The 222,664-nt window shown below is 66.8% G+C and carries 233 protein-coding genes, 1 tRNA gene, 6 pseudogenes and 3 riboswitches (1 of these 243 cut by a window edge); of the genes and pseudogenes, 121 read left to right on the top strand and 119 right to left on the bottom strand.

Features of this window, described 5'->3' with window-relative positions:
* The 3 genes and pseudogenes from KHC24_RS13940 to KHC24_RS13930 all read left to right on the top strand — a co-directional run.
* On the top strand, positions 1-334 hold the 3' portion of the coding sequence (locus KHC24_RS13940) for a TRAP transporter permease (protein ID WP_213363870.1). Its footprint begins 1,739 nt before the window's first position; the window shows 334 of its 2,073 coding nt (coding positions 1,740-2,073); the start codon falls outside the window, past its left edge; the stop codon is at positions 332-334.
* Between the two features lie 474 nt (positions 335-808).
* Complete coding sequence (locus KHC24_RS13935) at positions 809-1,921, top strand: NADH:flavin oxidoreductase/NADH oxidase (RefSeq protein ID WP_213363869.1); 1,113 nt, start codon at positions 809-811, stop codon at positions 1,919-1,921.
* 179 nt (positions 1,922-2,100) lie between these two features.
* A pseudogene (locus KHC24_RS13930) lies at positions 2,101-2,196 on the top strand (integrase core domain-containing protein); the annotation flags it as partial.
* Between the two features lie 44 nt (positions 2,197-2,240).
* Here KHC24_RS13930 and KHC24_RS13925 read toward each other — a convergent pair.
* The 14 genes from KHC24_RS13925 to KHC24_RS13860 all read right to left on the bottom strand — a co-directional run bounded on the left by KHC24_RS13925 (position 2,241) and on the right by KHC24_RS13860 (position 16,662).
* Positions 2,241-2,900 (bottom strand): hypothetical protein, encoded by a 660-nt coding sequence (locus KHC24_RS13925; protein ID WP_213363929.1) that lies wholly within the window; start codon positions 2,898-2,900, stop codon positions 2,241-2,243.
* A gap of 51 nt (positions 2,901-2,951) precedes the next feature.
* A complete protein-coding gene (locus KHC24_RS13920; protein ID WP_213363868.1) occupies positions 2,952-4,388 on the bottom strand; it encodes a mannitol dehydrogenase family protein in 1,437 nt (478 codons plus the stop codon).
* A gap of 109 nt (positions 4,389-4,497) precedes the next feature.
* Entirely contained in the window at positions 4,498-5,499 is a 1,002-nt protein-coding gene (locus tag KHC24_RS13915) for an ABC transporter ATP-binding protein (protein WP_213363867.1), read from the bottom strand.
* A gap of 9 nt (positions 5,500-5,508) precedes the next feature.
* Positions 5,509-6,339, bottom strand: coding sequence for a carbohydrate ABC transporter permease (locus KHC24_RS13910; protein WP_213363866.1), 831 nt, complete (start codon positions 6,337-6,339; stop codon positions 5,509-5,511).
* 1 nt (position 6,340) lies between these two features.
* On the bottom strand, positions 6,341-7,213 hold the full coding sequence (locus KHC24_RS13905) for a carbohydrate ABC transporter permease (protein WP_213363865.1): 873 nt from the start codon (positions 7,211-7,213) through the stop codon (positions 6,341-6,343).
* 118 nt (positions 7,214-7,331) lie between these two features.
* On the bottom strand, positions 7,332-8,651 hold the full coding sequence (locus tag KHC24_RS13900; protein ID WP_213363864.1) for an ABC transporter substrate-binding protein: 1,320 nt from the start codon (positions 8,649-8,651) through the stop codon (positions 7,332-7,334).
* A gap of 252 nt (positions 8,652-8,903) precedes the next feature.
* Entirely contained in the window at positions 8,904-9,863 is a 960-nt protein-coding gene (locus KHC24_RS13895) for a sugar-binding transcriptional regulator (protein ID WP_213363863.1), read from the bottom strand.
* Complete coding sequence (locus KHC24_RS13890) at positions 9,860-10,564, bottom strand: HAD family hydrolase (RefSeq protein ID WP_213363862.1); 705 nt, start codon at positions 10,562-10,564, stop codon at positions 9,860-9,862. Before KHC24_RS13890 ends, KHC24_RS13895 begins: the two co-directional genes overlap by 4 nt.
* A 185-nt stretch (positions 10,565-10,749) precedes the next feature.
* Entirely contained in the window at positions 10,750-11,448 is a 699-nt protein-coding gene (locus tag KHC24_RS13885; RefSeq protein WP_213363861.1) for a GntR family transcriptional regulator, read from the bottom strand.
* A 29-nt stretch (positions 11,449-11,477) separates the two neighbouring features.
* On the bottom strand, positions 11,478-12,272 hold the full coding sequence (locus tag KHC24_RS13880) for an ABC transporter permease (RefSeq protein WP_213363860.1): 795 nt from the start codon (positions 12,270-12,272) through the stop codon (positions 11,478-11,480).
* A gap of 8 nt (positions 12,273-12,280) precedes the next feature.
* Positions 12,281-13,183 carry an ABC transporter permease gene (locus KHC24_RS13875; protein ID WP_213363859.1) on the bottom strand — a complete coding sequence of 301 codons (903 nt, stop codon included), beginning with the start codon at positions 13,181-13,183 and terminating at the stop codon, positions 12,281-12,283.
* 2 nt (positions 13,184-13,185) lie between these two features.
* On the bottom strand, positions 13,186-14,226 hold the full coding sequence (locus KHC24_RS13870) for an ABC transporter substrate-binding protein (RefSeq protein ID WP_213363858.1): 1,041 nt from the start codon (positions 14,224-14,226) through the stop codon (positions 13,186-13,188).
* Positions 14,227-14,277: 51 nt separating this feature from the next.
* Positions 14,278-15,387 (bottom strand): ABC transporter ATP-binding protein, encoded by a 1,110-nt coding sequence (locus KHC24_RS13865; RefSeq protein ID WP_213363857.1) that lies wholly within the window; start codon positions 15,385-15,387, stop codon positions 14,278-14,280.
* Positions 15,388-15,390: 3 nt separating this feature from the next.
* Positions 15,391-16,662, bottom strand: coding sequence for an acyl-CoA dehydrogenase family protein (locus KHC24_RS13860; protein ID WP_213363856.1), 1,272 nt, complete (start codon positions 16,660-16,662; stop codon positions 15,391-15,393).
* Positions 16,663-16,931: 269 nt separating this feature from the next.
* Between KHC24_RS13860 and KHC24_RS13855 the strand changes: the two genes are divergently transcribed.
* From KHC24_RS13855 to KHC24_RS13820, 8 genes are all read left to right on the top strand, one after another.
* Positions 16,932-18,041, top strand: a complete 1,110-nt coding sequence (locus tag KHC24_RS13855) for a M24 family metallopeptidase (RefSeq protein WP_213363855.1) — start codon at positions 16,932-16,934, stop codon at positions 18,039-18,041.
* Between the two features lie 6 nt (positions 18,042-18,047).
* Entirely contained in the window at positions 18,048-19,184 is a 1,137-nt protein-coding gene (locus KHC24_RS13850) for a M24 family metallopeptidase (protein WP_213363854.1), read from the top strand.
* A gap of 26 nt (positions 19,185-19,210) precedes the next feature.
* A complete protein-coding gene (locus tag KHC24_RS13845; RefSeq protein WP_213363853.1) occupies positions 19,211-19,651 on the top strand; it encodes an ester cyclase in 441 nt (146 codons plus the stop codon).
* Positions 19,648-21,003: a M20/M25/M40 family metallo-hydrolase gene (locus tag KHC24_RS13840; protein ID WP_213363852.1), complete on the top strand. Its 1,356-nt coding sequence runs from the start codon at positions 19,648-19,650 to the stop codon at positions 21,001-21,003. Before KHC24_RS13845 ends, KHC24_RS13840 begins: the two co-directional genes overlap by 4 nt.
* A gap of 410 nt (positions 21,004-21,413) precedes the next feature.
* Entirely contained in the window at positions 21,414-21,953 is a 540-nt protein-coding gene (locus KHC24_RS13835; RefSeq protein ID WP_213363851.1) for a TRAP transporter small permease subunit, read from the top strand.
* A gap of 60 nt (positions 21,954-22,013) precedes the next feature.
* Entirely contained in the window at positions 22,014-23,426 is a 1,413-nt protein-coding gene (locus KHC24_RS13830; RefSeq protein ID WP_213363850.1) for a TRAP transporter large permease, read from the top strand.
* Positions 23,427-23,711: 285 nt separating this feature from the next.
* Positions 23,712-25,082 carry a multidrug effflux MFS transporter gene (locus KHC24_RS13825; RefSeq protein WP_246546885.1) on the top strand — a complete coding sequence of 457 codons (1,371 nt, stop codon included), beginning with the start codon at positions 23,712-23,714 and terminating at the stop codon, positions 25,080-25,082.
* Positions 25,083-25,357: 275 nt separating this feature from the next.
* The gene (locus tag KHC24_RS13820) at positions 25,358-25,612 is read left to right on the top strand and encodes a DUF1236 domain-containing protein (protein WP_309299375.1); all 255 of its coding nucleotides are present in this window, start codon (positions 25,358-25,360) and stop codon (positions 25,610-25,612) included.
* A 15-nt stretch (positions 25,613-25,627) separates the two neighbouring features.
* On the opposite strand, the gene KHC24_RS13815 is transcribed toward KHC24_RS13820, so the two are convergent.
* On the bottom strand, positions 25,628-26,146 hold the full coding sequence (locus KHC24_RS13815) for an NUDIX hydrolase (RefSeq protein WP_213363849.1): 519 nt from the start codon (positions 26,144-26,146) through the stop codon (positions 25,628-25,630).
* 65 nt (positions 26,147-26,211) lie between these two features.
* On the opposite strand from KHC24_RS13815, the gene KHC24_RS13810 reads away from it, so the two are divergent.
* A complete protein-coding gene (locus KHC24_RS13810; RefSeq protein ID WP_213363848.1) occupies positions 26,212-26,610 on the top strand; it encodes an MAPEG family protein in 399 nt (132 codons plus the stop codon).
* A 128-nt stretch (positions 26,611-26,738) separates the two neighbouring features.
* On the opposite strand, the gene KHC24_RS13805 is transcribed toward KHC24_RS13810, so the two are convergent.
* Both KHC24_RS13805 and KHC24_RS13800 read right to left on the bottom strand, forming a co-directional pair.
* Positions 26,739-26,948 (bottom strand): hypothetical protein, encoded by a 210-nt coding sequence (locus KHC24_RS13805; protein ID WP_213363847.1) that lies wholly within the window; start codon positions 26,946-26,948, stop codon positions 26,739-26,741.
* A 93-nt stretch (positions 26,949-27,041) separates the two neighbouring features.
* Positions 27,042-27,857 carry a phosphatase PAP2 family protein gene (locus KHC24_RS13800; RefSeq protein ID WP_246546883.1) on the bottom strand — a complete coding sequence of 272 codons (816 nt, stop codon included), beginning with the start codon at positions 27,855-27,857 and terminating at the stop codon, positions 27,042-27,044.
* A gap of 224 nt (positions 27,858-28,081) precedes the next feature.
* Between KHC24_RS13800 and KHC24_RS13795 the strand changes: the two genes are divergently transcribed.
* The 6 genes from KHC24_RS13795 (at position 28,082) to KHC24_RS13770 (ending at position 34,564) form a co-directional block, all read left to right on the top strand.
* Positions 28,082-30,364 (top strand): MHYT domain-containing protein, encoded by a 2,283-nt coding sequence (locus tag KHC24_RS13795; RefSeq protein ID WP_213363925.1) that lies wholly within the window; start codon positions 28,082-28,084, stop codon positions 30,362-30,364.
* A 50-nt stretch (positions 30,365-30,414) separates the two neighbouring features.
* A riboswitch (TPP riboswitch) is annotated at positions 30,415-30,552 on the top strand.
* 49 nt (positions 30,553-30,601) lie between these two features.
* On the top strand, positions 30,602-31,636 hold the full coding sequence (gene thiO / locus KHC24_RS13790; RefSeq protein WP_213363924.1) for a glycine oxidase ThiO: 1,035 nt from the start codon (positions 30,602-30,604) through the stop codon (positions 31,634-31,636).
* Positions 31,614-31,811: a sulfur carrier protein ThiS gene (thiS, locus tag KHC24_RS13785; protein WP_213363846.1), complete on the top strand. Its 198-nt coding sequence runs from the start codon at positions 31,614-31,616 to the stop codon at positions 31,809-31,811. The genes thiO and thiS overlap by 23 nt, the downstream gene beginning before the upstream one ends.
* A gap of 1 nt (position 31,812) precedes the next feature.
* The gene (locus KHC24_RS13780; protein ID WP_213363845.1) at positions 31,813-32,649 is read left to right on the top strand and encodes a thiazole synthase; all 837 of its coding nucleotides are present in this window, start codon (positions 31,813-31,815) and stop codon (positions 32,647-32,649) included.
* 93 nt (positions 32,650-32,742) lie between these two features.
* Complete coding sequence (locus tag KHC24_RS13775; RefSeq protein WP_213363844.1) at positions 32,743-33,348, top strand: thiamine phosphate synthase; 606 nt, start codon at positions 32,743-32,745, stop codon at positions 33,346-33,348.
* A gap of 277 nt (positions 33,349-33,625) precedes the next feature.
* A complete protein-coding gene (locus tag KHC24_RS13770) occupies positions 33,626-34,564 on the top strand; it encodes a 2-hydroxyacid dehydrogenase (RefSeq protein ID WP_213363841.1) in 939 nt (312 codons plus the stop codon).
* 36 nt (positions 34,565-34,600) lie between these two features.
* Here the strand turns inward: KHC24_RS13770 and KHC24_RS13765 are convergent, their stop codons facing one another.
* On the bottom strand, positions 34,601-35,872 hold the full coding sequence (locus tag KHC24_RS13765; protein ID WP_213363839.1) for a coiled-coil domain-containing protein: 1,272 nt from the start codon (positions 35,870-35,872) through the stop codon (positions 34,601-34,603).
* Positions 35,873-36,184: 312 nt separating this feature from the next.
* Positions 36,185-36,775, bottom strand: a complete 591-nt coding sequence (locus KHC24_RS13760; RefSeq protein WP_213363837.1) for a DUF1134 domain-containing protein — start codon at positions 36,773-36,775, stop codon at positions 36,185-36,187.
* Positions 36,776-37,074: 299 nt separating this feature from the next.
* Here KHC24_RS13760 and chpT point away from each other — a divergent pair, with 299 nt between their 5' ends.
* From chpT to KHC24_RS13735, 5 genes are all read left to right on the top strand, one after another.
* Positions 37,075-37,716: a histidine phosphotransferase ChpT gene (gene chpT / locus KHC24_RS13755; RefSeq protein ID WP_213363836.1), complete on the top strand. Its 642-nt coding sequence runs from the start codon at positions 37,075-37,077 to the stop codon at positions 37,714-37,716.
* 128 nt (positions 37,717-37,844) lie between these two features.
* A complete protein-coding gene (locus tag KHC24_RS13750; protein ID WP_213363834.1) occupies positions 37,845-38,954 on the top strand; it encodes a chemotaxis protein CheW in 1,110 nt (369 codons plus the stop codon).
* 232 nt (positions 38,955-39,186) lie between these two features.
* Complete coding sequence (locus KHC24_RS13745) at positions 39,187-39,621, top strand: hypothetical protein (protein WP_213363833.1); 435 nt, start codon at positions 39,187-39,189, stop codon at positions 39,619-39,621.
* A gap of 76 nt (positions 39,622-39,697) precedes the next feature.
* Entirely contained in the window at positions 39,698-40,075 is a 378-nt protein-coding gene (gene copM, locus KHC24_RS13740) for a CopM family metallochaperone (RefSeq protein ID WP_213363831.1), read from the top strand.
* Between the two features lie 230 nt (positions 40,076-40,305).
* On the top strand, positions 40,306-41,166 hold the full coding sequence (locus KHC24_RS13735; RefSeq protein WP_213363829.1) for a class I SAM-dependent methyltransferase: 861 nt from the start codon (positions 40,306-40,308) through the stop codon (positions 41,164-41,166).
* A 55-nt stretch (positions 41,167-41,221) separates the two neighbouring features.
* Here KHC24_RS13735 and ctrA read toward each other — a convergent pair whose 3' ends face one another.
* Complete coding sequence (ctrA, locus tag KHC24_RS13730) at positions 41,222-41,923, bottom strand: response regulator transcription factor CtrA (protein WP_213363828.1); 702 nt, start codon at positions 41,921-41,923, stop codon at positions 41,222-41,224.
* A gap of 536 nt (positions 41,924-42,459) precedes the next feature.
* Between ctrA and KHC24_RS13725 the strand changes: the two genes are divergently transcribed.
* Positions 42,460-42,864, top strand: coding sequence for a flagellar export protein FliJ (locus KHC24_RS13725; protein WP_213363826.1), 405 nt, complete (start codon positions 42,460-42,462; stop codon positions 42,862-42,864).
* 66 nt (positions 42,865-42,930) lie between these two features.
* On the opposite strand, the gene KHC24_RS13720 is transcribed toward KHC24_RS13725, so the two are convergent.
* Positions 42,931-43,566 (bottom strand): GNAT family N-acetyltransferase, encoded by a 636-nt coding sequence (locus KHC24_RS13720; protein WP_213363824.1) that lies wholly within the window; start codon positions 43,564-43,566, stop codon positions 42,931-42,933.
* 277 nt (positions 43,567-43,843) lie between these two features.
* Between KHC24_RS13720 and KHC24_RS13715 the strand changes: the two genes are divergently transcribed.
* Positions 43,844-44,944 carry a sulfate/molybdate ABC transporter ATP-binding protein gene (locus tag KHC24_RS13715; protein ID WP_213363823.1) on the top strand — a complete coding sequence of 367 codons (1,101 nt, stop codon included), beginning with the start codon at positions 43,844-43,846 and terminating at the stop codon, positions 44,942-44,944.
* A gap of 183 nt (positions 44,945-45,127) precedes the next feature.
* Here KHC24_RS13715 and tmpT read toward each other — a convergent pair whose 3' ends face one another.
* From tmpT to recQ, 4 genes are all read right to left on the bottom strand, one after another.
* Positions 45,128-45,772, bottom strand: coding sequence for a thiopurine S-methyltransferase (gene tmpT, locus KHC24_RS13710; protein ID WP_246546881.1), 645 nt, complete (start codon positions 45,770-45,772; stop codon positions 45,128-45,130).
* 149 nt (positions 45,773-45,921) lie between these two features.
* A complete protein-coding gene (locus KHC24_RS13705; protein ID WP_213363922.1) occupies positions 45,922-46,869 on the bottom strand; it encodes a YVTN family beta-propeller repeat protein in 948 nt (315 codons plus the stop codon).
* Between the two features lie 589 nt (positions 46,870-47,458).
* Positions 47,459-48,004: an SRPBCC family protein gene (locus KHC24_RS13700; protein WP_213363821.1), complete on the bottom strand. Its 546-nt coding sequence runs from the start codon at positions 48,002-48,004 to the stop codon at positions 47,459-47,461.
* 127 nt (positions 48,005-48,131) lie between these two features.
* The gene (gene recQ, locus KHC24_RS13695; RefSeq protein WP_213363819.1) at positions 48,132-49,988 is read right to left on the bottom strand and encodes a DNA helicase RecQ; all 1,857 of its coding nucleotides are present in this window, start codon (positions 49,986-49,988) and stop codon (positions 48,132-48,134) included.
* Positions 49,989-50,094: 106 nt separating this feature from the next.
* Here recQ and cbiB point away from each other — a divergent pair, with 106 nt between their 5' ends.
* The gene (gene cbiB, locus KHC24_RS13690) at positions 50,095-51,072 is read left to right on the top strand and encodes an adenosylcobinamide-phosphate synthase CbiB (RefSeq protein ID WP_213363818.1); all 978 of its coding nucleotides are present in this window, start codon (positions 50,095-50,097) and stop codon (positions 51,070-51,072) included.
* A gap of 160 nt (positions 51,073-51,232) precedes the next feature.
* Here the strand turns inward: cbiB and KHC24_RS13685 are convergent, their stop codons facing one another.
* The 6 genes from KHC24_RS13685 to KHC24_RS13660 all read right to left on the bottom strand — a co-directional run bounded on the left by KHC24_RS13685 (position 51,233) and on the right by KHC24_RS13660 (position 55,155).
* Positions 51,233-52,711 (bottom strand): cobyric acid synthase, encoded by a 1,479-nt coding sequence (locus KHC24_RS13685; protein WP_213363816.1) that lies wholly within the window; start codon positions 52,709-52,711, stop codon positions 51,233-51,235.
* Between the two features lie 22 nt (positions 52,712-52,733).
* Positions 52,734-52,958, bottom strand: a complete 225-nt coding sequence (locus KHC24_RS13680; RefSeq protein ID WP_213363815.1) for an NINE protein — start codon at positions 52,956-52,958, stop codon at positions 52,734-52,736.
* 87 nt (positions 52,959-53,045) lie between these two features.
* Positions 53,046-53,660 (bottom strand): cob(I)yrinic acid a,c-diamide adenosyltransferase, encoded by a 615-nt coding sequence (gene cobO, locus KHC24_RS13675; RefSeq protein WP_213363921.1) that lies wholly within the window; start codon positions 53,658-53,660, stop codon positions 53,046-53,048.
* Positions 53,660-54,175, bottom strand: a complete 516-nt coding sequence (cobU, locus tag KHC24_RS13670) for a bifunctional adenosylcobinamide kinase/adenosylcobinamide-phosphate guanylyltransferase (protein WP_213363813.1) — start codon at positions 54,173-54,175, stop codon at positions 53,660-53,662. The genes cobO and cobU overlap by 1 nt, the downstream gene beginning before the upstream one ends.
* 6 nt (positions 54,176-54,181) lie before the next feature.
* On the bottom strand, positions 54,182-54,916 hold the full coding sequence (locus tag KHC24_RS13665) for a CbtA family protein (RefSeq protein ID WP_213363812.1): 735 nt from the start codon (positions 54,914-54,916) through the stop codon (positions 54,182-54,184).
* Between the two features lie 11 nt (positions 54,917-54,927).
* Positions 54,928-55,155, bottom strand: a complete 228-nt coding sequence (locus KHC24_RS13660; protein WP_213363811.1) for a CbtB domain-containing protein — start codon at positions 55,153-55,155, stop codon at positions 54,928-54,930.
* Between the two features lie 30 nt (positions 55,156-55,185).
* A riboswitch (cobalamin riboswitch) is annotated at positions 55,186-55,399 on the bottom strand.
* A 59-nt stretch (positions 55,400-55,458) separates the two neighbouring features.
* Positions 55,459-55,666: riboswitch (cobalamin riboswitch) on the top strand.
* A 121-nt stretch (positions 55,667-55,787) separates the two neighbouring features.
* On the opposite strand from KHC24_RS13660, the gene cobW reads away from it, so the two are divergent.
* Genes cobW through KHC24_RS13630 form a run of 6 tightly spaced genes read left to right on the top strand, consistent with a single transcriptional unit; the run spans position 55,788 to position 63,840 of the window.
* Positions 55,788-56,846 (top strand): cobalamin biosynthesis protein CobW, encoded by a 1,059-nt coding sequence (cobW, locus tag KHC24_RS13655; RefSeq protein WP_213363810.1) that lies wholly within the window; start codon positions 55,788-55,790, stop codon positions 56,844-56,846.
* Between the two features lie 21 nt (positions 56,847-56,867).
* Positions 56,868-60,458, top strand: coding sequence for a cobaltochelatase subunit CobN (cobN, locus tag KHC24_RS13650; protein WP_213363808.1), 3,591 nt, complete (start codon positions 56,868-56,870; stop codon positions 60,456-60,458).
* Entirely contained in the window at positions 60,455-61,678 is a 1,224-nt protein-coding gene (gene cobG, locus KHC24_RS13645; protein ID WP_213363806.1) for a precorrin-3B synthase, read from the top strand. Before cobN ends, cobG begins: the two co-directional genes overlap by 4 nt.
* Positions 61,679-61,694: 16 nt before the next feature.
* The gene (locus tag KHC24_RS13640; RefSeq protein WP_213363920.1) at positions 61,695-62,309 is read left to right on the top strand and encodes a precorrin-8X methylmutase; all 615 of its coding nucleotides are present in this window, start codon (positions 61,695-61,697) and stop codon (positions 62,307-62,309) included.
* The gene (locus KHC24_RS13635; protein WP_213363805.1) at positions 62,306-63,070 is read left to right on the top strand and encodes a precorrin-2 C(20)-methyltransferase; all 765 of its coding nucleotides are present in this window, start codon (positions 62,306-62,308) and stop codon (positions 63,068-63,070) included. Before KHC24_RS13640 ends, KHC24_RS13635 begins: the two co-directional genes overlap by 4 nt.
* On the top strand, positions 63,067-63,840 hold the full coding sequence (locus tag KHC24_RS13630; RefSeq protein ID WP_213363804.1) for a precorrin-3B C(17)-methyltransferase: 774 nt from the start codon (positions 63,067-63,069) through the stop codon (positions 63,838-63,840). Before KHC24_RS13635 ends, KHC24_RS13630 begins: the two co-directional genes overlap by 4 nt.
* Here KHC24_RS13630 and KHC24_RS13625 read toward each other — a convergent pair.
* Positions 63,795-64,634 carry a cobalt-precorrin-6A reductase gene (locus tag KHC24_RS13625; RefSeq protein WP_213363802.1) on the bottom strand — a complete coding sequence of 280 codons (840 nt, stop codon included), beginning with the start codon at positions 64,632-64,634 and terminating at the stop codon, positions 63,795-63,797. The two genes, KHC24_RS13630 and KHC24_RS13625, sit on opposite strands and share 46 nt — an antisense overlap.
* Between KHC24_RS13625 and cbiE the strand changes: the two genes are divergently transcribed.
* The 10 genes from cbiE (at position 64,603) to glgX (ending at position 81,176) form a co-directional block, all read left to right on the top strand.
* Entirely contained in the window at positions 64,603-65,898 is a 1,296-nt protein-coding gene (gene cbiE / locus KHC24_RS13620) for a precorrin-6y C5,15-methyltransferase (decarboxylating) subunit CbiE (RefSeq protein WP_213363919.1), read from the top strand. The two genes, KHC24_RS13625 and cbiE, sit on opposite strands and share 32 nt — an antisense overlap.
* On the top strand, positions 65,895-66,308 hold the full coding sequence (locus KHC24_RS13615; protein WP_213363800.1) for a cobalamin biosynthesis protein: 414 nt from the start codon (positions 65,895-65,897) through the stop codon (positions 66,306-66,308). Before cbiE ends, KHC24_RS13615 begins: the two co-directional genes overlap by 4 nt.
* Entirely contained in the window at positions 66,305-67,063 is a 759-nt protein-coding gene (cobM, locus tag KHC24_RS13610; RefSeq protein ID WP_213363799.1) for a precorrin-4 C(11)-methyltransferase, read from the top strand. Before KHC24_RS13615 ends, cobM begins: the two co-directional genes overlap by 4 nt.
* A gap of 361 nt (positions 67,064-67,424) precedes the next feature.
* Entirely contained in the window at positions 67,425-68,759 is a 1,335-nt protein-coding gene (locus KHC24_RS13605) for a cobyrinic acid a,c-diamide synthase CobB (protein ID WP_213363798.1), read from the top strand.
* Positions 68,760-68,762: 3 nt separating this feature from the next.
* Positions 68,763-69,140 carry a DUF423 domain-containing protein gene (locus KHC24_RS13600; protein WP_213363796.1) on the top strand — a complete coding sequence of 126 codons (378 nt, stop codon included), beginning with the start codon at positions 68,763-68,765 and terminating at the stop codon, positions 69,138-69,140.
* A gap of 114 nt (positions 69,141-69,254) precedes the next feature.
* Positions 69,255-71,756 (top strand): glycogen/starch/alpha-glucan phosphorylase, encoded by a 2,502-nt coding sequence (locus tag KHC24_RS13595; RefSeq protein ID WP_213363795.1) that lies wholly within the window; start codon positions 69,255-69,257, stop codon positions 71,754-71,756.
* A 159-nt stretch (positions 71,757-71,915) separates the two neighbouring features.
* Entirely contained in the window at positions 71,916-74,171 is a 2,256-nt protein-coding gene (gene glgB, locus KHC24_RS13590) for a 1,4-alpha-glucan branching protein GlgB (RefSeq protein ID WP_213363793.1), read from the top strand.
* A 6-nt stretch (positions 74,172-74,177) separates the two neighbouring features.
* The gene (glgC, locus tag KHC24_RS13585) at positions 74,178-75,446 is read left to right on the top strand and encodes a glucose-1-phosphate adenylyltransferase (RefSeq protein ID WP_213363792.1); all 1,269 of its coding nucleotides are present in this window, start codon (positions 74,178-74,180) and stop codon (positions 75,444-75,446) included.
* Positions 75,447-75,531: 85 nt separating this feature from the next.
* A complete protein-coding gene (gene glgA / locus KHC24_RS13580) occupies positions 75,532-76,989 on the top strand; it encodes a glycogen synthase GlgA (protein WP_213363791.1) in 1,458 nt (485 codons plus the stop codon).
* Positions 76,986-81,176, top strand: coding sequence for a glycogen debranching protein GlgX (gene glgX / locus KHC24_RS13575; protein WP_213363789.1), 4,191 nt, complete (start codon positions 76,986-76,988; stop codon positions 81,174-81,176). The genes glgA and glgX overlap by 4 nt, the downstream gene beginning before the upstream one ends.
* A 10-nt stretch (positions 81,177-81,186) precedes the next feature.
* Here glgX and KHC24_RS13570 read toward each other — a convergent pair whose 3' ends face one another.
* Positions 81,187-81,387 carry a hypothetical protein gene (locus tag KHC24_RS13570; protein ID WP_213363788.1) on the bottom strand — a complete coding sequence of 67 codons (201 nt, stop codon included), beginning with the start codon at positions 81,385-81,387 and terminating at the stop codon, positions 81,187-81,189.
* A 191-nt stretch (positions 81,388-81,578) separates the two neighbouring features.
* On the opposite strand from KHC24_RS13570, the gene KHC24_RS13565 reads away from it, so the two are divergent.
* From KHC24_RS13565 to modC, 4 genes are all read left to right on the top strand, one after another.
* Positions 81,579-81,818 (top strand): hypothetical protein, encoded by a 240-nt coding sequence (locus KHC24_RS13565; protein WP_213363787.1) that lies wholly within the window; start codon positions 81,579-81,581, stop codon positions 81,816-81,818.
* Positions 81,819-82,181: 363 nt separating this feature from the next.
* Complete coding sequence (gene modA / locus KHC24_RS13560; protein WP_213363785.1) at positions 82,182-82,982, top strand: molybdate ABC transporter substrate-binding protein; 801 nt, start codon at positions 82,182-82,184, stop codon at positions 82,980-82,982.
* Positions 82,983-83,021: 39 nt separating this feature from the next.
* Positions 83,022-83,711 carry a molybdate ABC transporter permease subunit gene (gene modB, locus KHC24_RS13555; RefSeq protein WP_213363784.1) on the top strand — a complete coding sequence of 230 codons (690 nt, stop codon included), beginning with the start codon at positions 83,022-83,024 and terminating at the stop codon, positions 83,709-83,711.
* Entirely contained in the window at positions 83,708-84,820 is a 1,113-nt protein-coding gene (gene modC, locus KHC24_RS13550) for a molybdenum ABC transporter ATP-binding protein (RefSeq protein WP_213363782.1), read from the top strand. Before modB ends, modC begins: the two co-directional genes overlap by 4 nt.
* Here modC and KHC24_RS13545 read toward each other — a convergent pair.
* The 7 genes from KHC24_RS13545 to xylF form a co-directional block, all read right to left on the bottom strand.
* A complete protein-coding gene (locus KHC24_RS13545; RefSeq protein ID WP_213363781.1) occupies positions 84,792-85,274 on the bottom strand; it encodes a winged helix-turn-helix domain-containing protein in 483 nt (160 codons plus the stop codon). The two genes, modC and KHC24_RS13545, sit on opposite strands and share 29 nt — an antisense overlap.
* Positions 85,275-85,356: 82 nt before the next feature.
* Positions 85,357-86,712: a PepSY-associated TM helix domain-containing protein gene (locus KHC24_RS13540; protein WP_213363780.1), complete on the bottom strand. Its 1,356-nt coding sequence runs from the start codon at positions 86,710-86,712 to the stop codon at positions 85,357-85,359.
* Between the two features lie 150 nt (positions 86,713-86,862).
* Positions 86,863-87,420 (bottom strand): copper chaperone PCu(A)C, encoded by a 558-nt coding sequence (locus tag KHC24_RS13535; protein WP_213363779.1) that lies wholly within the window; start codon positions 87,418-87,420, stop codon positions 86,863-86,865.
* Positions 87,421-87,493: 73 nt separating this feature from the next.
* Positions 87,494-87,874: a hypothetical protein gene (locus tag KHC24_RS13530; protein ID WP_213363778.1), complete on the bottom strand. Its 381-nt coding sequence runs from the start codon at positions 87,872-87,874 to the stop codon at positions 87,494-87,496.
* Between the two features lie 217 nt (positions 87,875-88,091).
* Positions 88,092-88,892 carry an ATP-binding cassette domain-containing protein gene (locus KHC24_RS13525; protein WP_213363777.1) on the bottom strand — a complete coding sequence of 267 codons (801 nt, stop codon included), beginning with the start codon at positions 88,890-88,892 and terminating at the stop codon, positions 88,092-88,094.
* A gap of 14 nt (positions 88,893-88,906) precedes the next feature.
* The gene (locus KHC24_RS13520; RefSeq protein WP_213363776.1) at positions 88,907-90,232 is read right to left on the bottom strand and encodes a sugar ABC transporter permease; all 1,326 of its coding nucleotides are present in this window, start codon (positions 90,230-90,232) and stop codon (positions 88,907-88,909) included.
* A gap of 73 nt (positions 90,233-90,305) precedes the next feature.
* Entirely contained in the window at positions 90,306-91,346 is a 1,041-nt protein-coding gene (gene xylF / locus KHC24_RS13515; protein ID WP_213363775.1) for a D-xylose ABC transporter substrate-binding protein, read from the bottom strand.
* A gap of 280 nt (positions 91,347-91,626) precedes the next feature.
* Here xylF and KHC24_RS13510 point away from each other — a divergent pair, with 280 nt between their 5' ends.
* The 7 genes from KHC24_RS13510 (at position 91,627) to KHC24_RS13480 (ending at position 98,759) form a co-directional block, all read left to right on the top strand.
* The gene (locus KHC24_RS13510; protein ID WP_213363774.1) at positions 91,627-92,664 is read left to right on the top strand and encodes a LacI family DNA-binding transcriptional regulator; all 1,038 of its coding nucleotides are present in this window, start codon (positions 91,627-91,629) and stop codon (positions 92,662-92,664) included.
* 46 nt (positions 92,665-92,710) lie between these two features.
* Positions 92,711-94,168, top strand: a complete 1,458-nt coding sequence (gene xylB, locus KHC24_RS13505) for a xylulokinase (protein WP_213363773.1) — start codon at positions 92,711-92,713, stop codon at positions 94,166-94,168.
* Positions 94,165-95,490, top strand: a complete 1,326-nt coding sequence (gene xylA / locus KHC24_RS13500; RefSeq protein WP_213363772.1) for a xylose isomerase — start codon at positions 94,165-94,167, stop codon at positions 95,488-95,490. The genes xylB and xylA overlap by 4 nt, the downstream gene beginning before the upstream one ends.
* 292 nt (positions 95,491-95,782) lie before the next feature.
* Complete coding sequence (locus KHC24_RS13495; RefSeq protein WP_213363771.1) at positions 95,783-96,406, top strand: L,D-transpeptidase; 624 nt, start codon at positions 95,783-95,785, stop codon at positions 96,404-96,406.
* A gap of 37 nt (positions 96,407-96,443) precedes the next feature.
* Entirely contained in the window at positions 96,444-97,457 is a 1,014-nt protein-coding gene (locus KHC24_RS13490; protein ID WP_213363770.1) for an amino acid ABC transporter substrate-binding protein, read from the top strand.
* 240 nt (positions 97,458-97,697) lie between these two features.
* Positions 97,698-98,180: a BA14K family protein gene (locus tag KHC24_RS13485; protein WP_213363769.1), complete on the top strand. Its 483-nt coding sequence runs from the start codon at positions 97,698-97,700 to the stop codon at positions 98,178-98,180.
* Between the two features lie 141 nt (positions 98,181-98,321).
* Entirely contained in the window at positions 98,322-98,759 is a 438-nt protein-coding gene (locus KHC24_RS13480; RefSeq protein ID WP_213363768.1) for a GlcG/HbpS family heme-binding protein, read from the top strand.
* A gap of 32 nt (positions 98,760-98,791) precedes the next feature.
* Here the strand turns inward: KHC24_RS13480 and kdsA are convergent, their stop codons facing one another.
* Genes kdsA through KHC24_RS13465 form a run of 3 tightly spaced genes read right to left on the bottom strand, consistent with a single transcriptional unit; the run spans position 98,792 to position 101,417 of the window.
* Positions 98,792-99,643 carry a 3-deoxy-8-phosphooctulonate synthase gene (gene kdsA / locus KHC24_RS13475; protein ID WP_213363767.1) on the bottom strand — a complete coding sequence of 284 codons (852 nt, stop codon included), beginning with the start codon at positions 99,641-99,643 and terminating at the stop codon, positions 98,792-98,794.
* Positions 99,644-99,669: 26 nt separating this feature from the next.
* Entirely contained in the window at positions 99,670-100,413 is a 744-nt protein-coding gene (locus KHC24_RS13470; protein ID WP_213363766.1) for a 3-deoxy-manno-octulosonate cytidylyltransferase, read from the bottom strand.
* Positions 100,410-101,417 (bottom strand): KpsF/GutQ family sugar-phosphate isomerase, encoded by a 1,008-nt coding sequence (locus KHC24_RS13465; RefSeq protein WP_213363765.1) that lies wholly within the window; start codon positions 101,415-101,417, stop codon positions 100,410-100,412. The genes KHC24_RS13470 and KHC24_RS13465 overlap by 4 nt, the downstream gene beginning before the upstream one ends.
* A gap of 358 nt (positions 101,418-101,775) precedes the next feature.
* On the opposite strand from KHC24_RS13465, the gene KHC24_RS13460 reads away from it, so the two are divergent.
* The 3 genes from KHC24_RS13460 to KHC24_RS13450 all read left to right on the top strand — a co-directional run bounded on the left by KHC24_RS13460 (position 101,776) and on the right by KHC24_RS13450 (position 104,768).
* Entirely contained in the window at positions 101,776-103,476 is a 1,701-nt protein-coding gene (locus KHC24_RS13460) for an ArnT family glycosyltransferase (RefSeq protein ID WP_213363764.1), read from the top strand.
* Positions 103,473-103,802, top strand: a complete 330-nt coding sequence (locus tag KHC24_RS13455; RefSeq protein WP_213363763.1) for a lipid-A-disaccharide synthase N-terminal domain-containing protein — start codon at positions 103,473-103,475, stop codon at positions 103,800-103,802. Before KHC24_RS13460 ends, KHC24_RS13455 begins: the two co-directional genes overlap by 4 nt.
* Positions 103,803-103,925: 123 nt before the next feature.
* Entirely contained in the window at positions 103,926-104,768 is an 843-nt protein-coding gene (locus tag KHC24_RS13450) for a phosphatase PAP2 family protein (RefSeq protein WP_213363762.1), read from the top strand.
* Here KHC24_RS13450 and KHC24_RS13445 read toward each other — a convergent pair.
* The gene (locus KHC24_RS13445; RefSeq protein ID WP_213363761.1) at positions 104,765-105,556 is read right to left on the bottom strand and encodes a glycosyltransferase family 2 protein; all 792 of its coding nucleotides are present in this window, start codon (positions 105,554-105,556) and stop codon (positions 104,765-104,767) included. The two genes, KHC24_RS13450 and KHC24_RS13445, sit on opposite strands and share 4 nt — an antisense overlap.
* 319 nt (positions 105,557-105,875) lie before the next feature.
* Between KHC24_RS13445 and KHC24_RS13440 the strand changes: the two genes are divergently transcribed.
* Positions 105,876-106,997 carry an ROK family protein gene (locus tag KHC24_RS13440; protein ID WP_373878618.1) on the top strand — a complete coding sequence of 374 codons (1,122 nt, stop codon included), beginning with the start codon at positions 105,876-105,878 and terminating at the stop codon, positions 106,995-106,997.
* Between the two features lie 230 nt (positions 106,998-107,227).
* Here KHC24_RS13440 and minE read toward each other — a convergent pair whose 3' ends face one another.
* From minE to minC, 3 genes are read right to left on the bottom strand one after another with little or no spacing between them, the layout of a single operon-like run.
* The gene (gene minE / locus KHC24_RS13435) at positions 107,228-107,500 is read right to left on the bottom strand and encodes a cell division topological specificity factor MinE (protein ID WP_213363760.1); all 273 of its coding nucleotides are present in this window, start codon (positions 107,498-107,500) and stop codon (positions 107,228-107,230) included.
* Entirely contained in the window at positions 107,497-108,309 is an 813-nt protein-coding gene (minD, locus tag KHC24_RS13430) for a septum site-determining protein MinD (protein ID WP_213363759.1), read from the bottom strand. The genes minE and minD overlap by 4 nt, the downstream gene beginning before the upstream one ends.
* A 9-nt stretch (positions 108,310-108,318) precedes the next feature.
* Entirely contained in the window at positions 108,319-108,975 is a 657-nt protein-coding gene (minC, locus tag KHC24_RS13425) for a septum site-determining protein MinC (RefSeq protein WP_246546877.1), read from the bottom strand.
* Positions 108,976-109,567: 592 nt separating this feature from the next.
* On the opposite strand from minC, the gene KHC24_RS13420 reads away from it, so the two are divergent.
* Positions 109,568-111,385 carry an ABC transporter ATP-binding protein gene (locus KHC24_RS13420; protein WP_213363757.1) on the top strand — a complete coding sequence of 606 codons (1,818 nt, stop codon included), beginning with the start codon at positions 109,568-109,570 and terminating at the stop codon, positions 111,383-111,385.
* A 135-nt stretch (positions 111,386-111,520) separates the two neighbouring features.
* Here KHC24_RS13420 and KHC24_RS13415 read toward each other — a convergent pair whose 3' ends face one another.
* Positions 111,521-113,332 (bottom strand): methanol/ethanol family PQQ-dependent dehydrogenase, encoded by a 1,812-nt coding sequence (locus KHC24_RS13415; RefSeq protein WP_246546875.1) that lies wholly within the window; start codon positions 113,330-113,332, stop codon positions 111,521-111,523.
* A gap of 463 nt (positions 113,333-113,795) precedes the next feature.
* Here KHC24_RS13415 and KHC24_RS13410 point away from each other — a divergent pair, with 463 nt between their 5' ends.
* The 5 genes from KHC24_RS13410 (at position 113,796) to KHC24_RS13390 (ending at position 118,453) form a co-directional block, all read left to right on the top strand.
* A complete protein-coding gene (locus KHC24_RS13410) occupies positions 113,796-114,794 on the top strand; it encodes a Bug family tripartite tricarboxylate transporter substrate binding protein (RefSeq protein ID WP_213363755.1) in 999 nt (332 codons plus the stop codon).
* A gap of 66 nt (positions 114,795-114,860) precedes the next feature.
* Entirely contained in the window at positions 114,861-115,364 is a 504-nt protein-coding gene (locus KHC24_RS13405; RefSeq protein WP_213363754.1) for a hypothetical protein, read from the top strand.
* Positions 115,365-115,400: 36 nt separating this feature from the next.
* Positions 115,401-116,918, top strand: a complete 1,518-nt coding sequence (locus KHC24_RS13400; RefSeq protein ID WP_213363753.1) for a tripartite tricarboxylate transporter permease — start codon at positions 115,401-115,403, stop codon at positions 116,916-116,918.
* The gene (locus tag KHC24_RS13395) at positions 116,879-118,201 is read left to right on the top strand and encodes an LVIVD repeat-containing protein (protein ID WP_246546933.1); all 1,323 of its coding nucleotides are present in this window, start codon (positions 116,879-116,881) and stop codon (positions 118,199-118,201) included. The genes KHC24_RS13400 and KHC24_RS13395 overlap by 40 nt, the downstream gene beginning before the upstream one ends.
* Before the next feature lie 33 nt (positions 118,202-118,234).
* A complete protein-coding gene (locus KHC24_RS13390) occupies positions 118,235-118,453 on the top strand; it encodes a hypothetical protein (RefSeq protein WP_213363752.1) in 219 nt (72 codons plus the stop codon).
* 124 nt (positions 118,454-118,577) lie between these two features.
* Here the strand turns inward: KHC24_RS13390 and KHC24_RS13385 are convergent, their stop codons facing one another.
* Positions 118,578-119,147, bottom strand: coding sequence for a TetR/AcrR family transcriptional regulator (locus KHC24_RS13385; RefSeq protein WP_246546874.1), 570 nt, complete (start codon positions 119,145-119,147; stop codon positions 118,578-118,580).
* A gap of 108 nt (positions 119,148-119,255) precedes the next feature.
* Here KHC24_RS13385 and KHC24_RS25080 point away from each other — a divergent pair, with 108 nt between their 5' ends.
* The 3 genes and pseudogenes from KHC24_RS25080 (at position 119,256) to KHC24_RS13375 (ending at position 120,991) form a co-directional block, all read left to right on the top strand.
* Positions 119,256-119,624 carry a glutathione S-transferase N-terminal domain-containing protein gene (locus KHC24_RS25080; protein WP_246546872.1) on the top strand — a complete coding sequence of 123 codons (369 nt, stop codon included), beginning with the start codon at positions 119,256-119,258 and terminating at the stop codon, positions 119,622-119,624.
* Positions 119,569-119,940 carry a glutathione S-transferase C-terminal domain-containing protein gene (locus tag KHC24_RS25550; protein WP_271180681.1) on the top strand — a complete coding sequence of 124 codons (372 nt, stop codon included), beginning with the start codon at positions 119,569-119,571 and terminating at the stop codon, positions 119,938-119,940. Before KHC24_RS25080 ends, KHC24_RS25550 begins: the two co-directional genes overlap by 56 nt.
* 90 nt (positions 119,941-120,030) lie before the next feature.
* Positions 120,031-120,991 (top strand): annotated as a pseudogene (locus KHC24_RS13375) (alpha/beta fold hydrolase).
* Positions 120,992-121,126: 135 nt separating this feature from the next.
* Here the strand turns inward: KHC24_RS13375 and KHC24_RS25070 are convergent.
* The 4 genes and pseudogenes from KHC24_RS25070 to KHC24_RS13355 all read right to left on the bottom strand — a co-directional run.
* A pseudogene (locus tag KHC24_RS25070) lies at positions 121,127-121,810 on the bottom strand (hypothetical protein); the annotation flags it as partial.
* 22 nt (positions 121,811-121,832) lie between these two features.
* Positions 121,833-122,585, bottom strand: a pseudogene (locus tag KHC24_RS13365) (IS5 family transposase); the annotation flags it as partial.
* Between the two features lie 63 nt (positions 122,586-122,648).
* Positions 122,649-123,336: pseudogene (locus KHC24_RS13360) on the bottom strand (efflux RND transporter permease subunit); the annotation flags it as partial.
* Between the two features lie 736 nt (positions 123,337-124,072).
* A complete protein-coding gene (locus KHC24_RS13355) occupies positions 124,073-124,279 on the bottom strand; it encodes a hypothetical protein (protein ID WP_213363750.1) in 207 nt (68 codons plus the stop codon).
* A 590-nt stretch (positions 124,280-124,869) separates the two neighbouring features.
* Here KHC24_RS13355 and KHC24_RS13350 point away from each other — a divergent pair.
* From KHC24_RS13350 to KHC24_RS13330, 5 genes are all read left to right on the top strand, one after another.
* A complete protein-coding gene (locus KHC24_RS13350; protein ID WP_213363749.1) occupies positions 124,870-125,103 on the top strand; it encodes a hypothetical protein in 234 nt (77 codons plus the stop codon).
* A gap of 413 nt (positions 125,104-125,516) precedes the next feature.
* Positions 125,517-126,062 (top strand): hypothetical protein, encoded by a 546-nt coding sequence (locus KHC24_RS13345; protein ID WP_213363748.1) that lies wholly within the window; start codon positions 125,517-125,519, stop codon positions 126,060-126,062.
* A complete protein-coding gene (locus KHC24_RS13340; RefSeq protein ID WP_213363747.1) occupies positions 126,046-126,258 on the top strand; it encodes a hypothetical protein in 213 nt (70 codons plus the stop codon). The genes KHC24_RS13345 and KHC24_RS13340 overlap by 17 nt, the downstream gene beginning before the upstream one ends.
* The gene (locus tag KHC24_RS13335; protein ID WP_213363746.1) at positions 126,255-126,476 is read left to right on the top strand and encodes a hypothetical protein; all 222 of its coding nucleotides are present in this window, start codon (positions 126,255-126,257) and stop codon (positions 126,474-126,476) included. Before KHC24_RS13340 ends, KHC24_RS13335 begins: the two co-directional genes overlap by 4 nt.
* An 11-nt stretch (positions 126,477-126,487) precedes the next feature.
* On the top strand, positions 126,488-126,730 hold the full coding sequence (locus tag KHC24_RS13330) for a hypothetical protein (protein WP_213363745.1): 243 nt from the start codon (positions 126,488-126,490) through the stop codon (positions 126,728-126,730).
* Between the two features lie 269 nt (positions 126,731-126,999).
* Here the strand turns inward: KHC24_RS13330 and KHC24_RS13325 are convergent, their stop codons facing one another.
* Complete coding sequence (locus tag KHC24_RS13325) at positions 127,000-127,911, bottom strand: MBL fold metallo-hydrolase (RefSeq protein WP_246546870.1); 912 nt, start codon at positions 127,909-127,911, stop codon at positions 127,000-127,002.
* 239 nt (positions 127,912-128,150) lie between these two features.
* Between KHC24_RS13325 and KHC24_RS13320 the strand changes: the two genes are divergently transcribed.
* A complete protein-coding gene (locus tag KHC24_RS13320; RefSeq protein ID WP_213363743.1) occupies positions 128,151-128,396 on the top strand; it encodes a hypothetical protein in 246 nt (81 codons plus the stop codon).
* 106 nt (positions 128,397-128,502) lie between these two features.
* Complete coding sequence (locus KHC24_RS13315) at positions 128,503-129,183, top strand: SOS response-associated peptidase (RefSeq protein ID WP_213363742.1); 681 nt, start codon at positions 128,503-128,505, stop codon at positions 129,181-129,183.
* Here the strand turns inward: KHC24_RS13315 and KHC24_RS13310 are convergent, their stop codons facing one another.
* Positions 129,184-129,423 carry a hypothetical protein gene (locus KHC24_RS13310; RefSeq protein WP_213363741.1) on the bottom strand — a complete coding sequence of 80 codons (240 nt, stop codon included), beginning with the start codon at positions 129,421-129,423 and terminating at the stop codon, positions 129,184-129,186.
* On the bottom strand, positions 129,420-129,647 hold the full coding sequence (locus KHC24_RS13305; protein ID WP_213363740.1) for a hypothetical protein: 228 nt from the start codon (positions 129,645-129,647) through the stop codon (positions 129,420-129,422). The genes KHC24_RS13310 and KHC24_RS13305 overlap by 4 nt, the downstream gene beginning before the upstream one ends.
* 117 nt (positions 129,648-129,764) lie before the next feature.
* Between KHC24_RS13305 and KHC24_RS13300 the strand changes: the two genes are divergently transcribed.
* Positions 129,765-130,004: a hypothetical protein gene (locus KHC24_RS13300; protein WP_213363739.1), complete on the top strand. Its 240-nt coding sequence runs from the start codon at positions 129,765-129,767 to the stop codon at positions 130,002-130,004.
* Positions 130,005-130,303: 299 nt separating this feature from the next.
* Here KHC24_RS13300 and KHC24_RS13295 read toward each other — a convergent pair whose 3' ends face one another.
* The 21 genes and pseudogenes from KHC24_RS13295 to KHC24_RS13190 form a co-directional block, all read right to left on the bottom strand.
* Positions 130,304-130,540, bottom strand: a complete 237-nt coding sequence (locus KHC24_RS13295; RefSeq protein WP_213363738.1) for a DUF982 domain-containing protein — start codon at positions 130,538-130,540, stop codon at positions 130,304-130,306.
* 36 nt (positions 130,541-130,576) lie between these two features.
* Positions 130,577-131,575: a DUF6414 family protein gene (locus KHC24_RS13290; RefSeq protein WP_213363737.1), complete on the bottom strand. Its 999-nt coding sequence runs from the start codon at positions 131,573-131,575 to the stop codon at positions 130,577-130,579.
* Entirely contained in the window at positions 131,484-131,954 is a 471-nt protein-coding gene (locus KHC24_RS13285) for a hypothetical protein (RefSeq protein WP_213363736.1), read from the bottom strand. The genes KHC24_RS13290 and KHC24_RS13285 overlap by 92 nt, the downstream gene beginning before the upstream one ends.
* On the bottom strand, positions 131,951-132,457 hold the full coding sequence (locus KHC24_RS13280) for a hypothetical protein (protein WP_213363735.1): 507 nt from the start codon (positions 132,455-132,457) through the stop codon (positions 131,951-131,953). Before KHC24_RS13280 ends, KHC24_RS13285 begins: the two co-directional genes overlap by 4 nt.
* Entirely contained in the window at positions 132,454-132,645 is a 192-nt protein-coding gene (locus KHC24_RS13275; RefSeq protein ID WP_213363734.1) for a hypothetical protein, read from the bottom strand. The genes KHC24_RS13280 and KHC24_RS13275 overlap by 4 nt, the downstream gene beginning before the upstream one ends.
* Positions 132,645-132,935: a hypothetical protein gene (locus tag KHC24_RS13270; protein WP_213363733.1), complete on the bottom strand. Its 291-nt coding sequence runs from the start codon at positions 132,933-132,935 to the stop codon at positions 132,645-132,647. The genes KHC24_RS13275 and KHC24_RS13270 overlap by 1 nt, the downstream gene beginning before the upstream one ends.
* Positions 132,936-132,953: 18 nt before the next feature.
* On the bottom strand, positions 132,954-133,334 hold the full coding sequence (locus KHC24_RS13265; RefSeq protein WP_213363732.1) for a hypothetical protein: 381 nt from the start codon (positions 133,332-133,334) through the stop codon (positions 132,954-132,956).
* A gap of 70 nt (positions 133,335-133,404) precedes the next feature.
* Positions 133,405-134,145 carry a peptidoglycan recognition protein family protein gene (locus tag KHC24_RS13260; RefSeq protein ID WP_246546868.1) on the bottom strand — a complete coding sequence of 247 codons (741 nt, stop codon included), beginning with the start codon at positions 134,143-134,145 and terminating at the stop codon, positions 133,405-133,407.
* A gap of 64 nt (positions 134,146-134,209) precedes the next feature.
* Positions 134,210-134,887, bottom strand: a complete 678-nt coding sequence (locus tag KHC24_RS13250; protein ID WP_213363731.1) for a hypothetical protein — start codon at positions 134,885-134,887, stop codon at positions 134,210-134,212.
* 9 nt (positions 134,888-134,896) lie between these two features.
* Positions 134,897-137,167, bottom strand: coding sequence for an SGNH/GDSL hydrolase family protein (locus KHC24_RS13245; protein ID WP_213363730.1), 2,271 nt, complete (start codon positions 137,165-137,167; stop codon positions 134,897-134,899).
* A gap of 21 nt (positions 137,168-137,188) precedes the next feature.
* Positions 137,189-137,866 carry a hypothetical protein gene (locus KHC24_RS13240; protein WP_213363729.1) on the bottom strand — a complete coding sequence of 226 codons (678 nt, stop codon included), beginning with the start codon at positions 137,864-137,866 and terminating at the stop codon, positions 137,189-137,191.
* Positions 137,867-137,868: 2 nt separating this feature from the next.
* Positions 137,869-140,019, bottom strand: a complete 2,151-nt coding sequence (locus KHC24_RS13235; protein ID WP_213363728.1) for a phage tail protein — start codon at positions 140,017-140,019, stop codon at positions 137,869-137,871.
* Positions 140,019-140,402 carry a DUF6950 family protein gene (locus tag KHC24_RS13230; protein ID WP_213363727.1) on the bottom strand — a complete coding sequence of 128 codons (384 nt, stop codon included), beginning with the start codon at positions 140,400-140,402 and terminating at the stop codon, positions 140,019-140,021. Before KHC24_RS13230 ends, KHC24_RS13235 begins: the two co-directional genes overlap by 1 nt.
* Positions 140,402-140,974, bottom strand: coding sequence for a hypothetical protein (locus KHC24_RS13225; protein ID WP_213363726.1), 573 nt, complete (start codon positions 140,972-140,974; stop codon positions 140,402-140,404). Before KHC24_RS13225 ends, KHC24_RS13230 begins: the two co-directional genes overlap by 1 nt.
* Positions 140,974-144,849, bottom strand: a complete 3,876-nt coding sequence (locus tag KHC24_RS13220) for a CHAP domain-containing protein (protein WP_213363725.1) — start codon at positions 144,847-144,849, stop codon at positions 140,974-140,976. Before KHC24_RS13220 ends, KHC24_RS13225 begins: the two co-directional genes overlap by 1 nt.
* Positions 144,850-145,234: 385 nt before the next feature.
* Positions 145,235-145,504: pseudogene (locus KHC24_RS13215) on the bottom strand (phage tail assembly chaperone); the annotation flags it as partial.
* A gap of 74 nt (positions 145,505-145,578) precedes the next feature.
* Entirely contained in the window at positions 145,579-145,992 is a 414-nt protein-coding gene (locus KHC24_RS13210; RefSeq protein WP_213363723.1) for a hypothetical protein, read from the bottom strand.
* Positions 145,989-146,174 carry a hypothetical protein gene (locus KHC24_RS13205; RefSeq protein WP_213363722.1) on the bottom strand — a complete coding sequence of 62 codons (186 nt, stop codon included), beginning with the start codon at positions 146,172-146,174 and terminating at the stop codon, positions 145,989-145,991. The genes KHC24_RS13210 and KHC24_RS13205 overlap by 4 nt, the downstream gene beginning before the upstream one ends.
* Positions 146,174-147,100 carry a phage tail tube protein gene (locus KHC24_RS13200; protein WP_213363721.1) on the bottom strand — a complete coding sequence of 309 codons (927 nt, stop codon included), beginning with the start codon at positions 147,098-147,100 and terminating at the stop codon, positions 146,174-146,176. The genes KHC24_RS13205 and KHC24_RS13200 overlap by 1 nt, the downstream gene beginning before the upstream one ends.
* A gap of 34 nt (positions 147,101-147,134) precedes the next feature.
* Positions 147,135-147,545: a phage tail terminator-like protein gene (locus KHC24_RS13195; RefSeq protein WP_213363720.1), complete on the bottom strand. Its 411-nt coding sequence runs from the start codon at positions 147,543-147,545 to the stop codon at positions 147,135-147,137.
* Positions 147,545-148,225: a hypothetical protein gene (locus KHC24_RS13190; RefSeq protein WP_213363719.1), complete on the bottom strand. Its 681-nt coding sequence runs from the start codon at positions 148,223-148,225 to the stop codon at positions 147,545-147,547. Before KHC24_RS13190 ends, KHC24_RS13195 begins: the two co-directional genes overlap by 1 nt.
* Positions 148,226-148,333: 108 nt before the next feature.
* On the opposite strand from KHC24_RS13190, the gene KHC24_RS13185 reads away from it, so the two are divergent.
* On the top strand, positions 148,334-149,107 hold the full coding sequence (locus tag KHC24_RS13185; protein WP_213363718.1) for a hypothetical protein: 774 nt from the start codon (positions 148,334-148,336) through the stop codon (positions 149,105-149,107).
* A 24-nt stretch (positions 149,108-149,131) separates the two neighbouring features.
* Here KHC24_RS13185 and KHC24_RS13180 read toward each other — a convergent pair whose 3' ends face one another.
* The 12 genes from KHC24_RS13180 to KHC24_RS13125 all read right to left on the bottom strand — a co-directional run bounded on the left by KHC24_RS13180 (position 149,132) and on the right by KHC24_RS13125 (position 158,389).
* Positions 149,132-149,494, bottom strand: a complete 363-nt coding sequence (locus KHC24_RS13180) for a hypothetical protein (protein ID WP_213363717.1) — start codon at positions 149,492-149,494, stop codon at positions 149,132-149,134.
* Positions 149,491-150,123, bottom strand: a complete 633-nt coding sequence (locus tag KHC24_RS13175) for a hypothetical protein (protein ID WP_213363716.1) — start codon at positions 150,121-150,123, stop codon at positions 149,491-149,493. The genes KHC24_RS13180 and KHC24_RS13175 overlap by 4 nt, the downstream gene beginning before the upstream one ends.
* Positions 150,123-150,692 (bottom strand): hypothetical protein, encoded by a 570-nt coding sequence (locus KHC24_RS13170; protein ID WP_213363715.1) that lies wholly within the window; start codon positions 150,690-150,692, stop codon positions 150,123-150,125. The genes KHC24_RS13175 and KHC24_RS13170 overlap by 1 nt, the downstream gene beginning before the upstream one ends.
* Entirely contained in the window at positions 150,692-151,153 is a 462-nt protein-coding gene (locus KHC24_RS13165) for a hypothetical protein (protein WP_213363714.1), read from the bottom strand. The genes KHC24_RS13170 and KHC24_RS13165 overlap by 1 nt, the downstream gene beginning before the upstream one ends.
* A 69-nt stretch (positions 151,154-151,222) precedes the next feature.
* Entirely contained in the window at positions 151,223-152,557 is a 1,335-nt protein-coding gene (locus KHC24_RS13160; RefSeq protein WP_213363713.1) for a phage major capsid protein, read from the bottom strand.
* A 73-nt stretch (positions 152,558-152,630) separates the two neighbouring features.
* Positions 152,631-153,539 (bottom strand): S49 family peptidase, encoded by a 909-nt coding sequence (locus KHC24_RS13155; RefSeq protein WP_213363712.1) that lies wholly within the window; start codon positions 153,537-153,539, stop codon positions 152,631-152,633.
* Positions 153,536-154,846: a phage portal protein gene (locus KHC24_RS13150; RefSeq protein WP_213363711.1), complete on the bottom strand. Its 1,311-nt coding sequence runs from the start codon at positions 154,844-154,846 to the stop codon at positions 153,536-153,538. Before KHC24_RS13150 ends, KHC24_RS13155 begins: the two co-directional genes overlap by 4 nt.
* A complete protein-coding gene (locus KHC24_RS13145; RefSeq protein WP_213363710.1) occupies positions 154,843-155,031 on the bottom strand; it encodes a hypothetical protein in 189 nt (62 codons plus the stop codon). The genes KHC24_RS13150 and KHC24_RS13145 overlap by 4 nt, the downstream gene beginning before the upstream one ends.
* A 1-nt stretch (position 155,032) precedes the next feature.
* Complete coding sequence (locus KHC24_RS13140) at positions 155,033-156,715, bottom strand: terminase large subunit (RefSeq protein ID WP_213363709.1); 1,683 nt, start codon at positions 156,713-156,715, stop codon at positions 155,033-155,035.
* Between the two features lies 1 nt (position 156,716).
* Positions 156,717-157,217, bottom strand: a complete 501-nt coding sequence (locus tag KHC24_RS13135) for a hypothetical protein (RefSeq protein ID WP_213363708.1) — start codon at positions 157,215-157,217, stop codon at positions 156,717-156,719.
* Between the two features lie 9 nt (positions 157,218-157,226).
* Positions 157,227-157,898, bottom strand: coding sequence for a Mom family adenine methylcarbamoylation protein (locus tag KHC24_RS13130; protein ID WP_213363707.1), 672 nt, complete (start codon positions 157,896-157,898; stop codon positions 157,227-157,229).
* Positions 157,895-158,389, bottom strand: a complete 495-nt coding sequence (locus KHC24_RS13125) for a ParB N-terminal domain-containing protein (RefSeq protein WP_213363706.1) — start codon at positions 158,387-158,389, stop codon at positions 157,895-157,897. The genes KHC24_RS13130 and KHC24_RS13125 overlap by 4 nt, the downstream gene beginning before the upstream one ends.
* Positions 158,390-158,800: 411 nt before the next feature.
* Between KHC24_RS13125 and KHC24_RS13120 the strand changes: the two genes are divergently transcribed.
* Positions 158,801-159,031, top strand: coding sequence for a hypothetical protein (locus KHC24_RS13120; protein WP_213363705.1), 231 nt, complete (start codon positions 158,801-158,803; stop codon positions 159,029-159,031).
* 7 nt (positions 159,032-159,038) lie between these two features.
* Here the strand turns inward: KHC24_RS13120 and KHC24_RS13115 are convergent, their stop codons facing one another.
* Positions 159,039-159,305 (bottom strand): HNH endonuclease signature motif containing protein, encoded by a 267-nt coding sequence (locus tag KHC24_RS13115; RefSeq protein ID WP_271180680.1) that lies wholly within the window; start codon positions 159,303-159,305, stop codon positions 159,039-159,041.
* Between the two features lie 159 nt (positions 159,306-159,464).
* On the opposite strand from KHC24_RS13115, the gene KHC24_RS13110 reads away from it, so the two are divergent.
* The 3 genes from KHC24_RS13110 to KHC24_RS13100 are packed head-to-tail and all read left to right on the top strand — an operon-like array spanning position 159,465 to position 161,149.
* Positions 159,465-159,701 carry a DUF4160 domain-containing protein gene (locus KHC24_RS13110; protein WP_213363703.1) on the top strand — a complete coding sequence of 79 codons (237 nt, stop codon included), beginning with the start codon at positions 159,465-159,467 and terminating at the stop codon, positions 159,699-159,701.
* A gap of 14 nt (positions 159,702-159,715) precedes the next feature.
* Positions 159,716-160,276 carry a hypothetical protein gene (locus KHC24_RS13105; protein WP_213363702.1) on the top strand — a complete coding sequence of 187 codons (561 nt, stop codon included), beginning with the start codon at positions 159,716-159,718 and terminating at the stop codon, positions 160,274-160,276.
* 27 nt (positions 160,277-160,303) lie between these two features.
* On the top strand, positions 160,304-161,149 hold the full coding sequence (locus KHC24_RS13100) for a hypothetical protein (protein WP_213363701.1): 846 nt from the start codon (positions 160,304-160,306) through the stop codon (positions 161,147-161,149).
* 148 nt (positions 161,150-161,297) lie between these two features.
* Here KHC24_RS13100 and KHC24_RS13095 read toward each other — a convergent pair whose 3' ends face one another.
* The 10 genes from KHC24_RS13095 to KHC24_RS13050 all read right to left on the bottom strand — a co-directional run bounded on the left by KHC24_RS13095 (position 161,298) and on the right by KHC24_RS13050 (position 170,595).
* On the bottom strand, positions 161,298-162,263 hold the full coding sequence (locus KHC24_RS13095; protein ID WP_213363700.1) for a hypothetical protein: 966 nt from the start codon (positions 162,261-162,263) through the stop codon (positions 161,298-161,300).
* A gap of 141 nt (positions 162,264-162,404) precedes the next feature.
* Positions 162,405-164,555, bottom strand: a complete 2,151-nt coding sequence (locus KHC24_RS13090) for an AAA family ATPase (RefSeq protein ID WP_213363699.1) — start codon at positions 164,553-164,555, stop codon at positions 162,405-162,407.
* A 32-nt stretch (positions 164,556-164,587) separates the two neighbouring features.
* Positions 164,588-165,175, bottom strand: coding sequence for an MT-A70 family methyltransferase (locus tag KHC24_RS13085; protein WP_246546866.1), 588 nt, complete (start codon positions 165,173-165,175; stop codon positions 164,588-164,590).
* Positions 165,172-165,930 (bottom strand): hypothetical protein, encoded by a 759-nt coding sequence (locus tag KHC24_RS13080; RefSeq protein ID WP_213363698.1) that lies wholly within the window; start codon positions 165,928-165,930, stop codon positions 165,172-165,174. The genes KHC24_RS13085 and KHC24_RS13080 overlap by 4 nt, the downstream gene beginning before the upstream one ends.
* Positions 165,927-166,280: a hypothetical protein gene (locus KHC24_RS13075; RefSeq protein ID WP_213363697.1), complete on the bottom strand. Its 354-nt coding sequence runs from the start codon at positions 166,278-166,280 to the stop codon at positions 165,927-165,929. The genes KHC24_RS13080 and KHC24_RS13075 overlap by 4 nt, the downstream gene beginning before the upstream one ends.
* Positions 166,277-166,639, bottom strand: a complete 363-nt coding sequence (locus KHC24_RS13070) for a hypothetical protein (protein ID WP_213363696.1) — start codon at positions 166,637-166,639, stop codon at positions 166,277-166,279. Before KHC24_RS13070 ends, KHC24_RS13075 begins: the two co-directional genes overlap by 4 nt.
* A complete protein-coding gene (locus KHC24_RS13065; protein ID WP_213363695.1) occupies positions 166,636-167,148 on the bottom strand; it encodes a hypothetical protein in 513 nt (170 codons plus the stop codon). Before KHC24_RS13065 ends, KHC24_RS13070 begins: the two co-directional genes overlap by 4 nt.
* Positions 167,145-167,588, bottom strand: coding sequence for an XF1762 family protein (locus KHC24_RS13060; protein ID WP_271180678.1), 444 nt, complete (start codon positions 167,586-167,588; stop codon positions 167,145-167,147). Before KHC24_RS13060 ends, KHC24_RS13065 begins: the two co-directional genes overlap by 4 nt.
* Entirely contained in the window at positions 167,585-168,385 is an 801-nt protein-coding gene (locus tag KHC24_RS13055; RefSeq protein ID WP_213363694.1) for a hypothetical protein, read from the bottom strand. Before KHC24_RS13055 ends, KHC24_RS13060 begins: the two co-directional genes overlap by 4 nt.
* Positions 168,382-170,595, bottom strand: coding sequence for a DNA cytosine methyltransferase (locus tag KHC24_RS13050; protein ID WP_213363693.1), 2,214 nt, complete (start codon positions 170,593-170,595; stop codon positions 168,382-168,384). The genes KHC24_RS13055 and KHC24_RS13050 overlap by 4 nt, the downstream gene beginning before the upstream one ends.
* A 47-nt stretch (positions 170,596-170,642) precedes the next feature.
* Between KHC24_RS13050 and KHC24_RS13045 the strand changes: the two genes are divergently transcribed.
* The gene (locus KHC24_RS13045) at positions 170,643-171,329 is read left to right on the top strand and encodes a hypothetical protein (RefSeq protein ID WP_213363692.1); all 687 of its coding nucleotides are present in this window, start codon (positions 170,643-170,645) and stop codon (positions 171,327-171,329) included.
* 145 nt (positions 171,330-171,474) lie between these two features.
* Here the strand turns inward: KHC24_RS13045 and KHC24_RS13040 are convergent, their stop codons facing one another.
* The 3 genes from KHC24_RS13040 to KHC24_RS13030 form a co-directional block, all read right to left on the bottom strand.
* Entirely contained in the window at positions 171,475-171,870 is a 396-nt protein-coding gene (locus tag KHC24_RS13040; RefSeq protein WP_213363691.1) for a hypothetical protein, read from the bottom strand.
* Between the two features lie 93 nt (positions 171,871-171,963).
* On the bottom strand, positions 171,964-172,731 hold the full coding sequence (locus KHC24_RS13035) for a carph-isopro domain-containing protein (RefSeq protein ID WP_213363690.1): 768 nt from the start codon (positions 172,729-172,731) through the stop codon (positions 171,964-171,966).
* Positions 172,728-172,994, bottom strand: coding sequence for a hypothetical protein (locus KHC24_RS13030; RefSeq protein ID WP_213363689.1), 267 nt, complete (start codon positions 172,992-172,994; stop codon positions 172,728-172,730). Before KHC24_RS13030 ends, KHC24_RS13035 begins: the two co-directional genes overlap by 4 nt.
* A 129-nt stretch (positions 172,995-173,123) precedes the next feature.
* Between KHC24_RS13030 and KHC24_RS13025 the strand changes: the two genes are divergently transcribed.
* The 24 genes from KHC24_RS13025 (at position 173,124) to KHC24_RS12910 (ending at position 191,512) form a co-directional block, all read left to right on the top strand.
* Complete coding sequence (locus tag KHC24_RS13025; RefSeq protein WP_213363688.1) at positions 173,124-173,903, top strand: S24 family peptidase; 780 nt, start codon at positions 173,124-173,126, stop codon at positions 173,901-173,903.
* 724 nt (positions 173,904-174,627) lie between these two features.
* Complete coding sequence (locus KHC24_RS13020; protein WP_213363687.1) at positions 174,628-174,909, top strand: hypothetical protein; 282 nt, start codon at positions 174,628-174,630, stop codon at positions 174,907-174,909.
* 104 nt (positions 174,910-175,013) lie between these two features.
* Positions 175,014-175,331 (top strand): hypothetical protein, encoded by a 318-nt coding sequence (locus tag KHC24_RS13015; RefSeq protein WP_213363686.1) that lies wholly within the window; start codon positions 175,014-175,016, stop codon positions 175,329-175,331.
* Positions 175,328-176,536, top strand: a complete 1,209-nt coding sequence (locus KHC24_RS13010) for an AAA family ATPase (RefSeq protein ID WP_213363685.1) — start codon at positions 175,328-175,330, stop codon at positions 176,534-176,536. The genes KHC24_RS13015 and KHC24_RS13010 overlap by 4 nt, the downstream gene beginning before the upstream one ends.
* Before the next feature lie 144 nt (positions 176,537-176,680).
* Entirely contained in the window at positions 176,681-177,595 is a 915-nt protein-coding gene (locus tag KHC24_RS13005) for a PD-(D/E)XK nuclease-like domain-containing protein (RefSeq protein WP_213363684.1), read from the top strand.
* Positions 177,592-178,860: a hypothetical protein gene (locus KHC24_RS13000; RefSeq protein WP_213363683.1), complete on the top strand. Its 1,269-nt coding sequence runs from the start codon at positions 177,592-177,594 to the stop codon at positions 178,858-178,860. Before KHC24_RS13005 ends, KHC24_RS13000 begins: the two co-directional genes overlap by 4 nt.
* A gap of 52 nt (positions 178,861-178,912) precedes the next feature.
* The gene (locus KHC24_RS12995) at positions 178,913-179,602 is read left to right on the top strand and encodes a hypothetical protein (RefSeq protein ID WP_213363682.1); all 690 of its coding nucleotides are present in this window, start codon (positions 178,913-178,915) and stop codon (positions 179,600-179,602) included.
* A gap of 2 nt (positions 179,603-179,604) precedes the next feature.
* Positions 179,605-179,802 (top strand): hypothetical protein, encoded by a 198-nt coding sequence (locus KHC24_RS12990; RefSeq protein ID WP_213363681.1) that lies wholly within the window; start codon positions 179,605-179,607, stop codon positions 179,800-179,802.
* Positions 179,802-180,314, top strand: a complete 513-nt coding sequence (ssb, locus tag KHC24_RS12985; RefSeq protein ID WP_213363680.1) for a single-stranded DNA-binding protein — start codon at positions 179,802-179,804, stop codon at positions 180,312-180,314. The genes KHC24_RS12990 and ssb overlap by 1 nt, the downstream gene beginning before the upstream one ends.
* Before the next feature lie 10 nt (positions 180,315-180,324).
* The gene (locus KHC24_RS12980; protein WP_213363912.1) at positions 180,325-181,251 is read left to right on the top strand and encodes a DUF5131 family protein; all 927 of its coding nucleotides are present in this window, start codon (positions 180,325-180,327) and stop codon (positions 181,249-181,251) included.
* The gene (locus KHC24_RS12975) at positions 181,251-182,402 is read left to right on the top strand and encodes an ATP-dependent DNA helicase (RefSeq protein WP_213363911.1); all 1,152 of its coding nucleotides are present in this window, start codon (positions 181,251-181,253) and stop codon (positions 182,400-182,402) included. Before KHC24_RS12980 ends, KHC24_RS12975 begins: the two co-directional genes overlap by 1 nt.
* Positions 182,399-182,824, top strand: a complete 426-nt coding sequence (locus KHC24_RS12970; protein WP_213363679.1) for a DUF968 domain-containing protein — start codon at positions 182,399-182,401, stop codon at positions 182,822-182,824. The genes KHC24_RS12975 and KHC24_RS12970 overlap by 4 nt, the downstream gene beginning before the upstream one ends.
* Entirely contained in the window at positions 182,821-183,606 is a 786-nt protein-coding gene (locus KHC24_RS12965) for an N-6 DNA methylase (RefSeq protein WP_213363678.1), read from the top strand. Before KHC24_RS12970 ends, KHC24_RS12965 begins: the two co-directional genes overlap by 4 nt.
* Before the next feature lie 8 nt (positions 183,607-183,614).
* On the top strand, positions 183,615-183,854 hold the full coding sequence (locus KHC24_RS12960) for a hypothetical protein (RefSeq protein ID WP_213363677.1): 240 nt from the start codon (positions 183,615-183,617) through the stop codon (positions 183,852-183,854).
* Positions 183,847-184,239, top strand: a complete 393-nt coding sequence (locus KHC24_RS12955) for a ProQ/FINO family protein (RefSeq protein ID WP_213363676.1) — start codon at positions 183,847-183,849, stop codon at positions 184,237-184,239. Before KHC24_RS12960 ends, KHC24_RS12955 begins: the two co-directional genes overlap by 8 nt.
* Positions 184,232-184,594, top strand: coding sequence for a hypothetical protein (locus KHC24_RS12950; RefSeq protein WP_213363675.1), 363 nt, complete (start codon positions 184,232-184,234; stop codon positions 184,592-184,594). Before KHC24_RS12955 ends, KHC24_RS12950 begins: the two co-directional genes overlap by 8 nt.
* Entirely contained in the window at positions 184,587-184,808 is a 222-nt protein-coding gene (locus KHC24_RS12945; protein ID WP_213363674.1) for a hypothetical protein, read from the top strand. Before KHC24_RS12950 ends, KHC24_RS12945 begins: the two co-directional genes overlap by 8 nt.
* Positions 184,801-186,405, top strand: coding sequence for an ATP-binding protein (locus tag KHC24_RS12940; protein ID WP_213363673.1), 1,605 nt, complete (start codon positions 184,801-184,803; stop codon positions 186,403-186,405). Before KHC24_RS12945 ends, KHC24_RS12940 begins: the two co-directional genes overlap by 8 nt.
* Complete coding sequence (locus tag KHC24_RS12935; RefSeq protein ID WP_213363672.1) at positions 186,398-186,907, top strand: hypothetical protein; 510 nt, start codon at positions 186,398-186,400, stop codon at positions 186,905-186,907. The genes KHC24_RS12940 and KHC24_RS12935 overlap by 8 nt, the downstream gene beginning before the upstream one ends.
* The gene (locus KHC24_RS12930) at positions 186,900-187,637 is read left to right on the top strand and encodes a hypothetical protein (protein WP_213363671.1); all 738 of its coding nucleotides are present in this window, start codon (positions 186,900-186,902) and stop codon (positions 187,635-187,637) included. The genes KHC24_RS12935 and KHC24_RS12930 overlap by 8 nt, the downstream gene beginning before the upstream one ends.
* Before the next feature lie 105 nt (positions 187,638-187,742).
* Positions 187,743-188,411: a hypothetical protein gene (locus tag KHC24_RS12925; RefSeq protein ID WP_213363670.1), complete on the top strand. Its 669-nt coding sequence runs from the start codon at positions 187,743-187,745 to the stop codon at positions 188,409-188,411.
* A gap of 50 nt (positions 188,412-188,461) precedes the next feature.
* On the top strand, positions 188,462-188,941 hold the full coding sequence (locus KHC24_RS12920; RefSeq protein ID WP_213363669.1) for a hypothetical protein: 480 nt from the start codon (positions 188,462-188,464) through the stop codon (positions 188,939-188,941).
* Positions 188,942-189,206: 265 nt separating this feature from the next.
* The gene (locus KHC24_RS12915; RefSeq protein ID WP_246546865.1) at positions 189,207-189,584 is read left to right on the top strand and encodes a hypothetical protein; all 378 of its coding nucleotides are present in this window, start codon (positions 189,207-189,209) and stop codon (positions 189,582-189,584) included.
* Between the two features lie 323 nt (positions 189,585-189,907).
* A complete protein-coding gene (locus KHC24_RS12910; protein ID WP_213363909.1) occupies positions 189,908-191,512 on the top strand; it encodes a recombinase family protein in 1,605 nt (534 codons plus the stop codon).
* On the opposite strand, the gene KHC24_RS12905 is transcribed toward KHC24_RS12910, so the two are convergent.
* A tRNA-Met gene (locus KHC24_RS12905) sits at positions 191,469-191,545 on the bottom strand. The two genes, KHC24_RS12910 and KHC24_RS12905, sit on opposite strands and share 44 nt — an antisense overlap.
* Before the next feature lie 111 nt (positions 191,546-191,656).
* Positions 191,657-192,169 carry an NUDIX domain-containing protein gene (locus KHC24_RS12900; protein ID WP_420838535.1) on the bottom strand — a complete coding sequence of 171 codons (513 nt, stop codon included), beginning with the start codon at positions 192,167-192,169 and terminating at the stop codon, positions 191,657-191,659.
* 30 nt (positions 192,170-192,199) lie between these two features.
* On the opposite strand from KHC24_RS12900, the gene KHC24_RS12895 reads away from it, so the two are divergent.
* Positions 192,200-193,138: a metallophosphoesterase family protein gene (locus KHC24_RS12895; RefSeq protein ID WP_213363668.1), complete on the top strand. Its 939-nt coding sequence runs from the start codon at positions 192,200-192,202 to the stop codon at positions 193,136-193,138.
* Positions 193,139-193,143: 5 nt separating this feature from the next.
* Here the strand turns inward: KHC24_RS12895 and KHC24_RS12890 are convergent, their stop codons facing one another.
* Positions 193,144-193,728 (bottom strand): hypothetical protein, encoded by a 585-nt coding sequence (locus KHC24_RS12890; protein WP_213363667.1) that lies wholly within the window; start codon positions 193,726-193,728, stop codon positions 193,144-193,146.
* 131 nt (positions 193,729-193,859) lie between these two features.
* On the opposite strand from KHC24_RS12890, the gene KHC24_RS12885 reads away from it, so the two are divergent.
* Positions 193,860-194,954 carry an alpha-hydroxy acid oxidase gene (locus KHC24_RS12885; protein WP_213363666.1) on the top strand — a complete coding sequence of 365 codons (1,095 nt, stop codon included), beginning with the start codon at positions 193,860-193,862 and terminating at the stop codon, positions 194,952-194,954.
* Here KHC24_RS12885 and KHC24_RS12880 read toward each other — a convergent pair.
* Positions 194,948-195,556 (bottom strand): pyridoxamine 5'-phosphate oxidase family protein, encoded by a 609-nt coding sequence (locus KHC24_RS12880; protein ID WP_213363665.1) that lies wholly within the window; start codon positions 195,554-195,556, stop codon positions 194,948-194,950. The two genes, KHC24_RS12885 and KHC24_RS12880, sit on opposite strands and share 7 nt — an antisense overlap.
* Before the next feature lie 11 nt (positions 195,557-195,567).
* On the bottom strand, positions 195,568-196,344 hold the full coding sequence (gene phnF, locus KHC24_RS12875; protein ID WP_213363664.1) for a phosphonate metabolism transcriptional regulator PhnF: 777 nt from the start codon (positions 196,342-196,344) through the stop codon (positions 195,568-195,570).
* Between the two features lie 107 nt (positions 196,345-196,451).
* Between phnF and phnG the strand changes: the two genes are divergently transcribed.
* The 8 genes from phnG (at position 196,452) to phnN (ending at position 203,182) form a co-directional block, all read left to right on the top strand.
* Entirely contained in the window at positions 196,452-196,925 is a 474-nt protein-coding gene (gene phnG, locus KHC24_RS12870) for a phosphonate C-P lyase system protein PhnG (RefSeq protein ID WP_213363663.1), read from the top strand.
* A gap of 2 nt (positions 196,926-196,927) precedes the next feature.
* A complete protein-coding gene (gene phnH / locus KHC24_RS12865) occupies positions 196,928-197,524 on the top strand; it encodes a phosphonate C-P lyase system protein PhnH (protein ID WP_213363662.1) in 597 nt (198 codons plus the stop codon).
* Positions 197,525-197,527: 3 nt separating this feature from the next.
* Complete coding sequence (locus KHC24_RS12860) at positions 197,528-198,658, top strand: carbon-phosphorus lyase complex subunit (protein WP_213363661.1); 1,131 nt, start codon at positions 197,528-197,530, stop codon at positions 198,656-198,658.
* Complete coding sequence (locus KHC24_RS12855; RefSeq protein WP_309299371.1) at positions 198,655-199,689, top strand: alpha-D-ribose 1-methylphosphonate 5-phosphate C-P-lyase PhnJ; 1,035 nt, start codon at positions 198,655-198,657, stop codon at positions 199,687-199,689. The genes KHC24_RS12860 and KHC24_RS12855 overlap by 4 nt, the downstream gene beginning before the upstream one ends.
* A complete protein-coding gene (gene phnK, locus KHC24_RS12850) occupies positions 199,686-200,492 on the top strand; it encodes a phosphonate C-P lyase system protein PhnK (RefSeq protein ID WP_213363660.1) in 807 nt (268 codons plus the stop codon). Before KHC24_RS12855 ends, phnK begins: the two co-directional genes overlap by 4 nt.
* 107 nt (positions 200,493-200,599) lie before the next feature.
* A complete protein-coding gene (gene phnL, locus KHC24_RS12845; RefSeq protein WP_213363659.1) occupies positions 200,600-201,370 on the top strand; it encodes a phosphonate C-P lyase system protein PhnL in 771 nt (256 codons plus the stop codon).
* Positions 201,371-201,390: 20 nt separating this feature from the next.
* Positions 201,391-202,530, top strand: a complete 1,140-nt coding sequence (locus KHC24_RS12840) for an alpha-D-ribose 1-methylphosphonate 5-triphosphate diphosphatase (protein ID WP_213363907.1) — start codon at positions 201,391-201,393, stop codon at positions 202,528-202,530.
* A 52-nt stretch (positions 202,531-202,582) separates the two neighbouring features.
* Positions 202,583-203,182, top strand: a complete 600-nt coding sequence (gene phnN, locus KHC24_RS12835) for a phosphonate metabolism protein/1,5-bisphosphokinase (PRPP-forming) PhnN (RefSeq protein ID WP_271180677.1) — start codon at positions 202,583-202,585, stop codon at positions 203,180-203,182.
* 247 nt (positions 203,183-203,429) lie between these two features.
* Here phnN and sciP read toward each other — a convergent pair whose 3' ends face one another.
* Positions 203,430-203,705, bottom strand: coding sequence for a CtrA inhibitor SciP (gene sciP, locus KHC24_RS12830; protein WP_213356345.1), 276 nt, complete (start codon positions 203,703-203,705; stop codon positions 203,430-203,432).
* Positions 203,706-204,029: 324 nt separating this feature from the next.
* Between sciP and mnmA the strand changes: the two genes are divergently transcribed.
* Together mnmA and KHC24_RS12820 are read left to right on the top strand one after the other, a co-directional pair.
* Positions 204,030-205,235 (top strand): tRNA 2-thiouridine(34) synthase MnmA, encoded by a 1,206-nt coding sequence (gene mnmA / locus KHC24_RS12825; RefSeq protein ID WP_213363905.1) that lies wholly within the window; start codon positions 204,030-204,032, stop codon positions 205,233-205,235.
* Between the two features lie 58 nt (positions 205,236-205,293).
* Entirely contained in the window at positions 205,294-205,992 is a 699-nt protein-coding gene (locus tag KHC24_RS12820) for a class I SAM-dependent methyltransferase (RefSeq protein ID WP_213363658.1), read from the top strand.
* A gap of 30 nt (positions 205,993-206,022) precedes the next feature.
* Here KHC24_RS12820 and KHC24_RS12815 read toward each other — a convergent pair whose 3' ends face one another.
* The 4 genes from KHC24_RS12815 to KHC24_RS12800 all read right to left on the bottom strand — a co-directional run bounded on the left by KHC24_RS12815 (position 206,023) and on the right by KHC24_RS12800 (position 209,806).
* On the bottom strand, positions 206,023-207,444 hold the full coding sequence (locus KHC24_RS12815) for a pyridoxal phosphate-dependent decarboxylase family protein (protein WP_213363657.1): 1,422 nt from the start codon (positions 207,442-207,444) through the stop codon (positions 206,023-206,025).
* Positions 207,445-207,533: 89 nt separating this feature from the next.
* On the bottom strand, positions 207,534-208,505 hold the full coding sequence (locus KHC24_RS12810) for a glutathione S-transferase family protein (RefSeq protein ID WP_213363656.1): 972 nt from the start codon (positions 208,503-208,505) through the stop codon (positions 207,534-207,536).
* 204 nt (positions 208,506-208,709) lie between these two features.
* Positions 208,710-209,234: a GNAT family N-acetyltransferase gene (locus KHC24_RS12805; protein WP_213363655.1), complete on the bottom strand. Its 525-nt coding sequence runs from the start codon at positions 209,232-209,234 to the stop codon at positions 208,710-208,712.
* A gap of 8 nt (positions 209,235-209,242) precedes the next feature.
* Positions 209,243-209,806 (bottom strand): helix-turn-helix domain-containing protein, encoded by a 564-nt coding sequence (locus tag KHC24_RS12800; protein WP_213363654.1) that lies wholly within the window; start codon positions 209,804-209,806, stop codon positions 209,243-209,245.
* A 313-nt stretch (positions 209,807-210,119) separates the two neighbouring features.
* Between KHC24_RS12800 and KHC24_RS12795 the strand changes: the two genes are divergently transcribed.
* Entirely contained in the window at positions 210,120-210,662 is a 543-nt protein-coding gene (locus KHC24_RS12795; protein ID WP_213363653.1) for a GNAT family N-acetyltransferase, read from the top strand.
* Positions 210,663-210,683: 21 nt separating this feature from the next.
* On the opposite strand, the gene KHC24_RS12790 is transcribed toward KHC24_RS12795, so the two are convergent.
* The 6 genes from KHC24_RS12790 to KHC24_RS12765 form a co-directional block, all read right to left on the bottom strand.
* Entirely contained in the window at positions 210,684-211,226 is a 543-nt protein-coding gene (locus KHC24_RS12790) for a dihydrofolate reductase family protein (protein WP_213363652.1), read from the bottom strand.
* A 133-nt stretch (positions 211,227-211,359) separates the two neighbouring features.
* A complete protein-coding gene (locus tag KHC24_RS12785; RefSeq protein ID WP_373878614.1) occupies positions 211,360-212,406 on the bottom strand; it encodes an alpha/beta fold hydrolase in 1,047 nt (348 codons plus the stop codon).
* 159 nt (positions 212,407-212,565) lie between these two features.
* Positions 212,566-214,638 (bottom strand): hypothetical protein, encoded by a 2,073-nt coding sequence (locus KHC24_RS12780; protein WP_213363651.1) that lies wholly within the window; start codon positions 214,636-214,638, stop codon positions 212,566-212,568.
* A 250-nt stretch (positions 214,639-214,888) separates the two neighbouring features.
* Entirely contained in the window at positions 214,889-217,807 is a 2,919-nt protein-coding gene (locus KHC24_RS12775; protein WP_246546863.1) for a DUF4159 domain-containing protein, read from the bottom strand.
* The gene (locus KHC24_RS12770) at positions 217,804-218,832 is read right to left on the bottom strand and encodes a DUF58 domain-containing protein (RefSeq protein ID WP_246546861.1); all 1,029 of its coding nucleotides are present in this window, start codon (positions 218,830-218,832) and stop codon (positions 217,804-217,806) included. Before KHC24_RS12770 ends, KHC24_RS12775 begins: the two co-directional genes overlap by 4 nt.
* 39 nt (positions 218,833-218,871) lie before the next feature.
* A complete protein-coding gene (locus tag KHC24_RS12765; protein WP_213363650.1) occupies positions 218,872-219,882 on the bottom strand; it encodes an AAA family ATPase in 1,011 nt (336 codons plus the stop codon).
* A 328-nt stretch (positions 219,883-220,210) separates the two neighbouring features.
* Here KHC24_RS12765 and KHC24_RS12760 point away from each other — a divergent pair, with 328 nt between their 5' ends.
* The 4 genes from KHC24_RS12760 to KHC24_RS12745 all read left to right on the top strand — a co-directional run.
* Positions 220,211-220,819 carry a DUF1285 domain-containing protein gene (locus KHC24_RS12760; RefSeq protein WP_213363649.1) on the top strand — a complete coding sequence of 203 codons (609 nt, stop codon included), beginning with the start codon at positions 220,211-220,213 and terminating at the stop codon, positions 220,817-220,819.
* An 8-nt stretch (positions 220,820-220,827) separates the two neighbouring features.
* Positions 220,828-221,481: a CoA pyrophosphatase gene (locus KHC24_RS12755; protein WP_373878617.1), complete on the top strand. Its 654-nt coding sequence runs from the start codon at positions 220,828-220,830 to the stop codon at positions 221,479-221,481.
* Positions 221,481-221,744, top strand: a complete 264-nt coding sequence (locus KHC24_RS12750; protein ID WP_213363647.1) for a DUF6111 family protein — start codon at positions 221,481-221,483, stop codon at positions 221,742-221,744. The genes KHC24_RS12755 and KHC24_RS12750 overlap by 1 nt, the downstream gene beginning before the upstream one ends.
* Positions 221,741-222,664: CCA tRNA nucleotidyltransferase (locus KHC24_RS12745; protein ID WP_213363646.1), on the top strand; the 924-nt coding region annotated here is incomplete at its 3' end. The genes KHC24_RS12750 and KHC24_RS12745, both read left to right, overlap by 4 nt.

Genomic DNA, 222,664 nt, shown 5'->3' with positions numbered 1-222,664 from the left:
CAACACGGCATTCCGCCTCGGGCTCGGCAAGGTGCTGGTTCCCTTCGTCTTCGTGTTCTCGCCCTCGCTGCTGCTCGTCACCAAGGGGTTCAACTGGCCAGACTTCGTGCTCGCCTTCGCAGGCTGTGTCATCGGCATCACCTGTCTTGGCGCCGCCATCTCGGGCTGGATGCTTACGAGGCTACAGGCTTGGGAGAGGCTGGTACTGGCGATCGCCGCCATGCTGCTGGTGGCGCCGGAACTCTATTCGACCCTGCTGGGTCTCGTCCTGTTCGTGCCGGTGCTGCTATTGCAGTGGAGGAGAACGGCGGACATTACACTGAGCCCGCCCTGATCGCTGCAAAGCGAACGTTCTCAAACGCAACTTTGGGTCGCTGAGCTCCGTTCGCTTACTGACCCGCCGCGGTCTCCAGGGGCATCGTACGCCGATCGGCAACTGGCCAGCGAGGGCATGATCCGAGGTCACCAATGGTCTGGGGATCAGGACGTGACCCTCGGATTCGTGGTCGCTAACGATCGTCACGCCGTCACATGGCAATCCCAGCGTCACGGCGATGATGGCATCTCCGGCTTCATGAACGACCGTATGACGCCGCCTGGCAGGCCCAGATGGCTGATCGCCGTGCTAAATGAATGCGGCACGAGGCATTGTCGATGTAGCGTTGGGTTGTGGTTGCGTGAGGCAAGCAAGTGATGTCAGACGTTCCACATTGCTGCTGACGCGCAGGAACGACGTTTTCGCGATGTGAACCTTGGCGTTGCGGGAGCTCCTGTTTGACCCCTCATTCTCAGCATAAAGAGGCAGCCTTTGACCGTTCCCACGCTCTTCACCCCCTTCGCTGTCGGCAAACTCAAGCTCGCAAACCGGATTGTCATCGCGCCCATGTGCCAGTACTCGGCCGAGGAAGGCCGCATGACGGATTGGCACCTCATCCATCTAGGGCAGCTCGCGCTCTCTGGGGCAGCTTTGCTCACCATCGAGGCGACCGCGGTCGTTCCCGAGGGACGCATCTCCTATGGCGACGTGGGGCTTTACGACGACGCGACCGAGGCCGCGATGGGCCGGACGCTTGATGCCGTGCGCCGCTGGTCTGACATGCCGATCACCATTCAGCTTGCTCACGCGGGTCGCAAGGCGTCGACCGAAAAGCCCTGGCTCGGTGGCCAGCACATCGCACCGTCCTCACCGAACGGTTGGCAGACGGTCGCACCTTCCGCAATTCCGTTCGCGGAGAGTAACGTGCCGCCTCACGCACTGGATGCCGAAGGCCTGAAGAGGGTGCGTGATGCTTTTGCCGCGGCGGCCGTCCGCGCCGGCCGACTGGGGCTCGACGCAATCCAGATCCACGGTGCGCACGGGTACCTCCTTCACCAATTCCTGTCGCCGATCGCCAATCGGCGTGACGATGCATATGGCGGTACTCTTGAGAACCGCATGCGTTTCCCGCTCGAGGTGTTTGACGCTGTGCGCGACGCGTTCCCAGCTGACCGTCCGGTAACGATGCGAGTGTCAGGGACCGATTGGGTGGAAGGCGGCTGGGACGTGGACCAGACGATCATCTTCGCCAAAGCGCTCGAAGCGCGGGGATGCTCTGCCATCCATGTTTCGAGCGGCGGCCTGCACCCATCGCAGGCAATTCCGCTCTCTCCCGGCTATCAGGTTCCGCTGGCGCGCGTGGTGAAGGCGCAGGTCTCGATCCCGGTCGTGGCCGTAGGGCTCATTACTGGCTACGAGCAGGCGGAGGCTATCGTTGCGACCGGCGACGCCGATCTCGTCGGCCTCGCACGCACCATCCTCTACGATCCCCGCTGGCCTTGGCACGCCGCTGCCGCGCTAGGCGGTCAGGTCGCCGCCGCCGACCAGTATCTGCGCTGCCAACCGTCCCGGTTGAGGGACCTCTTCGTGAAGGCCCCGCACTAGGCTTTTTGGGGGCGCGGCGATGCGTGTAGGCTCAAATCGACTTACATCATCTCCACGCCACCACCCATCGAGCTTGTCGACATCATAACAGCTGGCCTCCTGGGCTTTGCACTCCGGATCATTGGCCTGCTCATGGTTCTGTGGACCGGTCAGAAAGGTGTGGTGCTGGGAAGCTCCTGGCCGGCAAGCCGACCGACAACGCCTTCATCGAAAGCTTCTATGGTCAGTCCCGGACGGAATGCCTGAACGATCACTGGTTTATGAGTCGTTATGACCTCTCGATCACCGCCGCGCCCGTCGTGGCTGTGATTTTCTGGCGCTACTTCGGCACGTCGTCTCGGAAATGGATCATGATGATGCGCGGGAACACTGTCGGATTGATACACTGGCCTCCGCCCTTGTTTGCACTGAAAGTGAATCCTGTGAGCATCTTCAGTGCGGCTGCCAAAGACAATGCAAGAGGGCGATTGTCATCGTCGTAGTAGATGACGGAGTTCCTGGCTGCGAACCCTTTCCAATCTCCATTGGGGCTGGCTGGCGTGTGGGCCGGCTCCCGGCACTCTGCCGGATAGAGATACAGCGAGCTATCGACGTTGCAGCCGAGGGCGACGAGCTTGTTCTGTATCTGTGTCCGTGTACTGGCAGCGACTCCGCTGCCATAGGTGTTGACGCCACAGAGGAAACTGCTGAGCGATAGCGCCGGCGGCGGATCAGTCTTGTTCTCCACGGTAGGCGGCGGCGTCGGCTTTGCTATGGTTACCGGCTCGACTGGCGCCGGCAGGGGTGGCGGTAGGGGCTTCGGTCTGAAGCGATCAGGAAAATGGACCGCAATCAGAATCGAGACGCCAAACGCGAAAAGAACTATCTGACGCCCCTTCGAGGCGATGACCGGTAACTGGTGTCCCAGCACGCTGAGCCCGCCGCCAACGATGGCGGCGACCATCAGCACAATGGCTAGAACGGTCAGTGTTTCGTTCATCGCCGCCCCCGAATGCAACGGTAACAGGGAACCTCTGCAGGATCGTGAAGGTCAGCTTCGGACATACTCGGCGAGAACCGCCCGCGCGCCCTTTTCCCATACCGCCTCAAGCGCCGCGGCGAAGGCCTCCACGACCTCGTCATCCGCGGCAACATCGCCATAGACCTCCCTCATCGCGAGCCAGGCGGTGGGGTCGGTCTTGGCCTCAATCGCCCGCGCCGTCAGTTCGTCCCAACTGGGATCGTTCGGCGCGACGGCGGCGCCACTGTCGGTGGTACCGGCGCAGTAGCGGCACCACAGCGCGGAGGCGAGGATCAGCCCTTTGGGCAGCCGCCCGGCGGCACGGTTGTCGAGGATCGAAGGCACGATGAATTTCGGCTGGCGGTTGGAGCCGTCGAGGCAAAGCCGCCGCACGGTGTCCGCCACTTCCGGATTGGAGAAGCGCTCGCGAATGATGGCGTAGTAGCCGCCGAGGTCGGTGTCCGGCACCGGCGGCACGATGGGGATGATTTCCTCGCGCTCCAGCTTGTCGAGAAAGGCGGTGATCAGCGGCTCCTCCATCGCCTCGTGCACGAACTCGATGTCCATCAGTCCGCCGGGATAGGCGATAATGGCATGGCCGCCATTGAGGATGCGGATCTTCATCGTCTCATAGGCGTGGACGTGCTCGGTGAAGATCACGCCGGCCTTCTCCAGCGCTGGCCGGCCGGCGGGAAACCGGTCTTCCAGCACCCATTGCCGGAAAGGCTCGCAGGTGACGGGAACCGGGTCGTCCAATCCGAATTCCGCCGCCATCGCCCGCTCGCGTTCGCCCGTCGCTGGGGTGATGCGATCGACCATCCCGTTCGGAAAGGCGACATTGGCCGCCACCCATTCCGCCAGCTCCGCGTCGAACAGCCGGGCGAGACCCACCACCACCTGCCGCGTGACATCGCCATTGCCGGGCAGGTTGTCGCAACTCATGATGGTAAAGGGAGGAATGCCATTCTCGCGACGTGCCTTCAGTGCTGCGAGAATGGCGCCGAACGCGGTTTCCGGCGTCGTGGGGTTGGCTGCATCGGCGGCGATTTCAGCGTTGGTGGTGTCCAGCTGGCCGGCCGGATCCATGAAATAGCCGCCCTCGGTCACGGTAAGGCTGACGATACGGATCTCCGGCTGCGCCATTGCCGCAATCAGCGCGGCATTCCCGGTCTCGATGGGCAGGAAGTCGATCATCGCGCCCACCCGGCGCGCGCGCTTGCCGCTGGGATCGAGCTCGATCACGGTGGAAAGGTAGTCCTGCGCTTTGAGCGCCTCGCGCATGCGAGCGTCGGTCGGCCGCACGCCGGCGCCGATGATCGCCCAATCATGGCCTTCGCCGCGCGCAAACAGCTCGTCGAGGTAGACTGCCTGATGCGCGCGATGGAAATTGCCCAGCCCGATATGAACGATGCCCGGCGTCAGCGTCGAACGGTCATAGGAAGGAAGCGATACGGCAGGCGTGGTCATCTCTCGTGCCATCCAGTTTGCCGCCGTCCACGCCGAAGCCTTGGGCGACGAATGAATCGGCCTCGCACCTTGCGAGGCAACCCGTCATGCTGATCGGGCCCCCCAGGGCTCACGCGGCGATGGTTTTTCCGGCTGCGTCGAAGCGATGCAATTTGCCGGTCTGCGGTGCCAAACTGACCGGGTCGCCGTGACGCAACCTCACCTCGCCGCCGGCGCGCACGGTCAGGGGACCGATGCCCTCGACCTGAACCTTGAGGAAGGTGTCGGAGCCGAGATGCTCGGAGATGCCGACCACGCCCTTCCACGGGCCGTCGGCCGCGATGTCGACATGCTCGGGCCGCACGCCCAGCGTATGGGCGGCATGCTTGGCCGCCTCGGCGCCTTCGATGAAGTTCATCTTCGGCGAGCCAATGAAGCCAGCGACGAACAGATTGGCGGGTGTCTTGTAGAGTTCCAGCGGCGAGCCGACCTGTTCGATCCGCCCGGCGTTCAGCACCACGATCTTGTCGGCCATGGTCATAGCCTCGACCTGATCGTGGGTGACGTAAACCATTGTGGTCTTGAGCGACTGGTGCAGCTCGGAAATCTCCTGCCGCATCGAAACACGCAGAGCCGCGTCGAGATTGGACAATGGCTCGTCGAACAGGAAGGCCGAGGGCTCGCGCACGATGGCGCGCCCGATGGCAACGCGCTGGCGCTGGCCGCCGGAGAGCTGGCTGGGGCGTCGGTCGAGATAGGGCGTGAGGTTCAACACCTTGGCCGCCGCTTCGACCTTGCGCTCCTGCTCCTCCTTCGGCATGCCGGCCATGCGCAGCGGGAAGGCGATGTTTTTTCCCACCGTCATGTGCGGATAGAGCGCGTAGCTCTGGAACACCATGGCGAGCCCGCGCCGCGCCGGCGGCAGGCGGGTCGCGTCGCGCCCGTCAATGGCGATGGTACCGGAACTCGTGTCCTCCAGCCCGGCGATCAGCCGCAGCAGGGTGGACTTGCCGCAGCCGGACGGGCCGACGAACACAACGAACTCGCCATCCTCGATGGTGAGGTCGATCCCCTGGATGATGGAGATGCCGCCGAACGACTTCTTGACCTGTGAAAGGACGATCTCACCCATCGATATCTCCTATTTCACGGCGCCGAAGGTGAGGCCGCGCACGAGTTGTTTCTGGCTGAACCAGCCGAGGATCAGGATCGGCGCGATGGCCATGGTCGAGGCGGCGGAAAGCTTGGCGTAGAAAAGGCCCTCGGGGCTCGAATAGCTGGCGATGAAGGCGGTGAGCGGCGCCGAGTTGGCGGCGGTCAGGTTCAGCGTCCAGAAGCTCTCGTTCCAGGCGAGGATGACGTTGAGCAGCAGGGTGGAGGCGATGCCCGGTACCGCCATCGGCGTCAGCACGTAGAGGATCTCCGCGCCGAGCGAGGCGCCGTCCATGCGCGCGGCTTCGAGGATCTCGCCGGGGATCTCCTTAAAGTAGGTGTAGAGCATCCAGACGATGATCGGCAGGTTGACCAGCGTCAGCACGATGACGAGGCCGGTCTTGCTGTCGAGCAGCCCGGTGTCGCGGGCGAGGAGATAGATCGGCACCAGCACGCCGACCGCCGGCATCATCTTGGTGGAGAGCATCCACATCAGCAGATCCTTGGTCCTTTTGCCCGGCACGAAGGCCATCGACCAGGCAGCGGGGATGGCGATGAGCAGGCCGAGCAGCGTCGAGCCGAGCGCGATTACCACCGAGTTCCAGAAATGGCCGAGATAGTCGGAGCGCTCATTGACGGTGTGGTAGTTCTCCAGCGTCCAGTCGAAGAACAGGAAGGACGGGTGCGGGTTGATCGCCTCGCCCTCGGTCTTGAAGGAGGTCAGCACCGTCCAGAGGATCGGGAAGAAGATGAGCAGCCCGATACCCCAGGCGATGGCGGTGACGACGGCCTTGCGGCCGGTGGAGACTTCGCGCGCCATCTCAGGTCTCCAGGTTCTTGCCGATCATCCGCATCAGGAAGATCGCGACGATGTTGGCGAGGATGACGGCGACGATGCCGCCGGCGGAGCCGAGGCCGACGTCGAATTGCAGCATGGACTGCATGTAGACGAGGAAGGTCAGCGTGGTGGACGCGGTGCCGGGTCCGCCATTGGTGGTCACCAGGATTTCGGCGAAGACGGACAGCAGGAAGATCGTCTGGATCAGCACGACGACGGTGATCGCTCGCATCAGATGCGGAACGGTGAGGTGGAGGAAGCGCCAGAACGGACCGGCGCCATCCATCTCGGCTGCCTCCATCTGCTCGCGGTCGAGGCTCTGCAGCGCGGTGAGCAGGATCAGCGTCGCAAAGGGCAGCCACTGCCAGGCGACGATCGTGATGATCGAGGCGAGCGGCGCCTCGGCGAAGAAGTCGAAGGGCTCGAGGCCGAGGCCGCGGGCGGCAGCGGCGAACAACCCGTTCACCGGGTTCATCAGCATGTTCTTCCACACCAGCGCCGAGACGCTTGGCATGACCAGGAACGGTGCGATGACCAGGATGCGCACGATGCCCTGACCCCACATCGGTTGGTCGAGCAGCACCGCGAGCCCGACGCCGCCCAGTACGGTGATGACCAGCACGCCGAGCACGAGCGTCAGCGTGTTGACCAGCGCCGGCCAGAACGCCGGATCGGTGAAGAAGTAGAGGTAGTTCTCGAAACCGGTGAACTCCTCCGTTCCCGGCATCAGCAGATTGAAGCGCAGGAACGAGAAGTAGACCGTCATGCCGAGCGGCACGATCATCCAAAGGAACAGCAGGACGACCGCCGGGGAGAGCATGAGCCGGCTTGCGGTGCGTGAGGCTTGCGTCGCCATGAACGGATTCCCGGCTTGAGCACGCCGCCGACGATGGGGCTGCGGCTGCGAGGCAAGGGAGGGTGGCGGGTGGCGTGGGAGTGCGCCGCCCGCCTCGGATCGCCGTTACGCGGGGCCGTTACTTGGGATAGCCCGCGCGGGTCATCTCGCGGGAAGTCAGTGCCTGAGAGGCGGCCAGCGCCTGGTCGGCATTCGCCTTGCCGGCGAGCGCGGCGGAGAATTGCTGTCCCACCGAGGTGCCGATCGCCTGGAATTCCGGGATCGCCACGAACTGTCCGCCGGTATAGGGCACTTCCTTCTCGGAGGGATGCTGCGTGTCGGCCGACTGGATGGCCTTGAGCGTCATCGGCGCGAAGGGCGCTGCCTTCAGATAGGCCTCGTTCTGATAGAGCGAGGTGCGGGTGCCGGGCGGCACATTGGCGATGCCCTCCTTCTCCGCGACCAGCTTGGCGTAGGCGGGCGAGGTCGCCCAGGCGACGAAGGTCTTGGCGGCGTCCGCCTTGGCCGAACTTGCCGGAATGGCGAGGTTCCACGACCACAGCCAATTGCCGTGGTTCTGGCCGCCCGCGCGGGTCGGGGCCGGTGCGAACCCTAGCTTGTCGGCAACCTTGGACTCCTTCGGATCGGAGAGGAAAGAGGCCGCGACGGTGGCGTCGATCCACATGCCGCATTTACCGGTCTGGAACAGCGCGAGATTTTCGTTGAAGCCGTTGGACGAGGCGCCGGGCGGGCCGTAGCTGCTCATCAGCTTCAGATAGGTTTCGAGCGTCTTCTTCCACTCGGGGCCGTCGAACTGCGGCTTCCACTTCATGTCGAACCAGGCGCCGCCCATGGAATTGTTCATGGAGGTGAGGAACGCCATGTTCTCACCCCAGCCGGCCTTGCCGCGCAGGCAGATGCCGTACACGCCGGCCGCCTTGTCGGTCATCTTGGCCGCGGCCTCGGTGATGAAGTCCCAGTCCGGATTTTCCGGCATTTTCAGCCCGGCCTTCTCCAGAAGGTCGGCGCGGTACATCAGCATCGAGCTCTCGGCGTAGAACGGCACCGCATAGAGCTTGCCATTGACGGTGAGGCTTTGCGCCACCTGCGGCAGCAGGTCGGCCTGATCATAGTCGGCGCCGAGATTGTCGAGCGGCAGGAGCCAGTTCTGCTTGGCCCAGATCGGCACTTCGTAATTGCCGATGGTCAGCACGTCATACTGCCCGCCCTTGGAGGCAATGTCGGTGGTAACGCGCTGGCGCAGTACGTTTTCTTCCAGCGTCACCCAGTTGACCTTGATGTCGGGGTGCTTGGCGTTGAAGTCCGGCATGAGGCGCTGCATGCGGATCATGTCGCCATTGTTCACGGTCGCGACGGTGATCGTGGTCTGTGCCGAGGCGGCTCCGGTGGCGACAAGCAGCAACGACGCGCCCATGAGGGCGCGGACGGTAACAGTCATGGCTTCCTCCCTGGCGATTTGAGCAATTCATCGCCTTGTGGGCAAACATTCACCTCCTGTGGCGCGACGTCAATCCCCTGACCATGCTGCGGATGCGAGACGCGGGCACGCCCACTCCTCGCCAGCGGCGGGAATTACCTGAAAACACAAGGATGTAAGAGCCGCGCGTGCAGCGAGCGCCGGGAACGGTCGCCTCAACACGCCGCCGTGACTCTTGCCGTGGCGGCATCACGGCGTGGCGGTGATGGTGCCTCAGGTGGCGAGCACGCTGCGCGCCGTCGGTTCGTCGGTAATCAGCCCGTTGAGGATCCCCGAGCGCAGCGCCGCGGCGATGGCGGCGACTTTCGAAGGGCCGGCGGCGAGCCCGATAACCGGGCGATCGGGACGCGGCGCCGGCGCGTGCATGCCGCCGAGGCGCTGGTTGATGGCGAGGTCGAGGTAGCGACCTTCAGCATCGAAGATGCGGCCGGCGACTTCTCCGACCGCGCCGGCCCTCTGCACCTCGCTCAGTTCCGCCGGCTTGAGGAAGCCGTCGGTGAGCAGTGGTGCATCGTCGCTCATCTGGCCGACGCCGACGAAGGTCACGTCGGCGGCGCGGGCGAGTTCGCGCACCTTGCGCACCGGCCCCAGAGACTGGAAGGTCAGGTTCTCTTCGGCGGTGTCGGAGATCACCGGCACCGGCATCGGATAGTGCGGCGCATGCACCTTTTCCGCCAGCCGCATGATGACGTCGAAATAGGAGGCCGAGCCGTCCGGCGCGATGTTGCCGATCAGCGAGACGAGCCGATGCTGCGGCGCGTCGATCACGCCAAGCGCCTCTACCATGCCGCGCATGGCACGACCCGTGCCGAGAGCGACGACCAGGGGCGTGGGTTCCCGCAGCACGCGCTCCATCTCCGCCGCCGCGGCGGGGGCTATGGCGCGCACCGGGTCGCGGTCGGGTCCAAGCCCGGGCATGACCCGGCAGCGCACCAGATGGAAGCGTTCGCGCAAAGCCGTTTCCAGCTCCTGGCAGCTCGCCAGATGGTGGTTGAGCCGTACATGGATCAGGCCGGCGGCGACGGCACGGCTTACCAGCCGCTGGGCGCGCTGGCGCGACACGCCCATCTCGGTGGCGATCTGGTCCTGTGTCAGGCCACCGACATAATAGAGCCAGGCTGCACGGGCGGCTTGGTCGTCGGTGGAGGGCCCGACTTCGATCGGAAGGTTCATGCGGGATCGGCCAAATCGGCAGGAGCGGCAGCGGATCCCCGAAACAGGCCGGGCAACGCCGTCCTTAGTTCGGTGAAGCTGGCAAAGCTCCGGTGAAAATGAAGTTCGTCCGGCAGGACAAGGTCCATAAGGGCGAGATGACTACCGCCGGTGAAATGCCACACCTGCATGCCGGCAGCCAGCCCCGCCATCAGCCCCGGGAGACTATCCTCCACCACCACGCACGCCGCGGGATCGACCCCCATGCGGCCGGCGGCATGCAGGAAGAGATCGGGAGCCGGTTTGCCGCGCTCCACCTCGCTCGCGGTAAAGGTACGGCCGGTGAAGAAACGGTCGAGCCCGGCGATCTTCAGCGATGCAGCGAGCCGCGGCGGGCTCGACGAGGTGGCGACGCAATAGGCAACGTCCAATTCCTCCAGCATCTCGACAGCGCCGGCCATCGGCGACAGCCGGCCTTCGAAGGAGGCGATCAGGCGGGCGCGATAATCAGACTCAAAGCTCGACGGCAGCCTGATATCGAAGCACTCGCGCACCTCCGAGAGGATCACCGGATAGGCGCGGCCGATAAAGTGCCGCGCAACGAAGCCGATGTCGACGGTCACGCCGTGACGGGCCAGTTCGTCTATGAGCGCACGGGCGCTGAGCACCTCGCTGTCGATCAGCACGCCGTCGCAATCGAAAATGATGAGCCCAGGACGCATGATGAGCGATCTAATCCGGCATCAGACCGGACGTCCAGTGACGGCACGATCGCGCGCCTTCCAACGGGCATGCCGTATTGATTGGCCCCGAAGCCCACGCTGGAACACGCCCATAGCGGCGTGGCTATTCATCAAGCGATTGCAGGAACTTGCATGGTGTTCAAGAAGTGCGCTCGCCGGTTGGATCAGCGCGGGGAGGGCTGAGTACCTCTCTCCGCGAGTTCGATATGGGCATTTGCGATGCGCAGCACTTCATCGAAATGCTTGCGGATGATGCGCTCGGCATCTTCGGAATCCCGTTGAATCAAGGCGCTCGCCACTTCCAGATGGTCTGCCTGCAGGCGTGCGCTTTCCTCCGGCGTAGGATCGATGCCGACGGCCGAGAAGGAATATTCATAGAATTCCTCGATGAGGGACAGCAACCGCGTACTGCCCGATGCCCGCGCGATGGACAGGTGGAAGGCGCGGTCTTGCGCGGAGCGCGTCTGGCCGTCAGGCGCACCTTGACGCGCAGCCTCGCGACAACCGCGCAGGATTTGCGACAGCTCCGGGTCCGAGGCATTCGCGCAGGCGAGACGCACTGCGGCGCCTTCGAGCGCCTGACGGATGACCAGTATCTCGCCGAGCTTCTTGTCCACTTCGGCGACGATGACGCCGCCATTCACCTGGCGTAGCACAAGACCTTCGCTTTCGAGACGCGATATCGCCTCGCGCACCGGCGTGCGGCTCACCGCCAGCCGGTTCGACAGCTGGGTCTCGATCATGCGGGTTCCGGCTGGAATCGAACCTCGAAGGATCGCCCGGCGCAACTCCCGATGCACATGAAGAACCACCGGCTCGCGCTCCACCACGGTGAGTTCGGGTCCGGCATCATTGATCTTCATCGTATCCGTCATAGATCCCTGGTCCGTTCTCACGCGGAACGCCTCGATCGCCTCTGTGCCAGCGCCACCAGCCACAGACCGAGTACTGAAATCACTGTCATGAAGGTCGATACCGCGGCAATGGTGGGATCGATGGTCTGCTGCACATTTACCCAAATCTGCCGCGGCAGGGTCGGCTCGGTAAGGCGCGTCAGGAACAGGCTGAGGATGATGTCGTCGAAGGAGGCGACGAAGGCGAACAGCCCGCCGCCCAGAATGGCCGGCCGCAGGTTCGGCAGCGTGACCAGCCAGATCGCCCGCAGCGGCGAGGCACCGAGGCTGCGGGCCGCCCATTCCAGCCGTCGGTCGAAGCCGTAGAGCGAGGCGGTGACGATCATCACCACATAGGGCACGGCGATGATGGTGTGGGCGATCACCAGAGCCCCCGTGGTGCCGAGGATGCGCAGCCGCACATAGAGGAAGTAAAGCCCGACGGCGATGATGATCTTCGGCAGGATCAGCGGGCTCATCACCAGCATGCGCAGCGCCGTCTTGCCGGGGAAGCGGTAGCGCACCAGCGCAATGGAGATGGCAAAGCCGATCACCAGCGAGGTGATCGCGGTGAGCCCGGCAACAAGGAAGCTCAGCCGCGTCGCGGCCATCCACATCGCGTCGCCGAAATAGGCCTCGTACCAGCGCAGCGAGAAGCCCGATGGTGGGAACTCCAGCATCTGGGTCGGGGTGAACGACACAAGGAAAATGATCAGGATCGGCGCGATCAGGATGGCAAGGATGGCGCAGGAGAAGGCGCCGAGGGCAAGGCGTCCGGGGGAGATGCGCGTCATGTCGGTTCTCATTTGGCGCCGCCCCACAGGCGCTCGAAATCGAGGAAGCGATTGGCCATAAGCTGCATGCCGCCCGTCACCATGAGCAGGATCACCGACAGCGCCGCGGCGAAGGTCCAGTCCATCGCCTCGTTGATCTGGATGGCGATCATCAGCGGTAGCGTGGTCTGCTGCGGCCCGCCGAGCATGGCTGGGGTGATGTACATGCCGATCCCTAGCATGAAGACGATGTAGCAGCCGGCGAGCACGCCCGGCCGGGTCAGCGGCAGGAACACCTCGCGAAAGGCGCGGATCGGGCTCGCCCCGAGGCTGCGCGCCGCCAGCATGAGATTGCGGTCGATGCCGTTCATCACGCTGTAGAGGCTGAGGATCATGTAGGGCATCAGGTAATAGGCGAGCGCGAGAACGACCGCCGTGTTCGTACCGATAAAGGCGAATGGCGTGTCGATGATGCCGAGGTCAAGCAGCACGGAATTGAGGATGCCCTGGCGGCCGAGGATGACCATCCACGCATAGGTGCGCACGAGGCCGCTGCTCCAGAACGGGATGAGCACGAAGGCCATCAGCATCACCGCCCAACTCCGGTTCATCGTCACCAGCCAGTAGGCGACGGCATAGCCGCAGACGAGGGTGATCGACAGCGTCACCAATCCGAGCGCGCCGGTATAGGCAAGCACCATCCAGTAGGCCGGCTCCTCGAAAAACATCTCGAAGCCGACGAGGGTGAAGCCGTCCTCGCCATGCACCGATTGCCAGAAGATCCGCGCCAGCGGATAGCCGAAGAACAGCGCGTAGAAGACCAGCACCGGGATGAGGAAGGCCGGGAAGCGCCCCGCCGACAGCCGCCGGGGCGCGGGCGATGCGGCCGCCGAAGCGGCCGCATCATTGGCATGGGCCATGGTCTCGGCCATGGTCAGCGCACCCCGAGGCGGGCCCAGCCGCGTGCGATGTCCTGGCGGTGGGCGCCGAGCCATTCGGCATCCGCGACCCGACCCTCGGCGGCAGTCGCCGGGTTGCCCGGCAGCAGCGGCGCGACGTCCTTGTCGATGAACTTGTAGGCATCGACATTGATCGGGCCGTAATTGGTCGGCTTGGCCAGCGCGGCGAGGCGCTCGGGCTCACACACCCAATTGAGGAACTTCTTGGCCGCCTCGGCATGCGGCGCCCCCTTCGGGATGACGAAGAAGTTCGGGTAGCGCAGATGCTGGTTCCAGTTGATGGCGACCGGCTTGCCCTCGGCCACCATCGGCACCATGCGGCCATTGGGGATGACGATCATGTCCACTTCGCCGTCGGCGAGGAACTGCACCACCTTGGCGTAGCCGTCCGAGAAGACGATGTCGCTGCCGAGTGCGGCGATCTTGTCGAAGGCCTTGTCGATGTCGAAGGGGTAGAGCTTGGCGATGTCCGGGTTCTCGGCCATCGCCGCCTGCTCGACCGGCGGGCGGGTGGCGCCGATGGAGCCGCGCTTGCCGGGAAAGGCCTTCACGTCCCAGAAATCCGCCCAGCTCTTCGGCCCGTTGGGATAGGTCTTGGTGTTGTACGCCATGACCATCGCCCACTGGATGGTGGGGAAGGCATAGGGGTGGCGCATATCCTGCGGGATGCCGGCGAGGCAGCTCTGCGGCACCGATTTCCAGTCGATCGGCTCCAGGAGCTTGTCCTTGGCAAGTGCATTGACCGAGTCGGCGGAGAGGTCGATGACGTCGGCCTCGACATTGCCGGACTGGATCATCACCTTGAGGTTGGCGAAGTTGTAGCCGGCCGCCTCCTTCACCGTGACGCCGCTGGCCTCGGCATAGGGCTTGAACCAGTATTTGCTCTGGTTCTCCTGGTAGTTGCCGCCCAGCGACAGGATCGTCAGGTCCTCGGCGGCCGCGCCCGCCGCGGAAAAGGCGAGGCCGAGCGCCGTGCCGACGGCCAATATGCTCGTGCGAAAGTCTCTGCTGCTCATCCGCATGCTCCAATTGTGGCGATCACGTTCGATCGCCGTCAGCCATTCCCATCAGGCAAGAAGGATCCGTGCATTCTGCGGCTCGAAGCCGACCCAGAGCGGCATGTCCGTCCGGATCGCGGCCCCGACGCCCCGGTTCGGGCGACGGATCTTCAGTTTCTGGCCGTCGGCCAGTTCCACGGTGTAGACGATGCTCTCACCGAGATAGAGTTGAGACACGACGCGGCAGGCCATTGCATTGGCGATGCGGTCCTCGGCCGTGACGAGGCGCAGCCGCTCCGGCCGCACGAACACCGAGGCCACCTTGCCGCCGCCGGCCGCCGGCTCGGCGGCGACGCGGCAGGTGCGCCCGGCAATGTCGACCAGGGTCTCCTCGCCCGCCTGCGTCGCCACCGTGCCTTGCAGGAAGTTGGATTCGCCGATGAAATTGGCGGTGAAGCGATTGGCGGGCGCCTCATAGGTCTCCTGCGGCGAGGAATGGCTGGCGATGCGGCCGTCCTCCATCACCGCGATGTCGTCCGACATGGTCAGGGCTTCTTCCTGGTCATGGGTGACATAGACGACAGTGAGGCCGAGATCGGTCTGGATGCGCTTGATCTCCTCCTGCATCTGCAGGCGCAGACGGCGGTCCAGCGCGCCGAGCGGCTCGTCCATCAGCACCAGCGACGGGCTGAACACCAGCGCGCGGGCGAGCGCTACGCGCTGCTGCTGGCCGCCCGAGAGCTGGTGCGGATAGCGCTCGAGGAAGTCGCCGAGCCCGACCATCCGCAGGAACCCGGCCGAGCGCTCGCGCGTCTCGGCACGGCCGACGCCGCGCATCTTCAGCGCGAAGCCGACATTGTCGAGCACCGTCAGATGCGGGAACAGGGCATAGTTCTGGAACACCATGCCGATGTCGCGCTTGTGCGCCGGCAAGGTGGTGACGTCGCGGCCGTTGATGCGGATCGCCCCGCTGGTCGGCTCGATGAAGCCGGCGATCATCATCAGCGTTGTGGTCTTGCCCGAGCCGGAGGCGCCCAGAAGGGTAAGGAAGCGTCCGGGCTTCAGGTCGAGATCGATGCTGCGCACGGCGGGCGCCTGGCCGAAATCCTTGCGCAGGGCCTCCAGCACCAGTGAGGCCCCCTGCACGCGCGGCTGCGAGCTGTCGGTCGGGTTCGCCATCCGTCAGACGGCCTCCGCCCGGGAGCCCGGTGCCTTCATGTCCGGGACGAGGCCGAGCTCGGCCCAACTGCGGGCGGCGCCGGCATCGCCATATTTCTGCTTCGGCGCGTAATGCCCGTCGACGGTGGCGTCGGCAACAAGGCGGACGAGCTGGCTGTCACGGGTGTGCAGCGAGGCGGCGCGGATGTCGCGCCAGATCATCTCCAGCGGCATGGTGTCGAGCAGCGCACGGGTGCCGATGATGTCGAACGCCTTGGTGGCGACGTTGAGCGCAACCTCACGCGCCGTGTGATGGGCGCTGAGCGAGGCGAGCGCCGCATCGCCCCAGTTCTCCGCCTCCCACAGTCGCGTCGCCAGCATGGCCGAACCGGCCGCCGACTGGATCGAGGCCGCCATATGGCCGACCTCGACCATCAGCCCCTCCTCATTGCGGAGGAAGGGGCGCTTGCGCAGCGTGTCGAGTACGCAGTCGAAAGCACCACGCGCACAACCGATCAGGTGGAACGCCTGCGAGAGCTCCAGCGTATAGGGGTCCTTGGTGATGAAGTCGGCCGGCTCGCCGAGCACGTTCTTCCACGGGATGAACACGTTGGCGAGCGTGGCGCTCCAGCTCACCGTGCCGCGCAGGCCGATGACGCGGTCCCAGCCGTTCTCGTTGAAGGCGAGCCCTTCGCTGCCGGCCTCGACGATCGACAGCGTCAGGCCATCGCGGCTGGTCTGCGCCCCCGGCGCGATCGACCAGTAGAGCAGGTACTTCGCCACCGGCCCGTTGGAGCAGAAATGCTTCGAAGCATTGGCGAGGAAGCCACCTTCCACCGGCTGCATGCCGGCATGGAAGAACAGCTTGGTCTTGGTGTCCTTGCTGGCGACGCTCTCCTGATGGTTCACCTCGCTGCCGAGCGAACCCATCAGTACGCCGTTCTGTGCCACGTCGCCGAGGATGCGCCGCTTCTGCTCCTCATTGCCGAGCCGCGCCACTGCACCGCACTGGTGATAATGGATGATCAGGTTCCAGCCGGTGGTCGAGCAGGCCCGGGCAATCGCCTCGGTGACGACGTAGCAGCCGAGATGCGCGTTGCCCGCCTCCGGCGCCTCGCCGCCATAGGCCTTCGGCACCGCCAGCTTGAGCAGGCCGGCCTCGCGCAGCAGGGCGATATTCGCGTCGGTGAACCGCGCGGCCTTGTCGAAGCCCTTGTCCGCCAGCTTTATCCTGGCCGCCACCGCATTGGCGACGTCCAGCCACCGCTGCTGCTCGCTCGTCAGATTGGTCCACATCACTGTCATTCCCTGGGTGCCTCGCGGCACAAGATGGAGCGAATTTCATGCATGCTGCATGCAGAACGTCAACCGGGAAATGACGAAACCTGAGCGTCATCACATCAATGAATAAGCTTTAGGCTGGAATCGCAAAATCTCACAAAATTTCAGCAATCACTGCATATTATGAGTTCAGTCTTGCCATTCGCATAATTTTGTTCGGATCGTCTTGCCTTCCATGAAGCGCGGCGCCTTAATATCACTGCATGCAGATAATGGATATGCCCATGCTCCGTGATTCCGCCGAACCGTTTTCACCACCGCCCGGCTTCGCCCGGCTGCGCCGCCTCATGCAGGAGGAAAATCTCGATGCAGTGATCGTCGGGCCGAGCGCCAGCTTTCGCCAACTCATTGGCCGCGATGCGAATCTCACGGAACGCCTGGTCGCGCTCCTGCTGACGGCGCAGGGTGCCACCATCATCGTCCCGCGCCTGCAGGCTCCGCTCTATGAGCACCTGCCGTTCGCCTGCGCCGTCTGGGACGAGCATGAGGACCCCACCCTCATTGCATGCAGGATCCTGCGCGAGCAAGGTTGCCGCACCGTCGGCGTCAATCGCGAGTTCTGGGCCGGCTTCCTGCTGCGCCTGCAACGCCATGCGCCGGAGATCGCCTTCGGCAGCGCGGCGGCGCTCGACCTGATGCGGGCGATCAAGACCCCGGCCGAGATCGACGCCCTCGCCCGCGCCGCGCACCGGCTCGACGCGGTATGGGTCCGCTTCCTCGACGACTATCCGGTACTGACCGGCCGAACCGAGCTCGAACTGCGCGCCGCTATCGCCGCGCTGATGCAGCAGCACGGCTTCTCCTCCACCGCCTGGATCGACGTCGGCGCCGGCGTCAACGGCGCCTCGGCGCTGCATCACGGCTCGGACTATGTGATCCAGAAGGGCGATCCTGTGGTGTTCGATTTCGCCGGCGTGTTTGAGGGCTGGTGCGCCGACATTTGCCGCATCGCCACCGCCGGCGCGCCGGAGCCGGACTATCTCGCCGCCTATGCCGTCCTGCTCGACGCGCAGGAGGCCGCCTTCCAGGCCATACGCCCCGGCGTGCTTGCAAGCGCGCCCGACGCGGCGGCGCGCGCCGTCCTCGCCGCCGCCGGCTATGGCGAGGCCTTCACCCATCGCGTCGGCCACGGCATCGGCCTTGACGCGCATGAGGAGCCCTATCTGGTGCGTGGCAGCGAACTGCCGCTCGCCATCGGCATGGTGATGTCGGACGAGCCGGGCATCTATCTGCCTGGCCGCTGGGGCATGCGCGTCGAGGATATCGTCGCGCTGACCCCGGACGGTCCCGTCCGCCTCACCCAGGCCCCACATTCCCTCGCCATCCAGAAGTAGCCGCAGATGACCCCAGCCCCCATCTTCCCGCCCCGCTTCCCGGTCGACGAATTCCGCTCCCGCCTTGCCGCGCTACGCGCCATCATGGCCGAGCGGCGGGTCGATCTGCTGGTCGTCGACCAGTTCGAGCACATGGTCTATTTCGGCGGGCATCTGCCGACCGCCGCCATGTATCAGGCGCTGCTCGTTCCGCTCGCCGGCGAGCCGGTGGCGGTGATCCGCGCGCTCGACGCGCCGGTGTTCAGCGAAACCAGCTGGCTCTCCGACTGCGTGGCGATCGGCGACGGCGATAACCCGGTCGCCGTGGTCGCGCAGACCATCATCGCGAAGAGCCACGGTGCCGGCACCGTCGGCATCGAGCGCGACAGCCATTTCCTGACCGTCAACCGCGCGCTGGAACTCGAAGCCCGCCTGCCGGATGCGCGGATCGCCGATTTCTCCGGCGTCATGTGGGAGATGCGGCAGGTGAAGTCGCCGCTGGAACTCGCATGCCTCGAAGTCGCGGCCGAAATCTGCGACCGCGCTACCGCTGCCGGCTTCGAGGCTGCTGCCGCGGGAGTGAACGAGCGGGAGGTCTGCGCCGCCATCACCCGTGAAGCGCTGCGCTGTGGCGCCGACAACACCCGTCTGGTGCTGATGGCTTCCGGTCCCCGCTCGGCGGCGCTGCACGGGGCGCTCGGCCACCGCACCCTCGCCGAGGGCGACATCCTGCATGTGGAGATGGTGCCGCATTTCCGTGGCTACACCTCGCGCATCATGCGGCCGAAATCGATCGGCGCCCCCACCGACGAGCAGTTACGCACGGCGGAAGCGATGATCCGCATCCAGGATGAGCAGTTCCGCGCCATGAAGCCGGGCGCGCAGGCGCGCGAGGTGGACCGTATCCTGCGCGAGGGCATCCTCACCGCCGGCCTGCGCGACAGTTACACCAACGTCACCGGCTACACGCTCGGCCTCGTCTTCATCCCGCGCACCAGCGACTTCACCCGCGTCTTCCTCGCCGACAGCGACTGGCGGCTGGAGGAGAACTCGGTGTTCCACATGTACGCCTGGGCCGGCGGCATGGCCTTCAGCGAGACCGTCGTCGTCACGCCGGAGGGCGGACGATGCCTTACCCGCATGGAGCGCCGGCTGTTCAGCTGAACGCCGCCACGAGAAGGAACGACGCCATGTCCGCCGACAACGACTCCGCCGCGAGCAAACAGGTCATCTTCGATTATTACCGCCGCGTCTGGGAGGAGGGCGACGCCTCCGCCATCCCCGCGCTGTTCGCGCCCGGCTATGTCAACCATGCCGGCGCGCGCGGTACGCTGAAGGGGCCGGACGGCATCCTGGCCAATTACCGGTCGCTGAAGGACGCCTTCCCGGATGTCGCCTTCACGCTCGACATCGTGGTGTCGGAGGGCAGCCGCGTTTGCGCCTATTACACCATGACCGGCACGCATGAGGGCGCGTTCATGGGCATCGCCCCCACTGGGCGGGCGGTGACGGTGCCGGGCATCGGCATCTATGAGGTGAAGGACGGCATTATCGTCGAGAGCTGGGTGGTGCGCGATTCCCTGGTGCTGCTGCGCCAGCTCGGGGCCGACGTCGCCGTCAAGGCGGCATGAGGACGATCCCCGAGGGCTTCCTCGCCGACCTCGCGGCGCTGCTGGAAATTCCCGGCGTCGCCACCTGGGAGCACCGCCGTGCCGATCTCGACCGGGCGGCGGAATGGCTACGGCAGCGGCTGGAGCGCGCCGGCCTGCATGCAGGATGCCTCACGGACCTCCCCGGTCCCGCTTATGTCTATGCGCAGACCGAGCTTCGGCCGGAGCGCCCCACCTTGCTCGTCTACGGTCATTATGATGTCCAGCCGGCGGACAAGGCCGATGGCTGGACCGCTGATCCGTTCCGGCCCGATCTGCGCGATGGACGGGTATATGCGCGCGGTGCCGCCGACCAGAAGATGAACCTCCTCCTGCCGGTCTTCGCGCTGGAGGAGATCGACCCCGCCGCCCTGCCTTGGAATCTCAAATTCTTCTACGAGGGCGAGGAGGAGATTTTCAGCCCCCATCTCGACGCGGCGCTGGTGCGCTACCGCGAGCTGCTGCGCTGTGACGCGGTGTTCAGCACTGATGGTTGGCAGTACAGCCCCGATCAGGGCGATCTACGCCTCGGCCTGCGCGGTTTTTGCGGGCTGGAAGTCGCCGTTACCGGCCCGTCGCGAGACCTGCATTCAGGTACCTTCGGTGGCGCGGTGCCCAATCCGGTGCAGGCGCTGGCCCGCGCACTGTCGCATCTCCATGACGAGGAGGGCCGCATCGCGGTGCCCGGCTTCTTCGACGACGCTGTCCTGCCGGGCGAGGCCGAGCGGCAGGTGCTGCGCGAGCAGCCCGTCGACCGCGCCGCCTGGCTCGCCCGCGCCGGCCTGACGGACGAGGCCATCGCGCCCGACCTTGCCATAGACGAGGTGACTGGCCTGCACCCGACCATCGAGATCCACGCTCTGGAGGCCGGCCACTATGCGATGGGCCTGCGCACCATCGTGCCCTCCTCGGCTAGTGCCCGCCTCTCCTGCCGGCTGGTGCCCGGCCAGCGTCCAGACGCCGTCGCCGCGCTGGTCGGGGAGTTCCTTGAACGCATTATCCCCCTGCGGTTCGGCCGCCGCATCGCCGTGCTGCCGGGCAGTTCGCGTCCCTACCGCATCGCGCGCGAGGACCCGTTCCAAGAGCTCGCCGCGACGATCCTCGCCCGCGTGGACGGCCGGCCGCCGCGCACCAGCTATTCCGGCGGCAGTATTCCGATGCCGGGCGCCATGGCGTCGGCGCTCGGTGTCGGCACCATCCTGTTCGGCTTCGCCCTGCCGGATGAAAACATGCACGGCGTCGACGAATTTTGTCGCCTGACCGACATCGAACGCGGTCTCGCCGCTTGGCGGCGGCTGCTTCGACAGACGCCGCCAAGACCCCCTCAGCCATGAATTCTCCGATATCCTGATGGCAGATGGTCGTAAGGAGCGTGGCCTGATGAGATGTGCAGCAGGGACGTCGGCGTTTTCCATCCGTATGACCCGTCTCAATCGCGTCAGGCCGACATCGACGGATAAGGCCGTGCGCAGGTGACGCTGCCGCTCCGTTTCAAGCGTGGCGCTTACGTTACGGTGTCTGCAGTTTGAAGCTGTGTGCCACGAAGCTGCTTGCTTTCCCCAGCCGTTCGGTCTTTCTGCAAGAACGCCTGCCGTTAATGAGCGGGTGGTTGCATTCTCGCCGATGCAGGGAAAGCCGCGCAGGCGCCTGCCTGAGACGATCGTCTAGCTTGCGTGCCTGGCTAAAAACGGCGGAAGCAACGTAACAACCAGAAACGACGCCGAGTAAGAGGGGAAACGTTGCAATGAGTGGGCTTCTCGCCTGCAGTCGCGTGATCGACTGGGTCAATGAGCGGTTTGGCCGTGTCGCAGATTACTGCGTGCTCTTTGCCTGCCTGATCAGCGCCGGCAATGCGACTGTGCGCTACCTTTTCAGCTACAGCACCAACGGCCTCCTGGAGATCCAGTGGTATCTGTTCGGGGCCGTGGTGCTGCTCGGCGCGTCCTACACATTGAAGAGAAACGAGCACGTCCGGGTCGATCTCGTTTATATGATGCTATCTGATCGCGGGCGGCTGTGGGTCGACTCCATCGGATTCATCGTCATCCTGATTCCGGCCGGCCTCTATCTCACCTGGCTCAGCTTCCCCTTCTTCTGGCAGGCCTATGTCTCCGATGAGGTTTCGCAGAATGCCGGCGGCCTGATCCTGTGGCCGGCCAAGTTGCTGTTGCCGCTCGGCTTCTTTCTGCTCACGCTCCAGGGCGTGTCGGAGCTGATCAAGCGCATCGCGGCGCTGCACGGCGATATCGCCGTCGAGACCCACTACGAGAAGCCGCTGCAGTGATGCGGTACCTGCCGCGTCTGCCCGCCGCCTCTCTCCTTCCTCATCACGAGTGAGCCCGACATGTTCTCCCATGGCGTGATGCCCCCGCTGATGTTCGGCGGCATGATCTGTTTCATGCTGGCCGGCTTTCCCGTCGCCTTCTCGCTGGTCGCGGTCGGCCTTTTCTTCGGCTCGCTCGGTATCCTGACCGACCACTTCCACTCGAGTTTCCTGCAGGCGTTGCCGCTGCGCTTCTACGGCATCATCTCCAACGACCTGTTGCTGGCGATCCCGTTCTTCACCTTCATGGGTGCGATCCTCGAGCGCTGCGGCCTGGCCGAGGACCTGCTCGAAGGCACCGGAAAACTGTTCGGCCGAGTCCCCGGTGGTCTCGCTTATGCGGTGATCATCGTCGGTGCCATTCTCGGCGCCATCACCGGCACCGTCGCGGCCTCCGTCATCGCCATGGGCGTGATCTCGCTGCCGGTGATGATGCGCTACGGCTACGATCAGAAGCTCGCCACCGGCGTCATTGCCGCTTCCGGCACCATCACGCAGCTGATCCCGCCTTCGCTGGTGCTCATCGTGCTTGCCGAGCAGCTCGGCAAGCCGGTCGGGGACATGTATCTCGGCGCCATCGGGCCCTCGATCCTGCAGGTCCTGCTGTTCCTCGCCTATGTGTTCGTGCTGTCGTTCATCAAGCCGCAGCACATGCCGCCGCTGCCGCCCGAGGCGATCGGGGAGGGCGGATGGCCGCTGATCAAGCAGGTGCTGTGGGGCATGATCCCCTCCATCGTGCTGATCGCGCTGGTGCTGGGCACGCTGGCGCTGGGGCTTGCCACTCCCACCGAAGCCGGCGCTATGGGCGCGGTCGGCGCCATCGTGCTCGCCGCCCTGCACCGGCGCCTCAGCTGGAACCTTATCCGTCAGGCGATGGCATCCACCATGCGGCTCACCGCCATGGTGGTCTTCATATTGATCGGTGCCACCGTATTCAGTCTGGTGTTCCAGGGCATGGACGGTTCGCGCTGGATCGAACATCTGCTCTCGCAGCTGCCGGGCGGCCGTGTCGGCTTCCTGATCTTCGTGAACATATTTGTGTTCTTCATCGCATTCTTTCTCGATTTCTTCGAGATCGCGTTCATCATCATCCCGTTGCTGGTGCCAGTGGCGGTCAAGCTGGATATCAACCTGATCTGGTTCGGCGTCCTGCTCTGCGTGAACATGCAGACGGCGTTCATGCACCCCCCCTTCGGCTTCGCGCTGTTCTATCTGCGCGGCATCGCTCCGCCTTCGATCCGTACCTCGCAGATCTATTGGGGTGCGCTTCCGTGGCTGCTTATGCAGCTCATCCTGGTGGTGGTGGTGATCCTGTGGCCGGAATCGGTCACCTATTGGATCGATGCCGGTACAGGGATCGATCCCTCCACCATCGAGCTGAACATTCAGCCGTTCGACGCGCCGGCGCTGGACATGACGCCGCCGAAGTTCTGACCACTTGAGCGCCGGTCGTCTGAATGGCCGGCGCATCCCGTTCAAGCGTCAAATAGCTGGCTTTGCTGGCCAACTGTGCCGCGAATGGCTGCCGGACCGAGTTGAACGCACAGGCACGGTGGCCTGCCCGGGGCAGCGGGGAGGCGGTGCCGGCAGGATGCAGGAGAATGGGCGCACGGCCTGCGTCCTTGCCGGCGATTGCACAATCATGCCATCTGTCATAAATACGCGCTGCCAGCCGTGTATTCCTCCCGGCGTGCGCGAGATATGACGCCCTGAGCCTCCTTGGCCGGTGTTCGCGCGATCGTCCGTACTCCCTTCCGCTCAATTGTGCCCAAAGCTCGATTGCGCGATAAGGCGGGCTTCCAAGCCCGCCGCATTCTGGATATTTCAAGCATGAACTCTGCGCTTCCCACGCCGGATAATCCCCATCCCGGCATGGGGTTCAGGCAGTTCGTGGCATTCATCGCGATGATGATGGCCACCAACGCCATCGCCATCGATTCGATGTTGCCGTCGCTTCCCGAGATCGGGCGGGCATTGAACATCGATACCGCCAACCATACGCAGCTGATCATCACCAGTTATCTCCTGGGCTTCGGCGCGGCGCAGATCATCTACGGCCCGCTCGCCGACCGCTTCGGCCGCCGTCGCGTGCTGCTGGTGGGAATGGCCATCTATACGCTGGCATCGTTGGGAGCGGTTTTCGCGACCACGTTCGAAGTGATGATGGTGGCGCGCGTGCTGCAGGGCGTTGGTGCGGCGGCCACCCGTATCCTTGCCGTCGCCATCGTGCGCGACTGCTATTCCGGCCGGCAGATGGCGCGGGTGATGTCGCTGTCCTTCATTGTGTTCCTTGCGGTGCCGGTCATCGCGCCGTCGATCGGCCAGCTCGTCGTGCTGGTTGCTCCCTGGCGAGCGATCTTCGGCATGCTGCTGATTTTCGGATCGCTGCTGATCTTCTGGATCATGGCCCGCCTGCCGGAAACCCTGCATCCGGACGATCGTATCCCGATCTCCTATCGCGGCATCACCTATGCCTTCGGGCTGGTGCTGCGCAGCCGCATCAGCATGGGCTACATGTTCGCCATGACGATGATCATGAGCGGGTTGTTCGCCTTCATCACCAGCGCCCAACAGGTGTTTTCCGTCGTCTTCAATGCCGCCAGCCTGTTCACGCTGATCTTCGCCGGCATTGCCCTCTTCATGGCCATGTCCTCGTTCCTGAATTCGCGCATCGTCGAGCGGCTTGGCATGCGCCGGGTGTCGCATGCGGCGCTGCTCGGCTATCTCGCGGTCACCTGCATCCATGCCGTATTGGTGGTCATGGGGCATGAAACCCTGCTGCTTTTCTCGGTGCTGCAGGCCGTCACCATGTTCTTCTTCGGCCTCGTCGTGTCGAACTTCAACGCCATGGCAATGGAGCCGGTCGGCCATGTGGCCGGGACTGCCTCTTCGCTGCTGGGCTTCACCACCACAATTGGCGGGGCGATCATCGGCTCCAGCCTTGGTCAGATGTTCGACGGCACCACCCTGCCGCTCACGGTCGGCTTCGCCGCTTTTGGCGTTGCCGCTCTCGGCTTTGTGCTCTTCGCCGAACATGGCCGGTTGTTCCGGGCGCATTCGCATAGTACTTCGCCCCCAGCAAAGAAATAGAGGCAAATATATCCTGTAATTCCCGATTTATCTGCCCGATACGCCGATATTATTTCGTGTTGGGGGGCGGATGTCCGCGTTGTACCCACCTTCGTAACAGGTGCTGGGTAACAGGAGTGTATCGCGATACGTAACGCTGTTGTTGCGAGCGTTTTTTTCTAGCCGCTCCTCTTGCTGTTAATGCACAGCAGGGAGCGGGCGTTGTTGCCGGCGCGACTTCCGGCGCCGTAGGCGGTGCGATTGTCGGCGGTCCGGTCGGAGCGGTGGTTGGCGGCGTGGCCGGCGCTGAGGTCGGCGGCATTGCCGAGGATCATCGCACGCGCTTCCACCATTATGCCGTCGAGGAACGGGTACCTTCCTACAGCTGTGACCGCGAGGTGGTCATCGGTGCCGAGCTGCCGACGGCGGGTGTACGCTATTACGAGGTGCCTGTGGAAAATGGCGTCACCGAATACCGTTGCACGGTGGTGAACGACCAGACGGTCTTGGTCGATCCGCGCACCCATCGCGTGGTGCAGGTTCTGGAATAATCTCGCGGCCGGGCTTTACGTCGTCTCGGCAACCGGCTTCCCCGCTCCCTCGGGGAGGCCGGTTACGCGGTCGCGTTGCCGTCTAAGATCGCGAGCGACGTCAAGGATGAGTGCACCCAGGTCGGTTTCATCGACCAGAAGCGCCGCGTCTTCCGGAGGCAGCCATATCAATACGCGCTCGTTGCGCTCCGGCCAGTCGTCGAGCTGGCGCTTCACTTCCAGCAGATACACCGAGACCTGTACCAGCACGAATTGGCGGTCGATGCGCTTCCAGTAGCGATATTGCCCGGCGCGCTTGCGGATGACTTGCCCGACCAGCCCGGCTTCCTGCCGCGCTTCGATCTCGGCGGATTTCCAGTCCTTGCGTCCCTTGATCGGCCACCCCTTGGGAATGACCGGCCGGTGCGTCTCCCGCGAGGAGAGCACGAGCATCTCCAGCCGGCCGGCCTCCGACCAGCGATAGGCAAGCGCGGCGACCTGTGGCAGCGGATAGCCATGTGCCGCACGCTTCTTGCGTTGTTTGACCTTGTCCATGAGGGCATATGTAAACAAGTTCGGCGAATATTCGATCCTCGAATCCGGCCATGCGACGAAGCGACATGACGATCGAACTTACGATGCTCGGCTGGACGCTGGTGCTGGCGCTCCTGCAAATATTTCTGGCTGCGATGCTCCGGACCCAGGAGACTGGGCTCGATTACAATGCCGGGGCGCGAGACCGACCGGGGCTACCTGAGGGTGTTCTTGCCGGCCGCTTGCGCCGGGCGCAGGCCAATCTTTTGGAAACCTTGCCGCTGTTCGCTGCGGCGGTGCTGATCGCGCATATCGCCGGCCGGAACGGTACCGCGACCTTCTGGGGCGTCTGGTTGTACTTCCTGTCCCGCATCGCCTATGTGCCGCTTTACGGCTTCGGCGTGCCTTATCTGCGTTCCCTTGTCTGGCTGGCTGGCGTGCTCGGATTGGCGCTGATCCTGATCGCCATCCTGCGGCCCTGGTAGGTGGCGCCATCACGCAAGGCACTGGATCCGCTTGCAAATGTTACGCTCTTCAGCGCAGGAAGGTTCGGCCTTTGGTCGAACCTTCCTCGTTTTGGGCAACGGTGACGCGCTCCGCCCGTGGATCGTGGTTAGTGCTGATGCAGCAATGTGGCGAGTGCCTGGGCGACGCTGCGCGTCACCCGGCGCTTGTACTTGCGGTGCACGAGCTGGCCGTTGTGATAGATGTCCTGCTCGACATAGAGTTCCTCACCGTCCCAGCGCAGAATATTGTCGGACTGGGTGGTTTCGATGACCCCGATCTCGCGGATCAGATTGCCGTCGGGCGTGCTGGTGGACATGAGATCCTCCTCGATTGGCGTTCCTCACAAGGCTCTGGCGGCCCCGTCGGCACAGCATAGGCGCGGGGCGAAGCGGCCGCCAAGGGCTTTGCCTCAATTCGAATCCGCCGGCTCTATCTGTCCGCGCCGCTGCAGCCAGCTTGCGACCAGCCAGCACAGCAGCGCCCAGGCGCTGCCGGCACACCACCCGGCAAGGACGTCCGTCGGCCAATGCACGCCAAGATAGATACGGCTGAGGCCGATCAGCAGCGTCAGCCCCAGCGCTACCCCCAGCACATAGACCTTTATGCATCGCTTGCTTTCCGTGCGCACGATCAGAACACCGAGCGTGAGATAGGTGACGGCGGCGCCCATGGCATGGCCGCTGGGAAAGCTCAGTGTGTGGACATCGACTAGACGATCAACGATGTCGGGTCTGGGGCGGTTGAAGCCAATCTTCAGCGCGAAGCTGAGCAGCATCCCGCTGCTGGTGGCGATGAGCACGAACAGAGCGGCAGCGCGCTTGCCGTCCACGGCGAGGTAGCCGGCAGTCAGCAGGGTGAGGGTGGCGAGCCCGGTGGTGCTGCCCAGGCTGGTAAAGTCGCGCACCGCGATCTCCAGCCAGATCGGTCCGATCGGCAAAGCCGGGTTGCCGGCCTGACGGAACAGGAGCAGCACCGTTTCATCGAAGCCGCGGGTCTCCCCCTCGTGCACGCCATCGGCAATGAGGGCAAAGACCAGTAGGCCGGCGGCGGCCAAGGCCAGGATGAGCAGGCCGCCGATCTCGGCGGGGTTGGCGCTCCGGCGCGGCGGATTGGTTGGCGTGACGGACATGTCGTTCTCATGATGACGGATTTTTCGCCGGATGGGAACCGAAGCACGGTCGGGGTGTTTCTTCGTCACATTCACGACGGAGGCATTTATGTTCAAAGGTGGTCTGCTCTGGCTCCTTGGAATTCCCCTGCCGATCATCCTGGTCTTGTGGCTGCTCGGCTATCTGAACTGAATGATCCCGGACATCGCCGGTCTCTCCCCGCCGTTAAGCGGGAGGAGGGAAGAGTTTTAAAACATATGCGCGTAGGGGAAATCTCGAGAAGATGCAGGCGTGTGGGTGATGCCGCCGGGGTGTTCGTGGGAGTTGGGCAAAAGTGGAGATGCATGGCGTTGAGGAACACGACGTCGCACTGATGGGCCTGTCGGTCTTCATTGCGATGGCGGCATCCTATACCGCGCTCGACTTGGCGACTCGCATTCCGCCCGCCGTGGGCGCGGCACGGCGTTGGTGGCTATGCGCCGCGGCCGCGGTTCTCGGTGGCGGCATCTGGTCCATGCATTTCATCGGCATGATGGCGATCCGCCTGCCCATTCCGGTCGCCTATGACTCGCTGCAGACGTTGGCTTCCTTCATCGTCGCGCTGGTCGCCACCGGGGTGGCGTTCTATGCCGCGAGCCGCCGCGGCGGTCGACGGGCGATGCTGACCGGCGGCGTCGTCATGGGGCTGGGCATCGTCGGCATGCACTATGCCGGCATGGTGGCTATGCGCATGCAGGCGCGAGCAAGCTATGAGCCGATGCACATGGCGGTCGCCGTATGCGTGGCGATCGTTGCATCGACCGCGGCGCTTTGGCTCTCCTTCCGGCTTCACTCGACCGCGCAGAGGCTTGCGGCGGCCGCCGCACTCGGCATCGGCATTTCCGGCATGCATTACATTGCCATGGCCGGCTTTTCCATGGTTCCGGACATGTCGATTCCGGTGCCGGCCGCCGGCACCTTGGTGGGGTCGGGACAATTGGTGACTGCCGTCACCGCCTCGACGGTGGTGATCCTGTTCACGGCGATCCTGGCCGTCATGTATGATCGGCGCTCGGGCGTGATGGCGGATCACGCCGCGGCGATGGTGCGCGACAGCGAGGAACGCTTCCGTCACCTCTATCGCCACACGCCGCTGCCGCTGCACTCGCTGGGTGCCGATGGGCGTATCCAGCAGGTGAGCCATAGCTGGCTCGATCTCCTTGGCTATCGCGAGGAAGAGGTGACGGGTCGGCTGCTGACCGATTTCATGACGCCGGACTCCGCCCGCCGCCGCAACGAGGAGCATTGGCCGCGCCTGCTGAGTGCCGGGGAACTGCACGAGGCGGAATATACGATGGTCGCCAAGGACGGCCGTCACATCGACTGCGTTCTTTCGGCCGTCGCCGAACGCGATTCCGGGGGGCATCTCGTCAAGACGTTGTGCGGTCTCGTCGACGTGACGGAACGCAGGCGGGCCGAGGCGGCGCTGCGCCAGGCGCAGAAGCTGGAGGCGGTAGGACAGCTGACTGGCGGAATCGCCCATGATTTCAACAATCTGCTGGCGGTGATCGTCGGCAATCTCGAACTCGCGCGCCGCCGCTCGCAAGAGGATGAACGCCTGCGTACCTTGCTGGAAAACACCATGCAGGCGGCACAGCGCGGCGCCGCGCTGACCCAGCGCATGCTTGCCTTCGCCCGACGGCAGGATCTAAAGCCCGAGCCGGTCGACGTGCCGGAACTGGTGCTCAGTATGGCCGATCTGCTGCGCCGCTCGATCGGCCCGACGATCAATGTGGAAACCCGCTTTCCGCTTGGCCTGCCGAAAGCGATGGTCGATGCCAACCAGCTCGAACTGGCGCTGCTGAATCTGGTGGTGAACGGCCGGGATGCCATGCCGGAGGGCGGCACCATCGTGATCAGCGCCAGCGAGGCCAAGGCGGAGATCGTGGGGGAGGAGGCCGAGGCCAGCTTCTTCTGCCTGACCGTCGCCGACGATGGTATCGGCATGGACGAGACGACGCTGGCGCGGGCGACGGAGCCGTTCTTCACCACCAAGGGGGTGGGGAAGGGGACCGGGCTTGGCCTCGCCATGGTGCATGGGCTGGCGGCGCAGTCCGGCGGCCGGCTGACGCTCACCAGCCGGGCGGGGCAGGGCACCACGGCGTCGATCTATCTGCCGATCGCTCCCGGCTCTCGCGTCACTCTGGCGGCCCCGGCGGCGCCTGCCGTCCCGCCACCGCGGCGCGAGGACGGTTCGCAGCGGGTGCTGGTGGTCGATGACGATCAACTGGTGCTCTCCGCGACCGCGGCGATGATCGAGGATCTCGGCTACCAGGTCGTCGAGGCGAGTTCGGGCAATGAGGCGCTGATGCTGCTTGCCAATGGCGAGATCTTCGACGTCGTCCTGACCGACCAGGCGATGCCGGGCATGACCGGGCTGCAGCTCGCGGCGGCGATTGGCGAGCGTTTTCCGTTACTTCCGATCATTCTTGGCACCGGCTACGCGCAACTTCCCGATGGTGCCGATGCCCGTTTCCGCCGGCTTGCCAAGCCGTTCGGGCAAGATGCACTCGACCGGGTGCTGAGCGAGGTGCTGCATCGGCCGGTCGACAATGTGGTATCCTTATCCTCGCGCCAGGCGTGAGGGAATATTGTCGACCGCATCGTGACAGCGTGCCGGCGAATGATTATATCAAATGCGTCCGGGGGAGCCTCGTCAGGAGGCTGAGAGGCCATCGGCGCAAACGGCTTGAATATCAGCGTTTTGCGGCATGGCGACCCTTTGAACCTGATCCAGTTTGGACTGGCGGAGGGAGGCTGCATGAGCGATCCAATCACTCTCGATCATGACGAAGCGGCGACGGCCCGGGCCGCCAACGCCATGCGCGTCACCATTGTCGGCGCCGGCGTGGCGGGGCTGACCTGCGCCCACGCCTTTGCGCAGCGTGGCGCCCAAGTTACTGTTATCGAAAGGAAATCCGGCTCCGGGCAGGGATGTTCCTGGTATGCCGGCGGCATGCTGGCGCCGTGGTGCGAGCGCGAGAGCGCCGAGCCGCTGGTCGCCGAACTCGGCTTCGAGTCGCTCGACTACTGGCGCCGGGAAGTGCCGGGCGTGCCCGCCGAGGGCAGCCTCGTGCTGGCGCAGGCGCGCGATCTGCCTGATCTCAAACGGTTTTCCCGCCGAACCGAGGGCTATGAGTGGATCGACGGCGCCCGGCTCGGGGAGCTGGAGCCGGACCTCGCCGGCCGTTTCGAGCAGGGGCTGTTCTTCCCGACCGAGGCGCATCTCGAGCCGCGCAAGGCGCTCGCCGCACTCACCGGGCGGCTGGTTAGTGAGTATGGAGTTACCTTCCGCTACCAGTCCGACGTGTCCAGTGAGGTGTACGATCCGGCCAGCTCGTCCGCGCCGGTGGACGATGAGGCCGACGTGGTGCTGGATTGCCGCGGCCTCGCCGCCCGCGACGTGCTCGCCGACCTCCGGGGGGTGAAGGGCGAGATGCTGGTGCTCTACTCCACCGAGATTTCGCTGAAGCGGCCGGTGCGCATGCTGCACCCGCGCATTCCGGTCTATATCGTGCCGCGCGGCGACGGGCATTTCATGATCGGCGCCACCTCTATCGAGAATGACGAGCGCGGGCGGGTGACCGGGCGCTCGCTGCTGGAGCTGCTCTCCGCCGTCTATGCGCTGCATCCTGCTTTCGGCGAGGCAGAGGTCGTGGAGATCGGCGCCGATGTGCGGCCGGCCTTCCCCGACAACCTGCCGCGCATTCGCCGGCGGGGCCGCACGATCCTGGTCAACGGTTTCTACCGCCATGGCTTCCTGCTGGCGCCGGCGCTCGCCCGCCGCGCCGCGGAGCTGGCTTTCGACGGGACGCATTTCCCGGAGGTGATGGATGAAGATCGTCGTGAATGGTGAGGCGGCGGAAATCCGCGCCGCCACTCTTGCCGAGCTGATGGCCGAGCTCGGCTATGCCGATGCCATCGTCGCCACCGCCGTGAACGGGGCGATGGTGCGCAAGGCCAAGCGTGACGCAACCCCGATCGCCGCCGGCGACCGGGTGGAAATCCTCGCGCCCATGCAGGGAGGCTGAGATGGACGCCTATACGCCCCACACCGCCGCCGACCCGGTGGAATTCTACGGCACGCAGGTAAATTCGCGGCTGCTGCTCGGCACCGCGCAATATCCTTCGCCGGCGATCCTGGCCGAGGCGATCCGCGCCTCGGCGGCGGAGATCGTCACCGTATCGCTGCGCCGCGAATCCGGCGCGGCGAAAGCCGGGCAGTCCGAGCCTGGGAAAGCACTTGCCGGCCAGAGCTTCTGGCAGCTGATCCGCGACCTCGGCGTCAAAGTGCTACCCAACACCGCCGGCTGCAAGACGGTGAAAGAGGCGGTGACCACCGCCGAGATGGCGCGCGAGCTGTTCGACACCCCGTGGATCAAGCTGGAGGTGATCGGCGAGGACGACACGCTGCAGCCCGACGTGTTCGGCCTCGTCGAGGCGGCGAGGATCCTGACCCGTGACGGCTTCCAGGTGTTCCCCTACACCACGGACGACCTGATCGTCGCCGACAAGCTGCTTGCCGCCGGCTGCGAGGTGCTGATGCCCTGGGGGGCGCCGATCGGCTCCGGTCGCGGGCTGAACAACCCTTACGGCCTGCGCTCGATGCGGGCGCATTTCCCGCGCGTGCCGCTGGTGGTGGATGCCGGCGTCGGCCTGCCCTCGCATGCGGCGGCGGCGATGGAGTTCGGCTATGACGCGGTGCTGCTCAACACCGCCGTCGCCAAGGCCGGCGACCCGGTGAAGATGGCTCGCGCCTTCGCGCTCGCCATCGAGGCCGGGCGCGAGGGGTTCCGCGCCGACCCGATGGAGGCGCGCGACATGGCGGCGCCTTCCACCCCGGTGATGGGGCAGGCGCATTTCGGCTAGACGGCCCGCCTTGACGGCACGGGGACGGATGCCGCCGCCCCCGGCCGTGGCGAGACCTGCCCGCGGCAACGGCAAAACCAAGAAAGACGCCACATGAAGCTCGACCCCTTCTACCTGATCGTCGATCGCGCCAGCTGGCTGCCGCGGCTGCTGCCGCAGGGCGTGAAGCTGGTGCAGCTGCGCGCCAAGGACATGGAGACGGACGAGCTGCGGCGCGAGATCGCCGAGGCCAAGGCGGTGTGCGCGCGCTATGGCGCGCAGCTGGTGGTCAACGACTATTGGCAGCTCGCCATCGATGCCGGCTGCGACTTCGTGCATCTCGGCCAGGAGGACCTCGCTGAAGCCGACGTGCCGGCGATCCGCCGCGCCGGAATGCGGCTTGGGGTCAGCACCCATGACGAGGCGGAACTCGACACCGCGCTGGCGGTGCAGCCCGACTATGTGGCGCTGGGGCCGGTCTATCCGACCATCCTCAAGGCGATGAAATGGGCGCCGCAGGGGCTGGAGCGCGTGGCCGGATGGAAGAAGCAGGTCGGCGACCTGCCGCTGGTGGGCATTGGCGGCGTCAATCTCGACCGTGCCCGCGGCGTGCTCGACGCCGGCGCCGACAGCATCTCGGTGGTGACCGACGTGCTGCTGAACCCGCACCCGGAAGCCCGTGCCCGCGCCTTCGTCGAGCTGACCCGCGACTATGTGTGAGGGCGGAGGCGCGGTGCGCCTTCCCGACCCCGGCTTCGCCGGGGGCTTCCCCTCGCGAGAGGCTGACGCGGGGCAGCGTTTCGCGGATCGACGAGCCCATCATTCGGGATAAGACGGCCGGGCATGGCGACGTCTCGGCTGGACGGCGGTGCCGTCCGGCTGGGCGCGCTCGACATCGCAACAGACGCTTTGGCATGGCTCGCCGGAACGGTTCGGTGCGAGGATGCCGCGTCCGGCCGCCCGCGTTGCCGCCCTGTGCCTTGTTCTGGAGCCCGCCATGCCGATCCCGCTTCTCGTCATCATCGAACTCGCCGCGGAGGCGAGGTCTCGCCTGGAAGCGGCGGGTTTCGAGGTCGACAACGAACCGGATCCTCGCAGGCGTGCCGGCCTGATCCGCGAGACCGGCGCGCGGGTCCGCGCCGTGCTCACCAACGGCTCCACCGGGATCACCGCCGAGGAGATCGCCGCGCTTCCGAACCTCGAGATGATCTGCGCGCTCGGCGCCGGCTATGAACGGATCGACCTCGCGGCGGCGCGGGCGCGCGGCCTTGTCGTCACCCATGGCCCCGGCGCCAATGCCGCCTGCGTCGCCGACCATGCGATGGCGCTGCTGCTGGCGGCGGCGCGGGGAATCGCCACCGCCGACGCGGCGGTGCGATGCGGCGGCTGGGCGGAATCGCGCCAGCTCCGTCCGATGATCTCCGGCAAGAAGCTCGGCATTCTCGGCCTCGGCACCATCGGCGAACGGATCGCCCGGCGCGGTGGCGGCTTCGACATGCAGGTCGCCTATCACAACCGCAAGGCGCGCGAGGGGACGGAGTGGCTTTACCTGCCTTCCGTCACGGCGCTCGCCGCGTGGTCGGATTTCCTGGTGGTGGCGACGCCGGGCGGAGCGGCCACGGCGCATCTGGTGGACGAGGGGGTGCTCGACGCGCTCGGGCCGGGCAGCTTCCTCGTCAATGTTGCCCGCGGCAGCGTGGTCGATACAAGGGCGCTGATCGCGGCACTCCAGCAGGGGCGAATTGCCGGCGCCGCGCTCGACGTGGTGGAGGGCGAACCGGACGTGCCGCCGGAACTGATCGCGCTCGACAATGTCGTCCTGACCCCGCACATCGCCGGCCGGGCGCCGGAGGCGGTGCAGGCGACCCTCGGCCTGGTGATCGACAATCTACAGGCGCATTTCAGCGGCCAGCCGGTGCTTACGCCGGTGCCCTGATGTGGCGGCGGGTATTCGAGCGGGCGCCCGCACGCCCTATTCCGCCACCGCCCTATCCGACGGCACCAGCGAGACCGGCGAGTCTTGCCGCATATCATCCTGCCGCATCTGTTGCCGGGCCTGCTCCTGCAGCGCGCGGATGCGGTCGGCGAGCAGCGGCGCGCCGCCGGCGGGCGGATTGGCCGCGAGAATGGCTTCGATCGGCGAGCCCGGGCCTTCCAGCGTCGCCACCATGGCGGCGACCTCGACGCCGATCTCGCCGATGCGGGCCCGCAGCGCCGCCGCATCCGGCGTCCCGGCGCCACCCGCTTCCGGCCGCAGGGCGTCGAGGCGGGCCTGCACGTCACCACGCTCCGCCCGCGCCTTGGCGAGCGCGCCTTCCAGCATGTCGATCTCCGCCCGCAGCATGCGGGCGAGGTCGTTCGCCTGAGTGGCCGAGGTCTCGGCCGTGCCCTGCGCGGTGAGGGCGGCGGCGACGGCGCTGTCGGCCTGACGCAGCGCCTCGTCGCGGCGGGCCTCGGCGGTGCGGGTGCGCTCCGTGAGTTGCCCGGCCTCGATGCCCAGCGCCGCGAGATCGGTGGCGAGCACCTCGGCATGCGCGGAGGTCGTCTCGAACTCGATCTGCAGCGCCGCGAGGCGGGTGGTGAGTTCGGCGGTGCGGACGCGCTCGGCGGCGAGGGCTTCCTCGCTGTCGCGTAGCCGCACGCGGTCCTCGGCGAGATGGGTGGAGGTGGTGGCGAGGTGGCGGTCGAGATCGTCGACCCGCGTCTTCAGCGTCTCGCGCAAGGTCGTCAGCGCCGCGTTCTCGACCTCGAGGCCATTGGCGCGGGCCACGGTGTCGTCCAGCGTCCGGCGGGTGGCCAGCAGCGCGGTCTGGGTGGTCTCCAGCGTGGCACGGGTCTCGTCGAGCTGGGCGGTGCGCTCGGCGAGATCGGCGGCGAGGCCGGCATCATGGGCGGCGAGCTCGCTTTGCCGGGCCTGAAGCTCCTCGAAGCGGGCGGTGACGTCGGCAAGCGCGGCGGAGCGGGCGAGAAGCTCGCCATCCTGGGCGACGCGGCGCTCCCATTGCTCGCTGGTGCGGGCATAGAGCGCATCGACCTCGCGTTCGAGGCGGCGCAACTCGACGGCGTGGGCGGCACGCAGGTGGTCCTTGTCGGCCTGGATCTCGGCGAGGGTGACGGGAATGGCGTTCTCCACCCGCCGGCGCGTCAGCCGCACCGCCCGCCGCCAGATGGCCGGCAGGATCAGCAGGGCGAGCAGGGTCGCCGTCAGGAAGCCGATGGCGGCATACATGACCGCTTCGATCATGCGGCGACCTCATCCATTACGCGTGCCCCCGAAGGCGCATACCCATGCGCCCACACTAGAGCATGTCGGGCAAATGTTGAAACAACGTTGCAAGGGGCCGGGCTCCGGCCGGGCTCCAGCCCCTTGAATCCAGAGCACTTTCCGTCGAGCCGGCGACTTCCTCCGATCCGGGCGCGCCGCCGCCGGCCCGTATGGCCACTGCCGAAGCGCCGTCGCGGCGTCCGGTTCCGCCAGTCTAGGAGGGTTGACCGCAGCGCGGAACCACCCGGCATGCCGGCGCCCGGTCAATTCTTGCGATATCGCCCGGCCGGCTCAGAACGGGTTCCAGGTCGCGTTGGGGGTGAACTTCAGATAGCCGATATTGGCGCCGAGGCGCACGCCGACGCCGGAGCGGATCGGCACCACCACCATGTTGTCGCTGGCGAGCGCGGTCATGCCGAAGCCGGCGACGAAATAGGCCGAGCCGGAAATGCCGCCGAAGCGGCGGAAGATGTCGTTGATGGAATTGAGGTTGTACACCAGGATCATGGTGCGGGCGCCGTCGCCGCCGAAATCCCAGCCCAGCGACGGGCCTTGCCAGAACACCTTCAGGTCGCCGGCATTGCGGGTATAGAGCGTGCCCTCGCCGTAGCGCAGGCCGCCGACGAAGGCGCCGCCGCCCTCCTGGCCGAGAATATAGCCATTGGGCTGGCCCCACTGGCCGACCGCCTTCTCGATGGACAGGGCGAGGCCGCGCGAGACCTCGCCGAAGAAGCCGTGGCCGCGGGAGACCAGCTCGTCGGCGGAATAGGTACTGTTGCCGGACTGTTGCGGCTGCTGCTGATACTGCGCCGCCGCCGGGACGGCGAGGGCGGGAAACACCAGGAGCGACAGGCAGGCGAGAAGGGCGCGCAAGGTCGGCATGAGCGGTCTCACATTGGGAACGGGCTGACGTTCTGACATGCGTAGGAATTGGCGTGCGTGTGGATCGTGCGGCTCGCGGGAGACGGTGGACCGCCGAATCCCAACGTATCATTAACACGCAGATGGGCGTTAGGAAGGCAGCGGGCGCGCCGCGCCGCTTCAGTGGCGCCGCGACGGGCTGCGCCTGCCGGTTGGCGCGGCGGCGGGTGCGGTGTATCACCGCCTCCTGTCCGCCCGCGCCGGGTGCCCGGCGATTCGCGGGATGTTTTGTCTTTTCGCCTTGCCGTGACGGAGCCGCGATGACGACCGCCATCGACCTCGACAAGCTCGACCTCGCCGCCCTGCTGTGCTCGCGCGTCTGCCACGACGTGATCAGCCCGGTCGGCGCCATCGTCAACGGGCTGGAGGTGCTGGAGGACGAGGACGATCCCGCGATGAAGCAGTTCGCGCTGGAGCTGATCGCCAAGAGCGCCCGGCAGGCCTCGGCCCGGCTGCAGTTCTGCCGGCTGGCGTTCGGCGCCGCCGGCTCGGCGGGCGCGCAGATCGACACCGGCGACGCCGAGAACGTCGCGCGCGGCTTCATCCAGGACGACCGCACCAGCCTCGATTGGCAGGTGCCCCGCGCGCTGCTGCCGAAGAACCGGGTGAAACTGCTGCTCAACCTGCTGCTGGTGGCCGGCGCGACGATTCCGCGCGGCGGGCGCATCCATGTCGCGGGAAGCGGCGAGGGCGATGGCTTCCGGCTGCGTACCGAGGGCAGCCATGCGCGCATTCCTGCGCATCTGCCGACGCTGCTCGCCGGCCAGGTGGTGGAGGACGGGCAGATCGATGCCCACGCCATCCAGCCGCATTATACCGGCTTGCTCGCCCGCGAGGTCGGGGTCGCCATCACTTTCTCCATGGACGGCGAGGCGGTGCTGATCGAGGCGGCAGCACCCTGAGGGGCCGCTTCCTCCTTTCGTCTGACCCTCGGTCAGCGATCTTCAGAACCCGTTAACATTGACCAGCGACACTCGACGGTACCCCGAAAGGGAATTGCTCCCTTTCCGTGAGAGTAGCCGGTTCCGAGATGTCGCTGATCGAATCCCTCGCCCCGCTAGCTTCCCCCGCCCGTGCCGCCGGTGCCCCCGGCCCGTTGCCGGCGCGCGGGGACGCAACGGTCGGCGTGCTGGTGTTTCGCCTTGGCGGCATGCGCTTCGCCCTGCCATCCTCGCGCATCGTCAACGTGATGCCGCTGGGGCGCGAGCGCTTCGAGCAGCTCGCCCGCATGGCGGGAAAGGGCACGCTCGGCACCTCCGGCCTGCCGCTGATCCGGCTTTCCACCCGGCTCGGCCTTGCCGAGGCGAAGTCGCCCGAACGCGGCGCGCTGGTGCTGTTCGGCAGCGAGGGCAAGGTGCGGGCGACGGCGCTGATCGACGACGAGCCCGTGGACTCCCGTGCCGAAATCCAGCTGATGCCGGACGACTGGCGCAGCCGTTTCGCCCCCTGCGCCGACCTGATCGGCGGCGTCGCGCGCCTCTCCGACGGCCGGCAGGCGGCGATGCTCGACATGACCATCGGCGTGTTCGGCCGCAAGGCCGCCCCGCCGGCGCCGGAGGCGCATCTGGTGGTGCGCCGTGCCGGCCATGGTCCGGAGGCGGTGAGCGTCGCCAGCCTCAAGGCGATACGCTGCCCCGGCGAGATCGCCGGCCGCTCCTATCTGCTGCGCCTCGGGCGCGACGGCACGCCGGTGCCGGTGGAGGCCATTCTCGGCCTGGCGCCGGAGGGCCGGGTGGAAAGTGCCGGCCCCACGCGTCGGCTGGTCGCCGACGGGCACAGCTATCCGCTGCTGGAGCCGGGCCGGGCGCCGGCGGAGCGCGGCGTGGCGCGGGTGCTGCTGGTGATGCGGGACGGCCCGGCGCGGACGCTGGCGCAGGCGCTGGTGCGGGCGCTCGGCCATCACGTGTCGCTTGCCGACCATGAGCGGGCGCTGGAACTCGCTGCCGGCCGCTTCGACGTGGTGATCTATGACGTCGACGCCTATGGCGTGCCGACGGGTGCGGCGCCCTCGACGGCGCTGTGCCTCGCCCTGACCGGCCGGCCGGGTCGGCTGGAAGGCTTTGACGGCCATCTGCCGCCGGGCGATACCGCGCGGCTCGTCGCCGCCGGTCTCGGCTGGGGGCCGCGCTCGGCCTCGTGAGCCGCCGCGTCGCGCCTGCCATCCGTAGCCTGCCATCCGTAGCCTGCCGCCCGTAATTTGCCGCCCGACGATCCGGCGGCATTTTCCGATCGACCGGAGCCTATCCCGGAGGCGACAGGGCGAACTGACGCAGAAGTCATTCGGCTTGCGCGGCGCATGCTCTAATCTGGCTCCTCGTCGAAGCGGAAAGTGGAACCTCCCATTGGCAGTGCGCCGGATGGCCCTTGCGAGATTGATTGCCGCGCTGATCGCGCTGGCCTTTACCCTGACCGGCCCGGTGACGGCGGCGCAGGCAATGGCCGGCCGTATGATGGCGAGCGCCGTCGCAACGGATGGCACGACGACGAGCGCCGATATGGCGAGTGCCACCATGCCTTGCCATGAAGGCGTCGCCGCTGAAGCGGTGGCGGCGTCGATGCAGGGACACGACTCCAGGGCATACGACACCGGAGTACACGGTGCCGCCATTCGGGGCGGGGCGCCGCATGGGAGCGGGGCGCCGCTCTCGCATCTGTGCTGCGTGCTGACCTGCCTGATGGTGCCGCCGCTGACCGTTTCCCATTTCGCTTTGCCGCTTGCCACGGCAACCGTGCTCGCCGCGCCGCCGGCGAAGCCGCTGGCCGGGACCAGCCTCGCCCGGCCCGACCCGCCGCCGCGAGGCGCCTGAACGCCGATCGACTTTTCCTCGCGCCGGCCAGCCAAGTGCCGGGGCGCGTTTCGATCCCATTTCAGGAACTGATCTCATGAACACGACGCTCAAGGGCGGCCTTGTCGCCGCTGGTCTGCTTTTCCTCGCCGCGCCGGCCTTCGCCCAGTCCGCCACCATGCCCGGCATGGACCACGGCGGGCATATGGGCGGCGGCGACAGCGCCGCCTCCAAGGCCTTCGAAGCGGCCAACGCCCACATGCACCAGGGCATGAGCCAACCGATGACCGGTGATGCCGATATCGACTTCGCCCGCGGCATGATCCCGCATCACCAGGGCGCCATCGACATGGCCCGCATCGAACTGCAGTACGGCAAGGACCCGGAGCTGCGCCGGCTGGCCGAGGAGATCATCAAGGCGCAGGAAAGCGAAATCGCCTTCCTCAAGGCCTGGCTGGCCAAGAAGGCGAAGTGAGGAGGCGGGGCGACCACGCCGCGGCGACCGCGGCCTAGCCGCCAAACCGCGGCGACCGCGGCCTCGCCGCTTCGGCAGATACACGCCGCACAGGAAGGGCCGGGTCTGCCCGGCCCTTCACGTTTTCGGCGGCAAGGCGCGGCACGCGGGGGCGGCCCGGACGGGCGAGGGCGGGCGTGCTATGATGCCGCTGCGCGAGCACGCGAGGGGGCGGGCCCACGGAGGCCGCCATGCCGGGCAGTGACAGCGTATTCGCCGGCGCCGTTCCCGACATCTATGACCGACTGCTGGTGCCGGCGCTGTTCGCGCCCTTCGCCGCCGACCTGGCGCTACGGGTGGCGGCGCTGGAGCCCTATCGGGTGCTGGAGATCGCGGCGGGCACCGGCGCCGTGACCCGCGCGCTGGCCGAGCGGCTGCCGGCGCAGGCGCGCATCGTCGCCACCGATCTCAACCCCGCCATGCTGGAGACGGCGGCGCGGCATGGCCCCGACCCGCGCATCCGCTGGCAACAGGCCGACGCGATGGCGCTGCCCTTCGAGGACGGGGTCTTCGATGCGGTGATCTGCCAGTTCGGGGTGATGTTCCTTCCCGACAAGGCGCAGGGCCTGCGCGAAGTGCGCCGCGTGCTGGTGCCGGGCGGGACGCTGATGTTCAATGTCTGGGACCGGCTCGCCGTGAATGATTTCGCGCAGGCGACGACCGAGGCGCTGGCGGCGGTTTTCCCGAGCGATCCGCCGCGGTTCATGGCCCGCACGCCCTATGGCTATTCCAGCCTCGACAAGCTCTACGCCGATGTGGAGGCGGCCGGCCTCGCCGATTTCGCGGCGGCGGTGGTGAACCACACCGGCCGGATGGCCTCCGCCCGCGAACTCGCCATCGGCTTCTGCCAGGGTACGCCGCTCAGGGGCGAGATCGAGGAACGCGCGCCCGGCCGGCTCGACGAGGTGACCGAGGCGGTGGTGCCGATGCTGAAGGCGCGCTTCGGGCCGGGGACGATCGAGGGGCGGCTGCGGGCCATCATGGCGAGCGCGGTCCGGCACGATGACGGGCCGGGGCACCGGGCGGCGACGTTCCTGCGAGGGGAGGGCTGAAAAGCAAAACCCCGCCTCGCGGCGGGGCCGATATCCTGCAGCGATGCCGGGCGGTTCAGGCCGGGATGCGCTGCTCGTGCTCGCCGGCCTCGCGCAGCACATAGCCGCGGCCCCACACCGTCTCGATGAAGTTGTGGCCTTGCGAGGCGTTGGCGAGCTTCTTGCGCAGCTTGCAGATGAACACGTCGATGATCTTCAGCTCGGGCTCGTCCATGCCGCCATAGAGATGGTTGAGGAACATCTCCTTGGTCAGCGTCGTGCCCTTGCGCAGCGAGAGGAGCTCCAGCATCTGGTACTCCTTGCCGGTGAGGTGCACGCGGGCGCCGCCGACCTCGACGGTCTTGGTGTCGAGATTGACCACCAGCTCGCCGGTGGTGATCACCGACTGGGCGTGGCCCTTCGACCGGCGCACGATGGCGTGGATGCGCGCCACCAGCTCGTCCTTGTGGAACGGCTTGGTGAGATAGTCGTCGGCGCCGAAGCCGAGACCCTTCACCTTGTCCTCGATGCCGGCGAGGCCGGAGAGGATCAGGATCGGCGTCTTCACCTTGGCGACGCGAAGCCCTTTCAGAACGTCATAGCCGGACATGTCCGGCAGGTTCAGATCGAGCAGGATGATGTCGTAGTCGTAGAGCTTGCCGAGGTCGACACCCTCTTCGCCGAGATCCGTCGTGTAGACGTTGAAGCTCTCGGACTTGAGCATCAATTCGATGCTCTGCGCGGTCGCGCGGTCGTCCTCGATGAGCAAGACGCGCATGCCAATCCCCTTCCCTCGCCACGGTCCCCGGGGTTTCAGCGCACAATCGGACAACTCCCGTTCCGAGCGTCACCCCAACCCCGCGCCCGGCTCGGCACACCGATTCGTCAACTACGATCCAATGGGTAACAAAACCGGATTCCCCAGCACAAGCGGTTGCCACGAATTTTCTTCGAGTCTTCCCGCAAGAGGCTGGCGATGAACCAGAATTTTTGTGACCGACTGTTTCAAGCCGAATCTTAAGATATGCGCTTAAGTGAATCTGGCGACTCGGCTTTCACGCCAAGGCGCCGGATCACACCGGACGTGAACGATCATTAATGGAGCCGGTAAACAAATCGTTTCCAAACCCCTGGAAAGCCGTCCGAATACCGCTCCGGGATGTCTTTCCCCCCAAAAATGTAAGGAAGCGGCAACCTCTGGGCGCCAAGATGCCTGTGCCGCCGGGTAAGGGCGGCTCGACCCGGGCGGTCTAGCGTCGGTGCCGATGGGCGCCGGCGGGTCGCTCCGGCCCGACAAGCGGGAGTAACGCCGGCATGAAGTCGATCGACACCGTCATTCGCCTGAGGCGGTTCCAAGCCGAGGAGAAGCGCCGCCATTTCGCGCAGATCGACGGCATGATCGCCGATTTCGACCGCATGGCGCGCGACCTCGACCGCGAGATCCTCGCCGAGGAGCAGCGCGCGGGCATCACCGATACCAGCCATTTTGCCTATCCCACCTATGCCCGCGCGGCGGCCACCCGGCGCGACAATCTGCGCCGCTCGGCCGAGGAGCTGAAAGGCCAGCTCGACGAGGCGCGCGACCAGCTCGACGCGGCGCTGGACGAACTGAAGAAGGTCGAGGCGCTCGGCGAGCGCGAGCGCGGGCTGGACGCCGTCGAGGTGCCGCGCCCGGCCGGCGGCCGGCGCGCCCGCTCCACCGCCGCATCGCTGGCCTGAGCGTCGGCGCCGGAGACGCCGGCTGCAGGGAAGCCGGCTCCAGGGACGCCGGAGCTGCCTCGCGCGCTAGTCGATCACCGGAATGTGAGGGGCGGCGTCGCGACGGATGGTGCCGTCGAGCCGCGGATCGTCGGCGATCTCCACCGCCCGCCCCACGGCGGTGAAGCCGGCCTTCATGTAGAAGCCCACCGCCGCCGCATGGTCGAGCGTGCAGGTGTGCACGAAGAAGCGGGTCAGCGGCCGGGCGAACACCTGCTCGATCGCCCGGTTCATCAGGATGCGGCCGGCGCCGGCGCCGGTCTCGCCGGCCACCAGGCCGAAAAAGCCGAGCTCCGGCTCGCCGGGTACCCGCCAATCGAGTTCCAGCAGGCCGATCTCGTCCGGCCCGCGCATCAGTACATGGATCTCCACCGCCGGATCATGGAGGATCGCCGACAGCTCGGCATCCGAGAGGCGCAGCCGCGAGAACCACAGCCAGTCCTCGCCGATGCGGCGGAACAGCGCGCGGTACCAGCCGGGATCGGGCCGCTCGACGCGCCGAACCTCAAGCCCGTGGCCTGACGGCTCCGGCAGCGGCGCCGGGCGTGCGCGCATCTCCAGAAAAGTGACGATGGCGGCGATCTTGCCGGCCGGAACCGGGGTCAGGCCGTCCAGCGCGAGAGCGGGGGCAGTGGCGGGGGCAGGGGAGAGGCGATCAGTCATCAGGGCGGCCGGCGGCTGGAAGGGCCGGCTGAGCGCCGGTCAGGCTGCTTGCCTTAGAGCATATTCGGCGCGAGTTGAACGGCTTTCCGCACCGATCGGAGGGCGAAACGCCGGCTTGCCGACGGCCCCACCAGGCGAGCGGAACCGGAACGCATGTGCGGCAGGAGGGGCCGGCGCGTCCGGACGGCCGGCGAAGTGCCCCGGAAGGCTTCACATCGCCAATTTTTCAGGTAGGTTGCGGATTAATCTACTAATCACGTTTACAATGAGTGAATTGATGACCGTCGCGGTGAGCATCGAGCATGTGGGCAAGGATTTCGGCAGCGGCACGCCGGCGCTGTCGGACATCTCGCTCGACGTGAAGCCGAGCGAGCTGGTGGCGCTGCTCGGCCCCTCCGGATCGGGCAAGACCACGCTGCTGCGTATCGTCGCCGGGCTGGAGCAGCCGAGCCACGGTCGCGTGCTGTTCAATGGCGAGGATGCGCTGTCGGTGCCGGTGCGCCGGCGCGGCATCGGCTTCGTGTTCCAGAACTACGCGCTGTTTCGCCACATGACGGTGGCCGACAACATCGCCTTCGGCCTGCGCTCGCGGCCGCGCGGCGAGCGGCCGTCGGAGGCGGACATTCGCAAGCGGGTCGCCGATCTGCTGGCGCTGGTGCAGCTGGAGGCGTTCGGCGGCCGCTTTCCGGCGCAGCTTTCCGGCGGCCAGCGGCAGCGCGTGGCGCTGGCCCGCGCCCTCGCCATCGAACCCAAGGTGCTGCTGCTCGACGAGCCGTTCGGCGCGCTCGACGCGCTGGTGCGCAAGGAATTGCGCAAATGGCTGCGCGAGTTGCACGACCGCACCGGCCATACCACGCTGTTCGTCACCCACGACCAGGAGGAGGCGCTGGAACTCGCCGACCGGGTGGTGGTGATGGGCAAGGGCAAGATCGAGCAGGTGGGCACGCCGGACGACGTCTATGACCGGCCGTCCTCGGCGGCGGTGTTCGGCTTCATGGGAGAATCCAGCCGCATCGAGGTCGAGGTGAAGGACGGCACCGCCTTTGCCGGCCCGACGCCGATCGCGGCGCCGGTGTCGCCGGTCCCGGACGGGCCGGCGCTGATCTATGTGCGCCCGCACGACGTCGCCATCGGGCTCGCCGGCACGCCGGGCCTGCCGGGGGTGGTGCGCGGCTTCCGGCGCCACGGCGCCATCCGCCGGCTGGAGCTCGAGGTCGGCAACGCGCTGTTCGAGGCCGACATCGCCCCGAGCGTGCGGGTGCCGATCGGCGAGAAGGTGGCGGTGCGGCTGGAGCGGGCGCGGCTGTTCGCGGAAGGAGCGCCGGGCACCGATTGCCGCGCCCCCTCGGCGCACCAGACCGGCGACTACGCGATCTGAAACCACGCCCCCGGCGCTTGGCTTGTTGGTCAACCTCCTGCCCCTTGGCGAGTGGCAGGCGGCGCGGCGTGCCGGAGGGGGCGGCAACATCGCGGAGACTTGAGCTCCCTTAGCCCTAACCCTCTCCCCCGACGGGGAGAAGGGTGTCGCGATCGAACCATCGCTCAGCGCCGCTGCATCCGCTCAGCGCCGGTGCATCAGCCAGACGGTCTCATGCACCGGCTTCAGGCCCTTCAGCCCGTCCTTGAGTTCGTGGCGGCCGGCCTGGGTGAGGTGATAGGCGGCGCCATAGTGACGCCGTACCTCCGCTTCCGGCACCGCGAAGGGCGGGCCGACCAGCAGCGACTGGTCATACTCGAAGGCGATCAGCAATTGCGGCGCGGCGCGGGTGAGGTGGACGAGATGCGCCGCATAGCGTTCGCGCATCGCCTCGGGCAGGGCGACCAGCGCCGCGCGGTCATAGACCGCGGCGACCTCGCCCAGCGCGTGGTGATCGAGATCGAAGAAATTGCCGACGAAGACGGTCAGCGCTCCGGCCTCGAAGCGCTCCAGCGGTCCCACCGAGGTGATGTCCGGCGTCAGGCCGAGATCAGCGAACAGCTGCTCTATCGCTAGCCGGCTAAGCTCGGCGCCGGTGACGGCGTAACCTTGTTCGAGCAGCCAGCCGATATCGCCGGTCTTGCCGCAAAGCGGCAGCAGCAGCCGTGCCCCGGTGGCGAGGCCGAGAGCGGGAAGATAGCGCCGCAGCAAGGGGTTGCCTTCGGCTTCGTGAAAGGCGGTCTCGCCGCGTTGCCACTTGCCGTGCCAGAACTGCTCGTCCATAGCCATGCGCCTTTCATTGTCGGGGCGCGGCATCATAGCGGCCATGCGGCGCTTGCCTAGGCCGGCCAGCGCATGCCTGGATCGATCGCTGTGCCGGCAACGGGTGGGCCGGTGCCTGCCTGTGCGGCGACGTGCCCGTGGGCGTGCCGCCGCGGCTAGTCCGTGCGGCGGAGGAAGGCGCCGAAGGCGCGCGGACCGTCCGCCACCTCGATATCGGCCACGACCTTGAGCGTGCCGGTGTCGATGACGCTCAGCGTGTTGGCCTCCCAATTCGCCACATAGACGAAGGCGCCGTCGCGGCTGGCGGCGATGCCTTCCGGGTAGTCGCCGACCGGAATGGTGGCGACGGGCTGGAGCGTGCCGGTGTCGAACACGCTGACCGTCGAGGCGTACTGATCGGTGACGAAGGCGCGGTCGCGGGCGAGGGCCACCGCGTAGGGGCGCTGGCCGACCTTCACCGTGCCGATCCGCTTGCGGGTGGCGATGTCGATGATGCTGACGTCGTCGGAGCCGACATTGGCGGTGTAGGCGCGGGTGCCGGCGGCATCGATGGTGACGCCGAAGGGCCGGGTGCCGACCTGAACCGAGCCAATGCGGGCGAGGGTCGAGGTATCGACGAAGCTGACGGCGTCGGAATCGCGGTCGGCCGAGAGCAGCAGCGCGCCGTCCGGGGTGACGGCGAGGCCGGAGGGGGACTGGCCGACCTGCACCTCGCCGGCGACGGTGCCGCTGGCGGCGTCCACCGCGACGATGCGGTGCTGATACCAGTCCGCGACATAGGCCGGGCTGCCGGCGGGATGCACGGCGACGCCGAGCGGGCCGCCGCCGACCTCGACGCGGCGCTCGACGGTGCGGGTGGCGGCGTCGACGATGGTGAGCGCCTTGCCGTCCGGCGAGGTGACGAAGGCGCGCCGCCCATCTGGCGTCACCGCGATGCCGGCCGGCTTGCCGGGAATCTTCAGGGTGGCGACCACCTTGCCGGTGGGGAGGTCGACGATGGAGAGCGTCTCCGCCGGCTGCGAGGTGACGAAGGCCTCGTCGGCGCCGGCGGGGAGGGGGGCGAGAAGCGCGAGGACCAAAGCTGAGGCCCCCAGCGTGGTCATCAACCGAAGGCGCTTGGTTGCACCGGCTTGATACCGCATGTCGGGCTCCGCATTGGTCAGGGGCGTGAAGAAGCGATGGAATCGAGAACGAGCACCCGACTGGCAGCGCCGCATCGTTGCAGCTTCAGACCGATGGTCCGACCCGCTCCTATGCCGGGTCGGGCATCGCCGGGCCGGGACTTTCTGTTCCTCTCCCCAGCGCGCTCGGCTGTTGCCCAGTTCGCTTCCGGCAAAGTCGAAACCGGATACGTCCGGTTGCGATGAAGAGGTGGCCCGCCTTCGGGTCTCGCCTCTGGCGAGCCCAAGGACAGGCTCGGCGGGTCGGTGTGGGGCGACGCGATTGCGGAGCTGAAGAAGACCCCTCTCCCCATCCCTCTCCCCGACGGGGAGAGGGGATGCCCGACGGAGAGAGGGGCTACCAATCGGGCGGGAGAGCTCCCGAGAGGGATCTCGCATCGGCAAGTGCGCATTGCCTCTTCAGCGTCGGTCCTGTCTCTCCCTTTCGACGGAGAGAGCGGCACCCGATCGTGAGAGGGGAGTCATGATCAGGCGGCCGCCGGATGAGCGGGCGTATAACGCGCCGCTCGCCTCAGCTGCCGCTCTCGATCTTCTTCTTCAGGCCTTCCAGCCCGGCCTTGTAGAGCCCGCTCACCGCGGCGATGGCGGCCTCGTCGTTCAGCTCCGGCGGCGGGTCGTTATTGGGGTAGCCGCGATAGAAGGCGCCGCGCCATTCCACCTGCGACTTGGCCCCGCCATCGGTGGGCGTCACCACCAGCCAGGAGGAATAGTTGGTGACCGGCAGCACCTTCACGTCGACCTTTTCGATCCGGTACATCAGGGTCATCTTGTCGGCGTCGAGCTTGGCGACCTCCTCGTCCACCGTCGCGCCGTTCTTCAGCGTGAGGGTGCGCTTGGCGCCGGCCGCGTTGCCTCCGGTGCCTTCGGTCTTGTCGACCACCGGGATCCAGCCGCCGTCCTGGAAATTGCTGACCACCGCCCAGACTTTTGCCGGCGGGGCGTTGATCTCGATGGTCTCGCTGACCTTCTGCCGGGTCGGGCCATGCGCCTGCGCCCCGGAGGCGGCGACGGCGAGAGAGGCGGCGGCCATCGCCACCGTGAGCAGTTCGAATTTCATCACTTCCATCCCGGAGCTGTTGACCTTGCGGACTTTTCCCGTCCGTTGCCGGCAGTCTAGGAGCGGAATCGACGTTCGTGAACTCTTTTGCGCGGCGAAAATGTCGCGGGCGAATTCTTAGAGATTTCTAAGAGAATTCTTTGAGAATCTTAAGAAACGCCGGCCCGAACGCCTCCAGCTTGGCGGCGCCGACGCCCTTGACGCCGGCGAGCTCGGAACGGGTGCGCGGGTGCTCTACCGCCATCTCCTCCAGCGTGCGGTCGGCGAACACCACATAGGCCGGCACGTTGCGCTCGGCCGCCAGTTCGCGGCGCAGCGCCTTGAGCTTGGCGAGCAGCGAGGCCTCGGCCGGGGCCAGTTCCGGCGCCTCGGCGCGGCTGGAGCGGTCGCGCTTGACCTTCGAGGGCGCGCGCAGGGTGAAGGCGCGGGTGCCGGCGAGGATCGCCTTGCCGTGGTCCGTCAAATTGAGCGCGCCGAAGCGTTCGACATCGGCATGCAGCGCGCCGGTGGCAACCAGCTGGCGCAGCAGCGCGCGCCATTCGGTGGCCGGCCGGTCGGCTCCGGCGCCGAAATCGGCGAGACGATCATGGCCGCGGCCACAGACCTGATCGGAACGCTGGCCGGTGACGACGCTCGCCAGATAGGCGGCGCCATAGCGCTCGCCGGTGGCACGGGCGATGCGCAGCACCAGCTCGGCCTGCTTCGAGGCATCGACCACCTTGGGCGGATCGCGGCAGACGTCGCAATGGCCGCAGGCCTTGGCGCGCTCGCCGAAATAGCCGAGCAGCACCGCGCGGCGGCAGGTGACCGCCTCGCAGAAGCCGACCATGGCATCGAGCCGGCGGGCCTCCACCAGCTTGCGCTCGGGGGTGGACTGCTCCTCGTCGATGAAGCGGCGGCGGGTGGCGATGTCGCCGCCGGAATAGAGCAGATGCGCCTCGGAGGGCTGTCCGTCGCGGCCGGCGCGGCCGATCTCCTGGTAATAGGCCTCAAGGCTGCCGGGCGCGTCGGCGTGCAGGACGTAGCGGACATTCGACTTGTCGATGCCCATGCCGAAGGCGACGGTTGCCACCATCACGATACCGTCCTCGGCGAGGAAGGCTTCCTGATGCGCGGCGCGCTGCTCCGGCGACAGGCCGGCATGATAAGGCAAGGCGCGGACACCGGCGGCGACGAGGCGCTCGGCGGTCTCCTCTACCTTCTTGCGCGAGATGCGGTAGACGATGCCCGGCACGCGCGGGCGCGCCGTCACATAGCTCTCGATCTGCCGGGCGGGGTCCTTCTTCTCCTCCATGCCGATGAAGATGTTCGGCCGGTCGAAACCGGACACGAACACCCGTGCCGGGCCGCCGAACAGCCGCTCGACGATGTCGCCCTGCGTCGCCTTGTCGGCGGTGGCGGTGAGGGCGACCAGCGGAACGTTCGGGAAGATCTCGCGCAGCCGGCCGAGCTGGAGATATTCGTTGCGGAAGCTGTGGCCCCATTGCGAGATGCAGTGCGCCTCGTCCACCGCGACGAGGCCGAGCGGCAGGCGGGACAAGGCTGACAGCATGCGCTCGGTCATCAGCCGCTCGGGGGCGAGATAGAGCAGGCGCACCTCGCCGGCCGCGACGCGCCGCCAGATCGCGACATTGTCCTCGCGCGGCTTGCCGGAATGCAGCGCCTCGGCGGCGACGCCCTGCAGTTTCAGTGCGTTCACCTGATCGTCCATCAGCGCGATCAACGGCGAGATGACGATGGACAGGCCGCCGAGGGTGAGCGCGGGAAGCTGGTAGCACAGCGACTTGCCGGCGCCGGTCGGCATCACCGCCAGCGTCGGCACGCCGGCGAGCACCGCGTCCACCACCTCCTGCTGGCCGGGGCGGAAGCGGTCGAAGCCGAACACCTCCTTGAGGATGGCGGTCTTGCGCGCTTCCACCTCGCGCGGCAGCACGTCGGACGAGGCGTAAGGATTGTCGGCGAGGCGGCTGGCGGCGCTGTTCATGCGTGACTGACGCCGGCGAGGCAGGGGACGGCAGACAAACTCTGGACGGCCGGTGCGGCGATGGACATGGTGCGGCCTCCTGCCGGTTTTGAGAGAATCAGTGCGGATGGCGCCGGAGCTCACCCTCGGTTTAACCCTTGTCGCGCTGCTGTTCGAGGCCGCTTTCGGCTATCCCGCCTTCTTGCTGCCGCGCCTCGGCCATCCGGTGATGTGGGCGGGATGGCTGATCGGCTTTCTCGACCGCAGCCTGAACCTCGATGGCGACCCGCCGGGCGATCGCCGCTTCGCCGGCCTCGTCTCGCTGGTGGTGGTGCTGCTGATCTCTATCGGCGCCGGGCTGGCGGCGCAGAAGGCATTGCTGCTGCTGCCCTTGGGCTTCGTCATCGTCGCCCTGCTCGGCTCGACCCTGCTGGCGCAGCGCAGCCTGCACGACCATGTGGCTGAGGTGGCCGACGGGCTCGACGCCGGCCTCGCCGAGGGGCGGGCGGCGGTGTCGCTGATCGTCGGGCGCGATCCGGAGGCGCTCGACGAGGCCGGGGTGTCGCGGGCGGCGATCGAGAGCCTGGCGGAGAACTTCTCCGACGGCATCGTGGCGCCGGCGCTGTGGATGGCGATCGGCGGGCTGCCGGGCATCTGCATGTACAAGGCGGCGAACACCGCCGACAGCATGATCGGCCATCGCACCGAGCGCTTCATCGATTTCGGCCGGGCGGCGGCGCGCTTCGACGACCTGATCAACCTGCCGGCCTCGCGGCTGGCCGGCGGGCTGCTGATCGTCGCGGCGCTGCTGATGCCGGGCGCCTCGGCGCGGGGAGCCTGGGCGGCGGTGCGGCGCGACGCGCGCTTCCACAAATCGCCGAATGCCGGCTGGCCGGAGGCGGCGCTGGCCGGGGCGCTCGGCCTCGCGCTCGCCGGGCCGCGCGTCTATCACGGCCAGTTGGTGACGGACGGCTTCATGGGCACCGGCGGCCGGCGGGACTGTGCGGCGGTGGATATAAGGCGGGCGCTGCGGCTCTACCGGATCGCCGATGCGCTGCTGATCGCGCTGGTGGGCGTGGGAGCGGCGGCGTTCTGGGCGGTGTGAGGGGACTCTTTCCCTCTCCCCGTTGGGGAGAGGTGGCCCGCGAAGCGGGTCGGTGAGGGGGGACGACATCGGGAATCGTCGGAGACCCCTCGCCCCACCCCTCTCCCCGACGGGGAGAGGGGTCTCCCGACTTCAGAGCGGTCTTCGGCTGGATGGCACGTCACAGGCCGCGCGCGATCTCCAGCAGGCGCTCCAGATTCACATGCGCGGCGAGGTGGTCGGCGAGGGCGTCGAGCGTCGCCTCGACCCCGGCCTCGTAATCGAGCCCGCTCGGGGCGGCGCCGAGGCGGGTGAGCCATTGCGAGCGCTGGGCGTCGTCGGCGAACAGGCCGTGCGCATAGGTGCCGACGACGCGGCCATCGGCCGAGATGGCACCTTCCGGATGTGACGAGCCATCTGCCCCGTCGATCCGGGCGAAGGGGCGGGCGCGGTCGGGGCCTTCGGTGACGCCCATATGCATCTCGTAACCCTTGAAGGGGATGCCGTCGACGCTCCGGCCGGTGATCGGCACCAGTCGTTTCTCGCTGGTGAGCACGGTGTCCACCGCCAGCAGGCCGAGGCCGGGCACGCGGCCGGCCGGTCCCTCAATGCCGGCGGGATCGTCGATGGAGCGGCCGAGCATCTGGTAGCCGCCGCACAGGCCGAGCACCCGGCCGCCGCGCCGCACATGCGCGGCGAGATCGACGTCCCAGCCAACGGCGCGCAGCTCGGCGAGATCGGCGATGGTGGATTTCGAGCCGGGCAGGATGACGAGATCGATGTCGCCGGGCAGCGGCTGGCCGGGGCGCAGGCGGATCAGCTCGATGGCGGGCTCGGCCTCCAGCGGGTCGAGGTCGTCGAAATTGGAGATGCGCGGCAGCAGCGGCACGGCGATGCGTAAGCGCGCGCCGGGCTTCGGTGCCGGGGCGGCGTCGAGGGCGAGCGCGTCCTCGGCGGGCAGGCGGCGCGCCTCCTTGAAGAACGGGATGAGACCGAGGGCTTCCCATGCGGTGCGGCGGGCGATCTCCTCCATGCCGCGGGCGAACAGGGCCGGATCGCCGCGGAAGCGGTTGACCAGGAAGCCGCGGATCATCGCCGCGTCGCCCGGCTCGATCACCGCCTGCGTGCCGACCAGGCTGGCGATGACGCCGCCGCGGTCGATGTCGCCGATGAGGATGACGGGGACGTTCGCCGCGCGGGAAAACCCCATATTGGCGATGTCATTGGCGCGCAGATTGATCTCCGAGGCGGAGCCGGCGCCTTCCACCAGCACGAGGTCGGCCTCTTCGCGCAGATGGGCGAAGCTCTCCAGCACCGGCGCCATCAGCTCGGGCTTGAGCTTCTGGTAGTCGCTGGCGCGGGCGTTGCGCCATGCCTGACCCTGCACGACGATCTGGGCGCCGGTCTCGCTCTGCGGCTTCAGCAGCACCGGGTTCATATGCACGCTGGGCGCGATGAAGGCGGCGCGGGCCTGCAGCGCCTGCGCGCGGCCGATCTCGCCGCCGTCCTGGGTGACGGCGGCGTTGTTCGACATGTTCTGCGGCTTGAAGGGGCGCACCCTCAGCCCCTGGCGGGCGAAGGCGCGCGCCAGTCCGGCGACGATCAGCGACTTGCCGACGTCCGAGCCGGTGCCCTGGAACATCAGGGCGGGGGCGGTCATGACCGCCCACCGCCAGCCACCATCAGGCGCGGCGACCTTCCAGATAATCCACGCGGCGCTCGAGATTGGCCTCGCGCACCATGCCGGGGATCAGGAACAGATCGACGATCTGGCCGATGCCGAGCAGGCCGACAGTGAGCAGCCACAGCGCGCCAGTCCAGTAGCGGCCGGCATAGAAGCGGTGGATGCCGCAGACCCCGATGAGGCCGAACAGCCAGAAGAGATAGGCAACGGGCGTCGAGCGCATGGACGCGCAACTCCATCTGATGACCACGCCGCGACATCCGGCGTCCCCTTGCAGATAGGGATGACGTTGCGGGATTTCGAGAGGGCATCAGAATTCGATGCCCTTCTGCGCCTTCACGCCGGTCTTGAAGTGGTGCTTCACCAGCGTCATCTCGGTGACGAGGTCGGCGGCCTCGATCAGCTCCGGCTTGGCGTTGCGGCCGGTGACGACGACGTGCAGGTCGGGGCGCCTTTGCCGGAGAGCCGCGACCACCGCCTCGAGCGGCAGGTAATCATAGCGCAGAGCGATGTTGAGCTCGTCGAGGATGACCAGGCCGATGGACGGGTCGGCGAGCAACTCGCGCGCCTTCTCCCAGGCGCGGGCGCAGGCGGCGATGTCGCGGGCCTTGTCCTGCGTCTCCCAGGTGAAGCCCTCGCCCATGGAATGCCACTCCACGCGGTCGCCGAAGCTAGTCAGCGCGTCGCGTTCGGCCGAGTGCCAGGCGCCCTTGATGAACTGCACCACGCCGACGCGCCCACCGTGGCCGAGGATACGCAGAGCGAGGCCGAAGGCGGCGGTGGACTTGCCCTTGCCGGCGCCGGTGTGGATGATGAGCAGGCCCTTCTCCAGGGTCTTTTCCGCCACCTCGGCGTCCTGCACCGCCTTGCGCTTCGCCATCTTCTCGCGGTGGCGCGCGGCCTCCTCGGGAGAGAGGTCGGTCATCATTTTACCTTTACCGGGATGCCGGCGACCACCAGGGCGACCTCGTCGGCCAGCGCGGCAAGGCGCTGGTTGAGCCGGCCCTGGGCGTCGCGGAAGCGGCGGGCGAGGGCGTTGTCCGGCACGATGCCGAGGCCGACCTCGTTCGACACCGCCACCACCGGCCCGTCATGGGCGAGCAGCTCGGCCTCGAGGATCGCCGAATCGAGGTCGGGATCAGCGTCGGCCAGCATGCGGTTGGAGAGCCAGAGCGTCAGGCAGTCGATCAGCACCGGCGCGCCGGACGGCAGGGCGCCGAGCGCGCCGGCGAGATCGTGCGGCGCCTCGATGGTGACCCAGTCCCCGCCGCGGCGGGCGCGGTGCTGGGCGATGCGCTCTTCCATCTCGGCGTCATGCTCAGCACCATGGGCCTGCGCCGTGGCGACATAGAACCACGGCGCCGGAGCGCGCTGCACCAGCGTCTCGGCGTGGCTGCTCTTGCCGGAGCGCGCGCCGCCGAGGACGAGGGTGAAGGGCATGGCGGTTCAGGCCGCCCGTGCGCCGAGGCGCGGACGCAGCCAGCCGGAGAGCCCGCCGAGCAGCACCCAGAACAGGAAGCTCACCGCTACCGAGGCGACGACGAAGCTGTGGTGCAGGCTTTCCGGGATCGGGCTGTCATGGCTCGCCGGCTGCGGCGCGCCAATGGCATGCGGCGCCAATATGATGAGCACGCCGAGCGCCGCCAGCAGCGGCGAGCGGCCATAGACCAGCAGGGCGAGGCCGATGGCGGTGGCCGCGGCGGTGCCGATCCACCATAGCTGCCGGGCCATCAGGTCGGCGGCCGGCATGGCCGGCAGCTCCGGCGGCAGGCCGAGGCCGGGGGCGAGGGTGAACACCGCGAAGCCGGCGAGGCCCCACAGGATGCCCTCGCGCCAGGAGGCGAGGCCGCCCTTCAGCTCGGTGGCGGCGACCAGCAGCAGGCCGAAGCCGAAGGCGGTGAGGACGGTGGCGAGCACGGTATAGGCGTTGCGCTCGAAGCCGTCGGCCGGGCCCCATTCCTCGCCGTCGCCATGGTCGTGCGCGGGCGTCGCCGCATCGTGGCTGTGCGCCTCGGTGGCGTGGGTGGCGGAATCGGCGGCCGGCGCCGCCTCGCTGCCCTCGAAGGTCTCGGCCTTGAGGATCAGCGGCACGGTGGTGAACAGGTGCACGGCGGCGGAAGCCACGCCGGTGGCGATGCCCGCCACCAGGGCGACGAGCAGGATTGTCCTGAACAGAGACATGGAAGCCCCCGTCAGTGGCAGGGGAAGGAGACGGCGTGGCGCACGTCGTGGGCCGCATTATGCGCAGCGGCGATATGGGAGAAGCCGACGCCGCCGACCACGAACACGCCGAGCAGCGCGGCGAAGGTGATGGCGAGCGCGCGGGACGCCGGGGTCTCGACGGCGGCGGACTGGGCAGCGGCGGACTGGGCAGCGGCGGGCTGGGCAGCGGATTGCGGCGCAACGTTCAGGCGATTCATGGTCGTCTCCTTTTGCCCTCCACCCGAGGGCCAGGCGTGATGTCGACGGCCGGTCTCCTGGCTCGCGGGTCGTCGCCTGTCCCTCCGCCTTCCCGGCGCGAACGCCAGTGGCCAGTAGAGGTAGGCTCGCCGCTTACAGTTGCGGGGGCAGCCGCGGAATCGACCTTGCCCGAGGGCCCGGTCCCACCGCGTTCCCGTCTTGCGTCCCGTGCCCATCACGGGAACCGCCGACTGCGACCAACTATACCGGCAGTCGAGGTCTCCGCAATGCCCCGCGCGTTGACATTCCCCCCTTGCGCTCCTTTAGTGGCCGCGACCGACGGTTTCCTCCCTCACCGGGAGGGACGAAGAGGGAATGCGGTGCGCCGGCCCGGCAACGGGACGGCAATTCCGCGGCTGCCCCCGCAACTGTAAGCGGCGAGCCCGAGCCAAAGGCCACTGGAGCGATCCGGGAAGGCGGCAAGGGCCACGACCCGCGAGCCAGGAGACCTGCCATCGGTTCGGTCGTGCATGCCGGCGGGGTGCCCGGCAGGCGGGTGAGGTCGCCGGATGTCCGATTCCGGCGGCTTGCGCGGGGAGATTCCCGCGGCCGGCGTGCCCCGAAACCTTGCAACGCCGCCGGAGACGCCGTCATGACCGCTGAAACTGCCTCGCTCGCCCGGGTGCCCTGCACCATCGTCACCGGCTTCCTCGGCGCCGGGAAGACGACGCTGATCCGCCACGTGCTGGAGAACGCCAAGGGCAAGCGCCTCGCGGTGATCGTCAACGAGTTCGGCGATGTCGGCATCGATGGCGACATCCTCAAGGGCTGCGGCATCGAGACCTGCCCGGAAGAGAATGTCGTCGAACTGGCCAATGGCTGCATCTGCTGCACCGTGGCCGATGATTTCGTGCCGGCGCTCGATGCGATTCTCTCGCGCTCGCCGCGGGTCGACCACATCCTGATCGAGACCTCCGGCCTCGCGCTGCCCAAGCCGCTGGTGCAGGCCTTCCACTGGCCGGCGATCCGCAGCCGGGTCACCGTGGACGGCGTGGTAGCGGTGGTGGACGGCGAGGCGCTGGCCGCCGGCCGCGTCGCCCACGACCATGACGCGCTCGCCGAGCAGCGCGCCGCCGATGCCTCGCTCGACCATGACGACCCGATCGAGGAAGTGTTCGACGACCAGATCGCCTGCGCCGATCTGGTGGTGCTGACCAAGGCCGACCTGATCGATGCCGACGGCGCCGTGCGGGCGCGGGCGGCGCTGGATGCCGAGCTGCCGAAGGGCGTCCGGGTGGTGAACGTCACCGGCGGCCGGCTCGACCCGGCGGTGCTGCTCGGCCTCGGGGTCGGTACCGAGGACGATATCGAGAACCGCCGCACCCATCACGACGACGAGGCCGAGCACGACCACGACGATTTCGACAGCTTCGTCGTCGAGGTGCCGGAGATCGCCGACCCGGCGGAATTCGCCGCCCGGGTGGCGAAGGCCGCCGGCGAAGCCGAGGTGCTGCGGGTGAAGGGTTTCCTCGCCGTGGCCGGCAAGCCGATGCGCCTCCTGGTGCAGGCGGTGGGGCCGCGCGTCGAGCACCATTTCGACCGTCCCTGGGGCGCCGGGGAGCGGGCCGGGCGGCTGGTCGCCATCGGGCTGAAGGGGCTCGACCGGGCGAAGGTGGAGAGCATCCTTGCCGGCGAGCCGGCGGTGGCCTGAGACAGATCGGCCCGCGGCGGCATGCACATACTCGCCACCACATCGACCTCGCTCGACGATCTCGCCGAACCGGTCGACCTTGCTCAGGCGCCGGCGGAGCTGGTGGTGGCCTCCTTCGCCGACAGCGACCTCGCGGCGCTGGCACGGGCCCATGGCGGGGGAGAGGGCGCCGGCGCTTTGGGCCGGCCGAGCCTGGCGCTGACCAATCTGCGCGATCTCAAGCACCCGATGTCGGTCGATCTGTGGGTCGACCGGCTGGCGCCGCAGGCGAAGATGGTGGTGGTGCGGCTGCTCGGCGGGCTCGACTGGTGGCGCTACGGCGTCGAGCGGTTGCAGGCGGCGGCGCGGGCGCGGGGCTTCGTGCTCGCCGTGCTGCCGGGCGAGGACCGCGACGACCCGCGCCTGGCCGAGGCCTCGACGCTGGCGGCGGACGAACTGGCGGCGCTGCTCGCCTATTTCCGTGCCGGCGGGCCGGACAATATGCGGGCGCTTTTGGCGGCGCTGGCGCGGCATGTCGGCCGCGTGGTCGAGGTGCCGGCGCCCGTGCCGCTGCCGCTGGCGGGGTTTTATGAGTGTGGCGCGGCGGCCGGAGGGATGGACTCGCGACCGTGCTCTCCCTCACCCAATCCTCTCCCCGGTGGAGAGGGGGCTTTTGCCACAGAGCGGCTTGTTCCCTCTCCTCGCGGGGGAGATCCGTCGCCCGAGGCGGGAGCCCCACTGTCTGCTGGGGACGCTCCGGCGGGCGGGGCGGCGCCGGTCGTTCCCGTCATTTTCTACCGCTCGCTGCTCATGGCCGGCGACACGGCGCCGGTCGATGCGCTGTGCGTGGCGCTGGCCGAGCGGGGGATGCGGCCGCTGCCGCTGTTCGTCGCCAGCCTGAAGGAGCCGCACTCGGCGGACTTCCTGCGCCGCACTCTGCCGGGTTTGCGGCCGGCGGCGATCGTGACGCTGACCGCCTTCGCCGCCGCCGAGCCGGGCGAGGACGGCCCCATCGACCTCACCGATGCGCCGGTGCTGCAGGCGGTGGTGGCGACCACGAGGCGGGCGGCATGGAGGGAGGGCGCGCGCGGATTGGCGGCCGCCGACCTCGCCATGCATGTGGTGCTGCCGGAGTTCGACGGGCGGGTGCTGGCCGGGGCGGTGTCGTTCAAGGATGTGACCGAGGAGGCGGGAGCCACGCACCTCGTCAACCGGCCCGAGCCGGAACTGGTGGCGGCAGTGGCGGACCGGGTGGCGGCACTGGTGCGGCTGCGCCTCACGCCGCCGGCCGAGCGGCTGATAGCGATGATCCTGCCCGACTATGCCGGCGCCGCCGGGCGCACCGGCTGGGCGGTTGGGCTCGACGTGCCGGCAAGCGTGCGGGTCGCGCTCGCCGACATGCAGGCGGCGGGCTATCGCATCGCGGAGGTGCCGGAGGACGAGCGGGCGCTGGTGACGGCGTTGGGCGATACCGCTCGAGCCGAGGGGCTCGGTGAGGTGCCGGCGGCTGCACCCGGCGCCGTCGAGAGACGGGATGCAGAGAGGGGCCTGACGGCCTCGCGATCGCCTTCCCCCCTCACCCCACCCTCTCCCCCTCGGGGAGAGGGCTTCAGTACACGCACATCGGCGGATGAGGCCTTGCTGGGCCTGGAGGACTATCGCCGCCTGACGGCTTCCCTTCCCGCCGACGCCATCGCCGCCGTCGAGGCGGCGTGGGGGGCGGCGGAGGATGATCCGGCCTGCGTCGATGGCGCCTTCCGCTTCCGGGCGATCCGCTGCGGCAATGTCGTCGTCGCGCTGGCGCCGGATCGCGGCACGACGGCAGAGCGGCGGGCGCAGTATCACGACCCGGCCCTGCCGCCGCGCCACGCGCTGCTTGCGTTCGGCTTATGGTTGCAGCGCGAGGTCGATGCGCTGGTGCATATGGGCGCGCATGGCACGCTGGAATGGCTGCCGGGCAAGCAGGTGGCGCTGACGGCTTCCTGCTTCCCGAGCCTCGTGGTCGGGGCGCTGCCGGTGGTCTATCCGTTCATCGTCTCCAATCCCGGCGAGGCGGCGCAGGCCAAGCGGCGCATCGCGGCGGTGACGCTCGGCCATCTGCCGCCGCCGATGAAGGAGGCGGAGCTTGACGGCGATGCCCGCGAGCTCGAACGCCTGCTCGACGAATATGCGCAGGCGGAAGGGCTGGACCGCCGGCGCCGCGAGCGGCTGGCGCGGCTGATCGTCGAGGAGGCCGGGCGCACCGGGCTCGCCCAGGAAGCACGTCTGGATCTGGCACGGCTCGACGGCGCCGACGACGGCGAGGCGCTGCGGCGCATCGATGCCTGGCTGTGCGACCTCAAGGAACTGCGGCTCAAGGACGGCTTCCATGTCTATGGGCGCGGCGCCTGTGGCGACGCCGAGCGCGACGGGCTGCTGGCGGCGCTCGCCGGGCGGCGGGTGAAGGCCGGGCCGGCGGGGGCGCCGGCGCGCGGGCGCTCCGACGTGATGCCGACCGGGCGCAACCTTTCCACCGCCGACCCGCGCGACCTGCCGACGCCGACCGCCATGGACCTCGGCCGGCTGGCCGCCGAGGAAATCGTGCGCGGCTACATGCAGGCGCATGGCGACTGGCCGCGGGCGCTGGTGCTCGATCTGTGGGGCAGCGCGACGCTGCGCACCGGCGGCGAGGAGATCGCACAGGGGCTGGCGCTGATCGGGGCGCGGCCGGTGTGGGACCCGGCGACCGGGCGGGTGACCGGCATCGAGGTGCTGCCGCCGGCCGCGATGGGGCGGCCGCGCGTGGACGTGACGTTCCGCATCTCCGGCCTGTTCCGCGACCTGTTTCCGGCGCAGATCGCGCTGCTCGACGCCGCGCTGAAGGCGGTGGCGCGGCGCGACGAGCCGGCGGAGGAGAACCCGCTGGCGGCGGCGGGCGAGGGCGCGCCGCGCATCTTCGGCACCGCGCCGGGGGCCTATGGCGCCGGGCTCGACACGCTTGCGGGCGAACGGGAAGCGCAGACGGTGGGCGCGGCCTATCTCGCCAGCGCCTCGCATGCCTATGGCGGCGCCGAGGGCGCGGCGCGGCCGGCCGGCACGGCTTTCGCGGCGCGGGTGGCGGCGGCCGACCTTCTGGTGCACGGGCAGGACGATCCGGGGCGCGATGTGCTGGAGGGCGATGCCGACCTTGCCTTTCTCGGCGGCTTCGCGGCGGCGGCGGCCTCACTCGGGCGGGCGCCCGACCTCGTGGTGCTCGACACCAGCGACCCGGCACGCCCGAGGGCGCGGCCGCTCGAACAGGCGCTGGCGCGGATCGTGCGGCGGCGGGTGGCGCCCGGCTATGTGGACGGCCTGCTGCGCCACGGTCCGCGCGGCGCGGCGGAGATCGTCGAGACCGTCGACCGGCTGATCGGCTTCGCCGAGGTGACGCAGGCGGTGCCCTCGCACCTGATCGACCTGATCCATGCCGCCTATGTGGCGGATGAGAGGGTGCGCGAGTTCCTTGGCCATCAGTCGCCGGAGGGCGCGCGCGTCGTGGCGGAGCGGCTGGAGGGCGCGCGGGCCCGCGGGCTTTGGCATCCCAAGCGCAACGACGTGGCGGCGGCGCTGGACACGCTGCGCGGGCAGGGACGTGGCGGGGAGGCGGCGGAATGAGCGTCGCAGCAACCTCTCCCGAGGCTCTGCCCCGAGGCGCCTGCCCGACGCTGCCGGCGCCGATGGCGACCGGCGACGGGCTGCTGGCGCGCCTCGCGCCGGCCGAGGCGCTGACGCCGGCGCAAGCCGCCGGGCTGGCGGCGCTGGCGCGGGATTGCGGCAACGGCATCCTCGAGGTGACGGCGCGGGGAAAATTGCAGGTGCGCGGGCTCGATCCGGCGGGAGCGGGGCGCCTTGCCGAGGGTGTCGGGGCGCTGCGGATTGCGGTACGCGAGGGGCTGGGGATCGAGACGAGCGCGCTGGCGGGACGCGATCCCGCCGAGGTTTTCGACCCGCGCCTGCTGGCGGCGGCGCTGGCGGAGGCCGCTGCCGCCGCAGGGCTGGCGGCGCGGCTGGCGCCGAAGGTCAGCATCGGCATCGATGGCGGCGGCGGGCTGGGGCTGGCGGGACGCGATCTCGACATCGCGGTATCGCCGGCCGGAGCGGAATTCCGCATCGAGGCGGCGGGGATGACGCTCGGCCGAACCCCGGCGCCGGTGCCGGCGGTGCTGGCGCTGCTGGAAAGGCTGGCCGCCTTCGGACCCCGTGCGAGGATGCGCGACCTCGTTGCCGCCGAGGGGGAAGGTGCGCTGGGGGCGGGATTGCAGCCGGCGGATCCGCGCGAGGCCGTGCCGGGCGAGCCGGTAGGGCGGCATATGCTTGCCAGCGGGTGGGCGCTTGGCGTCGGCCTGCCCTTCGGCCAGATCGAGGCTGAGACGCTCGAGGCGCTGGCCGATACGGCGGCGCAACGGGGGGCGACCTTCATCGAGCCGGCGGGCGGACGGGCTTTGCTGATCGGCGCACTCGACGATGGCGGGGCTGACGGATTGGCGGATTGGGCGACGGCGGCGGGGCTGATCGTCGATGCCGGCGATCCGTTGCGGCGGGTGGAGGCCTGCCCCGGCGCCCCGGCCTGCGGCGCGGCGCGATTCGCCACGCGGGGATTGGCGCGGGAGCTGGCGCGCGACCTCGCCGGGCTGGCGAAAGGCCGCTCGGTGCATGTTTCGGGCTGCGTGAAGGGCTGCGCGCATCCCGGCCGGGCCGGTCTCACCATCGTGGGGCTGGACGAAGGGGCAGGGATCGTGATCGAAGGCACCGCGCGCGACATGCCGGCGCGGATCGTCCGCTTCGACGAGCTGGCGAGTGCCGTGCGCGGGTTTCTGGAGAGTTCACGTGGCTGAAGCTGCCCACGACTATATGCGCGACGGCGACGCCATCTATGCGCGTTCGTTCGCCATCATCCGCGAGGAGGCCGAGCTCGGCCGCTTCACGCCCGAGGAGGCGGACGTCGCGGTGCGGATGATCCATGCCTGCGGGCTGGTGGAGGCGGCGCTCGCCATCGACTTCGCCCCCGATCTCGTGCGGGCGGCGCGGCGGGCGCTGGCCGACGGCGCGCCGATCCTGTGCGACGCGCAGATGGTGGCGCATGGGGTGACGCGGGCGCGTTTGCCGGCGAATAACGCGGTGATCTGCACGCTGCGCGACCCGGAGGTGCCGGCGCTGGCTTCGAGGCTCGGCACCACCCGCTCGGCGGCGGCGCTGGAGCTGTGGCGCGACCGGATGGAAGGCGCGGTGGTCGCCATCGGCAATGCGCCCACGGCGCTGTTCCAACTGCTGGAAATGCTGGATGCCGGTGCGCCGAAGCCGGCGGCGATCCTCGGCATTCCCGTCGGCTTCGTCGGGGCGGCGGAATCCAAGGAGGCGCTGGCTTTGGGTGATCACGGCGTGCCGTGGCTGGTGGTGCGCGGGCGGCTGGGCGGCAGCGCCATGGCGGCGGCGGCGGTGAACGCGCTGGCGAGGGCGGGGATATGAGCGGCACTTCGTCCGCCGGGCGGCTGATCGGCGTCGGGGTGGGACCCGGCGACCCGGAGCTGCTGACGCTGAAGGCGGCGCGGGCGCTCGGCGAGGCCGATGTCGTCGCCTATTTCGCCAAGCGCGGCAATGGCAGCCATGCGCGCGCCATCGCGCATCCGCATTTCCGCGCCGGGGCGGTGGAACTGCCGCTCGACTATCCGGTGACCACCGAACTGCACCGCCATGATGACGGCTACCGGTCGCAGATTACCGATTTCTACGATGCCAGCGCCCGGCTTGTGGCGGAGCATCTCGATGCCGGGCGGCGGGTGGCGGTGCTCTCCGAGGGCGATCCGCTGTTCTACGGCTCCTACATGCACCTGCATGTGCGGCTGGCGGCGCATTATGCCACCGAGGTCATTCCCGGCGTCACCGGCATGTCCGGCTGCTGGTCGCAGGCGGGGGCGCCGATCGCTCAGGGCGACGACGTGCTGAGCGTGCTGCCCGGCACGCTGGACGAGGCCGAACTCGCCCGCCGGCTGGCGGAAGCCGACGCCGCGGTGATCATGAAGGTGGGGCGCAACCTGCCCAAGATCCGCCGGGCGCTGGCGACGGCCGGGCGGCTGGAGCGGGCGCTCTATGTCGAGCGCGGCACCATGCAAGGCGGCGGCTGCGTGCCACTTGCCGGGCGCGGCGAGGAAGCGGCGCCCTACTTCGCCATCGTGCTGGTGCCGGGCTGGAATATGCGGGCAAGGTCGGGCGCAGAGGCGGAGGGATGAGCGGGCGGATCGCGGTGATCGGCCTCGGTCCCGGCGAGGCGCGCTGGCTCACGCCGGAAGCGGCGGGGGAGCTGGCGGCCGCCGAGGCGGTCTATGGCTATGGGCCCTATCTCGACCGGGTGCCGGTGCGGCATGGGCAGGCGCGCCACGCCTCCGACAATCGCGAGGAGCTGGCGCGGGCCGGCGCCGCCCTTGCCCATGCAGCCACCGGGGCAAGGGTGGCGATGGTGTCGGGCGGCGATCCTGGCGTGTTCGCCATGGCGGCGGCGGTGATCGAGGCCATCGAGGCCGGGCCTGCCGAATGGCGGGCGCTCGAGGTGAGCGTGGTGCCGGGCATCACCGCGATGCTGATGGTGGCGGCGCGGGCGGGGGCGCCGCTGGGCCACGATTTCTGCGCCATCTCGCTCTCCGACAATCTGAAGCCGTGGGAGCTGGTGGAGCGGCGGTTGCGGCTGGCGGCGCAGGCCGGCTTCGCCATGGCGTTCTACAACCCGGTCTCGAAGGCGCGGCCGTGGCAGCTCGACCGGGCGTTCGAGATCCTGCGCGAGGAACTGCCGGCAAGCGTGCCGGTGATCTTCGGCCACGCGGCGGGGCGGGCGGACGAACGGATCGCCACCGTGCCGCTCGCGCAGGCCCGTGGCGCGATGGCCGACATGGCGACCTGCATCATCATCGGCACGCCGGCGACGCGGATCGTCGCGCGGGAGGGGTTGCCGGACCTCGTCTACACGCCTCGGCGCGCCGATGCGGGCGGGGTGGAGCGGGCATGAAGCCGGGCGTCGATCCAGGCGAGCGCTTCCTCGACGCTGGCGGCCGTCGGTACCTCCGGGCGCGGCGGCCGGGCGATGAGGACCACCTGCAGGCCGAGCGCGCGGGCGGCGGCGAGCTTGGCGGCGCTGGCCGTTCCCCCACTGTTCTTGGCGAGAATCACCTCGATGCCGTGCGATTTGAAAAGATCGACCTCGGATGCGAGGGCGAACGGACCGCGGTCGAGAATGTAGCGGGCGTGCGGCAGGGCGAGCGGCGGCTCGACCGGATCGACGCTGCGGATCAGGTAGTGATGCTGCGGGGCGGCCTCCAGCGCGCGCAGCTCGTTGCGGCCGAGCGCCACGAAGACCCGGCGCGGCGCGGCGCCGAGGGCGGCGAGGGCGGCGGCAAGGTTTTCCACCGCATGCCAGCGGTCGCCGGGCTGCGGCGTCCAGGCCGGGCGGGCCAGCGCCAGCAGCGGCACGCCGGCGCGCCGCGCCGCCTCGGCGGCATTGGCCGACATAACAGCGGCGAAGGGATGGGTAGCATCGACCAGCAGATCGATGCCCTCCGCCCGCAGATGCGCCGCGAGACCGGCGGCGCCGCCGAAGCCGCCGATGCGGGTCGGTATCGGATAGCCGAGCGGGTTGCGCGTGCGCCCGGCAAGCGACACGCTGGGGGCGAGGTCGGAGCGGTCCGCAAGGGCCTCCGCGAGCGCCCGGGCCTCGCTGGTGCCACCGAGCAGCAGGACGCGCAGCGGAGGGGACGCAGGATGGGGAGCGATGATGCCGGGAGCCGAAGCCGTGGTGCGTGACATGGCGCGGGACAATGCGCCGGCGCGGCGCTGGTTGTCCATCGTCGGCATCGGCGAGGACGGCCTCGATGGGCTGTCGCCGCGTGCCCGAGCCCTGATCGAACAGGCCGAGGTGGTGTTCGGCGGCGCGCGGCATCTGACGCTCGCCGGCGAGGCGATCACCGGCGTGGCGCGGGCGTTTCCCGCCGAGGCGCGGGCCTGGCCGAGCCCGTTCGAGGACGGGGTGCGGGAGGTGCTGGCGCTGGCCGGCGCCGATGTCTGCGTGCTGGCCTCGGGCGATCCGTTCCTCTACGGCGTCGGCACGGTGCTGGCGCGGCATGTGCCGGCCACCGAGATGGAGGTGGTGCCGGCGGCGTCCGCCTTCAGCCTGGCGGCGGCCCGGCTCGGCTGGGCGCTCAACGACACGACGCTGCTCTCCGCCCACGGGCGGGCGGTGGCGGGGATAAGGCGGCATCTGCATCACCGGCGGCGGCTGCTGGTGCTCACCTCCGACGCCGACGGACCGGCGGCGGTGGCGGCGCTGCTGGCGGCCGCGGGGTTCGGCGGCTCGACGCTCACCGTGCTGGAGGCGCTGGGCGGGGCGCGCGAGCGGGTGCGCACGATGCCGGCGGAAGGCTTCGCGCTCGACGACGTGCACCCGCTCAACCTCGTCGGCATCGAGGTGATCGCCGGCGCGGGGGCGCGGGCGGTCCCGCTCACGCCCGGCTTGCCGGACGACTGGTATGAGAATGACGGCCAGCTGACCAAGCGCAGCATTCGCGCGGTGACGCTGGCGGCGCTGGCGCCGCGCCGGGGCGAGCTGTTGTGGGACATCGGCGCCGGGGCGGGCTCGATCGGCATCGAATGGATGCTGGCAGATCCCTCGCTCGCCGCCATCGCCATCGAGGAACGCGGCGAGCGGGCTTCGCGGGTGACGCGCAATGCGCTGGCGCTGGGCACGCCGGGGCTGCGCGTTGTCGAGGGGCGGGCGCCAGAGGCGCTGGAAGGCTTGCCGGCGCCGGACGCCATCTTCGTCGGCGGCGGGGCGAGCGAAGAGGGCGTGCTGGCGGCGGCGCTGGCGGCGCTGAAGCCGGGCGGGCGCATCGTCGTCAACGCGGTGACGCTGGAGACCGAGGCGGTGCTGCTGGCGCGGCACGCGGCGCTGGGCGGCGAACTGGCGCGGCTGTCGGTGGCGCAGGCGTCCCCTGTCGCCGGCATGACCGGCTGGCGGCCGGCGATGCCGGTTACCCAGTGGAGCTGGGTGAAGCCGATCGAGAGGATGCCATGATCGTCGCAGGGGTCGGCAGCCGGCGGGGAGCGAGCGCGCAGGAGGTCTGCGCCGCCGTGCGCGGGGCGCTGGCGCGCCACGGCGTGAAGCTCGGCGAGGTGTCGCTGATGGCGACGCCGGCAATGAAGGGCTCGGAAGCCGGCATCATCAAGGGCGCGCTCGATCTCGGCCTGCTGCTGGTCATGGTGCCGCAGACGCAGATGGAAGCGGCGGGCGCGCGCGCCGTCACCCGTTCGGAGCGGGTGGTGGCGCTGATGGGCGTGCCCTCGGTGGCGGAGGCGGCGGCGCTGGCGGCGGCCGGGCGGGGCTCGACACTGATCGGCCCGCGCTTCGTGCTGGGGCCGGTGACCTGCGCGCTGGCGCGCGAACGCGGCGACACGGCGGGCCAAGGAATGGGCGAGACGACGTGACGGTGCATTTCATCGGGGCGGGGCCGGGAGCCGCCGACCTCATCACCCTGCGCGGGCGCGACCTGATCGGCCGCTGCCCGGTGTGCCTCTATGCCGGCTCGCTGGTGCCGCAGGAGATGCTCGGCTGGTGCCCGCCGGGGGCGCGGATCGTCGATACCGCGCCGCTGTCGCTCGACGAGATCGAGGCGGAATATGTGCGGGCGGCGGCGGCGGGCGAGGACGTGGCGCGGCTGCATTCCGGCGACCTCTCGATCTATTCGGCGGTGGCCGAGCAGCTGCGCCGGCTCGACCGGCTCGGCATCGCCTATACGCTCACCCCCGGCGTGCCGGCCTTCGCGGCGGCGAGCGCGGTGCTGGCGCGCGAACTCACCGTGCCCGGCCTGGCGCAGAGCGTGGTGCTGACGCGGGTGTCGGGCCGCGCCTCGGCGATGCCGGAGCGCGAGACGCTGGAGGCCTTCGCCGCGACGGGGGCGACGCTGGTGCTGCATCTCGCCATCCACGCGCTGGGCGAGGTGGTGGCGCGGCTCACGCCGACGCATGGGGCCGACTGCCCGGTGGCGGTGGTGGTGGAGGCCAGCCGGCCGGGCGAGCGGGTGATCCGCGGCACGCTGGCCGACATCGTCGCCCGCCATGGCGAGGCGCCAGCGGAACGGGCGGCGCTCATTCTGGTGGGGCGGGCGCTCGGCGCCGAGGATTTCCGCGAGAGCGCGCTCTACGACGCGCATTACCAGCGCCGTTTCCGGGGGCGGGAATGAGGGGGCGTGGGCGGGGTGGGTGTGCCCGGGGAAGCGTCCTTCAAGGCTCTCCCCTCAGGATGACGGTGCTTTGTGAGCGATCGGAAAGAGCCCGGTCATCCGGCGTGCCATTGAAGAGAAACGTCTCCACCGCACGCTTTACCTCCCCTCTCCCCGTCGGGGAGAGGGGGCCCGCGCAGCGGGTCGGTGAGGGGGGACGACATGGGGAAGGCAGGAAGACCCCTCACCCCACCCCTCTCCCCCACGGGGAGAGGGAGAAAAAGGAGATGCCCTCTGATCATGCCGATCGGAAACATCTTTCCAATACACGCCATGGGGAGAGGGAGAATCGAAGATCGACCTCATCGCAGGGAGCGGCGGGATGACCTCCCCTGAAAGCGCCATCGCCAGTCCCCGCGCGCTCATCCTCGCCGCGCCGCGCTCGGGCTCCGGCAAGACCACGGTGACGCTCGGCGTCGTCGCGGCGCTGGCACGCCGGGGCGTGAAAGTGCGGGCGGTGAAATCGGGCCCCGATTATATCGATCCCGCCTTCCATGCGGTGGCCAGCGGCCGGCCGGGGCTGAACCTCGACAGCTTCGCCATGGCGCCGGAACTGGTCGCCGGCCTGCTCGCGCAGGCCGGGCGAGAGGCGGAGCTGATCATCATCGAAGCCTCGATGGGGTTGTTCGACGGCATCACCAGTGAGCCCGGCCGCTCCGGCGCGGCGGCGGATCTCGCGGCGCGGTTCGGCATCCCCGTGGTGCTGGTGATGGACGTGTCCGGCCAGTCGCAATCGGCGGCGGCGGTGGCGCGGGGCTTCGCCGCGCATGATCCGCAGGTGCGCATCGCCGCGACGCTGCTCAACAAGGTGGCGAGCCCGCGCCACCGCGCGCAGGTGGAGGAGGCGATGGCCGGCCTCGGCCTGCCGGTGATCGGCGCGGTGCCGCGCGATGCCGCGCTCGGCCTGCCGGAGCGCCATCTCGGGCTGGTGCAGGCTTCCGAGCATCCCGAGCTGGCCGGGCATCTCGACCGGCTTGCCGCCATGGCCGAGGCGCATATCGACCTCGACGCGCTGGCGGGGCTGGCGGTGCCGCTCGACCTCGCGCCGCCGCCGCGGGCGGCGGTACGGCCGCCGGGGCAGCGGATCGCGCTTGCGCAGGACGTCGCCTTCGGCTTCGCCTATGCGCATCTGATGGCCGGCTGGCGGGCGGCAGGCGCGGAGATCGTGCCGTTCTCGCCGCTCGCCGACGAGGGACCGGCCGAGGAGTGCGATGTGTGCTGGCTGCCGGGCGGCTATCCCGAGCTGCATGCCGGGAGGCTGGCGGCGGCGACGAATTTCTTCGATGGCGTGCGGCGTTTCGCCCGCGCGCGGTCGGTGCATGGCGAGTGCGGCGGCTACATGGTGCTCGGCGAGGCGCTGGAGGATGCCGATGGCGGCACCCATGCGATGCTCGGCCTGCTCGGCCACGCGACCAGTTTCGCCCGGCGCCGGCTCAATCTCGGCTACCGCCGGGCGACGACGCTGGCGGCGGGACCGCTCGGCCCGCTGGGGACAATTCTGCGCGGCCACGAATTCCATTATGCCAGCGTCATCAAGCCCGGCGACGATGCGCCGCTCGTCACATTGGCGGATGGACAGGGTAAGCCGTTGGGGCTGGCGGGGAGCCGGCGCGGCCTCGTCTCCGGGGCCTTCTTCCACGTGATTGCGCAGGAGTGAGACATGACGCCCTATCGCCGCCTGATCGTGCTTCTTGCCGGCGTCTACGGCGTGGCGGGCGTCGGCCTCGCGGCGGCGGCGGCGCATGCGGTGCCGGATGCCAGCCTCGCCACCGCCGCCAGCTTCCTGATGATCGGCGCGGCGGCGCTGGCGGGCTGCGCGGCGCTGGCGGCGGCGGGCGGGCGGCGCTGGTCGTTCGCCGATATCGGCGCCGGCCTCATCGCGCTCGGCACGCTGCTGTTCAGCGGTGCCATCGCCGCGCGGGTGCTGCTGGATACCGTTCTTTTTCCTATGGCCGCCCCGACGGGCGGGACTATGCTGATGATCGGTTGGGCGGCGCTGGGCCTTGCGGCCTTCGAGAGAACGCGGTCGCCCGCCTGAGGAATTGCCGGCCCAATTGGCCAAAAGGTTGCATGGACCCGAGTCAGCATCCGCCGGATATCGGGACCGGCGGGATTGCAGGCGGCGGATCGCCGAGGGGAGCGCTAGTCGCAGATGACAGTCGAGGTCGAGAGCAAGATGCTGGACAAGCCGGAGACCACCACCCGCGCACCGAGCGCCGCCGGCGACGATGTCGCCAAGTTCCGCACCGCGGTCATCGCCAAGCTGACCTATGCGGTGGGCAAGAATCCGGCGGCCGCCAGCGATCGTGACTGGTTTCTCGCCACCGCCTTCGCCACCCGCGACCGCATCGTCGACCGTTGGGTGACCTCGACGCGCCAGACCTATTCGGAAGGGCGCAAGCGGGTCTACTACCTGTCGCTGGAGTTCCTGATCGGCCGGCTGCTGTTCGATGCGCTGACCAATCTCGAAATGCTGGAGACGGTGCGCGCGGCGCTGGGCGACCTCGGCGTCGACCTCGACCGGCTGCGGCAGGTGGAGCCGGACGCGGCGCTGGGCAATGGCGGCCTCGGGCGCCTCGCCGCCTGCTTCATGGACAGCATGGCGACGCTTTCCATCGCCGCCTATGGCTACGGCATCCGCTACGATCACGGCCTGTTCCGGCAGGTGATCAAGAATGGCTGGCAGCAGGAATATCCCGAGGACTGGCTGTCCTTCGGCAATCCCTGGGAATTCGAGCGGCCGGAAGTCACCTACGATGTCGGCTTCGGCGGCTCGGTCGAGGCGGTGGCCGTGGGCGGCGACCGCAAGAAGCAGGTCTGGCATCCGGCCGAGCAGGTCGAGGCGGTGGCCTATGACACGCCGATCGTCGGCTGGCGCGGCCGGCACGTGAACACGCTGCGGCTGTGGTCGGCGCGCGCGACCGACCCGCTGCGGCTCGACGCCTTCAACCAGGGCGACCATATGGGCGCGCTGGCCGACCAGGTGAAGGCCGAGGCGATCTCCAAGGTGCTCTATCCGAGCGACGCCACCCCGGCGGGGCAGGAACTGCGCCTCCGGCAGGAATATTTCTTCACCGCCGCCTCGCTGCACGACCTGATCCGCCGCCATGTCGATACCTTCGGCGATGTGCGCTCGCTGCCGGACAAGGCGTCGATCCAGCTCAACGACACCCATCCCTCCATCGCGGTGGCGGAGCTGATGCGGGTGCTGATCGACGAGCACGACATCGAGTGGGCGCAGGCCTGGGACATCACCAACCGCACCATCTCCTACACCAACCACACGCTGCTGCCCGAGGCGCTGGAGACCTGGCCGGTGCCGCTGATGGAGCGGGTGCTGCCGCGCCACATGCAGATCATCTACCTGATCAACGCGCTGCACATCGAGTCGGTGCGCAAGGCGTTCCCCGGCGACGACGCGCTGCTGTCCTCGGTGTCGCTGATCCAGGAAGACCACGGGCGGCGGGTGCGCATGGGCAACCTCGCCTTCCTCGGCTCGCATTCGATCAACGGCGTCGCCGCGCTGCACAGCGAGCTGATGAAGACGACGGTGTTCAAGGATTTCTACCGCATCTACCCGGAGCGGATGAACAACAAGACCAACGGCATCACCTTCCGCCGCTGGCTGAACGAGGCCAACCCGGCCCTGACCAACCTGCTGGTCGAGACCTGCGGGCCCGAGGTGCTGGACGATCCCGGCGCGCTGAAGAAGCTGGAGGCAATGGCCGGGGATTCGGCGCTGCACGACAAGCTGGCCGCGGTACGCCGGCAGAACAAGGTGGCGCTGTCGCGGCTGATCCGCGACCGGCTGGACATCAAGGTCAATCCCGGCGCGCTGTTCGACGTGCAGATCAAGCGCATCCACGAATATAAGCGCCAGCTGCTCAACGTGCTGGAAACCATCGCGCTCTACGACGCCATGCGCGCCAATCCGGCCAAGGCATGGGCGCCGCGAGTGAAGATCTTCTCCGGCAAGGCGGCGGCCAGCTACCACATGGCCAAGCTGATCATCAAGCTGGCCAACGACGTCGCCAAGGTGGTGAACGACGATCCCACCGTGCGCGACCTGCTCAAGGTGGTGTTCCTGCCGAACTACAATGTGTCGCTGGCCGAGGTGATCATCCCGGCCGCCGACCTCTCCGAGCAGATCTCCACCGCCGGCATGGAGGCCTCCGGCACCGGCAACATGAAGATGGCGCTGAACGGCGCGCTCACCATCGGCACGCTCGACGGCGCCAATGTCGAGATCAAGGAACATGTCGGCGACGACAACATCTTCATCTTCGGCCTCACCGCCCAGGAGGTGGAGGACCGCCGGGCCGCCGGCATCGACGAGGCCGGCGCGATCGCCGCCTCGCCGCATCTCGGCGAGGTGCTGGATGCGGTGGCGGGCGGGGTGTTCTCTCCCGACGAGCCGGACCGCTACAAGCCGCTGGTCGACGCCCTGCGCCACCATGACTATTTCCTGGTGACGCCGGACTTCGACAGCTACTGGGACGCGCAGCGCCGGGTCGACGCGCTATGGAACAACCGTCCCGGCTGGTGGACGGCGAGCGCCATCAACACCGCCAATATGGGCTGGTTCTCCTCCGACCGGACCATCTCGGAATATGCCCGCGACATCTGGCACGTGCCGGTGCTGCAGACGCGGTGACGCCGTCGGCGGGGCGGCTGCCTGCGGCTTCATGCCTCGGGCGGCGCCTCTCCCCCATCTCCGTGACGCTATGTGGTGGACTTATTGCCGGCGGTAAAGGAACCTTCTCCGCAATCGGGTCTTGATGCAGCAGATTCCGAGCAGGAAAGGTCTTCGAGCATGCATGCCTGGCAGGCCACGGACCGGGACGTCGACCAGCTCGTCGGCGGCCGGCACCACGACCCGTTCGGGCTGTTGGGACCGCACGAGACCAAGGACGGGCTCGTCATCCGCGCCTTCGTGCCGGGCGCCCTGACCCTCGACGCCTTCGACATCGACGGGGCGCAGGTGGCCTCCCTCAAGCGCCGGCACGACGCCGGCTTCTTCGAGGGGCTGGTCGCCGGCCGCCCGGCCTGGGCGCGCTACACGCTCAAGGCCAGCAATGCCGGCGGCGAATGGTGGCTCGACGATCCCTATGCCTTCGAGCCGGTGCTCGGCCCGCTCGACGACCATCTCATGGTCGAGGGCACCCATACCCAGCTCTATGAACGGCTCGGCGCGCATCTGAGCCTGCACCAGGGGGTGGAGGGCGTCGCCTTCGCGGTGTGGGCGCCGAACGCGCAGCGCGTCTCGGTGGTCGGCGATTTCAACGCCTGGGACGGGCGCCGCCACCAGATGCGCAAGCGCATCGACAGCGGGCTGTGGGAGATCTTCGCTCCCGGTCTCGGCGAGGGGACGATCTACAAATACGAGATCATCGCCGCCGACGGCCGGCTGCTGCCGCTGAAGGCCGATCCGTTCGGCTTCCGCGGCGAATTCCGCCCCGCCACCGGCTCGGTGGTGGCGCGCATCGACGATTTCGAATGGACCGATGCCGCGCATCTCGCCGCCCGCCAGTACGGCGCGGCGCGGCACAAGCCGATGTCGATCTACGAGGTGCATCTCGGTTCCTGGCGGCGCGGCGAGGACAACCGCTTCCTGAGCTATGACGAGCTCGCCGAGCAGCTGATCCCCTATGTCGAATGGATGGGCTTCACCCATATCGAGCTGCTGCCGATCTCCGAGCATCCGCTCGACGCCTCCTGGGGCTACCAGCCGATCGGGCTCTACGCCCCGACCAGCCGCTTCGGCGACCCGGCCGGCTTTGCGCGGCTGGTCGACCGCGCGCACCGGGCCGGCATTTCGGTGATCCTCGACTGGGTGCCGGCGCATTTCCCCACCGACATTCACGGCCTCGCGCATTTCGACGGCGGGCCGCTCTACGAGCATGCCGACCCGCAGCGCGGCTTCCACCCGGACTGGAACACCGCGATCTACGATTTCGGCCGCCGCGAGGTGACGAATTTCCTCACCGCCAACGCGCTGTTCTGGCTCGAGCGCTTCCACATAGACGGGCTGCGCGTCGATGCGGTGGCCTCGATGCTCTACCTCAACTATTCGCGCAAGGAAGGCGAGTGGTCGCCCAATCCCGACGGCTCCAACGACAACAAGGATGCCGTCGGCTTCCTGCAGCGGGCCAATGTCACCCTCTATGCCGAGCATCCCGGCACGGTGACCATCGCCGAGGAATCCACCTCCTGGGCCGGGGTGTCGGCGCCGGTGCATGCCGGCGGCCTCGGCTTCGGCTTCAAGTGGAACATGGGCTGGATGCACGACACGCTGGACTATCTGGCGCTAGATCCGGCCTATCGGCCCTGGCACCACGACAAGATCACCTTCGGGCTGATGTACGCCTTCTCGGAGAATTTCGTGCTGCCGCTCTCCCATGACGAGGTGGTGCACGGCAAGGGAACGGTGCTGTCGCGCATGCCCGGCGACGACTGGCAGCGCTTCGCCACGGTGCGCGCCTACTACGCCTTCATGTGGGCCTATCCCGGCAAGAAGCTGCTGTTCATGGGCCAGGAATTCGCCCAGCGGGGCGAGTGGAGCGAGGAGCGCTCGCTCGACTGGCACCTCACCGGCATGGGCCCGCATCATCGTGGCGTGCAACTGGTGGTGCGCGACCTCAACCAGGCCTATCGCGACCTGCCGGCGCTGCACACCGGCGATGGCGACCCCAGCGGCTTCCGCTGGCTGGTGGTGGACGATCGCGCACAGTCGGTGTTCGCCTGGCTGCGCACCGCCGGCGAGGACGACGCGCCGGTGGCGATGATCGCCAATTTCACCCCGGTGCCGCGGCCTTTCTACCGGCTCGGCCTGCCGAAGGCCGGGCGGTGGAGGGAAGTCGTCAATACCGACAGTGCAAATTATGGCGGCTCGGGGGTGGGCAATCTCGGCGGCGTCACCGCCGTCGAGGTGCCGGCCCACGGCATGCCGGCGAGCGCGGAACTGGTACTGCCGCCGCTGGCGACGCTCTACCTGAAGTGGGAGCCGGAGCGGGCAGAGCCCGCAACGGCCGAGGAAACGCCAAAGTTCATCGCGACGGTCAAGGAGTAACCCGACATGGCCAGGCCACCGGTCCCGAACGCACCTCTCGCCCGAACCGCGATGGCCTATGTGCTCGCCGGCGGCCGTGGCAGCCGGCTGATGGAGCTGACCGATCGACGCGCCAAGCCGGCGGTCTATTTCGGCGGCAAGTCGCGCATCATCGATTTCGCGCTGTCAAATGCGCTGAATTCCGGCATACGCCGCATCGGCGTCGCCACCCAGTACCAGGCGCACAGCCTGATCCGCCACATGCAGCGCGGCTGGAACTTCTTCCGTCACGAGCGCAATGAGAGCTTCGACGTGCTGCCGGCGAGCCAGCGCGTCTCGGAGACCATGTGGTATCTCGGGACGGCAGACGCGGTGTATCAGAACCTCGACATCGTCGAGGCCTACGATACCCGCCACATCATCATCCTGGCCGGCGACCACGTCTACAAGCAGGATTACGAGGTGATGCTGCAGGAGCATGTCGACAAGGGCGCCGACGTGACGGTGGGCTGCCTCGAAGTGCCGCGCGAGGAAGCCAGCGCCTTCGGGGTGATGCATGTCGATTCCGAGGACCGCATCATTTCCTTCCTCGAAAAGCCGAAGAAGCCGCCCGCCATGCCCGGCCACCCGGACAAGGCGCTGGCCTCGATGGGCATCTATATCTTCGAAACCAAGTTCCTGATCGAGCAGCTGAAGCGCGATGCCGCCGACCCGCTGTCGACGCATGATTTCGGCAAGGACATCATCCCGTATCTGGTCAAGCACGGCAAAGCCTGCGCGCACCATTTCTCGCGCTCCTGCGTGCGCTCCGACATGGAGACGGCGCCGTATTGGCGCGATGTCGGCACGGTCGACGCCTATTGGGAGGCCAATATCGACCTCACCGGCATCGTGCCGGAACTCGACCTCTATGACCGCGACTGGCCGATCTGGACCTATAGCGAGATCACCCCACCGGCGAAGTTCGTGCATGACGACGAGGGCCGGCGCGGGCAGGCGATCTCCTCGCTGGTGTCCGGCGGCTGCATCGTCTCCGGCTCGTCGCTGCGGCGGGCGCTGCTGTTCACCGGGGTGCGGGTGAACTCCTACGGCACGCTCGAGAACGCCGTGGTGCTGCCCTATGTCGAGATCGGCCGTTCCGCCCAGCTGCGCAACGTGGTGATCGACGCGCATGTGCGGATTCCGGAGGGGCTGGTGGTCGGCGAGGATCCGGAACTCGACGCCCTGCGCTTCCGCCGCACCGAGAAGGGCATCTGCCTCATCACCCAGTCGATGATCGACCGGCTCGACATGTGAGCGTCGTGCGCGGGCGGCAGGATCGGCCGCGCCAGGGAACAGCGGCCGCGCATGCGGGACCACGAAAAGGGGCAAGGCGGGTATCGTGTCGGAACTGAAGCTTCTCTCGGTCGTCTCCGAGGTCTATCCGCTGGTTAAGACCGGCGGGCTCGCCGACGTGGCCGGCGCGCTGCCGGCGGCGCTGGCGGGCCAGGGGATCCAGGTGCGCACGCTGGTGCCGGGCTATCCGGCGGTGATGGCGGCGCTCGGCGGGGTCGAGGAGGCGTTTTACTTCGACCATCTGTTCGGCGCGCCGGCGCGGCTCTACGCCGCCACCGCCGCCGGCCTCGACCTGTTCGTCATCGACGCGCCGCATCTCTACGACCGGCCGGGCGGGCCCTATGTCGGCACCGACGGGCGCGACTATGCCGACAACGCCCAGCGCTTCGCGGCGCTGGGGGCGGTGGCCTCGGGGATCGGGCTCGGGCTGGTGCCGGGCTTCGTGCCCGATGTGGTGCATGCGCATGACTGGCAGGCGGGCCTCGCGCCGGCCTATCTGCACTATGCCGGCGGGCGGCGGCCCGGCACGGTGATGTCGATCCACAACATCGCTTTCCAGGGCCAGTTTCCGGCCCAGGTGGCGCCGCTGCTGGGGATGCCGGCGCATGCGTTCTCCATCGGCGGCATCGAATATTACGGCACGGTCGGCTATCTGAAGGCCGGCCTGCAACTTGCCGATCGCATCACCACCGTCTCGCCGGGCTATGCCGCCGAGATCCTGCAGCCGGAGGCGGGGATGGGCCTCGAAGGGCTGCTGAACCAGCGGCGCGGCGTGCTCTCCGGCATCCTCAACGGGCTCGACGCGACCGCGTGGAATCCGGCGACGGACGGCCTGATTGCGGCGCCGTTCGATGCCAAGAGACTGCCGGCGCGCGCGGCCAACAAGGCGGCGCTGCAGGCGCGGTTCGGCCTGGTCGAGTCGCCGGATACGCTGCTGTTCGGCGTGGTGAGCCGGCTGTCGTGGCAGAAGGGGCTCGACCTGTTGATGGACGGGCTGGGCACGCTGATCGATCTCGGTGCGCAACTGGTGGTGCTGGGCAGCGGCGATCCGCAGCTGACCGAGCGCTATGCCGGCTCGGCGTGGGCCAATCCCGGCCGCGTCGGCGTGCAGTTCGGCTATGACGAGACGCTGGCGCACCTGATCCAGGCGGGAGCCGACGCGCTGCTGGTGCCGTCGCGCTTCGAGCCCTGCGGCCTCACCCAGCTGGCGGCGCTGCGCTATGGCGCGCTGCCGGTGGTGGCGCGTGTCGGCGGGCTCGCCGACACGGTGATCGACGTCAACGAGATGGCGCGGGCGAGCGGGGTCGGCACCGGCGTACAGTTCTCGCCGGTGACGGTGCCGGCGCTGCAGGCGGCGCTCGGTCGCACCCATGCGCTGTGGCAGGACAAGACGCTGTGGCGGAAGCTGCAGCGCAACGCCATGGCGACCGACGTTTCCTGGGATCGCGCCGCGCGTGCCTATGCCGAGCTGTTCCGCTCTCTCGCGCGGGAGCGGGCGGCGTGACCGACTGGCGGCTGACGGGCGGGCGGGCGGAGCCGCTGGGCGTTACGCCCGCCGGAAGGGGGACAGGGGCGGGTGTCAATGTGGCGGTGTTCTCCGCCCACGCCACCCGCATCGAGTTCTGCCTGTTCGACGCCGCCGACGTCGAGATGGCGCGCATCGCCCTGCCGGAACGCACCGGCGACGTGTTCCACGGCCACATTGCCGGGATCTCTCCGGGCATGCGCTATGGGCTGCGGGCGTTTGGGCCGTGGGATCCGGCCAATGGACACCGATTCAATCCGGCAAAGCTGCTGGTCGACCCCTATGCGGCGGCGCTGGATCGACCGTTCGTGCTGCATGATGCGCTGTTCGATGCCCGTGCGCGCGGCGCGCGCGAGGACGAGACCGACAGTGCCGCCCATGTGCCGAAGGCGATAGTGCCGCCGGACGAAGACGAGAGCGAGCCGGTGCGCCGGCCCCGTTTCGACTGGGCGTGGCAGGTGCTCTACGAGCTCCATGTGCGCGGCTTCACCCGGCTGCATCCCGACATTCCGCTTGACCTGCGCGGCAGCTTTGCCGGGCTCGCCACCCCCTCGGCCATGGAGCATCTGGTGAAGCTCGGCATCACCACGGTCGAGCTGATGCCGGCGATGGCATGGATCGACGAGCGGCATCTGCCGCCGCTGGGGCTCACCAATTACTGGGGCTACAATCCGGTGGTGTTCGGCGCGCCGGACCCGCGCCTCGCCCCCGGCGGCTTTGCCGAGATACGCCGGGCAATCGCGGCGCTGCACGCGGCCGGTATCGGCGTCGTGCTCGACGTGGTGTTCAACCACACCGGCGAGAGCGACGTGCTCGGGCCGACGGTGAGCCTGCGCGGGCTCGACAACGCGACCTATTACCGCCACGCGGCCGAGGATCCCGGCAGGCTGCTCAACGATGCCGGCACCGGCAATACGCTCGCGCTCGAGCGCCCGCCGGTGCTGCGGCTCGCCATGGACATGATGCGGCGCTGGGCGGCGGCCGGCCTCGACGGCTTCCGCTTCGATCTCGGCGCCACGCTCGGCCGGCGGGTGGACGGCTTCGACCCCGAGGCGCCGTTCTTCGCCGCCATGGCGCAGGACCCGGTGCTGCGCGATCTCGCCTTGATCGCCGAGCCGTGGGATATCGGGCCGGGCGGCTATCAGGTCGGTAATTTTCCCGCCGATTGGGCCGAGTGGAACGACCATTTCCGCGACACGGCGCGGCGCTTCTGGCGCGGCGAAGGCGGCCAAGTCGGCGAGCTGGCGACCCGGCTCGCCGGCTCGGCCGATGTGTTCGCGGTGCGTAGGCGGCCACTGTCGCGGGCGATAAATTTCGTCACCGCCCATGACGGTTTCACGCTGATCGACCTCGTTTCCTATGCGGGAAAGCACAATGAGGCGAATGGCGAGGACAATCGCGACGGCACCGACGCCCATCACAGCTGGAACCATGGCGTCGAGGGACCGAGCGACGATCCCGAGGTGACGGCACGGCGGCGCGGGGACTGCCGGGCGCTGCTGGCGACGCTGCTGGCGGCGCGCGGCACGCCGATGCTCACCATGGGCGACGAATGCGGGCGCTCGCAGCTCGGCAACAACAATGCCTATGCGCAGGACAATGTCCTGACCTGGCTCGACTGGAGCAAGGTGGATGGCGGGCTGGCGCGCTTCACCTCCAAACTGGTGGCGCTGCGCCGCGCGCATCCGGCGCTGACCGGCGAGGCGCCGCTGACCGGGCGGCCGCTCGATGCCAGCGGCATCCCCGATGTCGCGTGGCGGGCGGCGGACGGAACCGCCGTCGGCTGGGAGGATCCCGCGACGCGGACGCTGGTGGCCGGGTTCTATGCGCCTGCTGCCGAAGACCGGCCGGCCGACCGGGTGATCGTGGCGATGAACGCCGCGGATGCGGCGGTGCCGCTGGTGCTGCCGGAGGCGCGGGATGGCTTCGCCTGGCGGCTTGCCGCCGATACGTCGCGGCCGGAGGCCAAGCCGGAGCTGGCGCCGGATGACGGATCGCTGACGCTTGCCGGCCGGGCGGTGCTTATTCTCGTCGAGGAGGCAATGCCGCAGCGGGCGCGGCGACCGGCCGATCCGGCGCTGCTGGAGAGCCTCGCGGCCGCCGCCGGCATCGCTCATGAGTGGTGGGATGTCGACGGCAACCACCACCCGGTGAGCGACGACACCAAGCGGGCGCTGCTGGCGGCGCTCAAGCTGCCGGCGGGGAGCGGCGGCGAGGTGCGCGACAGCCTCGCGACGCTGTCGGAGGAGCGTTTCGGCCGCGATCTGCCGCTGGCGCTGGTGGTGCGCCCGGGCGGCGCCGAGCTGGTGCTGGGCGGCACGGCGGCGTTGAGCGGGCGCAGCCTCGACCTCGCCATCGTACTGGAGGACGGCAGCGAGCAGCCGTTGCGCATCCGCCCCGAGGAGGGCGTGACACGCGAGGTGGCGCGGCCGGACGGGCGGCTTGCCGCCGAGCGGCGCGTTGGCCTGCCGGAACTGCCGCCGGGGCGGCATGTGCTGCGGCTCGGCCCGAGCGAATGCCAGCTGACCGTGGCGCCGCGCTCGGGCTATCTGCCGCCAGCGCTGGAAGCCGGTGAACGCGTCTTCGGCCTTGCCGGCCATCTCTACACCCTGCGCCGCGGCGGCCATGATTGCGGCATCGGCGACTTCACGGCGCTGGCCGACCTCGGCGAGGCGGCGGCGGCGCGAGGGGCGCGGATTCTCGGGCTCAACCCGTTGCACGCGCTGTTTCCGCAGGATCGCCGGCGGGCGAGCCCCTACCACCCTTCCGATCGGCGTTTTCTCGACCCGATCTATATCGATGTCACCGCGCTGGCCGGGCCGGCGATGGTCAATGATGCGCTGGCGGCCGGGCAGGGCGAGTTCATCGCGCTCGCGGCCCTAGGCGACGTCGATTATGCCGGGGTGTGGGCAGCCAAACGCCTGGTGCTGGAAGCGGCGTTCGCGGCGACCGGCGAGGCCGCGGATGCGGATTTCGACCGCTTCGTCGCCGAGGGCGGCGAGGCCTTGCAGGGTTTCGCAGCGTTTCAATTGCTGTCGCGGCGCTTCGCCGGCCTGAACTGGCGCGACTGGCCGGAGGAGCTCGCCATCGCGCGTGGACCGGCAGTAGCCGAGTTTGCCGCCGCGCATCGGCGCGAGATGCGGTTCGAGCTGTGGCAGCAATGGATCGCCGACCGCCAGTTCGGCGCGGCGGCGCAGCGGGCGCAGGCCGCCGGCTTGCCGCTCGGCTTCTATCGCGACCTCGCGGTGGGCACCGCGCCGGACGGCGCCGAGGCGTGGGGGGAGGCGGAGGCGCTGATGGCGGGGGTGACGATCGGCGCGCCGCCGGATCCGCTCGGCCCCGAGGGGCAGAACTGGAACCTGCCGCCGCTCGACCCCCTCGCCATGGCCCGCGACGGCTATCGCGCCTATGGCCGGCTGCTTGCCGCCAATATGCGCCATGCCGGCGCGCTCAGGGTCGACCATGTGATGGGGCTACGCCGGCTGTTCCTGCTGCCGGAGGGCGCGCGGGCGGTGGAGGGCGCCTATCTCGCCTATCCCTTCGCCGATCTCGCCGGCCAGGTGGCGCTGGAGAGCCGGCGCGCCCGCTGCCTGGTGGTGGGCGAGGACCTCGGCACGGTGCCGGAAGGCATGCGCGGAGAGCTCGATCGCGAGCGCATGCTGTCCTACAAGGTGCTGTGGTTCGAGCGGCAGGGCGAAGGCTTCGCGCCGCCGGACCACTATCCGACGCTGGCGGCGGCCTGCGTCTCCACGCACGATCTGCCGACGCTTGCCGGCTGGTGGGAGGGCGTCGACCTCGACGAGCGGCTGGCGCTGGGGCTCGACGACGACATCGCCTTCGAGGCTGCTCTTGCAGAGCGGGCGCTGGAGAAGGCGCGGCTCGGCGCCGCATTGTTGCGCGAGGGCCTGATCGCCGAACTGCCGGCGGAAGGGGCCTCGCTCGACCCCCGCTTCCTCGCCGCCGTGCATGCCTATGTGGCCCGCACGCCGTCGCTGATCGCGCTCGCCCAACTCGACGACCTCGCTGGCGAGACGGTGGCGGTAAACCTGCCGGGCACCGACCGCGAGCGACCGAACTGGCGGCGGCGCCTGTCGCAGCCGGTGGAAACGGTGCTGGACACGCCGATGGCGCGCCTGGCGCTGGAAGCCATGCGCGCCGTGCGTTAGCCGCACTCGATCACGGCGCTGGCGGGTTGGCGGGCGCCGGCGGCGTGGGTGTGGCGGGAGCCGGAGCGACCGGAGCCGGCGCGCTGTCGGAAGCAGGCGGCGTCGGCGATTCGGTCGGCTGCGGCGTGGTGCGGCCAGAAAAATGCACCGCCGCATAGAGAGCCACGACCAGAAGAACGGCGGCGGCGATGAGAGTTGTCGTACGGTTCATGCCACTCTCCGGTGTCATGTTACGTTACGTGATGAATTTTTTCATTGTCGCAACGTTCGTGATAGACGAAAGTTCCAGTTCAACGACCCGGTGGGGGCCTGTCCGCCGCCGGGGAATGATTGGGCGAGCCGCACAAGCGGCCGGGTTCCCGCCATTTCTCCGGCGGCGGGACGTATGGGGAGGAGAACGTGATGCTGCAGGCCGAGTTCGACATCGTCACCCTCTCGCCTTCCACGGTGCGGGTAATGCACCGGGTGGCGCACCATATTTACGAGTTCTCGCTGGTGGATGACGGCTGCGGCCGGCGCATCGTCTCGCAGGGGCCGTCCATTCTGTTCGGCAAAAGCGACCAGGTGGCGGCGTGGAACCTCGTCGCCGAGGCCGAGCGGGTCGCCGCCGAGGTGGCCCGCCGCACCGGGATGATCGACTGACACTATCTGCGGTATTTGCGGTGGACGCGGCCTGCACGTGATCGGACCGGCAGGGTCTCTTCCGTGTCGCAGCGGGAGAGGTATCGCGCGTCGGCGTCGTTGCGGCCGGCCGGCGGACAAGGACGAGGGAGGTCAGGGCGGTAGCGGGATCCGTGACGTGACCGCCTTCCGGCGGCCGCACCGCTCCTAACTGTTACTCAGCTGGCAACATCCGGTCTCGGCACCTCTTGCATCGCGCCGCTGGCGCGCCCGCACCGCAGGAGGCGGGCGCAGTGGCATGTCTTCACCGCTTCACCGCTTCGGTACTGGCGTCGTTCGTCCGATCATGTATATGAACGAATATATGATCCCGGGAGACGCCTCATGTTCCATGCCTCCGCCCACCTGTTCCGGCCGGCCGTAAAGCTGGCAGCCGCCGCGGCCGCGGTGCTGCTTCTCAACCTTGCCGCCCCGGTCTCGGAGGCGCGGGCGCAGACGACGGTGTTCGCCGCCGCCAGCATGACCAATGCGCTGCAGGACATCGGCAAGCTCTACAAGGAAAAGACCGGCAAGGATGTGGTGTTCTCCTTCGCCGCCTCCTCGGCGCTCGCCAAGCAACTGGAGGCCGGAGCGCCTGCCGGCATCTTCATTTCCGCCGACAACAAGTGGATGGACTATACCGAGGGCAAGGACCTGACCTTGAAGGCGACGCGAGTGACGCCGATTGGCAACAGCCTCGTGTTGATCATGCCGGCCGACACCGCCAAGGACGTCAAGATCGACAAGAGCTTCGACTGGCTGGCCTTCCTCGGCGCCGACGGCAGGCTCGCCACCGGCCTTACCGACAGCGTGCCGATCGGCGTCTACGCCAAGACCGCGCTGACCAATCTCGGCCAGTGGGACAAGGTGAAGGGGCGGGTGGTCGGCGCCGAGAGCGTGCGCGCGGCGCTTGCGCTGGTGGAGCGCGGCGAGGCGGCGGCCGGCATCGTCTATTCCACCGATGCCGCCATCGCCAAGAATGTGAAGATCGTCGCCACCTTCCCGGCCGACAGCCACCCGCCGGTCGAATATCCCTACGAGATCGTCAAGGAGCAGGACACGCCGGAGACCCAGGCGGTGTTCGATTTCCTGGTCGGCCCGGAAGCCAAGGCGGTTTACGCCAAATACGGCTTCGTGGTGCATTGACGGAAGCGGCGGCTACGGGCTGCCGATCCGGGGGAGCCCATGCTGACGCCTGAGGAATGGACGGCGGTGTATCTGAGCCTGAAGGTCGCGTTCTGGGCGACCTTCTGGAGCCTGCCCTTCGCGCTGGCCACCGCCTTCGTGCTGGCGCGGCTCGATTTTCCCGGCAAAAGCCTGTTCGATGGCATCGTCTATCTGCCGCTGGTACTGCCCAAGGTGGTGGTGGGCTATCTGCTGCTCATCACCCTCGGGGCGCGCGGCTATCTCGGCCAGTATCTCGCCGAATGGTTCAACATCCGGCTGATCTTCACCACCGCCGGCGCCATCGTGGCGGCGGCGGTGATCAGCTTCCCGCTCACCGTCAACGCCATCCGCCTGGCGCTGGAGGCGGTGGATCGCGGGCTGGAGACTGCCGCCCGCACGCTGGGGGCGAACCGGCTCGACGTGTTCCTCACCATCACTTTGCCGCTGATGCTGCCCGGCATCCTCTCCGGCGCGCTGCTCGCCGTCGCCTCGGCGCTGGGCGAGTTCGGCGCCACCATCACCTTCGTCTCCAATGTCGAGGGACAGACGCGCACCATTCCGCTTGCCATCTACAGCGCCACCCACATGCCGGACGGTGATGCCATGGCGCTGCGGCTCACGGTGGTGTCGATCGTGCTGGCGCTGGCTTCCTTGCTGCTTGCCGGTCTCGCGGACCGGCGGATCCGCACATTGATCGGCCGCGCATGATCGAGGTCGATATCCAGCTGGCGCGCCCGGGTTTTTCGCTCTCGGCGCATTTCACCGCGCCGGGGGCGGGGGTAACGGCGCTGTTCGGCCGCTCCGGCGCCGGCAAGACCACCATCATCCAGGCGGTAGCCGGGGTGGTGCGACCGGACCGGGGCCGCATCGTCGTCGACGGCGCGACCTATTTCGATTCGGCTGGCGGCATCGATGTGCCGATCGAACGCCGTCGCGCCGGCTATGTGTTCCAGGATGCGCGGCTGTTCCCGCACATGTCGGTGGAGCGCAATCTGCGCTACGGCCAGCGGCGCGCGCGGGGGATGGATGCCGGTATCGGCTTCGAGGCGGTGGTGGATCTGCTCGGCCTCGGCCATCTGCTGCGGCGGCGGCCGCATACGTTGTCGGGCGGCGAGAAGCAGCGCGTCGCCATCGGTCGGGCGCTGCTGGCGCAGCCGCGGCTGCTGTTGATGGACGAGCCGCTCGCGGCGCTTGATGCGGCGCGCAAGGCGGAGATCCTGCCCTATCTGGAACGTCTTCGCGACGAGATGCGGCTGCCGATCCTCTATGTCAGCCATTCCATCGAGGAGGTGCTGCGGCTCTCCGACCGGGTGGTGGCGCTGAAGGACGGCCGCCAGATCGCCGAGGGGGAGGTGGCGGAGGTGATGTCGCGGGCGGACATATTGCCGGTGATTGGGCGCTTCGACCTCGGCACGGTGCTCGACTGCACGGTGGCGCGGCATGACGAGGACTATGCCTTGTCGACGCTGGCTTTCCCCGGCGGCGAGCTCAGGGTGCCGCGCGTCGAGATGCGGCTCGGTGGAGCCGTGCGGGCACGGGTGCGGGCGCGCGATGTCGCCATCGCGCTGGCCAAGCCGGTCGATGTTTCGGTGAGCAACCTGCTGCCGGCGGTGGTCGAGGCGATCACGCCGGGCGAAGGTCCCTATGCCGATGTGGCGCTGGTCGCCGGGGCGAGCCGGCTCGCCGCCAGCGTCACCCGCGAGAGCGTCGAGCGGCTGGGCCTGACGCCGGGGCTCGCGGTGTGGGCGATGATCAAATCGGTGGCGGTGGACAGCCGCAGTCCGGACTTCACGACCCCGCCGGGGCCGACGTTTTAGCCTTCGCCGGCCGTTTTGCCTTGCCGGAAGCGGTTGAGGCGGGCTTTTCCCCGCGCTCCGGTGCCGGGTCCGGTGTCAGGGCGGCGCGCAGCTCGGCGATCTCGGTACTGGCGGCGGCGGCGCTTTTCGCTTCGATGGCGCGGTAGAGCGCGATCAGCCGCTCGCCGAAGGCGGTGAGGTCGGTACCATGGCCGCGCCTGCCGGGATGGGTGATCACCACGCGCTGGCCGTAGGAGGTATCGAGTGCCTCGACCAGCAGCCAGGCGCGGCGATAGCTCATGCCCATCTTCTTGGCCGCCGAGAGAATGGAGTGCTCGGTACGGATGGTCTCCAGAAGCTCGATCATGCCGGGGCCGAGATGGCGGCCATCGCCGAAATAGACACGGATGAACAGCCCGTCGCGCGGCCGCGCGGTCTCGGCATCTTCTGGATCGTGGTCGCGTTGGTTGCTCATGCGTGCCCGTGATGGTGCCGGCGCCCCTGTCTCGCGATCCTAGGCGAAGGGGCGCCGGGCCGAAAGCATCCCGTCCGGCGCGTCAGGCCGTCGCGCGGGCGGGGCGCGGCCGGCGCGCGAAGGCGAAGTCGAGCGCCAGCATCGCCAGCAGCGAGGCGCCGACCAGCGGGAACAGCACGCCGACCACGGCCATGATGGCGAGAAGGCCGCGCATCGCCCGTGGATCGGCCGGCGCCGGCGGGATGCCGAGCGAGCCGGCCGGGCGCCGCTTCCACCACATCACCCCCGCCGCGACCGACATCAGCACGATGGCGAGACACACAGCGAGCAAGACCAACTGGTTGGCGAGGCCATATTCCTGGCCCATATGCACGTTGATGCCCCATTCCATCGCCTTGGCGGCGGGACCGTAATCGGCATAGCTCATGTCGATCAGCGGCGCGCCGGTGTACTGGTCGAGATGCACGACGCGCTGCTTCGACAAGTCGTCGGGATAGACGGTGGCGGAGTAGACCCCGGTGGGAGAGCCCGGCAGGCTGAGCGCATAGCCTGGCGATACGCCCAGGCCCTCGATGATGGCGGTGGCGCGGTCGACGCCGATCGAGGTGCCGGCCGGCTCCGCGGACATCGGCATCTTCGCCTGTTCCAGCGACCATGGCGTCGGCCCGGTGGCGTGGGCCAGGTGTTCGTCCGACATCGGCACATTGTCGTAGACGCCGGGCGGGTAGCCGTAATTGGCGCTGTTGGCCCATTCATTGACCTTGGCGCCCCACAGGATCGACCAGGGCATGCCGGACAGTGCCATGACGGCGATGGCGAGGCCGGCGAAGGCGCCGGTGACGGCGTGCAGATCGCGCCAGAACACCCGCCGTTTCGGGGTGCCGCGCACGGAAACGACACCGCCGCTCTGCTTGCGCGGCCACCACAGATAGAAGCCGGTGCCGACCAGCAGGATCGACCAGCCGCCGACGATCTCGATCACGCCATTGGCGATGGGTCCGAATTCGACGAGGCTGTGCAGGCGGCGGATGGTCCACATCAACGTGCCGCGATCGGCGAGCTCGCCGAGCACCCGCCCGTCATAGGGATCGACATAGACCGAGCGGCGGGCGCCGTCGGCGGTCTTCACCACGATTTCGGCGGAGCTGTCCGGGGTGGTGGGGGTGACGATCTTGAGCGCCGCGCCGGGGCGAGCGGCCAGCGCGGCGTCGATCAGCCGGCTCGGGGGGAGCGGAGCGGTGGCGCGCTGCTCGACCTGCTTGAGGTCGCGATGCCAGAGCGCATCGATCTCATTGTGGAACAGAAAGGCACCGCCGGTGACGGCGAGCAGGATGAGGAAGGGCAGCACCAGCAGGCCGGCATAGAAATGCCAGCGCCAGACGGCACGGTAGAGATTGAGGGCGCGCTCGGGCGCTTCGGACAAGGCGGCAGCGTTCATCGGACGACATCCGTGGGGAGGCCGGGACGTCTCGCATCAGGGAATCGGCCGGCGCATGCCGACGCACAGCCGCACCGGAGGTCCGGCGGCCGGTCGGGGGCCTGTCATGCCGATCCCGCCGGGGCGGGTCCGCGGCGAGGGGTGAAGGGTTCAGTTCGACGGCGTGCCGTGGCCGGCATGCGGGTCGGCGGCCTGCATGCCGGCGGCGCCCTTCGGCCCGGCCATGCCCTCGACCTTGAACTCGACCGCGACGGTGCCGGCCTTCTCGAAGGTGAGGGTGCCCTTGAAGCTGGCACCTTCCTTCAGCGGCTGCTTGAGGTCCTGCAGCATCAGGTGATAGCCGCCCGGCGCCAGTGCCACCGTGCCGCCGGCAGGGATCGCGATGCCGTCGGGCAGCATCTGCATCTTCATCACGCCGTCGGTGACGCTCATCTCGTGGATCTCGGCGCGGCCGGCGATATCGGCGGCGACGGCGACCGAGACCAGCCGGTCCGGCGTGGTGCCGGTGTTCTCGATGGAGAAATAGGCGCCGCCGACCTTGGCGCCGGGCGGGGTCATCCGCGCCCAGGGATGGCCGATCTCCAGCGCGCCGAGCTTGAAGCCATGCGCATGCGCGGTATCGAAGGCGAAAAGCAGCAGCGCCAGGGCGAGCAGGGCGAAAGCGAGGCGCTGGGTGGTGTCGCGGAAGCTGTTGAAAAAGGCGGACATGTTCAATTCCCGTGGAACGGCGCCGGAAGGCGGCCGTCCGAATGACGACAGATGCGGAAAGGCTGGATCTGCGTCAGGCCACGGGAGGGGCGCGGGCGTTGTGCGGAAGATGCTCGGTGCCGGAGGCGGGGCTGTCCACGCGCGGGCCGGCGAGCGCGAGAGCCGGCAGGGCAAGCGGCGAAGGTAGGGGCGCCAGTTCCGGTGGCGGCAGTGACGCCAGCGCGCCGAGGCGGCAGCTGGAGGTGCAGCAATCGGGCAGATGGCCGGCGGTGTCCTGCTGGCCGTCCGGCGTCGTGGTATTGAGGCAGATGACCTCGCCGGCCGGACCGAGCGCCACGCCCATGCCGGCATGGGTGCCCATGGCGAGACCGCCCAGCACGGTCTGCAGGACGAGCAGATAGGCGGCGAGGATCGCCGCCGCCAGCAGGCCCGTCTGTCGTGCGCGGTTGCCCATGCCGTCCGTCGCGCTGCCTCGCCCCATGGATCGCCCTATGAGCGCCCAATGCCACGGACCTAGCACACCCGAGGACGGGTGACCAAGCGACCGGATGCCGCTATCGGGGCAGGAGCTTTTCCTGCCCGACGATATTGCTTGTCCGCCGGAAAAATCTTCCGAATTTCGACGCTTTGAGGGCGGTTTACCCGCCACTCCCGCGTCGTCGTTCGCCGGGCTAGTGCACCGCGCCGGGGCCGGCAATGGCGCCGGGCGGGCTCTTGCCCATGATGATCATGCCCAGCACCTCGTCCTTGGTGACGTCCGAGGTCTTGGCGGTGCCGACCAGCTTGCCATTCTTCATCACGCTGACGCGGTCGGCGAGATCGAAGACGTCGTGGATATCGTGGCTGATCAGGAAGATGCCGATGCCCTCGGCCTTGAGCTGCTTGATCAGCTCCGCCACCTGCGCCGTCTCCTGCGGGCCGAGCGCGGCGGTCGGCTCGTCCATGATCAGGATCTTGGCGTTGAAGTGGATGGCGCGGGCGATGGCCACCGACTGGCGCTGGCCGCCGGAGAGGCCGCGTACCGGCTCCTTGAACTTGCGGAAGTTCGGGTTGAGCCGGCCCATCACCTCGCGCGCCGCCGCTTCCATGGCGACGTCGTCGAGCGTGCCCCACGGCGTCATGATCTCGCGGCCGAGGAACAGATTGGCGGCGGCGTCGACATTGTCGGCGAGCGCCAGGGTTTGATAGATCGTCTCGATGCCATAGCGCTTGGCGTCGCGCGGATTGGCGATATCGGCCTTCTCGCCGTTGATGCGGATCTCGCCGGAATCCGGACGATAGGCGCCGGCGAGGATCTTGATCAGCGTCGACTTGCCGGCGCCGTTATGGCCTAGCAGGCCGACCACCTCGCCGGGATAGAGGTCCACATCGACCCCGTCGACGGCGCGGATGCCGCCGAAGGAAATCGAGATGTCGCGCATGTCGACGAGAGGGGGAGAGCCGGCGAGGGGGGTAGAACCTTGGGTTGCCATGATGTCGCCTCCTCTCACTTGAAGCGCTTGCGGTAGAGCGTATCCACCCACACTGCGAAGACCAGCACCATGCCGACCACGATGTTCTGGTAGGGCGTGTCGACCCGCATCAGCACCATGCCCGATTGCAGGCTCTGCATGACCAGAGCGCCGAGCATGGCGCCGGCCACGGTTCCCGCACCGCCGGCAAGCGAGGTGCCGCCGATCACCGCCGCGGCGATGACATAGAGTTCGTCGAGCGTGCCCTGGGCGTTGGTCGCCGAATTGAGGCGGGCGGTGGAGATGGCGGCGCCGATGGCGGCGAGGCCGCCCATCAGGGCGAAGACCATCAACGTCACCCGCTTGGTGTTGATGCCGGCGAGCTCGGCCGCCTCCGGATTGCCGCCGATGGCGAAGACGTAGCGGCCGAAGCGGGTGCGGGTGGTGACGAAGGTCATGATCACGCCGATGGCGAGCGCAACCAGCACCGGCACCGCGAAGCCAAAGGAGATGGCGAGACCTTCCGGCGGCACGGGAAGGCCGTTGGCCTCGGCATAACGGCGGGCCAGCGCGGCGGGCAGCGTGTAGGCATTGACCACCAGCGTGGCGGCAATCACCGCGAGGCAGCCGACGCCGGCGGTAACGAATTCGGCCCAGACCGGCTTGAGCGGAAAGCGGAAGCGCTGGCGCTGGCGGCGGGCCTGCAGGGTGGCGAGCAGGATGACCGCGCAGGCCATCGCCGCCACGATCCAGCTCCAGAAGGCGCCGATCGAGCCGTCGGCGCCGCCGCCGAGCAGCTTGAAATTGTCGTCGACCAGCGGAATGGTCTTGCCTTCCGCCACCGCCCAGGCGGCGCCGCGCCATACCAGCAGGCCGCCGAGAGTGACGATGAAGGCCGGCACGCCGAGATAGGCGATGACGAAGCCGTGCAGCGTGCCGATCAACGCGCCGATGCCGATGCCGGCGACGAGGGTGAGCACCACCACGGCGGGATGGTTGAAGCCGAAGGTCGGCATCAGCGTGCTGGCCTGGAACACCGCCATGATCATGCCGGTGACGCCGAGGATCGAGCCGACCGACAGATCGATGTGGCGCATCACGATGACCAGCACCATGCCGGTCGACATCACCGCGATGGAGGCGGTCTGGACCGAGAGGTTCCAGAGATTGCGCGGGGTCAGGAAGGTGCCGTCGGCAAGGAAGTCGAAGACGATCCAGATGACGGCCAGCGCACCGACCATGCCGAGGAAGCGCACGTCGAGCTCCAGCGCGCCGATGAGCGACGGCGCGGGCGCCTGCGGCGGCGAGGCCGGGCGCGCAGGGGCGGGTGCGAGGGTGGACGGGCTCGTGGACTGGCTCATGGGCGTACTCCTCAGCCGACCCGTTGAAGGGCGGGCGGCGGGGTTCGCGCCCCGCCGCATTGCTGGACAATGGTCAGTTGCAGGCCTTCACCGTGCCGGCCTTCACGCCCTGGCACACGGTCGCCTTCGGCACCCAGCCGGCCTCGATGATAACGTCGAGATTGTCCTTGGTGATCGGCACCGGCTTCAGGAAGGTCGAGTTCATCGGCACCTTCTTCGGGCCGCCGGTGAAGGTGGTGGTGCCCTTCACGTCCGTGGGCTTGGTGCCCTTGGCGAGGTCGAGGGCGATCTCCGCGGCGCGCTTGCCGAGCTCGCGCGAGTCCTTCCACACCGATACGGTCTGGGTGCCGAGCGCGATGCGGTTGAGCGCCGCGAAGTCGGCATCCTGGCCGGAGACCGGCACCGAGCCAGCGAGGCCCTGGGCGGCGAGCGCGGCGACGGCGCCGCCGGCGGTACCGTCATTGGAGGCGACGACGGCGTCGACCTTGTTGTTGTTGGCGGTCAGGAACTGCTCGGTGTTGCGCTGGGCGTTGGCCGGCAGCCAGCTGTCGGTATAGGCCTCGCCGACATTCTTGATGTCGCCCTTGTCGATGGCCGGCTTCAGCACTTCCATCTGGCCGGAGAACAGGAAGTCGGCATTCGGATCGGAAGCCGAGCCCTTGACGAAGAGGTAGTTGCCCTTCGGCTTCAGCTTCTGCACCTCGGCGGCCTGCAGGCGACCCACCTCCTTGTTGTCGAAGGTGATGTAGTAGGCATAGGGGTTCTCGATCAGCCGGTCATAGCCGACCACCGGAATACCCTCGTTCTGCGCCTTGGCGAGGGCGGGGGTGATGGCGTCGGAATCCTGCGCCAGGATGATCAGCACATTGGCGCCCTGGGCGATCAGCGCCTCGACGTCGGAGAGCTGCTTGGAGGCCGAGGACTGGGCGTCGGCGGAGATGTACTTGGCGCCGGCGGCGGCGAGCGCCTTCTTGATCGCCGCCTCGTCGGTCTTCCAGCGCTCTTCCTGGAAGTTGGACCAGGAGACGCCGACCACGGTATCGGCGGCACGGGCGGCGCCGGTCGCGACGAGCATCGCGAAGGCCGCCACGGTGACGGTAAGCTTGGACTTCATGCGTTCCTCCCAAAAGGATGCGTGGTGATCGGATGCAGGGCTTGCGTTGAGGGGTGGGCCGTCGGCGGCCTCTTCATCTTGATGTTCGAACCTCAAACCAAATGACGGGTTTTACCCTCCTCTGCAATCGGGTGCCGACTTTGCACAGCTTCAATGCCTTCGTCGAGCCTTCATCGCACCGTAACAGAACAATTCCACCACGGCGTTTCGCCTCTTGTCTAATTGGTGGACATCTCATTCATGAGTTGCGTACGTCAAATTTTGAGGGCAACTTCTCGCCATGTCGAGAGTTTCCTCACGCATCACCCTTCAGGACGTGGCCCGCGAGGCCGGCGTGTCGCTGGCGACCGCCGATCGGGTGCTCAATGGCCGTGCCGGCGTGCGCGAGGCGACCGCGGGCCGGGTGCGGGACGTGGTCGCGCGGCTCGGCTACCGGCCGAATGCCGCGGCGGCGCGGCTGGCGCGCGGCGAGACCTACCGCTTCTGCTTCGTGCTGCCCTCGGGGCCGAACGTCTTCATGCGCCAGCTCGCCGAGCAGGTGACGAATACCGCCGAATGGCTGTCGACCCACAATGCCTTCATCGACCTGCTGCGCGTCGACGTGTTCGCGCCGGAGGCGCTGGCGGCGACGCTGGAAGGGCTGATCGGCCGCTATGACGGCGTCGCCGTGGTGGCGCTTGATCATCCGCGGGTGCGCTCGGCGATCGACGACCTAACCGCCGCCGGCATGGTGGTGGTGACGCTCGTTTCCGACGTGCCGTCCTCGCATCGCCGCCATTATGTCGGCGTCGACAACATTGCCGCCGGTCGCACTGCCGGCACGCTGATCGGCAGATTCGCCGGCGGACGGCAGGGGGCGGTCGGGCTGATCGTCGGCACACCGGCCCTGCGCGACCATGCCGAGCGGCAATTCGGCTTCACCCAGGTGCTGTCCGGAGAGTACCCGTCGCTGAAGGTGTTGCCGGTGCAGGAAAGTCTCGACGAGGACCATAGGACGCAGGAGATCGTCGAACAGATGCTGCGCGAGGTGCCGGATCTCGTCGGGCTCTACAATGTCGGGGCCGGCAATGGCGGCATCGCCGCCGCCCTGGCCGCCTTCGGCCGGGCCGGCGAGCTGGTCTTCGTCGGCCACGATCTCACCGACGATACGCGGCGCTTCCTGCTGCGCGGGGTGATGGACGCGGTGATCAACCAGGATGCCGGCCACCAGTCGCGTTCGGCGGCCCGGGTGCTGCTGGCCCATTGCTCGGGCGAACCGCTGTTCGACGAACAGGAGCGCATCCGCATCGACATCTTCGTGCGGGACAATCTGCCGTGATACGCCACGGGCGCGTGGATTCACGGTGAATGAAAGGATGTGAGGCATGTTTGTCGGCCTCGATATAGGCACGTCCGCCATCAAGGCGGTGCTCGTCGACGAGACCCAGGCGGTGCTCGCCACTGCTGAAGTGCCGCTGTCGGTGTCCCGGCCGCAGCCGGGGCACAGCGAGCAGAACCCGGAGGACTGGTGGCAGGCGACGCTCGCCAGCCTCGACCAGCTCAAGGCCGCGCGACCGGTGGAACTGGCGGCGGTGAAGGGCATCGGCCTGTCCGGCCAGATGCACGGCGCGGTGCTGCTCGACGCGTCGGGTGCGGTGCTGCGTCCGGCGATCCTGTGGAACGATGGCCGTTCGGCTGCCGAGTGCGTGGAACTGGAGGCGGCCTTCCTGGGCCTGCATACGGTGACCGGCAACCTCGCCTTTCCGGGCTTCACCGCGCCGAAGCTGCTCTGGCTGCGCAAGCACGAGCCCGATATTTTCGCCCGCACCGCCAAGGTGCTGCTGCCGAAAGCCTATGTCGGCTACCGTCTGACCGGCGAGATGGTGGAGGAAATGTCCGACGCCTCCGGCACGCTGTGGCTCGACGTCGGCAAGCGCGACTGGTCGGACGCGGCGCTGGCCGCGACCGGCCTCGACCGCTCGCACATGCCGCGCCTCGTCGAGGGCAGCGAGGTGGCGGCGCGCATCACGCCGGAACTCGCCGCCCGCTGGGGCATGGCGACGCCGCCGGTGCTAGCCGGCGGGGCAGGTGACAACGCTGCCGGCGCGGTCGGGCTCGGTGCCATCCATGCCGGCAACGCCTTCGTCTCGCTCGGCACCTCCGGCGTGCTGTGGGCGACCACCGACCGCTTCGCGCCGAACCCGCAATCGAGCGTGCACGCCTTCTGCCATGCCATTCCTGCCACCTGGCACCAGATGGGTGTGATCCTCTCGGCCGCCTCGGCGCTCGGCTGGTGGGCGCAGACCGAGGGCATCTCGCCCGGCGACCTCTTGAGGCCGCTCGGAGACGCGCCAGTCGCGCCGTCGCGAGCGATCTTCCTGCCCTATCTCTCCGGCGAGCGCACGCCGCACAACGACACCGCCATTCGCGGCGCCTTCGTCGGCCTCGACCACGAGACCACGCGCGAGGCGCTGACCCAGGCCGTGCTGGAGGGCGTCGCCTTCGCGTTCCGCGACTGCCTCGACGCGCTGAATGCCGCCGGCACCACGCTGGCCACCGCCGACGTGATCGGTGGCGGTTCGCGCTCGCGCTACTGGACGGCGGTGATCGCCAATGTGCTCGGCCTGCCGATCAACCGCATCGAGGACGGCGAGCGGGGCGGGGCGTTCGGCGCCGCCCGGCTGGCGCGCATGGCGGCGACGGGGGAGAGCCCGGCCGCCATCTGCCTGCCGCCTCGCCGTATCGAGACCATCGCGCCGACCCCGGCGCTCCAGCAAGCCTATGCGGAAAAGCATGCCCGCTACCGCGCGCTGTACCCCGCCTTGAAGGGAGTGACTTCATGAATGCCCCCGCCGGTTTCTTCGAGCCGACCGCGCCACTCGCCTATGAAGGGCCGGAAAGCCGCAACCCCTTCGCCTTCCGCTGGTACGACAAGGATCGCGTCGTGCTCGGCAAGCGCATGGAGGACCATCTGCGCTTCGCCGTCGCCTACTGGCACAGCTTCACCTGGCCGGGCGGCGATCCCTTCGGCGGCGAGACCTTCCTGCGCCCGTGGATGCACGGCTCCGACGAGCTGGCGCTCGCCCGCGCCAAGGCCGATGTCGCCTTCGAGCTGTTCCGCATTCTCGACGTGCCGTACTTCGCCTTCCACGACCGCGACATCGCCCCGGAAGGCCAGAGCCTGAAGGAATCCAACGCCAATGTGCGCACCATCGCCGACATCTTCGCCAGGAAGATGGAGACCTCGAAGGTCAAGCTGCTGTGGGGCACGGCGAACCTGTTCTCCAACCGCCGCTTCATGGCGGGCGCCGCGACCAATCCGGACCCGGACGTGTTTGCCTATTCCGCGGCGCAGGTGAAGAACGTGCTGGAAGTAACGCATGAGCTCGGCGGCGAGAACTACGTGCTGTGGGGCGGTCGCGAGGGTTACGAGACGCTGCTCAACACCGACCTGAAGAGCGAGCTCGACCATATGGGCCGCTTCCTCAACCTGGTTGTCGAGCACAAGTACAAGATCGGCTTCAAGGGGACGATCCTCATCGAGCCGAAGCCGCAGGAGCCGACCAAGCACCAGTACGATTTCGATGTCGGTACGGTGTACGGCCTGCTGTGCCGCGCCGGGCTCGAGAAGGAAGTGAAGCTCAACATCGAGGCCAACCACGCCACGCTGGCCGGCCACAGCTTCGAGCACGAGATCGCCATGGCGGCGGCGCTGGGGGTGTTCGGCTCGATCGACATGAACAAGGGCGACGCCCAGTCCGGCTGGGATACCGACCAGTTCCCGACCAATGTCGAGGACACCGCGCTCGCCATGTACGAGATCCTGAAGGCGGGCGGCTACACCACCGGCGGCACCAATTTCGACGCCAAGATCCGCCGCCAGTCGATCGACTCGGACGATCTCGTCCTCGCCCATTCGGCGGCGATGGATGTCTGCGCGCGGGCGCTGCTGATCGCCGCCGACATGGTGGAGGACGGCGCGCTCAAGAAGGCGGTCGACGAGCGCTATGCCGGTTGGCAGACGCCGGCGGCCAAGGCCATGCTGGCACCTGGCGCCTCGCTCGACAGCATTGCCGCGCGGGCGGAGGCGGAGAATCTCGACCCGCAGCCGCGCTCCGGCAGGCAGGAGCGCCTGGAGGCGCTGGCGGTCAGCTATCTGCGCTGAGCCCAAACCTTCCGCGCCCGGCCATGTCCCGGGCGCGTAAAGGGAGCGCGCCCTCTCTCCCGCGGGGACGCGCTCCCTTTTTTCTTTGACGCAGCAGGATCTTTGACACGGCCGGACCTCGGCGAGATCGGGTTGGACGGGCGATATTCTCGGCGCTGTCGTGCCAGGGCATTAACCATCCGTCATTGACTTGTGGTGAATAAATCCCTTCGATCGGTAGCGGGGAAGCGACCGTGACTCGTGCCGACGTCCCGCCATGCGAGGATGCGGCGATATGAGGAGGGGATTAAGTATGCGTTGGAGCATTCTGGGCGCGGTGGCCGTTGCCGCCGCCCTGTCCGGTGGAGCCGTCAGCGATGTGCAGGCGCAGGCGCGCCCGCCCGCGGGTCTCAACAGCATGCTTTTGGACGTGCAGGAGGAGCCGGGTCGCGTGCCTTCGCCGGAAGAGGAGCAACTCGATCCGACGTTCCGCCGGCAGCCGGTGTATTTCCGCACCAACGAGCCGGCCGGCACCATCGTCATCCATACCGACGAACGGTTCCTCTATCTGGTGCTCGGTGACAACCGGGCGATGCGCTACGGCATCGGCGTCGGCCGCGACGGCTTCCAGTGGTCGGGTCTACAGAAGATCTCCCGCAAGGCCGAGTGGCCGGACTGGACGCCGCCGCCGGAGATGATCCAGCGCCAGCCCTATCTGCCGCGCTTCATGGCCGGCGGCCCCGGCAACCCGATGGGGGCGGCCGCGCTGTATCTCGGCCAGACCGTCTACCGCATCCACGGCACGAACCAGCCGCAGACCATCGGCTATGCCGTGTCGTCGGGGTGCTTCCGGCTGGTGAACAGCGATGTCACGGATCTCTATAGCCGCGTGCCGGTTGGCACCAAGGTCATCATCCGGCAGACGCCGGCTCTCTGAATAAGGCGACATGCGGCAGGAGCCGCAGGGGGAAGGCATGAAACATCTGGGAATGGCGCTGGCGGCTGCGGGCGTCCTGTTCACGGCCGGTCTCGCGCAGGCCGACACGCTCGCCGACGTGAAGGCGCGCGGCACGCTCAAATGCGGCGTCAATCAGGGGCTCGACGGCTTTTCGGCGAAGGGCGCCGACGGCAGTTGGAGCGGCTTCGACGTCGATCTGTGCAAGGGCATCGCTGCCGCCATCTTCGACGACCCGGCAAAGGTCGAGTATGTGCCGCTGTCGGCGGAAGCGCGCTTCCCCGCTCTTTCCAAGGGCGATGTCGACGTGCTGGTGCGCAATTCCACCTGGACGATGTCGCGCGAGGCAGGGCTGAAGCTGCTGTTCGCCGCCGTCTCCTATTATGACGGCCAGGGCTTCATGGTGCCCGCCGCCAAGAACAAGACTAGCGCGCTCGAACTGGACGGTTCCAAGGTCTGCACCCAGGCCGGCACCACCAGCGCCCTCAATGCGCAGGACTATTTCCAGCAGAACAACATGAAGCTGGAACTGATCCAGCAGCCCGGCGTCGACGAACTGGTCAAGGCCTACGACGAAGGCAAGTGCGACGTGCTGACGACCGACGTGTCGCAGCTCTATGCGCTGCGTCTCAAGCTGTCCAAGCCGGCGGACAGCATCGTGCTCCCGGACGTCATCTCCAAGGAGCCGCTCGGCCCGGTGGTCCGCCAGGGCGACGATGTGTGGCTCAACGTGGTGAAGTGGAGCTTCTACGCCCTGCTCAATGCCGAGGAACTCGGCATCGGCAGCAAGACCCTCGACCAGGCGCTGAAGTCGCAGAAGCCGGACGTGAGGCGCTTCGTCGGTGCCGACGGCGTCTATGGCGAGCAGCTCGGCCTGACCAAGGATTGGTCGGTGCGGATCGTCAAGGCGGTCGGCAATTATGGCGAGGTGTTCGAGCGCAATGTCGGCACCGGCTCCAAGCTGGGCATTCCGCGCGGCATCAACCAGCTGTGGAGCCAGGGCGGCATCCAGTACGCGCCGCCGATCCGCTGACCTCTGCCATCATCCGTTTGAGAGGCCGGTGTCGCCGCGAGGCGCACCGGCCTTTTTCATGCGCGTATGGATGTCGGCCCGAGCGGAATCCAGTGTCACCAGCGCCCTCCGGACAGCGAATGGGGAACTGAACAGGTGGTCAGCCGTTTGCCTTGGGGCCGATGGATTTCGTTCAGGCCGTATTCATGTGCTTCCGCTTAGTGTGAAGCACATGGATGGTACAGTTGGAGTAAACTTGCAATGAACAGAGTTTCCTTCGCGGCCGCCGCCGTTGCCGCTCTCGTATCCGCCGGCGCGCTTCCCGCTGCGGCGGCCCCATGGAGCCCGCAAGGTGTTCACTCTCCTGCGCCGTTAGTGGAGCAGGTGCAATATCGCCCACGGCCTGCATACCGTGGGCCTGGCCCGCGATATAACGGATCGCGCGCGTACTACGGCGGGAGGCGTGGATATTATCAGAGTGGCCGTAATTACTACTATAACGGCCATCGTGGATATAATTATTACCGGCCGGGCTATCGGCAGTACAATGGCTGGTGGTTCCCCGCTGGTGCCTTCGCGGCTGGCGCGCTCATCGGTGGGGCCATCGCTGCCCAGCCGAGCTATGGCGGTGGTGGCGGCGGGCACGTGCAGTGGTGTGCGAGCCAGTATCGGTCCTATCGGGCGTCGGACAACACCTTCCAGCCCTATAACGGGCCGCGGCAGCAGTGTGTTTCGCCCTACTGACGCACCGTCCTGCTGAACCAAAGGAAAGCCCGGCCTTCGCCGGGCTTTCGTGTTTCCGCCGCCGGCTTGACGTCCGTGCGTGGAGCGGGCCTATCGAAGGCGTCCGATTTTCCGGCAGAAGCCTCCGATGAAGGTGCGTCCATGACCGAACTGACCCTCGCCGCCGCCCAGATCATCATCGCCACGGCGCTCGACCATTGCCGCGCAGGCAATTTCCAGCCGATGTCCATCGTCGTGCTGGATGCTCGCGGTGCACTGAAGGCCGTGGCCTCCGAGGATGGCACCAGCCTGAAGCGGGCGGAGATCGCCCGTGGCAAGGCCTTCGGGGCGTTGTCGCTCGGGGTAGGCTCGCGGGCGCTGTTCAAGCGCGCCAAGGAGCAGGCGTTCTTCATCGCCGCCGCGAGCCATGTCGCCGATGGCGCCTTGGTGCCGGTGCCGGGCGGCGTGCTGATCCGCAATGAGGCGGGCGCGCTGATCGGTGCCGTGGGCATTTCCGGCGACACCTCGGATAATGACGAGGCGGCGGCGCTGGCCGGCATCGCTGCGGCGGGTCTCAAGGGCGATCCCGGCGCGGATTGATCCACACGCAGCAGAATGGTTCGATGCCGTCGTCAGGCTTTGGCGACGGCGTCGAAGGCCTGGAGCCTGGCGATCAGCGCCGGCATGTTGTCGAGCCGGATCATGTTGGGTCCATCCGACGGTGCGTTGTCCGGGTCCTGATGCGTCTCGATGAACACGCCGGCGACGCCGATCGAGACCGCGGCGCGGGCCAGCGTCTCGACATATTCGCGCTGGCCGCCGGAGGAACCGCCCTGGCCGCCCGGCTGCTGCACCGAATGGGTGGCGTCGAAAATTACCGGTGCACCGAGCCCGGCCATGATCGGCAGCGAGCGCATGTCGGAGACCAGCGTGTTGTAGCCGAAGCTGGTGCCGCGCTCGCAGAGCAGCGTGTTCGGGTTGCCGCTCTCGGCGATCTTGGCCAGCACGTTTCTCATGTCCCAGGGGGCGAGGAACTGGCCCTTCTTCACGTTGATCGCCCGCCCGGTTTTGGCCGCCGCGATCAGCAGGTCGGTCTGGCGTGAGAGGAAGGCGGGGATCTGCAGCACGTCGACCACCGGCGCCACCTGCGCGCATTGTTCCTCGGTGTGGACGTCGGTGAGCACCGGGAAGCCGAACTGCGCCTTCAACTCGGCGAAGATCTCCATCGCCTTCTCCAGCCCGATACCGCGCTTGCCGGAGAGCGAGGTGCGGTTGGCCTTGTCGAAGGACGACTTGTAGACGAAGCGGATGCCGGCCTTGTCGCAGATCGCGGTCAGCCGCTCGGCGACCATGAAGGCATGGTCGCGGCTCTCCATCTGGCAGGGGCCGAGGATGAGGGCGAGCGGCGCGTCATTGGCGAAAGTGACCTGCCGGTCGCCGGAGCCGACATGAATGGTGGCGTTGGTGGTCGCTTCGGCAGTCACGTTCTGAACTCCTGGCCCATCGGCCGTCAGGCGGGCGATCCCGCCAGCATGTGGCGGGCGCGTTCGAGGTCCTCCGGCGTATCGACGCCGACCGGCACCGACGCGATGATCTCGACATCGATGCGCATGCCGGCCTCCAGTGCCCGCAGCTGCTCCAGCTTCTCCCGCCGCTCCAGCGGCGAGGGGGGCAACGCCACGAAGCGCTCCAGCGCCGCACGCTTATACGCGTAGAGCCCGATATGGTGATAGAGCGGCCCGTCGCCATGGGGGGCGGTGGCACGGGTGAAATAAAGCGCGCGCAGGCGGGTGTCGGACAGTGGCGAGCCGACGACCTTCACCACATTCGGGTTGCTGCGCTCCTCCTCGCGGACGATCTCGACGCAGAGCGTGGCAATATCCACGCCGTCATCGGCGAGCGGAGCGAGGGCGGCGCGGACGCTTTCCGGCTCGATGGTCGGCAGGTCGCCCTGCACGTTCACCACATAGCGCGCACGGGCCTGCGGATCGACAAGCTCCAGTGCCTCGAAGATCCGGTCGGAGCCGGAGGGATGGTCGGCACGAGTCATTACCGCCTCGAAACCGGCCCCGGTGACGGCGGCGAGCGTCTCGGCATGGTCGACGGCGACCACCACGCGGCCGATATCCGCCTCAGCCGCGCGGCGGGCGACCTGCACGATCATCGGTGCACCGGCGATATCGGCGAGCGGCTTGCCCGGCAGGCGGGTGGAGGCCATCCGCGCCGGAATCAGCACCAGCGTATCGGCCTTCATGCGACGCCCGCACGCAGCAGATCGTGGATGTGGACGATGCCTTGCGGGCGCCGCTGGGAATCCACCACGAAGGCGACGGTGATCTTCTCCGACTGCATCAGCAGCAGGGCGCGCGCCGCCAGCATCGCTTCGTCCACGACGCGCGGGCGCTTCGACATCACGGTCTCGACCAGCTGCTGCAGCAGGTCCGGTGCCATGTGGCGGCGCAGATCGCCATCGGTGATGACCCCGGCGAGGGCGCCGGATCGATCGACGATGCCGACCACGCCGAAACCCTTGCTGGACATCACCAGCAGTGCGTCGCTCATCCGCATGCCTATGGCGATGAGCGGCATTTCTTCGCCGGCATGGGCGATTTCGCCGACCGGGCGCAGCTGCGAGCCGAGCTTGCCGCCGGGATGGAAGATGCCGAAATCCTGCGGCGTGAAACCGCGATGCTCCAGCAGCGCGATGGCGAGCGCATCGCCGACGAGCAGTTGCAGGAGCGTCGAGGTGGTCGGCGCCAGGCCGTGCGGACAGGCTTCCGCCACCTGCGGCAGGCTCAGCAATACGGTGGCGTTGCGGCCGAGCGCGCTGTCTTCGCGCGAGGTCAGGGCGATGAGCGGGATGTCGAAGCGTCTGGCGTAGGCGAGCACATTGGCGAGCTCGGCGGTTTCGCCTGACCAGGACAGCAGCAGCAGCGTGTCGTCGGAGGCGATCATGCCGAGATCGCCGTGGCTGGCCTCGGTCGGGTGCACGAAGAAGGCCGGCGTGCCGGTCGACGCCATGGTGGCGGCGATCTTGCGGCCGATATGCCCGCTCTTGCCGACCCCGGAGATGATCAGCCGGCCCTTGCGGTTCGCCACCAGTTCCACTGCCGCGTCGAAGGCGGTGCGCAGAACCTCGTCGCTCCGAACGAGATCGGAAAGCGTCTCGATCGCCTCGGAAGCTTTATGCAGCGTGCGCAGCAGCGAGGCGACACCGGGGCTGTCGGCCCGTTCGGCTGGAAGGGTCCTGTTCAGCATAGACTCACCGTAAGGCGTTCCACCGTCATTCCGTCTTCCTATCCGATTTGTCCCGCCGGTGCACGGCGGGGCGGAGAGGAGGAGCCACACCGTCAGTGTGATCGCGGCCGTTCCATAGCCGTGTTCGCGTCGCTTGCCCAGCCACCTCTCGCCAGCCAACTCCCGCCCGCCAATTGTTGCCGGGCCATGCGGGCGGGAATGCGGCACGGAAGATGCTTCGGGAAGACGGGTGGGGGAAGACGGTTGGGCGCATGGACGCCGCTTCGCCACAGATCGATCACACGACCGTCACGTGCTAGTAGCAAGGAAGGCGGCAACGTGGGTGACGGCGCCCGACCGAACGGAGATCGAGCGGACGATGAGCGATGCAGCCGGATCCCTGCGCAGCGGGCGCCTCGGCGCTACCTCCCTTGCCGGCCTCGGCGAACGCCATGCCCGTCTTCTCCTGGTGCTGCTGTTCTTCGCCTGTGTGTTGCCCGGTTTCTTCACCCTGCCGGTGATCGACCGCGACGAGGCGCGCTTCGCGCAGGCCTCGCGGCAGATGGTGGAGAGCGGCGATTATGTCGCGCCTCGGCTCGGCGACGAATACCGCTTCAAGAAGCCGATCGGCATCTATTGGCTGCAGACGGCGGCGGTGAAGCTCACCGGACTGGCGCCGGAAGCGCCGATCTGGGCGTATCGGCTGCCCTCGCTGTTCGCCGCGCTGATCGCCGTGCTGGTGACGCATGCTGTGGGGCTGAGGCTGTTCAGCCCGCGTGCCGCCTTCTTCGGTGCCGCGCTGCTCGCCGCATCGCTGATTCTCGGGGCCGAGGCACGGCTCGCCAAGACCGACGCAACATTGCTCGCCTTCGCGGTGACCGGGCAGCTGGTGCTGGCGCGGCTCCATAGCGCACGAGCGGACGAGAAGGTGCCGCTCGGCTGGACGCTGCTGTTCTGGGGCGCCATGGGTGGCGGGATCCTGATCAAGGGACCGATCGTGCCGATGCTGGCCGGCTTCACCGTGCTCGGCCTCCTGGCCTGGGAGCGGCGTGGCGCCTGGCTGAAGCCGCTCAGGCCGATGATCGGCGTGCCCTTCTTGCTGCTGATCGTGCTGCCCTGGCTCATCGCCATTTGGCTCAATACCGGCATGGCATTCTTCCATGAGGCTGTTGGCAACGACCTGCTCGGCAAGGTGGCAACCGGGCAGGAGTCGCATGGCGCGCCGCCCGGCGCGCATCTCCTCGCCTTCTTCGTCATCTTCTGGCCCGGGGCGGCGCTGGCGGCGATCGCCGCGCCCTGGGTGTGGTCGAGCCGGTCCGTGCCGGCGGTGCGCTTCGCCCTGTGCTGGATCGTGCCGTTCTGGATCGCCTTCGAGCTGTTCGCGACCAAGCTGCCGCACTACACCCTGCCGACCTACCCGGCCATCGCGCTGCTGGCCGGCGCTGCCCTCGCTTCCGGTCGGTTGACCCCGCCGGCGGGCTGGGCGCGGCTGCTGGCGCTGGCCGCCGCCGTTGGCGGCATTCTCGCCGGCATCGGCCTGGTCGTCGTTCTCCACAGACTGTCGGGGCTGCTGCCAGCCGAGGCGCTGGGGCTGGTCGCGCTTGCCACCGTCATCGGTGGCTTTGCGGCCTATCGGGCGTTGAGCGCGACGCTGGAGGCGACCTATCCGCTGCTCATCGCGCAGGCGGTGGTGCTTTATGGGCTCGGCTTCGGCGTGGCGGCGCCACGCCTTGAGGCACTGTGGGTCTCGCCGCAGGTCGCCCGCTCCATCGCCGCCCATGCGCCATGTCCCGATCCGCAGGTGCTGGTCTCCGGATTTACCGAGGCGAGCACATTGTTCGTGCTTGGCACCGATACCCGGCATGGAACCGGCGCGGAAGCGGCGGATTTTCTCGCCGGGCCGGGCTGCCGGGTGGTCGCGGTGACCGATCGCCAGCGGGCGGCCTTCGAGGCCCGCGAGCGCGAGCTTGGCCAGCAGGCGGCGCTGATTGATACCGTGTCGGGGTTCAATCTTGGCAATGGCCGCTGGATGACGCTGCAAATCCTGGCCACGCCGGCCAACGCAACGAAAGGATCATGAGCATGATGTCGCTGACCATCACGCCGTGGCTCATCGTGGGTTTCATCGGACAGGCACTGTTCACCGGCCGCTTCCTGGTCCAGTGGATCGCCAGCGAACGGGCGCGCCGCAGCGTGGTGCCGTTCGCGTTCTGGGTGTTCTCCATCGCCGGCGGCGTGACGCTGCTGGCCTATGCGATCTATCGCGAGGATCCGGTGTTCATCCTCGGCCAGGCGGCGGGCCTGCTCATCTATGCCCGCAACATCTACTTCGTGATCCGCGAGCGGCTGGGGCGCACGCCCGTCGTGGTCGCCCGGCCGGAGCACCGGACCGACGCCGCCGGCTGAGATGCGGCAAAGCGGCTTTGCCCACAGCTTTCGTTAATGTTTTATCTGCGCTTCATCGGCGTTTCATCGAGCCCTTTTTGACTCCGCGCAGGCGGGACAGCGAGGCGGGGCGCGATGCAGTCGGTGGCGACGTTTGGGGTGCGGTTCAAGACATTTTGCATCGAGAACCGGGTGCTGGCCTGCATCCTTGCGACTTTTCTGCTCTCCGCGGCCTTCATCCTGGTTCCGGATATCGATCTCGCCGTCACCCGTCAGTTCTACGTTCCGGGCGTCGGTTTCCCGCTGGCGCAGAATGGCACGCTGCAGGATTTGCGCATGGCGGGCAGCAACATTCCCGTCACGGTGGCGGTGGTGGTTATCGTCGCGCTGGCGCTGAAGCTGCTGCATCCGTGCCGGCCCTGCCTGCTGCCGCCGCGCTTCTCGCTTTATTTCACCACCCTCTATCTGCTGGGGCCGGTGTTGCTGGTGAACGGCGTGTTCAAGACCTTCTGGGGCCGCCCGCGGCCGGTGAAGGTGGAGGAGTTCGGCGGATCCGTGCCGTTCATCGACGCCTGGTCCTTCGGCCAGAGCTTCGCACACCGCTCCTTCGTGTCCGGCGAGGCGGCGACCATCGCCTGCCTGCTGCCGCTCGCCCTGTTCGTGCCGCGCCCCTGGCGCTGGCGCGTCGTCGCGATGCTCGCCACGGTCATCGCGATGGTTTCGCTCAACCGCGTGGCCTTCGGAGCTCATTTCCTGTCCGATGTCACCATCGCCATCGCGATGGTGCTGACCCTCGCGGTCGTGCTGCGGCAGATCTTCTATGTCAGCCACGCCGACCTGTTTTCGGATGAGCGCCTCGAAAGCGAGCTGAGCCGCTTCGGGCTCGCTGTGCAGGCGAAGCTGCGCGGTGATCTCGACGCCGTGGCCGGTGCCATCCGCGACCGGCTGACCGTGCTTACCCGCGGCGTCCGCCGGTTGGGGGTCTAGAGGCTGGCGGTATCCACATCGGCCTTGCTGGTCGAGGGAAGCGTTGCCGGCCGCAGCGGGATGGCGGCGCCGCTGTCCTCGGCAATCGGCGGCACGAGAGTGCGGCGCCGCAGCCAGACCACGCCGAACAGATCGTACGCACCGACCAGTGCGCGTCCGAAATTGGTGTATTTCGAGGTGCCGGCCACGCGCGGCCGATCGTTCACCGGTACATAGGCGACCTCATGCGCATAGCTGAGGAACAGTGCCGGCAGGTAGCGGTGCATGCTGGAAAAATAGGGCAGGCGCAGGAAGGCCTCGCGCCAATAGACCTTGATGCCGCAGCCGGTATCCGGGCAATCGTCCTTCAGCAACCGGGTGCGCAGCCCATTGGCGAATGTCGAGGCGAAGCGCCGTGAGCCGGTGGCCAGCCGACGGGCGCGCAGGCCGCCGACCAGCGCCGGCCCCTTGCCGCCGGGCGGGGCGATTTTGGCGAGCAGTGCCGGAATGTCGGCAGGATCGTTCTGGCCATCGCCATCCATGGTGGCGATCACCGGGAAACCGGCGGCGAATATGCCGGTGCGCAGGCCAGCGCTCTGGCCGGCACGATGGCCGTGGCGCAGATAGCGCAAGCGCGGATAGGTCGCCATCAACGCCTTGATCTCGGCGCGCGTGCCATCGTCGCTGCAGTCGTCTACGACGACCACCTCTCCGAGGATGTCCTCAGGCAGGACGTTGAAGGTTTCCATAACGAGGCGGCCGATATTGCCGGCTTCGTTATAGGCAGGGATTACCACTGAAACACGCATCGTATCGCAATCTCGATCAGGCGGCCGATACTATCTGGCTTCGATGAAATCAGCATGAAAACGCAATAAGCATCCAGTTAACGGCGAAAATCAGCGCCTCGTCAATTTCCGCAGCGTCGTGCGACCTTTGGCACCGCAGAAGGAGCGGGACTCTGGCGCGCGCCGGGGATTTTTCTCTCGCTTCTGCCACCTTCGGCATGCCGAAGGCGTTACCGGCGGAACTTCGCGGGGAGCCGGATCGTTGGCTGATGCATGTCCGCGACCGGACGGGCGCGCAGATGCAAGCGGTAACGCAAGGGGGGCATGGATGAGCGGCAAAATGGCCAGAAAATCGAACGAGACGCCGCCCAATGTCACGGTTCACGGCGCCTCGACCCTTGCCGCGGTGACCGTCGATAGCTTCAACGCGCAACTGCGCGACGGCGACGGCTTCCTGGGAGACCGCGCCCGGCGCGCCGCCTTCTTCGAAAGTCTCGCGCGATGGCGCGACCTCACGGACCGCAAGCTTGCGCTGCTCGGAGACGTCCCGATCGAGGACATCTCCAAATCCAGGATCGACGAGGCGCTGGCGGACGGCAAGCCACATGAGCAGGCGCTCGTCCACAGCGCGGTCGAGGACTATGCCGGTGAGTTGTTCGCCGTCATCCGGCGGCTGCTGCGCACCGAAGCCTGGCGCGATACCGAACGGATCGCCATTGGCGGCGGGCTGAAGGCGGGTCGCTTCGCCGAGATCGCCGTTGCCCGCACCGAACTGCTGGCGCGTGCGGAGGGCATCGAGATCGAGCTACGCCCCATTCACAATGACCCGGACGAAGCTGGCCTGATCGGGGGCGCGCATCTGGCCCCGAGTTGGATGTTCGCCAGCTTCGACGACATCCTCGCCATCGATATCGGTGGCAGCAATATTCGCTGCGGCATCGTCCGGTTGAATCTCGACAAGGCCGAGGACCTCTCCAAGGCGCGGATACGCAGCATGGAGCTGTGGCCGCACGCTGAGGAGAAGCTGGGGCGCGACGAGGCCGTGGAACGCCTGGTGTCGATGCTGGAGAATCTGATCGGGCAGGCGGAAAAGGACGGGCTGCGTCTGGCGCCGTTCATCGGCGTCGGCTGTCCCGGCTCGGTCGCGGCCGACGGCTCGATCGAGAACGGCGCGCAGAACCTACCCGGCAACTGGGAGAGCAGCCGCTTCAACCTCCCGGCCGCGGTGTGGGAGGCCATCCCTTCTATCGGCGGACATGAGACGGCGGTGACGATGCACAATGACGCCGTCGTGCAGGGGCTGAGCGAAGTGCCCTTCATGCAGGATGTCGAGCGCTGGGGCGTGCTGACGATCGGCACCGGCCTCGGCAATGCGCGCTTCACCAATCGCGCCCATCCCAATGACGAGCAGAAGGCCGTGCGTCGGCGCCAGGCCGACCGGCAGAAGCAGCAAAAGGAGTGAGCAGAGCGAGGGGACCGGCTCGTCGGGAAGGCTTTTGCGGTGTCCGCGCAAGGAGCGGCCGCGATATCGCACACTCGGCAAGCGAGGCCGCCGCCCCTCCGGAGGCGGCCGACAGGAATAAGGGCACCGGCGATCACGAGCCGGTTCGTCGGTGCCTCTGGCCTCGGTGCCGCCGGGTGCCGTCATCACGGACGACATTGGCGGCACTGTCGCGGGTGTCAGGTCCGCCCTCAGGCGGCTTGCGTCATCCGGAGATCGACATTGCCGCGGATCTCGACCTCGATCTCGAGGACCGACATCGGCGTGCCGCGCTCCAGGCGAACCTTCACGCTGTCGCGCTCGCAGGGCACACGCTTGGCGACGGCTGCCAGAATGTCCTCGCGCAGGCTGGACAACAGGTCGTCACCGCCGAGCATCTGGCGCTCGTGGGAGAGCAGGATCTGCAGCCGCTCACGCGCCTGCGGCGCGCTTCCGTTGGTGAAAAGCCGCTTCCATAGCGTCATGCCGCCCTCCGCAGGAACTTGCCGAACAGGCCGAGCTTCTGCTTCGGCACTTCCACCGCCAGATCCTCGCCCTTCAGCCGCCGGGCGGCGTCGTTATAGGCGCGGGCCGGCGCGCTGTCCGGATCATGGATGGAGACCGGCACGCCGAAATTGGAGGCCCTCAGCACGTCCGGGCTCTCCGGCACGATGCCGAGCAGCGGCAGCGAGAGGATGTCCAGCACGTCTTCGGTCTTCAGCATGTCGCCGCGCGCGGCCCGGACGGCATCGTAGCGGGTGAGCAGCAGGCGCTTGTCGACGGTTTCGCCGCGCTCCGCCTTCAGCGTCTTGGAGTCGAGGATGCCGACGATGCGGTCGCTGTCGCGCACCGAGGAGACCTCCGGATTGGTGACGACGACGGCGATGTCGGCATGGCGCATGGCGAGCGTCGCGCCGCGCTCGATGCCGGCCGGGCTGTCGCAGATCACCCAGTCGAAATGACGGGAGAGATCCTCGATGACCTTGTCGACGCCTTCTTCCGTCAGCGCATCCTTGTCGCGGGTCTGCGAGGCCGGCAGCAGGAACAGCGAATCGAGGCGCTTATCCTTGATCAGCGCCTGCGGCAGCCTGGCATCGCCCTGGATGACGTTGACGAAGTCATAAACGACGCGCCGCTCGGCTCCCATGATGAGATCGAGATTGCGCAAGCCGACGTCGAAATCGACGACGACCACCTTATCGCCGGTGCGCGCCAGCGCGGCACCGAGCGCGGCGGTCGTCGTCGTTTTGCCGACGCCGCCCTTGCCCGATGTGACAGTAATGATCTTTGCCATGCCTCGCTCCTAAAGTGCGGCAAGCCGCAACGCGTCATCCTCGGTCCATACCCGCACCGGCCGGCCCCGGAGGCTGGCGTCGATGTCTTCGGCCGTCCGGTAGATACCGTCGACGGCAATCAGTTCGGCTTCCATCTTCGTGCAGAAGATGCGGGCCTTGGCGCCGAAGGTCGCGCCGGCGATCGCCCGGCCCGCCAAAGCGCCATAAACATGGATGGAACCGCCGGCGATGATCTCGGCGCCGGCACCGACCGACCCGACGATGGTCACATCGCCTTCCAGGCAGACGATCGACTGGCCGGACCTGACGCGCTGCTCGATGACCATGTTCACCGGCTCCGCCGGTTCGGCCGACTTGCGCGGCGCTTCCGGCACAGCGACCGGTTCGTCCGGAATGATGAGGGTGGCGTCGCGCCCGCCGCGCAGCAGCGGCGGCATGGAGGCATCGACCATGCTGGGCCGTATGCCCTCGAGCCCGATGAGCCGCACGCCGCGTGTCGCGAGCTCGCCGATCCAGCGTTCGACCTCGGCCTTGCTGGCCGCGGTGCCAACCATGTCGAGAACGACCGTCCGTCCGGTGAAGAAGCCCGGCGAGCGTTCCAACCAGATATCGAAATCGGCGAGCCACTGCTGGAGCGGCACATCGGCCACGAGCGTCATCGCCATGAACGAGCGGCCGCGGAAGCGGATGGACGGGCCGGAGCGGCTGACAGCATTCACCGTGCGAATCTCCTCTAGTCAGGATAGATTCGGTTAATCTTGGTTAATGGCTGGTTAATGCGGCATGTTGCGGTCGCGCGGCTGTGGATCGTTTATATCGCTGAACTTTGCGAAAATCGGCCTGCCGAACGAAAATAGAACGTGAGATAGTGTGAGACCGTCTCACATCTCACGTGAGACGGGCATGTTCCCGCCCCGTTTCCATCAGCCATTTTCGCGATGCGATCACCTTCCCGGTCGGCTCTTTGGGGAGGGGCAGGGAGATCGATCCACTCGGTTGGAGGCGCCGCCCTCACCGTCCGCAGCGCGATCGTCGCCGCGGATTGTCCACAGGCCGAGCGTGTGGTATGAACCCGTCATTGAAGCTGCGAACCGGGGAGGGGCGCGAATGACGATCATGTTCCGTTTGCCCGTCCCGGCTGGGATCCCTCGCCGCTAGTTCGGCCGCCCTCGCATCCGAGGCCCGCCTGAGCTTCCAATCTCCACGCTGAGCTATCCCTCTCGCAGGAGAGGCGCGCCCGCTGCGCCTGCAGCTTCAATGTCGTTTTCTTCCGCTCGCGGCGCCGAGGCGCTGCGCAATGTTCTTGCCTTCACCTTCCAGCATTGGGTGCGCCACTGGCTGCTCGCCGCCGCCATTGCCGCCACCATCGTCGTGGCGACGGTGACGGAGGTTTTCGTGCCGCTGTTTGCCGGCCGGCTGGTCGATGCGCTGACCGCCGGTCCCGCCCAGGCACCCGCGGCGCTGGAAGCGTTTCTGGTCATGGCCGGGCTCGGCTTGGCCATGGTGGTGCTACGTCATCTTGCCTGGTGGGGCGTGGTGCCGCTGACTCTCGACATCATGGCCGACGTGGTCCGCGAGACCTTCCATCGCGTGCAGCGCTTCTCCTCGGACTGGCACGCCAACAGCTTCGCCGGCTCTACCGTGCGCAAGATCACCCGCGGCATGTGGGCGCTCGACGTCATCAATGACGTGCTGCTGCTTTCCTTGCTGCCCTCGGTGGTGGTGCTGGCCGGCACGGTGGTGCTGCTGATGCTGCACTGGCCGGTGATGGGGCTGGTCATGGCCGCCGGGGCGCTCGCTTATGGCGCGATGACGATCGCGCTGGCGATGCGTGTCGTCGCGCCTGCGGCACGGTTGTCGAATGCATGGGATACCCGCATCGGCGGACTGCTCTCGGACACGCTCGGCGCCAACCAGGTGGTGAAGGCGTTCGGCGCCGAGGCCCGGGAGGATGCGCGGCTCGGCGTCGTGGTGGCGCGCTGGCACCGCCGCGTGCACCGCACCTGGATGCTGGCAACCTGGAGCGCCAGCGGCGAGTTCGCCCTGCTCTGGGTGGTGCGCACCACCGTCACCGGCACGGCGCTGTGGCTGTGGTGGCAGGGCCGCGCCACTCCGGGCGATGTCACCTATGTGCTGACAACCTATTTCGTCGTGCACGGCTATCTGCGCGAGATCGGACAGCACGTGCACAACTTGCAGCGCGCGGTGAACGACATGGAGGAGATGGTCGAGCTGCACGCGCTAGCTGCCGGCGTGGCGGACCGGCACGAGGCGCGCCCGCTGGCGTTGCGTGGTGGCGAGGTTCGTTTCGAACAGGTTACCTTCCACTATGGCCGCCATGCTGCGCCGCTGTTCCGCGACCTCGACGTGGTGATCCCTGCGGGGCAGCGCGTCGGCCTTGTCGGACCCTCCGGCTCCGGCAAAACCACGTTCGTGAAGCTGCTACAACGCCTCTACGACGTCAGTTCCGGCCGGGTGGCGATCGACGGCCACGACGTGCGCGAGGTGGCGCAGGCCTCGCTGCGCCAGCAGATCGCCATCGTGCCGCAGGAACCGGTGCTGTTCCACCGCACGCTGGCGGAGAACATCGCCTATGCACGTCCCGACGCCAGCCAGGAGGAGATCGAGCGGGCGGCGCTTCTCGCCAATGCGCATGACTTCATCATGCGGCTGCCAAAGGGCTACCGCACGCTGGTTGGCGAGCGCGGCGTGAAGCTCTCCGGCGGCGAGCGCCAGCGGGTGGCCATTGCGCGTGCTTTTCTCGCGGATGCGCCGGTTCTCATCCTCGACGAGGCGACGTCGAGCCTCGATTCCGAGTCGGAGGCGGCGATCCAGCAGGCGATGGAACGGCTTATGGATGGGCGCACGGCTCTCGTGATCGCGCACCGGCTGTCCACCGTGCAGGCGATGGACCGTATTCTCGTCTTCGAGCACGGCCGTATCGTCGAGGACGGCCGGCATGCGACGCTGCTGGCGAGAGCCGGCGGACGCTACCGGCGGCTGTTCGAGCGCCAGTCCGGCATGGTGGCAGAGGTCGATGGCGCTCGGGCCGGCGACATGCAGCCGGTGCGGTAGGCAGGATGCACTCTTGCGGGTGCTCCTGTCGCCTAGAGCAATTCCGGTGAAATCAGGTTCACCGGAATTGCTCTAGTTCTTTGTTTCTACGCAATTCTTTTCGCAAAACCGCGACGCACTCTTGCGGGAATTGCTCTAGGGGCGGCCGGGCAGGGCGAACACCGTCAGCTGGCCGCCCAGCGCGGTGTAGCTGCTGAGGGCCGCATAGGCATCCTTCGCTCCCGATCCGGCATTCGGATCGGAGAGGCCGGCAGCGAGGCCGATGCCTGCCCAGCCGCCGATGCCGGACAGGATGGCGACATATTGCCGGCCGCGATGCTCATAGGTCATGACGTTGCCGACGATGCCGGACGGCGTCTTGAACCGGTAGAGCTCCCGGCCGGTCGTGGCGTCGACGGCCTTCAGGTATCCCTCCAGCGTGCCGTAGAACACCACTCCGCCGGCGGTGGCCAGCGCCCCGGACCACACCGAGAATCGCTCGGGAATTGACCAGACGATGTGCCCCTTCACATTGTCCCAGGCGATGAAGTTTCCGGTTCGCCCATTGCCGCCGGGAGCGGGGTACATGTTGAGGGTGGCGCCGACATAGGGCTGGCCGGACGCGTAGTCGACATGAAACGGCTCGTAATCCATGCACAGGGAGCTGGTCGGCACGTAGAACAGGCCGGATGCGGGTGAATAGGCGGCGGGCTGCTGGTTCTTGGCGCCGATCGCCGCCGGGCAGATGCCGGAATAGGTGACGTCCTCGCCCTCCGCCTCGGTGCCGTATTTCGGGTTCAGGAGCGGCCGGCCATAGGTCGGGCTCGCCTTGTCCATGTCGATGCCGGTCGCCCAGTTCACGCTGGGGTCGAATTTCTCGGCGACCAGCAAATCGCCGGTCTGCCGGTCGAGCGTATAGGCGAAGCCGTTGCGGTCGAAATGAGTGAGCAAGGGCCGTGTCCGGCCGTCGACCACCTGGTCGGTCAGGATCATCTCGTTGACGCCGTCATAGTCCCACTGGTCGTGCGGCGTCATCTGGTAGACCCAACGCGCGACGCCGGTGTCGGCATCGCGGGCGAAGATGGTGTTTGACCACCTATTATCGCCGGGGCGCTGCGAGGGGTTCCAGGTGCCGGGATTGGCGCTGCCGTAATAGACGAGATTGAGTTTGGGATCGTAGGCGAACCAGCCCCAAGGGGCGCCGCCGCCGATCTTCCATTGCTCGCCTTCCCAGCTGCGGAGCGAGGAGTCCTTGCCGACCGGCTTGCCGAGTTCCGTGGTCTTCTCGGGATCGATCCGCATCTCGGCGTCGGGGCCGGTGGAATAGGCGCGCCAGGCGAGGGTGCCGTCCTTCAGATTGTAGGCGCTTATATGCCCGCGCGCGCCGAACTCGGCGCCGGCAATGCCGACGATCAGCTTGTCCTTCACCGGCATCACGGTGGCGGTGTTGGATTCGCCCTTTTTCGGGTTGCCGTTCTTCACCCGCCACCGAACGGCGCCGGTCTTCGCATCGAGCGCAACGAGAGTGGTATCCGCCTGACTGAGGAAGACCATGCCCTGCGCATAGGCGAGGCCGCGATAGACCAGATCGCAGCACATGATGGCGGCGACGTCCCGTTCCTGCTGCGGTTCGTATTTCCACAAGATGCGGCCGTCGTGATCGAGGTCGAGGGCGTAGACGATGTTGGGAAACGGCGTATGGACATACATGATCCCGTCAACGACCAGCGGACTGCCCTCGTGCCCCCTCAGCACGCCGGTGGAGAATGTCCAGGCCACCTGCAACTGGCCGACATTGCCGGTGCTGATCTGGTCCAGCCGGGAATAGCGGGTGTTGGCATAGTCCAGAGTCTGGATGACCTGACCACTTGGATCGGAAATCCGCTTCAATACGTCGTCATTGGCCGTTGCCAGCGAGGATCCGGCGACCAGCGCGACGATAGCCATGGCAAACGATTTCGCGGTCATACTCGTCCTCATGGCTGTTCCCGTGCCGTCGGGCGGGCCATCTCCATCGACCCGAGATCCGATCGAACGGATACCATGAGCGGCCGGTGCGAAGGCAATCCGCGGTGTCCCGCAGCGGCGCGTCGATCCAGCCGGGTCGCATTTCTCCGGACGTCTGGCCGCCACCGTCGATCAGCTAGGCACGTTTGTCTCTGAACCAATTCTGATTTGGTTTGCTTGGATATCTCGCCATGAGCTGCCGTCAGGGTGCCGGATGAATTGGAGATCGCTTCGGGTGCGGTTCTGCACCGGTAAGTTGTCGGCGCCAAAGCACTACGGTTGCTGATTGAGATAGACATTGGCGCATTGACCGGAAAATTAGACCAATATATAACCAAAGAATAATAGGTTGAAGAAAATCCAACAGCGGGCCAGCCAATGGCCGGTACGATGTCGCGCGCCAGCGCGCCTGGGAGGAAGCCAAATGTCCATCATGCTTAATCGGCGCCATGTCCTGCTCGCAGGGGCCGGTGCTGTCTTCGCCCCGTTCGCCTCTGCCGTGCAGGCGGCGGGTTATCCCGACAAGCCGCTTCAGGTGCTGATCCCCACCGGCGAAGGTGGTGGGGTGGATCAGGCCGCGCGCGCCTTCAACCGCATCTGGAGCAAATATCTCGGCGCGAACTTCGAATATTCCTACTTTCCCGGCGCCTCCGGTCAGGTCGGGTATGAGGTCTTCGTCTCGAAGCGCGAAGCCGACGGCTACAATATTCTCTTCGGGAATATCGGCCCCGAGATGATCATGTATGCCACCCAGAAGGTGAAGTACAAATATCCGCAAGACTTCGTCTATCTCGGCAGCATGGACGTCGACGATTCGGTGATCTGGGTCGGGTCGGGTAGCAAGTTCAAGACGATCCAGGACATGGTGGAGGAGGGCAAGAAGCGCGAGATCACGCTCTCCACCAGCCGCCTCCCGCACCCCTCGACTATCGGTGCCCTCGCACTGGCCGAGGCGACCGGCATGAAGGTGCGGATGATCCCCTATGGCGGCGGCGGCCCCGCCCGTTCGGCGGCGATCACCGGCGAGGTCGATGGCTGCGCCACTTTCCTGTCGTCCTCGCTCGGCCTTGGCGATCAGGCACGCTTTCTCACCGTGTTCAACGAAACCAACCGTGCGCCAGAACTGACCAACAACGCGCCGCCGGTGAACCAGGCGCTTGGCACCAAGATCCCGCAAATGTCCGGCCAGCGCGCCATCGCCATCCATGCCAAGACGGTGGAAGCCTATCCCGACCGGGTGAAGAAGCTCTCCGAGACCTTCAAGCAGGTCTTCGCCGATCCCGACTACAAGGCGGTGGCGGAGAAAGCCGGTACGCCGTGGGAGTTCATCCAGTATGGCGACGCGGCGTCCTGCCAGGAGTCGGCGAAGGAGTTCGTGGAACTCGCCGACCGCTATCGTCCGCTGCTCTCCGCCACGAAGTGACGCGCCGCCGGGTTCGTGCGGCGAGAGCCGGCGGACCCGTGCCGGTTCTCAGGCAGGATCTCCGCCATGAATGACGACCGCAACGGCAAGGTTGCGACCGGCGCCGACTGGATCATCCCGATCCTCGGCGCCGCCTTCGCGACCTATTATCTGATCTCCATCAAGGACCTCGACTGGGAGGCCAAGGTCTCCGGTGTGTTCTGCGCCGTGGTGCTGTTCCTGCTGATCGGCATCTTCGCGCTGAGGACGGTGATCGGCCTCGCGCGCGGCACGCATTATCTCGAGCTGACCAGCCTCTATGAGGACCGAAAGCTCGCCATCGTGCGCGGTTCGCTGTTCGGTCTCACCGTCGCTTCGGTGGCGGTGATCCCCTGGGCTGGCTTCACGCTGAGCACTTTCGGCTTTCTCTTTGCCGGCTTCCTGTGGCTGCAGCGCATGAGCGTTCGGGCTGCGGCCCTCACGGCCGGCTCGCTCGCCCTGTTCGGCTATGTGCTCTTCATCCTCATCCTGCGGACCTCGTTTCCACAGGGTCCCTTCGAGCGCCTCGTCTCGGCCCTGACCGGCCTCTGAGCCCGGCAGCAAGCCGTTGCGGACGGGAGGTCCGACATGAATCTCAGCCTGAGCCTGCTCTCCGACCAGTTCCTGCTGAATTTCAGCTATCTTTGGCTGATCGTCATCGCCACCACCATCGGCATCATCATCGGTGCCATGCCGGGCTTCGGCTCGGCTAATACCATCATCATGCTGCTGCCCTTTACGCTGGCGGTGGATGTCGAGGTGGCGATGATCTTCATGGTCTCGCTGTTCGTGGCCTCGCATATGGGCGGCGGCATCACCTCGATCCTGCTCAATATTCCCGGCAATGGCGGTTCGGCGGCAACCTGCCTCGACGGCTATCCGATGGCGCGAAAGGGGCTCGGCCAGCAGGCGCTGGTGCTGTCCTTCGTCGCCTCGACGGTCGGCGGCATGGTCACCGCGCTGATGTCGATCTTCCTGCTGCCCTACATCGCGCGCCTCGCTTTCTACATGCACAGCGTCGAGATGGTGGTGATCCTGCTGTTCGGCATCACGCTAATCGCCTCGGTCGCCTCCGACAACATGCTGAAGGGCCTGATCGCCGGCTTTCTCGGCCTGCTGATCGGGGCGATCGGCGCGGACCACATCTATTCGACGCCACGCGGCACTTTCGGCTTCATTGAACTTTATGACGGCGTGCCGCTGATCGCGGTGCTGATCGGCGTCTTCGCCATCTCCGAAGCGCTGATCATGATGGAGAGCACCTCGGTGCTCAGCGACACCGGCCGGCAGATGATGCAGCAGTCCAGCTGGAAGGAGACTTGGGAAGGCGTGGTCATGTCGTTCCAGCGCACCTGGCACATGATCTGGACCGGCATAATCGGACTGATCATCGGCATCGTGCCTGGAGCCGGTGCCTCCATCGCCGCCTTCGTCGCCTACCAGCAGTCGCGGCTCTACTCCAAGACGCCGGAGAAATATGGCACCGGCATCCCGGAGGGCGTGATCGCGCCGGAATCCGCCAACAATGGATGCGCGTCCGGCGATCTCATCCCGCTATTGGTGATCGGCGTGCCCGGCGGCACCACGGCGGCGGTGATGCTGATCGTGATGACCTATCATGGCGTCCAGCTCGGCCCGCGGCTGTTCATTCAGAATCCAGGCATCGGCTATGGCGTGTTCATTACCATGCTGGTGGCCTATGCGGTGATGCTGTTTACCACCCTGCCGCTCACCCGCTGGGTGTCGAAGCTGGTGCTGATCCCCACCCCGGTGCTGGCGCCGATCATCATCGCCTTCACTCTGGTCGGGGCCTTCGCTCCGCGCGGCTACATGTTCGACCTGTGGCTGACACTACTGTTCGGCGCTATCGGCTATATCTGCCGCAAGACCGGCTTCAACGTGGTGGCGCTGCTCATCGGAGTGATCCTCGGGCCGATGCTGGAGGCCAATGTGATGCGCGCCCTGCGCATCAGCGGCAACGACCCGTGGGTGTTCTTTTCTTCGCCGGTCGGCAACATATTGTGGGCGGCGCTTGCCTTCTCGCTGGCGATCCCCTCCATCGTGCAATGGCGCCGCAACCGTGCCGCCCGGATGGTTGCCGCATGAACGCGCACCTTCCGGCCGGCCCGCTGCACAGCGCCAACATCACGCCGCTCGCCCGGCTGGATATTCCGGGCGGCGGGGAGGTGGTGGTGAAGGACGGCTACGCCTTCATCGGCCACATGTCGCCGCCGCTGGGCACCAGTATTTACGATGTGCGCGATCCCGCCCGGCCGCGCCTCGTGGCGGCCCTTGCGCCGCCGAACGGCTATTCCCACACCCACAAGGTGAAGGTTGCCGGCGACTTGATGATCACCAATGTCGAGCGGCATCGCCGGCATTTCTATCGCAAGGGTGAGCGGATCGAGGCGGTGACGGGCGAACTCACCGCCCGCCTCGGACGCGTGCCGACACCGGATGAGATCGCGCAACTGCTCGGCGTTACCACCGACGAACTCGCCGATCTTCGCGCCGGCTTGTTGCGGGGCTATGGCGAGGGTGGCTTCCGTGTGTGGGACATCGGAGACCCGGCCAATCCACGTGAACTCGCCTATGTCCGCACCGGCGGCATCGGTGTGCACCGCTTCGACATGGACGAGCGCTACGCCTACATCTCCACCGAGATGGACGGGTATGTCGGCAATATTCTGGTCATCTACGACCTTGCCGATCCGACGAGGCCGCGAGAGGTCTCGCGCTGGCACCTGCCCGGCCAGCATGTCGCCGGCGGCGAAACGCCGGCATGGCCCGGTCAGCGCCACCGGCTCCACCACGCGCTGCGTGTCGGCGACGTGATGTGGGCTTCCTGCTGGTATGCCGGCGCCTATGCGATCGACGTGTCGGACATCGCCCGGCCGCGCACGCTCGGCAGCTTCAATTATCATCCCCCGTTTCCCGAGCCGACGCACACCTTCTTTCGCCTCGCCTCGCCGATTGCCGGGCGTGACATCGCGTTGATGATCGATGAGGAGCACGACCATGTGCCCGGCCAGCCACATGCCTTTCTGTGGGTGATGGACGCGGCCGATCCCACTGCGGTGAGGCCTCTCTCCACATTCCACCTGAGCCAGACCGACAGCCCCTATGCGCGCGCTGGCGGGCGCTTCGGCGCGCATCAGTTCCAGGAGCGGCAGGTTGGCAGCCTGGTCTTCGCGACATGGTTTGCCGGCGGTTTGCGGGTGATCGACCTCGCCGCTCCGGAAAGCCCCCGTGAAGTGGGATACTTTATTCCACAGCCGGCTAATGGTCATGCGAGTCCGCAGAGCAACGACGTCGATGTCGACGGGCGCGGGATCGTCTATGTCATCGACCGAGACCGGGGCTTCGATATCTTCGCATTCAAAGGATGAGCGCCTTACGCCATGTGCGAGGACTGTCTTGACGTGGTAGCCGAGACGAGCGCCGGACAAAATCCCGAGCAACTCGCTTCGGCCGCACGGCACATCGAGCGCGATATGCATGGCGAGCCGGTCCTTGCCCTGGCCTGGGAGATCTATTTCGGCAAGACCACCGGGGCGGTCGATTGGCGCTCGATGGAGCGTATGGCGCGCTGCGTAGAGGCGGCAAGGGTTCTGCTCCAGATGCAGCCGCTGCCGGAGTGAGCGGCAAACGACCGGCGCATGATGCTGGAAGATATTCCGACACCAAGCCAGCGCCCCGCTCTGTCGTTGCAGGCCGGCCGACATGAGGGACAGCCGTCGGCTCGCGCTGTGAACGCGCCTGGATTCAAGGAATGAGACCGGCCTCGCGGTACGCCTGAACCGATTGGTCGTAGATCGCGATATCGCGGCAGCCGCGGGAGATAAGTTGTGCGCCCTCAATGGCGACGAAGATCGCCATGGCCTGCTTTTTCAACGCGGCCTCGCTGACGTCAGGCTTCGCCAGGCGCAAAACCCGTTCGATCCAGGCGACGTTCACGCCGGCGAATTTATCGACTTCGATCCTGACTTCCGGCGGGAGATTGTCGAGTTCGGCGCTCATGATCCCACACAGGCACATACGATTATCGTTGGCCAGAGCCGAACGAAAAATCTCGATATATCGGTCCATGCACCAGCCGGGGCTATCGGACTGAGCCAGCAACTCCTCCAGGTAGGTTGCACCATCCTGTGTATATCGGCGTGCGAGCGCCGCACCGAGATCGCCCTTGGTGGGAAAGTGATAGTGCACACTGGCGCTCTTGATCCCCACTTCCTTGGCAAGCTCGCGAAAGCTCAACGCATTGTAGCCACGCGCCTGGACGGCAGCTTTCGCCGCCGTCATCACCGCCTCGCGCATGTCAGGGGTGGTTTTCATAATCGCCGCCTCGTCACCTATCACTCGATAGATAGATGTTGACCGGCGGTTTGGGAAGGCTTAGTGACGATGCATATCTATCGATAGATAGACAAGGAGATCGTTCGCATGAAAATCTTTGACCGTCCCGGTTTCCCGACCGCGCACGAATCCGCATCGTTCTGGCCAAAAAATCTCGATGCTCAAGTCGAGTTCGTATCCGTTGACCTCATCGCGGCAGAGCACAAGCAGCCTGATTTCCCGGAGAAGAATCCGTCCGGCGTGCTGCCGGTCCTGCAACTCGAAGACGGCACCTACATTGCTGAGTGCATGGCCATCACTGAATATCTCGACCATTTCGATGACGAGCCGACGCTGACCGGCCGAACGCCACGTGAGAAAGCCGTTATCCACATGATGCAAAGGCCGGCCGAGGCGGAAGGTGCTCGATGCGGACGGCCACTACTTCCATCATGGCACGCCCGGTCTCGGCGCTGATCTTGAAGCGTTCCAGAGCCCTGAATGGACCGGTCGCCACGAGTGGCGTGCGCGCGAGCGCGATAGAGCCCTGCGCGGAATGAAGTATTTCGACGCCGTTCTGAAAAGCCGGTCGTTCGTTGCCGAAGACCGCTTCTCGATGGCCGACATTACCCTCTTCGCCGGTCTCATGTTCGCCGATGCGGCCGGCATCGCTCTTCCGGCGCAGTTGTCCGCACTGATTGCCTGGCGCATCAAGGTTGCAGAGCTACCGAGCGTAAAGAATCGCAACGGTCAGATATGCGCACAAGACGAACTGCGTCGGCTCGGAATGTAATTCTCAAGCGACTTATGTGGAGCTTGGGAGCCGCCTAAGCATCAGATCATCTTCATTTTTCACGAGCGACACATGTCACAGGAGTCAATCATGCTCGGAAATACAACTAATGATGGCGTTTCACGGCGTCATATTCTCAGGGGTGTGGCTGCCGCGGGGGGGCCATGCCGCACTCACCGATCCGGCAAAAGCCAAGACGGCGAAACCGACAGGCACCGGCGGGCCGGTTGCCGACCGGTTCACCACCCGGGATGGCACTGTTCTCTATTACAAGGATTGGGGCTCGGGTCCCGCCGTGGTCTTCAGCCATGGCTACCCGTTGTCCTCCGATGCCTGGGAAGACCAGATGCTGTTCCTGCTGCAGAACGGCTATCGCGTCATTGCACATGACCGCCGTGGTTTCGGGCGATCGAGCCAGCCGGCAAGCGGATATGACTACGATACCTTTGCCGATGATCTCGCTGAACTCGTCGATAGGCTCGACCTACGCGCGGCGACGTTCGTCGGGCACTCGATGGGTGGTGGCGAGGTCGCCCGCTACATCGCCCGCCACGGCCAAGGCCGCGTCGCTAAAGTGGCTTTCGTGGCATCGGTGACGCCGTTCCTGCTCAAAAACGACACGAACCCGGGTGGCGCGCCGCTCTCCGTCTTCGATGGGTTTCGTGCCGCTGTGCAGGCCGATCGGTCTCAGTGGAACCTCGATGTCACCATGCCCTATTACAGCTTCAACCGTCCGGGGGCGAAGATCTCGGAGGGGTTGCGGCAAAATTACTGGCGACAGGGAGAGGCGACCGGCATTCTGGCCGCGTATCTCGCGCTCGGCGCGTTTTCCGAGACCGATTTCCGCGGCGACCTCAGGACAATCACCGTCCCAACCCTGATTGTCCATGGCGATGACGACCAGATCGTTCCATTGGAGATCTCGGGCACGTTGACGAAAAAGCTGATCCCGCAGGCCAGATTGCTCGTCTACCCCGGCGGATCTCATGGACTACTCCATACCGACAAGGACAGGTTGAACGCGGATCTGCTGGCCTTCCTGCACAGCTGAAGCGGCGATCTGCCGGCAGGGCTGGAGAATAGGCGTCCTCTCTTCAGCCCTCCGGGGTTGCCGCTGTTCCGTCATCTCCTGCGGGCTGCTGACTGATAGTGGATGGGGTAGGCGCGATCTCTCCAGTCGTCACGGTCATTCACCTGGCGCCAAAGCAGGATCCGAGGCCACAGGCGCCGCATTGTGGAGTACCGACATTGGCTCACGCGCCTGCATGCGGAACCAGACAGCATAAATCGTTGGCAGGAAGATGAGAATAAGCACGGTGCCGACCATCTTGTCGTCGATAAGAGTGTAGGCAGGCGAGCCCCAGAAGACCGAATGCGTCACGGGATGAACGTCAGAACCGCTGTCAGCGCGGTGATGATTACCGGCCGCGCTCGCTGCACCGTTGCTTCCACTGCCGCGTGATAGGGATCAAGTTCCTATTCCTGATTGGTATAAATCTGGCCGATCAGGATCAGGGTGTTGCGCATCAGGACGCCGTTCGCCTGCCGTGTGTTCTAATTGGCGCGCATGATGGCGAGCGCCTCGTCGGCAATGGCGCGCAATACGGTAGCGTCCGGCCCGCGCAACCTGAACTCGACCGAAAACGGCGTGTAAGGCCGAAAGCCAGCTGCGTGACTCGCAGATCGGCCGCTGGTGCGAGCCCTTGGGCGATGGCCCGGCGCAACTCAGCTTCAGTGCCTCGTAGGCCTCGGCATCGGGTGTCAACACCGCGATCTTGGCGAAGGCGGGGTCCGGCAGCTCCGGCGCCATGGCCAGGAAGAAGCGCGGTGCGCCCTAGCCGATATAGGAGGTGACGATCTCGGCTTCCGGCAGCTAGGGTCGAGACACAACGCAGCCAGCATGAGACGAGGACTGCGAGGCAGAGGCTGGGGAGATAGTTTCTCGCGAACTTGTCGTATCGGGTGGCGATGCGGCGGAAGTCCTTGAGGCGACAGAACATGCGCTCGATGGCATTGCGTTTCCTCTAGTGCCTTTTGTCGAATGGATGCCGGTATTTTCGATCATCGTTGTTGGGGGATGATGGCGCGTGTCCCTCGGCTGGCGAGATCGTCGCGGACCTTGTCGCTGTCGCAGGCCTTGTCAGCGAGAAGCTCGTCGGCCGGCGGCACGGCGTCCAGCATGACCGGCAGCATCTTGATATCGGCCGCCTGGCCCGGCGTGAGGGCAAGAACCAGCGGCCGGCCCCGGCCGTCGCTCAGGGCAGGGATCTTAGTCGTTCGACCACCGCGGGAGCGACCGATCGCCTGACATTGCCCCCCCTCTTTTCGGCGCCGGCGGCCGAGCGGTGCGCCTTGATGTGGGTGCTGTCGGCGAGCAACTGGCGCGGCGTGCGGCAATCACCGGTCAGGGCGGCGTAGAGGCGCTGCCAGATCCCATTGCGGAAGCATCGGTTGAAGCGGTTGTAAACCGTGGTGTAGGGGCTGTAATCGATCGAACAATCGCGCCAGCGGCAGCCGCAGCGCAGCACATGGACGATACCCGACAGGATGCGCCGGTCATCGGCACGTGGCGGGCTGCCATAATGAGGCAGAAGCGGTTCGATTTTCGACCATTGGTCATCGTTCAACCAGAACAATCGGCTCATGGGACCTTCTCTATCCATGAACCGATCGAATCATAATTTGTTCGTTGAGTTTAGACCCTAATGCAGCCACGCCTCGACCAGCCTTGCGGCGTTTCTGGTTACTGCGATGCTGGTTCCCTCCGGCAGGCGCACCTCCACCAGGACCTCGGGCCGGTCGGAGACCGGGGAACTGCTGGCGCACCTTGCCCATGGCTACCACCGACACGGCGAAGAACGGCACCACGGCGCCGGCGACGATGAACTTGTGGCGTACCGCCCATGAGATGATGGCGCGGAGCCGCCGATAGCCGGGCGTGTCGTAGATGGCGTGGTGGCCGCCATCGGTAGGCTTGATGTCGGGTAGCAGTTTGACGCCAAGATAGGGCTTGAACGCCATCGCCACGAACCGCGACAGGATGAGCGCGAAGGCCATGATCCAGAGGATGTTGCCGGCATATTCGCCCGCCGAGGAATGGGCTAAGCCAACCGGCATGAGACCGATGATCGTCACCAGCGTGCCCGAGAGCATCGGTCCACGCCTTCCGCTATCTTCATCGTCATCACCTCGATGGCGATGAAGATAGCGTCGTCGACGAGCAGGCCGAGACCGAGAATGAACGCGCCCAGCGTGATGCGATCGAAGAAGCGGCCGGTCTCCAGCATGATGACGAAAACAACAGCAAGGGTGAGTGGCACCGCTGCGGCCACCACGATGCCGACCCGCCGGCCGAAGCTGATCAGGCTCTACCAGTAGCACCACGCCGACAGGCAGCCTCGAAAGTGGCTTCCTTCGTCACTTAAGCTATTCCCGCCTCACCGCCATACACATTCGCGGCCGGCAATCTCACAAATATCATGCCCATCGTGGCGTTCGGGGCGAACCGCACCGCACTCCTGAACACCGCCCGGAGTTTCGATCGTGGTTAGAAATACTTCATCTGGGATTCCGAATGTCCACGCAGCTCAGTAAGGGGCTCGGCTCAGGTCACATAGTTGCTCGCATTGGCACGATTCCGGCTGCGGTAACTCTTCGCGCAACGGTTCTGACGAACGTTTCGGCCGAGTAGCCGTTCAATCGTCCAATACCGTCAACCCAGATGCCAAGAATCACAAAGGACCGAGACTCGGCGATGTAATTATACTCGGTAGGAAGTTGGTCGAGCGTAGTCAGTCTCGTCGTGAAGGCACGTGTCTGATTAGGGGCGCCGAAGCTCACAAATCGGACATATGCATGCCGCGATAGAGGGATGTTCGTGCGGTCGGTCGAATCAAGCATTCCACCTCTCCCTTGTGAGGGAAAGATCACATGTGATTCGGCCGCTGCCAAGTTGCCCACCGCTTTCAACGGCAGAAAAATCTTACCATTTTATTACGCTGAGGGTCGTCGACGGGGGAACAAGACGCTGGGCGCTCCATATACACCACATTTGCGTCGATATTTTCGCCGTCCAATCCTGCAGAGGCGAGCAGGAGCGGTAACCGAAATGATACAGAACGGAGTTGCACGGCTATATGCGCGGTAGTTCTTTGACGAGGCGCCGGATGTCGTTGAGCGCCAGTACCTTCCCACCATGTGGGGTGTACCCGGTCGGAATACGGACGTGCCAGGCGGGGTTTTCGTCGATCATTTCCACTGCTTCCAAGAGCGGAACTTTCAAGTCGCCTTCGCGAATGGTCAGCACTTTAACCATGCTCTTGAGCGTGAGATCAGGCATCGAATCCTCCCAGGTACTTAGTGATTTTTCAGCTACATTCGCATGCCGATTGCCAATCTGCTAGGAGGCTCGGTGCGAAGCAGAGCGCACCGCTGCGCGCGAGATCTGCGAGAAGAGTCCCCGCTTCGGCAATGATATTTTCCGATCGCGGATTTCGCCTGTCGTCTGCGCCTGCCGCTGTTCACATGTGGGCTGCGAGACGCCATGCACTTACGTCAGCAGCAAAGGTTCTTCAAGCAGCGCCTGCCAATGCCACAAGCGTGATGGTCTTCGAGCCATTATCCTAGGGGAGGCGGTCGTCGGTGCGCGTTTCTGTTGCTTGCGTAACTTCGAGTGTTCATTCTCGCGCTGCGGACAGCCTGAATGGGGTATCTGGTGCCGGCTGATCGGTTCGCTTTCCTGCACTGGGACGAAGTCGGTCGGTATTCGGCAAAGCCGCCAGGTGGACGGCGCGTTGAGCTGGACTTATCAAGAGCGCCGAGATGCAAAGCCAATCTTGTGACGCGGCGCAATTTTTGCGTGACGGAAATAATTTATGATCGCATAAGGTGTAGGCCTGATACGATAACTCGTGCCGAGAAGAGGTTCCAATGGGAACAGTCGCAGCAGAAATAGACGCTGCTATCACCAAGCTAATGGCGGCTGCGACTGCGGAGCGACAGCAACGTGCGTCTGATGCCGGCCTGGAGGGTTATGGCGAACTCGATCCCTTCAGCACAGCCCTGCTTGAGGCCATTTTCAGCGCGCTCAATGGAATTAAAGCCAGCCTGATCGACACATCCCAATCTACCGAAGTGTCGAAACGCCATGCAGCGGAGGGCTGAGCGGTAACACGCATTGTGGTCATGCCGGTCAATTCGTCATTCACAAGCGTTTTGGCGATGACAGTTGCGCGCTAAGCCTAACCCAACGCTCAGTGGGGGCCACGGTCAGGCAGCTTTGAGTTTGTCGGCGGAACTGGATTTCCAGTTCGAGGGCAGCAGTTGGTGCCGTCGTTTCTGCGGGGTGTCGCGAAGGGGGGCTGTCTGTTGCCGCTTATTGGTGGGAAGCGTGATTACGCATCCGGTGCTGGCAACAGCTCAGCTCGACCGCAACTTCACGGCCATTTCGCCGAACTGAGCCAGGCTCCCAACCTACCGCCAAACGGCCGATATTGTTGGTGAACGTTGGTAGCGGAGGTCCGTTCTTCGTCGCCCCCCCGGCTGGAAATCCCCGCTTTCCAATGGAAGTTGGTCGCATGATGAACCCCGCGATCGACTACGAGCTCGCAGACGATGCGGCCACGACGCTCGCCGCCTGCGCCATGCTGCCGAACCGGGTCCGCGTCGAACTCTTGGAGAAGTTCGCCGAGCAGCATGGCATGCCGGCACTGATCGAGGCATTCGCCCAGTTCGTCGGCCTTGCGAACTCGGTCGTGGCGAACGTGCGGGACGGTGCGGAGCTCCTGCTGATCACCGAGGGCGGCTATCACCCGCACGACGCCGAGAAGGTGAACCTTCCAACCATCTTCGGCGCACTGCTCGGCGTTCAACTGGCCCGCGTGCCGCAGGACAATCCCGCCATGTGCGGCTCCTGCGCCTTCCGGCGCGGCTCGATCGCCAACCAGTGCACCTCGACAGTGATCGACGCCGGGGAGACGCTCGGCCCCGGCGAGCCGGCCTTCCTGTGTCACGAGGAAGATGAAGGTGTGGTGCCTCACCGCGCCTGCGGCGGCTATGCGGTCGCGAAGAAGGCGGCCCGGAACCACAAGATCGAGGCCGTGCCGAATGACGGACACCGCTGAGGATCGAATCGAAGCGGGGGAGCCGGTCCACATGGAGTTCACGGCCGAGGGCCGGCGCTGGTGGCTGAACGATCCCTATCAGGAAGTCGAGCGGGCTGTGGTCCGCCGGCTCGGCAACCGCCTCGTGGAAGCGGGGGATTCCCTGTTCGGCTGGCCCGGGTTCTCGCAGACCTGGCGAGCAGCGAGGGACGGATGACCCATCTGCAACCGACACTCCACTTCGTCGCGTTCCGCGGCGATGAGTTCTGGTCTGCCGTCAGGATCTGGGGGCGACCCGACTTCATTCATCGCCGGTGGGATCAGCGAGCAAAGCGCGAGATCGCTCCCGGCGATACGATAATTTTTGCCACCGGGTCTGAGGCGGATCCTCCGAGCGGCTATAATGGCAACGACCTCGACGAGCCGTCGCCATAGGAGGAGCTGCCGTGTCACCCGATAACGCCGTCATCTTAAGGTACATCTATGACGACTGGCGCCGCACCAAAGGTGATCTCGGGTTCCATAGTGCGGCGTCGCTTCAGGATTTTGTGACCGCACTCTCGATGACGATCGACACAGATGTGGCGCTGAGGGCGTTGGCTGAGGAAGGACTGCTCAACCGAGAGGTCGACGGATTCTACACGCTTTCGCGGAAAGGCATCGCGACCGGACAGGAGTGGTTCCGGTAGGAGGACATCATGGCGCGCGTGACCTATTTCGTCGTGAACCCGTTCGCGCGGAACGACGAGGCGCGTTGATCGCTCTCGAGCCTGTCGAATGCCGCAGTGCGAACACGCCAAGTCTCAGGCCCAGCAGTTGGCTGCCGCGTCGCTCTCGGGACAAGGAGGGGTAGTCACTCCTCCTTCTCGAACTTCAGGCCGATAGACTGAAGGAACGTGGCAAGGCTCCGCTATGCTTCGGCTCTGTCATCCTGCAGGGGGTGCCGCCGATTGGTCGCTCAGTAGTCCCACCAGGCGGGTACCCAGCGAAAGAGCTGGCCGTCAGCCGCCACGCGACCGACGGATGGGAACGGCATATGCGTCGACACCAGCCACGAGCCGGTCGTCGCCAATTCCTGCATCAGTCGCAACCGAACTCGGGTCGCCTCGTCGGGATCATGTTCGAAACCGTTATGCCATTCGGGGTGGTCGAACGAGACCGGGAATATGGCGTCGCCGCCGAACATCAACCGGTCGGCGCCGGACGCGATGCGGACGACGCTGTGGCCAGGGGTATGACCTCCGGTGCGAGTGACGACCACCCCTGGCGCAACCTGCTGGCTCTGCTCGAACGTACGCAGCTCTGCATGGTACATCTTCAAAAAGCGCTTCGACGCATGTCTGGCAATCTCCGCAAGATCTGGCGGCATGCCGGTTCGGGAGAAATCAGGCGCTTCCCAGAACTTGGCCTCGGCAGCGGATACATGGACCCGTAGGTCTGGACGCATTTGCTCCTTCACCCCTTCGACGAGGAGCCCCCCGACATGATCGAAGTGCATGTGCGTCAGCACCACGTCGGTCACAGAAGCCAGATCGACGCCGGCTGCCGCCAGCCGATGGCCGAATAGTCCGGCGCGTGTGAAATCCGGGACCTCGCCACCAATTCCGCTGTCGATGAGAATCGTCTGGTTCCCGCTGCGCACCACAACCGCGTTCAGCGCCCAATCGAAGGTATCGTGCGCGAGGAACGAACGGTCCAGCCAGGCGTTTCGGGTCGCCGGGTCGGCATTCGTCGCCATCGACTCGGCCGGAGGCTCAAGAACTCCGTCGCTGATCACAAGGACATTGATCTCACCGACGCGTATCGGGTAGCGCGACGGAACCAAATCGTCGCGCCGCTGCCTTTCGGACGGGATATCCATGTTCTTCATTGTTTGTGGCTGTCTCATCTGAGCCTCCTGCAGATCCTGTCATTTCGGCCTTGTCGGCCGCCTCCATCAGCGACGGCGGCGTCGGCAAGTAGGCTCGGATCGGACGCCCGGCGAAATCAGACGCGGGTCTAGGTGATCTGGACCAAAGTCCAGGGGGGTACCCCCTCACCGGATAGCATCGCCTCGACGTAGTCTCTCAGCCGTGATTAGCTTCCGGCACCTGAAGAGGAGACGGTTCGATGAAGTCGCTCATCACGCTCGCCGTTCTGGTTGCCTTCGCTGGGCCTGCGCTGGCCGATAGCTGCGTCGCGAACGCCGACGCCAAGAAGCTAGCGGGAGCTGCCCGAACCAGCTTCCTCGGAAAGTGCGAGCGGGATGCGCAAGCAGCTTGCGACACACAGGCCACTACCAAGAAACTGGCCGGTGCTGCCAAGACAAGCTTCACGACCAAGTGCGTCAAGGACAGCGTCGGCGCAGCTCCGTGATGGGGTGGTATTGGGCAGGCATAGGCATAGGGGCAGCCTTCGCGGTAGCGGTATGCCTGCATTATCGACACCGCGCGCTACACCCGCCCGCGGACCATTAGCGACCATGTGCAACCTCTACAGCCACCACTCGAACCTGCAGGCGATCACCGACCTGGTGGGGACGCTGAGGAACGGCGCCGGCAATCTGGCGCCGCAATCGGGCATCTATCCTGATTATCCTGCCCCCATCGTGCGCTCGGCCGCCGACGGCGAGCCCGAGCTCGTCATGGCACGCTGGGGCATGCCGAGCCCGGCCTTCGCTCTGGAGGGCAAGAAGACTGACAAGGGCGTCACCAACATCCGCAACACCGGCTCGCCACACTGGCGCCGCTGGCTGGGCGTTGAGCATCGCTGCCTCGTGCCCTTCACGTCCTTCTCCGAGCCGCCGGCCGGGGCGCGCGGACCGGACACATGGTCATGGTTCGCCCTGTCACCTGACGAACCGCTGGCCTTCTTCGCCGGCCTCTGGACGCGCTGGACATCCGTCCGCAAGCTGAAGGAAGGCGAGGTCACCACCGACCTCTACGGCTTCCTCACTACCGAACCCAACGGCGTCGTCGGGTCCGTCCACACCAAGGCGATGCCGGTGATCCTGACGACTGAGGAAGAACGCGACGTTTGGATGCGTGCGCCGTGGGATGAGGCCAAGGCGCTTCAGCGGCCTCTGCCAGACGACGCCGTCGTGATCGTGGGGCGGCCGGCGGCCGATGACATGGCGCCGCCGGCGCAACCCGCGCTATTCTGATCAGGAATCCATCCCACCGAAGCCCGGCGGACGTTCATAGGGCGCCGCGTCGATGGCGGCGGTCAGCTGCATATCCATCAGGATCAGCGAGTAGTTGAGGATGTCGCAGCCCAGATAGGCGGTCGTGCCGATCGGCAGCCGCGCCGCCCACTGCCGAACATGATGTTGGAATTCCCGCACCTCGCGTCGCATTTCCTGGGCTTCGTGCGCGTGGAGTGCTCGCTGGGTTCGCTTGCTCACGATCCCGCTCCCTCTTTCAGGTGCCGCGATGGCCGGCCCCGGACATAGCCCCAAGAGGCCTCCTGTTTTGCGGCTTCCAGGGCGACTTCCATGAACTGGCCGGCGATCAGCAACGTTCGCACGGTTTCGCGCGCGTCACCCCCGCAGGCGGCTATCGCCTCGTCCACGTCGGCATCGGTGATGACAATAGGTTGCTGTTCGGCGGGCTGCTGCTCGCTCGGCATGGTCGGCTCCATCGGTTGATGAGCAGATTGATTCCATGAGAACGAAAATAGAACAAGCCCGATCCCGGTAGGGGTGTTAGAACCTCCCCTCGGTGCTCAATCGGAGGAGCGACGTAGATGGCGAGCGTGACCTATTACGTGGTGCTGCCGTTCGTGCGGGATGAGGAGGGTGATCTCGTCGCGCAGGAGGGCATCGAGCTGCAGAGTGCGGCGGCCGCCAAGTCGAAGGCGTCGCTGCTGGCCGGCAGCAAAGCAGGCGTGGTGGCCTTCTCGCGCACGGGCGATCCGAGCCAGGGTGAGTTCGAGCCGGCCGTGGTGATTGCGCGCTACGGCGAGACGCCGGACGATTTGGAATAGCTCGCAACGGCATCAATCGTGCAACTCGGGCAGACCTCGGAACCCTCGATCTGCTTGAGCTCGGCGATGTCGACACTATCCTCCCTGCCGGACACAAATCAAAAACGCCGGGTGATGATGCGATCTGTGCCCCTCGTCGGGATCAGCGATCCGGCTTCTGGCTCGCTCGCTCGCGTGGATCGCGCTGAGTTCAAATGCACACGATGCGGGCTGAGTGCCGAGATAAAACGCAGGCTCACCTTCTCTGAGCTTGCTCGCGGCATCCCCTGCACGATCTGCAACCAGCCCGGAGCTACGCGCTAGGCCAGGATGCCTGCCTCCTCGGCGGCCGCCACCAGCGCCGCCCGGAAGGCCTCGACTGAGGACTTGCCGTCGAGCGCGTCCAGCGCGGCCTGACGCGCCGCTAGGTGCAGGGTTGTGTCCTCGGCCGTCGGCCATTTCGTCAGCAGGAACAGCGCCGCACCCTCTACGTCGGTGAGGGTGCGCATCATCGAATCGGTCTCCCAGACGCTGACAGGCCGCATGTCCTTCCGCATGGCCGATTCAATCGCGGCGCTCGCGAATGGTTCGGATTATGCGCCGGGAGCTTCAATAGCCTCGTCTGCGGGTTCACCGTTCACATCGCGGAAAATCAACAAAGGCGTTACGCCCCATGTCAATGGCGGTCGACCCAACACTGACCGAGCGGCAGGAGCAAGGCGAGCAGCCAATTGCGCCACCTCAGTTCCCGCCATCTTGGCGAACACCTCTGTAAACAGCTCGCCATCTTCAGAGCGCATATCCGCCACGTAAGGCTGCGCATCGAGAATCCCAAGCATGTACCAGTCGCCTTCGATCACCGCACCATGTTTCAGCACCAAATCGCCGGATCTTCCGACAATCGATGCTTCATCCAAGGTGCTCCATACGCCACCTCCAGCTGTGATCATCTTAATTTGAATTGAATGTGGCAGAATAGATAACAGCGACAGGACAAGATCGATATGGTCAGAAATCTGCGACGATGGAGATTTTGATTTCACGCCGTTCGCTCGGCGCTCGGCTCTATTTCCAGCCGGGATAGGGTCCGCGCCGGCTTTCATTAGCTTTTGTATAGGCGCTTTCTCCCACGCTCCTTTAAGCATAGCTAAATCAAATAGCAGAATGGTACCGCGAATAAGGACGAACTGGCCAATGCGCGCCGTTTGAATGTCACGCTCGACCATGTCATTTTCGGCAAGAAAATCCAGAAGCGTTCTAGCATTAGTCCAAAGTGGATCGTAGATATGCTCAGCTACATCCTTCTCGTCGTCGACATTTTGAATATCTAGGTCTGTGCGTCCTCCGGCTACACCGGGCACGCCAATATTGGCAGAGGCGGAGGTCCTTCTCGTCGAGGTACGCCCCACACTTTCCGTTGCCCTTACACTTTGCGTAGAGCCGTAAGACTGGAACTGCGCCAGATAAGATGCGACACGACGGGCGTCATGATACAAAAAATCATAGACTGAATTTTTTCCGCGGGCCGTCGACTGCGCCTCGGAGCCTCTCGCGTCGCTCGTCAGCTGATCGCCGGATTTCATCGCTGTCATTTCGATTTCGTTTGAGGGCATCGACGATTTCTTTCGGATCTAAAGGCGCAACGTGACCTTTGCCCTTCGCCACATCTTTTTCCCGCGTGTCACGCTTGGTCATGTGTCCGCTCACGACGATGCAGGTCGATCTGCTTTTCGGCCATTGCCAAAACCATAGAATGCCGCGACGACTGGGTAAAGAACCCGTTCCAGCCGTGGCACGTCCTGTTATCTCGTCACATACCTCAAGGATCGCGCGCGCGAACCGGCGCAACTCGGACGGGTCGCCATGCACATCGTTGTGCCCCCTCGAAACCATCAGACGGCCGGTCGGCACGTCGAGCACGGCATGATCGGCGCCGGGGACGCGCAGGACGCGCGCCTCGGGCGGGATCATCCCGGCAGGCCCAGGCGCGGGAACTGCGACCCGATGATCATGCCGGCGATCAGGCCGGCCATCCCGAACGCCACGCCGATCCAGATGATGTTCCGGCGCGGCACCCGACCGTTGATCGCATCCGGCACGGCGATGTGATGCAGGCCGGCGATGGTGGTCAGGACCGCCGGCATGAACCAGAAGGCCAGCGAGGTCCAATACTCCGGCCGTCCGTTCCAGCGCCAGGCGAGGCCGACGATGGAGCCGTAGAAATCGGCGGCGAACGCCAGCAGGATCCCGATCACCAGCCCGTTGCTGGGCTCCGGCTCATTGGCCCGGCAGATCTGCACCACCGACCAGCCATAGATGATCACCACCATCAAAGCGACGGCCGCCCGCAGGCTCTGAACCGCCACGGCGAGCCACAGCGGGGCGGTGTCGGGCATGAGGATGAAATAGGAGGCGAGCGCCAGGACATTCGCCGCCATGATGGCGCGGGGGCGCGGAAAAGCGATACCGGTCATCTCATATCCCAGCTGTGGTTTACCGCCTCGATGGCACTGCGCGTGTTCAAGGTCACGTCGCGGACGATGGCCGCGGCGTGTTCGGATTCGGCCACGCTCCGATCAACAGCGCGCTGGTGGCGGGCGAGCGCGTCGCTGAGTTCGGCAGGGCGGCGTCCGGCAAGGAGGTCGATCAGCTTGCGCAGCATCAGCGGGAACCCCTTTCCGCCCGCGCCATCGCGAGAGCGGTCTCAAGCTTGGCAATGGCCAGCATCAGGGCGCTGTGGTTCTCTTGGACCATCTCGGCGAGGCCGCGCCGGTCGCCCGACGCCGCCTCGATTGCGCGTGTGGAAAGCGTGAGGGCGGCGACGACGTCCTTGGTCTCGGACAGCCGGCCGGAGAACAGCGCCCAGATGGCGCCGAGCAGGCCCACGTTGAGGAGGATCGACGCCGCCGCCAGCCACCAATGAGGACCGGCCTCGAGCAGCTTTTCGACCATGGGCGTGGCATCCATGGATCAGAGGCCCGTCGGCTTCTGCTCCGGCGGGATCGCCGCCGTCAGCACGCCCACCTTCGCGACAACCTTTTCCGCCAGAGCCACGGAATGAAGGTCGAAATGCTTCACCGCGTCAGGCGCGGCGGCCCGCACATAAGCCACCGCATCGGAGAGTGCACCGGGGTGGATCGCCCCGGTGCCGATCTTGCCGCCCAGCTGCATGACGACCTGGCCGGCCGCGTTGGTGATCGCCGTCTGCAATGCGTCGCGGCGGGCCGTCTCGATGTCGAGGCCGACCTTGTCGCGCAGCAGCTTCACCAGATAGGCGACCAGCGCGGTGGCGAGGATGGCGAGCAGCTCGCCAAGGATGGGCAGCAGCGGCTGCACGAGGGTCGTGAGCATATTCCGGGCCTCCAAATGAAAAGGCCGCCCGGCGGGCGGCGGAAGGGGCGTCGAGGGCGGTCAGGCGGCGCTAGACCAGCCTGCCGAGGGCATCGTTGCGGACGTCGAACGACGGGCAGGCTTTGGCGGCATACTGGTTGTGCCCGGTCACCTTCCTGATGCCGGGATGCTTGGCAGCCAGCTGCTGCACCAGCCAGAGCAACGAGGCGCGCTGTGCCGCGGTGCGGGTGTCCTTTGCCGTCTTCCCGTCGGCAGCGACGCCGCCGACATAGCTGATGCCGATGGTGCCGGTGTTGTGGCCCGCGACATGGGCGCCCACCTGGCCAACCGGCCGGCCGACCATCACGCGGCCGTCGCGGTAGACGACATAGTGGTAGCCGATATCGGAGAAGCCCCGATCCTTGTGCCAGGCGCGGATGTCCGCGACCGTGTAATCCTTGCCCTCGGGCGTCGCCGTGCAATGCACGATGATCTCGCTGATCGGCCGCGAGGTGGCCAGCAGCGCCAGCGTGCCGGCGTTCGGCGGCGGGGCCGCGCCGGCGGGCACAGGCTGCGCCATCGCCGACTTGTCCGGCTCCACCTTGCCCGGCTTGGCCGCCGTGGTGGCCCGCTCCAGCGCCGTCTGGGTCTGCGGGCCGGCGATCCCGTCCACAACCAGCCCGACAATCGCCTGAAAAGCGCGGACGGCCCGCTCCGTTGCCGGGCCGAAGTCGCCATCGGCCTTGATGGGTTGCAGCAGCGCTGCGTTGAGGCGCGTCTGTAGAGCGCTGACAGCAGGGCCGCTGCTGCCACGCCGCAGAATGACGGTCATTTCATGCTCCAGATATGAAAATGCCGCCCAGCGGGCGGCGGCAGCGAGAGCTTTGCGGCGCGCGCTACGGCGTCGCCATCGAGATCAGTTCGGCATCCGTCACCGCCGCCGCGATGACCGCCATCCGCGTGGCGGTGCCTCCCCAGGGACGGGCGTAATCGATGCCCCGGTTCTTCACCACTACGCGGGAGAGAGACGTCGGCAGGAGCGCGGTGCCGTTGGTCCGAACCGCCGCGCCATTATAGGAGACGCCAAGGTTTGACGTCGCGAACCTCGCCGCGATGCTGACATGGGTGCTGTTCGGGAGCACCGCCAGCGACCGCATTTCATCGCCGGTCTGGATCGCCCCTCCCACGTAGCAGCCGATCTCGCCCCGCCCGGCCGGTGAGACCTGGGTGCGGTCGATCCAGATGGCGTTGTCGAGCAGATCGCCATCGTCCCCGTCATCGAGCGCCAGCGCCCACTGGGCCGCACCGCTCGGCGTCGAGCCGGCGGCGACACCTTCGAAGAACAGCGAGCACGTCGTGATCGCGCTCGGGAGAATGATGGAATCGCCGCTCGGGTTCTCGGTATAGAACCCCGCCGTCACCATATCGGCGAGCGCGTCATAGACGGTTCCATTGTAATAGAACCGCTGGTTGGCGTAATCGAAGTCGAGGATCGCACTCACGAACGGCCAAGGGTATTTGGCAACGACGGCGTCATCATCGAAATTGATGTCGGACACGATCAGGATCGTCATTTGTCTCTCCTAGAAAAGCCAGGGAACGTCGATGGCGTACTGCTCGGCCCACCGCTCCAGGCCGGGGACGTTCGCGTGGACGCCGTCGCCATTGTTGAAGGCGGGGTTCCAGGCGCCATCGTCGCCGCCTAGCGAGAGCGCCCGCGCCACATCGACGTACGGGTAATCGCCGAAATACCGGCTCCTGATCCATCCATTGATGGTCGTGTTCTTGGCGGTGGAGCCCGTGCGCGGCGCGAGCGTTTGCAGGATCGGCGTCGCGCCGCGCGCCAGCACCTTGGCAATAGCCGCCGCCGTGTTGGCCTGCCACGTCGCGGTGTTGGTGTCGTTGGTGCCCTGTCCGAGCACGACGAACTGGGGGTTGAAGATGTCGAGATCGACGGGCATGCGATCGAGCATCCCGCCGGACGTGTCGCCGCTGCGGCAGACATTGAGCATGTCGCCGCGACCACGAAGGGCCTCGACCTGGTGCGCCCAGCCATAGCGCCAGTCGGGAACGCCGCCGAACCCCTCGCCGTTGCTGTCGCCGAACAGCAGGCCGAACGGCTTTTGCTGAACGCCGGCATAGAATTCGACGAGGCGGACGAACACGTTGCCGGACAGGAACGCCAGGCCGGGCTTGCCCCACTGGCGACCGGCGCCGTCCGCGTCATCCTGCTCGCCCGAGAGGGTGACGACCTTGCCGGTGATCGTGTCGGTGAAGCGGGCAATGTTGACGCCGCCGAGCTTTTCGAGGTCGACGACATAGTCGCGGCCGGCGACCAGGGTGAACGGGATGGCGACGGACTTGCCGCCGGTCGGTGCACCCGACCCGTTCCACGGCTGCATCAGCAGCACGGCACTCGATGCGCCAAGGGAGGCGTCGACGGTAACGACGGTTCCCAGCGTGTAGGAACCGCCATCCATCGGGTAGGTGACGACGGCCACCTTGGAGGTCGGGTCATCGAGGCGGATATGGGCGACGATCCGCTTGCGGCCGAGGGCCGAGAAGGTGTCGAACATCGCCAGGGTCGCCCAGTCCCCCGTGGGCGGCGACACCAGCCCGTTCGAAACCGTCCATCCGGTGACGGACCATCCCGCGGGGATCGAGGTGCCGGCGAAGAACTGGCGAAAGACCGTGGTGAGACCGGCATGCCGGGCGACGCCGGCGATGGCGCCGTAGATATTGTCGATCTCCTTGCAGAGGATCCTGCCCGACGGAGTGACGGTGAACCCACCTTTACCGTTCGGCCCGGCAATGGCCAGCAGATCCGCAGAGGCAATGACCTTCACGGAGAGGCCGGCTTGCGCGCCCGCGTCCGCCTTGCTCTCGATCTCCCTGATATGCTTGTTCAGGATCCTGCCCGACGGGGTGACGGTGAACCCACTTTTGCCATTCGGTCCGACAATGGCGACCATGTCGGCATCGTCCGTGATGGGCGCCCGCGCATCCAGAGCGGCCTTGTTCGCGGCCGGCGTCATGGCTTTGCTGGTGATCTCCCCCGCGACAGCTTCCGCATTGGTGGCGGCCGGCACCGTGATGGTGCGCGGGGCGTCCAGCGGGCCGCCACCCGACGCCAGCCCTGCGCCGGTCACGGTGATCGACTTGTCGGCCTTCAGGGCGAGATCGGCGCCGCCGGAGATGACATCGGTCACGTCGACCAGCCGCCCGATGACGGCGAGCCGCGTCGTCTGGCCGCTTCCGAATACGCGCACGAAGGGCACGCCATAGCGGCTGGTCGCGGGGATGGTGTAATCGAGCGTGCCCGGCGCACCGGCCTTGCCGATCAGGAAGGAGCTGCGCACCACGCCATCCGCCACCACCGGCGCCAGCACGTCGCCCAGTCGCGCCGTGCTCACATGCGTCTTGCTGGCCGACAGGTTCTGGATGCGCAGCTCGATCCCGTGGCCGAGCGGGTCGGACGGATCGACCGCGCGCTTCAGCGCGAAGTCGACCTTGTAGACGTGGCCATCCTCGAACGCGAAATCCGTGCGCAGCGCGATATCGCGGTAACCGGCCTCGGGATCGATATCCTCGCCATCGATCTCCAGCACGAAGCCCAGATCGGTGTCGACGACGATCTCGCCGAACCCAGCGATCGGCCGCTCGGCCGCCGGCCCGGTGGTGACAGCCGAGTAGGTGAGCACATCGTCGCCCGGCCGGGCGATCATCGGCAGCGTGCCACGCGCCTCGAGCGTCGCCACCTTCGGCGTGACGGTGTTCACCCCCTCGATAGCCGCATTATTCTTGGCGCGCACGTCAGCGAGCTCATCGCCGTCGGCGATTGGATCAATATCCATGTTGTCCTCTCGGAAGGGGCGTTAGATCGTTTCGATCAGCGGCAGCGTCGGGTCGCCGAAGAAGCCGAGCTCAAGATCCATGTCGCCGTCGGTGACGTTCTCGATCACGCACAGGCACTGGAGGTTGATGAAGTCGACCACCGTGCCGGCGTCGATAACCTCGCGCAGCGGCGGCATAAACCGGATTTCCCAGCCGTCGGCAGTGGCCGCCGGAGCATCCATCCACCGGCCGGCGTCGTTCCACGTGCCGGCATCGCTCCACGTGCCGACACTGCCGGCCGTGCGCGCGACGATCTCGGTGATCCGGTGCAGTCGGTTGCCAATCGAGAACGAGATGCCCGGCTCAAGATCGAGCCCCATGGTCCACATATTCAGCGTGGTGGCGCGCAGCTCTGCGTCGACAGCGACGCTCGCCGAGGGCGTGGCGGCGGTGTTGGTGACCGTGACGCCATAGGCATCGAACACTTTGGCCACGATGTTCTCGCCGGCGCGCAGTCGCGTCAGCAGGGCGCGATAGGCCAGCGCCTGGGCGCGGTTGCGGATGGCGAAGCTGTAGGACACCCGCCAGAAGCCGACATCGTCCTGCACCCGCTGCTCACGGCCGTCGGCCACCCGTCCACCGGAGGACACCAGCCCTTTCAGTTCGAAGAAGGAATTGCGGGGGGTAAGGTGGGCGCTCCATTCCTCGATGCTGATCATGATCAGGTCCCGACAGTGACAGGGTTGTCGGCCGCCGGGACGAGGCCGCTCACGAGGTCGGAACCGTTTGCCGCCGCGGCCCAGAAGTACCAGCCGCCCTCATCGAGGCTCCCGACCACCGTCGAGAAGGCGTCGCCGGGGTTGATGACGTTGATCGTCTTGCGCGGCAGGCCTGACGGGGTGGCGCCTGTGGTGTTGGTGTAGATCTTGATCTGCTTCACGTTCGGCGAGTTCGGCGCCACGCCGGAGACCCGCACCTGGCCACCGCCGATATCCTCGGCAGCGATGTCGACGGGCTCGTCGGTCGGCGTGCTGTCGGCGACGGCCACGGCGTTCTCGTAGATCGCCCAGTCGCTGAATTTGCCGGCCGTCGTGACCCAGCGCACGCGCAGATCATAGGCCTGCCCGTCGTTCAGTACCTCCGAAACTGCCTTGGTCGGCACGGCACCGCTCGCCTTCACGACGGTGATGTCCGTCCATGAATCGGCGCCGTGCTCGGAAATCTGCGCCTTGGCGTCGATGCCGAAGCGGCTGGTGGTGTCCCACGTCAGTTCAAGGATCGGGGCCAGCGATCCCGTCGACAGGGTGCGGCTGCGCGGCGTGACGACGAGGTTCTCCGGCGGATCGAGGGTGTTCGGCGCCGCCTTGGTCGGAATGGTCGGCGCCGTCCCCTCGTGCAGCGCCGGCACCCAGCCGTTATAGGCCTCCTCCGGGTCGAAGGCGGACACCTGCAGGGTGACCGTGTTGGTTGAGAAATCGAACTCCGGCGCCGCCGTGATCTCGAAGGTACGGTCCAGATCGTAGAGGGTGCCCTTCACCCGAATGAACCGCTCGTCGAAGGCGTTCAGGCCGTCCATGTCGGCCTTGATCCATCCCGGATAGGGCGCGTTCTTCCGCAGCCAGGCCAGCCGCGCGAGATAGCGCGCATGCGCGTGGTCCTCGATCTCGTAGGCCTCGATCGGCGGATGGTCCTTCTGCTGCCCGGACGCCGAGATATCGTCCTCGTCGCGCCATGGGTCGCAGGTCGCCTCGGCATAGTCGGCCGCCGCGTTCGAGTATTTGACGACGACGACGTTGGCCTCGTCACCGAGCGCCGGGACCGGCTTCAGCTCGTAGGCGATGATGTGATCGTCCGTGAGGGTGTAAGTAGGCGTGACGGCGGCGCCGGCATCGATGGCGATGGTGCAGTCGGAGAGCAGCGAGAGCCGGCCATCCATGGCGAACAGGAAGCGGGCCAGCACCGGGCCGGGCTCGCCGGGAAGCTCGTAGGACAGGCCTCCGGCATATTGCTGGATCGTGCTGCCGTCCTTTTTCGGAAACGGGTTGTCGCAGCGATTGGCTGATGCGATCAGCCGGGGGATGTTGATGTAGCTCCACGGGATTTGCCGGCCGGCGGCGTGCGTCAGGAAGTCGGCCGTCTGAAGGGCAAGGTTGCGGGTCCAGACGCGGGCGTCGACGCGCGGGTCGTAGCAGAGCGAATAGCGGCCGATATTGCTGAGGGCGGGGATGCCCTGCGGATAGACGTCGCTTTGCTTCTCCTGCTCGACGGCGTTGCACTTCAGGTAGGACATCGCGATGCCGCGGCCGCGATGGTCGTTCGTCCACAGCGACGGCGCGTCGGACACGAGGCCGCCGAACGCCGTCTGATCGTCGGTGCCCTTGCGGGTATCGAGAACGATCGAGCCGACCGGATAGGGCTCGGTGACAATGCCGCCGAGCTCGTTGAAGGTGACTTCCCGGTCGTGCAGGAAGAACCGTTCGAACCCGTCGATCTCGCCCTGATTATGGGCGATCACCATGTGCAGGGCGTCGCCCAGCGTCTCGCCCATCAGCATGGCGCCGGCCACCTTGCGCCGGCCGTAATGCTTGCGCCGGGCCGGCACGTCCTGTTTGACGATCTGGGTGATATCGACCGGCTTGATCTTCGGCTCGCCGGCCAGCGCCGAGGCGAGGTAGCTGGCGCCATAGGCGATGCCGACCTGCAAGCCGGTGGAGACCAGCGTGCCCAGCGCCGTGAGCCCGGTCGCCGCCGTGCCGAACCCGGCGCCGAGCGACAGCACGAACGGCGTCACGATCGGGTCGGCCTTGGCCGGGCGCAGAGGTACCAGCACCAGCGCGATTGCGGTGGTGGCGAGCAGGATTGAGCGACGCATCAGATTTTCCAGCTGGCGACGATGAGAGGCGGCCGGAACATCACGAGGCCCGTGACGCTCTTTGCGGCCCATTTCCCGTCTGGCGCGCGGATGGCGCCGATATGCTTGCGGTCGATGCGCACGACGCCGAAGTCACCCGGCTGCGGATCACCGGTGCGCTCGGCGCCGACATCGAGGGCGAGGCGACGCACGATGCGCGCGACGCCGCCGCAGGCCGCCACCACGGCATCCTTCTCGGCCTCGGTGGCATAGGTGCCGCGATAGGCCGCCGCCGGGTCGACGCCGTGGTTCAGGAGCCACCAATCGGCGATCAATAGGCAGCAGTCCTCGGCGCCCCAGAGGACAGGTCGCCGGGCGTGGTCGATCAGGAAGGAGCGGAGCATCAGCGGCCGGGGATCGTCAGGGTTTTATCGGTCATGCCCATCACTCGCTCGCATGCCTTGTCACCGGGGAACCGGGCCTGCTGGTCGCGGTCGGTCCAATAGGACTGGCGGGGCGAGAAGCGGTTCACCAGCACGCTCTCGCCCTGCAGGGTGATCGACTTGGTCCGCATGCCTTCGGATCGATCCTCGGCGACGGTGAAGGTCGACATGACGCCCCACCAGATCGGTCGAGGTAGCCCCTTCGGCTGCGCGAACTCGTCGAAGGGCTGCAACAGGATGAAGGCGAACCGGCCGCGCCAATTGGCCGTCTCGCCCTTCACCTGGTCGATGAACTCCTGCGTCACCCCGGACAAGCTGAACGTCTGCTCTGGGGCGCTATCGTTCACCACGGCGGTGATGGGGCTGGCGTTGATGACGCCGCCGGTCCCCTTCCACTGCTGACCATCATTGGTTCGGATCGGACCAAAACCGGACCAATACCGTGACGGCCCCGGAATCCAGTCGAAGCGGTAGAGACGCGCAACGCGCGCCTGGCGCTTGGCGACCTCTTCGGCGAGCTCGGCCGGGAGCATCAGAGGTTCCTCTTCTTGGCGTTCTGCATGCGCGAGGCCAGCACCCGGCCGCTCTGCATCCGCGCGTCATAGGTGGCGATGCCCTGCTGAACCGCGCCGACGACCATGCGCTTGATCTGCTCGTCACCCAGCGCGCCTTTGACGTCGACGCTGATCTGCACGATATCGCCGCCGCCGGTGGCGACGGGGACAGCGATGGCGCCGCCGCCATAGCCGCCATCGGCGAAGCCCTTGCCACGCTTCGCGGCCCGGTGCCATGCGTCCAGATTGGACACGCCGATTGCGGCCACCGCCTCTTTGGAAAAGACGTATTCGTCGCGGTGGACGATGCCGGCCGGCTCGTATTTCGCGCCATAGCCGGTATAGCCGCCACCGTCGAAGCCGAAGATCTTGCCGGCGAAACCAAGGATGCCGGTGAGCAGTCCGCCGAGCCCGGCGCCGCCGCCACCCGCCGCCGCCGCAACCCCGCCGGCGCCAGTGCCGAGCTGCCCGAGGCCGCCGGCCACCTGCGACGCGGCATCGGTGAGGCCGGTGCCGAACTTCGACGTGCTGGTGGTGGCTTCGGTGATCGCGGTGCGGAAGCTCAGCACATCGCTGGCCGGGAAGGCTGCCGTGCTTATGCTGTTCGACTGGTTACCCCCGGACACAAGCACGTCGCTGCCCTGCATGCCACCGAAGAACCCGACGTGACCGGAGGCCCCAGTGGCCTGCGGCTTCAGATTTACAATGTCGCCCAGCTTGGGGACGGATGTTGCTTGCCCCCAACTCTGGAACGATGCCGCCAGATTCGAACCGGTGCCGCCGATCCCCGATTGCGCAAGGACCGCGTTCGCATATGCCGCGCACCAGGCCTGCTTGGTCGGGTCAAGCTGCGCCGTGCCGGAGGCCGAAAGTATGTTGCTGATAGCAGCCGTGTCTCGCCGCTCATTCAAGCCTTCGTAGGACCGGGAGAGCGCCAGCGCGTCGCGGGTTGTGCCACCCGCAACAGCGTCCGAGCCTATTCCGGGGCCACGCTTGTTATCGTTCGCGACTGCTCCAACACCAGGAACGCCAGCGCCATCCGCTAGCCGCACCCACATTGCATTGTTCGCGCTGGAACCGATCGGTCCAGATTTCGCGAGGCCGAGGGATGCGCCGGGGATCAGGCCAGAGATCAAAGAGTTGATGCCGTTGTCGATCGCGTTACCAGCGTAGTTGCTGAATACGGAGGAGACTCGATCGAGCATCACTTGCGCGACATTACCACCTTCCGTGAAAGCATCGACGATCTGACGCCCTGTCCCGCGCCACAGTCCTTGCATCTCAGAAATCTTCGCGTTGAGTTCGAACTGCTTTGCGAGTGCTTTATTTTGCGCGCCCACGATCGCGCCCTCGGCATCCAACAACCCTGCCGAGCGCATGGCGCCGTATATCTGGCGGTCAAGCTCGCTGCGGCCAAGCTGCTGACGCTCGAAGAGTAGATCCTGAGCCAACCTCGTCTGGCCGATAGCCTCTCGAACCCGCCCCCACTCCTCCGCCTCCTCACGGATCCGACGGATGCGCTCTGCCGAGATGGTCGTGCGGCCGAACTGCTCTGCCTCCCGGCGCGCCTCTGCCATCTGCTCATAGGCGTAGCGCATGGTCTCCGCCTCGCGGGCGGACATGCTGAGCGATTGCAGATCGAGCCGCGCGCCCTCGAAACGCTCGCGCGTGGCGCGATCCCGCTCCTGCGCGAGATCACGTTCGCGCTGTACGGCTTCCGCCTGAACCCGCGCGCCTGCCTGCTGGATCAGCAATTCGCGCTCGGCCGATCCGATGTTCTGGCCCGCAAGGCTGAGGCGGGCGCGATCCATCTCGATCTGGGCGCGCTGCTCTGTCGTCTTCGCCTGTATCGCCCGCAACTCAAGTTCGTGCTCGCGGCGAGAGCGATCCATCGGCGAGAGCAGGGTCGACTGGGCCTGACGGTTCCCGTCCATGGCCTCGCCATAGGCGCTTTCCAGCGTACCAAGTCTGGCCCGATATTGCCCCTGGCTGATCTGCCCGCTGCTGAGATCCGCACCCAGCCGGGCACGGCCATTCACGAAAGCCTGTTCGATATCTCCCGCCTGCGTGCGGAGGTCGAAAGCGCCCTTCAGCCGCGGCACCATGCTGATGATCCGACCCAGCCCCTGCTCGAACGTCGAGAGCGTGTTGCCGCCGAACTGGTCGGTGAAATCCTTCACCGATTGCGTCGCGCCGGGCAGCGCCGATTGCAGCCTGGAGCCCTGTGCGGTCAGGTCCACGATCTCCTGATACATCTTCCGCAGGCGATCATCGCCGGGATTGGCCAGGTAGATGCCGGCCACCGCGTCGCGCAGCTTGAGGAAGTCCGGCGTACCGGCCTCGGCCGACTTGTGGAAGGCCTCGATCTCCTTGCGCGCGGCGTTGAACCGGTAGTTCACCGCGAAGACGTTCACGCCATATTCGTCGATCGTCTGGCCGAGCGTTCCGATCGCATCGCGGCCGCTCGCCGCCAGGGAGGCGCGCGTCGATTGGAGCGAGAGCGTCGCATCGGCGCGCAACGATAGCCGCGACTGCTTCTCGTATTCCTCAAGGCCCTTGGCCGCCTCGCCATAGGCGTCCCTCAGGCCACGGATCGACTTCTCATGCCGGGCCAGCGATTCGTCGGCGGTTTCGAAGCCCCGGCGGGCCTGATTGGCATAGTAGCCGATGGCGCCGATGGCGCCGACGACGGCAGCCGTGACGCCGAGAGCAATGCCGGTCGGCGACTTCGCGAAGGCGGCGATCTCCGAGCCGATGCCGGCCAGCGTCCCGCCGATACCGCGCTCGCCCTGCTGCAGGATCTGGAAGACCTGCCCGGCCTGCGTGCCGAGGATCTGCATCGCTCCCGCGCCCGACATCGCCATCGTGGCCATGTCGTTGATCTGGTACGACATGTTGGTCCACATGTGGCTCGACAAGCCGGTGTCGCCGATCGCCTTCAAGCTCCGCGCGGTATGGTCGAAACGATCCCGCGCCATATTGGACGCAAGGGCGAGTTCGTTCGTCGAGATCATGCCGGCGTCAGCCAGCGTATTGTACCGCGCCAGATCCGCATTCAGCCGGTCGAAGGCGGCGCCGAGCGGGTCGATCTGACCGCGAAGCGCCAGCGCCTGGCGCGCCATCTCCTCCTGCTCGCGCGCGACCTCCACGAACACGGCCGCCGACGCCGCGGCTGAGGCGCGGGGCTTGTCATAGCCGAACAGGTCGGCGTAGCCGCGCTGCGTGCCGGAGGCGAGCTGCGACGAGCGGGCCGCCTCAATCTCATCCTGCCGACGCATCTGCTCTTCCAGCGCCGAAAAGGTGGCGCCGTTCTGCGAGGCCGACCGGCCACCGATGCGGAAATTGTCGTTCAGCGACTGCTGGAAGGCGCGCCCGGCCGCCTCGCCCTGCTGCCGAGCGATATCATCGAGACGGGCGAACTCCTGCTCGAAAGCCGACGCGCTATCCCGCGCCACATCCCTCACCGTGTCGCGGATGCCGAGCAGGCCGTTCAGGCCGGACTGGTCGATGTTCAGCCGGATCGATCCCTCGATGCCGGCGCGTTCCAGATCGCTGCGGATGCGGCCCCATTCGCTCTGAAAGCGGTCGAGGGTAATGACGTTCTGCCCGAGCGCGCGCTCGGCGAGCGACAGGTCGCGGTTGAGCTTTTGATAAGCGCGGGCCGTGCCATCAACGGATGCCTCATGCCGCGACCACGAACGTTGGGCACTCTCCTGCTTACGCGCACTGGTCTCGCTGGCGGTGCCGACGCGATCATGCGCCGTCTGGACGCGATCAAGGGCGGATGCGAGGGTATCGAGCCCTTCGCTCCGACCTCGAACGGTCAGTTCGCGGATGGCAGAAAGTGCAACCATTTTCGGATCTCGGAATGAGAGGGCAACGGCATGAGGTGCGTGAAGTTGGGGATCGTTGGCATTGCTGCGGTTGCCGGAACGCTGATTGCAACGCCTTCACTTGCCGAGACGTGGACCGTCGATGCCGGGCCTTATTTCGTCTCGGTTGAACGAAACCTTTGCCGGATCGGCCCGGCTTATTTGAAGTCAAAAGGCCCTGCGATTCCCAACAATACGTTTCATCGACTCATGATCATCTCAAAAGGAATGACCAGCGCCGTCTATGCGATCAACTGCTCTCCGGTGGTCCCGAACGGGCGGGCTCAATGCTTGGTGAGAGACGAGACGTCGACCCCGCCGCCTCCAACCGTTGGCCTTGGATGCGCAGGCTGGGACCAATGGACCATCACGCGCGGCTAGCCGCCTTCATCCTCTCCGCTTCAATCTCGATCCACTGATCGTCCATGGCGCGCACCAGCGTGACCAGCCGATCAAGCTGGTCGACGCCGATCACGCCATGCCGCTCGCCCCACTTCTCGATAGCCATGAAGGTGATACGGCCGATGGCGCCCATCATCATCGGCCGGTCGTCGCGAAGGTCGAAGAACGCGCCCCAGGCGAACAGCAGCTCGTCGGGCAAGTCGGGCTGTGTCGCCAGCGCGTGTGGAAAATCACCGCCCTGCTGCCGCCAGACGTCAAGGAGCCATTCGGCGCGGTGGCCCCATTCGACGTACCAGCGTAGGGCGGCTGCTAGTTTCCCCCGTCGGCCTTGGCAGCGTCGGCGCTTTCACCGGCTACCTGCTGCGCCGCATGGCGAACCGCGAACACGAAGTCGCGCATCTCGGGATCGGCAAGGATCTGCTCGGCGAACTCCGCGCTGAACGCGATCGGCGCGCCGTCGTCGTCGGAGAGACCTTCCCAGTCGAGCAGGATCGTCTCGGCATAGAGCTGCGCGGTCAGCTTGCGCTGAGCGTCCGGCGTCAGCCGGTTGTTGGGCCGCTCGGCGCGCGGGATCGCCTGCACCAACTCGTCATAGCGCCGGCTGAAATCGCTGTTGCCGAGGCCGCGAACCTTGAGCCGGAGATCGCCCATTTCCGGGATGTCATCCACCCACTTGCCGGCCTCGATAGCTTTCGTATTCACCTTGATGGCGCTGAGCTTCACTTGTCGTCTCCGTCTTTGGCCAGCGGCTTGGCGGCGGCCTTGGTAGGGATTTCCTTCGCCAGACCCTTCGCGACCACGAGGTCGGCATAGTCGTCGGCGAGGTGTTCGACGCCCGGCGAGAAGGCGCGCTTCTTGCCGTTCGGGTAGCCGGTGAACCCGGTCAGGATCTGGATGCCGCGCATCACGCCACCGCCCGCTCGACCTTGATCGAGCCGCCCGTGGTGCCGTCCAGCACGGCCCGGAACGGCAGGTTCAGCATCACGTCGCTGCTGTTGTTGCGCTGCGCCCGCTCTCCGGACTGGAAGATGATCTTCGGCAGGGTGAAGGCATATTTCTGGTTGGCGACCGTGCCGACGGTGAAGGCCAGCGCGCCGCCGCCATGATCCAGAACCTTCTGGTACAGGGCATTCGTCGCGAAATAGGCCTCGATCGTGCCGGTCACATCGATGACGCCGTAACCGAATTCCTCGGTGTAGAGCGAGCCAACGACGGGGCGAGTGCGCAGGTTGTTGGCGATCTGGATCTGCACCCGGCGCACCGCGACGTTCGCCACGTCGGCGACATTCAGCGCCGCGATGCTGCCGGAGGCCGTCTCGATCTTGTTGGTGTTGGGATCGGTATAGGTGGCGCCGGCCAGCGCAGTGGTCGCCAGCGTCTCCTTCTGGCCCATGAAGCTCACCGAGCCGGTGACGGCGGCACGGGCCTGCACATCAAGGGAGAACTGGTTGACCATGACGCCGGTGAACCGGCTGAAGCTGTCGGTCACGCCGAGCTCGAGGGTTTCCTCATAGGTGAAGGACTTCGGCGTCAGGCCGTTGACGATCGCGTCGGTGTTCCACGTGCTGAACAGCGCCGCGGCGATGATGTCGTCGAACGAACCGTAGGAGAGCTCGAAATTGTTGTCGCCGGCCACGTCGACGCCGAGCAGGAACTCGTCCGTCACGTTGCGGTCGCGCCGGATCTCTTCCGAGGTTCCGGTGCTCTTGTTCGAGCGGATGCCGGCGCCGGTCATGCGCTGGACCTGGAAGGTGGGATTGGCCGGCGTGACGCCGAACACGGTCTCCGGCACGAGCGCAATGCGGGTGCCGCTGCCATTTGCGAAGGGCATGGGAAGTCTCCAGCGATGTCAGGGGAAGCGGCAATTAGCCGAGGTAGTCGAACCAGTAGGGAACGGCGACCGAGACGACGAAGTAGTTGCCGTTGTCGTTGTCGTCATCGACGGCAGGCGAGGACGGCGCCCACGTCTGAACCCCGTCGAATTGCTTCAGCCGGAACAGGGCCGCGAAGGTGTCCGACCAGGTCGACGCCACCGACAGGCCGGTTCCACTCTCGATATGGAAGACGGCGCGGATCACGCCCTCGTCGCGAAGCCAGTTCTGGCCGGGCGCCCCGATGCTGATCTGCTGCGAGTTCGTCACCGGGTACTGGATTTCCAGATAGCCGGAGCCGTCCGCCGGCGGCTGGGTGACCGTGTTCGCCTCCCACACCGGGCACAGGGTCCAATAGGCGGCGAGCCGGTCGGCCACCGCATCGATGACAGCTTTCTGCGCCATCAGCGCCTCCCGCCGGTTCGGACGATGATCGCCGGCTGGCGGGTGGCGCGTTCCATCGCCATGGCCGCGATGCGCGCCGGCTGCGCCCTCATGGCGGCCCGCTCGGCTCGATTGGCGGAACCGGCGATGTAGGGCAGCAGCATCGAGCGATAACTGAAGCGAATACTGGCGACATTGCCGAAGCGCTGCGCCGCGAGCACTGCCACAGCCTCATAGACACCTTCAGGCGCCTGGCGGGAAAGGCCGCGCTCGATCTTACGCGCGTAGGGCACGCTCGACAGGTAGATATATTCCTGCGCTGCCGGCAGCGGCTCGCCGGGCGACACCTCGACGCCGTCGGCAAGAAGTGTGTGGCTGGCGGCATATTCGCCCGTCAGAACCGGTGAGTGCTTCACCAACTGCTCGCCGATCCATGTCAGCGCGTCGTCGACCAGATCGAACACGAACACGACGCGGCCATCCGGCTTCACGTCCGCCAGCGGCCGCCCCTCGGTACCGTCCACGAACGTCTTGTGCTGCGGCAGATAGCCGAGGGCGGCAGTGTTCGTCTTCTGCGCATCGGCAAGCTGCTTGGCGGCGAAGACCGCGAGCGCCCGGCTCTGCGCTGCAGGAGACAATTCTGTGTCGATGATCGCTTGGATGTCGCGATCAATCGGCTCGATCCGGGCGCGGACAGCCATCAGCCATCTCTATGAAAATGTCGGCATTAAAACCAATGTATTGCGCCAGCAGGCAACATTAGACGATACTTCAGCGCCACATCGACATAACCTCAGGAGCCAAATTAGATGGCCACGCCCTCAAGTAAAACCCGGCAGAGCAGATCGTCAACGCCTTACGTGAAATGGATTGGCGGCATCATTACACTAATATATGCGATTTTCGGAATTTACCACAAGTCAACTGGTGACGTCCTCTTTGCAACTTCAATAGCCACGGTCGGATTATTTTTAGTTGATCCGGATGTAACCAAGAAAATTGACCGCTCAATATCTGAGTATATCATTCGATTTTTTCGCTTTTACAGACACGGAAACCGTCTATCTAGAATATTTATAATAGTAATAGCCTTCGGCGGCACTGCTTTAGTATTTGATTCCACATATCGATTAGATATTATCTACATTGACGCGATTGAAATTATTATAAAACGTCTTGCTCCACTACTTGTCGTTCTTTCTGTAACATTTTACATGGCGTCATATGTTTCAAATTTCTTCTACAATCTGAACGTAAACATTAGCGATCAAACCGCTCGAAAGTACGAAATACTATTTTACATGTCAGTTACTTTATTCATTGTATCTAACATAATATTCTGGCCCGGATTCCCAACGGAGTCATTCTGGCAAAACGATACAAAAGATAAGGATGGGAACGTCGTTGATCAATTGGTTTACGGAGATTGGAAAGACCTGTCAGAGGGATTTTTTCCTGCACTTTACGCCGCCATGGGCTTCTCTGGTCTCTGGTCAACCACATGTATTCTTCTAATTTTGTCAAGATACACTGAACGACTTTGGGCCTCGCCGGATCATCCTAACAACACACCTGCCGCATAGATTAGTTGCGAGCTGGCGCTACCTTTACCCTCTTACCTGCAACTCGATCCGCACCAGTTCGCCCGCCATGTAGATCGGCGCCGCCGCCTCGATGTTGCGAAGGCGTCCGGCGATCACGAGCTTGTCGCCCCTCACAGGCACACGGGCGTCGGTGCCGTCCGTGGAGGCGCCCGACCAGCCGGCAGCGATGATCTGCGTCGGCGAGATGATCGCCTTGGTGTCGCCCATGACGACGCTGCCGGTGAGCTCGTGCGGCGTGTAGCCGCGGACGTGAGCGCGAACGGTGACATCAACCGGGCCGCCCGGCTGAACACGGCGCAGCACGACGTCGGCCCCATGTCGGGCGAGATGACGATCGAGCGAAGCAACTGCCTGAGCCGGGGTCATTCGAACCACGCCGAGCGATAGGGATCGAGCATGGCTTGCACCGTCGATGAGAAGGCGCTGCCGGTCGACGTGCCGAACCCGCCAACCCAATATTCAAGCTCGCTGACACCCTCGACGCGCTCACGCTTCAACAGCGGGTCGCGATCGGTCGAGGAAAGCTGTTCGCGCACCGCCGACATCGCTGCCAGGGCGAGATCGGTCGGAACCTCGTCGAAGCCGGCTTCATAGGTCACCGCGACCGTGCCCATCGGCCATGAGATCTCCATGCCAGCCATGATGCGCTTGAGGATGCCACCTTCGGCGTCGACTTCATGATCGCTGCTTTCGAGAGCTTCACCGCGCAGCACGACGGCAATGACGTTCGGCACGAAGCGCCGTGACAGAACGAGCATCGGGCGGCAGTGATTGAGCCGGAATGTCTCCACCACCGTTTCCTTCCGGAGCGTCGGCGGGCGAATGCCATCGCCGGCGATCCCGCATTCCCGGCAGATCAGGTCGGCTACCTGCAAACCGAGCTTCTCGAGCTTGGTGTCCTGCGAGGTGTCGGATTGCGGCACCCCGGCAGCCTCGCGCAATTGCTCAATGGTGAGCAGGCCGCGGTCGGCCGCCGGGGTGCTGATCGCGATCATCAGGCCTGAGCTCCAAAGGCCGCGCGTCGCGCGATCTCGGCTTCGATCACGGCTTCCGCAGCCGCGACGTCAGCCGGGTCATCGCCGCTGATCTCGCGCGCCAGCTTCTTCTTGGTGGCGTGATGAGCGGCACGCCAGTTGTCCGGGATCTCAACCTGGGTGACCGTGGCACCGGGAGCACTTCCGGTGCCATTGTCGCCGGCGCCATTCGGCTCCCCGCCGCCCTTGGCACCGTCGGTAGAGGTCTCCGAACCGCCTTCGGTGCCATCGCTGGCCCCGGATGAGCCGGAATCAGTGCCGCCGGGCTGCGACTGGCCGCCATCGGCAGACGTACCGCCGCTGCCGGCACCATCCCCACCGCCGGCATCCTCGTCACCGGCGCCGCCGGGCCCGCCGCCATTGGCACCGTTATCGGTTTCGGCCGTGTCGGTCGATACCGCATCTTCATCGTCGGGGATTGCGACGATCCCCGAGTTCTTGAGGCGCAGCGCCTCCGTTCGATCGAATCCCGCGGCCTCCCCCGCTGCATAGGGGGAGGCGTCGCGCAGGAACACCACGCGGACCTTCATCAGACCGGCGTCCGGGCCGAACCACCGAAGATCGCGATCGCATCGATGACCGCGGTGTCGGTGGCTCCAGCGGAGAGGTCAGGCTTCAGGCTCACCCGGATGTAGCGCTTGGCGTACTCCAACGAGACGCCGACCTTGGCAACCCCGCGTTCGGTCGAGCCGCCGGCGCCGCCGGTGAGGGTCAGGAACGAAGCCGCCGGCACCAGGTCGGTGAAGCCGGCCCCGCTCTGATCGGAATGCTCGATCTTGGCGGTGAGGCTCAGCGTCGCGGTGGCGGCGAGGGTGGAGCGGGCGGTGATGGCGAACATCACCGATTCCGCACGGGACGGAAGCGCCAGCAGGTCAATGACCGTGCCGGGCGCCTCGGTGTTGTCGCCGGCGCCCCCGGCGGTGGCCGAAACGCCATCACTGGCGAAGGCCACCGCCAGCAGCGAGGCGATGTCGCGCAGAAGCGAGTTCATGGTGGTTCCTCTCGGAATGTGGAGCCGGCACCGCCGGCTAAGCGATGGGGGATGTCGTCAGGGCGCCGATCAGGCGCCCCAGCGGACGTTGTTGAGCATCGCGAAGGCCTGGCGGCGGGAGACACCATAATCGTGCCCGGCGAGGCCACGGATCAGCGTCTGATTGCGGCTGTAGGCCGAAACCATCTCATTGCCGACCTTGTAGGCGGCGGCCTCGTTGGCATCGATGCGGATGCGGTAGCTGTCGGCGATCATGGAGAAGCTGAAGTCGCCGAAGTAGATCTCGGTGCCGTCGAGATTGCCGCCGCCGGCGTCGAGGTTGGTGGGGATCCGGTTGAAGCGCTCGACCGGATAGCCGCGGAAGTTCGGCTGAGCCGCTTCGAGACCCGGATAGACCTTGTTGCCGTTGGCGTCGCGCAGATCCTGCAGGAACAGGAACACGCGATCATGCATCAGCCACCGCGGGTTGATCATCGGGATATCGGCACCCGAGAGCGCCAGCAGCAGCTTGCGGGTGTCGCTGTCGATCTGCGCGGCCGTCGGAGCGGCAGCGCCCGACGCATTGAAGATGTTGGCCGGCAGGATGAGGTAGCGGAGACCCTTCGGACCCGCACCGACACCGGTGCCGCGCAGAAAGGCGCCGTCCTCCGCCTGGGCGAAGCCCTGCACCATCATGTCGCGGACATAGGTGTCGATGCCGACGCTGGAGAGCCGGATCAGCTTGTTGGACAGAGGCACCAGCGAAGCGATCTCGCGCTCCTTGAACGACAGCGCGCCGAAGCTCGGCTCGTCGGTGGTGATGTCGTTCCCCTCGCCGATGTAATAGGCGTTGACGCCCTTCTCGACGGTCGGGATGGTGTCGGTGCCGCCGACCAGCGGAACGACACGCGAGATCCGGCGGATGACGGTGCGCGGATAGAGCAGCTGGATCAGCTGGCTGGAGAGGCGCTCCGGCACGAACACGCCACCGCTCGACATGTCGTTGGTCTGCATCGCGGCGCCGATGTCCGCGACCACGGGATGGCCTTCGCCGAACTGCGCCACCGCCCAGTCGCGCGCCGCCGACAGATTGCCGCGCGAAGCGGTGATCGCACGGGTGTAGCGGGCGAGATCGATGCCGGGCTCTTCCTGCGAACGCGGCTGCGCCGGCACGGTGGCCGGCGGCACAGTGGCGCCGGGCTCCTGGCCGGCGGGCGCCGGGATCGCGGTCGAGGCTCGCAGCGCCTGGGCCCGCTCGGCGGCGCGGATGCGGCCGTCGATTCCCTTGATGTCCGCCTCGAGCTGGTCGAACGATGCCTGCTCTTCTTCGTTCAGTGCCCGCAGGCCCGCCTGAGCGGCAAGGCCGTCGAACTTCTCCATCGCCTTCGCGCGTTCCTGCCGAAGGCCAGCGATATCGGGGCGCATGGTTTCTCCTTTCGCCCAATGAAAAAGGCGCCTCGCGGCGCCCAACCAACCCGTGCCTTCCAGCCGGGAATCTCTATTTCAGCGCGGCAGCGCGCTTGCGGTTCGACGCCAGGCGAGCCAACTGTCGATAGCTGGCGTCGTAGCTCTGCACCTTGTCGGCCATGCCGGCCGCGACTGCCTGCGGTCCGATCTTGACGCCGCCGGCGCCGAATTCTTCCTTGACCTTGGTCGCGGTGACCCCGCGCGCCCGGGCGACGTCGGCGATGAACTGCGCCTCGAGCGCATCGAGCATGGTGCGGATCTCGCCGAGGCCTTCATCGGTCGTCGGATCCGGCCGCTTGTTCGGGGCGTTCGAGGACACCACCTCGATGACCACCTCGCCGGACCCGTCGGGCTCGACTTGCTTCGGGATGGCGGCGACAACGCCGATCGAGCCGAGGATGCCGGTCTTTTCGGTGACGAACTCGCTGGCGGACGCGCCGATCCAGTACGCAGCCGAGGCGGCGGTGCCGGAAACATGGGCCAGCGTGAACTTGCTGCTTCGCCCCTGGTAGACGAGGTCGGCGAAGGCGTTGATGCCCGACACCGCACCGCCGGGACTGTCGATCAGCAGCATGACGGCATGGATGTCCGCTGCTGCTACCGCCAATCGATAGTCGTTCTGCAGCATCGCGACCGACGTGCCGCCGCTGTACTCGGTCATGACATTGGCGCGCGGGAAAATCGGCCCAAACACCGGAAGGATGGCGATGCCGGCGTCGGTGACCATGGCGTAGCGGGCACCGTCCATCCGGCGCACCGTCGGGCCAGCGAACGCGCCGATGATGGCGGCAAGGTCGCGCTTGCGCCAGGTCTCTCCCTCGCTCTCTGCGTTGGCAGCGCGCGCTTCGCGATCCATGCCGGCGACACCGGCCATAAAGTGCAAATAGTCGGGGCGGATGGCCCACGGCTCCGCCGTGAGCGCGTGCAGGGCGCGGATCATGCCTGGTCTCCATCGGGATTGTTCGCGGGCGGTGCGGCCGGTTTGGCGGCATCGTCCTTCATCGGATCCTCGCCCGCCGGAACCATGTTGAGCGGCGTGAGGTAGGTCTTGCCGGCGCCATCCGGCAGCGGGTTCATGCTCTCCCACTCGCGGATCTCATCCGCGTTCAGCCAGCCCCACTGGCGGCCGATCGCATAGGAGCGATACCGGGACAGGATGTCGCCGCGCTGCAGGTCGTCGAGGTCGAGTTCCGGCTCGAATTCCTCATCCTCATCTGCGGTCAGGCAGGAGATCCGCACCGCACTTTCGACTGCGCGGGCCAGCGACGACACCGGCCCGGTCACATAGTCGATGCCCTGGTGCTCGATATTGTTGTTCGTCGCGCGGTCGAGGATGCCGATCTTGTGCGGCGGCACCCCGAACATGGTGCAGCACTGCACGGCCTGTTCCTTGCGCACCTCGATCAGCTGGCTGTCACGGTTGTTGTAGCTGAACTCCTTCAGCTTCATCCCGAGCTCGAGAATGGCGACCCGGAAGGCGTTATCCATGCCCGAATAGGCACCTTCGATCTGTGCCCGGAGGCGTTTCGCCACCGCATCATTGGGCAGCTTCTTCTCCATCTCGATGGCGATGCTCGGACGGGCGCCGTTGGCAAAGAAGCGGGCTGCGAAGCGCTCGGCGGCGATGGCCAGCGCGATTGCCTCACGGTGCTGCTGGATCGGCGAGACACCGATGATACCGCCGTTCTCGGCGAAGTCGTTCGATCCACGATAGGCGAGGTGGAGCACATCCTGGAATGACAGCCCCTGACGCATGGGTCCCTGCGCGGCGGTGAGGTCGTAGAACGGCTCTCCCTCATCGGTCCATCGCGTGGTGACGCGACCGGGTTGGATGAGCCCGAGCCGGAGAACGCGACCCTCATCGTCGCGATGGATGCGGGAGTGGCCGTTGCCGCGCGACAACGCGGTGTGCACCATTGACCGCCGCCAGTCGAAGCTCGACAGCCAGGGCGCCGGCCGGGACGCCAGCAGCGTGTAGAGGGGATGCTCGACGGCAGGCTTGCGGGTGGCGCCCGCGCCTTTACGGTTGAGCACGAAGGGCACCTTCGCGATGTCCTCGGACAGGACCTGAATGCAGGCGGCGATGCCGGGGACCGTAAGCGCGTCACGCACGGTCACGCGGAGACCGGTCGCGGTGACGACACCACCGAAAAGGTCGGTGAGCCACGCTTCCGGCATCGACGTGCCCGACGGCTCGACGGCCGCATCAGCGCGCGGCGCGCCGAGTAACCCGGAAAAGAGCTTCATGCGCGCGACCTCAGCGCGCCGATCAGCGCGACGGCGTAGATCAGGATGCCGGCGGCGACGAAGCCGAGCGGCGGATAATGCAGCCAGGCGCCGTACCCTATGAGCGCGGTGCCGACCGCGGCGAGCCCGAGGCGCACGGCGTCCATCACCGACGCGCGGTCGCTGTGAAGACGTTCATCTTCCATGTCAGATGACCCTGATCTCGAAGTCGTCGGGCAGCTGGCTGAAAGCCGGCTCGGGGTTCGACGCCATGACGTAAACGGCGTTGAACAGCGCCATGAGCGGATCGATTTTCGCGGTGCCGGACACTGCCTTATCGATCGAAACGGCATTGCCTTTCGGCACGATCTTCGCGTTGGAAACGCAGAATGCCATTAGGGGGCGGCCGGCATGGAGCAGATCACCGCCTGCGATCTTCCGTTCCGTGGTCTTGATGGCGCCGTTCAGCTTCCAGCCCTGCGAGATACCTTCGATCCGGTCGATCGAGATGATGTCCTCGGTCGTCACGGCATCAACGATATCGCCGATGCCCACGGAATCGACGGCCACGGCGCTCTCTTCCGCCAGCAGGCCGGTTTCCTCGACGCGCCGGATGATGACGACGACCTCATCGACGTCGTCGCCAGGCCGTTTGACCATCGTCAGGTCGCCTTGCTTTTCGAAGGTGCGGAGCCGGCCGGCCTCGGACTTGCGCCGATCGAGCGCGATCTCATGCGCCCAGGCATGAAACCAGCACAGCCACTTCTTGGTCGTGGCGCAGCGCCCCAGCACGCAGAGCCCAAGAAGGTCGTCTAGACCACCGCCGTCGATACCGATGACAACGACCTCTGACCGCCTCAGCACCTCGTCGAGTGTGATGGACGCGTCGGCAGCCGCCTCCCAGAATTCAGCGCCGGCCCAGGAATCGCCCCTCAGTCCAAGACCGATTTGGATATTGAGATGCTGCGAGGCCCAGACACGGATGGCGTGCTCGCCCTTGCTCTGCTCGGTCTCCCAGTCATCTGCGAGGTCATCGAGCCGCAAGGACCGCCCGAGGTTGGGCATGACCATCGGCCAGTTTCGAGTATCTCTCCAGAGCTTCGGGTTGCCGGCGATATCGTCCGGGAACTCGTATAGGATCGGGAGCATCTTCCCTCGAACCTTGCCGTCGCGGATCGCGCGGGCCGTTTTCAGTTCTTCCTCGAATGCTCCCGTTGGTGGGCTATCCGACTGGGTGGTGGTGATGATGAGGAACCCTTCCGGCGTCGACTGCCGTCCACCGCGCAGCTGGCGCAATACCTTCGGCGCGTACTGATCACCGCCGAGAAGGTGGAGTTCATCGATCATCACACCGGCCGGGCGCGGGCCCGTCAGGATCTTGAGGTCGAACGTCTTGATCTTCAGCTTGGCACCGTTCAGGCGATCCTTGATCTCCTTCAGGTGCTCCCGAATGTGGAATCGCCGCAAAAGCTCGGGGTCCGCTTCGATCATGCCGGCGGCTTGGCTGAAGGCGAGGTCTGCAATTGCCTGCGTTGGCCCTACGAATAGAAATTCGGCGCGCGGCCGCGTGTTCATCAACAACGCCGTGAGCATGAGCCCGGCGCCATATGTGGTCTTAGAGTTCTTCTTTGCGATAAGCGCAAAGATTTCCTGAATGTACCGCTGCTTTGCTACCGGGTCATAGGAGCCGAACAGCACTGCGACGATTTCGCGGAACCACTCTCCGCACGCATCCCGCATCAGCGGCATGCCTTCGACATCCGGGATCCGGAGATTGTCGAAGAACTGCACTGCTAGGTTCGCCTCCTCGTGAAAGAGGGGGAGGTCAGGAACGAGCGACCGGCCCTCGCGGATCCTGTCCTGCCAGTCCGGGCACGACAGGTCCCACATTTCAGTGCACCTTGCCGGCGACGCGGCGGGCCATCAGTTCACCCATCGAGGTAGACTTGTCCGGGTTGCGAGCGGCCTGCAGGGCAGCCTCTTTCTTCCCGATCTTCGCTTCCTTCGGAGGACGCGGCGGCGGCGCCGGTGGCGACATGTATTCCGACCAGCCGGCACGGGTTTTCAGCCAGAAGATTGCGGCGGTGACGCCTTCGCGCCCGCCCTTAATCGCTGTCTGGTACAAACTTTCGGCCACCTTGACGTTCGCCTTGATGTGGCCGAGGTCAAGTTCGCGGCGAAAGTGCTTCCGCAGCGTCTTCGGATCGATGTCCATGATGTCCGCAATCTCGTCCTCGCGGACGCCGTATGCGGCCATCGCCTCGACCATCTTCCGGTTTTCGTCCGTCGGCTTGAATGTCGGCCTTCCGCGGGCCGCCTTCAGCGGCGTTGCCGTCGGCTTGCGCGCCCTGCGCGTCGGGGCGCCGGGTGACTTCTCTTTGGAGGCCGGCATTCATCACCGTTACTGGAGCGCGCGGGTCGGTGCTGCCCCGCCGCCGGACGAGGGGTGCTCGTCCGTCGCCTGCTTCGCGCGCTTGGGATACTGTTTCGATAGCGGCGCCACCTGGCGCCGCATCGTTTCGTCTAGCGGCATCAGATATTTGTGCCGCACCAGCCCGACGACCTTTCGGGCCGTCGGATCGACGTTCGCCTGCAGCCAGCTGAGCCGCTGCGATCCCGTGCCGTAGCGGCTGCCGATCGAGCGGGCATGCTGGAACACACCCTTGACGATGAACCCGTGGCTTTCCATCGGGCCCTCGTAGATCCATCCGCCGGCCTGATAGATGCCGCCGTGATGCCCCTGTTCGCCGGCCGCATAGGAGATCACCATCCGGATGCCCGGACAGCGCCGCCGCAGCATGCGTAGCGCAATCGACAGGATGCGACTGACGGCAGCTTGGTGCCGATCGAGCGCCACGCGGGTGAGCTCGCATATCGACCGCTGGTCAAGCCGGTACGGCATGCCGATGCTCGGCGTCGCGCCTCGACTGAAAATGACCACGCCGATGAAGCGATCATTCTCCCAAACGCCGACGACGATCAGCCGCCCCGCTGGGACGGCTCGCGAATAGTGCCAGTGACGACACGCATATAGCGCGGCGTCATGACCGACCCAGTCGAGCCGCAACGTCATGGCTCGAACTCGTGCCCGCAGTTCGGGCATGACACCCTATCTCTGGCGTCGAGGGGTTTCACCTCCGATTCCGCGATCGGCGTGATGTCGATGCCACCGCTCGGCAGTTCGATCGGATCGAACCCGGCCAACGACAGGTCGAAATCACCTGCGAGCCCGGCAAGTTCCATGTCCAGGGCGTCGGGGTTCCAACGCGTCTCATCATGGGTCCGGTTGTCAGCGAGGCGGAACGCCCGCAGTTGCGTCGGCGTCATTCCTTCGGCGACGTGAACGGGCACGCGCTTCAGGCCCAACGACAGCGCAGCGCGGTAGCGAGTGTGACCGGCGACGATGACGCCATCGGGATCGATGACGATCGGCTGGCGCCAGCCGAATTCTCTTATCGAGGCGGCCACCTTGGCGACGGCCGTCTCGGGGATGATGCGAGGATTGCCCTCGTAGGGACGGACGTCGTCAATCGCCCGCCAGGCGACCTTTAAGCTTTCGTGCATGACTGGAACCGAAAATGACCCGCCGCGTGCGCGGTGGCGGGATGGCCGGAATCGGCCGGTTCTGGGTCATGCGAGGTGCAAGCTCGCGGTTTGGGGCGCTGCAACGCTCCAGCCCCCGCCTCAAGCGGCGGGGTTTCACCGTCCCCTTTTGCGGACGGGAATAAATCGACCGCTGTGGTGTGGGCAGCGGCCTCGGAAAAAAACCTCCAAATGAGACCCCATGCGGTGATGGCCCCGGGGGGCGGCAGGGATCTAACCCCCCCTGGGGGCAGGGCAGGGCAGGGCAGGGCAGGGCGCGGGCGGTCGTGGGCATGACCCGGATCACCCGATGGGCCACGCGGGGGTGCCCCCCGTTGACCACGGACGTGCCGTCATTCCTGATCAGGCATCCTCAATCATAGGGAGGTCGCCATGAGCGACGCTGACGGGAATACAGACATCGCGGATTACACCCGCGTCTTCGACATCAACGGGGCCGATGCGGTATGGGCCCTAATCACCAGCCGCTGTCTGAGCCAGCATGAGCAGGAGGATGAGCTCGACCGGCTTGAGGCGGAGGGATGGAGTGTGCTGAGGCACTACAGTTCGCAGCACGGCGATCATGTCCTCGATGCGGTAGCGTTGGCACCCCCGGGCCGCTGACGTTGGTCTATGCCTTTGAGCGGCGGGCCATCCTCGCCGCTCTGGCCTGCGTCCCCTTCAGCGTGTTGTGCTGGACGCAGAGGCACTGCCCATTGGCGAGGTCGAGCTTGGCACCGCCGTCTTTGATCTCGACGATGTGGTCAGCGATCATCCGGTGGGCGGGCGCCGCCCTCGTGCAGCCCTCCCACTGGCAACGGCCGCCGGCGCGCGCAACCACCGCCTTCGCCCATGCCCGGTGCTCTGGGGTCTCGTAGTGGGCATCGACCTGCTTCACCTTGGGCACCGCTACCCTGCGGTCCACTATCTTGAAGCGGGCCGCTCCAGTCTTCAGTCGTGCCATCTTTGCCCATAAATATCATCCGAAATTCGGATAGGTATATTGACGCTATCCAGAATTTGGAGTATGTTTATTCCATCAACTGAGGGGGCGGGCATGGGCAAGGTTCACCAGATCGGCAACGTCATCATCCGCATCTGGGGCGGCGATCACCTTCCCCCGCACTTCCACATCATTGCCCCCGACTTTGAAGCCGCCGTAGAGATCGACACCATGACCGTCATCGTCGGCATCCTGCCCAAGGCCGGCCGCCCCGCTCTCGAATGGGCTCGGCAGAACAAGGTGGCGATCATCGCCGAATGGAACCGCACCAACCCCCGTTTCCCGCTCTGAGGAGGGCCCGCGACATGACCACCTTTATGCCCCGCATCAAGTCCGTCGAGGCGGAGAAGCCGGCGACGCTCAAACTGGAATGGAAGCCCGAAGTTACGGTTGCCGGGACGGGCCACAGCGACATCGCCACACTCATTCAGAACATGCCGGTGAGCCGTGTCGACCTGACTGGCTGGATCGCCACCGGAGGCGAAGCTCTGGCTAGCCTGACGAACTGGGTCGCTTTCGCGTGCGTCAAGCCGATCGAATACAACTCGGCAGTCGCATGGGATGATGACGGCGATATCGCGATCGATGCCTATCACCTCTGGAAGCTGGCCGAGGAACAGAAGCCGTTCACCAGCGAGGATGCCGCTGCCTGGCAGAAGGCGGTCAGGATGTCGAACAGCGAGATTGCCGACTTCTTCAACATCTCGGTGAGCAGCTGGAACGCGTACAAGGCCGGGGCGGCGATCCCGCCCGCTATCGGCATGGCATGCCGAGCGGCCCAACGCGATCCGTTACTGATCGAGGCTCATTGGCGGCCGCGCAAGTCCGGCCGGCCTAGAAAGAGCGAACAAGAAAGTGCTACTTGATTGAAAGACTATCTCGGGGGGCAAACCTTGACCGATTCGACCATTGGAAGCAGATTTTCCCTATCCTATTTGCGATCTCCGGAGCTGCTTCCTGACAGTCAAAGGATGCGGCGGAGAATAGCTGCCCTCATTATCGATTTGGGCGGCTTGGGATCGCTCAAGGAAATTATAAAATCGGAACTTGGTATCATTTCTTTTGGCTACCAATCCGACTTTCCGTCATTTATGGCGAGTATCGAGCTTAGAGATGTTCTCGATATAGTCACGATATATTATAACGACATCGGAAGATGGGATGATGTGAATGGAGATCATAGGAAATTAGCCTTCATTAATAACGTGAGGCGAATATTTTCAGAGGAAAATGTTCGATATCGAGTCGATGATAAAGGCGGCGTCCATTTTAGTGTGGATAGTGAATTCGAGCATAGCCGAATATCAGTGATATCGTCTCTTGCAGCATCAAGATATGCCTCTGCTCTCCAGTCCTACGAGAATGCGATGCTATGTCTTGATGCCGTCCCCCCTGATGGCAAGGGAGCTATAAGGTCGGCGTTTTTCGCAGCCGAATGTACTTTCCGCCTTATGTTCCCGTCGGCCAGCCAGCTCAATGGAACCGAGGTGAACAAGTATTTAAAGCCCCTTGTAGACCAACTTTTTGCTGCCCAGAGGCCGGCGATCAATGTATCGCAGAAGCAATTGTCTTCATTCCGCGAATGGATCGATGGATGCCATTTTTATCGTCACGAACCTGGCACGGAAGAGCCCGCGCAGCCTCCGCTGGGACTTGCCGTTTTGATCGTCTCCCAAGCTGGCGCATTCCTCCGGTGGCTCGCTCAGCTCGACCAGATGCAATCCCGGCGTGACGCCTGAGAGAAGGCCCGATGAGCGCTCACACCGCAAGTCGAGGACTCCACCGATTGCCCGACGACTCCCCCAACATGGAATGCGGCTTTAGCGGCGGCACCGGGCATGGAACAAATCGCCCGCGACCGTCGGCACCAACGGTGCCGGCGACGAATCAGAACGGTCGATGGCCAGCAGCATTGAGGCGGTGACCGAGCGTCTCCGCAGCAGCGAGCCGGAAGCGCCGGAATGTCGAGGGCGGCATCCCGAACGACGTGGCGAGCTCCCGCTGATCGCCGTTCACCACCTTGCGGCTCGCCCACTGGAACAGAGCGCGGCACTCGCGGTCGGCGCCTTTGAAATGGAGCAATGGCCACGCGAACACGATGTCCATGCGCTCGATCTCTTCGACGGTGGCGACATGGATCACCTTCGTGGTGCGGCCTGCGCCGGTGGCATTGCGGCCGACCTCATCCGCGAATTCGGTGAGATATGCCGGCCAAGCCCTGCCGAAGCCCGCCGGCCGGGTCGCACCGGGCAGCATGAGCAAGGTGCGATACGCATCGAGGATGCGCTTCATGACCCAGCCGGCGTTCCACGCCGCTGGCACCTCGTCGACGACTGGCTGCACAGGGCGACGGATGTCCTCGACAAAACCGATCATGCCGGGGATCGCCGGTTCCCCCTCTTCCGGGAGGTCGATAGCGGGACGTGCGTTGGCCGCCAGCCATTCCCGTTCTTCCCGGACGATGGCCGGTTCGGACCGCGCGATGCTATGGCGCTGGCGAAGCTCTTTCGCCTTGGCGCGCATCCGCTTTCGCTCCTGCTTGCGCTCCTCATCCCATCGAGCCGAGGTCGACGGTGCCCGCGAGGCGATCCGCTCAATGGCGCGATCAGCGTCGCGGAGGGCGATCTCGCGCGCGGCGCGCACGCGCTCCGTGCGGGCATCTTCGACCAGCTTGCGCTGGGCCGCTCTGATAGCCTCGTCCTGAGCCTTCTGCGCCGCGCGAACGGCACGATCCTCGCGCCGCCGCTGCGCGTCTGCCTTGGCGGCGACGATCTCCTCTTTCGAGCGCCGCTGACGCGGCTTTTTCTCGGTCGATTTCGGCTCAGGAAGCCGGGGAATGATCGCTATCGCCATGGGTCAACACTCAATGCGCAGTACGGGACAATGACGGGACAACGCGGGACATCGGGGGACGCCCCGTCGCGGCATGCCGCCGCTACCGCATTGCAATTAATTGCCCTTCGGACGGAAAGGGCTGAATGCCGCCCGATGTCCCTAGAACGGAACTTCAGCATCGAGCTCATCATCCGTCGGTTCGGTCGGCTGCGGCCGTGGCGGGTTCATCGAGAAGCCGCGCACCTTCTTGCCGGTCCACCAGCAGAATGGATTATCGGCGCAGAAGACGCCCTTGTTGGTGAGGCTGGTGCGGGCGCGCTGCAGCGCCTTCTTAATCGCTTCTGCCCGTTTCTTCGGGTCCGCCTCGTCATGCGGCGATAGCTTGGCGTATTCGTCCTTGACCTTCGCATAGTCGACGATGAGGTCGACATCGATGGGGAGGCCGAGCGCAGGATCCGGCCGCTCGCCCGAGGACAGCAATGCACGGCGCAGAGCCCGCAGAAACAGCTTCTCTCCCTCGTTGGTGCCGACGCCTTTCACCGCATCCGGGTCGCCGGCCTCGACAGGTGCCTCGTTGGGCCTGGCGACGACGCACGATGTGATGGCATCGCCGTCGTCGTCGGTCCCGGTCTGCACTTGGTGCAGCACGAAATCCCACGTGATCCCCTGCTCGCCCTCACGCTGTTTGGTGACCTCGGCGCGGCGGATCGGCCGCTTGTCGACATCGTAGATCTTCTCCTCTGGCGCTTTCGGATTGGCCTTCGGCGCGAATTTCCAGTCGATGTCGATGGTGGTCTCGAAGTCGCCGGTCAGCGAGCCGTGGCCGCGCGGTGATCCGCCGTTCTTCGGCTTGTGGTGCACCACGAGAACCGTGCACTGGCAATGCTCCATGATCTTCCAAACCCGCGCGCGGATCTTGGAGACATCGCCGCTCTCGTTCTCGTTGGCGCCCGGCGTCGCCGCGCTCCAGGTATCGAGCACGACGAGCCCGAGGCCATCTGCAAACGTGGTGGCGAAGTGCTTGATTTCCTCGATCAGCGCGTCGCAGTCGACATCAGAGGAGAACAGATCGGCGCGCCGCGTCAGCACCACCATGTTGATGTCGTCGGCCTCGCCGAGCCCATGCTCCATCGCATATGCGTGCTGGCGGTTCAGAAATCCCTTGCCGCCCTCAAACGCGCAGTAGACGACGCCCGCCTTGCGCACCTTGCGCCCGTGGAAGGGCAGCCCGCGCGCAATATGCAGCGCCATGTTCTGCGTCTCGAAGCTCTTGCCGGTCTGCGGTGCGCCATAGATCAAGATCGCCTCTCGCCATGGGAGGATGCCCTTGATCAGCCACTGGTACGCCTTGCGCGGCTTGAACACGTCGGCCCATGTGGTGGCACCGAACCTTGACCGGAACGGATCGAGGCCCGGCGCCCAAGGCCGAGCCTGCATGTCGACAAGGCGATAGAGCGCGTCGGCCGTGCCGCCGGCTTCCTGCCAATCCCAGGAATCGCCCTTCTCAGGCAAACCCGGGAGGTTGAGCACGCGGCAGCGGCCGGCGACGTCTTTCAGCCGGCTGCCGACAAGATCGCGGTGCTTCCGACCGGGTTCATCATTGTCGGGAAGGATGATCAGGTCCGCATTGCGGAAGATCGGGGCGAACTCCTCCGGCCATTTCCCGGCACCCATGGGATTGGTGGTGGCGGGTATTCCAACCTCCCACAGTCGATCAGCCGCCTTCTCGCCCTCGACGATGAACACCGGCCGCTCGTCGGCCAGCGCCTCCATGATGTCCGGGAGCCTGTAGGGGACGAGGCGCTCGCCCTTGACGCTATAAACCCATTCGTCGAGAGCGTTGTCTTCCGGCCGTGCCTTCCGGCGCTGACCATAGGTCTTGTCGACCTTGCCGTCCTTCCCGAGCCGCCAGCTGCCGTCCGGCATCTTGAATTGATATCGCAGCGTCTGGAACAGCAGGTCGCCGTTCTCGTCGACATAGTCCCACAACGACACCACCGTCTTCCGGCCGAGCTCACCTTCATCGCGGGGCTGGTCACGGCGCTGCCCGCCTCCGGCGGCGCCGGCACGGCGATCCTCGACGTGGAACCCTTTGTCTTTCAGCCAGGAAAAGGCTTCCTTGCCCTTCAGCTTTACCTCGCGTTCGATGAGCGCCAGCACGCCGCCGCCTTCGCCTTCTCCAGGCGACGCGCCGTGAATGAACCACGTTCCCTTTTCCGGGTTCACGGTCCTGCCTTCGCCGAAACGGATCTCGGTCTTCGTCGCGCCCTTGCGCGGCGCACCCCAGATGACGGTCGCAACATCGACCATCAGGGAAGCGAGATCGCCACTGTCTTGCACTGCTACACCCCGTTGAACTTGCCGGCTTCGTCACCGAAGGCTTCCCACCCCGGACGATCCTCCCGGCTGAAGATGTCGGCGCGCCGTAGCGCGCCTGGGACCAGTTTCTCGGCCGTCTCGTAAGCTTCGTCAGGCTTTCGAGAGTTCTCGCGGAGCGGGGCCATGATCACGCTGCGGATATTGTTCGCGGTGAGTGGCGAGCCGACCGACCCAATGAGGAAGGGCTCGTTTGCCGAGCGCAGGACATAGCCGGTGCCGAATGCGAGCTTGCCGTGCTTCGTCGTTTTCACCCACGTCCCGGCGGTGACGAACTTGAACCCCCACGCTCCGAGGACCTCAATCGCCTGCGGCAGCATGGGATTGGTGGCCCACATCCAGAGAAGACAATCGGCGCGGGCCAGCATGCCGACCGGAAATGCTTTGATGTCGGCAATCGGCAGGCACCTATACTGTGAGCTCGGGTTCTTCTTTTCGCCGGCCGATGAATAGTTGGCGAACTTCCATGGCGGGTCGATCATGATCACGTCATAGGAGAGTGGGCGCAGGTCGCCCCACACCCATCCCGACGCGGATTGCTGGATCGACATCATGATGCGGGCGCCTCGATGTCAGCCGGGCCCCACTTCGCGATATCGGCGACGATCTCGGCATAGACGCGAGGGTGCTGGGCCTTGAAATCGGGGAGATGCGGGCCCGGGATGTATCGGGGCGCCGTGGTGCCCCATTGCTCGTCTTGCCGTTGCCGAAGCCAGCCGGTGCCCGGTGCGGTCCAACGACGATGGTCGATCCGGAGATGCTTGAAGTCTGACCTGAGGAGAAAGCCGCGGCGCTCCAGAAGCGCCGCCAGCTTCAGCGCCGAGATCTTCCAGTTCGTCAACTGCAGCGGCGCCGAGGCGCCGGCCGGGACATCCGGCACGTATTCGGGGAGCGGGCATCGCTGGGACGGCGCCCATTCGTGCCATTCGTCTCGAAACCAACGCTCGATCGTCGGCAGGTCAGGCCGGAAGGCGTGATAGCGCGACCGTTCTTCCCGTGGCATCAACCGGATGATGGTCAGCCCGATATAGGCGGTGATCGGTTCGAGATCTCGGGTATAGCCCTTCGGCACCAGCAATGCCCGGCAATCCGGGGCCGGCATCTCGGACCAAGCGTAGGTCTCGACTGCCTGCGTCAGCACCTTCGCATTGAGGCTCAGCTTCGCCTGGATACCGATCTGGAAGCCGTCGGCTTTGCGGACGAGTAGGATGTCCCAGCCATAGGTTTCGGCATAAGCCGTCCAGTCGGCGCCGATCGCATCGATGAACTCGGCGCAAAGTTGCGCCTCGGTGGCGTATAACGCGCTCACTGCTCACCTCCGTCATCCAGCAGGTTGGCGATGAGGTCGAGGGCGTCTTCGCTACTTTCTTCGGCGCCGAATACTTCGATGACCTTCTGAATCATCTCGTCCCGCGATATGCCGCGCTGCGCCGCCGCCTCGTCGATCACATCGAGGGCGCGCCGCGAGAACGCCACAGCCTGGACGAGACGGCCGTCGCGGCGGCGGTGCAGCTTCACCCCGTAACGGCGGAGCGTGTTTGACACCGCCTGCACGCGGGCGAGGCCGAGCGCAGCCGTAATCTGCGGCCCCGTGCAGCCGATGCCGGCGAGATAGCCGAGGTGAACGAGACGATGACGGGGCCAGCTGCGCGACATCATCGCCCCTTCAGCAATCGCTTGAAGCAGGTGCGGAATTCCTTCTCCCGCCATCCCTCGACGGTCTCGCCTCGGTCCTTCTTCGCCTGTTCGGTGGGATCGAGCTTGATGATCTCAGCGAAGATGTCCGAGACCTGCCACAGACCGGCAGCGCGCCGGATCTGGCATGCTGCCGGTGTCGATCGGAAGCCACCTTCGATAAGGGCGCGTTGCGTGCCCTCGATCTCGAAGGCGAACTCCGCCGCAAGCTCGGCCAGATCGGCGAGCTTCATCTTTCCGACGGCCTCGCGCGCTTCCACCACCGCAGAGGATGCGGCGCGCTCGGCGGCAGTCATGCCGGTGATGACGGGCGCAGTCGTCAACGCGGCAGCCCTCCCGCACCCAACTGTCCCATGCTGAACAACGTGCAGCGGCCGGGGAACCGGTGCATCACCGCATGGCCCCAGATGCCGATGGCATCGGCCTCGTTGTCGTTGCGGACGTCGAAGCCGTAGCGTCGCGCCGCTGCGATCATGTCCGGCTTGGTGGCGCGGCCGGAACCCGCCAAGAACTTCTTGATCGACTGCAGGTGTGCCTCGAAGCAGCGGACTTCGAGGTCGCGGCAGATCAGTTCGGTCAGCCCGGCGAGGCTCATCAGCTTGATCGCCGTCGCCTTCGTCGTCTGCGCCGGCAGGATCGGCGCCTCATAGACGACGAACTGGGGTCGCTCGACCTGGATGAAAGCGGTCAGCCACTCCCGATGCTTGGCGAGATAGCGGCCGACATCATCGCCGGTGCTAGGCAGGGTGTGCGTGCCGAAGCGCGGCGTACCGGCCGGATCGCCGGCCGCCCAGCCTGTGTTGGTGCTGAGGTCGAGGGCGAGGACGGTCATATGGCTTGCTCCCAGCGTAGCTTGTCAAACAGCGGGCCTTCCTCGCGCGGACGCGACGGCGTGTTCCAGTGGCGGCCTTTCACCTCGCCCACGACGCGGAACCCGGCTCCGCGCAGTGACGCGCCGCCCTCGCTGGCGAGCGTGTAGGTCACAACCTTGCGGAAGCCGCGCGCAAAGGCTGCGCGGCACGCGGCGCCATTCAGAAACGACACCGCGTTGCGGGTGCCATCGGTGGCGACGCGCAGGATCTCGACCGTGAGCCCATTATCGAGGTGACGCGCCACTGGCCGGCCGACGATGGACACGCCGACGAGGCATCCGTCCAACTCGGCACCGGTTGACCACATGTGGCCGACAACAGGGTCATTGTGACGATGATGCTGATCGACGAACGCATTCGCTTCGTCGAGGGACAGCGGGACAAGGGCGAGGTGGCTCACAGCCGCGCTCCGCTACGCTCGGGTCCCTGGAGCACGTACCTCGATCTGCGGATGCCGAGGGCCGCGTCGCCGCGCCAATGCCCGCGCACGACTTCCAGCTTGCCGAGGCGGATCCTCAGGTGCGCCCGGCAAAAGTGCAGTGCTCGCTCGCCGGTTAGGTGAGCCTCATGCGACAGCTCGTCAGACAGGTCCTCTGGCGGCGTGACGTGGAGCTTGATTTCCGTCCACGCGTGGAGCGGGAATTTGCCGACAACCGCACGCTGCGCGACCAGCTTCCGCTCAAGGCTACGATGGGGCATGTGCTGCCGGCGGCCGATGATGCGGGGCGTATTGATGAAGGCAAGAAACGCCGTGAGAAGCGTCGAGTGCCGCCGCATGGCATCCGACTGCGCAGGTGGCGCCGGATCGTGGCTCATCGCCATCAGATCCTCAGAGCCGATCAAGAAGACCGAAAAACGCCAGGGAAAAGAAGCGACCCCTTCGTCAGTCCATGCGGCACACCAGACAATGGCGTGCCTTCCATTCTCTTCGAGAAGAAAGCCCAAACGATTACTTGTCTGCGGTACTCGCCATTCGATCCACGTTCGAGGAGCGGGCAAGAAAGACGACTGCTCAGCGCACGCTTTAAATTTTAGTTCGTCTCGACAAAGCGTTTCGGCCGCCAAGTTCACAATTTCACTTACCTCAAAACAGTGAGCATCGCTCATATGAGGCAGTAAATTACAATAGTCGACGAATGCCCGATCCTTCACCGGAAGCGTCAGTTCTTTCACAATTCGATATGCGAGAGGTGTCATATCCTCTCCTCCAATTCCGGAATGTCGACGGACAGAGCGACGGTCAGCGGTTGTACCCAGATCGGATCGGCGGAGAGCATGAAGCTCTCGCCCGCCCAGGCGAGCAGCAGCGTACGGCCCATCACCGAAGCGATGGCAGCGGCGGCATCAGGCGGCACCGCGTTGCCGATGCGCTCGCGCCACGCGGAATCGGACCTACCTTCGAGCGTGAACAACATCTCGGGATCGACGAGGCTCTGAAGGGCAGCGAGTTCGAGCGTTGTGAACGGCCTGTGCCAAGTCCCATCGAGCGCGCGGATGATCGCCACGAGGTTGGTGTTCGGTGCCGGCAATGCCTCGATAGCCGCAAGGGCAGCTTCCGGGTCGCGCGGATCGGCGACGGACCAGTTGCCGTTGTTGTTCTTGGCGAAGGCCGGCACCGCGCCGCTGGACTGGTCCCAGCCGGTGACGCCGTAATGTCCGCCGGTCAGGTACTCGGTGCGATCCTCGCGGCTGAGCGCCGCCGGCCGGGGATCGGCGACACTGAGCGCGCCGCCGCTCGGGTGCGTGCCGCCCGTGACCGTCTTCCCTGTCTCGTCCCAGTGGTGGACCTGCAGGATATTGTGGTGCGTCGCCGGACCGAAGCCGGGTCGTGGGTCTGCGACGCAAAGGGCACCCGAGCCGACGCGATCCGAGCCGATGACCGCTTTCGACGGATCGTCCCAGTCCTGCACGGCCATCTTGTTCTGGTGCGCAGCGTTCGGCCAGCCGGCGCGCGGGTCGGCCACGGCGAAGGCACCGTTGCCGGTCGTCGACGCGCTGATGACGACACCCGATGCCTCATCCATGCGGGTGACGCGGTATTTCGTCTGCTTGTAGTCGTCGCGGTCGGATGGCCGCGGATCCGCCACGGCCAGCCCGCCGGCCGGGCCACCCGGGCCGGCGACGGCGGGCGAGTGATCACCGAAGCCGACGATGCGGAAGGTGTTGTTGAACCGCGGTGTGCCTTCCAACCGCGGATCGGAAACGGCATAGGGGCCTTTTCCGACGGACATGTCCCCGACAACCACTCCGGTCGGATCCCCCCATGTCTTCACACCGAGCTGAACGGAGCGGGCGTGGCCATCGACGCGAGGATCGGCCACCGAGAAAGCGCCGGCACCGGGCCGGCCGTTGGCGGTGACAGTGCCGCTGGGCCCGTTCCAATCGTTGACCCCTAGATGGCCTGTTCCCTCGCGGGACGATTCCACCCGAGGATCCGCGACATTGAACCGGCCGGTGGTGGCCTCCGCTTGGGCGGTGATCGTGCCGGCGGGGGCAGCCCAGGGCAGGACGCCCAGCGTGCCGTCACGCCATCCGGTGTCGGGCGCGATGCCATAGTCGCGCAGCACGCCGTCGGCGATGGCCAGCCGGTTCAGCGACCGCCAGTCCGAGCCGGCCTCGACGAAGGCGAGACGCACCCACGTCTTCCACTGGAGCGACGGGATGCGATGCATCGGGCCGCCGCGATCCTCATCGCCGGGCAGCGGCAGCTTTTCGAGGATTTCGCCGACGCCGCGCAGCCGGCGTTTCGGCGGCTCATAGAGGAAGGGCGGCACCTTCGCCGCGTGCCGCGCTACCATGAGGAAGCGCTTGCGGCTCTGCCCGAGGCCGCCGATGACGCCGCAATCGTGCGTCGTTTCGGCGACGACATAGCCATAGCTGCGCAGCAGCGCGATCAGCTGGTCGACGAAGTGCCGGCCGCGCGTGGCGATGCGCGGCACGTTCTCGAAGATGAAGAACTCGGGCGGATCATCCTTCCAAGTCTCCAGCGCCAGCCAGAGCCCGCGGAAGCTGAGGCTGTTCAGCGCCGTGTATTTCGTGGTGAGGCTCTTGGTCTCCGACAGCAGTCCGGAGAAGCCCTTGCAGGGAAAAGAGGCGAACACGATGTGCGGCCGCTCGCCATGCGCGGCGCGGCGATAATCATCGGTCGTCGCTTCGCACCATCCCGCCGGCGGCTCATGACCGTGGAAGGCAATATATTGCTCGCGGCTGAAGATATCGAGCACCGTGCCCTGGACGCCGGCAGCGCGGGTGAAATCCCGGATCGCAGCCGCATCGTTGTCAATGCCGCCGATGCAGCGGAAGCGTGCGTTCATCATGCCGACGCGCGCGCGGCCACGGTTGAACCCCTTGGCGCCGCCGCCGAGGCCGCAGCATATGTGGAAGTGGCGGATTTCGACGTCGCTCATGCTGCGTACCTCTCGACAACCTGAGGGCGACCGTGCAGCCTCGCGGTATGTGGAAACCAAAGCGAAACAGTGCCGGCGCCTTGATCGGCGTCGGAGTTGTGTTGGGCGTGTTCTTGGGGGCCAGCCTGCTGGCTACGCTTTGCGACGATCCGGTCAAATGGACAGCTGCGAAGGATGACCGGGCTGCTTGGCTGGGTTTTTGGGGTGGATTTTCCGGCGGCTTGATGACGCTGGTGGCTGCAGCGGTCGCCTGGCTTGGTGTTCAGCGGCAGATCAACGAAAGTCGATCGGCGGAAGTTCGGCAGCGTCACCATGCCGCCCAATTGCAGAGATGCTATGTCTGGCAACTGAAGCAGACGTCCGAAAGGTTTTATGAAGACACGCTGCCGATGATGGTGAATAGCGAGGTCTCGCGGGAGGATTATTCCCGGCTCGACCTGACGCTCATGGAGCTTGTGGGACTTCCCCCTCTTGCGCCAATCGGGAAGGACGTCGAGATCACTTTTTCTGTGACACCTTACGAAATCATTTCCGCGCTTCGAGCTTGCATAATAACCGACGAAGAACTTCAACTGGCTATCCAAGCTGTGGCAGGGGCGCCAAGCGCAACTCGCCCGGAAGAAGCTATCGATCGGCTTCATGCCGCTGCATTCCGAGCGGAGACCTGCTCTTCTGTCGCGTGGAGATACTTTGAAGAGGAAGGCCGCGCGCATCACTCCGCCGTCTCCGGCTGATCGCCAGCGACGAGGAAATCGAATAGCGACGGGTCGCCTTCTCGGGTTGACGGCATCGATCGGCACCGAAATGCCGGTCGATGGCGCCACCTTCATCTTGGCTTCGAGGAACTGACGGTAGGAGACCGGAGCGTTCATGGCGCGATCAGTGCGCCGGTGCGCTGGGCTTGGGCTTGTTTATCTTGGTGACGTTGCCGGTCATCGCCGCAGCACCAAGCGGGGTGTCCGCCAATTGGCCCAGCGCGGCCTGAATAGCCTCGAAGGAATCCTTGTCGTTGTCCTCTAGCTCGGCCTTGCGCCGCTCGATGCGCGCTAGATCGGCCCGGTTCTTGACCTCGGTCAGGAACGCCTTCGCGGTCATGCCGGCGCCCTTCGCCAGCTCGACGATCTTTTTCTGCCGCTCCTGCACCTCGCGGCACCGCTTGGCGTTCTCGGCCTTGATCGAGCGGATCTCGCCTTCGTGGCGCTCGTAATCTTTCAAGAACTGCTCGACGATCTTGGTGTCGAGCTTGTTGCCGGCATTTGTGATGTTAGTGGCCATCGCCAGTCCTCAGGGTAAACGGGGCCGACTTCCGGCCTCGACGGTGGAAGGAAGTGGCCGGGGCCACGACGACTTGGCGGAAGAAGCAGTTCGCTACGGAACGCCCACCTCGACGGGCTCCGCCGGATCGGCCACAGGCGCGCCAAGAAGGGGATGCGACGGGTCCACCGTCGAGACATCTTCGACGGTGAGGACAATGCCGTTGGCGGCCGCGGCCTCGAGGATCCGGTCGTTGTAGTCAGGATTGATGCGGCCGGATTCCTTCCAGCGTTGCACCGTGGTGACCGGAAAGCCGGCCATCCTCGCCGTGGCCCGGATGCCCCCAAACTTGCCGATGATATTCTCGGCTTGGCTGTGTAGCGGCCGAGTATGCTTCACGGTCATTGCGCCGCGCGGTAGCGTCTCGCCGGAGCACTTGGGGATGGGGACATGGCCAACGACAGAGACTACGATCCTGACATTCGCGTCGGGAGCGTCTTTCATGATCTGCCGAAGCGCCTCAATCGCAGCGCCGGCGCTCAGATCGGACTGCTCGTGCTGATGCAAACGCTGATCGAGGAAATCTCGCTGCTCCGCAGTGAGGAGATCACGGTCACTGCTAAGCGGGTTCAGAAAACCGCCTGCATCGGCGTCGAACAGAACTACACCATTGGAGGTCAAGATGCGGCGGACACGCTGGCGCGGGACGCGACAGTATTCATCCGCGATCTTCTGCGTCCGCTCGCTGACGAAATGAATGATGACGTCGCGCCTTAGATCGTCGAGATCAACCATCTCAATCTCGCCCAGCATCCAAGCCTGCATGCGCGCTCGGTTAACCTCTATGAGCCAGTCCGACTTGCCCCCGGTCAGCGATTTCATGCCGCACTCCCCTCTGCCAATTCGCGCGGTTCGGGGCGTGGCCAGCTTGAATCTGGCCACGGCACGTCGTCAGGCCAGCGATCGGAAAACCATTGCCGGATCTCGTCGACACGGCGGAGGGTGATCGTCCTGCCCTGGTCGAGATTGGTCAGAAGGGAACCGTCGCTCGCAGCCTCTTTCATCACCGAAGTGAGGCTCGCCTTTCGAATGGCAGAGTACGTTTCGGCAAGAGCACGAAGGTGGGCTTTGGTTTCGATTTCCATGATCGCCATCGTCGTAAATATGCGACGATTTAGATCTCATTAACCTCGCCCGTCAATCGTTAATTTACGACTCGCGTCGTATTTTCCTGCGTGCGATTTTCACAGTCACCGTGATGGCAAGGGCAGGCGATGGACAAGTTGTTCGTAGCTCGGGACAATTTTGACCGCATCCTCAAGATGCGTGGCTCAAATCCGTTCATGTTGGCCAAAAATGCCACTGACGAAAATGGCAAGCCATATGTTCGCACGTACTTCGACGATTTCATTCGGGGACGGAAGAGAAGTTTAAAGCTTCATGCCATTTATGAAGCAGCCCGGGCTTTAAACTGCAGTGTCTTCTATTTGACCGGCGAGATTGGGTTGGCCGAAGATGCGGATGAACCCCTGCCGTACGTTGATTTCACGCTGCAAGATGGCCCCGAGCAGTCGACCCCTATGCCAACTGAAACGTCGTTACCGACGCCCCACTCTCCAGCAAATGCTCAGCTGGCAGGTCCTGTAACACTCGATTCCGCGCACACCATCCCTGTGTATGGCCAGGCGATCGGCGGGGAGGACGGTCAGTTCGTGCTGAACGGCAACCACCTGCAGGACGTCCTTGCACCGCCAAGTCTGCGCGGCGTCAAGGGCGCCTATGGCGCGCGTGTCGCCGGAGATTCCATGGTGCCTCGGTACTACGCAGATGAGGTGGTCTACATGAACCCCAACCGCGCGGTTCGGCGCGGCGACTTCGTCACCGCGCAGATTTACGGCGATGACGAGGATACGGTTTCTGCATACGTCAAAGAATTCGTGACGCTAAATCAGAAAGAGCTCGTATTAAAGCAGTTCAATCCACCTAAAGAGCTCCGATTCCCCGCTTCAAAAGTTAAGTCGGTTCATCGGATCGTGATGGGTGGCGAGGGCTAAAGCCTCGCCACGCTTCAACTCAACCTTCACGTTGTAGCCTTCGCCGCCAAGGATGCGGCACTTTGAGCAGTAGATCCTGCGCTTCGGTTGGCCTGTCGTCGGGTCGAGAATGCGCCCTGCCTCTTCCGCTGACCATATGCGGGTCCGGCCGCAATCCTCACAAAGAACCACGGCAGCACGTACTGGAAATCGGCTCATACACGACACCCTGCGCTAAGGCCGAGATTGATTCCCGAACCGGGATGGGATGTCGAATCATTTTCGGGCGTGAGCGGTGTCTGTTGCTGCTGGCCTCGGAAGCCAAGCCTAACGAATTCCTTGCTTCCAGCCTTCAGGCATGCGGTCGCGCCGGCCCGCGCGGACAGTTCACTATGTCCGGAAGTTCATAGGGACAGTTAAGGGACGCCCTTAAGGCGTCCCCCTTATACCGGTCATCCTATTTATAAGCTCCTGGAAGAACCCCGCGCGCGTGGACGCGCGATGCGCCCGCGCGAGAGGCGCGACGATCTCAACGCAATCAGGGGCTTGGAGGCGGGGACAATGAAAGTGGATGTCCCGAATTGTCCCGCGCTGTCCCTCAGGCCGCACAGCGATGTCGCAGGCCCCCAAAAGTCGCGCTGCAGAAAAGTCGTAAATCTGCGATTCACAGATTGACGGTCGTAAAAATACGATTAACTTACGACTCATGCGATGCCGATGACCGGCGACAGCATGGAGGTGGCTGATGGCCAAATACCGATACTTCGCCGACCTGGATGGCGAAACGACCCAGCTTCTCCGCGTCCGGCATGACGGTGGCGTTTCGACAAAGGCTCAGTCGTTCATCGGATTCACCGAGGACGGCCGCGAGCTTCGCGCCACTCGCATGATCGAGATGAAGCGGCTTCCCAGCCGACACGCATGTGACGCCCGGTGTCAGAACGCCACCGGCCGCATCATGAAGTGCGAATGCGCATGCGGCGGCCGGAACCACGGCCGCGGTCAGTTCATCGCCACCGCTGCCTGAACACCCCATTGCGCGGGGCCTCCACCGCGCATTCCCGCCGGCGCTGACCATCCCCCCGCATCGGCGCCGGCGGGTCCTTTTCCACACATTCGGAGAAGACGCAGATGGCCGATCGGCCGCTCTACATTCTGCACACGGTTACCCGGGACGACATGAGCGTTCTTTGGGAGGTCGCTGCTGACACCGAAGTGGGAGCAAGCGCCGGCCTTGATGCTGTCCATGAACGCGCCGCTCATGGCGGAACCGTGTGGGATCAAAGCCCGATCCTCCCGTGTGTCGACGGCGGATTTCATTGCGCCGGCTATGCCCGCTTTCCCGGGCACGGTGCCGAGCCGTGGCACATCGAAAGTACCCCCTTTTTCTCATCGAACGCCGCGGCTGCCGGTTCACGGCATCGCTCCCGCCAGGAATCCGCACAATGAAGATCGTCAGGTTCGAAGCTGAAAACGTGAAGCGTCTTGCCGTTGTCGAGATCAACCCCGATGGTTCGATCGTCGAGGTGACGGGAAAGAACGGTAACGGCAAGAGTTCGGTGCTGGATGCAATCTGGTGGGCTCTAGCCGGGGAGAGTGCTGTCGATCCGAAGCCGATCCGGGAAGGCTGCGAGGAAGCCCGGATCTTCCTTGACCTTGGCGAATACAAGGTCACTCGCACGTTCACCCTCAGCGACCGTAACGCGAAGGGATACACCACCCGTCTCATCGTCGAGAATGCCGAAGGCACCCGCGCCACTAGCCCACAAGCCCTTCTGGACAGCCTTATCGGCAAGCTGTCTTTCGATCCTCTCGACTTCGAGCGTGCCAAGCCTGCGGAACAATTCGAGATCCTCAAAGCCTTTGTGCCGGGTGTGGATTTCGCCGGCATCGCGAGGCTCAACAAGTCCGACTACGACAAGCGCACCGACGTCAACCGGGACGAGAAGCGGGTCCGCGCCCAGGCCGACGCGATCAAGCTGCCTGCCTTCATCCCCGAAGAAGTCGACGAAGCGGACTTGATCCGCGAACTCGAGGAAGCCGGGGAACACAATGCTGGCGTCGAACGCCGCAAGGCGCGACGCGAAGCGGTGGAGAACGAGATCGCCCAGCTCCAAGCTCGGCTCCATGATCTCCACGTCCTGCGAGACGGCGCGGAACCACTGCCCGATCTCATCGATACGGCGGCCCTGCGCGATCGGATCGCCGACGCCAAGGAAACGAATGACATCGCTCGCCGGGCGGAACTCAAGCGCGGGCTGGTTGCCGATGCCGACCGGCTGAAGGATGAATCGGACGCTCTCACCGAGGCGATGGCGGACCGCGAAGCGAAGAAGAGCGCCGCCATCGCGGCTGCGGAAATCCCGGTCGACGGCATCGAGTTCGGTGACGGCATTGTCCTGCTGAACGGTGTGCCTTTCGAGCAAGGCAGCGATGCCGAGCGCCTCCGCGCCGCGATCCAGATCGCCGCCGCCATGAACCCGAAGCTCAAGATCATCCGCGTCCGTGACGGCTCGCGTTTGGACACGGACAGCTTCGCGCTTCTGGCCGACATGGCCGAGCGGATGGACGCCCAGGTCTGGGTCGAGACGGTTCAGAGCGGCCGAGCCACCGCTGTCGTCATCGAGGACGGCCGCGTTAGCGCCGCCGGATAGGCGAGCCCCGATGCCCAAACCCAAAGCTCCAAAGCCGGGACCGGCTCGCCTGCCTGTTCCCGCTCTCAGCGAGATCGCCCGCCGGTTCCAGCCGGCTCCCTCTCCCAAGCCGAAAAAGCAGACGAAAGCAAAGCCGAGGTCGAAATGACAGAGGTCGCCCATGTCGCGCCAGGCCAGAAGGTCAGCGCCGACGGAATCTATTCCATCCCGATCGAACACTATCATGGTGATTGCACGGAAGGCCCGGGCCTTTCGTCAAGCGGCATGCGCACGATTATCAAGCAGTCGCCGGCACACTACTTCGCGGAATCCTATCTTAACCCGAAGCGTAAGTCGGCACCCGACAAGGAACACTTCAACATCGGTCGGGCCGCTCATACCCTTCTGCTCGGCGAGGCCGGCTTCAGGAAGGAATATGCAATCCGGCCGGCAGAATGGTCGGACTGGCGGACGAACGCCGCCAAGGCGTGGCGCGACGAACAGAAGCTCGCCGGCAAGACGGTGTTGGTTCCGAGCGACATCGACGCGATCCGGGGCATGGCTGAGAGCCTTGCACACCATCCGCTGATCGGTGCCGGCCTGCTGCAGGGCGAGGTCGAGCGGTCGCTGATCTTCAAGGACCGCACCGGCGTTTGGGTCCGTAGCCGCCCCGATGTCATTCCGACGGCCGACGGCGTGTTCGTCGATCTGAAGACGACGGGCGATGCCGCTCCCGACGAGGTGCATCTCGCCGTCCGCAAGCACGGCTACAATGTGCAGGGTGCTGTCATCTCGATGGCGGCGGAGGCGGTGCTCGACATCCAGATGACGTCGTTCGTCCTGGCCTTCGTCGAGAAAGAGCCTCCCTACGCCGTGACCATCGTCCCGGTCGATGCGCAGGCCATCTATTACGGACGATGCTTTGCCCGTAAGGCGATCGACACCTTCGCGCGCTGCGTCGAGACCGGCGAATGGCCCGCCTATGAAGGTGAGCACACCTATTACGTTCCCGAGTGGGAACGGAAACGCCTCGACGAGGATATCGCCGCCGGAGTTCTGCCGCGGGGGGATGCGCGATGAGCGAGCTCGTCGAACAGAAGTCCCGCCGCGAGTATGCGGTCGTGCAGGATCCGGTTGCGATCTACGATTCCGCCCGGTTCGAACACATGGGCAGGATCGCGCAGATGATGGCGCGGTGCAGCCTGATCCCCGAGAGCCTCTACACCGTCCCCGACGAAACCGACCGTCGGAAGAAGGTGATCCTCCCCGTCGAGGTGGTGGCCGCAAACTGCTTCCTCGTCGTCTCCTATGCCGATCGCCTCGGGTTCGATCCGTTCTTGGTCGCGCAGTGCACCTCGGTCGTTCGCGGCAGGCTGATGTTCGAGGGCAAGCTGATCGCGGCCGCGCTCGATACGAAGCTTGGTGTCCAGCTTTCCTACGAGTTCGGCAAGTGGGACCCGAAGACCGAGGCCTGCATCGTGGGACCGGAGGGGGAGGGAGATCTCCTCGGTGTCCGCGTCTCCGGCAGCCTGGCGGGCATCGGCGTGGTCGAAGTTCATGGCAGCGTCGGGACCTGGCGGACGAGCGGCGACGGCTCGCCGTGGAAGCCCGGCAACTTCAAGCGGATGCTGCGCTATCGCGGCGCCCGTGAGTGGGCTCGCGCGCATCAGCCGGCAATCATGCTCGGCGTCTATACCGACGACGAGATGGAAGACCTCGTTGAGGACATCCGCGCTCGCCGGTCCGAGCCGGTGACGATCGCCGAGCGCCTCGCGGCGCCGGTCGAGGGAGCTCAGGGGTTTAATCGCGCGCACATCGCGGCCGAACTCGGCGAGCCCGAGCAGAAGAAGGTCGCGGAGAAAAAGGCCGATCCGAAGCCGCGTGCCAAGCCGAAGGATAAGCCGGCCGAGGATTTCGCCGAGACCCGCTCGGACGAGCGCGAGCATCCGAAGGAAGCCGTCGCCGCCGAGCATGCGCCGGCGACCGAAAGGGCGAGCGCCGACGAGGATCAGGCAATCGAGACCGCCGCTACCGAGGATGGCGCATCCGCCACCGAGGATGGTTCGGATGCCGGCACAGAGCAAGCCGAGCAGGAGGTCGCGGCCAAGGGGGCGAACGCCGATCCACAGCCGCCGGAGGGCACCACACCCGAGACCTATGCGGTCGAGTGGCGCTGGCGCATTCGGAATGCTGCGACGGTCGCCGACGCGGACGCGATGTCGCAACTCTGGGCTTCGACGCCGGAGAAGCAGCGCCGGAACAAGATCGGCATTGATCCCGACCTTCGCGACAAGCTGCGCGACGAAGCCAAGGCGACGGCCGAGGCCTTGAGGGCGGGCGGCTAGCGCCGCCCTCCCACCTCCACACCCCCATCATCGCGATTGCCAGGAGCCGGCCATGTCCGAGCCGCTTTTCCTCGTCTGGAATCCGCGCGGTGCCACACCGCCGACCGTCCAGCACCCCAACTACCAGAGCGCTTCCGAGGAGGCCTGCCGCCTCGCGGAGAAGAGCCCCGGCCAGCGCTTCTACATCCTCGAGGCTCAGGCCTTCGCCGAGGCTGTGCCGCCCAGCGCCATACTGACCGAAATCCAGAGCGACGACGACGGCGATGCGGAGGATCGCTTCGGCTGGTCTGTCGAGATCACCGTGGAGAGCCCTGCGGCGCCGACCGCTGTCCGGGTTCTCCAGCACGGCGAGTACCGGTCTGGCGACCGTGTCCGGTTCACCGGCCGGAAGGACGCGATGCCCGATCTAGTCGGCAAGGTGGGGGTGATCATCGCGCCGGGCACGCTTCTCAGGCCCGGATTCGTGGCAGTCGTCTTCGACGGTGACGTGCCACGGCACGAACGGGCATACGTAGTCTCGATCGAGAACCTCGAGCACGAGAGCTTGCCGCAGTTCGAGGTCGGCGACCTCGTAAGGGCGAAGACGGGAAGTGAGGGGCTCGTCGTCCCGAGCCACTTCACCGTTCCCAAGTGGATCGCGGTCGCATTCCCGCATCGCTCCGGCTCCTTTGCCTTTGACCCTGCGGACCTGACGCTCGTGCGTCCGGCGCGGGCGGACGCGGCTCAGCGCGGGGGCCGATGACGATGCACAAGGTCAAGCTCGTCGATCGCGATGTCGACCTTCTCCACACCACCGAGCGCGGCGCCAAGGTCCGCGATCACGAGAGCGGCAAGGTGATCTGGGTCCCGCTCGCCAGTTGCGAGGTCGTGCCCAACGACGAGGGCACCCACCACGTCCTCACGATCTCGGAAACCCTTGCCATCGAAAAGGAACTGTTCTGATGGCCGGCAGCGTCAACAAGGTGATCCTCGTCGGCAACCTCGGCCGGGACCCGGAAGTCCGCACGTTCCAGAATGGCGGCAAGGTCTGCAACCTCCGCATCGCCACGTCCGAGACCTGGCGCGACAAGTCTTCGGGCGAGCGCAAGGAGCGTACCGAGTGGCATTCGGTCGTTATCTGGAACGAACACATCTTGAAGGTCGCGGAGCAATACCTGCGTAAGGGCTCCAAGATCTATCTCGAGGGCCAACTGGAAACACGGAAAGCCACCGATCAATCCGGCGGCGAGCGGTACTTCACCGAGGTCGTGCTCCGCCCGTACCGAGGCGAGCTCACCATCCTCGATAGCCGCAACGGCGGTGACGACCGCGGTGATGACGACCGCAGCGGCGAAAGCCGTTCGTCGGGATCCTCGTCTTCGGGCGGTCGCTTCGGAGGCAGCGAGAGTGGCAGCCGCTTCGGCGGCGGTGGCGGAGGTCGCAACAACGACCTCGACGACGAAATTCCGTTCTGAGGCCGCTTCGATGGGAGAGAAAACCTCGATCTCGTGGTGCGACCACACATGGAACCCTTGGATTGGATGCACCAAGGTCTCGCCGGCATGTGACGGCTGCTATGCCGAGAACCTCATGGACACGCGGCTCGGCCGGGCGAATTGGGGCGGTCCGGGCAAGGGCGTCGGCACCCGCTCGCGGACGGGCAAAAGCACATGGCGCGCGCCGTTTCTCTGGAATCGCCGCGCCGTGGCGGCGGGGACGCGTCCTTTCGTGTTCTGCGCGTCGCTGGCTGACATATTCGACAGGCGTGTTCCGACGGAGTGGCGCCAGGACGCCTTCGACGTCATGCGCCGTACGCCGCAACTGGTCTACCTGTTGCTGACGAAGCGGCCGCAGCTGATCGTTCCGCTCACGGAGGAGGCTGGCGGTTTGCCGCCGAACGCGGCGATCGGCACCACGATCGAGGATCAGCACCGGGCGGATCTGAACGTTCCGCCGCTCCTCGCGGCACAGGCAAGGCTCTACCCGCTCTTCTCGTTCGTGTCATGCGAGCCTCTCTTGGGGCGGATCCTGTTCAGCGGCACCTCCCCGGATGGCCGGCGCCAATGGGACTGGCTGACCGGAATGTCGGCGACGATGTATCCGGATGGACCCGATTTCGATTACGGGCCCGGCATCGGCTGGGTAATCGGCGGCGGTGAAAGTGATCAGGGCTCGCATAAGGCGAGGCCCACGCATCCGCAATGGCGTCGCGATTTGCGCGATCAGGCTTCGGCTGCCGGCACTCCGTTCCAGTGGAAACAGAACGGCGAGTGGGTGTCGGTCAGCGAGGTCGCGGGTCCCGGCGAGCATTTTCATTTCCCCGATGGCGCAACCGTGCGCCGCACCGGCATGGCCATCGCTGGCCGATCGCTCGATGGCGTGATGCACGACGCCCGGCCGGAGGTCAGCTGATGGCTTGGTCTCCGCAACAGGAAAGCGCCCTGAAGTCCGTCGGCGCCTGGTTGGCCGATCCCGGCCGCCGGCAGGTGTTCCGCCTCTTCGGCTTCGCCGGCACAGGTAAAACCACGCTGGCGAAAGAGATGGCCGAAATGGTCGAGGGCAAGGTTGTCTTCGCCTGCTTCACTGGCAAGGCCGCGCTCGTCCTGCGCTCGAAAGGCTGCAAGGGCGCCAGCACGATTCACGTGCTCATCTACAAGCTCGACGACGACGGCATGGGCGCGCCGAAGTTCCGGCTGAACCCGGACAGCGACGCCAAGCGCGCCAAGCTGGTGATCATCGACGAATGCTCCATGGTCGATGAAAAGCTCGGGCAGGACCTCCTGTCCTTCGGCACGCCGGTGCTCGTGCTCGGCGATCCGGCCCAGCTGCCGCCGGTTCAGGGCGGTGGCTTCTTCACCAATCACGACCCGGACGTGATGCTGACGGAGATCCATCGTCAGGCCAGCGAAAATCCGATCATCGCCATGGCGCAGATCGTGCGCGAGGGCGGCCGCCTCGACCTCGGCACCTACGGTTCGAGCCGCGTCATCCGGCGGCAAGAGATCGCCGCCGGCGATGTGCTCAATAGCGGACAGGTATTGGTCGGCATCAACAAGACGCGCCGCTCCTACAACGCGAGGATCCGCGAGCTACTCGGCCGGGCGCATGATGCCATTCCCGAACCCGGCGACCGGTTGGTTTGCCTGCGGAACAACCACACGAAGGGGTTGCTCAACGGCGGCCTCTGGACGGTGATCGACGCGGTGAACGGTGATCCGCGTGGGCGTCGGAAACGCCGGGCCGCGATCGAGGAAGCCAGGATCTTCGAGCTCACCTTGGCGCCGGAGGATGCCGGCGTGAAGGACAAGCACGTCATCATCTCCACGCCGCGGCTGTTCTTCGAGGGACGTGAAGGCGAACTCTCGTGGAACGAGCGCCGCGACTATGACGAATTCGACTTCGGCTATGCGCTCACCGTTCACAAGAGCCAGGGATCGCAATGGGATGACGTGATCGTCTTCGACGAGAGCGGTGCCTTTCGTCAGGACCGGGCACGCCACCTCTATACCGCGATCACTCGGGCCGCCGAGCGCGTGACCGTCGTCGACATGAGGGCCTCGTGAGCAGGTTCGCGCCGGCCGGCGCGCATCCGAAACGAGCGTACCGTGGTCGCCCGAAGGCTGAGGGTGTTCGCGATGAGCAGCACCTGCAGCTGCTCCGCCAGTGTCCGTGTTTGGCATGCGGTGGCGAGCCGGCCGAAGCTGCTCACCTGAAGGGCAGCGAACCCCGTCACGGTAAGGCGCAGGGCACCCGGCATGATCGCTGGTGCAATCCGCTTTGCCCCGACTGTCATCGAAACGGGCCCGACTGCCAGCACGCCGGAAATGAGCGACGCTGGTGGGAGCGGCTCGGGATTGATCCCTTCGACGTCGCCGATCGGCTTTGGGAGGCGTCGCGCCGGCTGCGCGCCCAGGGCGAGACATCCACCTTCATCGTCGAGACGATGAGCGCCATCGTGCGCGCAGCCCGGCGGAGGCGCGGATGAGCACGCGCCTGACCATGAACGACCGGGCGCATGACGCGCATGCCAAGGTGTTCCTTCGCTATCTCGGCGATATCGAGCGCCGGGAAGGCCTGCGACCGCATGAAGCGATGAAGCAGTGGCTCGAGCTTGCCTTCCGTGCTCTGCGCGGCCGGCTGCTGATCGGCGACGCATTCCAGCAGAACGAGGATGCCTACCTCAAACTCGTGCGCGGATACCGCGACCCGTCGGCGACCATGGACGACATGTCGGCTTTGCTCGGTGTGGCAACCGCCGCGCTGTCGGATGCCGCGGTGGATTTCGTGGGGCCGATCTTCGCCGAGGTGGCCGCCAGCAATTCGCTCGGGCAGTTCTTCACGCCGCACCATGTCAGCACCGCCATGGCGAGCATGATCCTCGCTGATGCTAGGTCGATGCTGGAGAGCTGCGGCCGGCCGTTCCTTCTCTGTCATGAACCGGCGTGCGGCGTCGGCGGCATGGTGCTCGCCGCCAACGAGGTGCTGCGCGCCCAAGACATCGACTGCGCGAGGCAAGTCCACTGGGTCATGGTCGACGTCGACTTCATGGCGATGTGCGGCGCCTACGTGCAGTGCTCCCTAACCAACGCGTCAGCGACCGTGATCCACGGCAACACGCTGACGCTGGCGGAATGGATGACCTCGGTCACCACCGCCGCGGCGCTGTTCCCAAAGCGAGCCACGGCCGCCGGCTCTCCTCCGACTTCCGACACATCGTCGAACTCGCCGCCGGTCCCGGCCAGCGAGCAGATCGCCTTTCAGTTCTGAGGAACACCATGAAGATCACCGTCTATGTCGCCATAGACCCTGTGCCGCCGGCCCGGATGTTCCGCGCTGTGCTCTTCGTTGACAGCAAGGGTGGCGGGCGAGAACTCGGCATCTCGTTCGATGGACCGTCGGCCGAGCACGTCCGCGAGAAAGCCAGTCAGTTCGCTGAGGCCGAACAGCAGCGCATCGCGCGCCAGATCGGGAAGGCGAAGTCCCGCCGCCGCATTGCCGGGGGCGCCAATGACTAGCCCGAGCAAAATGCGCTGGCAGTTGCGGAGGCGTGTCGCAGAGGAAACTCGCGAGCAGCTTCTGGAGCGATTCCCGAAATGCTTCCGACCGAAGGGTGCGACGAAGACGCCCCTCAAGGTGGACATCTTCAAGGACATCCGGGCTGCCGCCCCTGAAATCCCGCGCCGCCGGCTCCAGCTGGCGCTGAAGGATTACACGTCCGGCCGCACTTACCTGCGCGCCGTCGTCGCCGGCGCCTATCGCGTCGATCTCGATGGGTTCCCGGCAGGCGAGGTCAATGATCAGGACGCGGCCATTGCGCGCGCCCGGCTCGAGAAATCCGAAAAGTACCCCGCGCGTGTCGGCTACCGCCGTCGCGCCGCCCACGGAGGTGTTCATGCGTGACGCACTGGCGAAACTCTTGGCAACCAATCGTCGGCTGCTCGATATCGAGAGAGAGGCAGAGGCGGCCAGGTGCCTGCCCGCCGCATACGCGAACGCGATCGAGCGCGTCTCGGTCAGCGGTGATGGCTACTACAGCCGATCCACGCCCGAGGACATCGAGCGTGTCAAGGCGGCGCAGAAGAAGCTCGCCGCTGAGGAGCGCCGGCGCGGCGAGATCGAGCGCGACGAGATGCTTCGCGCCCTCGGGCTCGAACTCGACGCCATCCGCGCCACGCTGCCCGGCCTCGCCGCTGCGGCCTCGATCGAGCTCGGCGCAATCCCTCGGGCGATGATGGAGGGCCGCGCCAATGGCTGAGGCAGCTTACCAGTACGTGCGCCGCACCTATGGAGTGAATCCGGGCGTCGGCCAGCGCGTACTTCACGACGTGACGCGCAAATTCGGGACGATCGCCCGGGAGGACAAGAGCCAGAGCCACCACGTCATGGTGCGGTTCGACGGGCAGCGTTTCGCCTCGCCGTGCCATCCGACTGAGCTCGACTATCAGCCGAAGGAGGGCTCCGATGGCTGACATCTGGTCCGGCTTCTCCGCTTTCATCGGTCGCACCGGCGCGGGTAAGTCCTATGCGGCGCGCGGTGTAGTGGAGACGTTCCTCGACGATCACCGACGCGTCTGCATCGTGGACCCGACCGGTGTCTGGTGGGGGCTGCGCAGCCTCGCCGACGGCGGGCCCGGATTCCCCGTCGTGATCTTCGGCGGCGAGCATGCCGACGTGCCGATCGAGGCCGATGCCGGCGGGCTGCTGGGTGCACTCATCGGAGAGGAGAAGGTCAGCGCCTCCATCGTCGACGTCTCGGAATTCTCGACCGCGCAGCGTACACGCTTCCTGACCGACTTCTTCGAGGCGCTCTACGGCGCCAACCGCTCTGCTCTGCACTTGGTGCTCGACGAGGCGGACGAGGTCGCGCCACAGAACCCCATGCCGGAGACGAAGCGCCTGCTCGGCGCCGTCGATCGCATCGTGCGCCGCGGGCGCGTCCGCGGCTTCCGGCCGATGATGATCACCCAGCGGCCGGCCGTGCTGCACAAGAACGTGCTGTCGCAGATCGGCACGCTGGTGGCGCTGCGGCTCACCTCCCCGCAGGATCGCAACGCGATCGGCGATTGGGTGAAGGGGAATGCGGACGGCGGCCAGGCCGACGCCGTGATGAAGAGCCTGTCCGGGCTCGACGTCGGCGAAGGTTGGACCTGGTGTCCGGCACTCGATGTGCTCGAGCGCAAGCGGTTCCCGGGGATCCTGACGCTCGATTCCTCGCGCACGCCCGAGCATGGCGAGGAACGCGCCGCGCTCCCGGCAATGTCGGCGATCGACGTCGAGCATCTCCGCCAGTTGCTCGGTGCCGGACAGGAGCCGCGCGCAGATGCAGGCGGTACAGGTGGTGCTGGCCCAGCAGCAGCCGTTGACATCGCTTCGATCGAGGCTGCCGCCTATCAGCGCGGTTTCAACGAAGGTCACGCCCACGGCAGGACCGCCGGTATCGCCATTGGCATCGCCAGAGCGCAAGGCGCCCTAAACGCTCTGCGCATCGATGACGTCGCCAGCGACGCACCCCCACCGCCCCTGAAGGCATCCATGACCATGGACGCCAAGATGCCAAAGGCGGCTGTCACCCGGCCGACGCCGCGCGAGCCTTCCAACCTGACCAACAGCGCGGCGCGCAAGATGTTGGCCGTGCTGGATACCAATCCACCGGTGCGGCGGTCCTGGCAGCAGGTCGCCACGTTGGCCGGGCTGAAGGCGCGCGGCGGGCATTTCAATGCCGGCCGGAAGGCGATGATCGAGAGCGGTCTCATCGTCGAAGCAGACGGCCTTGTCGCCATAGCATCGCCCAGTGCAGCGGCGGGGCCTGCAATCAGCGATCCAGCCACCATGGTCGACCTATGGGCGGCGGCGCTATCGGGAGCCGCGCCGAAGGTGCTGCGCGCCCTCTTCGAAATGGGCGGCACGGCCACCCGCCCGGCCGTGGCCGAGCGCCTCGGCATGCAGCCGCGCGGCGGTCACTGGAACGCCGCGTGGAAGGAGCTCCGCGACAACTCGATCGTGACCGTCGCCGGAGACATGGCCGAGCTCACCGAACTTTTTCACCCGGGAGGCCAGCATGATTGAGATCACCCGCGAGGCCATCCTGAAGGGCCAAGGGCGGATGCGCCTCCACCTCAACTATGGTGGCGGTAGGGGCGGCTATGCCTACGAGCACCTCGTATTCCCCCGCCTCGGGTGGATCGACAAGCACGGGCGCTGGAAGGACGGCCAGCCGCTCCGCGAGTGGACCGTCGACGGCGATATCGTGGGAGAGGGCGAGATTGGGCTTGAGGCGGCGATCGTCGCCCTCGGCAAGCCGGTCATTCTGCTGGACGGCGAGCGCAAGGCGCTCGCGCTGATCCCTGCCGACTTCGACGACTATGGCGAGGTTCGCCTGCGCGTCGGCGCCGCCTTCGAAGAGGATGGATCCGACGAGAGAAAGCAGCGGATCTCCGGCAGCATCATGATCGAGGCGCTGCGCGCGAAGGGGCTCGTCGAATTCGGCAGGGAGGAGCTTCCGCCTGGGATCGTGCCGTTCGAGCACCTCAATTTCAAGACGACTATCCGGAGGCGCGCCGATGGCTGATCACGGCAAGCTCTTCTCGGCGCCGATGTTGCGCGCGCTGCTCGCGGGGACCAAGACGCAAACCCGGCGGACGATCGGCGAGGTCCGGGTTCTCGCCACGCCGGAGAGCGCGGCGTTCACGCTGCGAGGCGATGCCCTCGCGAGGGCAATGCAGAACGCCGCCGGCTTTCTCCGCGTCGAGGACGATATCTGGACATGGGAGGCTGACGCCTACTGGCATCAAGCGCCGGTAACGCGGACGAGATGGAACGCGCGCATCGGTCACGCCCCCGGCGACCGGCTGTGGGTTCGCGAGGCGTGGCGCGCGCCGATGAACTTCGACCGCACCAAGCCCCGAGATATCCCGGCAGGATCAGTCGTCTCCTACGAGGCTGGTGGCGATGGGATCAATCTCTCTGGCAAGCGGCGCGCCAGCATGCACATGCCGCGATGGGCCAGCCGGCTGACGCTGCCGGTGACCGAGGTTCGCGTCCAGCGATTGCAGGACATCACCGAAAATGATGCTCTTGCCGAGGGCGTCGTTCCGCATCCCAACGGCGGCTTCTGGGTTCCCGGCGTCGAGCACCCGAACCCCGATTTCCCGTACCTCTCCCGGCCGACGGCCCGCGAAATGTACGCGGCGCTCTGGGACGTTCTCAACGGTTCGGGCGCCTGGGGCGCGAACCCGTGGGTCACGGTCACATCCTTCACCGTCCGGCATCGGAACATCGATGAGGCGGACGATGGCTGATGGCTCCGATCAGTTGCCGGACTTTGAACCCCTGCCGCCCTGGTGCTGGTGGGCCATCGGAATCACCGTCGTCGCCATTCTCGGGCGCGTTTTCGGATTGATCACATGACCGATATCGATGCCGCCGCGGTCGCCGGCGCCTTCAGCCGCCGCCTGCGCGCGAACGCCAGCTTCGCCGAAACTCAGCGGTTCAGTGTGGCGAACCTTTCCACCATGGGCATAGCCGACTGTCGGGCGCTGGCGGACTGGATCGACGCCCGCCTGGCTGCCGACGCCCGGCCGATCGCATGGATGTCGTCGGCACTCGCCGCTCGGTTCACCGAGATTTCGTCCTCCAAGGGCGCGCTGGTCGGTACCTTCCGGATGGCCAGCTACCAGACTGACGAATGTGACGCGCCGCTATATGGCGCCGCACTGTCAACCCAGAACATCGGGAAGAACTCTTCCGAAAATGGGCAACATGTTTCCGGTGGTGGCGAACAGAAAGTGATCGCGCCGGCAACGGATGCGCTCAGGATTACATCGCTTGCTTGGGAGAACTGCAGCCGGGACGACTACACCATTCACATGGCGTCAACGCGTGTCGGCGCGTTCGCTTACGGCACCGACAAGACCGGGCAGCCCTACCATCAGGATCCGACCGGCGAGCACGATCATCCGACGGAGGATGCGGCACGCCGCGCGGCCGAGGCGAAGCACCTCGAGCTCGTCCGAGAACAAGCTGCCGAACTCGGCATCCTCACCGTCATCATCGGATCAGGAGAGGGTGGATGACATACCTTTCCGATCGCCAGCGCGTCGAGATTGCGCTGCCGGCGCACGTCATGATGGGCGTGCTGTTCGCGGGCGTGCCAGAGGATGAACAGAAGACGGATCCCGACTTCCGCTGCGCCGTCGACCTGCTGCGTCAGGCCGCCCGGGAAGCGGTCGACGACCTTTCGGACAGATCGGCTCGGAAGGTGCTGGAGCGCGTGCGCCGCGTCCATCATTCGATCGTCGCCCCCTATTCCGGCGAAGGCGAGGATGTCGGCAAGTTCGGGCTCATCGCCTTCTATTGGATCAAGGACCTGGTGGAGACCGGCTACTTCGTCTTCGCCGAAGGTTCGGCAATCGATCGGGCGCTGACCCTCTACATTACGGCGATCGAGCACAAGGCGGCGATCTCCAAGCTCGACGCATCAGCTCGGAAGCAATCCCGGAAAATGATCCGCCGGCTCCAGGCGACCGGCTATTACGCCGGCCTCGCCATGGATGCGGCGCAGATCGCCGACGAGCTCGGCGACTGGGAGGAGACCGCACCATGAGCGCGCGGCTCAGCTGTTGCGTCCCTTTCTGCCGGAAGACCCGGAGGTCCGAAGACGAGGATGCGGAGTGGCTTTGCGCTCCTCATTACCGGCTCGCCAGCGCGGCTGCGCGCACAGAGTACGACGAAGCGTGGAAGCGCGCCGAGGCGGAAGATAAGCGCACCGACGCCGGCGACTAAGAGCCGAACCTGAAGGTCTACGTGCGGGTGAACAATGCGTGGGAGCGCGTCAAGGCTGAAGCGATGGAAGCCGTAGGTGGCCTGCGATGAAAGCACCGGCCTGCCCATTCTGCTCGAAGGGTCGCCTGCGGCCCACGCCCTGGTATCGCACCCTGTCCTGCGATGCCTGCCGGGTTGGCACCGCCGACCTCCATGGGCCGGCATTCATCGGCTGCTGTGTTCCGTTCTGCCGTGCCGCCCGTGGCGACCGGAAGGGCGATCCTCTCTCCGCGCACATGGAGTGGATCTGCTCCCGCCATTGGCAATCGGTCTCGAAGCGGCTGAAGCGGCGGCGCTCGAAGCTGCGTCGGCTACTGGCAAGGACGAACGACCCGGCGCGCCGGCTGCGGATCAACGAGGCGGACAATCGCGCCTGGGCCGCGTGCAAGCGCGAGGCGATCGAGGCAGCGGGAGGGATCGGATGAGCCAATTCACGGAAGCGGAGACGCAATCCCATTGTGCCCGCGTCCTGATTCACGAGGCGAGCCGCCGGCGCCGGCAACATAGCTTCCACGCGACGTTGCTCGAATGGGCGGCGAACTCCCGCCGCCGGTACATTGCCGCCAAGGCGGAGGAAGTCCGCCGCGCGCCGCTGCCGCAACTCGATCTATTTGGGGATTCCGGCCTATGACAGATGGCAAGAAGGCTCCCGACCTGCATCCATTGGCCGCCCAATTGTTCCGCGCATTGGCGACCTCCGCCGCTAAACGTCAGGTGTGCGGCATAGCTCTCAAGGAAAACCTCGACAATGATCAGCGCAATCTACGCCCGGTTCTCAAGCGACCTGCAAAGCGACCGCTCGATCACGGATCAGATTGAGCTCTGCAAGCAGTTCGCCGCGCGCAACGGCCACACGATCGGCCCGATCTATTCCGATCACGCGAAGTCCGGCGCCTCGATCATCGGCCGCGATGGCCTGCTCAAGATGCTGGAGGATGCCAAGGCGAGCCGGTTCGGGGCGCTGATCGTCGAGGCCCTTGATCGCGTCTCGCGCGATCAGGAAGACCTCGCGGCGATCTATAAGCGCCTGACCTTCGCCGGCATCAAGATCATCGCCGTGCATGAAGGCGTGGCCGATCAGGTGCAGGTCGGCATCCGAGGCCTGATCTCGTCAATCTACCTGACCGACCTCGCCCACAAGGTGCGCCGCGGCATGGCCGGTGTTGTCCGTGACGGGCGGCATGCCGGCGGCCGCGCTTATGGCTATCGACCGATTCCCGGCCGGCCCGGCGAGCTTGAGATCGTCGAAGGCGAGGCCGAGATCGTGCGGCGCATCTTCCGCGAATACGCCGGCGGCGCTGCGCCGCGCGAGATCGCCTTCCGGCTCAATGCTGAGGGCATCGCGCCGCCACGAGGGGCCTATTGGGCGGCCAACACCATCAACGGTAACCACAAGCGGCTTTGCGGGATGGTGCAGAACGAACTCTATGCCGGCCGCCTCGTCTGGAACCGGGTCGCGATGGTGAAGGATCCTGACACCGGGAAGCGCATTTCACGGCCGCGGCCCGAAGCCGAGTGGCAGCGAGCTGACGCGCCGCACCTTCGGATCGTCGATGACCTGATGTTCCAGCGTGCCCAAGCCAGGAAGCAAGAACTGCGTCACGCTCCGCATGCAATCAAGCGGCCGGCGAAGCGGCTCCTATCCGGCTTGCTGAAGTGTGGCGTCTGCGGTGCCGGCATGTCGATTAAGGACCGGGACCACGGCAGGATCCGCATCGTCTGTACGTCCATGAAGGAAGGTGGCAACTGCTGGAACCGCACCAACTACTATCTTGATCGTATCGAGAGCGCGGTGCTCGCTGAATTCCGATCTCGCCTCGGAGATAGCACCGTGATGCAAAGCTTCTTCGACGACTTCAATGATGCGCAGGCTCGCGAGTATCGATCGAGATCGGGGAATCGTTTGGCGTTGGAAGCTAAAGCGGCAAAGGCCGAGGCCGATCTAGAACGCACCATAGGCCTGGCGGCGCGCGGCATCCTCTCGGAGATGGAGGCGGTCAAACTGTTGCCCGAACTCCGCGAGGCCTTGAGGCTCGCGTTAGACGAACTGAATTCGACTGCGGCTCCTCCGGTGACGATCCAATGCCACCCGGCGGCGGCGAGAGCATTCCGGCATGCTCTCACCTCGTTGTCGGCGTCATGCCTCCAAGAAGCGAGCTCCGGCCTCAACGAGGCGATGCACTTGGTTCGCGGCATGGTCGATTCGGTCGTCGTTTCGAAGATCGAGGGGCGCGATGCCTATGCTCTCGACCTGAATGGTGCGCTTACCGCCCTGACGGGCTCGAAGGCCATTTCGTCGGGGGGGAGCGTGGTAGCGGAGGAGGGACTCGAACCCCCGACCCCAGGATTATGATTCCCGTGCTCTAACCAGCTGAGCTACTCCGCCATCGGGAGCGGCCGCATGCAGCCGCCTCGCGAGGTGCGCGGATATAAGGAACCCGGCCGAAGGGTGTCAAGCGCCGCTGTGCGTTTCTCGCACAGGCATGAGGGCTACACCCTACCAGCAAGCGGCGGGAGGCAGGCCGTCCACAATCTCGACGATGCGGCGCCGGGTTGCCGGCGTCGCCGCCTCGGGGAGGGCATCCGCCGGGAAGAAACCGGCCTCGGCGATCTCGCGATTGGGGTGAGACGGCGTTTCCGATGTGAAAGCGCCGGCGACGAAGACCGCGACGTGGTCTCGCGAGCCGAGATGTTTGTTGAGGAACAAGCCGTGCAGCCGCGGCGGCGCAGTGAGACGGATTGCCGCTTCCTCGACAAGCTCGCGGCGCATCGCTTCCTCGGTGGTCTCGCCGGCATCGACTCCGCCACCCGGCAATTGCCACCCGGCCACGTAAGTGTGGCGCACCAATAGGATATGCCCTCGTGCATCGATCACCGCGGCGCGCACGCCGAGCGTCACGCCCCGTGTCAGCCGGCCCCATAGATGCAGCAGGCGCGGCAGGCGGAACACCGGCATGGGGGTGGGGCTTTCTGTGATCATGATCCGCGTTTTGTCCGTAGCGCGTTCCATCGGATGGACGGCGCTGCTATGGAGAGCCCCGTGTTTGTGCTCGCTCATCTCACCGACCCCCATCTCGGTCCGCTGCCGCGGCCGCGGCTCGTCGAGCTCGCCGGCAAGCGGGCGCTCGGCGTCATCAATTGGCGGCGCGGGCGCCGCCGGCGATTTTCCGACGCCACGATCGATCTCCTCATTGCCGACATCAAGGCCGCCGCACCCGATCATATCGCGGTAACCGGGGATCTAGTGAATGTTGGCCTGCCGGCCGAATACCAGACCGGCCTCGGCTTTCTGCAGAATCTCGGCCCCGGCCATTATGTGACGGTAGTGCCGGGCAATCACGACGCCTATGTGCGCTCCACCGCCCATCATGCCCTGCTCAACTGGGGCAACTATATGCGCGGCGATGGCGCCGAAGGCGGCGAGACGGAAGGCGTGGTCGCCGATTTTCCGTTTCCTTTCGTGCGTCGGCGCGGCGACGTTGCGCTGATCGGCGTCTCGACGGCAATTCCCACCCAGCCCTTCATGGCGACCGGCAAGGTCGGGCGTGGGCAGCTGGAGCGATTGGCGCAGCTGCTGACGGAGCTTGGCGGGCAGAAGCTGTTCCGGGTGGTGCTGATCCATCATCCTCCCTGCGGCCATCGCTCCGCCCACAAGCGGCTGCTCGATGCCGAGGCCCTGCGTGCCTGCCTCGCCGCTAACGGCGCCGAGCTGGTGATTTGCGGCCATGACCATCTGCCGATGGTGGAGATGCTCGCCGGTCCCTCGGGCGGGCTGGTGCCGGTGGTCGAGGCGCCGTCCTTCGCCGCTGGCCCGGAGGACAGCCACTGGCCGGGAGGCTATCATCTCTACCGGATCGAGCGCCTGCCGGGCGCAGAATTCCCTTGGCGTTGTACGCTGGAGGCGCGCGGCTTCGCCCGCGGCGACGCCACTGTCGCCACACGCACCACCCGAGTGCTGAGCGCACCGACGGGCAGCTGACCGCCCTAATAACGCCCTTGCAGGAGCAGCCACCCGCCGATGCTTGCGGCGATGCCCGCGAGGAGGCCGAGCAGGAAGATTCCACCATTTCCGCGCCGTGGTGGTGGCTCGTGAGCCTGCGCCGGCGGATGGTGGGGCAGGGGGCGCGGAGCCTCCGGTTCCGGCGGCGCACTGGTGGCGATCGCCTGTTCGCGGGCGATGAGCCGGCGGGCGACATAGCGCGTCACCGCATCGGCGATGTCGTTGGGATTGATGCTTTCCGCCAGCACCCGCCGGCCGGAGCGGGTGTCCTGCAGGAAGCGAAAGGTGCGCCGGTCGCGTCCCAGCGTGACATGCGCGACCATGTCGACGAAGAGGCGCGGGGTCTCACCCGGCATCAGGCCGCGGTCGAACAGGTCGGCATGTTCCAGCGGCACCTCGGCGAAGACTGGGTCGAGAATCTCATTCAGCATGGACAAGCGGACGAGGCTGGCATCGCGCAGCTCGACGATGACGCCGGCCTGCTCGGCAGCTTCCACCCGTGCAGCGCGGATCGCCTCGCGCAGCGACAGGCCGGAAACGTCGCCCCGCTGGTGGCCGCCTTCTTCCATGGATCCCCCGCTCTTCAGCTGCGAGACTAACCGGCGACTCAGGCGCCTGCCATACGCACGCTCCGACTATGTGCCTCTTGGGTTAATAGATGGCCTGCATTAAGGCGGAGGAGAGTGGCGGCGGAGCGAATATGGCACGGTTCGAGATTCCCGAAGGCGTGGTGGCAGTGGAGGACTATGAGCCGGTCGCCCGCGAACGACTGAGTCGAGAGGCATGGGGCTATTATTCGGGCGGCGCCGCCGACGAGACGACGCTGCGCTGGAACCGCGAGGCCTTTGCCCGCCTGCAGCTGAGGAGCCGTGCCTTGCCGGAGATCGCCGGCGGGGGCACCCAGTTGCGGCTGTTCGGGCAGGATTTTACCCATCCGATCCTGGTCGCCCCGACTGCGCATCATCGGCTTGCCGATCCGGCTGGCGAACTGGCGACGCTGGTCGGTGCCGGCGGCGCCAGGGCCGGCATGGTGCTGAGCACCGAGGCCGACGTCACGCTGGAGGAGATCGCCGCGGCGGCGCGGACGCCGCTGTGGTTCCAGCTCTATATCCAGCACGATCGCGGCTTCACGCTCGACCTGGCACGTCGTGCCGAGGCCGCCGGCTACGGCGCGCTGGTGGTGACGGTGGACGCGCCGGTGTTCGGTATGCGCAACACCGAGCAACGGGCCGGCTACAAGCCGCCCAAGCTCTCCGAGCACGCCAATCTCGCGGGATTGCACACCAGCTACTTCGCGTATGCCGAACTCGGGGAGAGCCTGATGTTCGGCGGCTTCATGGATGTGGCGGCGCGCTGGGCAGATATCGAACGGCTGCGCGCGGTTACGAAATTACCGCTCATTCTCAAGGGGATAATGTGTGCGGCGGATGCCGAGCGGGCGATCGGCGCCGGCGCGGATGGCATCATCGTCTCCAACCATGGCGGGCGGGTGCTCGACACGCTGCCGGCAAGCATCGAGGCGCTGCCAGGTGTGGCGAAGGCGGTTGGCAGCCGGGTGCCGGTGCTGATGGATGGCGGAATCCGGCGCGGTACCGATGTTTTAAAGGCGCTGGCGCTGGGGGCGAGCGCGGTGCTGGTCGGACGTCCGGTGCTCTACGGGCTGGCGGTGGCGGGGCCGGCCGGCGTCGCCCATGTGCTGCATCTGCTGCGTTGCGAACTCGAGATCGCCATGGTGATGACCGGCTGCAGCCGGCTCACCGATATCGGCCCGCAGGTGTTCTGGGAGGATCAGTAGAGCGTCTCGCGGTAACGCTGCAACATCTCGGCCTGGGTTTCGGCGGTGGCGAGGCTGAGTTGGTCGCGCAGCATCTCGCCCATGCTCGGCAGACTGTCGCGGGAGACGAAATGCGCCGGGTCCCAGGCATGTGAGCGCATGAAGGCCTTGGCGCAATGCAGATAGGCTTCCTCGACGGTGACCCGCAGCACGGTGGCCGGCTGGCGCCCGTCGACCTCGAAACGGGCGCGCAGATCGGTATCGTCGTGGATCTCGGCGCGGCCGTTCACTCGCAACGTCTCATCGATGCCGGGCACCAGGAACAGCAGGCCGATGGCCGGATTGGCGATGAGATTCGTGAGCGTATCCAGGCGGTTGTTGCCCGGGCGATCGGGGATGAGCAGCGTCGCTGCGTCCTCCACCGCGATGAAGCCGGGGGCGTCGCCGCGCGGGGTGACGTCGGCGCGGCCGTCGGCGCCGAAGCTGCCCAGCATCACCAGTGGCGAGAGCGAGATGAGGCGCTGGCAGTGAACGTCGAGCGCTGGCAGCACCTTGCGCCGGCTGCGCTCGCGTGCCTCGCCATAATGGGCGCGCAGTGCTTCGAGGCTGGTGATGCGGGCCATTTCCGGTCTCCTCAGTTCTTCACGACGAGCTGTACACGATCGGCGGAAAAGCGGGCACGGGTAAACTGGATCGGCTGGCGCTTGGGATCGCCATTGATGCTTTCCACCACCATCACCGCGCGGCCGGGAGGAAGGGCGAGCAGCTCGCGCTCCTCCTCGTCGGCGAGGCGGGCGGTGATGCGGGTTTCCAGCCGCCGGTAGTCGCCGAGGCCCAGCGCCTCCAGGGCCCGAGTGACCGAGCCGGTGGCTGCGGCGATGAAGTCGAGGTCGCGGCAGCGATCGGCAATATACCAATGCGTGCCGATGGTTAGTGGAACGCTGTCGGCTTCGCGAAGCATGTCGAGCCGCAGCACCTCGGTGCCTGGCGGCACTTTCAGGGCGGCCGCGATGTCGGCGTCGGCGGCTTCGATGCGGGAGCCGATCACCCGTCCGCCGGGAGCGCGGCCCTCGCCGGATACGATCTCGGAGAAACGCGTGCGCGGCGTGATCGGATAACGCAGCGGCGGCTCCTTCACGAAGGTGCCGCGACCGGGGGTGGCCTCGATAAACCCTTGATCGGTCAGGGTTGCGAGCGCCCGGCGCAAGGTATGGCGGTTGACGCCGAAGCGCTCCGCCAGTTCCGCCTCGGTGGGAAGCCGGGCGCCCGGCTTCAATCGGCCCTCGGCGATATCCGCCTCGATGCGCTCGGCGATCTGCTTCCAGAGCGCGACACCGCTGCCACGGGCGACGTCGGAGGAGGGGGCCTCTTCGGTGGGCGGCGTCATTGGCGTGTCGTCGGCATCGGTCATCAAGGGCGTGTTCCGTCGTGAACGGCTATTGCGCGTTTGTATAGATTAATATACAAAGTCGGCGTGGTTGTAAACCACAAGACCGCATGCGAGGCCGGATAGAACCGATGCCGCAGAATTCCAAAAAAGATAGCTTTGACAATGAGATGCCGGCACGGCAAGCCGCGCTTGCAACACTCGCCCGCGCCCGGCGCGACGAGCTGGAATCGATGCTCGGGCGCCTTTCCCCCCTGCCGGCGGCCAGCGAGCTGCGGCCGGCGGAGGTCGGGCTGGTGATGCTGCGTGGCCGCACGGGCGGCGATGGCGCGCCATTCAATCTCGGCGAGGCGACGGTCAGCCGCGCCGCCATCCGCATCGAGGGCGGGGCGACGGGTTTCGGCTACCGGCTCGGCCGCGACATCGCCGCGGCCCGGCATGGGGCGCTGATCGATGCGCTGTGGCAGGACGAGGCCCGGCGGGCGGCGGTGGAGGCGGCGCTTGCGCCGGTGCGGGCGCGGCTTGCCGCCGAGGCGGGCGAGGTGCGGGCCGAGACGGCGGCCACCAAGGTCGACTTCTTCACCCTGATGCGCGGGGAGGATTAATCTTGCAGACACAAGAACTTGCGCGGGGCTTCGTCGATCCGGTCTTCGCGGCGCAGGGGGTGTTCCGCGCTGCCATGTGGGCGCTGTCGCGCCCCGGCCGGCCGCAGGAACTGGCGACGGATCTCATCCCCCCGGCACCGCTTTCCCCGGAGGCGGCGGCGTTGGCGCTGGCGCTTTGCGACTATGAGACGCCGGTCTTTCTCGACGCGGCGCTGGCGGCGGAACGGGCGGTCGGCGACTTCCTGCGCTTTCACACCGGGGCGCCGATCGTCGCCGAGCCGGGCCAAGCGCGCTTTGCCTTCATTTCCAATCCATTGAACATGCTTGAGTTTTCCGAGTTTTCGCAGGGAATTCCCGAGTTTCCCGACGCTTCGGTCACGCTGATTCTGCAGGTCGCGAGCTTCGTCGATCACGGCTTCACGCTGGAAGGGCCGGGGATCAAGGGGCGCCTCGGCTTCGGTGCCGCACCGTTGCCGGAGCATTTCGCGGCGCGGATGGCGGCGAACCGAACGCTGTTCCCGCGTGGCATCGACCTGTTGCTGGCGGGTGCCGGACAGGTCGCCGGGCTGCCGCGCTCGGTCGCGGTGAAGGAGGGCTGAAGCATGTATGTGGCGGCAAAGGGCGGCGAAAAGGCCATCCGCAACGCGCACAAGCTGCTAGCTAAGCGACGGCGCGGAAACGAGAATCTTCCCTCGATCACGCTGGAGCAGATCGCCGGGCAGCTCTCGCTGGCGGTTGATCGGGTGATGGCGGAAGGCTCGCTCTACGACACCAATCTGGCGGCGCTGGCGATCAAGCAGGCGCGCGGCGACCTGATCGAGGCGATCTTCCTCATCCGCGCCTTCCGCACCACGCTGCCGCGCTTCGGCAATTCCCGGCCGCTGGATACCGGTGAGATGCTGGTGCGCCGGCGGGTGTCGGCGACCTTCAAGGACCTGCCGGGCGGGCAGCTGCTCGGCCCCACCTTCGACTATACTCATAGGTTACTGGATACCTCGCTGGCGGCGCCCGATGCGTATGGTGAGGTGTATGATCAGGCAGATCCGGTGCCGGCGATGTCCGGTGAGGCCGATCCGGCGGAAAAAATGCCGCGCGTGACCGATCTGATCGGCGCCGAGGGGCTGATCGAGGCCTCGCCCGACGAGGACGGAGCCGAGCCTTTCGACATCACCCGCGCGCCGGTGAGCTTCCCGGTCGACCGCGCCACCCGGCTCCAGACCCTGGCGCGCGGCGACGAGGGCTACCTGCTGGCGCTCGGCTATTCCACCCAGCGCGGCTATGCCCGCTCGCACCCCTTTGTCGGCGAGATCCGCTTCGGCGATGTCGAGGTGGTGATCGACGTGCCGGAGCTGGGGTTCGCGGTTTCCATCGGCGACGTGCAGATCACCGAGTGCCAGATGGTGAACCAGTTCAAGGGCAGCGCCGAGCAGCCGCCGCAATTCACCCGCGGCTACGGCCTCGTCTTCGGGCAGTGCGAGCGCAAGGCGATGTCGATGGCGCTGGTCGAGCGGGCGCTGCGCTGGGCCGAGCTCGGAGAGGAGCCGGGCGCGCCGGCGCAGGACGAGGAATTCGTGCTCTCCCATTGCGACAACGTGCAGGCGACCGGCTTCGTCGAGCATCTGAAGCTGCCGCATTACGTCGACTTCCAGGCGGAGCTGGATCTGGTGCGGCGCATGCGGCGGGAAGCTTCGGAAAAATCGCCTGCGGACGAAATGAAGGAGGCGGCGGAATGACGTCGCAGCACACCGGCGAGATGCCGGCCATCAGCTACAATTTCGCCTATCTCGACGAGCAGACCAAAAGGATGATCCGCCGGGCGATCCTGAAGGCGATCGCTATTCCCGGCTATCAGGTGCCGTTCGCGGCGCGGGAAATGCCGATGCCCTATGGCTGGGGCACCGGCGGCGTGCAGGTGACCGCCGCCGTGCTGGGGCCCGACGACGTGCTCAAGGTGATCGACCAGGGGGCGGACGACACCACCAATGCGGTGGCGATCCGTGGCTTCTTCGAGAAGACCGCCGGGGTGGCGACCACGACCGCGACCACCGAGGCGACGCTGATCCAGACACGGCACCGCATCCCGGAGACGAAGCTGAGCGAGAACCAGATCCTGGTCTATCAGGTGCCGATTCCCGAGCCGCTGCGCTTCCTGGAGCCGCGCGAGACCGAGACGCGGCAGCTGCATGCGCTGGAGGAATATGGCCTCATGCATGTGAAGCTCTACGAGGACATCGCCCGGCACGGCCATATCGCCACCACCTATGCCTATCCGGTGGAGGTGGCGGGGCGCTATGTGATGGACCCCTCGCCGATCCCGAAATTCGACAACCCGAAGATGGATGACTGCCCGGCCTTGCAGCTGTTCGGTGCCGGGCGCGAGAAGCGCATCTATGCCATTCCGCCCTACACCACGGTGCGCTCGCTGGATTTCGAGGACCACCCGTTCAAGGTGCAGCGCTTCGCCAAGCCCTGCGCCTTGTGCGCGGCGACCGGGGTCTATCTCGACGAGGTGATCCTCGACGACAGGGGCGGGCGGATGTTCGTCTGCTCGGACACCGATTATTGCAACGCGCGGCAGGCGGAAGGGCATCGGGGGGAGATGGCGGCGCCGGTGTCCTCGTCCGGCGGCGCGGTCCTACCTCACCCCACCCCTCTCCCCCACGGGGAGAGGGAGCAGGGGGATGCTCCTTCCCTCACCCTGACGGCGAGGGGGGCCCCGGAAGGGGCGGGTGAAGGGCCTTTCGGCGCGGAGATCGCATCATGACCGACCAAGCCAATCAGGCGCTTGCCGCCGCCGACGCGCCGCTCCTCGTCTCCGAGGGGCTGTCGAAGAATTACGGCGCCCGCATCGGCTGCCGCGATGTCTCGCTCGACATCTATCCCGGCGAGGTGCTGGCGGTGGTGGGGGAATCCGGCTCCGGCAAATCGACGCTGCTCGGGCTGCTCTCCACCGAGCTGGCGGCGAGCGCCGGGCGGGTGAGCTATCGCATGCGCGACGGGGTGCTGCGCGATCTCGCCAGCCTCGGCGCCGCCGAGCGCCGGCTGCTGATGCGCACCGACTGGGGGCTCATACGGCAGAATCCGGCCGACGGGCTGCGCATGGCGGTCTCGGCCGGCGGCAATGTCGGCGAGCGGCTGATGGCGGTCGGCTGGCGGCACTATGGCAACATCCGCCGGGAGGCGACCGACTGGCTCGGGCGGGTCGAGATCGCCGCCGATCGTATCGACGACGACCCGCGCAGCTTCTCGGGCGGCATGCGCCAGCGCTTGCAGATCGCCCGCAATCTGGTGACTAAACCCCGCCTGGTCTTCATGGACGAGCCGACCGGCGGGCTCGACGTCTCGGTGCAGGCGCGGCTGCTCGACCTCATTCGCGGGCTGGTCAGCGAGATGGGGCTGGCGGTGGTGATCGTGACCCACGATCTCGCGGTGGCGCGGCTGCTGTCGCACCGCATGGTGGTGATGCGGCACGGACGGGTGATCGAGACCGGGCTGACCGACCAGGTGCTCGACGACCCGCGCGAGCCCTATACGCAGCTGCTGGTCTCCTCGGTGCTGGCGGCGTGAGGGGGATGGAGATGAACATGGCCGATAAAGCCCCTCACCCTAACCCTCTCCCCCACGGGGAGAGGGAATCCGGTGCACATTCGGTTTCTGATGCTCCTGACAATGCCATGCCGCTTACCTCTCCCCGCGGGGGCGAGGTCGGCCCGCAGGGCCGGGTGAGGGGGGAGGGCGCGGAAACGCGAGGTCCCATCCTCGACGTCGCCGGCGTCGCCAAGACCTTCGTCCTGCATCTGCGCGAGGGGGCTCGATTGCCGGTGGTGTCCGGCGCCGGCTTCGATCTGTATCCCGGCGAATGCGTGGCGCTGGGCGGGCCTTCCGGCGCCGGCAAGAGCTCGCTGCTCAAGATGGTCTATGGCAATTACCGCATCGATGCCGGCCATATAAGGGTGCGCGACGGCGGCGAGGTGGTCGATGTCGCCAGCACCGCGCCGCGCCGGCTGATGAAGCTGCGCGCCACCACCATGGGCTATGTCAGCCAGTTCCTGCGGGTGATCCCGCGCGTCTCGGCGCTCGACGTGGTGGCCGAGCCGCTGGTCGGCGACGGGGTGTCGCGCGAGGAGGCGCTGGCGACGGCGGGCGCGCTGCTGGCGCGGCTGAACCTGCCGGAGCGGCTGTGGAGCCTGCCGCCGGCCACATTTTCCGGCGGCGAGCAGCAAAGGGTGAACATCGCCCGCGGGCTGATCGCCCATCGCCCGCTGCTGTTGATGGACGAGCCGACCGCCTCGCTCGACGCCGCCAACCGGCAGGTGGTGATCGGGCTGATCGAGGAGAAGAAGCAGGCCGGCGTCGCCATTCTCGGCATCTTCCACGATGCCGAGGTCCGCGAGGCGGTGTGCGACCGGGTGATCGACGTGACGGATTTTGCGAGAGCGGCGTGAGCGTGCCGCGTGAGGACAAGATGAGCGAGACGATCCTGGCTAACGCCATGCTGGTGCTGGAGGACGAGGTGCGGCGTGGCCATCTCGTCATCCGCGACGGGCTGATCGCCGAGATCGGCGAGGGCAGCGCCCCGGCGGGCGCCATCGATTTCGAGGGCGACTATCTGCTGCCCGGCTTCGTCGAGCTGCACACGGATCACGTGGAAGGCCATCTCTATCCGCGCCCGCGAGTGATGTGGAACGCCTTTGCCGCGGTCACCGCCTATGACGCGCAGATCGCCAGCTCCGGCATCACCACGGTGTTCGATTCGCTGCGCGTGTGGCCGGACAAGAAGGCGGTCGGCATGGACGGCGACGCGTCGCTGCTCGCCTCCACCATCGATCAGGCGGCGAAGGCCGGCCTTTTGCGCGCCGAGCACCATGTGCATCTGCGCTGCGAGGTGGCGGCCGACGGGGTGGTGGAGGATGCCGAGAAGCTGATGGCGGCCTGCGACGTGCGCCTGGTCTCGCTGATGGACCATACGCCGGGGCAGCGGCAGTTCCTCACCGAGGAGCATTTCCGCAGCTACTACAAGAAGAAGAGCGGCATGACCGATGCGGAGATGGACGTGATCGTCGCCGACCGGCTGATCGCCCATGAGCGCCATGCCCGCGCCAATCGCGAGCGGCTGGTGGCGATCGCGCACCGGCGCGGCATCGTGCTGGCAAGCCATGACGATGCCTCCGACGCGCATGTGGGCGAGGCCATCGAGGATGGCGTCGCCATCGCCGAGTTCCCGACCACGGTGGCGGCGGCGCAGGGCTCGCACGCCGCCGGCATAAGGGTGCTGATGGGGGCGCCGAACGTGGTGCGCGGCGGCTCGCATACCGGCAATGTCGCCGCCGAGGATCTGGCGCGGCGCGGCGTGCTCGACATCATGAGCTCCGACTATGTGCCGGGCAGCCTGCTGCTCGCCGCCTTCGCGCTGCCGGGTCTGGTTGATGGCATCAGCCTGCCGCAGGCGGTGGCGATGGTGAGCGCCAATCCCGCCGACGCGGCGGGGATGGGCGATCGCGGCCGGCTGCGGCAAGGGCTGCGGGCCGATCTGCTGCGCGTCTCGCGCGCCGGGCCGGTGCCGGTGGTGCGCACGGTCTGGCGCGAGGGCGAGCGGGTGGCGTGAGGCGCGACCCGGTCTTAAGACGGGTGGCGGAGAGCAGGCGGGAGGCGGATACGTGAGTATCGGTGCGGCAGCGGACGGCAAGGCCCGCAATGAGGTGGACCGGATCGGACCCGGCACGCTGGTGCTGGTTGTCGGCCCGTCCGGTGCCGGCAAGGACACACTGCTGAGCTATGCCCGCGAGCGGCTCGCCGGGTCGTCGGGACTTGCTTTCGCGCGCCGGCGCATCACCCGACCCGTCGACGCCACCGAGGACCATGTGAGCGTCGATGAGGCCACCTTCCAGCGCGCGGCGGCGGCGGGCGAGTTTCCGCTGCACTGGCGGGCGAACGGGCTGTCCTATGCGCTGGGACCGGAGGTCGCGGAAGCGATCCGGGGTGCCGCAGCGGTGGTGGCGAACGGCTCGCGGGCCGCTGTGAGGGAGGCGTGCGCGCGCTTTTCCGATGTGCGGGTCGTGCTGATCACCGCGCCGCCGCAGGTGCTGGCGGCGCGCATCGCCGCGCGGGGCCGCGAGAGCGCGGAGGATGTGGTGCAGCGGCTGAAGCGCGAGCCGGCATTGGACCGGGCGCCGGAGCTGACGCTGGTGAATGACGGCCCTCCCGAGGCAGCCGGCGAGCGGCTGGTGGCGTATCTGCAACGGCTGGCGGCGGCATAGGTCGCGATCCTTGCCGCTTCCCGATGCGTGCCGCAAAGCGGGATTGCTTGGCCGGCCCGAACGCGCCGAGGCGAGGCACGCCGACAATGCCGACCTGTTTCGGACCCTGCCGCCGGGTGGCCGGGCGCGCCGCATGACCGCCCTCCGCCGGGGGCGTGGCAGGTCCGGCTCGTCACCGGAGCACAAATGACGACGGCCGGGACGAGGCCCGGCCGCATTCAATCCGACGATGCTGTCGCAGGCAGGTTCACTGGCGGTATTGCTGGATGCGGGTGGTGCGCAGGCCGGCGAGGCCGTGGCGGTCGATCGAGGCCTGCCAGGACAGGAATTCCTCGGTGGTAAGGGTGTAACGCTTGCAGGCTTCCTCAAGGCTCAGGAGCCCGCCACGCACGGCGGCGACCACCTCGGCCTTGCGGCGAATAACCCAGCGGCGCGTATCCGGGGGAGGAAGATCAGCAATGGTCAACGGACTGCCGTCCGGTCCGATCACGTATTTCACCCTGGGGCGGTAGGCCTCGGTCATTGTACGCTCACTCATGACACCCGAACTTATGAGATGATGGTATCCTGACAGCGATAAATATTTTCCTAAACGAATCACGAGCCGGTGAGTTCACGAAGGTTAAGGCGTTATTAACATCCACGAAACTTTTTGTTTACCTTGCGGAATCTTCGCCGGCCAATTATCCGCTGGCGAATACGCTGAAAACCGCAGGCGCCGGGCGGGTTGCGCCGCCGGGGCGGGATTTCGTACAAACGGGTTCATCGAGCCGCCTCGACGTCCTATATAGGGATGACGACACTCTCCCGCTCCCAGGCCTTCGTGGTCGCAGACCCGCCGCTCGCCATGATCCGCCTCGACGATACAGGCCGTACCCCCAAGGACACCCGCGTGGTGGTGGCGATGTCGGGCGGGGTGGATTCCTCGGTGGTCGCCGCGCTCTATGCGCAGGCCGGCTACGAGGTGCTCGGCGTCACCCTGCAGCTCTACGACCATGGCGAGGCGATGCACCATCGCCCCGGCGCCTGCTGCGCCGGGCAGGACATCTACGATGCCCGCCTGGTCTGCGAGAAGCTGGGCATCCCGCATTACGTGCTCGACTATGAGAGCCGGTTCCGCGACGCGGTGATCGAGCGCTTCGCCGATGCCTATGCGAGCGGCGAGACGCCGATCCCCTGCGTCGACTGCAACCGCACCGTCAAGTTCCGCGACCTGATGGAGACGGCGAAGGACCTCGGCGCCGACATCCTCGCCACCGGCCATTACGTGACCAGCCGCGGGCTGCCGGACGGCACGCGCGCCTTGTACCGACCGCTCGACGAGAGCCGCGACCAGAGCTACTTCCTCTACGCGACGACGCAGACGCAGATCGACATGCTGCGCTTCCCGCTCGGCGAGACCACCAAGCCGGAGGTGCGGGCGCTGGCCGAGGGCTTCGGCCTGAAGGTGGCCGACAAGCCGGACAGCCAGGACATCTGCTTCGTGCCCAACGGGCACTACACCGACATCGTCGAGAAGCTGCGCCCCGAGGCCGGCGAGCCGGGCGACATCGTGCATCTCGACGGAAGGGTGCTCGGCCGCCATGCCGGGGTGATGCGCTACACCATCGGCCAGCGCAAGGGGCTGGGCATCGCCGCCGCCGAGCCGCTCTATGTGGTGGGCATCGATGCCCGCCAGCGCCGGGTGCTGGTGGGGCCGCGCGCGGCGCTGGGCGTCACCGAGGTGCGCATCGACGAGGTGAACTGGCTCGGCGACGAGAGCCTCGACGCGGCGCTCGATGCCGGCCGCGAGATCTATGTGAAGGTGCGCTCGACCCGGGCGCCGGTGCCCGGCCAGCTCGGCCGCGCCGGCGACGACGTCCATCGCGGCGCGCCGGTGGTGCGTCTCGCCGCCGCGGAGGAAGGGGTGGCGCCGGGCCAGGCCTGCGTGTTCTATGCCGACGCCTCGTCCGGGGCGCGATTGCTCGGCGGTGGGGTGATTCGCCGCGCGCCAAGCGCCTTCACAGCGCTGACACGCGGTCAGGAGATGGTGGCGAACGTCCGTACCGCGTGAGTCGGGCGTCGCGCCGGGATCGGCCGCGAGGCCGGGGCCGGATATGTTGGGGGAAAGCATGACGACCGATCTCGACCGCGCCACCGTTGAAGAAGCCTATGCCCGCTGGGCTCCGGTTTATGACGTGGTGTTCGGCGCGGTGTTCGATGCCGGTCGCAAGGCGGCAATCCGCGCGGCGGAAAAGATCGGCGGGCGTATCCTCGAATTCGGCGTCGGCACCGGCCTCGCCCTTCCCAACTACAAGCGCTCCAACCGGCTGATCGGCGTCGATATCTCCGAGCCGATGCTCCACAAGGCCCGCGAGCGGGTGAAGAAGGAGCATCTGCGCCATGTCGAGGGGCTGTGCCTGATGGACGGCGCGCATCTCGGCTTTGCCGATGAGAGCTTCGACGTGGTCATCGCCCAGTTCGTCATCACCGTGGTGCCGCATCCCGAGGAGACGCTGGACGAGATGGCGCGGGTGCTGAAGCCGGGCGGCGAGATCATCCTGGTCAACCATCTCGGTGCCGAAGACGGGCCGCGCGCGGTGTTCGAGCGCTGGTTCGCCCGCAAGGCGCGCAAGCTCGGCTGGCGGCCGGAATTCCAGTTCGCCCGGCTGCGCAACTGGGCGCTGCAGAACGGCACGGTGGACCTGCCGGTGGCCAAGGATGTCGGGCTCGGCATGTACACGCTGGTGCGGTTCAAGAAGCTGAGCGCGGCCGAGCAGGCGGCGCGGGGAGCGAGCACCGAGGCGGTACAGGTGGCGTTGGCGGGATAGTCCGTCCGGTCAGGCTCCGGCCCTCCGTCTTCAGCCATTCACCTCCCCCGCCGCCGCGATCACCTCCGCCACGATCTCCCGCACGTCGTCCTCGGTGGTGCGGTGGTTGACGAAGCAGGCGCGCAGGGCGAAGCGGCCGTCTATGGTGGCGTTGGACAGGAAGACTCGCCGCCGCGCGATGAGCCGGCGCAGCAGCGCCTCATTGTCCTTCTCGCGATGACGGAAGCACACCGCGCTGAGCGGCCCGGACGACAGCAGCTCCAGCTCGGGATGCGCGGCGATTTCCGCCTCCAGCAGCCGTGCATGCGCGAGGTCGCGGGCGATGGCGGCGCGGAAGGCGGCGCGGCCGTGATATTGCAGCGACAGCCACAGCTTGAGCGCCCGGAAGCGGCGCGACAGTTCGAGGCTTTCCTCGAAAAAGGCGAAGGCCTCCTCCGGATCGGTGTTCAGCGCCCGCACATAGTCGCCGCTATGCGAGAAGGTCGTCTGCGCGACGTCGCGATGGCGATGCAGCAGGCAGCCGCAATCGACCGGCTGGTACAGCCATTTATGCGCATCGAGCGACAGCGAATCCGCTTCCGACAGGCCGTCGAACAGCGCCGGCGCGGCGAGTGACGCCAGCACGCCGAAGGCGCCGTCGACATGCATCCACATGTCCTCCCGCCGGGCGATCGCGGCGATGGGGCGCAGCGGGTCGATGGCGCCGGTCGCCACCGTGCCGGCGGTGGCCACCACCGCGAGCGGCGTGCGGCCGGCGGCGCGGTCCTCGGCAATGGCGGCCTCCAGCGCGTCGACGCGCAGGCGCATATCGGCATCGACCGGGATGAGCCGCAGGTTGCGGCGGCCGAGGCCGATCAGCGCCACCGCCTTCGGGATCGACATGTGCACCTGCTCGGAGGCATAGACCACGCCGGGCCGGACGCCATCCTCATTGGCCGGCAGCCTGGCCTCGCGGGCCATGGCGAGCGCCATCAGATTGGCCGAGGAACCGCCGCCGCACAGCGAGCCGGTGAAGCCGGGGCAGCCGACCGCCTCGCCGAGCCAGCCGATCACCGCCCGCTCGACGGCCACCGCCGCCGGGGCGGAGCGCCAGGCGCCGACATTCTGGTTGAGCGCCGAGGCGAGCAGGTCGCCCAGCGCGCCGACCGGCTCGCCGGAGCCGAACACATAGCCGAAGAATCGGCCGCCGGAGGGGCGGGAATGCTCGGCGATGGCGGAGAAGTCCTCCAGCACCGCGGCGCCGCGGCCGTCCTCGGCCCAGGGGCGGGCGAACAGCCGTGCCGTCTCGCCGCCGCCGGTGCGCGGATAGGCCGGGCGCTGGTCCAGCCCGGACCAGTAGCCGGCGGCAAGCTGCGCGGTGGCCTCGACGAGGCCGGCGAGTTCCGCGGCGGGGATGTCCAGCGGCCGGTCCTGCCGCGGGTCGATGCCGTCCTGTCGCGCGTCCTGGTCCATCTTCGCCCCCGGCTGGTCCCGGCTTCCCGGAGCCGGTTGCGCCGGAGGCTAGGCCCTCCCGGCGCGCCCGACAATGCGGGGCGGGGGCGTCACGTCGTCCAGGCCAGCGCCGGCCCCACGGGGACGATGCCGGTGGGGTTGATGGTCTTGTGGCTCTCGTAATAATGCCGCTTGATGTGGGTGAGGTTCACCGTCTCCGACACGCCCGGCACCGTGTAGAGCCGCTGCAGGTAGCGCGACAGGTTGGGATAGTCGGCGATGCGGCGGATGTTGCACTTGAAGTGGCCGACATAGACCGCATCGAAGCGGATCAGCGTGGTGAACAGCCGCCAATCGGCTTCGGTCAGCGTGGCGCCGAAGAGATAAGGGCCGTCGGCGAGCCGTGCTTCCAGTTCGTCGAGCATGGCGAACAAGGCGAGCACCGCCTCCTCATAGGCCTCCTGCTTGGTGGCGAAGCCGGCGCGGTAGACGCCGTTGTTCACCGCGTCGTAGATGCGGGAATTGAGCGCGTCGATCTCCGCCCGCAGCGGCTCGGGATAATAATCGTGCCGGTCGTCGGTGAAGGCGTCGAAGGCCGAATTGAACATGCGGATGATCTCCGCCGATTCATTACTGACGATGGTGCCGCGCCGCCGGTCCCACAGCACCGGCACGGTGACGCGGCCGGAATAATGCGGGTCGGCCTGCAGATACACCTCGTAGAGCCGCTGCTTGCCGAGCACCGAATCCTCGGTGGCGCCCATGGTGGGGCGCTGGGCGTGATCGACGAACACCCAGCCTTCCTCGCCCATATAGGGATCGACGACGCTGACGCCGATCAGGCTCGACAGCCGCTTCAGCTGGCGGAAGATCAGCGTGCGATGCGCCCACGGGCAGGCATAGGAAACATAGAGATGGTAACGCCCGGCCTCGGCGGCAAAGTCGCCCTCGCCGGAGGGGCCCGGCGCGCCATCGGCGGTGATCCAGTTGCGGAAACGGGTGGTGGTGCGCTCGAAACGCCCGCCGGTGCTCTTGGTATCGTACCAGCTATCGGCCCATTTTCCGTCGACCAGCAATCCCATCGTGCGTCTCCCTTGGCTCGCGGGGGAGAACCTAGGCCGAAAGCGCCTGGATGGCACGCCGCCATCGGTTGCGCCGGCGAGAAGCAGGTATTGCGGCAACGCGCGCGGGCTGCGTTTTCGGTTTTCCGAAGCGCGGAAACACGCCATCTCCTGTTTTTTGCGCAACTCTGGACGCAAAACCGCTTCACGTTTTGGCGGAAATGGCTAGAGCCGTTTGGCGTAGAGCCGGGTGCCGGTGAGGCCGCCATGCGGCTTCAGCGCGAAATCCGGGATCTCGCCGCAGAACACGAAGCCGTGCCGCTCATAGAGGCCGGCCGCGCCGCCGTCGCTGGCGGTATCGAGGACCAGCAGGCTGCGGCCGCGCTCGCGGGCGATGACCTCGGCGGCGCGCAGCAGCGAACTGGCGATGCCGCGGCCGCGACACGCCGGCAAGGTCATCATCTTGGCGATCTCGGCGCGGTGCGGCTGGTTCTCCGGCAGGCCGAGCTGCAGCGTCACCGTGCCGGCGAGCGTGTCGCCGAGAAAGGCGCCGAGCACCACCCGGTCGCCACGGGCGGCGGCGTCGAGCGCGGCACGCCAGAAGCCGGCGGCCTTCTCCGGCGCCAGCGGGTGCATGAAGCTGACCGAGCCGCCCTCCGCCACGGTCTCGACGAGCAGGGTGGCGAGGGCGTCGACGGTGGCGGCGTTGGCGGCGAGCGGGCGGATGGTGATGTTGGGCGTGTCCGGCATGGCGGGGCTCACAGGCGGGTGAGGGCGACGATGTAGCGGCAGGGAGCTTCGCCCTCATTGGCGAAGGTGACCTCCGCCGGCGGTCCGAAGCCGAGCGCGTCGCCGGGTGCAAGCTCGTGGCGCTCGCCGCCCTCGATGAGGGTGAGCGCGCCGGCGCGCAGCTGCAACACCTGGCGAATCGACGCATAGGAGGAGGCGGGCAGGGTGACGCGGCCGCCGGGCGGCAGCTCGACCTCGACCAGCTCGACCGGATGATCCGGCCGGGCGAAGACCTGCCGGCGGACATAGCCGGTGGCGGGATCGCGCCAGAGCGGCTGGTCGGCGGCGCGCACGAGCCGGTCGCCACCCTCGGCGCGCACCAGCAGGCCGGCGAGAGTAAGATCGAAGGCGCTGGCGAGCCGCACCAGCGTCACCGCCGTCGGGCTGATCTCGCCGCGCTCGATCTTGCTGATGGTCGCCTTGCCGACCCCGGCGCGGCCGGCGAGATCGGCCAGCGACCAGCCGCGGGCCTCGCGCTCCAGTTTGAGGCGGCGGGCGAGGCGGGTTTCGGTATCGTCAATTAAACTAGACATTCATCTCTTATAGGAGACGAAGGGGCGACGATCAAGCGGGCCGGCGTGACGGCAGGGATGGGATGCCGGATCGGGTGTGCTTCCGATGCGCGCGCTTCTCCCCTCGACCTGCGTCCCGGCCTGTGCTATCCGGCCGAACCTTTTTTGGGAAAGACGGCGATGGCCCCGAGGCCGATGCAGCGACGACGAGACGAGATGACCCGCGTGGAGATGCTTCCATGCGCGGGTGATTTCGCTCGCCGGTGCCAGCAGCCGTGACGCCACGGTCGCTCGGCGCGGCGATGTGCCGACCTTGAGCCTGCCGAGCGCCGACATGACCGAACTCTCCATTACCGTCCTGACTGAGAAGCCTTCCGACGACGCCGCCATCGAGCGGCTGGTGGCCCGCACCTTCGGGCCCGGCCGCTATGCCCGCACCGCCTATCGGCTGCGCGAGGGCAACACCCACCGGCTCGACCTCTCCTTCACCGCCTATATCGGCACCATGCTGGTCGGCTCGGTGCGGCTGACGCCGATCACCATCGGCAATGCTGCGGCGCTGCTGCTCGGCCCGCTCACCGTCGAGCCGCCGTTCCGCTCGCACGGCATCGGCCGGCGGCTGGTGGAGCGCTGCCTGGAGGCGGCGCGGGCCCAGTTCGGCCGGGAGGACGCGGCGCGGCTGGTGCTGCTGGTCGGCGACGAGCCCTATTATGGCCGGATGGGCTTCAAGCGGGTGCCCCACGGCCAGGTGAGCCTGCCCGGTCCGGTGGACCCGGCGCGGGTACTGGTGTGCCCGCTCGACGACACGCCGCTGGACGCGGTGCGGGGGCCGGTACGCAAGGCGTTCGCGACGACGCTGCCGGCCGCGGCGGAGTAGGCGGGGCCGGCGGCCGACGCCTCATCCGCGCGGTTCCGGCGATCCGGCGATGTCATAGGCGAGGCGGACCATGCCGAGCGGCAGGGCCTCGCTTTCGCGCAGAGCGAGCGACGTCGAGCCGACGGCGCCGGGTGGAAACAGCCGCACGCCGTCGCCGAGCAGCAGCGGAATGACGAACAGGTCGAGCCGATCGAGGCCGCCGGCGGCGAGGAAGGCGGCCTGAAGCTGGGCGCCGCCGACCACCCATGCCGCGCCGTCGCCGGCGCGCAGTTCCGCGATGAGCTCGGCGACATCGCCATGCCAGGCCGACACGCCCGCAGGCGCGGCGGCGAGCGGGCGCGAGGTGACGATCAGGCCGCGCTTGCCCGCATAGAGCCAGCCGGACTCAAAGGAGAGGATCTGCTCGAAGGTGAGCCGCCCCATCACCACGGTGTCGATGCCGGCGATGAAGCGCTCATAGCCGAAATCGACGCTATCGAAGGGCTTGAGCCAGCCGATACCGCCCTCGGCATCGGCGATGAAGCCATCGAGGCTTACGGCCATATAGCCGCAGATACTGGCCATGGGTCGCTCCCTTGCCGCGAATCGGGGCGGGAATCATGACGCAAGGTCATGTTCTCTGCCAAGCGGGGGAAGCCGGCCGGCGGGCGCGGTGCCGGCTTCCCCTTCGCAAGTGTGGCGTGGTCGATGCGGCTCGTTACAGGGCGCCGATCAGCGCCGTGTGGAACGCCTCGGGCGATTCGACCTGCGGCGAATGGCCGAGGCCGGGAAACTCGATGAGCCGGGATTTCGGGATCGCCCTGGCCGCCGCCTTGCCGAGTTCGGCATAGTTGCCGAGCGCCGCCGCGACCTCCGGGGACGCACGGTTGGCGCCGGGGGCGGTCTTGTCGGTCATGCCGATCATCAGCACGGTCGGCACGGCGATGTTGCCGAACTCGTAGACTACCGGCTGGGTGTAGACCATGTCGGAGGTCTGCGCCTGGTTCCAGGCGACGCTCTCGCGGCCGACGCCGGCATAGAGCCCCGCCGCCATCTCGACCCAGCGGTCGTAGTCCGGCTTCCATTGGCCGTTATAGTAGAACTTCAGCTGATAGGCCTTGATACTGGCGGCGGTGGTCTTCAGCTCGCCCTGATAGAGCTGGTCGATGGTGGCGTAGGGCACGCCTTTGGCCTTCCAGTCCTCGAGGCCGAGCGGGTTCACCATGATCAGCTTGTCGGTGGCGGTGGGGAAGGACAGCGCGTAGCGCGCCGCCAGCATGCCGCCCATCGAATGGCCGATGATCGTCGCCCGCTCGATGCCGAGCGAGGCGAGGAGTTTGTGGGTGTTGTCGGCGAGCTGGTGGAAGCTGAACTGATAGCCCTTCGGCTTGGTCGAGGCGCAGAAGCCGATCTGGTCCGGCACGATGACGCGGTAGCCGGCCCGGGTCAGGGCATCGATGCTGCCCTCCCAGGTGGCGCCGCAGAAATTCTTGCCGTGCAGCAGCACCGCCGTGCGGCCATTGGGATCGGCGACCGGGCCGATATCCATATAGGCCATGGACAGATCCTGTCCCTGCGAGGCGAGGGCGAAACGCTTCAGCGGGTGCGGATACTCGAAGCCTTCGAGCTGGGCGCCGTAGGTCGCGGCGGGTGGGGGCGCAGCGGATTGGGTTGTGGCGGTCTGGGCGTGGACAAGGGCCGGGCAGGCAATGACGGCAATCGACAGGCAGAAACGGGCGAGAACATGGGGATGGGCGAAATTCACCGGATCGAGCCTCCGCAATCATGGGTCGTCCGCGGCGGCTGGTGCCGGCGCGGCTGCGGCGAGGCTAGGGTGGTGACGCTGCGGCAGACAGTCACGAGGCCGGGAGGCTGGCCGGCATCCCTTCAACAATGAGCGAGGGAGGCCGACCCGCGAGGGTCGCTACCGCCCCTCGCGGGCCCAGGCGGCGGCGATGCCGGCCATGAGGATGAGCAGGCCGGACAGCCCGGCGAAGAGCGGGAACAGGCCGAGCCCACGCACCACCGAGACGTCGCGCAAGGCGAGGCCCATCCAGTCCTCGCCGGCGAAGCGCTCGCCGGAGCGCACCGCCACCACGCGCGGCACGCCGCCGGCAAGGTCCGCCATCCGCCAGACGCCGCCGCCGGTGGCGGCCAGCACCGGGCGCAGCGTTTCGGTGGTCGAGGTCACCTCGGCGAATTCGCGCGGATTGAGCGGGCCGACATTCACCAGCGCGGTGTGGGTGCCGTCGCTGGCCCGCCACAGGCCGAGCATGTCGGCCGGGAAGGTGGCGCGGAACAGGCCGGGCTCGACCGAGGCCAGCGTCAGGGTGCGGGTCTGGCCGGTCGGGTTGGTGACGACGATGGTGGGGGCGGTGTCGCCCATGGTCTGGCGCTCGACGACGAGGTCCGGGCCGTGGGCGGTGAGGCGCAGGCGCTCCTCCTCGAGGTCCGGCTCCTTCATCAGCCAGTGCGACAGCCGGCGCAGCAGGTCGATATAGGGTCCGCCGCCCTCGAAGCCGCGCGCCCACAGCCAGAAGTGATCCGACAGCAGCAGGGCGACGCGGCCCTCGCCGACGCGGTCGAGCAGCAGGATCGGCTTGCCGTCCGGCCCGTCCATCACGCTGGTGCCGCGGGCACCCTGGGTATCGACGATGCGGAAGAAGCGCGCCCAGGCCGGCGGATTGCTCTCCGAGCCCGGCAGGGCGCGGGTGACCGGGTGCCGGCGGCCGGCATCTGTGAGCCCGGCGCGGAACGGCGTCTCGGTCATGTGGCCGGTCGGGGCGGCGGGCAGCACCGCTTCCAGCGGGGTATTGAACACCGAGCCGTCCGATATGTAATCGGTGCCGGCGGCCACCAGTAGCGCGCCGCCTTCCTCGACATAGCGCACGATATTGTCGAAATAGATCATCGGCAGCACGCCCTGCTGGGCGTAGCGATCGAAGATGATCAGGTCGAAATCCTTGATCTTCTGCTGGAACAGCTCGCGCGTGGGGAAGGCGATCAGCGACAATTCGTTGATCGGCGTGCCGTCCTGCTTCTCCGGCGGGCGCAGGATGGTGAAGTGCACGAGGTCGATATTGGCGTCGGACTTCAACAGATTGCGCCAGGTGCGCTCGCCGACATGCGGCTCGCCGGAGACCAGCAGCACCCGCAGCTTGTCGCGCACCCCGTCGATGGAGACGGCGGCGCGGTTGTTCACCGGGGTCAGCTCGCCCTCCAGCCCGGCGGCCTCGATCTCGACGATGTTGGCGCCGGCATGAGTGATCTCGACATCGACGCGGGCCTCCTGGCCGGCGGTGACGATGGGGCGCGCCACCACCTCGCCGTCGCGGCGCACGGTGACGCCGACGCGGGCACCGGCGGGCGCGCCCTCGTCGACCACGCGGTAGCCGATGGTCTGGTTCTGCCCGACGATACCGAAGCGCGGGGTGGCGGTGAGCGCCACCCGGCGGTCACGCTCGCCCGCCTGGCCGGAGACGATGGCGTGCACCGGGGCGCGGAAGCCGAGCGCCGCCATGTTGGCGGGGATGTCGTGCACGCGGCCATCGGTGAGGAAGATGGCGCCGGCCACCCGCTCGGGCGGCACGTCGGCGAGCGCGGCGGAGAGCGCGGTGAACAGGCGGGTGCCGTCGACCTCGCCGGCCCCGGCGCCGGCATCGACGAAGCGGATCTCGGCGCCCTGCTCCTTGAGGCGGGCGAGGCGGGTCTCCAGCTCGGCGCGGGCGGCCTCGGTCATCCGGTTGCGGTCGCCGAAATCCTGGCTGGCGCTCTTGTCGACGACGACGGCGACCACGGTGGAGAGCGGCTCGCGCTCCTCGCGGGTCAGCGAGGGATTGGCCAGCGCCAGCACCGCCAGCGCCAGGGCGAGGCCGCGCAGGATCGCGCCGCGCGAGCGGGCGACGATGAGCAGCAGCGCGACGGCGCCGGCGACCACGGCGCAGGCGATGAGGAACGGCAGCGGGATCAGCGGATCGAAGGCGAGGCCGAGATTCATCGGGCGGGGCCTCCGTCAATGATGCGATTGGCGGTCTTCCACCTCTCCCCGTGGGGGAGAGGTCGCCGCGCAACGTCGCATGAGGGGACAGGGCGATGGCGGAACGAAGGAAGGCCCCTCACCCCAGCCCTCTCCCCCACGGGGAGAGGGAGTCCGGGTCCTGTCGCTCCGAGGGGACCGAAGCCGCCTTCGAGGGCATCTCCAATGGCAATAGGGAATTGTGGCGCGGCGGCGAGACGGGAAGAAACGCTCATTGCCCCAGCCTTTCCAGCAGCGCCGGGACATGCACCTGGTCGGCCTTGTAGTTGCCGGTCAGCACATACATCACCAGATTGGCGCCGGAGCGGAAGGCGAGCTCGCGCTGGCGGGCGCCGCCCTCCGCCAGCGGCAGCAGCGGGCCGCCATCCGGGGCGGTCGCCCAGGCGCCGGCAAGGTCGTTGGAGGTGATCACTACCGGCGAGACGCCGTCGCCGGCACGGGCCGGGCGCTCCTCGCCCTCCTCGGCCGGGGGCAGCGCTTCCACCCAGGTGGTGCCGCCGGTGAAGCGGCCGGGGAAGTCACGCAGCAGATAGAACGCCTTGGTGAGCACGTGATCGCGCGGCACCGGCTCCAGCTCCGGCACGTCGAGCCCGTCGAGGATCTGGCGCAGCGCGGCGTTGGTCGGCGTGGCGCCGCCGACGCCGGGAATGGTGGTTTCGGCATCGCGGGTGTCGAAGACGATGGTGCCGCCCTGCTTCATGAAGGCATCGACGCGGGCGAGCGTCGCCGGCGCCGGGCGCTGGGCGTTGGCCAGCACCGGCCAGTAGAGCAGCGGGAAAAAGGACAGCTCGTCGCGGGTGAGATCGACGCCCATCGGCTCGCCGGCCTCCAGCGCGGTGCGCTCGCCGAGGAAGTCGGTGAGCGCCTTGAGGCCGGAGGCGCTGACCTCGTCGGTCTCGGCATCGCCGGTGACGACATAGGCAAGGCGGGTGGCGCTGGTGGCCTTCACCGCATAATCGATCTCCGCCGGCGTCATCGGCTTGTCGGGCCGCGCGGCCGGCTGGCCGGCAGCGGCCGGCGCTGGAGCCTGCGTCATCTGCGGCGCCGCCGGCGCGGTCTGGGCGAAGGCCGGGGCCGCCAGCAGGCCGGAGAGCAGGCCGGCGAGGGCGACGGCCAGGATGAGGCTCGCGGCGGTGGAGGCCCGGCGCGGCGAAAGGCGGGACAGGCCGCCGGCGAGCAGGAACACGATCATGGCATCCACCAGCAGGAGGGCGAGCAAAGCGAGCAGCAGCGGCGCGCGCAGATCGCGCGGGGCGGCATCGCGATAAGGCTCGATCCGGCCGAGGGCCGAGAGGTCGAGCGGCGCCAGCCGGTCGGCGGGCAGCAGCGCGTTGACGGCCACCAGACCCTCCGGCGGACCGTAGAAGCCGGGGGGATGGTCGGCGCTGGCGCGGCCGTTGAAGCCGACCGGGATCGCCCGCGCGGTCGGCGTGACCGGCCGGAAGGCGCCGAAGCCATCGAGCAGGCGCGACGGCGGCACCGTCTCGCCGGTGGTCGCGGTCTCGCCAACGGCGGCGCCCTCGGACGAGGCCTCGGCGGCGCTGGAGCCGCCGAGCGCCACCACCCGGCGCAGCATGTCGACGAAGGAGCCCGACAGCGGCAGGTTCGACCATGACGTGTCGGCTGTGACGTGGAACAGCACCACCATGCCGGCGCCGCGCTTCTCGCCGGTGACCAGCGGCGTGCCGTCGGTGAGCGTCGCCCAGGTGCGGTTGGCGAGCAGGCCGTCCGGCTCGGCGAGCACCTGGCGGCCGACGGTGACGTCGTTCGGCACCGGCACGTCGCGGAACGGCCCATCCGGCGAGAAGCCGCCGAGCGTCTGCGGCTGCTCCCAGGACAGCGAGCCGCCGAGCACCCGGCCGCCGCGGCGCAGCGTCACCGGCACCAGATCGTCCGAGCCATTGGCGAGGCGCGGGCCGGCGAAGCGGATCAGCACGCCGCCGCCCTCGATCCAGCGCTCAAGCCGCTGATGCACGTCCGGCGGGATGGTGCCGACATCGGACAGCACGATCACCGGCAGGCGCTGGTCGATGAAGCGCGCCACGGCTTCCGGGGTGGCGGCGCCGTCGGCGGTGCGGATATCGGCGAACGGGCCGAGCGCGCGGGTGAGGTAATAGGATGGGGAGAGCAGCGGCTGGCGCTGATCGGCGGTGACGCCGGAAACCAGGCCGACGGTGCGCCGGCGCCAGCGCTTGTCGAGCAGCTGGACGGCACCGGCGGATTCGACGCCGGCGATATCCAGGCGCGCCACTTCGTTGCGGATCTCGACCGGCATGTCGAAGCGCGCCTCGGTCTCGCGGGCGCCGGGCTCGAAATTGAACGGCGCCTCGCCGAGGGTCAGGCCGCGCATGTCGAGGGCGCGCACGGTGCCGGCGCGCGGCAGGGTCTGGCGATCGGCGCGCACCACCTTCACGGTGAGGGCGCCGGCGGCATTGTCGGCGCCGGTCAGCGCCAGCGGCTCCTCGACGCCGTCGGCCAGCGTGGTGAGCGGGTGCGGGCCGACCAGGGCGGCGAGCTCGGCGGCGAAGCCGTCGGTGCCGTCGAGCCGCACGCCGTCCGACAGATAGACGATGCCGGCCTCGGGCGCCGTCTCCAGCGCCTTGCGCAGGCTGGCGAGCGCGGTGGAGCGGTCCGGCAGATAAGGCTGGGGCGACAGGGTGCGCAGCCGCTCGCGCGCCTCGCTCGGGGTCATCAGGCGCGGTTCGAGCGGCGGCTCGCCGGTGGGGATCAGCACGATGCCGCGGCCGGCGAGGTCGGCATCGGCGACGACGCCCTCGGCGCTGACGCGGCGCGCCTCCCAGGTGGAGGCGGCGGTCCAGCCGGAATCGATCAGCAGTACCACCGGGCCGGAGGAGGACGGGCCGGCGACCGGCGGATTCCAGATCGGCCCGGCGGCGGCGAAGATGACGAGGGCGGCGAGCAGCAGCCGCAGCACGGTGAGCCACCACGGCGTGCGGGCCGGGGTCTCCTCCTTGGGCGGGATGTCGAGCAGCAGCCGCGTCGGCGCGAAGGCGATGCGGCGCGGGCGCGGCGGCACCAGGCGCAGCAGGAACCACAGCAGCGGCAGCGCCGCCAGCGCGGCGAGCAGCAGCGGCGTGGTGAAGGCGAGGGGGAGGCCGAACAGGCTCATGATGCGTGGCCTCCTGCGGCGGCCGTCGCGCGCGTGTCGCCGGCAGGATGTTCGCCGGCAGGATGTTCGCCCGCGTGGGCACCGCGCTCGTCGGACGCATCCTCGATTTCCGGCGCGCCCGAGGGCATGGGCGGCAGGGCGCTGGCGCCGCCGGCCATGCGGGCATGCAAGGCGAGCAGGAGTTCGCTGGCCGGGCGGTCGGTGCGGTGGACGAGGAAGCTCCAGGTGCGGCGCTCGGCCTCGCGGCGGATGATGGCGCGGTGGCGGGCGACGCGCTCGATATAGTCCTCGCGCACCGTCTCGGCGCGGCCGATGGTCAGCAGCGTGCCGCTCTCCGGCTCGCGGAACTCGACGCGGCCGGAAAACGGGAAGGTCTCCTCGGCCGGGTCGCAGACCTGCACCACATGGCCATGGGCGCCGGAGGCGGCGAGGCCGGCGAGGCTTTCCACCACTTCCTGCGTCGGGCTCCACAGGTCGCCGAGCAGCACCACCTCGGCGAGCGGCGAGGGCGAGAAGGAGGGCGGCAGGCTTTGCGGCAGGCTGGAGGCGTGCACGAGCGACTCGGCCATCTTCTCGACGATGCGGCGCGAGGCGGAGGGGCGCATGACGCCGGGAATGCCGACCCGCTCGCCGCCCTTCACCAGCAGTTCGGCCAGCGCGAAGGCGACGATGAGGGCACGGTCGCGCTTGGTCTCCCAGACGAGGGGCGAGGCGAACACCATGGAGGCGGAGAGGTCCGGCCAGATCCACACCGTGTGGGCGGCCTCCCATTCGCGCTCGCGGACATAGAGATGGTCGTCGCGCGCCGAGCGGCGCCAGTCGACGCGGGCCGAGGGCTCGCCATCGACGAAGCGGCGGTACTGCCAGAAGTTCTCGCCGGAGCCGGCGCGGCGGCGGCCGTGCAGGCCGTGATAGACGCTGGCGGCGATCTTGCGCGCCTCCAGCACCAGTCGCGGCATCGCGGCGACGAGGCCGGCGGCATCCTGCGCCGCACTCCTCACGGCATTGTCGGCATCAAGTTCCATCAACCCGTCCCATGCCACGCCACGTCAGGCACTGCGTGTTCAGCCGATCTTCGCCGCCAGCTTGGCGACGAGGCCCGGCACCGTCTCGCCATCGGCGCGGGCGGCGAAAGTGAGCGCCATGCGGTGCTTGAGCACCGGCTCGGCGAGCGCCACCACGTCGTCGACGGAGGGGGCGTAGCGGCCGTCCAGCAGCGCGCGGGCACGCACCGCCAGCATCAGCGACTGCGAGGCGCGCGGGCCGGGGCCCCAGGCGATGAATTTGGAGAAGGCGCCGGCATCCGGCCCCGGACGCGCCGAGCGCACCAGGGTGAGGATCGCCTCCACCACCGATTCGCCGACCGGCAGCCGGCGGACCAGCCGCTGGGCGGCGGCGAGATCGTCGGCGGTCATCACCGCCTTGGGCTTGGTCTCCTCGGCGCTGGTGGTATCGAACAGGATCCGGCGCTCGGCGTCGCGGTCGGGGTAGTCGACGTCGATTTCCATCAGGAAGCGGTCGAGCTGGGCCTCGGGCAGCGGATAGGTGCCCTCCTGCTCCAGCGGGTTCTGGGTCGCCAGTACGTGGAACGGCTTGGGCAGGTCGTGGCGCACGCCGGCCACCGTGACATGGCCTTCCTGCATCGATTGCAGCAGCGCCGACTGGGTGCGCGGCGAGGCGCGGTTGATCTCGTCCGCCATCAAGAGCTGGGCGAAGACCGGGCCGGGGATGAAGCGGAACGAGCGCCGGCCGCCGGCGCCTTCCTCGAGGACTTCGGCGCCAAGGATGTCGGAGGGCATCAGGTCCGGGGTGAACTGCACGCGGCGGGCATCGAGCCCGAGCACGGTGCCGAGCGTCTCCACCAGCTTGGTCTTGGCAAGGCCGGGCACGCCGACCAACAGGCCGTGGCCGCCGGACAGGATGGTGATGAGCGTGCGCTCCACCACCGCCTCCTGGCCGAAGATGACCTGGCCGATACCGGCTTTGGCGGCGCGGACATTGGCCGCCGTCGCCTCCGCCGAGCGGACGATCATGGCGTCGAGGGATTCGAAATTCTCGCCGGTCGCGGACGTCATGTCGTGCTCCTTCAACCTTGCTTTCGCTCGAGGGCCCATGCGGTACCCCGGGCTCCATCGGCACTCTGCAAGCCCGGGGCCACACCAGCCCGCGAGCCGTTTTCCGCCGGATGCCCCGGCGCGGCGTGCTCCCGCCGTTCAATCCGCCCGATACTTTGCCGGTTATGTTGCGCTGCAAAATAGCCTATTGCAACGCACATATTCCGATACCGCCGCAGCGGCGGCGCGGGCTTCCTGACGGTCAAGCTTACGCTATCTTCACATCGCGTCGACTATCGGGCGGGGGATCACGACTGCGCGATTAAGGCCGTGTGACAGAGAAAGAATCATGAGTTCAGGCACTTCCGGGCGACTTGACGATTTCATGAGGTCGGTCGCCTCGGCCAAGGGCGAGGGCGGGCCGCCGCTGGAGCGTTGGAATCCGCCCGATTGCGGCGACATCGACATCCGCATCGACCGCGAGGGCGGCTGGCATCATGAGGGACGGCCGATCGCCCGCCCGGCGCTGGTGCGGCTGTTCGCCTCGGTGATGCGGCGCGAGGGCGAGCGCCATGTGCTGGTGACGCCGGTGGAGAAGCTCGGCATCATGGTGGAGGACGCGCCGTTCCTGGCGGTGGAGATGCGGGTGGAGGCGGCGCCGGAAGACGCGCAGGCGCGGCTTGCCTTCCGCACCAATCTCGACGACTGGGTGACATGCGACGCGGCGCATCCGCTGCGCTTCGACCACCAAGCGGACGGGTCGGTGCGTCCCTATATATATGTGCGTCGCGGCCTGTGGGCGCGGCTGACGCGGGCGGTGTTCCTCGAACTGGTCGAACAGGGAGGGGAACGGGAGGCCGAGGGGCGGCGGCTGTTCGGCGTCGTCTCGTCCGGGGTGTTCTTCCCGATCGCCCCGGTGGACCCGAACACCGCCGACGAGATGGATGAGAGCCGATGACCGCCGCCATGCCGCTGCCCGCCGTATCCGATGCCTTGCGGACCACCTCGCCGCTGGTGGAGGATTTCGTCGCCCGCGCCCATGCACGGCTGCTGCGGGCGCCGGATCTCGACGGTGCCGCGACGCGCGGCGACCACGAGCTGACGCCGGAGTTCCGGACGCTGGTGGAGAATGTGCGGGCGGCGGCGGTGCTGATTCCGGTGGTCGCCCGCCCCGAGCCGACGGTGCTGCTCACCCTGCGCTCGGCGCATCTGCCGAGCCATGCCGGGCAGATCGCCTTTCCCGGCGGCAAGGTCGATCCGACCGACCCCGACCCGCTGCACGCCGCGCTGCGCGAGGCGGAGGAGGAAGTCGGGCTCGATCGGGGCCTGGTGTCGCCGCTCGGCTATCTCGACAGCTATCTCGCCCGCACCGGCTACCGCATCGTGCCGGTGGTGGCGCTGGTGCAGCCGGATTTCGGCCTGACCCTCAATCCCGGCGAGGTCGACGAGGCCTTCGAGGTGCCGCTCGACTTCCTGATGAGCCCGCTGAACCACCAGCAGGAAAGCCGCGAATGGCTGGGGCTGATGCGCACCTTCCACGCGATGACCTATGACAAGCGGCGCATCTGGGGCATCACCGCCGGCATCCTGCGCAGCCTCTATGACCGGGTGTATGGCTGATGCTACGGATCGCGATCACCAATATCCTGTTGTTTCTCACGCCCTTCGTGCTGTTCGCGCTGTATCTGCGCTTCGGCCGGCGGGTGGATGCGGCGCTGTCGGGCTGGTCGACGCGGGCGCTGGCGGGCTGCCTGTTCGTCGGGGTGGCGCTGGTGGCGGCGAGCCTGCTGCTGTTCGAGGCCGGCACGCGCGGGCCGACCACCGGGCGCTACGTGCCGCCGACCTGGGAAGGCGGCAAGCTGACGCCGGGCCATATCGAATGAACCTCGAGGCCCATGCGCTGATCGATGCCCGCCCCGGCCTCGCCCGGCTGCTCGACGCGCTCGACCGCGACGGCGAGGAGGCGCGCATCGTCGGCGGCGCGGTGCGCGACTGGCTGGTGGGGCGGGCTGACGGCTGGCCTGCGGGCGGCGATGTCGACATCGCCACCACCGCGGTGCCGGACGAGGTGACGCGGCGGGCGAAGGCGGCGGGCTTCCGGCCGATCCCTACCGGCATCGAGCACGGCACGGTGACGGTGATCGCCGAGGGCCAGCCCTATGAGGTGACGACGCTGCGCGAGGACGTGGCGACCGACGGGCGGCGGGCGCAGGTGGCGTTCGGCCGCGACTGGCGGGCCGACGCCGCGCGGCGCGACTTCACCATGAACGCGCTCTACCTGACGCGCGGCGGCGAACTGGTCGACTTCACCGGCGGCGAAGCGGATGCCCGCGCGGGGCGGGTGCGCTTCATCGGCGATGCTGACCAGCGCATCGCCGAGGATTACCTGCGCATACTCAGGCTGTTCCGCTTCCATGCCGGCTACGGCCATGGCCCGGTCGACCGCGAGGCGCTGGCGGCGGCGATCCGCGGCAAGGACGGGCTGGCGCGGCTCTCGCGCGAACGGGTGCGGGCCGAGCTGATGAAGCTGCTGGTCGCCGCGCGCGCCGGCGAAACCCTGATGGAGATGGACGCCGCCGGGCTGCTGGAGCCGGTGCTCGGCGCGGCGGGCGATGTGACGGCATTTGCGCGGCTGGCCGCCATCGAGGCGGCGCTCGGCCTCGCCCCCGACGCGGTGCGCCGGCTCGGCGCGCTCGCCGTGCGCGAGGGGGCTGACGCGGCGGCGCTGGCCGAGCGGCTGCGGCTGTCGCGCGCCGAGGCGGCCCGGCTGGCGGCGCTCGGCGCCGCCGCGCCGCCGGTGATC

Source organism: Ancylobacter defluvii (assembly GCF_018390605.1).
Taxonomy (GTDB): domain Bacteria; phylum Pseudomonadota; class Alphaproteobacteria; order Rhizobiales; family Xanthobacteraceae; genus Ancylobacter; species Ancylobacter defluvii.
The sequence above is the reverse complement of the archived record's forward strand: the minus strand, read 5'-3'. Positions and strand labels throughout refer to the sequence as shown.

Coding starts and splice junctions, on each gene's coding strand:
- KHC24_RS13925 (WP_213363929.1), bottom strand. CDS start 2,900: ATGAACGAAACACTGACCGTTCTAGCCATTGTGCTGATGGTCGCCGCC.
- KHC24_RS13920 (WP_213363868.1), bottom strand. CDS start 4,388: ATGACCACGCCTGCCGTATCGCTTCCTTCCTATGACCGTTCGACGCTG.
- KHC24_RS13915 (WP_213363867.1), bottom strand. CDS start 5,499: ATGGGTGAGATCGTCCTTTCACAGGTCAAGAAGTCGTTCGGCGGCATC.
- KHC24_RS13910 (WP_213363866.1), bottom strand. CDS start 6,339: ATGGCGCGCGAAGTCTCCACCGGCCGCAAGGCCGTCGTCACCGCCATC.
- KHC24_RS13905 (WP_213363865.1), bottom strand. CDS start 7,213: ATGGCGACGCAAGCCTCACGCACCGCAAGCCGGCTCATGCTCTCCCCG.
- KHC24_RS13900 (WP_213363864.1), bottom strand. CDS start 8,651: ATGACTGTTACCGTCCGCGCCCTCATGGGCGCGTCGTTGCTGCTTGTC.
- KHC24_RS13895 (WP_213363863.1), bottom strand. CDS start 9,863: ATGAACCTTCCGATCGAAGTCGGGCCCTCCACCGACGACCAAGCCGCC.
- KHC24_RS13890 (WP_213363862.1), bottom strand. CDS start 10,564: ATGCGTCCTGGGCTCATCATTTTCGATTGCGACGGCGTGCTGATCGAC.
- KHC24_RS13885 (WP_213363861.1), bottom strand. CDS start 11,448: ATGAAGATCAATGATGCCGGACCCGAACTCACCGTGGTGGAGCGCGAG.
- KHC24_RS13880 (WP_213363860.1), bottom strand. CDS start 12,272: ATGACGCGCATCTCCCCCGGACGCCTTGCCCTCGGCGCCTTCTCCTGC.
- KHC24_RS13875 (WP_213363859.1), bottom strand. CDS start 13,183: ATGGCCGAGACCATGGCCCATGCCAATGATGCGGCCGCTTCGGCGGCC.
- KHC24_RS13870 (WP_213363858.1), bottom strand. CDS start 14,226: ATGAGCAGCAGAGACTTTCGCACGAGCATATTGGCCGTCGGCACGGCG.
- KHC24_RS13865 (WP_213363857.1), bottom strand. CDS start 15,387: ATGGCGAACCCGACCGACAGCTCGCAGCCGCGCGTGCAGGGGGCCTCA.
- KHC24_RS13860 (WP_213363856.1), bottom strand. CDS start 16,662: ATGTGGACCAATCTGACGAGCGAGCAGCAGCGGTGGCTGGACGTCGCC.
- KHC24_RS13855 (WP_213363855.1), top strand. CDS start 16,932: ATGCTCCGTGATTCCGCCGAACCGTTTTCACCACCGCCCGGCTTCGCC.
- KHC24_RS13850 (WP_213363854.1), top strand. CDS start 18,048: ATGACCCCAGCCCCCATCTTCCCGCCCCGCTTCCCGGTCGACGAATTC.
- KHC24_RS13845 (WP_213363853.1), top strand. CDS start 19,211: ATGTCCGCCGACAACGACTCCGCCGCGAGCAAACAGGTCATCTTCGAT.
- KHC24_RS13840 (WP_213363852.1), top strand. CDS start 19,648: ATGAGGACGATCCCCGAGGGCTTCCTCGCCGACCTCGCGGCGCTGCTG.
- KHC24_RS13835 (WP_213363851.1), top strand. CDS start 21,414: ATGAGTGGGCTTCTCGCCTGCAGTCGCGTGATCGACTGGGTCAATGAG.
- KHC24_RS13830 (WP_213363850.1), top strand. CDS start 22,014: ATGTTCTCCCATGGCGTGATGCCCCCGCTGATGTTCGGCGGCATGATC.
- KHC24_RS13815 (WP_213363849.1), bottom strand. CDS start 26,146: ATGGACAAGGTCAAACAACGCAAGAAGCGTGCGGCACATGGCTATCCG.
- KHC24_RS13810 (WP_213363848.1), top strand. CDS start 26,212: ATGACGATCGAACTTACGATGCTCGGCTGGACGCTGGTGCTGGCGCTC.
- KHC24_RS13805 (WP_213363847.1), bottom strand. CDS start 26,948: ATGTCCACCAGCACGCCCGACGGCAATCTGATCCGCGAGATCGGGGTC.
- KHC24_RS13795 (WP_213363925.1), top strand. CDS start 28,082: ATGCATGGCGTTGAGGAACACGACGTCGCACTGATGGGCCTGTCGGTC.
- thiO (WP_213363924.1), top strand. CDS start 30,602: ATGCGCGTCACCATTGTCGGCGCCGGCGTGGCGGGGCTGACCTGCGCC.
- thiS (WP_213363846.1), top strand. CDS start 31,614: ATGAAGATCGTCGTGAATGGTGAGGCGGCGGAAATCCGCGCCGCCACT.
- KHC24_RS13780 (WP_213363845.1), top strand. CDS start 31,813: ATGGACGCCTATACGCCCCACACCGCCGCCGACCCGGTGGAATTCTAC.
- KHC24_RS13775 (WP_213363844.1), top strand. CDS start 32,743: ATGAAGCTCGACCCCTTCTACCTGATCGTCGATCGCGCCAGCTGGCTG.
- KHC24_RS13770 (WP_213363841.1), top strand. CDS start 33,626: ATGCCGATCCCGCTTCTCGTCATCATCGAACTCGCCGCGGAGGCGAGG.
- KHC24_RS13765 (WP_213363839.1), bottom strand. CDS start 35,872: ATGATCGAAGCGGTCATGTATGCCGCCATCGGCTTCCTGACGGCGACC.
- KHC24_RS13760 (WP_213363837.1), bottom strand. CDS start 36,775: ATGCCGACCTTGCGCGCCCTTCTCGCCTGCCTGTCGCTCCTGGTGTTT.
- chpT (WP_213363836.1), top strand. CDS start 37,075: ATGACGACCGCCATCGACCTCGACAAGCTCGACCTCGCCGCCCTGCTG.
- KHC24_RS13750 (WP_213363834.1), top strand. CDS start 37,845: ATGTCGCTGATCGAATCCCTCGCCCCGCTAGCTTCCCCCGCCCGTGCC.
- copM (WP_213363831.1), top strand. CDS start 39,698: ATGAACACGACGCTCAAGGGCGGCCTTGTCGCCGCTGGTCTGCTTTTC.
- KHC24_RS13735 (WP_213363829.1), top strand. CDS start 40,306: ATGCCGGGCAGTGACAGCGTATTCGCCGGCGCCGTTCCCGACATCTAT.
- ctrA (WP_213363828.1), bottom strand. CDS start 41,923: ATGCGCGTCTTGCTCATCGAGGACGACCGCGCGACCGCGCAGAGCATC.
- KHC24_RS13725 (WP_213363826.1), top strand. CDS start 42,460: ATGAAGTCGATCGACACCGTCATTCGCCTGAGGCGGTTCCAAGCCGAG.
- KHC24_RS13720 (WP_213363824.1), bottom strand. CDS start 43,566: ATGACTGATCGCCTCTCCCCTGCCCCCGCCACTGCCCCCGCTCTCGCG.
- KHC24_RS13715 (WP_213363823.1), top strand. CDS start 43,844: ATGACCGTCGCGGTGAGCATCGAGCATGTGGGCAAGGATTTCGGCAGC.
- tmpT (WP_246546881.1), bottom strand. CDS start 45,772: ATGGCTATGGACGAGCAGTTCTGGCACGGCAAGTGGCAACGCGGCGAG.
- KHC24_RS13705 (WP_213363922.1), bottom strand. CDS start 46,869: ATGACCACGCTGGGGGCCTCAGCTTTGGTCCTCGCGCTTCTCGCCCCC.
- KHC24_RS13700 (WP_213363821.1), bottom strand. CDS start 48,004: ATGAAATTCGAACTGCTCACGGTGGCGATGGCCGCCGCCTCTCTCGCC.
- recQ (WP_213363819.1), bottom strand. CDS start 49,988: ATGAACAGCGCCGCCAGCCGCCTCGCCGACAATCCTTACGCCTCGTCC.
- cbiB (WP_213363818.1), top strand. CDS start 50,095: ATGGCGCCGGAGCTCACCCTCGGTTTAACCCTTGTCGCGCTGCTGTTC.
- KHC24_RS13685 (WP_213363816.1), bottom strand. CDS start 52,711: ATGACCGCCCCCGCCCTGATGTTCCAGGGCACCGGCTCGGACGTCGGC.
- KHC24_RS13680 (WP_213363815.1), bottom strand. CDS start 52,958: ATGCGCTCGACGCCCGTTGCCTATCTCTTCTGGCTGTTCGGCCTCATC.
- cobO (WP_213363921.1), bottom strand. CDS start 53,660: ATGACCGACCTCTCTCCCGAGGAGGCCGCGCGCCACCGCGAGAAGATG.
- cobU (WP_213363813.1), bottom strand. CDS start 54,175: ATGCCCTTCACCCTCGTCCTCGGCGGCGCGCGCTCCGGCAAGAGCAGC.
- KHC24_RS13665 (WP_213363812.1), bottom strand. CDS start 54,916: ATGTCTCTGTTCAGGACAATCCTGCTCGTCGCCCTGGTGGCGGGCATC.
- KHC24_RS13660 (WP_213363811.1), bottom strand. CDS start 55,155: ATGAATCGCCTGAACGTTGCGCCGCAATCCGCTGCCCAGCCCGCCGCT.
- cobW (WP_213363810.1), top strand. CDS start 55,788: ATGACCGCTGAAACTGCCTCGCTCGCCCGGGTGCCCTGCACCATCGTC.
- cobN (WP_213363808.1), top strand. CDS start 56,868: ATGCACATACTCGCCACCACATCGACCTCGCTCGACGATCTCGCCGAA.
- cobG (WP_213363806.1), top strand. CDS start 60,455: ATGAGCGTCGCAGCAACCTCTCCCGAGGCTCTGCCCCGAGGCGCCTGC.
- KHC24_RS13640 (WP_213363920.1), top strand. CDS start 61,695: ATGCGCGACGGCGACGCCATCTATGCGCGTTCGTTCGCCATCATCCGC.
- KHC24_RS13635 (WP_213363805.1), top strand. CDS start 62,306: ATGAGCGGCACTTCGTCCGCCGGGCGGCTGATCGGCGTCGGGGTGGGA.
- KHC24_RS13630 (WP_213363804.1), top strand. CDS start 63,067: ATGAGCGGGCGGATCGCGGTGATCGGCCTCGGTCCCGGCGAGGCGCGC.
- cbiE (WP_213363919.1), top strand. CDS start 64,603: ATGCCGGGAGCCGAAGCCGTGGTGCGTGACATGGCGCGGGACAATGCG.
- KHC24_RS13625 (WP_213363802.1), bottom strand. CDS start 64,634: ATGTCACGCACCACGGCTTCGGCTCCCGGCATCATCGCTCCCCATCCT.
- KHC24_RS13615 (WP_213363800.1), top strand. CDS start 65,895: ATGATCGTCGCAGGGGTCGGCAGCCGGCGGGGAGCGAGCGCGCAGGAG.
- KHC24_RS13605 (WP_213363798.1), top strand. CDS start 67,425: ATGACCTCCCCTGAAAGCGCCATCGCCAGTCCCCGCGCGCTCATCCTC.
- KHC24_RS13600 (WP_213363796.1), top strand. CDS start 68,763: ATGACGCCCTATCGCCGCCTGATCGTGCTTCTTGCCGGCGTCTACGGC.
- KHC24_RS13595 (WP_213363795.1), top strand. CDS start 69,255: ATGACAGTCGAGGTCGAGAGCAAGATGCTGGACAAGCCGGAGACCACC.
- glgB (WP_213363793.1), top strand. CDS start 71,916: ATGCATGCCTGGCAGGCCACGGACCGGGACGTCGACCAGCTCGTCGGC.
- glgC (WP_213363792.1), top strand. CDS start 74,178: ATGGCCAGGCCACCGGTCCCGAACGCACCTCTCGCCCGAACCGCGATG.
- KHC24_RS13570 (WP_213363788.1), bottom strand. CDS start 81,387: ATGAACCGTACGACAACTCTCATCGCCGCCGCCGTTCTTCTGGTCGTG.
- KHC24_RS13565 (WP_213363787.1), top strand. CDS start 81,579: ATGCTGCAGGCCGAGTTCGACATCGTCACCCTCTCGCCTTCCACGGTG.
- modA (WP_213363785.1), top strand. CDS start 82,182: ATGTTCCATGCCTCCGCCCACCTGTTCCGGCCGGCCGTAAAGCTGGCA.
- modB (WP_213363784.1), top strand. CDS start 83,022: ATGCTGACGCCTGAGGAATGGACGGCGGTGTATCTGAGCCTGAAGGTC.
- modC (WP_213363782.1), top strand. CDS start 83,708: ATGATCGAGGTCGATATCCAGCTGGCGCGCCCGGGTTTTTCGCTCTCG.
- KHC24_RS13545 (WP_213363781.1), bottom strand. CDS start 85,274: ATGAGCAACCAACGCGACCACGATCCAGAAGATGCCGAGACCGCGCGG.
- KHC24_RS13540 (WP_213363780.1), bottom strand. CDS start 86,712: ATGAACGCTGCCGCCTTGTCCGAAGCGCCCGAGCGCGCCCTCAATCTC.
- KHC24_RS13535 (WP_213363779.1), bottom strand. CDS start 87,420: ATGTCCGCCTTTTTCAACAGCTTCCGCGACACCACCCAGCGCCTCGCT.
- KHC24_RS13530 (WP_213363778.1), bottom strand. CDS start 87,874: ATGGGCAACCGCGCACGACAGACGGGCCTGCTGGCGGCGGCGATCCTC.
- KHC24_RS13525 (WP_213363777.1), bottom strand. CDS start 88,892: ATGGCAACCCAAGGTTCTACCCCCCTCGCCGGCTCTCCCCCTCTCGTC.
- KHC24_RS13520 (WP_213363776.1), bottom strand. CDS start 90,232: ATGAGCCAGTCCACGAGCCCGTCCACCCTCGCACCCGCCCCTGCGCGC.
- xylF (WP_213363775.1), bottom strand. CDS start 91,346: ATGAAGTCCAAGCTTACCGTCACCGTGGCGGCCTTCGCGATGCTCGTC.
- KHC24_RS13510 (WP_213363774.1), top strand. CDS start 91,627: ATGTCGAGAGTTTCCTCACGCATCACCCTTCAGGACGTGGCCCGCGAG.
- xylB (WP_213363773.1), top strand. CDS start 92,711: ATGTTTGTCGGCCTCGATATAGGCACGTCCGCCATCAAGGCGGTGCTC.
- xylA (WP_213363772.1), top strand. CDS start 94,165: ATGAATGCCCCCGCCGGTTTCTTCGAGCCGACCGCGCCACTCGCCTAT.
- KHC24_RS13495 (WP_213363771.1), top strand. CDS start 95,783: ATGCGTTGGAGCATTCTGGGCGCGGTGGCCGTTGCCGCCGCCCTGTCC.
- KHC24_RS13490 (WP_213363770.1), top strand. CDS start 96,444: ATGAAACATCTGGGAATGGCGCTGGCGGCTGCGGGCGTCCTGTTCACG.
- KHC24_RS13485 (WP_213363769.1), top strand. CDS start 97,698: ATGAACAGAGTTTCCTTCGCGGCCGCCGCCGTTGCCGCTCTCGTATCC.
- KHC24_RS13480 (WP_213363768.1), top strand. CDS start 98,322: ATGACCGAACTGACCCTCGCCGCCGCCCAGATCATCATCGCCACGGCG.
- KHC24_RS13470 (WP_213363766.1), bottom strand. CDS start 100,413: ATGAAGGCCGATACGCTGGTGCTGATTCCGGCGCGGATGGCCTCCACC.
- KHC24_RS13465 (WP_213363765.1), bottom strand. CDS start 101,417: ATGCTGAACAGGACCCTTCCAGCCGAACGGGCCGACAGCCCCGGTGTC.
- KHC24_RS13460 (WP_213363764.1), top strand. CDS start 101,776: ATGAGCGATGCAGCCGGATCCCTGCGCAGCGGGCGCCTCGGCGCTACC.
- KHC24_RS13455 (WP_213363763.1), top strand. CDS start 103,473: ATGAGCATGATGTCGCTGACCATCACGCCGTGGCTCATCGTGGGTTTC.
- KHC24_RS13445 (WP_213363761.1), bottom strand. CDS start 105,556: ATGCGTGTTTCAGTGGTAATCCCTGCCTATAACGAAGCCGGCAATATC.
- KHC24_RS13440 (WP_373878618.1), top strand. CDS start 105,876: ATGGCCAGAAAATCGAACGAGACGCCGCCCAATGTCACGGTTCACGGC.
- minE (WP_213363760.1), bottom strand. CDS start 107,500: ATGACGCTATGGAAGCGGCTTTTCACCAACGGAAGCGCGCCGCAGGCG.
- minD (WP_213363759.1), bottom strand. CDS start 108,309: ATGGCAAAGATCATTACTGTCACATCGGGCAAGGGCGGCGTCGGCAAA.
- minC (WP_246546877.1), bottom strand. CDS start 108,975: ATGGCGATGACGCTCGTGGCCGATGTGCCGCTCCAGCAGTGGCTCGCC.
- KHC24_RS13420 (WP_213363757.1), top strand. CDS start 109,568: ATGTCGTTTTCTTCCGCTCGCGGCGCCGAGGCGCTGCGCAATGTTCTT.
- KHC24_RS13415 (WP_246546875.1), bottom strand. CDS start 113,332: ATGACCGCGAAATCGTTTGCCATGGCTATCGTCGCGCTGGTCGCCGGA.
- KHC24_RS13410 (WP_213363755.1), top strand. CDS start 113,796: ATGTCCATCATGCTTAATCGGCGCCATGTCCTGCTCGCAGGGGCCGGT.
- KHC24_RS13405 (WP_213363754.1), top strand. CDS start 114,861: ATGAATGACGACCGCAACGGCAAGGTTGCGACCGGCGCCGACTGGATC.
- KHC24_RS13400 (WP_213363753.1), top strand. CDS start 115,401: ATGAATCTCAGCCTGAGCCTGCTCTCCGACCAGTTCCTGCTGAATTTC.
- KHC24_RS13395 (WP_246546933.1), top strand. CDS start 116,879: ATGGCGCCGCAACCGTGCCGCCCGGATGGTTGCCGCATGAACGCGCAC.
- KHC24_RS13385 (WP_246546874.1), bottom strand. CDS start 119,147: ATGAAAACCACCCCTGACATGCGCGAGGCGGTGATGACGGCGGCGAAA.
- KHC24_RS25080 (WP_246546872.1), top strand. CDS start 119,256: ATGAAAATCTTTGACCGTCCCGGTTTCCCGACCGCGCACGAATCCGCA.
- KHC24_RS13355 (WP_213363750.1), bottom strand. CDS start 124,279: ATGCCTGATCTCACGCTCAAGAGCATGGTTAAAGTGCTGACCATTCGC.
- KHC24_RS13350 (WP_213363749.1), top strand. CDS start 124,870: ATGGGAACAGTCGCAGCAGAAATAGACGCTGCTATCACCAAGCTAATG.
- KHC24_RS13345 (WP_213363748.1), top strand. CDS start 125,517: ATGATGAACCCCGCGATCGACTACGAGCTCGCAGACGATGCGGCCACG.
- KHC24_RS13340 (WP_213363747.1), top strand. CDS start 126,046: ATGACGGACACCGCTGAGGATCGAATCGAAGCGGGGGAGCCGGTCCAC.
- KHC24_RS13335 (WP_213363746.1), top strand. CDS start 126,255: ATGACCCATCTGCAACCGACACTCCACTTCGTCGCGTTCCGCGGCGAT.
- KHC24_RS13325 (WP_246546870.1), bottom strand. CDS start 127,911: ATGAAGAACATGGATATCCCGTCCGAAAGGCAGCGGCGCGACGATTTG.
- KHC24_RS13320 (WP_213363743.1), top strand. CDS start 128,151: ATGAAGTCGCTCATCACGCTCGCCGTTCTGGTTGCCTTCGCTGGGCCT.
- KHC24_RS13315 (WP_213363742.1), top strand. CDS start 128,503: ATGTGCAACCTCTACAGCCACCACTCGAACCTGCAGGCGATCACCGAC.
- KHC24_RS13305 (WP_213363740.1), bottom strand. CDS start 129,647: ATGCCGAGCGAGCAGCAGCCCGCCGAACAGCAACCTATTGTCATCACC.
- KHC24_RS13300 (WP_213363739.1), top strand. CDS start 129,765: ATGGCGAGCGTGACCTATTACGTGGTGCTGCCGTTCGTGCGGGATGAG.
- KHC24_RS13295 (WP_213363738.1), bottom strand. CDS start 130,540: ATGCGGAAGGACATGCGGCCTGTCAGCGTCTGGGAGACCGATTCGATG.
- KHC24_RS13290 (WP_213363737.1), bottom strand. CDS start 131,575: ATGACAGCGATGAAATCCGGCGATCAGCTGACGAGCGACGCGAGAGGC.
- KHC24_RS13285 (WP_213363736.1), bottom strand. CDS start 131,954: ATGATCCCGCCCGAGGCGCGCGTCCTGCGCGTCCCCGGCGCCGATCAT.
- KHC24_RS13280 (WP_213363735.1), bottom strand. CDS start 132,457: ATGACCGGTATCGCTTTTCCGCGCCCCCGCGCCATCATGGCGGCGAAT.
- KHC24_RS13275 (WP_213363734.1), bottom strand. CDS start 132,645: ATGCTGCGCAAGCTGATCGACCTCCTTGCCGGACGCCGCCCTGCCGAA.
- KHC24_RS13270 (WP_213363733.1), bottom strand. CDS start 132,935: ATGGTCGAAAAGCTGCTCGAGGCCGGTCCTCATTGGTGGCTGGCGGCG.
- KHC24_RS13265 (WP_213363732.1), bottom strand. CDS start 133,334: ATGCTCACGACCCTCGTGCAGCCGCTGCTGCCCATCCTTGGCGAGCTG.
- KHC24_RS13260 (WP_246546868.1), bottom strand. CDS start 134,145: ATGACCGTCATTCTGCGGCGTGGCAGCAGCGGCCCTGCTGTCAGCGCT.
- KHC24_RS13250 (WP_213363731.1), bottom strand. CDS start 134,887: ATGACGATCCTGATCGTGTCCGACATCAATTTCGATGATGACGCCGTC.
- KHC24_RS13245 (WP_213363730.1), bottom strand. CDS start 137,167: ATGGATATTGATCCAATCGCCGACGGCGATGAGCTCGCTGACGTGCGC.
- KHC24_RS13240 (WP_213363729.1), bottom strand. CDS start 137,866: ATGATCAGCATCGAGGAATGGAGCGCCCACCTTACCCCCCGCAATTCC.
- KHC24_RS13235 (WP_213363728.1), bottom strand. CDS start 140,019: ATGCGTCGCTCAATCCTGCTCGCCACCACCGCAATCGCGCTGGTGCTG.
- KHC24_RS13230 (WP_213363727.1), bottom strand. CDS start 140,402: ATGCTCCGCTCCTTCCTGATCGACCACGCCCGGCGACCTGTCCTCTGG.
- KHC24_RS13225 (WP_213363726.1), bottom strand. CDS start 140,974: ATGCTCCCGGCCGAGCTCGCCGAAGAGGTCGCCAAGCGCCAGGCGCGC.
- KHC24_RS13220 (WP_213363725.1), bottom strand. CDS start 144,849: ATGGTTGCACTTTCTGCCATCCGCGAACTGACCGTTCGAGGTCGGAGC.
- KHC24_RS13205 (WP_213363722.1), bottom strand. CDS start 146,174: ATGCGCGGCATCCAGATCCTGACCGGGTTCACCGGCTACCCGAACGGC.
- KHC24_RS13200 (WP_213363721.1), bottom strand. CDS start 147,100: ATGCCCTTCGCAAATGGCAGCGGCACCCGCATTGCGCTCGTGCCGGAG.
- KHC24_RS13195 (WP_213363720.1), bottom strand. CDS start 147,545: ATGGCGCAGAAAGCTGTCATCGATGCGGTGGCCGACCGGCTCGCCGCC.
- KHC24_RS13190 (WP_213363719.1), bottom strand. CDS start 148,225: ATGGCTGTCCGCGCCCGGATCGAGCCGATTGATCGCGACATCCAAGCG.
- KHC24_RS13185 (WP_213363718.1), top strand. CDS start 148,334: ATGGCCACGCCCTCAAGTAAAACCCGGCAGAGCAGATCGTCAACGCCT.
- KHC24_RS13180 (WP_213363717.1), bottom strand. CDS start 149,494: ATGACCCCGGCTCAGGCAGTTGCTTCGCTCGATCGTCATCTCGCCCGA.
- KHC24_RS13175 (WP_213363716.1), bottom strand. CDS start 150,123: ATGATCGCGATCAGCACCCCGGCGGCCGACCGCGGCCTGCTCACCATT.
- KHC24_RS13170 (WP_213363715.1), bottom strand. CDS start 150,692: ATGAAGGTCCGCGTGGTGTTCCTGCGCGACGCCTCCCCCTATGCAGCG.
- KHC24_RS13165 (WP_213363714.1), bottom strand. CDS start 151,153: ATGAACTCGCTTCTGCGCGACATCGCCTCGCTGCTGGCGGTGGCCTTC.
- KHC24_RS13160 (WP_213363713.1), bottom strand. CDS start 152,557: ATGCGCCCCGATATCGCTGGCCTTCGGCAGGAACGCGCGAAGGCGATG.
- KHC24_RS13155 (WP_213363712.1), bottom strand. CDS start 153,539: ATGATCCGCGCCCTGCACGCGCTCACGGCGGAGCCGTGGGCCATCCGC.
- KHC24_RS13150 (WP_213363711.1), bottom strand. CDS start 154,846: ATGAAGCTCTTTTCCGGGTTACTCGGCGCGCCGCGCGCTGATGCGGCC.
- KHC24_RS13145 (WP_213363710.1), bottom strand. CDS start 155,031: ATGGAAGATGAACGTCTTCACAGCGACCGCGCGTCGGTGATGGACGCC.
- KHC24_RS13140 (WP_213363709.1), bottom strand. CDS start 156,715: ATGTGGGACCTGTCGTGCCCGGACTGGCAGGACAGGATCCGCGAGGGC.
- KHC24_RS13135 (WP_213363708.1), bottom strand. CDS start 157,217: ATGCCGGCCTCCAAAGAGAAGTCACCCGGCGCCCCGACGCGCAGGGCG.
- KHC24_RS13130 (WP_213363707.1), bottom strand. CDS start 157,898: ATGACGTTGCGGCTCGACTGGGTCGGTCATGACGCCGCGCTATATGCG.
- KHC24_RS13125 (WP_213363706.1), bottom strand. CDS start 158,389: ATGCACGAAAGCTTAAAGGTCGCCTGGCGGGCGATTGACGACGTCCGT.
- KHC24_RS13120 (WP_213363705.1), top strand. CDS start 158,801: ATGAGCGACGCTGACGGGAATACAGACATCGCGGATTACACCCGCGTC.
- KHC24_RS13110 (WP_213363703.1), top strand. CDS start 159,465: ATGGGCAAGGTTCACCAGATCGGCAACGTCATCATCCGCATCTGGGGC.
- KHC24_RS13105 (WP_213363702.1), top strand. CDS start 159,716: ATGACCACCTTTATGCCCCGCATCAAGTCCGTCGAGGCGGAGAAGCCG.
- KHC24_RS13095 (WP_213363700.1), bottom strand. CDS start 162,263: ATGGCGATAGCGATCATTCCCCGGCTTCCTGAGCCGAAATCGACCGAG.
- KHC24_RS13090 (WP_213363699.1), bottom strand. CDS start 164,555: ATGGTCGATGTTGCGACCGTCATCTGGGGTGCGCCGCGCAAGGGCGCG.
- KHC24_RS13085 (WP_246546866.1), bottom strand. CDS start 165,175: ATGATGTCGATCCAGCAATCCGCGTCGGGATGGGTGTGGGGCGACCTG.
- KHC24_RS13075 (WP_213363697.1), bottom strand. CDS start 166,280: ATGATGTCGCGCAGCTGGCCCCGTCATCGTCTCGTTCACCTCGGCTAT.
- KHC24_RS13065 (WP_213363695.1), bottom strand. CDS start 167,148: ATGACCGTCCTCGCCCTCGACCTCAGCACCAACACAGGCTGGGCGGCC.
- KHC24_RS13055 (WP_213363694.1), bottom strand. CDS start 168,385: ATGACACCTCTCGCATATCGAATTGTGAAAGAACTGACGCTTCCGGTG.
- KHC24_RS13050 (WP_213363693.1), bottom strand. CDS start 170,595: ATGAGCGACGTCGAAATCCGCCACTTCCACATATGCTGCGGCCTCGGC.
- KHC24_RS13045 (WP_213363692.1), top strand. CDS start 170,643: ATGTGGAAACCAAAGCGAAACAGTGCCGGCGCCTTGATCGGCGTCGGA.
- KHC24_RS13040 (WP_213363691.1), bottom strand. CDS start 171,870: ATGGCCACTAACATCACAAATGCCGGCAACAAGCTCGACACCAAGATC.
- KHC24_RS13035 (WP_213363690.1), bottom strand. CDS start 172,731: ATGAAATCGCTGACCGGGGGCAAGTCGGACTGGCTCATAGAGGTTAAC.
- KHC24_RS13030 (WP_213363689.1), bottom strand. CDS start 172,994: ATGGAAATCGAAACCAAAGCCCACCTTCGTGCTCTTGCCGAAACGTAC.
- KHC24_RS13025 (WP_213363688.1), top strand. CDS start 173,124: ATGGACAAGTTGTTCGTAGCTCGGGACAATTTTGACCGCATCCTCAAG.
- KHC24_RS13020 (WP_213363687.1), top strand. CDS start 174,628: ATGGCCAAATACCGATACTTCGCCGACCTGGATGGCGAAACGACCCAG.
- KHC24_RS13015 (WP_213363686.1), top strand. CDS start 175,014: ATGGCCGATCGGCCGCTCTACATTCTGCACACGGTTACCCGGGACGAC.
- KHC24_RS13010 (WP_213363685.1), top strand. CDS start 175,328: ATGAAGATCGTCAGGTTCGAAGCTGAAAACGTGAAGCGTCTTGCCGTT.
- KHC24_RS13005 (WP_213363684.1), top strand. CDS start 176,681: ATGACAGAGGTCGCCCATGTCGCGCCAGGCCAGAAGGTCAGCGCCGAC.
- KHC24_RS13000 (WP_213363683.1), top strand. CDS start 177,592: ATGAGCGAGCTCGTCGAACAGAAGTCCCGCCGCGAGTATGCGGTCGTG.
- KHC24_RS12995 (WP_213363682.1), top strand. CDS start 178,913: ATGTCCGAGCCGCTTTTCCTCGTCTGGAATCCGCGCGGTGCCACACCG.
- KHC24_RS12990 (WP_213363681.1), top strand. CDS start 179,605: ATGCACAAGGTCAAGCTCGTCGATCGCGATGTCGACCTTCTCCACACC.
- ssb (WP_213363680.1), top strand. CDS start 179,802: ATGGCCGGCAGCGTCAACAAGGTGATCCTCGTCGGCAACCTCGGCCGG.
- KHC24_RS12980 (WP_213363912.1), top strand. CDS start 180,325: ATGGGAGAGAAAACCTCGATCTCGTGGTGCGACCACACATGGAACCCT.
- KHC24_RS12975 (WP_213363911.1), top strand. CDS start 181,251: ATGGCTTGGTCTCCGCAACAGGAAAGCGCCCTGAAGTCCGTCGGCGCC.
- KHC24_RS12965 (WP_213363678.1), top strand. CDS start 182,821: ATGAGCACGCGCCTGACCATGAACGACCGGGCGCATGACGCGCATGCC.
- KHC24_RS12960 (WP_213363677.1), top strand. CDS start 183,615: ATGAAGATCACCGTCTATGTCGCCATAGACCCTGTGCCGCCGGCCCGG.
- KHC24_RS12955 (WP_213363676.1), top strand. CDS start 183,847: ATGACTAGCCCGAGCAAAATGCGCTGGCAGTTGCGGAGGCGTGTCGCA.
- KHC24_RS12950 (WP_213363675.1), top strand. CDS start 184,232: ATGCGTGACGCACTGGCGAAACTCTTGGCAACCAATCGTCGGCTGCTC.
- KHC24_RS12945 (WP_213363674.1), top strand. CDS start 184,587: ATGGCTGAGGCAGCTTACCAGTACGTGCGCCGCACCTATGGAGTGAAT.
- KHC24_RS12940 (WP_213363673.1), top strand. CDS start 184,801: ATGGCTGACATCTGGTCCGGCTTCTCCGCTTTCATCGGTCGCACCGGC.
- KHC24_RS12935 (WP_213363672.1), top strand. CDS start 186,398: ATGATTGAGATCACCCGCGAGGCCATCCTGAAGGGCCAAGGGCGGATG.
- KHC24_RS12930 (WP_213363671.1), top strand. CDS start 186,900: ATGGCTGATCACGGCAAGCTCTTCTCGGCGCCGATGTTGCGCGCGCTG.
- KHC24_RS12925 (WP_213363670.1), top strand. CDS start 187,743: ATGACCGATATCGATGCCGCCGCGGTCGCCGGCGCCTTCAGCCGCCGC.
- KHC24_RS12920 (WP_213363669.1), top strand. CDS start 188,462: ATGATGGGCGTGCTGTTCGCGGGCGTGCCAGAGGATGAACAGAAGACG.
- KHC24_RS12915 (WP_246546865.1), top strand. CDS start 189,207: ATGAAAGCACCGGCCTGCCCATTCTGCTCGAAGGGTCGCCTGCGGCCC.
- KHC24_RS12910 (WP_213363909.1), top strand. CDS start 189,908: ATGATCAGCGCAATCTACGCCCGGTTCTCAAGCGACCTGCAAAGCGAC.
- KHC24_RS12900 (WP_420838535.1), bottom strand. CDS start 192,169: ATGGAACGCGCTACGGACAAAACGCGGATCATGATCACAGAAAGCCCC.
- KHC24_RS12890 (WP_213363667.1), bottom strand. CDS start 193,728: ATGGAAGAAGGCGGCCACCAGCGGGGCGACGTTTCCGGCCTGTCGCTG.
- KHC24_RS12885 (WP_213363666.1), top strand. CDS start 193,860: ATGGCACGGTTCGAGATTCCCGAAGGCGTGGTGGCAGTGGAGGACTAT.
- KHC24_RS12880 (WP_213363665.1), bottom strand. CDS start 195,556: ATGGCCCGCATCACCAGCCTCGAAGCACTGCGCGCCCATTATGGCGAG.
- phnF (WP_213363664.1), bottom strand. CDS start 196,344: ATGACCGATGCCGACGACACGCCAATGACGCCGCCCACCGAAGAGGCC.
- phnG (WP_213363663.1), top strand. CDS start 196,452: ATGCCGCAGAATTCCAAAAAAGATAGCTTTGACAATGAGATGCCGGCA.
- KHC24_RS12860 (WP_213363661.1), top strand. CDS start 197,528: ATGTATGTGGCGGCAAAGGGCGGCGAAAAGGCCATCCGCAACGCGCAC.
- KHC24_RS12855 (WP_309299371.1), top strand. CDS start 198,655: ATGACGTCGCAGCACACCGGCGAGATGCCGGCCATCAGCTACAATTTC.
- phnK (WP_213363660.1), top strand. CDS start 199,686: ATGACCGACCAAGCCAATCAGGCGCTTGCCGCCGCCGACGCGCCGCTC.
- phnL (WP_213363659.1), top strand. CDS start 200,600: ATGCCGCTTACCTCTCCCCGCGGGGGCGAGGTCGGCCCGCAGGGCCGG.
- KHC24_RS12840 (WP_213363907.1), top strand. CDS start 201,391: ATGAGCGAGACGATCCTGGCTAACGCCATGCTGGTGCTGGAGGACGAG.
- sciP (WP_213356345.1), bottom strand. CDS start 203,705: ATGACCGAGGCCTACCGCCCCAGGGTGAAATACGTGATCGGACCGGAC.
- mnmA (WP_213363905.1), top strand. CDS start 204,030: ATGATCCGCCTCGACGATACAGGCCGTACCCCCAAGGACACCCGCGTG.
- KHC24_RS12820 (WP_213363658.1), top strand. CDS start 205,294: ATGACGACCGATCTCGACCGCGCCACCGTTGAAGAAGCCTATGCCCGC.
- KHC24_RS12815 (WP_213363657.1), bottom strand. CDS start 207,444: ATGGACCAGGACGCGCGACAGGACGGCATCGACCCGCGGCAGGACCGG.
- KHC24_RS12810 (WP_213363656.1), bottom strand. CDS start 208,505: ATGGGATTGCTGGTCGACGGAAAATGGGCCGATAGCTGGTACGATACC.
- KHC24_RS12805 (WP_213363655.1), bottom strand. CDS start 209,234: ATGCCGGACACGCCCAACATCACCATCCGCCCGCTCGCCGCCAACGCC.
- KHC24_RS12800 (WP_213363654.1), bottom strand. CDS start 209,806: ATGTCTAGTTTAATTGACGATACCGAAACCCGCCTCGCCCGCCGCCTC.
- KHC24_RS12795 (WP_213363653.1), top strand. CDS start 210,120: ATGACCGAACTCTCCATTACCGTCCTGACTGAGAAGCCTTCCGACGAC.
- KHC24_RS12790 (WP_213363652.1), bottom strand. CDS start 211,226: ATGGCCAGTATCTGCGGCTATATGGCCGTAAGCCTCGATGGCTTCATC.
- KHC24_RS12780 (WP_213363651.1), bottom strand. CDS start 214,638: ATGAATCTCGGCCTCGCCTTCGATCCGCTGATCCCGCTGCCGTTCCTC.
- KHC24_RS12775 (WP_246546863.1), bottom strand. CDS start 217,807: ATGAGCCTGTTCGGCCTCCCCCTCGCCTTCACCACGCCGCTGCTGCTC.
- KHC24_RS12770 (WP_246546861.1), bottom strand. CDS start 218,832: ATGGAACTTGATGCCGACAATGCCGTGAGGAGTGCGGCGCAGGATGCC.
- KHC24_RS12765 (WP_213363650.1), bottom strand. CDS start 219,882: ATGACGTCCGCGACCGGCGAGAATTTCGAATCCCTCGACGCCATGATC.
- KHC24_RS12760 (WP_213363649.1), top strand. CDS start 220,211: ATGAGTTCAGGCACTTCCGGGCGACTTGACGATTTCATGAGGTCGGTC.
- KHC24_RS12755 (WP_373878617.1), top strand. CDS start 220,828: ATGCCGCTGCCCGCCGTATCCGATGCCTTGCGGACCACCTCGCCGCTG.
- KHC24_RS12750 (WP_213363647.1), top strand. CDS start 221,481: ATGCTACGGATCGCGATCACCAATATCCTGTTGTTTCTCACGCCCTTC.